At 53.5% G+C, this 230,686-nt stretch carries 213 protein-coding genes, 4 tRNA genes and 1 other RNA gene (1 of these 218 only partly in view); 71 read left to right on the top strand and 147 right to left on the bottom strand.

Features of this window, described 5'->3' with window-relative positions:
* Nucleotides 1-54 precede the first annotated feature (54 nt).
* Nucleotides 55-1,389 (top strand): YihY/virulence factor BrkB family protein, encoded by a 1,335-nt coding sequence (locus BGP77_RS12980; protein ID WP_146171254.1) that lies wholly within the window; start codon nucleotides 55-57, stop codon nucleotides 1,387-1,389.
* Between the two features lie 5 nt (nucleotides 1,390-1,394).
* On the opposite strand, the gene BGP77_RS12975 is transcribed toward BGP77_RS12980, so the two are convergent.
* The 4 genes from BGP77_RS12975 to BGP77_RS12960 are packed head-to-tail and all read right to left on the bottom strand — an operon-like array spanning nucleotide 1,395 to nucleotide 4,003.
* Nucleotides 1,395-2,537, bottom strand: coding sequence for a PLP-dependent aspartate aminotransferase family protein (locus tag BGP77_RS12975; RefSeq protein WP_108165150.1), 1,143 nt, complete (start codon nucleotides 2,535-2,537; stop codon nucleotides 1,395-1,397).
* Between the two features lie 45 nt (nucleotides 2,538-2,582).
* Nucleotides 2,583-3,038, bottom strand: coding sequence for a hypothetical protein (locus BGP77_RS12970; RefSeq protein WP_108165149.1), 456 nt, complete (start codon nucleotides 3,036-3,038; stop codon nucleotides 2,583-2,585).
* A complete protein-coding gene (locus BGP77_RS12965) occupies nucleotides 3,035-3,532 on the bottom strand; it encodes a GNAT family N-acetyltransferase (RefSeq protein ID WP_108165148.1) in 498 nt (165 codons plus the stop codon). Before BGP77_RS12965 ends, BGP77_RS12970 begins: the two co-directional genes overlap by 4 nt.
* 48 nt (nucleotides 3,533-3,580) lie before the next feature.
* Nucleotides 3,581-4,003, bottom strand: coding sequence for a GNAT family N-acetyltransferase (locus tag BGP77_RS12960; RefSeq protein WP_108165147.1), 423 nt, complete (start codon nucleotides 4,001-4,003; stop codon nucleotides 3,581-3,583).
* A gap of 324 nt (nucleotides 4,004-4,327) precedes the next feature.
* On the opposite strand from BGP77_RS12960, the gene phnD reads away from it, so the two are divergent.
* The 6 genes from phnD (at nucleotide 4,328) to BGP77_RS12930 (ending at nucleotide 9,517) form a co-directional block, all read left to right on the top strand.
* On the top strand, nucleotides 4,328-5,323 hold the full coding sequence (gene phnD, locus BGP77_RS12955; RefSeq protein ID WP_108165146.1) for a phosphate/phosphite/phosphonate ABC transporter substrate-binding protein: 996 nt from the start codon (nucleotides 4,328-4,330) through the stop codon (nucleotides 5,321-5,323).
* 68 nt (nucleotides 5,324-5,391) lie between these two features.
* Nucleotides 5,392-6,195 carry a phosphonate ABC transporter ATP-binding protein gene (phnC, locus tag BGP77_RS12950; RefSeq protein WP_108165145.1) on the top strand — a complete coding sequence of 268 codons (804 nt, stop codon included), beginning with the start codon at nucleotides 5,392-5,394 and terminating at the stop codon, nucleotides 6,193-6,195.
* Nucleotides 6,192-7,010 carry a phosphonate ABC transporter, permease protein PhnE gene (gene phnE / locus BGP77_RS12945; RefSeq protein ID WP_108165144.1) on the top strand — a complete coding sequence of 273 codons (819 nt, stop codon included), beginning with the start codon at nucleotides 6,192-6,194 and terminating at the stop codon, nucleotides 7,008-7,010. The genes phnC and phnE (BGP77_RS12945) overlap by 4 nt, the downstream gene beginning before the upstream one ends.
* Nucleotides 7,004-7,813, top strand: coding sequence for a phosphonate ABC transporter, permease protein PhnE (phnE, locus tag BGP77_RS12940; RefSeq protein WP_108165143.1), 810 nt, complete (start codon nucleotides 7,004-7,006; stop codon nucleotides 7,811-7,813). Before phnE (BGP77_RS12945) ends, phnE (BGP77_RS12940) begins: the two co-directional genes overlap by 7 nt.
* Before the next feature lie 64 nt (nucleotides 7,814-7,877).
* Nucleotides 7,878-8,675, top strand: coding sequence for an HAD-IIB family hydrolase (locus BGP77_RS12935; protein ID WP_108165142.1), 798 nt, complete (start codon nucleotides 7,878-7,880; stop codon nucleotides 8,673-8,675).
* A gap of 35 nt (nucleotides 8,676-8,710) precedes the next feature.
* On the top strand, nucleotides 8,711-9,517 hold the full coding sequence (locus BGP77_RS12930; RefSeq protein ID WP_108165141.1) for a DeoR/GlpR family DNA-binding transcription regulator: 807 nt from the start codon (nucleotides 8,711-8,713) through the stop codon (nucleotides 9,515-9,517).
* A gap of 97 nt (nucleotides 9,518-9,614) precedes the next feature.
* On the opposite strand, the gene BGP77_RS12925 is transcribed toward BGP77_RS12930, so the two are convergent.
* Nucleotides 9,615-9,986, bottom strand: coding sequence for a VOC family protein (locus BGP77_RS12925; RefSeq protein WP_108165140.1), 372 nt, complete (start codon nucleotides 9,984-9,986; stop codon nucleotides 9,615-9,617).
* Nucleotides 9,987-10,265: 279 nt separating this feature from the next.
* On the opposite strand from BGP77_RS12925, the gene BGP77_RS12920 reads away from it, so the two are divergent.
* The gene (locus tag BGP77_RS12920; protein ID WP_108165975.1) at nucleotides 10,266-10,940 is read left to right on the top strand and encodes a DUF4396 domain-containing protein; all 675 of its coding nucleotides are present in this window, start codon (nucleotides 10,266-10,268) and stop codon (nucleotides 10,938-10,940) included.
* A 71-nt stretch (nucleotides 10,941-11,011) separates the two neighbouring features.
* On the opposite strand, the gene BGP77_RS12915 is transcribed toward BGP77_RS12920, so the two are convergent.
* The 23 genes from BGP77_RS12915 to BGP77_RS12835 form a co-directional block, all read right to left on the bottom strand.
* Nucleotides 11,012-11,518 (bottom strand): SRPBCC domain-containing protein, encoded by a 507-nt coding sequence (locus BGP77_RS12915; protein ID WP_158269372.1) that lies wholly within the window; start codon nucleotides 11,516-11,518, stop codon nucleotides 11,012-11,014.
* Nucleotides 11,511-11,855 carry a helix-turn-helix transcriptional regulator gene (locus tag BGP77_RS12910; RefSeq protein WP_108165138.1) on the bottom strand — a complete coding sequence of 115 codons (345 nt, stop codon included), beginning with the start codon at nucleotides 11,853-11,855 and terminating at the stop codon, nucleotides 11,511-11,513. Before BGP77_RS12910 ends, BGP77_RS12915 begins: the two co-directional genes overlap by 8 nt.
* Nucleotides 11,856-11,940: 85 nt before the next feature.
* Entirely contained in the window at nucleotides 11,941-12,342 is a 402-nt protein-coding gene (locus tag BGP77_RS12905; RefSeq protein ID WP_108165137.1) for a GFA family protein, read from the bottom strand.
* Between the two features lie 38 nt (nucleotides 12,343-12,380).
* Nucleotides 12,381-12,755, bottom strand: coding sequence for a hypothetical protein (locus BGP77_RS12900; protein ID WP_108165136.1), 375 nt, complete (start codon nucleotides 12,753-12,755; stop codon nucleotides 12,381-12,383).
* A 114-nt stretch (nucleotides 12,756-12,869) separates the two neighbouring features.
* On the bottom strand, nucleotides 12,870-13,313 hold the full coding sequence (locus tag BGP77_RS12895; protein WP_108165135.1) for a hypothetical protein: 444 nt from the start codon (nucleotides 13,311-13,313) through the stop codon (nucleotides 12,870-12,872).
* A gap of 38 nt (nucleotides 13,314-13,351) precedes the next feature.
* Nucleotides 13,352-14,227: a hypothetical protein gene (locus BGP77_RS12890; RefSeq protein WP_146171252.1), complete on the bottom strand. Its 876-nt coding sequence runs from the start codon at nucleotides 14,225-14,227 to the stop codon at nucleotides 13,352-13,354.
* An 82-nt stretch (nucleotides 14,228-14,309) separates the two neighbouring features.
* Entirely contained in the window at nucleotides 14,310-14,993 is a 684-nt protein-coding gene (locus tag BGP77_RS12885; protein WP_108165133.1) for an ankyrin repeat domain-containing protein, read from the bottom strand.
* 112 nt (nucleotides 14,994-15,105) lie between these two features.
* Nucleotides 15,106-15,723 (bottom strand): hypothetical protein, encoded by a 618-nt coding sequence (locus BGP77_RS12880; RefSeq protein WP_108165132.1) that lies wholly within the window; start codon nucleotides 15,721-15,723, stop codon nucleotides 15,106-15,108.
* Nucleotides 15,724-15,897: 174 nt separating this feature from the next.
* Nucleotides 15,898-16,230, bottom strand: a complete 333-nt coding sequence (locus BGP77_RS17970; RefSeq protein ID WP_146171251.1) for a hypothetical protein — start codon at nucleotides 16,228-16,230, stop codon at nucleotides 15,898-15,900.
* Nucleotides 16,231-16,352: 122 nt separating this feature from the next.
* A complete protein-coding gene (locus tag BGP77_RS12875) occupies nucleotides 16,353-16,688 on the bottom strand; it encodes a hypothetical protein (protein WP_108165131.1) in 336 nt (111 codons plus the stop codon).
* Nucleotides 16,689-16,765: 77 nt separating this feature from the next.
* Entirely contained in the window at nucleotides 16,766-17,074 is a 309-nt protein-coding gene (locus BGP77_RS17965; RefSeq protein ID WP_146171250.1) for a hypothetical protein, read from the bottom strand.
* Between the two features lie 975 nt (nucleotides 17,075-18,049).
* Nucleotides 18,050-18,382: a hypothetical protein gene (locus BGP77_RS17955; RefSeq protein WP_146171248.1), complete on the bottom strand. Its 333-nt coding sequence runs from the start codon at nucleotides 18,380-18,382 to the stop codon at nucleotides 18,050-18,052.
* A gap of 115 nt (nucleotides 18,383-18,497) precedes the next feature.
* The gene (locus tag BGP77_RS12870; RefSeq protein WP_108165130.1) at nucleotides 18,498-18,755 is read right to left on the bottom strand and encodes a hypothetical protein; all 258 of its coding nucleotides are present in this window, start codon (nucleotides 18,753-18,755) and stop codon (nucleotides 18,498-18,500) included.
* 31 nt (nucleotides 18,756-18,786) lie between these two features.
* The gene (locus tag BGP77_RS17950; RefSeq protein WP_146171247.1) at nucleotides 18,787-19,125 is read right to left on the bottom strand and encodes a hypothetical protein; all 339 of its coding nucleotides are present in this window, start codon (nucleotides 19,123-19,125) and stop codon (nucleotides 18,787-18,789) included.
* A 1,219-nt stretch (nucleotides 19,126-20,344) separates the two neighbouring features.
* Nucleotides 20,345-20,881, bottom strand: coding sequence for a hypothetical protein (locus tag BGP77_RS17945; protein ID WP_146171246.1), 537 nt, complete (start codon nucleotides 20,879-20,881; stop codon nucleotides 20,345-20,347).
* 13 nt (nucleotides 20,882-20,894) lie between these two features.
* A complete protein-coding gene (locus BGP77_RS12865; RefSeq protein ID WP_158269371.1) occupies nucleotides 20,895-28,085 on the bottom strand; it encodes an FG-GAP-like repeat-containing protein in 7,191 nt (2,396 codons plus the stop codon).
* A gap of 68 nt (nucleotides 28,086-28,153) precedes the next feature.
* Nucleotides 28,154-29,959: a hypothetical protein gene (locus BGP77_RS12860; RefSeq protein WP_108165128.1), complete on the bottom strand. Its 1,806-nt coding sequence runs from the start codon at nucleotides 29,957-29,959 to the stop codon at nucleotides 28,154-28,156.
* A 581-nt stretch (nucleotides 29,960-30,540) separates the two neighbouring features.
* On the bottom strand, nucleotides 30,541-30,870 hold the full coding sequence (locus tag BGP77_RS12855; RefSeq protein ID WP_108165127.1) for a hypothetical protein: 330 nt from the start codon (nucleotides 30,868-30,870) through the stop codon (nucleotides 30,541-30,543).
* A 529-nt stretch (nucleotides 30,871-31,399) separates the two neighbouring features.
* Nucleotides 31,400-31,738 carry a hypothetical protein gene (locus tag BGP77_RS17940; protein ID WP_146171245.1) on the bottom strand — a complete coding sequence of 113 codons (339 nt, stop codon included), beginning with the start codon at nucleotides 31,736-31,738 and terminating at the stop codon, nucleotides 31,400-31,402.
* Nucleotides 31,739-32,013: 275 nt separating this feature from the next.
* Nucleotides 32,014-33,507, bottom strand: coding sequence for a glutamate--tRNA ligase (gene gltX / locus BGP77_RS12850; protein ID WP_108165126.1), 1,494 nt, complete (start codon nucleotides 33,505-33,507; stop codon nucleotides 32,014-32,016).
* Nucleotides 33,508-33,571: 64 nt separating this feature from the next.
* Nucleotides 33,572-34,321 carry an SDR family oxidoreductase gene (locus BGP77_RS12845; protein ID WP_108165125.1) on the bottom strand — a complete coding sequence of 250 codons (750 nt, stop codon included), beginning with the start codon at nucleotides 34,319-34,321 and terminating at the stop codon, nucleotides 33,572-33,574.
* Nucleotides 34,322-34,365: 44 nt separating this feature from the next.
* Nucleotides 34,366-35,400: a sensor domain-containing diguanylate cyclase gene (locus tag BGP77_RS12840; RefSeq protein WP_108165124.1), complete on the bottom strand. Its 1,035-nt coding sequence runs from the start codon at nucleotides 35,398-35,400 to the stop codon at nucleotides 34,366-34,368.
* 61 nt (nucleotides 35,401-35,461) lie between these two features.
* Nucleotides 35,462-36,013, bottom strand: coding sequence for a cysteine hydrolase family protein (locus BGP77_RS12835; protein WP_108165123.1), 552 nt, complete (start codon nucleotides 36,011-36,013; stop codon nucleotides 35,462-35,464).
* A gap of 248 nt (nucleotides 36,014-36,261) precedes the next feature.
* Between BGP77_RS12835 and BGP77_RS12830 the strand changes: the two genes are divergently transcribed.
* Nucleotides 36,262-36,756, top strand: coding sequence for a DoxX family protein (locus BGP77_RS12830; protein ID WP_108165122.1), 495 nt, complete (start codon nucleotides 36,262-36,264; stop codon nucleotides 36,754-36,756).
* 91 nt (nucleotides 36,757-36,847) lie between these two features.
* On the opposite strand, the gene BGP77_RS12825 is transcribed toward BGP77_RS12830, so the two are convergent.
* From BGP77_RS12825 to leuC, 17 genes are all read right to left on the bottom strand, one after another.
* On the bottom strand, nucleotides 36,848-38,299 hold the full coding sequence (locus BGP77_RS12825; RefSeq protein WP_233252356.1) for a glyceraldehyde-3-phosphate dehydrogenase: 1,452 nt from the start codon (nucleotides 38,297-38,299) through the stop codon (nucleotides 36,848-36,850).
* 421 nt (nucleotides 38,300-38,720) lie between these two features.
* Nucleotides 38,721-40,334: a diguanylate cyclase gene (locus tag BGP77_RS12820; protein ID WP_108165120.1), complete on the bottom strand. Its 1,614-nt coding sequence runs from the start codon at nucleotides 40,332-40,334 to the stop codon at nucleotides 38,721-38,723.
* A 72-nt stretch (nucleotides 40,335-40,406) separates the two neighbouring features.
* Complete coding sequence (locus BGP77_RS12815) at nucleotides 40,407-41,603, bottom strand: O-succinylhomoserine sulfhydrylase (RefSeq protein WP_108165119.1); 1,197 nt, start codon at nucleotides 41,601-41,603, stop codon at nucleotides 40,407-40,409.
* A 41-nt stretch (nucleotides 41,604-41,644) separates the two neighbouring features.
* Nucleotides 41,645-43,165, bottom strand: a complete 1,521-nt coding sequence (purF, locus tag BGP77_RS12810; RefSeq protein ID WP_108165118.1) for an amidophosphoribosyltransferase — start codon at nucleotides 43,163-43,165, stop codon at nucleotides 41,645-41,647.
* A gap of 3 nt (nucleotides 43,166-43,168) precedes the next feature.
* On the bottom strand, nucleotides 43,169-43,660 hold the full coding sequence (locus BGP77_RS12805; protein ID WP_108165117.1) for a CvpA family protein: 492 nt from the start codon (nucleotides 43,658-43,660) through the stop codon (nucleotides 43,169-43,171).
* A gap of 99 nt (nucleotides 43,661-43,759) precedes the next feature.
* Nucleotides 43,760-44,347 carry an SPOR domain-containing protein gene (locus BGP77_RS12800; protein WP_108165116.1) on the bottom strand — a complete coding sequence of 196 codons (588 nt, stop codon included), beginning with the start codon at nucleotides 44,345-44,347 and terminating at the stop codon, nucleotides 43,760-43,762.
* A gap of 11 nt (nucleotides 44,348-44,358) precedes the next feature.
* The gene (gene folC, locus BGP77_RS12795) at nucleotides 44,359-45,609 is read right to left on the bottom strand and encodes a bifunctional tetrahydrofolate synthase/dihydrofolate synthase (RefSeq protein WP_108165115.1); all 1,251 of its coding nucleotides are present in this window, start codon (nucleotides 45,607-45,609) and stop codon (nucleotides 44,359-44,361) included.
* On the bottom strand, nucleotides 45,593-46,462 hold the full coding sequence (gene accD / locus BGP77_RS12790) for an acetyl-CoA carboxylase, carboxyltransferase subunit beta (protein ID WP_108165114.1): 870 nt from the start codon (nucleotides 46,460-46,462) through the stop codon (nucleotides 45,593-45,595). The genes folC and accD overlap by 17 nt, the downstream gene beginning before the upstream one ends.
* 33 nt (nucleotides 46,463-46,495) lie before the next feature.
* Nucleotides 46,496-47,305: a tryptophan synthase subunit alpha gene (trpA, locus tag BGP77_RS12785; RefSeq protein WP_108165113.1), complete on the bottom strand. Its 810-nt coding sequence runs from the start codon at nucleotides 47,303-47,305 to the stop codon at nucleotides 46,496-46,498.
* A 10-nt stretch (nucleotides 47,306-47,315) separates the two neighbouring features.
* Nucleotides 47,316-48,539: a tryptophan synthase subunit beta gene (gene trpB / locus BGP77_RS12780; RefSeq protein ID WP_108165112.1), complete on the bottom strand. Its 1,224-nt coding sequence runs from the start codon at nucleotides 48,537-48,539 to the stop codon at nucleotides 47,316-47,318.
* Nucleotides 48,536-49,210 carry a phosphoribosylanthranilate isomerase gene (locus BGP77_RS12775; RefSeq protein WP_370446844.1) on the bottom strand — a complete coding sequence of 225 codons (675 nt, stop codon included), beginning with the start codon at nucleotides 49,208-49,210 and terminating at the stop codon, nucleotides 48,536-48,538. Before BGP77_RS12775 ends, trpB begins: the two co-directional genes overlap by 4 nt.
* 43 nt (nucleotides 49,211-49,253) lie before the next feature.
* Entirely contained in the window at nucleotides 49,254-50,099 is an 846-nt protein-coding gene (truA, locus tag BGP77_RS12770) for a tRNA pseudouridine(38-40) synthase TruA (protein ID WP_108165110.1), read from the bottom strand.
* Nucleotides 50,100-50,191: 92 nt separating this feature from the next.
* On the bottom strand, nucleotides 50,192-52,633 hold the full coding sequence (locus BGP77_RS12765; protein ID WP_108165109.1) for a FimV/HubP family polar landmark protein: 2,442 nt from the start codon (nucleotides 52,631-52,633) through the stop codon (nucleotides 50,192-50,194).
* A gap of 315 nt (nucleotides 52,634-52,948) precedes the next feature.
* On the bottom strand, nucleotides 52,949-54,061 hold the full coding sequence (asd, locus tag BGP77_RS12760; RefSeq protein ID WP_108165108.1) for an aspartate-semialdehyde dehydrogenase: 1,113 nt from the start codon (nucleotides 54,059-54,061) through the stop codon (nucleotides 52,949-52,951).
* 114 nt (nucleotides 54,062-54,175) lie between these two features.
* Nucleotides 54,176-55,252 carry a 3-isopropylmalate dehydrogenase gene (gene leuB / locus BGP77_RS12755; RefSeq protein WP_108165107.1) on the bottom strand — a complete coding sequence of 359 codons (1,077 nt, stop codon included), beginning with the start codon at nucleotides 55,250-55,252 and terminating at the stop codon, nucleotides 54,176-54,178.
* Between the two features lie 30 nt (nucleotides 55,253-55,282).
* Nucleotides 55,283-55,930 carry a 3-isopropylmalate dehydratase small subunit gene (gene leuD, locus BGP77_RS12750; protein WP_108165106.1) on the bottom strand — a complete coding sequence of 216 codons (648 nt, stop codon included), beginning with the start codon at nucleotides 55,928-55,930 and terminating at the stop codon, nucleotides 55,283-55,285.
* Complete coding sequence (leuC, locus tag BGP77_RS12745) at nucleotides 55,927-57,363, bottom strand: 3-isopropylmalate dehydratase large subunit (protein ID WP_108165105.1); 1,437 nt, start codon at nucleotides 57,361-57,363, stop codon at nucleotides 55,927-55,929. Before leuC ends, leuD begins: the two co-directional genes overlap by 4 nt.
* Before the next feature lie 186 nt (nucleotides 57,364-57,549).
* Between leuC and BGP77_RS12740 the strand changes: the two genes are divergently transcribed.
* Complete coding sequence (locus tag BGP77_RS12740) at nucleotides 57,550-58,437, top strand: LysR family transcriptional regulator (RefSeq protein ID WP_108165104.1); 888 nt, start codon at nucleotides 57,550-57,552, stop codon at nucleotides 58,435-58,437.
* Here BGP77_RS12740 and rrtA read toward each other — a convergent pair.
* A complete protein-coding gene (rrtA, locus tag BGP77_RS12735) occupies nucleotides 58,420-59,016 on the bottom strand; it encodes a rhombosortase (protein WP_108165103.1) in 597 nt (198 codons plus the stop codon). The genes BGP77_RS12740 and rrtA overlap by 18 nt on opposite strands.
* A gap of 104 nt (nucleotides 59,017-59,120) precedes the next feature.
* Between rrtA and BGP77_RS12730 the strand changes: the two genes are divergently transcribed.
* A complete protein-coding gene (locus BGP77_RS12730; protein ID WP_108165102.1) occupies nucleotides 59,121-60,008 on the top strand; it encodes a recombination-associated protein RdgC in 888 nt (295 codons plus the stop codon).
* Between the two features lie 9 nt (nucleotides 60,009-60,017).
* Here the strand turns inward: BGP77_RS12730 and BGP77_RS12725 are convergent, their stop codons facing one another.
* The 15 genes from BGP77_RS12725 to ccmA form a co-directional block, all read right to left on the bottom strand.
* Nucleotides 60,018-60,476 (bottom strand): DUF2489 domain-containing protein, encoded by a 459-nt coding sequence (locus BGP77_RS12725; protein WP_158269370.1) that lies wholly within the window; start codon nucleotides 60,474-60,476, stop codon nucleotides 60,018-60,020.
* A 10-nt stretch (nucleotides 60,477-60,486) separates the two neighbouring features.
* Nucleotides 60,487-60,729, bottom strand: a complete 243-nt coding sequence (locus BGP77_RS12720) for a YheU family protein (RefSeq protein ID WP_158269369.1) — start codon at nucleotides 60,727-60,729, stop codon at nucleotides 60,487-60,489.
* A complete protein-coding gene (locus BGP77_RS12715; protein WP_233252355.1) occupies nucleotides 60,726-61,232 on the bottom strand; it encodes a hypothetical protein in 507 nt (168 codons plus the stop codon). Before BGP77_RS12715 ends, BGP77_RS12720 begins: the two co-directional genes overlap by 4 nt.
* Nucleotides 61,214-63,247: an NAD-dependent DNA ligase LigA gene (gene ligA / locus BGP77_RS12710; protein ID WP_108165099.1), complete on the bottom strand. Its 2,034-nt coding sequence runs from the start codon at nucleotides 63,245-63,247 to the stop codon at nucleotides 61,214-61,216. Before ligA ends, BGP77_RS12715 begins: the two co-directional genes overlap by 19 nt.
* Complete coding sequence (gene zipA, locus BGP77_RS12705; RefSeq protein WP_108165098.1) at nucleotides 63,244-64,293, bottom strand: cell division protein ZipA; 1,050 nt, start codon at nucleotides 64,291-64,293, stop codon at nucleotides 63,244-63,246. The genes ligA and zipA overlap by 4 nt, the downstream gene beginning before the upstream one ends.
* Before the next feature lie 53 nt (nucleotides 64,294-64,346).
* Nucleotides 64,347-67,844, bottom strand: coding sequence for a chromosome segregation protein SMC (smc, locus tag BGP77_RS12700; RefSeq protein ID WP_108165097.1), 3,498 nt, complete (start codon nucleotides 67,842-67,844; stop codon nucleotides 64,347-64,349).
* Nucleotides 67,845-68,026: 182 nt separating this feature from the next.
* Nucleotides 68,027-69,235, bottom strand: coding sequence for a c-type cytochrome biogenesis protein CcmI (gene ccmI, locus BGP77_RS12695; RefSeq protein WP_108165096.1), 1,209 nt, complete (start codon nucleotides 69,233-69,235; stop codon nucleotides 68,027-68,029).
* Nucleotides 69,232-69,714 carry a cytochrome c-type biogenesis protein gene (locus BGP77_RS12690; protein WP_108165095.1) on the bottom strand — a complete coding sequence of 161 codons (483 nt, stop codon included), beginning with the start codon at nucleotides 69,712-69,714 and terminating at the stop codon, nucleotides 69,232-69,234. Before BGP77_RS12690 ends, ccmI begins: the two co-directional genes overlap by 4 nt.
* Nucleotides 69,698-70,231, bottom strand: a complete 534-nt coding sequence (locus BGP77_RS12685; RefSeq protein ID WP_108165094.1) for a DsbE family thiol:disulfide interchange protein — start codon at nucleotides 70,229-70,231, stop codon at nucleotides 69,698-69,700. Before BGP77_RS12685 ends, BGP77_RS12690 begins: the two co-directional genes overlap by 17 nt.
* Nucleotides 70,228-72,180, bottom strand: coding sequence for a heme lyase CcmF/NrfE family subunit (locus BGP77_RS12680; RefSeq protein ID WP_108165093.1), 1,953 nt, complete (start codon nucleotides 72,178-72,180; stop codon nucleotides 70,228-70,230). Before BGP77_RS12680 ends, BGP77_RS12685 begins: the two co-directional genes overlap by 4 nt.
* Nucleotides 72,181-72,229: 49 nt before the next feature.
* Nucleotides 72,230-72,670, bottom strand: a complete 441-nt coding sequence (ccmE, locus tag BGP77_RS12675) for a cytochrome c maturation protein CcmE (RefSeq protein WP_108165092.1) — start codon at nucleotides 72,668-72,670, stop codon at nucleotides 72,230-72,232.
* The gene (ccmD, locus tag BGP77_RS12670; RefSeq protein ID WP_108165091.1) at nucleotides 72,667-72,879 is read right to left on the bottom strand and encodes a heme exporter protein CcmD; all 213 of its coding nucleotides are present in this window, start codon (nucleotides 72,877-72,879) and stop codon (nucleotides 72,667-72,669) included. Before ccmD ends, ccmE begins: the two co-directional genes overlap by 4 nt.
* Nucleotides 72,879-73,625, bottom strand: coding sequence for a heme ABC transporter permease CcmC (gene ccmC / locus BGP77_RS12665; protein WP_370446843.1), 747 nt, complete (start codon nucleotides 73,623-73,625; stop codon nucleotides 72,879-72,881). The genes ccmD and ccmC overlap by 1 nt, the downstream gene beginning before the upstream one ends.
* A gap of 122 nt (nucleotides 73,626-73,747) precedes the next feature.
* Nucleotides 73,748-74,425 carry a heme exporter protein CcmB gene (gene ccmB / locus BGP77_RS12660; protein ID WP_108165089.1) on the bottom strand — a complete coding sequence of 226 codons (678 nt, stop codon included), beginning with the start codon at nucleotides 74,423-74,425 and terminating at the stop codon, nucleotides 73,748-73,750.
* Nucleotides 74,422-75,039, bottom strand: a complete 618-nt coding sequence (gene ccmA / locus BGP77_RS12655; protein ID WP_108165973.1) for a cytochrome c biogenesis heme-transporting ATPase CcmA — start codon at nucleotides 75,037-75,039, stop codon at nucleotides 74,422-74,424. The genes ccmB and ccmA overlap by 4 nt, the downstream gene beginning before the upstream one ends.
* 117 nt (nucleotides 75,040-75,156) lie before the next feature.
* Here ccmA and BGP77_RS12650 point away from each other — a divergent pair, with 117 nt between their 5' ends.
* On the top strand, nucleotides 75,157-77,226 hold the full coding sequence (locus BGP77_RS12650) for a hypothetical protein (protein ID WP_108165088.1): 2,070 nt from the start codon (nucleotides 75,157-75,159) through the stop codon (nucleotides 77,224-77,226).
* Nucleotides 77,223-77,561 carry an EscU/YscU/HrcU family type III secretion system export apparatus switch protein gene (locus BGP77_RS12645; protein WP_108165087.1) on the top strand — a complete coding sequence of 113 codons (339 nt, stop codon included), beginning with the start codon at nucleotides 77,223-77,225 and terminating at the stop codon, nucleotides 77,559-77,561. The genes BGP77_RS12650 and BGP77_RS12645 overlap by 4 nt, the downstream gene beginning before the upstream one ends.
* A gap of 27 nt (nucleotides 77,562-77,588) precedes the next feature.
* Here the strand turns inward: BGP77_RS12645 and BGP77_RS12640 are convergent, their stop codons facing one another.
* The 13 genes from BGP77_RS12640 to ffs all read right to left on the bottom strand — a co-directional run bounded on the left by BGP77_RS12640 (nucleotide 77,589) and on the right by ffs (nucleotide 93,295).
* Nucleotides 77,589-78,539, bottom strand: coding sequence for an alpha/beta hydrolase (locus BGP77_RS12640; protein WP_158269368.1), 951 nt, complete (start codon nucleotides 78,537-78,539; stop codon nucleotides 77,589-77,591).
* Nucleotides 78,536-82,438 (bottom strand): ATP-dependent RNA helicase HrpA, encoded by a 3,903-nt coding sequence (gene hrpA, locus BGP77_RS12635; RefSeq protein ID WP_108165085.1) that lies wholly within the window; start codon nucleotides 82,436-82,438, stop codon nucleotides 78,536-78,538. The genes BGP77_RS12640 and hrpA overlap by 4 nt, the downstream gene beginning before the upstream one ends.
* 124 nt (nucleotides 82,439-82,562) lie before the next feature.
* Nucleotides 82,563-84,224, bottom strand: coding sequence for an AMP-binding protein (locus tag BGP77_RS12630; protein ID WP_108165084.1), 1,662 nt, complete (start codon nucleotides 84,222-84,224; stop codon nucleotides 82,563-82,565).
* Nucleotides 84,225-84,416: 192 nt separating this feature from the next.
* Nucleotides 84,417-86,933 (bottom strand): vWA domain-containing protein, encoded by a 2,517-nt coding sequence (locus BGP77_RS12625; RefSeq protein WP_108165083.1) that lies wholly within the window; start codon nucleotides 86,931-86,933, stop codon nucleotides 84,417-84,419.
* A 117-nt stretch (nucleotides 86,934-87,050) separates the two neighbouring features.
* Nucleotides 87,051-87,716, bottom strand: a complete 666-nt coding sequence (locus BGP77_RS12620; RefSeq protein WP_108165082.1) for a YEATS-associated helix-containing protein — start codon at nucleotides 87,714-87,716, stop codon at nucleotides 87,051-87,053.
* Nucleotides 87,717-87,818: 102 nt separating this feature from the next.
* Complete coding sequence (locus tag BGP77_RS12615; protein ID WP_108165081.1) at nucleotides 87,819-88,196, bottom strand: hypothetical protein; 378 nt, start codon at nucleotides 88,194-88,196, stop codon at nucleotides 87,819-87,821.
* A gap of 23 nt (nucleotides 88,197-88,219) precedes the next feature.
* The gene (locus tag BGP77_RS12610; RefSeq protein ID WP_108165080.1) at nucleotides 88,220-88,663 is read right to left on the bottom strand and encodes a YcgN family cysteine cluster protein; all 444 of its coding nucleotides are present in this window, start codon (nucleotides 88,661-88,663) and stop codon (nucleotides 88,220-88,222) included.
* Entirely contained in the window at nucleotides 88,663-88,947 is a 285-nt protein-coding gene (locus BGP77_RS12605) for a YcgL domain-containing protein (protein ID WP_108165079.1), read from the bottom strand. Before BGP77_RS12605 ends, BGP77_RS12610 begins: the two co-directional genes overlap by 1 nt.
* Nucleotides 88,931-90,070, bottom strand: coding sequence for a ribonuclease D (gene rnd / locus BGP77_RS12600; protein ID WP_158269367.1), 1,140 nt, complete (start codon nucleotides 90,068-90,070; stop codon nucleotides 88,931-88,933). The genes BGP77_RS12605 and rnd overlap by 17 nt, the downstream gene beginning before the upstream one ends.
* Nucleotides 90,063-90,674, bottom strand: a complete 612-nt coding sequence (recR, locus tag BGP77_RS12595) for a recombination mediator RecR (protein ID WP_108165077.1) — start codon at nucleotides 90,672-90,674, stop codon at nucleotides 90,063-90,065. The genes rnd and recR overlap by 8 nt, the downstream gene beginning before the upstream one ends.
* An 11-nt stretch (nucleotides 90,675-90,685) precedes the next feature.
* Nucleotides 90,686-91,009 carry a YbaB/EbfC family nucleoid-associated protein gene (locus BGP77_RS12590; protein ID WP_108165076.1) on the bottom strand — a complete coding sequence of 108 codons (324 nt, stop codon included), beginning with the start codon at nucleotides 91,007-91,009 and terminating at the stop codon, nucleotides 90,686-90,688.
* Between the two features lie 4 nt (nucleotides 91,010-91,013).
* Nucleotides 91,014-93,083, bottom strand: a complete 2,070-nt coding sequence (dnaX, locus tag BGP77_RS12585; protein ID WP_108165075.1) for a DNA polymerase III subunit gamma/tau — start codon at nucleotides 93,081-93,083, stop codon at nucleotides 91,014-91,016.
* Nucleotides 93,084-93,198: 115 nt separating this feature from the next.
* An RNA gene (gene ffs, locus BGP77_RS12580) (signal recognition particle sRNA small type) lies at nucleotides 93,199-93,295 on the bottom strand.
* Nucleotides 93,296-93,427: 132 nt separating this feature from the next.
* On the opposite strand from ffs, the gene BGP77_RS12575 reads away from it, so the two are divergent.
* The 13 genes from BGP77_RS12575 to acnB all read left to right on the top strand — a co-directional run bounded on the left by BGP77_RS12575 (nucleotide 93,428) and on the right by acnB (nucleotide 108,839).
* Nucleotides 93,428-95,065 (top strand): methyl-accepting chemotaxis protein, encoded by a 1,638-nt coding sequence (locus BGP77_RS12575; RefSeq protein WP_108165074.1) that lies wholly within the window; start codon nucleotides 93,428-93,430, stop codon nucleotides 95,063-95,065.
* Nucleotides 95,066-95,122: 57 nt separating this feature from the next.
* Complete coding sequence (locus BGP77_RS12570; RefSeq protein ID WP_108165073.1) at nucleotides 95,123-96,073, top strand: DUF523 and DUF1722 domain-containing protein; 951 nt, start codon at nucleotides 95,123-95,125, stop codon at nucleotides 96,071-96,073.
* 81 nt (nucleotides 96,074-96,154) lie between these two features.
* Nucleotides 96,155-97,540: a deoxyribodipyrimidine photo-lyase gene (locus tag BGP77_RS12565; RefSeq protein ID WP_108165072.1), complete on the top strand. Its 1,386-nt coding sequence runs from the start codon at nucleotides 96,155-96,157 to the stop codon at nucleotides 97,538-97,540.
* 26 nt (nucleotides 97,541-97,566) lie between these two features.
* Nucleotides 97,567-97,992, top strand: coding sequence for a nuclear transport factor 2 family protein (locus BGP77_RS12560; protein WP_108165071.1), 426 nt, complete (start codon nucleotides 97,567-97,569; stop codon nucleotides 97,990-97,992).
* A 20-nt stretch (nucleotides 97,993-98,012) separates the two neighbouring features.
* Nucleotides 98,013-99,281: an NAD(P)/FAD-dependent oxidoreductase gene (locus BGP77_RS12555; protein WP_108165070.1), complete on the top strand. Its 1,269-nt coding sequence runs from the start codon at nucleotides 98,013-98,015 to the stop codon at nucleotides 99,279-99,281.
* Nucleotides 99,272-100,072, top strand: a complete 801-nt coding sequence (locus BGP77_RS12550; protein ID WP_199224275.1) for a DUF1365 domain-containing protein — start codon at nucleotides 99,272-99,274, stop codon at nucleotides 100,070-100,072. Before BGP77_RS12555 ends, BGP77_RS12550 begins: the two co-directional genes overlap by 10 nt.
* Nucleotides 100,069-101,310, top strand: coding sequence for a cyclopropane-fatty-acyl-phospholipid synthase family protein (locus tag BGP77_RS12545; protein WP_108165068.1), 1,242 nt, complete (start codon nucleotides 100,069-100,071; stop codon nucleotides 101,308-101,310). Before BGP77_RS12550 ends, BGP77_RS12545 begins: the two co-directional genes overlap by 4 nt.
* Nucleotides 101,307-101,819: a DUF2878 domain-containing protein gene (locus BGP77_RS12540; RefSeq protein ID WP_158269366.1), complete on the top strand. Its 513-nt coding sequence runs from the start codon at nucleotides 101,307-101,309 to the stop codon at nucleotides 101,817-101,819. The genes BGP77_RS12545 and BGP77_RS12540 overlap by 4 nt, the downstream gene beginning before the upstream one ends.
* Nucleotides 101,816-102,493, top strand: coding sequence for a hypothetical protein (locus tag BGP77_RS12535; RefSeq protein ID WP_108165066.1), 678 nt, complete (start codon nucleotides 101,816-101,818; stop codon nucleotides 102,491-102,493). The genes BGP77_RS12540 and BGP77_RS12535 overlap by 4 nt, the downstream gene beginning before the upstream one ends.
* On the top strand, nucleotides 102,490-102,828 hold the full coding sequence (locus tag BGP77_RS12530; RefSeq protein WP_108165065.1) for a hypothetical protein: 339 nt from the start codon (nucleotides 102,490-102,492) through the stop codon (nucleotides 102,826-102,828). The genes BGP77_RS12535 and BGP77_RS12530 overlap by 4 nt, the downstream gene beginning before the upstream one ends.
* Nucleotides 102,829-102,881: 53 nt before the next feature.
* Complete coding sequence (locus BGP77_RS12525; RefSeq protein ID WP_108165064.1) at nucleotides 102,882-105,350, top strand: bifunctional diguanylate cyclase/phosphodiesterase; 2,469 nt, start codon at nucleotides 102,882-102,884, stop codon at nucleotides 105,348-105,350.
* 51 nt (nucleotides 105,351-105,401) lie between these two features.
* Nucleotides 105,402-106,058, top strand: coding sequence for a 7-carboxy-7-deazaguanine synthase (gene queE / locus BGP77_RS12520; protein WP_255414359.1), 657 nt, complete (start codon nucleotides 105,402-105,404; stop codon nucleotides 106,056-106,058).
* 189 nt (nucleotides 106,059-106,247) lie between these two features.
* Nucleotides 106,248-108,839, top strand: coding sequence for a bifunctional aconitate hydratase 2/2-methylisocitrate dehydratase (gene acnB / locus BGP77_RS12515; protein WP_108165062.1), 2,592 nt, complete (start codon nucleotides 106,248-106,250; stop codon nucleotides 108,837-108,839).
* Nucleotides 108,840-108,899: 60 nt separating this feature from the next.
* Here acnB and BGP77_RS12510 read toward each other — a convergent pair whose 3' ends face one another.
* Nucleotides 108,900-109,664, bottom strand: coding sequence for a methyltransferase domain-containing protein (locus BGP77_RS12510; protein ID WP_108165061.1), 765 nt, complete (start codon nucleotides 109,662-109,664; stop codon nucleotides 108,900-108,902).
* A 142-nt stretch (nucleotides 109,665-109,806) separates the two neighbouring features.
* On the opposite strand from BGP77_RS12510, the gene BGP77_RS12505 reads away from it, so the two are divergent.
* Together BGP77_RS12505 and BGP77_RS12500 are read left to right on the top strand one after the other, a co-directional pair.
* Nucleotides 109,807-110,175 (top strand): hypothetical protein, encoded by a 369-nt coding sequence (locus BGP77_RS12505; RefSeq protein WP_146171244.1) that lies wholly within the window; start codon nucleotides 109,807-109,809, stop codon nucleotides 110,173-110,175.
* 57 nt (nucleotides 110,176-110,232) lie between these two features.
* Complete coding sequence (locus BGP77_RS12500; RefSeq protein ID WP_108165059.1) at nucleotides 110,233-110,706, top strand: copper chaperone PCu(A)C; 474 nt, start codon at nucleotides 110,233-110,235, stop codon at nucleotides 110,704-110,706.
* A gap of 73 nt (nucleotides 110,707-110,779) precedes the next feature.
* On the opposite strand, the gene BGP77_RS12495 is transcribed toward BGP77_RS12500, so the two are convergent.
* Entirely contained in the window at nucleotides 110,780-111,697 is a 918-nt protein-coding gene (locus BGP77_RS12495) for a DMT family transporter (RefSeq protein WP_108165058.1), read from the bottom strand.
* 193 nt (nucleotides 111,698-111,890) lie between these two features.
* On the opposite strand from BGP77_RS12495, the gene BGP77_RS12490 reads away from it, so the two are divergent.
* Complete coding sequence (locus BGP77_RS12490; protein WP_108165057.1) at nucleotides 111,891-112,766, top strand: helix-turn-helix domain-containing protein; 876 nt, start codon at nucleotides 111,891-111,893, stop codon at nucleotides 112,764-112,766.
* A gap of 257 nt (nucleotides 112,767-113,023) precedes the next feature.
* Here the strand turns inward: BGP77_RS12490 and BGP77_RS12485 are convergent.
* From BGP77_RS12485 to pyrB, 7 genes are all read right to left on the bottom strand, one after another.
* A tRNA-Pro gene (locus BGP77_RS12485) sits at nucleotides 113,024-113,100 on the bottom strand.
* Nucleotides 113,101-113,157: 57 nt separating this feature from the next.
* Complete coding sequence (locus tag BGP77_RS12480; RefSeq protein WP_108165056.1) at nucleotides 113,158-113,520, bottom strand: MerR family transcriptional regulator; 363 nt, start codon at nucleotides 113,518-113,520, stop codon at nucleotides 113,158-113,160.
* A complete protein-coding gene (ihfA, locus tag BGP77_RS12475) occupies nucleotides 113,498-113,800 on the bottom strand; it encodes an integration host factor subunit alpha (RefSeq protein WP_108165055.1) in 303 nt (100 codons plus the stop codon). Before ihfA ends, BGP77_RS12480 begins: the two co-directional genes overlap by 23 nt.
* A gap of 2 nt (nucleotides 113,801-113,802) precedes the next feature.
* Nucleotides 113,803-116,178, bottom strand: coding sequence for a phenylalanine--tRNA ligase subunit beta (gene pheT / locus BGP77_RS12470; RefSeq protein ID WP_108165054.1), 2,376 nt, complete (start codon nucleotides 116,176-116,178; stop codon nucleotides 113,803-113,805).
* A 35-nt stretch (nucleotides 116,179-116,213) separates the two neighbouring features.
* Nucleotides 116,214-117,230 (bottom strand): phenylalanine--tRNA ligase subunit alpha, encoded by a 1,017-nt coding sequence (gene pheS / locus BGP77_RS12465; RefSeq protein WP_108165053.1) that lies wholly within the window; start codon nucleotides 117,228-117,230, stop codon nucleotides 116,214-116,216.
* Nucleotides 117,231-117,398: 168 nt separating this feature from the next.
* Nucleotides 117,399-117,869 carry an aspartate carbamoyltransferase regulatory subunit gene (pyrI, locus tag BGP77_RS12460; protein ID WP_108165052.1) on the bottom strand — a complete coding sequence of 157 codons (471 nt, stop codon included), beginning with the start codon at nucleotides 117,867-117,869 and terminating at the stop codon, nucleotides 117,399-117,401.
* Nucleotides 117,866-118,810: an aspartate carbamoyltransferase gene (gene pyrB, locus BGP77_RS12455; RefSeq protein WP_108165051.1), complete on the bottom strand. Its 945-nt coding sequence runs from the start codon at nucleotides 118,808-118,810 to the stop codon at nucleotides 117,866-117,868. Before pyrB ends, pyrI begins: the two co-directional genes overlap by 4 nt.
* A gap of 234 nt (nucleotides 118,811-119,044) precedes the next feature.
* Here pyrB and BGP77_RS12450 point away from each other — a divergent pair, with 234 nt between their 5' ends.
* Nucleotides 119,045-119,356, top strand: coding sequence for a helix-hairpin-helix domain-containing protein (locus BGP77_RS12450; protein ID WP_199224274.1), 312 nt, complete (start codon nucleotides 119,045-119,047; stop codon nucleotides 119,354-119,356).
* A gap of 127 nt (nucleotides 119,357-119,483) precedes the next feature.
* Here BGP77_RS12450 and BGP77_RS12445 read toward each other — a convergent pair.
* The 11 genes from BGP77_RS12445 to gyrA all read right to left on the bottom strand — a co-directional run bounded on the left by BGP77_RS12445 (nucleotide 119,484) and on the right by gyrA (nucleotide 132,715).
* Nucleotides 119,484-119,558, bottom strand: a tRNA-Gly gene (locus tag BGP77_RS12445).
* A gap of 232 nt (nucleotides 119,559-119,790) precedes the next feature.
* Nucleotides 119,791-119,866 (bottom strand) — tRNA-Glu (locus BGP77_RS12435).
* Nucleotides 119,867-119,953: 87 nt separating this feature from the next.
* Nucleotides 119,954-121,090, bottom strand: coding sequence for a tetratricopeptide repeat protein (locus BGP77_RS12430; RefSeq protein ID WP_108165050.1), 1,137 nt, complete (start codon nucleotides 121,088-121,090; stop codon nucleotides 119,954-119,956).
* Nucleotides 121,091-121,353: 263 nt separating this feature from the next.
* Nucleotides 121,354-121,647 carry an integration host factor subunit beta gene (gene ihfB, locus BGP77_RS12420; RefSeq protein ID WP_108165048.1) on the bottom strand — a complete coding sequence of 98 codons (294 nt, stop codon included), beginning with the start codon at nucleotides 121,645-121,647 and terminating at the stop codon, nucleotides 121,354-121,356.
* A gap of 198 nt (nucleotides 121,648-121,845) precedes the next feature.
* Nucleotides 121,846-123,531: a 30S ribosomal protein S1 gene (rpsA, locus tag BGP77_RS12415; RefSeq protein ID WP_108165047.1), complete on the bottom strand. Its 1,686-nt coding sequence runs from the start codon at nucleotides 123,529-123,531 to the stop codon at nucleotides 121,846-121,848.
* Between the two features lie 247 nt (nucleotides 123,532-123,778).
* The gene (gene cmk / locus BGP77_RS12410; RefSeq protein WP_108165046.1) at nucleotides 123,779-124,462 is read right to left on the bottom strand and encodes a (d)CMP kinase; all 684 of its coding nucleotides are present in this window, start codon (nucleotides 124,460-124,462) and stop codon (nucleotides 123,779-123,781) included.
* Nucleotides 124,463-124,493: 31 nt separating this feature from the next.
* On the bottom strand, nucleotides 124,494-126,710 hold the full coding sequence (gene aroA, locus BGP77_RS12405) for a 3-phosphoshikimate 1-carboxyvinyltransferase (RefSeq protein ID WP_108165045.1): 2,217 nt from the start codon (nucleotides 126,708-126,710) through the stop codon (nucleotides 124,494-124,496).
* The gene (gene hisC, locus BGP77_RS12400) at nucleotides 126,707-127,810 is read right to left on the bottom strand and encodes a histidinol-phosphate transaminase (RefSeq protein WP_108165044.1); all 1,104 of its coding nucleotides are present in this window, start codon (nucleotides 127,808-127,810) and stop codon (nucleotides 126,707-126,709) included. The genes aroA and hisC overlap by 4 nt, the downstream gene beginning before the upstream one ends.
* Nucleotides 127,811-127,827: 17 nt before the next feature.
* A complete protein-coding gene (pheA, locus tag BGP77_RS12395) occupies nucleotides 127,828-128,931 on the bottom strand; it encodes a prephenate dehydratase (RefSeq protein WP_108165043.1) in 1,104 nt (367 codons plus the stop codon).
* A complete protein-coding gene (serC, locus tag BGP77_RS12390) occupies nucleotides 128,924-130,006 on the bottom strand; it encodes a 3-phosphoserine/phosphohydroxythreonine transaminase (RefSeq protein ID WP_108165042.1) in 1,083 nt (360 codons plus the stop codon). Before serC ends, pheA begins: the two co-directional genes overlap by 8 nt.
* A 36-nt stretch (nucleotides 130,007-130,042) precedes the next feature.
* Nucleotides 130,043-132,715 carry a DNA gyrase subunit A gene (gene gyrA, locus BGP77_RS12385; protein ID WP_108165041.1) on the bottom strand — a complete coding sequence of 891 codons (2,673 nt, stop codon included), beginning with the start codon at nucleotides 132,713-132,715 and terminating at the stop codon, nucleotides 130,043-130,045.
* Nucleotides 132,716-132,960: 245 nt separating this feature from the next.
* Between gyrA and BGP77_RS12380 the strand changes: the two genes are divergently transcribed.
* The 5 genes from BGP77_RS12380 to BGP77_RS12360 all read left to right on the top strand — a co-directional run bounded on the left by BGP77_RS12380 (nucleotide 132,961) and on the right by BGP77_RS12360 (nucleotide 137,638).
* Nucleotides 132,961-134,280 carry a TRZ/ATZ family hydrolase gene (locus tag BGP77_RS12380; RefSeq protein WP_108165040.1) on the top strand — a complete coding sequence of 440 codons (1,320 nt, stop codon included), beginning with the start codon at nucleotides 132,961-132,963 and terminating at the stop codon, nucleotides 134,278-134,280.
* A gap of 60 nt (nucleotides 134,281-134,340) precedes the next feature.
* Complete coding sequence (gene ubiG, locus BGP77_RS12375; RefSeq protein ID WP_108165039.1) at nucleotides 134,341-135,048, top strand: bifunctional 2-polyprenyl-6-hydroxyphenol methylase/3-demethylubiquinol 3-O-methyltransferase UbiG; 708 nt, start codon at nucleotides 134,341-134,343, stop codon at nucleotides 135,046-135,048.
* On the top strand, nucleotides 135,045-135,716 hold the full coding sequence (locus BGP77_RS12370; protein ID WP_108165038.1) for an HAD family hydrolase: 672 nt from the start codon (nucleotides 135,045-135,047) through the stop codon (nucleotides 135,714-135,716). The genes ubiG and BGP77_RS12370 overlap by 4 nt, the downstream gene beginning before the upstream one ends.
* On the top strand, nucleotides 135,692-136,480 hold the full coding sequence (locus BGP77_RS12365) for a YciK family oxidoreductase (RefSeq protein WP_108165037.1): 789 nt from the start codon (nucleotides 135,692-135,694) through the stop codon (nucleotides 136,478-136,480). Before BGP77_RS12370 ends, BGP77_RS12365 begins: the two co-directional genes overlap by 25 nt.
* A gap of 207 nt (nucleotides 136,481-136,687) precedes the next feature.
* Nucleotides 136,688-137,638: a GGDEF domain-containing protein gene (locus tag BGP77_RS12360; protein WP_108165036.1), complete on the top strand. Its 951-nt coding sequence runs from the start codon at nucleotides 136,688-136,690 to the stop codon at nucleotides 137,636-137,638.
* Here the strand turns inward: BGP77_RS12360 and rluB are convergent.
* The 5 genes from rluB to BGP77_RS12335 all read right to left on the bottom strand — a co-directional run bounded on the left by rluB (nucleotide 137,635) and on the right by BGP77_RS12335 (nucleotide 142,355).
* Entirely contained in the window at nucleotides 137,635-138,543 is a 909-nt protein-coding gene (gene rluB, locus BGP77_RS12355) for a 23S rRNA pseudouridine(2605) synthase RluB (RefSeq protein ID WP_108165035.1), read from the bottom strand. The two genes, BGP77_RS12360 and rluB, sit on opposite strands and share 4 nt — an antisense overlap.
* Nucleotides 138,533-139,798 (bottom strand): SMC-Scp complex subunit ScpB, encoded by a 1,266-nt coding sequence (scpB, locus tag BGP77_RS12350; protein ID WP_108165034.1) that lies wholly within the window; start codon nucleotides 139,796-139,798, stop codon nucleotides 138,533-138,535. The genes rluB and scpB overlap by 11 nt, the downstream gene beginning before the upstream one ends.
* Complete coding sequence (locus BGP77_RS12345) at nucleotides 139,795-140,610, bottom strand: ScpA family protein (protein ID WP_233252393.1); 816 nt, start codon at nucleotides 140,608-140,610, stop codon at nucleotides 139,795-139,797. Before BGP77_RS12345 ends, scpB begins: the two co-directional genes overlap by 4 nt.
* 180 nt (nucleotides 140,611-140,790) lie before the next feature.
* Complete coding sequence (locus BGP77_RS12340; RefSeq protein ID WP_108165033.1) at nucleotides 140,791-141,414, bottom strand: L-threonylcarbamoyladenylate synthase; 624 nt, start codon at nucleotides 141,412-141,414, stop codon at nucleotides 140,791-140,793.
* 89 nt (nucleotides 141,415-141,503) lie between these two features.
* Nucleotides 141,504-142,355 (bottom strand): PHP domain-containing protein, encoded by an 852-nt coding sequence (locus tag BGP77_RS12335; protein WP_146171243.1) that lies wholly within the window; start codon nucleotides 142,353-142,355, stop codon nucleotides 141,504-141,506.
* A gap of 82 nt (nucleotides 142,356-142,437) precedes the next feature.
* Between BGP77_RS12335 and BGP77_RS12330 the strand changes: the two genes are divergently transcribed.
* The 10 genes from BGP77_RS12330 to BGP77_RS12285 all read left to right on the top strand — a co-directional run bounded on the left by BGP77_RS12330 (nucleotide 142,438) and on the right by BGP77_RS12285 (nucleotide 150,637).
* Nucleotides 142,438-142,734, top strand: coding sequence for a YciI family protein (locus tag BGP77_RS12330; RefSeq protein WP_108165031.1), 297 nt, complete (start codon nucleotides 142,438-142,440; stop codon nucleotides 142,732-142,734).
* Between the two features lie 175 nt (nucleotides 142,735-142,909).
* A complete protein-coding gene (locus tag BGP77_RS12325; RefSeq protein ID WP_108165030.1) occupies nucleotides 142,910-143,587 on the top strand; it encodes a TIGR04211 family SH3 domain-containing protein in 678 nt (225 codons plus the stop codon).
* A 121-nt stretch (nucleotides 143,588-143,708) separates the two neighbouring features.
* Complete coding sequence (locus BGP77_RS12320) at nucleotides 143,709-144,887, top strand: M24 family metallopeptidase (RefSeq protein ID WP_108165029.1); 1,179 nt, start codon at nucleotides 143,709-143,711, stop codon at nucleotides 144,885-144,887.
* A gap of 69 nt (nucleotides 144,888-144,956) precedes the next feature.
* Nucleotides 144,957-145,307 carry a hypothetical protein gene (locus BGP77_RS12315; protein ID WP_108165028.1) on the top strand — a complete coding sequence of 117 codons (351 nt, stop codon included), beginning with the start codon at nucleotides 144,957-144,959 and terminating at the stop codon, nucleotides 145,305-145,307.
* On the top strand, nucleotides 145,307-147,262 hold the full coding sequence (gene mnmC, locus BGP77_RS12310) for a bifunctional tRNA (5-methylaminomethyl-2-thiouridine)(34)-methyltransferase MnmD/FAD-dependent 5-carboxymethylaminomethyl-2-thiouridine(34) oxidoreductase MnmC (RefSeq protein WP_108165027.1): 1,956 nt from the start codon (nucleotides 145,307-145,309) through the stop codon (nucleotides 147,260-147,262). The genes BGP77_RS12315 and mnmC overlap by 1 nt, the downstream gene beginning before the upstream one ends.
* Nucleotides 147,259-147,771, top strand: a complete 513-nt coding sequence (gene greB, locus BGP77_RS12305; RefSeq protein WP_108165026.1) for a transcription elongation factor GreB — start codon at nucleotides 147,259-147,261, stop codon at nucleotides 147,769-147,771. Before mnmC ends, greB begins: the two co-directional genes overlap by 4 nt.
* Before the next feature lie 66 nt (nucleotides 147,772-147,837).
* Complete coding sequence (locus BGP77_RS12300; RefSeq protein WP_108165025.1) at nucleotides 147,838-148,695, top strand: 6-carboxytetrahydropterin synthase; 858 nt, start codon at nucleotides 147,838-147,840, stop codon at nucleotides 148,693-148,695.
* Between the two features lie 73 nt (nucleotides 148,696-148,768).
* Nucleotides 148,769-150,172, top strand: coding sequence for a cysteine--tRNA ligase (gene cysS / locus BGP77_RS12295; RefSeq protein WP_108165024.1), 1,404 nt, complete (start codon nucleotides 148,769-148,771; stop codon nucleotides 150,170-150,172).
* 2 nt (nucleotides 150,173-150,174) lie between these two features.
* On the top strand, nucleotides 150,175-150,432 hold the full coding sequence (yidD, locus tag BGP77_RS12290; RefSeq protein WP_108165023.1) for a membrane protein insertion efficiency factor YidD: 258 nt from the start codon (nucleotides 150,175-150,177) through the stop codon (nucleotides 150,430-150,432).
* A complete protein-coding gene (locus BGP77_RS12285) occupies nucleotides 150,428-150,637 on the top strand; it encodes a Trm112 family protein (protein ID WP_108165970.1) in 210 nt (69 codons plus the stop codon). Before yidD ends, BGP77_RS12285 begins: the two co-directional genes overlap by 5 nt.
* Before the next feature lie 44 nt (nucleotides 150,638-150,681).
* Here BGP77_RS12285 and BGP77_RS12280 read toward each other — a convergent pair whose 3' ends face one another.
* On the bottom strand, nucleotides 150,682-151,851 hold the full coding sequence (locus tag BGP77_RS12280) for a mechanosensitive ion channel family protein (RefSeq protein ID WP_370446856.1): 1,170 nt from the start codon (nucleotides 151,849-151,851) through the stop codon (nucleotides 150,682-150,684).
* 108 nt (nucleotides 151,852-151,959) lie between these two features.
* A complete protein-coding gene (locus BGP77_RS12275) occupies nucleotides 151,960-152,262 on the bottom strand; it encodes a hypothetical protein (protein ID WP_108165022.1) in 303 nt (100 codons plus the stop codon).
* A 206-nt stretch (nucleotides 152,263-152,468) separates the two neighbouring features.
* On the opposite strand from BGP77_RS12275, the gene BGP77_RS12270 reads away from it, so the two are divergent.
* The 3 genes from BGP77_RS12270 (at nucleotide 152,469) to BGP77_RS12260 (ending at nucleotide 156,811) form a co-directional block, all read left to right on the top strand.
* Entirely contained in the window at nucleotides 152,469-153,794 is a 1,326-nt protein-coding gene (locus tag BGP77_RS12270; RefSeq protein WP_158269365.1) for an adenylate/guanylate cyclase domain-containing protein, read from the top strand.
* Nucleotides 153,795-153,804: 10 nt separating this feature from the next.
* Nucleotides 153,805-154,845: a tetratricopeptide repeat protein gene (locus tag BGP77_RS12265; RefSeq protein ID WP_108165020.1), complete on the top strand. Its 1,041-nt coding sequence runs from the start codon at nucleotides 153,805-153,807 to the stop codon at nucleotides 154,843-154,845.
* Between the two features lie 61 nt (nucleotides 154,846-154,906).
* Nucleotides 154,907-156,811: a VacB/RNase II family 3'-5' exoribonuclease gene (locus BGP77_RS12260; RefSeq protein ID WP_108165019.1), complete on the top strand. Its 1,905-nt coding sequence runs from the start codon at nucleotides 154,907-154,909 to the stop codon at nucleotides 156,809-156,811.
* Between the two features lie 30 nt (nucleotides 156,812-156,841).
* Here the strand turns inward: BGP77_RS12260 and galE are convergent, their stop codons facing one another.
* Nucleotides 156,842-157,855 carry a UDP-glucose 4-epimerase GalE gene (gene galE, locus BGP77_RS12255; protein ID WP_108165018.1) on the bottom strand — a complete coding sequence of 338 codons (1,014 nt, stop codon included), beginning with the start codon at nucleotides 157,853-157,855 and terminating at the stop codon, nucleotides 156,842-156,844.
* An 81-nt stretch (nucleotides 157,856-157,936) separates the two neighbouring features.
* Nucleotides 157,937-159,304 (bottom strand): phosphomannomutase CpsG, encoded by a 1,368-nt coding sequence (locus BGP77_RS12250; RefSeq protein ID WP_108165017.1) that lies wholly within the window; start codon nucleotides 159,302-159,304, stop codon nucleotides 157,937-157,939.
* A 151-nt stretch (nucleotides 159,305-159,455) separates the two neighbouring features.
* Here BGP77_RS12250 and BGP77_RS12245 point away from each other — a divergent pair, with 151 nt between their 5' ends.
* From BGP77_RS12245 to lptG, 3 genes are all read left to right on the top strand, one after another.
* A complete protein-coding gene (locus tag BGP77_RS12245) occupies nucleotides 159,456-160,652 on the top strand; it encodes an LPS O-antigen chain length determinant protein WzzB (protein ID WP_108165016.1) in 1,197 nt (398 codons plus the stop codon).
* 75 nt (nucleotides 160,653-160,727) lie between these two features.
* Nucleotides 160,728-161,774 (top strand): LPS export ABC transporter permease LptF, encoded by a 1,047-nt coding sequence (lptF, locus tag BGP77_RS12240; RefSeq protein ID WP_158269364.1) that lies wholly within the window; start codon nucleotides 160,728-160,730, stop codon nucleotides 161,772-161,774.
* Nucleotides 161,774-162,838, top strand: coding sequence for an LPS export ABC transporter permease LptG (gene lptG, locus BGP77_RS12235; RefSeq protein WP_108165014.1), 1,065 nt, complete (start codon nucleotides 161,774-161,776; stop codon nucleotides 162,836-162,838). The genes lptF and lptG overlap by 1 nt, the downstream gene beginning before the upstream one ends.
* A gap of 6 nt (nucleotides 162,839-162,844) precedes the next feature.
* Here lptG and BGP77_RS12230 read toward each other — a convergent pair whose 3' ends face one another.
* From BGP77_RS12230 to BGP77_RS12220, 3 genes are read right to left on the bottom strand one after another with little or no spacing between them, the layout of a single operon-like run.
* Complete coding sequence (locus tag BGP77_RS12230; RefSeq protein WP_199224273.1) at nucleotides 162,845-164,611, bottom strand: ABC transporter ATP-binding protein; 1,767 nt, start codon at nucleotides 164,609-164,611, stop codon at nucleotides 162,845-162,847.
* Nucleotides 164,604-165,302: a tyrosine-protein phosphatase gene (locus tag BGP77_RS12225; RefSeq protein WP_108165012.1), complete on the bottom strand. Its 699-nt coding sequence runs from the start codon at nucleotides 165,300-165,302 to the stop codon at nucleotides 164,604-164,606. The genes BGP77_RS12230 and BGP77_RS12225 overlap by 8 nt, the downstream gene beginning before the upstream one ends.
* Nucleotides 165,295-165,903, bottom strand: a complete 609-nt coding sequence (locus BGP77_RS12220) for a YrbL family protein (RefSeq protein ID WP_158269363.1) — start codon at nucleotides 165,901-165,903, stop codon at nucleotides 165,295-165,297. The genes BGP77_RS12225 and BGP77_RS12220 overlap by 8 nt, the downstream gene beginning before the upstream one ends.
* A 262-nt stretch (nucleotides 165,904-166,165) precedes the next feature.
* Here BGP77_RS12220 and BGP77_RS12215 point away from each other — a divergent pair, with 262 nt between their 5' ends.
* Complete coding sequence (locus BGP77_RS12215; protein WP_108165010.1) at nucleotides 166,166-167,335, top strand: glycosyltransferase; 1,170 nt, start codon at nucleotides 166,166-166,168, stop codon at nucleotides 167,333-167,335.
* A 2-nt stretch (nucleotides 167,336-167,337) separates the two neighbouring features.
* On the opposite strand, the gene BGP77_RS12210 is transcribed toward BGP77_RS12215, so the two are convergent.
* Complete coding sequence (locus BGP77_RS12210) at nucleotides 167,338-167,982, bottom strand: beta-lactamase hydrolase domain-containing protein (RefSeq protein WP_158269362.1); 645 nt, start codon at nucleotides 167,980-167,982, stop codon at nucleotides 167,338-167,340.
* Nucleotides 167,983-168,184: 202 nt separating this feature from the next.
* Here BGP77_RS12210 and BGP77_RS12205 point away from each other — a divergent pair, with 202 nt between their 5' ends.
* A complete protein-coding gene (locus BGP77_RS12205) occupies nucleotides 168,185-170,350 on the top strand; it encodes a lipopolysaccharide kinase InaA family protein (RefSeq protein ID WP_108165008.1) in 2,166 nt (721 codons plus the stop codon).
* Between the two features lie 56 nt (nucleotides 170,351-170,406).
* The gene (locus BGP77_RS12200) at nucleotides 170,407-171,528 is read left to right on the top strand and encodes a glycosyltransferase (protein WP_108165007.1); all 1,122 of its coding nucleotides are present in this window, start codon (nucleotides 170,407-170,409) and stop codon (nucleotides 171,526-171,528) included.
* A gap of 75 nt (nucleotides 171,529-171,603) precedes the next feature.
* Here the strand turns inward: BGP77_RS12200 and BGP77_RS12195 are convergent, their stop codons facing one another.
* From BGP77_RS12195 to BGP77_RS12175, 5 genes are all read right to left on the bottom strand, one after another.
* Nucleotides 171,604-172,863, bottom strand: a complete 1,260-nt coding sequence (locus BGP77_RS12195) for an O-antigen ligase (protein ID WP_146171242.1) — start codon at nucleotides 172,861-172,863, stop codon at nucleotides 171,604-171,606.
* A gap of 86 nt (nucleotides 172,864-172,949) precedes the next feature.
* Nucleotides 172,950-174,185, bottom strand: coding sequence for a CDP-glycerol glycerophosphotransferase family protein (locus tag BGP77_RS12190; protein ID WP_158269361.1), 1,236 nt, complete (start codon nucleotides 174,183-174,185; stop codon nucleotides 172,950-172,952).
* Nucleotides 174,186-174,198: 13 nt separating this feature from the next.
* Nucleotides 174,199-174,987 carry an NTP transferase domain-containing protein gene (locus tag BGP77_RS12185; protein WP_108165004.1) on the bottom strand — a complete coding sequence of 263 codons (789 nt, stop codon included), beginning with the start codon at nucleotides 174,985-174,987 and terminating at the stop codon, nucleotides 174,199-174,201.
* A complete protein-coding gene (locus tag BGP77_RS12180) occupies nucleotides 174,984-175,622 on the bottom strand; it encodes a gamma-glutamyl-gamma-aminobutyrate hydrolase family protein (protein ID WP_199224272.1) in 639 nt (212 codons plus the stop codon). Before BGP77_RS12180 ends, BGP77_RS12185 begins: the two co-directional genes overlap by 4 nt.
* Nucleotides 175,622-178,678 (bottom strand): PEP/pyruvate-binding domain-containing protein, encoded by a 3,057-nt coding sequence (locus BGP77_RS12175; protein ID WP_199224271.1) that lies wholly within the window; start codon nucleotides 178,676-178,678, stop codon nucleotides 175,622-175,624. The genes BGP77_RS12180 and BGP77_RS12175 overlap by 1 nt, the downstream gene beginning before the upstream one ends.
* Before the next feature lie 447 nt (nucleotides 178,679-179,125).
* On the opposite strand from BGP77_RS12175, the gene BGP77_RS12170 reads away from it, so the two are divergent.
* Nucleotides 179,126-180,400 (top strand): exopolysaccharide biosynthesis polyprenyl glycosylphosphotransferase, encoded by a 1,275-nt coding sequence (locus tag BGP77_RS12170; protein WP_108165967.1) that lies wholly within the window; start codon nucleotides 179,126-179,128, stop codon nucleotides 180,398-180,400.
* On the opposite strand, the gene BGP77_RS12165 is transcribed toward BGP77_RS12170, so the two are convergent.
* The 19 genes from BGP77_RS12165 to BGP77_RS12075 form a co-directional block, all read right to left on the bottom strand.
* The gene (locus BGP77_RS12165) at nucleotides 180,401-181,141 is read right to left on the bottom strand and encodes a glycosyltransferase family 2 protein (RefSeq protein WP_108165002.1); all 741 of its coding nucleotides are present in this window, start codon (nucleotides 181,139-181,141) and stop codon (nucleotides 180,401-180,403) included.
* 15 nt (nucleotides 181,142-181,156) lie between these two features.
* Nucleotides 181,157-182,125 (bottom strand): GDP-L-fucose synthase, encoded by a 969-nt coding sequence (locus BGP77_RS12160; protein WP_108165001.1) that lies wholly within the window; start codon nucleotides 182,123-182,125, stop codon nucleotides 181,157-181,159.
* A 7-nt stretch (nucleotides 182,126-182,132) separates the two neighbouring features.
* Nucleotides 182,133-183,251 carry a GDP-mannose 4,6-dehydratase gene (gene gmd, locus BGP77_RS12155; RefSeq protein ID WP_108165000.1) on the bottom strand — a complete coding sequence of 373 codons (1,119 nt, stop codon included), beginning with the start codon at nucleotides 183,249-183,251 and terminating at the stop codon, nucleotides 182,133-182,135.
* Entirely contained in the window at nucleotides 183,248-184,186 is a 939-nt protein-coding gene (locus BGP77_RS12150) for a hypothetical protein (protein ID WP_108164999.1), read from the bottom strand. The genes gmd and BGP77_RS12150 overlap by 4 nt, the downstream gene beginning before the upstream one ends.
* Nucleotides 184,179-185,132 carry a hypothetical protein gene (locus BGP77_RS12145; protein WP_108164998.1) on the bottom strand — a complete coding sequence of 318 codons (954 nt, stop codon included), beginning with the start codon at nucleotides 185,130-185,132 and terminating at the stop codon, nucleotides 184,179-184,181. The genes BGP77_RS12150 and BGP77_RS12145 overlap by 8 nt, the downstream gene beginning before the upstream one ends.
* Nucleotides 185,129-186,148: a hypothetical protein gene (locus BGP77_RS12140; RefSeq protein WP_146171241.1), complete on the bottom strand. Its 1,020-nt coding sequence runs from the start codon at nucleotides 186,146-186,148 to the stop codon at nucleotides 185,129-185,131. Before BGP77_RS12140 ends, BGP77_RS12145 begins: the two co-directional genes overlap by 4 nt.
* Nucleotides 186,149-186,257: 109 nt before the next feature.
* Complete coding sequence (locus tag BGP77_RS12135; RefSeq protein WP_108164996.1) at nucleotides 186,258-187,247, bottom strand: polysaccharide pyruvyl transferase family protein; 990 nt, start codon at nucleotides 187,245-187,247, stop codon at nucleotides 186,258-186,260.
* Nucleotides 187,244-188,239, bottom strand: a complete 996-nt coding sequence (locus BGP77_RS12130; protein ID WP_108164995.1) for a hypothetical protein — start codon at nucleotides 188,237-188,239, stop codon at nucleotides 187,244-187,246. The genes BGP77_RS12135 and BGP77_RS12130 overlap by 4 nt, the downstream gene beginning before the upstream one ends.
* A complete protein-coding gene (locus BGP77_RS12125) occupies nucleotides 188,230-189,210 on the bottom strand; it encodes an EpsG family protein (RefSeq protein WP_108164994.1) in 981 nt (326 codons plus the stop codon). Before BGP77_RS12125 ends, BGP77_RS12130 begins: the two co-directional genes overlap by 10 nt.
* Before the next feature lie 43 nt (nucleotides 189,211-189,253).
* Complete coding sequence (locus BGP77_RS12120) at nucleotides 189,254-189,622, bottom strand: MarR family EPS-associated transcriptional regulator (RefSeq protein WP_108164993.1); 369 nt, start codon at nucleotides 189,620-189,622, stop codon at nucleotides 189,254-189,256.
* Nucleotides 189,623-189,807: 185 nt separating this feature from the next.
* On the bottom strand, nucleotides 189,808-190,347 hold the full coding sequence (locus BGP77_RS12115) for a transcription termination/antitermination NusG family protein (protein WP_108164992.1): 540 nt from the start codon (nucleotides 190,345-190,347) through the stop codon (nucleotides 189,808-189,810).
* A 132-nt stretch (nucleotides 190,348-190,479) separates the two neighbouring features.
* Nucleotides 190,480-191,034 (bottom strand): hypothetical protein, encoded by a 555-nt coding sequence (locus tag BGP77_RS12110; RefSeq protein WP_108164991.1) that lies wholly within the window; start codon nucleotides 191,032-191,034, stop codon nucleotides 190,480-190,482.
* On the bottom strand, nucleotides 191,031-192,905 hold the full coding sequence (locus BGP77_RS12105) for a lamin tail domain-containing protein (RefSeq protein WP_108164990.1): 1,875 nt from the start codon (nucleotides 192,903-192,905) through the stop codon (nucleotides 191,031-191,033). The genes BGP77_RS12110 and BGP77_RS12105 overlap by 4 nt, the downstream gene beginning before the upstream one ends.
* Before the next feature lie 136 nt (nucleotides 192,906-193,041).
* Complete coding sequence (cysQ, locus tag BGP77_RS12100; protein WP_108164989.1) at nucleotides 193,042-193,833, bottom strand: 3'(2'),5'-bisphosphate nucleotidase CysQ; 792 nt, start codon at nucleotides 193,831-193,833, stop codon at nucleotides 193,042-193,044.
* 17 nt (nucleotides 193,834-193,850) lie between these two features.
* Nucleotides 193,851-195,491: an SLC13 family permease gene (locus BGP77_RS12095; protein WP_158269360.1), complete on the bottom strand. Its 1,641-nt coding sequence runs from the start codon at nucleotides 195,489-195,491 to the stop codon at nucleotides 193,851-193,853.
* Nucleotides 195,492-195,681: 190 nt separating this feature from the next.
* Nucleotides 195,682-196,305: an adenylyl-sulfate kinase gene (gene cysC, locus BGP77_RS12090; protein WP_108164987.1), complete on the bottom strand. Its 624-nt coding sequence runs from the start codon at nucleotides 196,303-196,305 to the stop codon at nucleotides 195,682-195,684.
* Nucleotides 196,306-196,340: 35 nt separating this feature from the next.
* Nucleotides 196,341-197,669 (bottom strand): UDP-glucose/GDP-mannose dehydrogenase family protein, encoded by a 1,329-nt coding sequence (locus BGP77_RS12085; protein ID WP_108165966.1) that lies wholly within the window; start codon nucleotides 197,667-197,669, stop codon nucleotides 196,341-196,343.
* Between the two features lie 130 nt (nucleotides 197,670-197,799).
* Nucleotides 197,800-198,867 (bottom strand): iron-sulfur cluster carrier protein ApbC, encoded by a 1,068-nt coding sequence (apbC, locus tag BGP77_RS12080; protein WP_108164986.1) that lies wholly within the window; start codon nucleotides 198,865-198,867, stop codon nucleotides 197,800-197,802.
* A gap of 92 nt (nucleotides 198,868-198,959) precedes the next feature.
* Nucleotides 198,960-200,363 (bottom strand): mannose-1-phosphate guanylyltransferase/mannose-6-phosphate isomerase, encoded by a 1,404-nt coding sequence (locus tag BGP77_RS12075; protein WP_304572222.1) that lies wholly within the window; start codon nucleotides 200,361-200,363, stop codon nucleotides 198,960-198,962.
* Between the two features lie 217 nt (nucleotides 200,364-200,580).
* Between BGP77_RS12075 and metG the strand changes: the two genes are divergently transcribed.
* From metG to BGP77_RS12025, 10 genes are all read left to right on the top strand, one after another.
* On the top strand, nucleotides 200,581-202,623 hold the full coding sequence (gene metG, locus BGP77_RS12070) for a methionine--tRNA ligase (RefSeq protein ID WP_108164984.1): 2,043 nt from the start codon (nucleotides 200,581-200,583) through the stop codon (nucleotides 202,621-202,623).
* Nucleotides 202,624-202,628: 5 nt separating this feature from the next.
* A complete protein-coding gene (locus tag BGP77_RS12065; protein WP_108164983.1) occupies nucleotides 202,629-203,489 on the top strand; it encodes a DMT family transporter in 861 nt (286 codons plus the stop codon).
* 87 nt (nucleotides 203,490-203,576) lie between these two features.
* Nucleotides 203,577-204,161, top strand: coding sequence for an electron transport complex subunit RsxA (gene rsxA / locus BGP77_RS12060; RefSeq protein WP_108164982.1), 585 nt, complete (start codon nucleotides 203,577-203,579; stop codon nucleotides 204,159-204,161).
* A 4-nt stretch (nucleotides 204,162-204,165) separates the two neighbouring features.
* Nucleotides 204,166-204,726: an electron transport complex subunit RsxB gene (gene rsxB, locus BGP77_RS12055; protein ID WP_108164981.1), complete on the top strand. Its 561-nt coding sequence runs from the start codon at nucleotides 204,166-204,168 to the stop codon at nucleotides 204,724-204,726.
* Nucleotides 204,723-206,504: an electron transport complex subunit RsxC gene (gene rsxC, locus BGP77_RS12050; protein ID WP_108164980.1), complete on the top strand. Its 1,782-nt coding sequence runs from the start codon at nucleotides 204,723-204,725 to the stop codon at nucleotides 206,502-206,504. The genes rsxB and rsxC overlap by 4 nt, the downstream gene beginning before the upstream one ends.
* Nucleotides 206,501-207,532, top strand: a complete 1,032-nt coding sequence (locus tag BGP77_RS12045) for an RnfABCDGE type electron transport complex subunit D (protein WP_108164979.1) — start codon at nucleotides 206,501-206,503, stop codon at nucleotides 207,530-207,532. The genes rsxC and BGP77_RS12045 overlap by 4 nt, the downstream gene beginning before the upstream one ends.
* Entirely contained in the window at nucleotides 207,525-208,202 is a 678-nt protein-coding gene (gene rsxG / locus BGP77_RS12040; RefSeq protein ID WP_108164978.1) for an electron transport complex subunit RsxG, read from the top strand. The genes BGP77_RS12045 and rsxG overlap by 8 nt, the downstream gene beginning before the upstream one ends.
* Complete coding sequence (locus BGP77_RS12035) at nucleotides 208,199-208,906, top strand: electron transport complex subunit E (protein ID WP_108164977.1); 708 nt, start codon at nucleotides 208,199-208,201, stop codon at nucleotides 208,904-208,906. The genes rsxG and BGP77_RS12035 overlap by 4 nt, the downstream gene beginning before the upstream one ends.
* 55 nt (nucleotides 208,907-208,961) lie before the next feature.
* Nucleotides 208,962-209,594, top strand: coding sequence for an endonuclease III (nth, locus tag BGP77_RS12030; protein WP_108164976.1), 633 nt, complete (start codon nucleotides 208,962-208,964; stop codon nucleotides 209,592-209,594).
* A gap of 33 nt (nucleotides 209,595-209,627) precedes the next feature.
* The gene (locus BGP77_RS12025; RefSeq protein WP_108164975.1) at nucleotides 209,628-210,398 is read left to right on the top strand and encodes a hypothetical protein; all 771 of its coding nucleotides are present in this window, start codon (nucleotides 209,628-209,630) and stop codon (nucleotides 210,396-210,398) included.
* On the opposite strand, the gene BGP77_RS12020 is transcribed toward BGP77_RS12025, so the two are convergent.
* Nucleotides 210,367-210,813: a helix-turn-helix transcriptional regulator gene (locus tag BGP77_RS12020; RefSeq protein WP_108164974.1), complete on the bottom strand. Its 447-nt coding sequence runs from the start codon at nucleotides 210,811-210,813 to the stop codon at nucleotides 210,367-210,369. The two genes, BGP77_RS12025 and BGP77_RS12020, sit on opposite strands and share 32 nt — an antisense overlap.
* Nucleotides 210,810-211,424, bottom strand: a complete 615-nt coding sequence (locus BGP77_RS12015) for a CoA pyrophosphatase (RefSeq protein ID WP_108164973.1) — start codon at nucleotides 211,422-211,424, stop codon at nucleotides 210,810-210,812. Before BGP77_RS12015 ends, BGP77_RS12020 begins: the two co-directional genes overlap by 4 nt.
* 267 nt (nucleotides 211,425-211,691) lie before the next feature.
* Here BGP77_RS12015 and BGP77_RS12010 point away from each other — a divergent pair, with 267 nt between their 5' ends.
* Together BGP77_RS12010 and BGP77_RS12005 are read left to right on the top strand one after the other, a co-directional pair.
* A complete protein-coding gene (locus BGP77_RS12010; RefSeq protein WP_108164972.1) occupies nucleotides 211,692-212,060 on the top strand; it encodes a DUF3135 domain-containing protein in 369 nt (122 codons plus the stop codon).
* Between the two features lie 36 nt (nucleotides 212,061-212,096).
* On the top strand, nucleotides 212,097-212,633 hold the full coding sequence (locus BGP77_RS12005) for an NUDIX hydrolase (RefSeq protein WP_108164971.1): 537 nt from the start codon (nucleotides 212,097-212,099) through the stop codon (nucleotides 212,631-212,633).
* 134 nt (nucleotides 212,634-212,767) lie between these two features.
* On the opposite strand, the gene BGP77_RS12000 is transcribed toward BGP77_RS12005, so the two are convergent.
* Complete coding sequence (locus BGP77_RS12000) at nucleotides 212,768-212,980, bottom strand: RSP_7527 family protein (RefSeq protein WP_146171240.1); 213 nt, start codon at nucleotides 212,978-212,980, stop codon at nucleotides 212,768-212,770.
* A gap of 104 nt (nucleotides 212,981-213,084) precedes the next feature.
* Nucleotides 213,085-214,440 (bottom strand): aldehyde dehydrogenase family protein, encoded by a 1,356-nt coding sequence (locus BGP77_RS11995; RefSeq protein ID WP_158269359.1) that lies wholly within the window; start codon nucleotides 214,438-214,440, stop codon nucleotides 213,085-213,087.
* A gap of 244 nt (nucleotides 214,441-214,684) precedes the next feature.
* Here BGP77_RS11995 and ppc point away from each other — a divergent pair, with 244 nt between their 5' ends.
* Entirely contained in the window at nucleotides 214,685-217,300 is a 2,616-nt protein-coding gene (gene ppc, locus BGP77_RS11990; RefSeq protein WP_108164968.1) for a phosphoenolpyruvate carboxylase, read from the top strand.
* A 296-nt stretch (nucleotides 217,301-217,596) separates the two neighbouring features.
* The gene (adk, locus tag BGP77_RS11985) at nucleotides 217,597-218,253 is read left to right on the top strand and encodes an adenylate kinase (protein ID WP_108164967.1); all 657 of its coding nucleotides are present in this window, start codon (nucleotides 217,597-217,599) and stop codon (nucleotides 218,251-218,253) included.
* 51 nt (nucleotides 218,254-218,304) lie between these two features.
* Here the strand turns inward: adk and BGP77_RS11980 are convergent, their stop codons facing one another.
* The gene (locus tag BGP77_RS11980) at nucleotides 218,305-218,631 is read right to left on the bottom strand and encodes an NGG1p interacting factor NIF3 (protein ID WP_108164966.1); all 327 of its coding nucleotides are present in this window, start codon (nucleotides 218,629-218,631) and stop codon (nucleotides 218,305-218,307) included.
* A 94-nt stretch (nucleotides 218,632-218,725) separates the two neighbouring features.
* Between BGP77_RS11980 and BGP77_RS11975 the strand changes: the two genes are divergently transcribed.
* Nucleotides 218,726-218,817: transfer RNA gene (locus tag BGP77_RS11975), tRNA-Ser, on the top strand.
* A gap of 536 nt (nucleotides 218,818-219,353) precedes the next feature.
* On the opposite strand, the gene BGP77_RS11970 is transcribed toward BGP77_RS11975, so the two are convergent.
* The 4 genes from BGP77_RS11970 to BGP77_RS11950 all read right to left on the bottom strand — a co-directional run bounded on the left by BGP77_RS11970 (nucleotide 219,354) and on the right by BGP77_RS11950 (nucleotide 222,620).
* On the bottom strand, nucleotides 219,354-219,755 hold the full coding sequence (locus tag BGP77_RS11970) for a hypothetical protein (protein WP_108164965.1): 402 nt from the start codon (nucleotides 219,753-219,755) through the stop codon (nucleotides 219,354-219,356).
* A gap of 137 nt (nucleotides 219,756-219,892) precedes the next feature.
* Nucleotides 219,893-220,357, bottom strand: a complete 465-nt coding sequence (locus BGP77_RS11965; RefSeq protein ID WP_199224270.1) for a hypothetical protein — start codon at nucleotides 220,355-220,357, stop codon at nucleotides 219,893-219,895.
* Between the two features lie 92 nt (nucleotides 220,358-220,449).
* The gene (locus BGP77_RS11960) at nucleotides 220,450-220,896 is read right to left on the bottom strand and encodes a hypothetical protein (RefSeq protein WP_108164964.1); all 447 of its coding nucleotides are present in this window, start codon (nucleotides 220,894-220,896) and stop codon (nucleotides 220,450-220,452) included.
* Nucleotides 220,897-221,720: 824 nt separating this feature from the next.
* On the bottom strand, nucleotides 221,721-222,620 hold the full coding sequence (locus tag BGP77_RS11950) for a LysR substrate-binding domain-containing protein (RefSeq protein ID WP_108164962.1): 900 nt from the start codon (nucleotides 222,618-222,620) through the stop codon (nucleotides 221,721-221,723).
* Between the two features lie 90 nt (nucleotides 222,621-222,710).
* Here BGP77_RS11950 and BGP77_RS11945 point away from each other — a divergent pair, with 90 nt between their 5' ends.
* Nucleotides 222,711-223,643 (top strand): DMT family transporter, encoded by a 933-nt coding sequence (locus tag BGP77_RS11945; RefSeq protein ID WP_108164961.1) that lies wholly within the window; start codon nucleotides 222,711-222,713, stop codon nucleotides 223,641-223,643.
* 167 nt (nucleotides 223,644-223,810) lie between these two features.
* On the opposite strand, the gene gspD is transcribed toward BGP77_RS11945, so the two are convergent.
* The 7 genes from gspD to BGP77_RS11910 form a co-directional block, all read right to left on the bottom strand.
* The gene (gene gspD / locus BGP77_RS11940; protein WP_108164960.1) at nucleotides 223,811-225,757 is read right to left on the bottom strand and encodes a type II secretion system secretin GspD; all 1,947 of its coding nucleotides are present in this window, start codon (nucleotides 225,755-225,757) and stop codon (nucleotides 223,811-223,813) included.
* An 11-nt stretch (nucleotides 225,758-225,768) separates the two neighbouring features.
* Entirely contained in the window at nucleotides 225,769-226,671 is a 903-nt protein-coding gene (locus BGP77_RS11935; RefSeq protein WP_108164959.1) for a type II secretion system protein N, read from the bottom strand.
* A complete protein-coding gene (gene gspN, locus BGP77_RS11930; RefSeq protein WP_108164958.1) occupies nucleotides 226,671-227,405 on the bottom strand; it encodes a type II secretion system protein N in 735 nt (244 codons plus the stop codon). Before gspN ends, BGP77_RS11935 begins: the two co-directional genes overlap by 1 nt.
* A gap of 182 nt (nucleotides 227,406-227,587) precedes the next feature.
* Nucleotides 227,588-229,240, bottom strand: a complete 1,653-nt coding sequence (groL, locus tag BGP77_RS11925; protein WP_108164957.1) for a chaperonin GroEL — start codon at nucleotides 229,238-229,240, stop codon at nucleotides 227,588-227,590.
* A 42-nt stretch (nucleotides 229,241-229,282) separates the two neighbouring features.
* Nucleotides 229,283-229,570, bottom strand: coding sequence for a co-chaperone GroES (gene groES / locus BGP77_RS11920; RefSeq protein ID WP_108164956.1), 288 nt, complete (start codon nucleotides 229,568-229,570; stop codon nucleotides 229,283-229,285).
* A gap of 200 nt (nucleotides 229,571-229,770) precedes the next feature.
* Complete coding sequence (locus BGP77_RS11915) at nucleotides 229,771-230,100, bottom strand: hypothetical protein (protein ID WP_108164955.1); 330 nt, start codon at nucleotides 230,098-230,100, stop codon at nucleotides 229,771-229,773.
* Between the two features lie 33 nt (nucleotides 230,101-230,133).
* Nucleotides 230,134-230,686: the 3' portion of a 3'-5' exonuclease gene (locus BGP77_RS11910; RefSeq protein WP_108164954.1), read on the bottom strand. 188 nt of this gene lie beyond the right edge of the window; 553 of the gene's 741 nt are visible here — the last part of the coding sequence; its start codon lies beyond the right edge, outside the window; the stop codon is at nucleotides 230,134-230,136.

Here is a 230,686-nt window from a genome sequence, read left to right as displayed (position 1 = left end):
CGAAACGGTCTTGGCGCCCTGCCCCGAATCCTGTGATACTCAGGTTTTGTTGCTGTGAACGAGCCCACCGTGCCGCTATCCATACTCAAACCCGGATACCAACGTCTGCACAAATGGCTGTGGCAAACGCCCAGTCAGGATCTGACAACGGCGATGCGCTATCTGCGTCGCTTCTGCCGCATTCTTTATGCGGTGATTCGCGATCTCACTCAGGGGCCGACCAACCTACATGCCATGGGTCTGGTGTATGGCACCTTACTGTCCATCGTACCTTTTCTGGCACTGACGTTTTCAGTCCTGAAAAGCTTCGGTGTTCACAACCAGCTTGAGCCCGTTCTGCAAAATTTGCTGCTGGCGCCGCTCGGGGGTCGCAGCCAGGAAATCATCGACAACGTCATCAACTTCGTCGACAACATTCAGGTGCGCGTGCTCGGTGCGGTTGGTTTAGGCTTGTTGGTGTTTACCGTCTTATCTCTGGTGCAGAAAGTCGACCACGCCTTTAACCAAACCTGGCGCGTCCACCAGCCACGCCCGCTGACTCAGAAACTCAGCAATTACCTCAGCGTCATGCTGATCGGCCCGCTGCTGGCGTTTTCCGCACTGGGCGCGACGGCCACCATTGTCAGCTCCGACACCGTCAATCACTTACTCGACGTGGCTCCTCTGAGTTGGTTGTTCACTCTGATGACCCATTTGGCGCCTTACGTCTTTATCATCGTGCTGTTCACCTTTATGTATGTGTTGATTCCCAACACCAAGGTGCGGCTGCGGCCGGCGCTGATCGGTGGCACGGTGGCGGGCATCACCTGGCAGTCGGTGGGTTATTTATTCACGGTATTTGTCGCGGGTTCCGGGCGCTTTGCCGCGATTTATTCCGGTTTCGCGGTCGGTGTGCTGCTGCTGGTGTGGATTTATCTGGCCTGGCTGATTTTGCTCACCGGCGCCACCGTGGCGTACTACAGCCAACACTCGCATCAGATAACGCCGCGTCGCCAAACCCTGCCCAGCGCCCAGGGCGATGAGCAGCTTGGCTTATCGCTGATGTACCGCATTGCGCATCGTTTTGATCAGGGACTGTCGGCACCAACGCTGATGCATCTGGTCACCAGCAGCAACGCTGACCCGGACGCGACAGACCGGCTGGTGCGCAAGCTGCTCTCGCACCACCTGCTGGTACGCACAGAAGACATGGGATTGGTGCCTGCAAAACCGCTGGATCAAACATCGCTGACGACGTTGTTGGCCGCGTTACGAGCCAACGATCACATGCCGCTGACCGGACCGGGCCAAAACGCTGTCGTGCGGGAAACGATCGAAAAACTGGAGACGGCGCTGGCCGAGCAATTCGACCAGCGCAGTCTGCAAGACTGGGTGCGTCAGACCAACTGACGCCTTTAGACGTCCGCCAAGGCTTGTTTGAGGTCGTCGATCAAATCCTCGACGGCTTCAATGCCCACCGATAACCGCAACAGATCATCCGGCACCGGTGTGCCCTCGCCTTCAATACTGGCGCGATGCTCCACCAGACTTTCCACACCGCCGAGCGAGGTGGCGCGCTTAAACACCTTCAGACGTGCCGCCACCGCAATCGCCGCTTGTTCACCGCCTTTCACCCGAATCGACAACATGCCGGTAAAGCCGCCGCTCAATTGCTGACGCGCCAGTTCATGGTAAGGACTGTCCGGCAAACCCGGGTACAACACCTCAACCAAAGCCGGATGATGTTGCAGCGTTTCGGCAATGGTCAAGGCGCTGCGGCTGGCCGCTTTTACACGCAAATCCAGGGTGCGCATGCCACGCAAGAGCAGCGCCGATTCGAAAGGCCCCAGAATACCGCCCTGCTGACCGCGCACCGCGGCCAATTGCTCCCACCACTCGTCTTTACGCGGTGTCACCAACGCACCGGCCATCACATCGGAATGGCCGTTAAGGTATTTGGTGGCTGAATGCATCACCAGATCGGCACCCAACGCCAACGGCCGGCACAATATCGGCGTGGCTACGGTGGCATCGACCGCCACCTTGGCACCGGCGGCATGCGCCAGCTTGCATACCGCCGCAATGTCGGTCACCGACCACAACGGATTGGCCGGACTTTCCAGCCACACCAGTTTGGTCTGACCGGGTTTTAACGCCTGTTCAACCTGCGCCAGATCTTCGGTTTCAACAAACTCCACCGTCACCTGCCAGCGCTGCGCAAACTGCTTTAACCAATTGCGCAGCGACCAGTACATCACCTTAGGCGCGATCACGTGATCGCCCGTCTGTAAGGTCTGAAACACCGCCGTCGCCGCGGCCATGCCGGACGCAAACAGCATTGAGTCGGCGCCGTTTTCCAGTGCCGTTAACAGATCTTCAGCGGGTTGGTAGGTCGGGTTATTGGGGCGCGAATAGACATTACCCGTGGGATAACTGTTGTCCGGCGCACGCTGGTAAGTGGTGGCGGTGTAGATGGGCGGTACCAGCGCTTGAGTGGGTTCGTCGATCAAGCCCATCGCCTGGGCGGCGAGCGTCGCGGGGAGTTTTTGCTGAGCCATAATTCATACATCAGGTGGTGATTAACGCCGCGATGATAGCACGGCTTAGTCGTCGGCCATTGGAACGGCGAGTTGCTCGTCCAGTTTATCGAGCAGACGACGCATTTCATCGAGCCGCTGATGCACCTGTTCAAGTTCTTCATCGGTGACGGCCTCATAGCCTCGCCACAGGCCCCAGCCATACCCCCAGCGGTAAGCGGTTGGCCAATAGGGTGAGCCGCCCACACGCACGCCGGTCAGCATGATTTCGCCAATCTCTTCCTCGCCGATATCGGCCACGCACTGGCGCAATTCTTCATCGGCCTGGCGTCGCTCATCACGCGTACCGCCCATCCAGTAGGCCAGGTCATGAGCAATGCAGCAGTCGAGCCAGAGCGATTGCTGGCGGGGGGTGCCGTTGGGAAAAACGCTGCAACCATCCGTCGTGAACGGTTTTAATTCATCGGCCATGGCACCGACGGTTGCCAACAACAAAGCGCCCAGCAGCCAGCGGCACCTCATGCGTTCAGCCTCAGTCGCAGCACATGCTGGGGCCCGGCAGCGCCACCAAGATACAACTCACCGTCATCTTCAAAACCGGCCAGACGATACAGATGATAGGCCGCCAGATTGCGCTGATTCACGGTCAGCACAATGGCCGGATGTTGGTGATAGTGACGTTTAAGATACGGCAGCAAGGCGGCACTGGTTGCTTTACCCAAACCCTGACCTTGAAACCGCTGGTCAATCAAGAAGGAGCGCAAACCCAATTCGCCAGGCTCGGCGAATTCGTAATACTGGCTGTAAGCGGTGTCGATATTACAAAAACCGACGGGTTCGTTATCGCGTTCAATAAAATGAAAATGATCGGTCGGCTGCGCAGCGTCGAGAATGTCATCGAGGGTCCCGACAAATTCGCGTTGCGCTTGCGCCACGCTCAGGGTGCGTGCATCGTCCCAGTCGGCGGGGGTTAATCGGCGTAAAGTGATCATCATGGCATACGGCAAAACATTCATGGGTGTTTTACCACAGAACGCTGCTCAGGCGCCAAACGCCTGAACGATTCAACACCTCAGCCCCATTCGGACATACGCAATGTCGCCCTTATAAAACCGCTCGCCTTCGGGCTTCATGCCAAAGCGCTGATAAAAACCAAGGGCCGATTCACGCGCATCACACCAGAAATAGTTCACTGAACGCGACGGCAACTCATCGAGAATCCGTTGCAGCACAGCGCTGCCAATCCCTTGTTTTTGATACGCCGCCAGGGTGGCGAATTTACGCAGTCGCGCGACGTTGACTTCAAAATAAACGGAGGCCACCGACACCAACTGATCGTCGATGAACGCGCCCAGATGCCAGGCCGTATCATCACCTTCGACCCGACAAAAGGCTTCCGGTTTATCGGGCCACAACACCTGATGACGAATCGCCAGGGTTTGTTGCCATGGCACCGTTTTAATGAAGAGAGCGGGCTTTCGGTTCACGTAGCAGCGTCCGGCTAGGCAAAGCGCGCCACACGATCGACGCGGATATCGGAGCGGCAAAGCCTAAACCAACGCGCCGCAAAGATCAGCCTCGTGGCGCGATGTCAGTGATGGAAACCGGTTTCATTGAACCGCGCGGATCATTTCAATTGAAAACAAAAACCATTAATTGCGCTAACGGTGTTGCCCAAGATCGGTTTACTGGTAGTATCGATGTTCAATTGAACATCCCATAATAACAACTGACCGGGCTAGGCCTACCAAGATGTTCAATGCCCCGCATGGCTTTGCCATGCCACGTGGGCCGCCCGACGGAGAACAATAATGACTCTGCGTAAAAAACTGCTCCCTGGCATGGCACCATCAGCTCCTGCACTGGCTGCGGCTCTCTTGCTTGGCCTGATCAGCAGCCAGGCACACGCCGATTGCGAACGTGGCGCGCTCGATACTCTGTATTGCGACGAAAACGGCGATATGGTCGCCGATGCCCCGACTGACGAATCTCAGTGGGTCGATCCCGACACCCTGATTTTTGCGTACACCCCGGTTGAAGACCCTGCCATTTATTCCGACATCTGGCAGCCGTTTATCGAACATCTGTCCGACGTAACCGGCAAAGACGTTCGCTTCTTCGCGGTACAGTCCAACGCCGCTCAGGTTGAAGCCATGCGCAGCGGTCGTCTGCACATCGCAGGTTTTTCCACCGGCCCGACGCCCTTTGCCGTTAACCTTGCCGGTGCGGTTCCGTTCGCGCTGATGGGGTCCGATTCCGGTCAGTTCGGTTACACCCTCCAGGTGTATACGCATGTCGATTCCGACATTCATGAAATCACCGACCTGAAAGGCAAACGCATCGCGCACACCTCACCGACGTCCAACTCTGGCAACCAGGCACCGCGTGCCCTGTTCCCGGAGATGGGTGTGGTACCGGGCGAAGACTATGAAATCCTGTTCTCTGGCAGCCACGATCAATCCATGCTCGGTGTTGTTGCCAAAGACTATGACGCCGCTCCGGTCGCCTCAGAAGTGGTCGAGCGCATGGCCGCTCGTGGTCTGTACGACGAGGAAGACGTGCGTCTGGTGTGGGAGTCTGATCGCTTCCCGACCACCTCCTACAACTACGCCTACAACTTGCATCCCGACCTGGTCGAGAAAATCCGCGAAGCCTTTTACAGCTTCCAGTTTGCCGGCACTGAATTGGGTGAAGAATTCGAAGGCGTAGAAACCTTTATCCCGATCAACTACCAGCAACACTGGCGTGTCATCCGCACGATTCAGGCGTCCAACGGTGTGCAATACACCCGCGACAACCTGCAATAACAGACCAGCGTTACTCAGAAAAACGGGCGCTTCCGGCCTTGTCGGAAGCGCCACCGGGAGTGAATCAGATGTTAGAAATTACAAACCTCGTCAAGCGCTACGGGCAAAACGACCCGGTACTGAAAGGCTTGGATTTAAAAGTCGATGGCAGCAGCGTGGTGTCCATCGTCGGCGCCTCCGGTGCGGGTAAAAGTACCTTGTTGCGCTGCATTAATCGGCTGGTGGAACCGACTTCTGGGTCCATCAAGCTGAACGGTAACGAGTTGGTCAATCTGCGTGGCAGCGAATTACGTCACTCTCGCCGCCGCATCGGCATGGTGTTCCAGGGGTTTAACCTGATTGATCGCTTAACGGTGATGGAAAATGTGTTGTCTGGCCGACTCGGTTATGTATCGTTTTTTCAGGCCCTGACGCGTCGTTTCCCGCAAGCCGATATCAACCGCGCCTTTCACCTGATGGAGCGCGTCGGCATTGCACATTACGCCGATAAACGCGCCGACCAGCTGTCCGGTGGTGAACGCCAGCGTGTTGCAGTCGTGCGCGCACTGATGCAAGAGCCGGAAATTCTGCTGGCCGACGAACCAACCGCTTCGCTCGACCCAAAAACCTCGCAACAGATCATGAGCCTGCTGCAACGCCTAGCCAGTGAAATGTCACTGCCGGTATTGATCAATATTCACAACGTCACGCAGGCGCGGATGTACACCGACCGCATTGTCGGCATGCGTCATGGTCAGATGATTTTTGACGGCGCCCCCAAAGATTTTAATCAGGATGCATTGGATGCCATCTACGGCGGCATCGAATCACCGGATGAAGATAACGGCGAGCCCGACACAGCAGACGATCACACCCAGGGAGCATTGGTATGACGGACCTGAAAACGGCAGCCAGTGGTGCGCCGACCAGGGTCTGGAAAAAGCCACCCTTTATCGCCAACCCCTGGATTCGCTACGGCTTAATTGTCGTCACACTCAGTTATCTGTATTGGGCTTTTGCCACTCTCCCCTTCGATTGGGAGCGCATTGCCGAAGGCTTGCCGCGCGCTGGCCGAATTTTCGGTGGGGCTTTTCCTCCGAGTTTTGAACGCGGCGGTTTATTGTGGACCGGCTTTAAAGAAAGTTTCCAGATCGCCTTTTTGGCAACGCTGCTGGGTGTGTCCCTGTCGCTCCCCATCGCGGTGATGGCGGCGCGTAATGTTGCACCACTGCCGGTCTATTTACTCGGCCGTACGTTAATCATTGTGTCGCGCAGCTTTCATCCGGTCATCGTCGCCATTTTGTTTGTGGCGGCTGTTGGCTTTGGACCTTTGGCCGGCATTCTGACATTAACGCTCTATTCGATAGGTTTTGTTGCCAAATTACTGGCCGAGGAAATCGAAGAGATCGATTGGGGTCAGGTCGAAGCCATGCGCTCGGTGGGTGCCGGTTATCTGAAGATGCTCATCTACGGAATTTTTCCGCAAATCATGCCGCGCCAAATCGGACTGGCCATGTATCAGCTCGACAGCAATCTGCGCGCATCCGCAGTGGTTGGCATTGTTGGCGCTGGCGGTATTGGCGGCACGTTGATGAACGCCTTTGGGCGCTACGACTACGATTTCGCCTTCGCCATCTTGCTGATGATCATCGGCATCATTTTGATCAGTGAAGCCATCAGCGGCTGGGTGAGGAAAAAAGTATGGTAGATCAAGCTGCAGTTCTGGCGGATCGCGTCTGGTCACGCTACAGCCGTAAAGAACAATTTATTCGCTACGGAGTCTATCTGGCAACGCTGATCGCCGTTGTCTGGGCATTGCAAGACATCGACATTTTCTGGCCCTGGGTGTGGGACGCACCGAATCAGATTCAGAACCTGGCGGTGCGCATGTGGCCACCGGCTTTCAACACCTGGAACGAGATTTTCAGCGCCATGCTGGAAACCGTTCATATCGCCACCCTGTCTACGGCGTTAACCATTTTTATCGCCTTACCGGTGTCTTACATCGCGGCGCAAAACACCACGCCGAACAAGGCGACGCTCTGGTTAGGTCGTTTTATTCTGGTGTCGAGCCGTTCGGTGAACACCATTATCTGGGCACTGTTGTTCGTGGCCATTTTTGGCCCGGGCGTGTTGGCCGGTATTCTGGCGGTGATGTTCCGTTCCATCGGTTTCATCGGCAAGTTGATGGGCGAAGCCATTGAGGAAATCGACCGTCGCCCCGTGGAAGCCATGCAGGCCACCGGCGCCAGCAAAATGAAGGTGGTGCTCTACGCCATTGTGCCTCAAGTGATGCCGGCATTTTTTGCCATCATCATTCTGCGCTGGGACATCAATATCCGGGAATCCACGGTGTTGGGTCTGGTCGGTGCGGGCGGCATCGGTGTCTTGCTGCAAGGCTCCATCGATCTGTTTGCCTGGCAGACCGTTGCCACCATCCTGCTCGCCATTGTGGTTCTGGTGGTATTGGGTGAATCGGTGACCAGCGCTTTGCGCAAGAAAGTCATTTGAGCCATCGACCACCCGACCGTTCGGGTGGTCGTGCCTTCAAAGTACGCATTGGAAAGCCACAACAATGTTGAATACTATCGATCTAGCGCACGCCGACATTCTGTTCACCGATGTCGACGATACCTTGACCACCCAGGGCCGCCTCTTGCCGGAAACCTATTGGGCGATTTGTCGGTTAGCATCCGCCGGAATTCGGGTCATTCCGGTGACCGGTGGGTGCGCTGGCTGGTGCGATCAAATTATTCGCACCTGGCCCGTTACGGCCGTCATCGGTGAAGGCGGTGCTTTTTATGCGGCGCGTTCTGCAGCGCAGACAGTTGAGTGGCATTTCTGGGAAGAAGCGTCATCACATCGACATCATCAGTCTGTCATTCTCGATGAAGTGGCCGCACTGGATTTAGGGTTTGAGGTGACACTCGCCAGCGATCAGGCGTTTCGCTTTGTCGATGTGGCGATTGATTACAACCAGCAGCAATCGCTCAATCCCGAACAGGTAGCTGCGGTTCAGAACGCCCTGCTCGCTCGAGGGTTTAACGTTCGGCAAAGTTCAATTCACCTGAATGTCTGGCAAGGTGATTTTGACAAGGCAACCATGGCGCTTCGAGTGGGTCGTGACTTGCTTGGACTGGAGGCGTCAGCATTGCAGCAACGCTCGGTTTTTATTGGTGATGCGCCCAATGACGAATGCATGTTCCGTGATTTTCCACTGAGCATTGGTGTTGCCAATATCCGCCAACACCTGCCGACGATGACGCACAAACCGGCAGCGATTGCGGGCCAGCCTTCCGGCCTGGGTTTTGCCGAAATGGCCGAGGCCTGGTTGCAGCAAAGAACCTCATCGCTTCAGGGCGAAGGTGCGTAAAACGGAATGGGCTATCTGATTGTGACTGGGATCCAATGAGCGCAAAAGAGCGACAGCACAGCATTCTGCAATGGGTGCATGAGCAAAAGCATGTCGAAGTCGAAGACATCGCGCAGCGTTTTGGCGTGACCACTCAGACCATTCGACGTGACATCAACAAGCTCTGTGAACAAGGCTTGTTGCGTCGCCGCTATGGCGGTGTCAGCTTACCGACCAGCGCGGCCAGCCCCGCAGCCGTCGACAATCGGGTTCGCAACGAGCACACCAAACGGTTGATGGCCGCCCGTCTGGCCGCGGACATTCCTGAGGGCTCTACGGTCAGCCTGGGCGTGGGCAGTACCATTGAACTGGTGGCGCAGGCGCTCACCCATCACACTTCGCTGCGCATTCTCACCAACAACCTCAGCGTCGCTTCAGCACTTTCCGGGAATTCCGGCATTGAGGTCATCGTCTCAGGTGGGCAGTATCGCCACAACGATCACGATGTGGTCGGCCCAGAAGTGACCAATTTTTTCAGCTCATTTATTACCGACTTTGGCATCATCAGCACCGGCAGTATGGATCTGGACAACGGCCTGATGGATTACGACATTCGCGAAGCCGAAGTCAGCCGCGCCATCATCGCCAATACCCGGTCTCGCATCCTGGTAGCCGACAACAGCAAATGGACGCTGAACTCCCACTGCAAAGTCGCTTCGTTTAAATACGTCGATCGGTTTTACACCGATGTCTTGCCCGATCAAAAACGCAACGCCTTGCCCGATTCCATTGAGTTTATTGAGTCAGGACAGGCCAACGATGATGTCGATCAGGACGATTCAGTTTCCGCTACCAGCCTCTAACGCCCTGTCTTATTTGCAAAGATCGCGAGATCATAATTGCGTGCACTTCAGCGTCCCTGCCGAAATGCCCGCTCGCTATTGGAGCGGGTGCTGCGTTTTAAAAACGGATGTGATGGACGTTGAATTTATTGCCATCCAAATCGCGGAAATAGCCACCGTAAAACTGCTCGCCCCGGTAACCCGGCGCGCCGTCATCACTAGCACCGAGCGATAACGCCAGCGCATGCATACGGTCGACCATCTCCGGACTGTCCGCCTTCAAAGCCACCATGCTGCCATTGCCGACCGTCGCCGCTTCCGTATCGAAAGGTTCGTTAACGATAAACAGCGGCGCTTTGTCCCCAAATTGCCAGGCGACTAAGCGATCGGTTTGATAGGCGCGTTTTGCAGAAAATTTTGCAAATAATTGATCAAAAAACTCCGTGGCTTGCGCCAGGTTGTTGGTGCCAATAGTCAGGTAAGTGATCATCGTGGATCTCTCTTTTAAAGGTGTGCGAATGGGTTATCCAAACGTGATTCGCCGACCCGCTGTTTGCTTCAGCCTGGATCGACGCTTGCTCAACACTCGGATTAACACTGCGCATAAACACCTCCTTCTATTCGCTGATTGGATAGCCAGGCTGTTACTGCTGGCGCCTTGATACTGCCGCCTGGCGGCGCGAATTGCCAGACCAGGGTTGAAAAACCACTATCTGATTCAACCTCTATCAGTCATGATTTCATCCATCCAGTGATGCGGGTATTTTTGATGAACCTTGATCAGATCCAATCGCTATTAAACACCTGGACCGGTCTCAGTGTGTGGCTAACGCTGGTCGTTGCTTGCCTGGCTTGGGTTATTTACGACCTACGCCATAGCAATCGCCACATTCCATCGATGATGCAATGGGTCTGGGCATTGACCGTGCTGTATTCCGGCCCGATCGGGTTGGTCTGTTATCGCTATTCGGGTCGCAAGCAAATTGCCACCGATAACCTGGTACGCAAAGGTCTGCGTTCCGTAGCGCACTGCTATTCCGGGTGTGGTATTGGCGAAATTCTGGGTGTGATTATTTCGGTCGGCTTCTTTGCATTAGGCAACCTTCCGGCTGCCATGATCACCTTTGTGCTAGCTTATGTTTTTGGCTTTGCGCTCAATATTGGGCCTATGATGCAAAGTGGTATGACCTTTCGGGACGCCTTTAAAGGCGCTTTCTTTGCCGAGAGCATCAGTATTGTCGTGATGGAGTCCGTCGCCATCACCACCGACATCTACCTCGGTGGCGACGCAGGCATGGGCGATGCGCTCTTCTGGAGTTCACTCTACGTCTCACTCAGCCTCGGCCTGTTTGCCGCTTGGCCGGCAAATATCTTACTGATCCACCTGGGGATTAAAGGTGGCATGGGCGACCCAAGGGACGTGCACAGTGAGCACAGTCATTAAATGATGTTTCTGGCGGCACTTTTCTTTGTTCTATTGAGCTGTCGCCCATTAAACAGCGCCCTTTCTACCAACTACCTTGCAGGTGTCAGGTAGTCCGACAACTGCACAAAGCCAGTATCCCATCCACCGATGGCCCCACCCTTTGAGGCTTCCCAAGCGGCCACTTGCTCAGCGGTTGGATTAACCGGCTGCCAGCGAAACTCCATCATCGTTCCTTCCGCCGTTTCACTGAGCAGGACCGTGGCCTGAATCTCCGGAGGCCAGTTCGGCATGGACGGTGATAATGGTTCACCTTGTGGGTTTGACTCGTATTGAATGAACACCAGCCGATTGGGTGCCGACACATCTAGATAGCGGGTTAACAACCACATCTCATGACCGTTTGGCATCACCATCTTGTGCAGTGCCGAACCGCCGGTGCGAATATCAGCAAACAGATAGTCACAGGTCACCTGGTCATTGGGGCGTTGCCATTGGCACAGGTGGCGGGCATCGGTCCAGGCATCGAACACGGCCTGTATCGGCGCTTTGTAGAGGCGGGTGATCACGGCAGGCGTAGCCTGTGGCGTGTCAGTCATTGTTTTTCTCCTTATCATCGAGAGTGCCCAGGTAGGCATCCAATTGATCGAACTGGTTCTGCCAGCGCGACTCCAGCTGATCGATCCAACTCACCAAGGGCTGCAACGGCGCCAAACGAGCACGATACAATCGATGCCGCCCAACCTGGCTGACCATCACCAGATCGGCTGCTTTTAGCGCAGCCAGCTGCTTGGACACCAGCGGTTGGTTCCAGCCCGTGCGCGCGACCAGATCCGTCACACTCATTTCACCTTGTGCTAACCACTCCAGCAGCTGTCTGCGACGCGGATCCGCCAGAGCCATAAACACCCTGTCCGGTTGTACGGTTTCATTCATACCCTCCAATATATTCCAATATTGGAATATTTCAAGCAAAAAACCAGAGACCCAACTCTCAGCGGCTATTCATAGGGGGTTGGTGTTATTCCGGGTAACCGTCAAACCGTGGCGCGGATGGTAACGCAGCCTCCCAATGGGCTTGGCTGAGCGTAAACAGATGCGCTGTCGGTTGCGTGTTCACAGGTTCATCTAGGCAACCGGCCGGTACCAATACCAGCCGCCCTTCTTTCATCACCGTCGGCACCGGCGAACCACAACGACTGCAAAAAGAACGTACATGACGGGTTTCCGGTAGATTAAAGGTCGACACCTGCGCCTGACCGGACAGCCAATTAACGGTTGCCGGGCTGGCAAACAGATTGGAGGCATGCGCCGAACCCGTGCCCTTCTGGCAATAGTGACAATGGCAAAAAAAGAAATTCGTAAACTCGCCTTCCAGCTCAAAGCGCACGTCTTGGCACAAACAGGAACCTTGGGTTTTCATAGGGGCCGCCTCTTATTGTTTGAATGTCCAGATGAATTTTACATGACTGAACGGCGAGTTCGCCTAATGAGCCACCATGATATAAACGCCACCGCCGGAATCATCAAACTGAAACCGCCATAGAGTGCGGCCACAACGGATAATGGCAAGAAATACCATACTTTGGGTAAGTCTGTTTTTAGCCAATAAATACCAAGCACCAGAGAGGCGCCGATAATCAGCAGGTTTAATCCAACAAACAGCAGATAAAGCCCAAACCCGTCATCTGGCAGCGCAACGTTATAGGCTTGGTATTTTATGTCATCAAGTGACAGTAACAGCTCAACCGCTAACCCGGCCGCCTGAAGAAACAACAGAGCCGCAATGCCCTGCTGCACAAAACTCGCGACTGCTTCTCTGTCAAATTGCCGCAACCCTTGTATCTCCTGCTAGCGCCTTGTTGGTACCGCTATTTTTAAACCGATGGCTTATACCAAGTATCATTCTCTGCGGTTCTATCCGATTACGCTTAATCGATAACAAACGTTTTAATCATCGGATATCTCAAACCCGTTGGTGTACAGCAAGCCATCGCGGACACTAAAATTGAAATCAAAGGTCAACAACGCCTGGCTGTATTGCGCTTTAGCCTGATAGTGAAATTGGTGCGAAATACCCTGCCCAGTGAACGACGTCCAGGTTGTACGCGTTTGTAACTCGATGGTCTCAATCTTCTCCAGACTGCCCAACGAATCCAACCATGGCATCATCGCTTGTAGATACTCTGGCGACGCGTTAGCCGAAACGTATTTTCTCATCTGCGATTCAGACAACTCATCCAGATCAAAAATGATGTTACGCACTTGCCTTTCTGCCGTTGCCTCCCAGCGATCAATGCTTCTGCTGACCACCATCGACAGTCCGGCATAGGCCACCAGGACGATGCCAACAACAACCGCTAAAATAATCAGCGTTTTCTTCATGGTGTTCATCCCAGCCCCTGAGACGCTAGACACAAGGAACAGCCCTTTCAGTTCACACTGAGGTTGATTGCCTGGGTTTTCAGGTAATCGATAAAGTCATCGTCGCCCTGCCCTTGAGTGGCCAGCGAAAACTGCAGCCAAAACCCGTCAATGGACGAGACTCGATAGAGACTGGTCGTCTGCTCATCACCGGCTCTCATCAACTCAATGTCCGAAACTTCATCAAAAGGAATGCCGTAAACGTCGTAGCCTTCCTTCACGTCATCGAGCAGGTACATCAGCAGCCGGTCGTTGGTCAGCAACACACCGCCTTCTGCCATTGGGTCGGTGCTGAAGGAGTAAAAATAATCGAACCGCTCGTCTTCCAGCAAAATGTCATTTGCCACCAAGGCATGTGTATCCCGACTGGCAACCTGCCGAGCGGTTTGAACCTGAGTTGAGGGTGTAATAGTGATGTAGTCAATTAACAGGATGGCGACGACAACCACGATAACCGCAGTCACCGGAAGGCCCGCAAAATAAAACCACTTCGACCGCTTCTTATAATTGGGGTTTTCCTGTTTCTCCAATGCCTTATAAGCAAAGCAACCTTGCAGCGCTTTAACATAAAAATAGAGAAACATAAGCGATAGCAGCAGTGCTCCAGTGCTGATACCTTTTCTTTCAACAATCAGAAGCAGCTTTGAAACCAAAAAATTGCCAACCAGCAAGAGAGCGGCATATCGTGATTTCTTATAAACACCGAAAGCTAAAATAAACAGCAATGCACTATCAACAAGAGCGTAGGGGTCGTTCAAAAACGCGAAGTCACCTTGAGCGTCCAATGCCATGGCAAGCAATACGTATACAAGAGAGAGTGTTCCAGAAACAACGGCCGCAATGGCGCCATGTCTTGTTACCCGTATCGCTTCTTCTCTGTTCATACGGCTTCCTTCTGCTTCTGCAACGACTCCACTACCCTGTTACACCAAGCACCAAAGCCCAGTTTGTCAGGCGATGAAGACCTCAATAGTGGTTGGTCAGGTAGGCTCTAATATCATCGTGCCCTTCGCGATCAGCCATTTCCAGCAAGGTCTCGTCATCTCTGGAAATCACATTGAGATCGGCCCCATGTTCGACCAGAAACTGAACACACGCCATATTGCCTTTAAGCACCGCCCATTGAATGGGGTTATAAGCCAGCTCCCCATAGGCGTTCGAAACCGTCATCACATGCGCCTGATCAATATTGCCACCATACTCCAGAGCCATACCGAGCATCTGTGTATTACACGCCAAGGAGTAACCTGCCACCGCAGAAATACCAAAGGCATTGGCCGCATTCACATCCGCGCCGGAGCGAATTAAAAACTCAGCCATGTCGTAATGACCCATCTCGGACGCCCGCAACAACGCCGTTCCGTAATAGGACACACGGCCATCAATATCCACACCTTGAGCGAGGATATACTGAACGATTTCCAGGTTGCCAAAGATGGTCGCATAAGCGAGCGCTTTATTAATCTGGTTTGGCTGGTAGGGCGGGTCTAAATCAACATCACCCGTTTCCACAATGGTTTGCACGGCGGCTAAATCGTGACTACGGATGGCATCGAACAATACTTGCCGACGCTCTTTCTCAGAGGCCGGCAAACCACCGCAGCCCGCGAGGAAAACCGACATAAAGACTACAATTACAAGCTTATACATTGTTGCACCCTAATTAATGTTCAGCACACCCAACAATGCTGAACGACTGCTTTGGAACTTGCCGCTAGTAATGGTACTAACGGCAGTGGTCATTGAGCACCGCACAAACGAGTTAAAAATTACTTTGAGTCAAAGGCGGATCAAATGGATAGTAAGGCGGCTTGAACCAGGGAAAGTCCACACGCTCACTCGAGGCGCCTTCTGCGGTCAGCCGGATGGCACTCACCGGAACAGAGTAATCGCTGCCATCGAGTGTAAACTCAGAGATCACGCCAACCTGTCTGCGATAGTTGGGAATGGTAATAGTGCCCGGCAGCACCTGAGTATAGGATCGAGGGATCAACTCTATGACCACCTCTTCGGCTTCAATGTTAACGCCGTTGAACCCATACACCACTTTCAAATCGGTGACCTCACGCGGCGTATCGGTAAAATTCACCAAATACACAGATACGCCCGCATTGGCTTCCAGGTCACTTGGGCCTAACCAACCCATCGACTGCTGCAGCCCGTAAAAAGGACCCACCTGCTTGTCGTGCTCAAGCCAGACCTCAACGACTATCTCGCCCTCAATCACCCAACTGCCGCCTACGTAGTCCTTTGTGTAGTGGATCGTCTCGCTCGTGCCATCTTTAAAGACGGTGGTGGTCATGGTATTTGCTGAGCGCGTCGCACAGCCGGCCGCGAACAGAATAACGAACAGGAAGAGCGTCAACTGAGAAAGTTTCATGGTTTCCTCATACATCAGAAGTCAGAAGCTATAGCAGGCCGGAAACGGCAGTGTGTAGGTAGGCTGAACCCAGAATGCGGTAGCCTAAGTCTAAAAGACATTAATATCGCAGGACGCGCACTCTGGCTAGCGCTAATCGGACAGATACAGCTTCAAAACTGCCATCAGCTATATTTATTCATTTAGACTCCAAAATACTTCTACTACCGCTCCATTATTAATACACTCATTATTCGAGTATCTCACTCTTATGGGCTTACCTTCATTCATGGCCGCCTGAGTAACAGAATAAAATAAATAGGCAGCTGGATTTGGGAGTGGCACACTTAAGTACTGCTTATCCGAGCAAGATGAATGAGTGAGCTCTTGATCCGTGAGTATAAAAACACGGTTTGTATTCATCGACAGACCGACTTCCAATACGTTTACCGTTTGTATTGTACTATTGTTACTAGCGAATACATTAGATGAAATCAAAACCGCCAGCAAAAAACATTTAATTTTCATTCTCACTCCTAATTTCTATGTATTGGTATAAATCGTTTAAAATCCCTTTAGTTATTTTAACCCCAATTCGGCCTTCAGTAATTTGGGCAAAGACCAATCCATTTAAAATTCTTAAGGATAAATCAATAAAAAACTTTTATGCGCGATATATAACAGTTGCCATCTGGACTGGGTTCAAAAACAATTTCGACCTGGTTTCCCTGCGCTGCTGCCGCTAACATCGCAGTGTAGATTCGATCGATTGACTCTTCTGTGACACCGACACGCCCGACTTCCAACCTGTAATAATCATATCCGTGCTGGCATGAGCCATGCTCATTATCAATTCCCACATAGACATAGCCATCCGTATAGGGATAGAGCATATTAATACGCGCTTTGTGAAATATCTCATCGGCCTGAGTGACCGAAATGAAGAACAGCAACCCCAGAAAAAACGAACATTGGCGAAAACTCATACACACTCCTATTCATTGAATTTAATAAGGTCTTAGACACGAGTATTATTGAACCAGGAGTCTAGAAACCTTAAGAATCAGTACTTATAAACACGAAATGCTTCTGGCACTTCATCATAGTCCGTTCTATAACAATCATATCCATCTGAATATCTAAGCATGACATTTTGCCCAGTCGCGAAAGCCTGCTGAGCCAGAGACTGATATGAACTCGCGAATGGGCTATCTTGTGGCGCTATTTTTTTCCAGACTGTGCCTGAGTTATTTTCCAATAGAACAAGCACTTTATCCGGATGCGACTGCATTGCTAATACCTCTGAGTAAAAGCAATCTTTTGCATGCACAGCTACTGATATAAATGCGAAAATCAAACCTAGATATCTCACAATGCCTCCTTAACAAATGTCATATAAAGCTTATGCCACGCCTACTATAGAACTCGCAGTATCACTCCAGATACATGAGATACATTCATGTGATATTTGAAGTAAAAATAACCGAATTATTAATCATCATATTCACAAATAGAGTGTGAAAAACTTAATTTCGAAAAACAAAAAAATCAATTAGTTATTCTTATCCATGAAATAACCGCCCTATTTTCAACACACGCACCTGTATCGCGTAATGACAACCTTTTCCCTGACGTAAATGCGGCGAGCACTAACGAGAATTTTCTATTTGCAACTGTTTCATTATTACTAACAACTCTATAGATTCCAGAGCCACAGTTATGCTGACGACTAGATGAAAATTCGAACTCTGTTGGTTCCAAATCTTGTTGATATACGTAATTAACTGATACCCCGTGCACATCTCGCCCAGCTGAAAATGCACTAAGTGGTAACATTAAAAAAATAAAAGCAATAAATATCGCTCTCACAATTATAACTCCGTAGTTAAATCAATAGTTATCATTATAAAAACATTCGAACATATGACACTTCACATATAGGAGAACCATTCTTTATTCGAACTTGTAGTCTTTTTTGGCTTACCAAAGCAGTTAGTATGGTGGAATAGGCTTCTTCAAATACGGGATGATCAGGACTCAGAACCATATAGTGCCCTTCAACCAAATTACAGTCGAGTGCACTACGGCCGCTCCCTGCCTGGAGGTATATGCCATTGCCATTAGGGTATACCGAAAGCAAAACATCCCGCCCGACCCCAGTACAGGCATCTGCTGAACAACTAGCGTATACACCTACACTTCCCAGGCAGCCTAAAGCAAAAATAATCGCCAACAAAGATTTTTTCATTTTCTTCCCTCTTAATTAAATTCTTCAATATTGAAACTAGAGTCATTCCCTTAAACTTAATTAATGATGTCTTTTGAGACGCCTTAAATGGCGGAATCGCTATGGCCTCAGGTCAAACCCTGTGATCTCACAATCACTCCATGTATCGTCATCTCGGAAATTTTCATAATTAACGCCACCCTTGATACCACCAGTGGCCATAATGGTCAGAACCATGCTGTAGGTTTCAGAAAAACGGGGATTTGATGGCAACAGGCGTCCACCCCGATTAGAGAAACACCCGGGCATAGAGCCGTTATTAAACTCAATATAGTAAGACTCACCACCATCGTTAAAAATTCTGGTTACCTCAAGATTTTGCAATTGTGGACCAGAATCTGCCAGCGCATAAGAAGAAAGTACGCATACTAAAACGATCAATAACCTAGTCATTTTCACCCCCCTTTATTAAACGTCGCTGCCTACATCAATGAAAGACTTTCATTCGGTTTACATAGCAATGCTCATTATCCAAATCGACTTCGAAATTTACGTTAAAAATCAATCACTAACTAGCCGCAGCAAGTGCTGCGGCGTACATTTTATTTGCACCTTCTTCTGTCACACCGTAGTAGCCAATATATACACGGAAATAATTATTTCTATTGGGACATATTGAGTTGTTGGCCAGGCGAATATTAAAATCGCCATTTTGCCCCGGATATACCAAGTCAATTCTCGACTCCAGCCACTCACCGTCGTAGAAGTCTTCGGCACTGGCATACCCAGACATAAATACCAGAATAATTAAAATTAAATATTTCATAGATCTTGCGCTCGTTTGTATTTTTTTTATACTAAAAGACTCTTACACGACGAATAACTGGATGATCATATACACAGCTTTCATTATAAATTTGAATACCAATCGTCCTGCCAGACGAATGAGCATATAATAAGACCGAAAGAACCTGATCAACATCACTTCTTTCAGGGTCTATACCCATTATTTTATTTTGTCCCGATACACAACCATTTGGATTGACTACCGTTGACTCCAATTCAAAAAATGCCCAGCCTTCTTCATAACCAGCAAAGACACTTTTTACTTTTAAATTATTAACTTCAGTATATGACTCTGCGTATGCTGAATGACTTACAACCAGTAATGTAATCAGAAAAAGTATTTTCTTCATTAAATCTATTCCATAGTCAGTATTCAATTACAATATTCTAACTTAAGATATTTTAGTGAGAGAGTGTCGAGCCATAAGATAGTAATTTAATTACTAACGATTATTTTTTGCGGGACGTTTAGTTGTCAGATCAAAAAAACCAAAGAGTCTTAGGGCTAATAAACACGGAATGCATCTGGTGATGAGCCGTAGTCTGAGAATGAGCAATTGTAATTATCCGAATCGGAGAAACGCAGCATAACCCTCAATCCAGATGCAAGAGCATGCTGAGCAGCGGACTGATAGGACGCGGCATAAAGGTCATCCTGACTGGCAACTCGCTTCCAATAGGTACCTGAACCATTCCTCACCCTGACCAATATGTCCGTTGATTGAGGCTGTATGGCTACTAGCTCAGCATAAAAGCAGTCTTTTGCATGCGCGCTTAACGAGGATAGAATAAAGAGTGAGAATAATATTTTCACAATAGCTCTTAAAAACATGTCAACCACCTCCAATTTGATTCTGCAGATCGCACCAAAGTATATTCAAATACACTTGGAATCATTAAAGCTACAAAGACTCATAAAAACCTTCCAACATTTTTCATAACTAAAGAACATCATCAATAACACTCCACTTAGCTATAAGATCTAATTCCTGGTAGTGAATTTTTTAGACTTTTAATAAAGGAGGACTTTAGTATCGGTGGATCTCACTACGCTGGGTGGTCAATACCCTACCTACCATCGTTGGTCACCAATGAAAGGACTTGCAGGTCTAACGTTTCGATTACTAAAATATTTAGGGCTTCAGGACCAAACTCGACAAAAAAGGTCGTATCGATGATTCACTTTCACCAATTTTAGAACGTCTCAATATTGGTTCCGATTAGTTGATTTACAATTTAACACACTTCGAAAGTTCATCTCGGATTTCAGTTGGCTCAACACATATGTTGTTTAGCGTATGTAAGAAGCTAAGCTATAGACGAACGCTAGGAATTTCTACTTCAGTATTTTTATCAAATAAAAGGCAACCTAAAAAATCCTTTAGACAGAACTTTTTCAGTAATTCATCATGCCTAAAATTCACAAAGCTAGCCATTAACACACTCAGATTTAAATTCGTTAGCAATAAATACTCAGGTCAAGAATAAAGCTTACACTAGGGTCATCTAACAATACGACTGTGCACGCTTTGATGGGTGTCCAGCTTACCATTCTAATCTAATTTACATCTAATCTATATAGCTAGCACGATAGACCAATAGTGACAACTGCCCACTCTCAAAAACAAACCCCATTACAGCACCCCCTTCTAACGTACTAACTTTCAGTGTAGATATATCCTTATTATTAAGTCGATCAGAAAAAACATCATATTCATTTGCGACCCGAGATACTTCAGCCAAAATATCAGGAGACCGTATGTACAAACACAATGGAAAAACGTTCCCGCTACTATAATAGTAAGAAAAATAATCCTCTTTATCTTCTGATTTAATTAGGTAGCTTTCCGATCCACCCGCATAATTACCGCTCACTTCTTCTCTATTAATATTAACCAATAAAGGTTCAACTTCGCTCCACTCTAACGGACCGTTTAGTATAGAGAAGAATATTTCATCATTTGTAACACTATCAAGTTCAGACACTAAATTATCATTAGAGCATGGATCGACAACTGAACTAAATTCTTGGGATAAACTACAACTAGCAATTAGCCAAAGACATACAGACAAAATAAATCCACTATATTTACTAAAAAGCAACATGAGTCCACCTCTTCTATAACAAATCTTTCAATTCTGCCGGAGCATAACGTTCATTCAAATTACCATAAAACTCTCTTTGGAATGGCGTCGATGTAGATTTAATTACCTCATAATGTAAATGCGGACCCGTTGAATTACCCGTGTTTCCTGACGTAAGAACTTTTTGCCCCATTTTAACTTGCTGATTTTCTTCAACCGAAATTTCGCTTCCATGGGCGTATAGTGTATATACATTTCCTTCGCCTGACCTAGATTCCCCATGATCAATAATGACCGTCTTTCCATAAGTAACTGACGTATAAGCTCTAGCGATCGAACCATCAGCAGTTGCAACTACATCCGTGCCAACAGGAACTAAATAATCAGTCCCAGGATGGACCTTCGAACACACTTCGCATGTACGGACAGCTCCAAAAAGCGAACTAATTAGTGAAGCGCCTACTGGACTATCTAAAGCTCCTGGTTCTAATTCATCTACTGTATCAACAGGCTCTATCTGACTCTCACTTTCGTCGCCAATGTTAGGATTCTCAGCTTCGGAAGTATCACCACTGCCAGGTTCGGGCATCGGATTAGTGGTCTCATTATCACTCTCTGACTTTTGGTGATCATTACTATTAGAACGTGACCCGCTACCTGTAATTCGACTAACAATCTTCTTAACCTTTTCCTTAACCTCCTTCCAAAGGTATCCACTCGGATCCGTATACCCCAACGGGTTATTCATTACATAGGCATACCGACTGAAATTAACCGGTGCCTTGGTATTCTGAATAACGATATCCGCCTGTAAGAACCGCCCTAAGCGAGGATGATACAGGCGACCACCCATATGGATTAGCTGGAAGCCAGGTATATGCTCATGGTTGGTGAAGCCTTTTTCCGTGATTCCCAGCATTTGCGGTAAGCCAGACGCCGTGAAGGTTTCAATCTCTTCACCAAACACCGTATATCGCTTCCGTTGCAAAACACTGCCTTCATCATCCACTACCGCGACGATGGACCCGATGTGATCGCGGATAAAGTGTTGTTGAGTCTTTGAGCCAAAATCGTTGGTGGTGAGCAGCGTATTGCTGCCAATGTAATGACGGTGCTCTACCCAGCCTCCGGATTCAACACGTTCATAGCCATCCATCATAAAGGTGTTGGTGACGATGTTTTCGATTTTGGCGGTGCGTTTATAGCGGGTGCCGTTTTCATCGTACCAGTATTCGGTAGTGTCGCTTCTGTTACTGCTCGCTACCTTCGACAGCAGATTGCGGCTATTGTACTCCAGCGCGTAAAAGCCCAGCGACGTTACGTTGCCATTATTATCGTAGTCGAAGTCTTCTTGCAGCCGGTTTGAGCCGAAGGTGCCCGTAATGTCTGTCAGGCGCTTACCTTCGTAGTTGTAGTCCATGTCGAAGGTGACGTTGTTGTGGTAATCATTGCGCCTGTGTTGGCGAATATTACCCAGTGCGTCGTAAACATAGGTTTCTTCAGCGCGGTAGCTGCTGTCCGATTCGTTAATGCCCTTTACCCAGACGTTGGTGATTTGCCGCGAATAGCCATCCAGGTAACCGAATTTTTCATCGCGGTTGGTGATGCTCTCGGAGCGACCGATAATTTCGCCCACGATGTTAAATTCGTATTCGTAGTCCACCAGCACGGAATCGTTAGCGGTTGCCTGAATACTGGCCACTCGACTTGTTGCGGGGTCGAACGACCGAACCAGAGTCGTGCTGCCTAGTGTTTTCTCAACGACATTGCCGAAGTGATCCATGTCGGTATTTGCTTCATAGACCACTCTTTGTGAACCCGATAGACCGTTGGTTAAGGCGGTGGGGTAACCGGTTGAGTCGCTGTACTCCATACCAACCCGGGTCGGTTCCAGACCAGAACCGTATTCACCGGGCACTAATGGCAGGGTTTTCGTTTCCAGACGACCGTAGGCATCGTATTCATAGTCCGTTACAAACACCATCTGGCCGGTGTAGACCGTTTCTTGTTCAAGAACGCCATGAGCGTTCAATCGGTAGTCTTTGGCGATGGCGATGTTCGCATCGGTTAATGCATTAACAACGTCTGTTTGCACTGGGCATGTTGTTCTGGCGCCACCTTGGTAGGTAACAACGGAATCGAGCGTCCCAATGGCGATGGCATTATCAATGCCCGAATATTTAGAGGGCTGTGCTCTATCGTAATACCAGCAACTGAGTACATCGCCCACTCGCTGGCTGGTTTTGCGGCCCATCACATCGTATTGATAACGGGTGGTTACGCCGTTGGCGTCGATGTGCTCTACCACATTGCCATAGGCATTGGTTCTGGTGACATCGGCCACGGCTTTGTCGGGAATTTCTTCTGTGAAGACACCGTTGGCATCATCATAGGTGTAGGTTTCGTGCAGTCTTGTGGCCGAGGAGATCATGCCGGTGCCATCCAGGCCCGGATACTCGATGTCGAGCTTTCGACCTTTCACATCATATAGGTGGTGAATGGTTGCATCCCGAGCCGTAGAATTGCCATCACCGTCGTTTGCCAGGTAGGTCTCTCGGGTGCTGATTAAGCGACCCTGGGCATCGTAATACTCATAACGTTGACGCCCTTTTCCATCGGTAACCCGCTTTTCATAGCCGCCCGTATCTCCGGTGACCGTGTATTCATTAGTCCGGCGGTTTACACCCAAGCCTTCGGCGTTATCCTGCTCGATAACAACGATGCGGTCGTTCAAATCATAATAGTAGCGTTTGTTATACACCCCTTGGGTTGGCACATCACTGTAATAGCTGAATGCACTGACCGGGGTGGTTTCCAGTACCAGCCTGTCGTACGTATCCCATTCTTTCTTGGAAACCGACCAGGCGCCAAACTGGAGCTGGGTTGCGCTGCCGATCTCACGGCCTCTGGCATCAAAAAACAGATAACTGGTGGGTTGTATTTGAACCTGGCCTGAATCACCAACGACTCGGCTTTGTTCAGTATAGACGGCATCGCTCGGGCAAAGATGTGAGCCGCCATAACTGGAACAGAAGTAATACTGATGGCTGGTTACTACGCCCCAGGAATCGGTGGTTGAGATGACATTTCCAAAACCATCTGTTTGTTGGAAGCTTTGGGTTCCATTGAAATTGGTAACCGTGCGTGGGTTACCAAACTGATCGAAATTGTCATATTGGACCGTTTGGTCACTCGCCGAACTGCCAGAGCCGGATAACCGCGTTTGTGCTGTGAGGTACTTATGGTCATATATGCTGCTGAACTCCGTTAGTGTCACCCTTGGCGGTGCATAACCCAATTCACCTGGCATGCGGTTTACTGAGCTGACAGTTTGAGAATAAAGCGTACTGATAGAATCGCTGGTGTATGCATATTCAGTTTGAATCGCATTCTTTGCCGATGAGCCATCCAGCGCCTGACTTTCCGAAACGGTATAGGTGGTTCGGGTTTCCAGGCGGTTACGAGTGTCGAAGGTATTTTCGACAGCGTCTATGAGTGTCTCTTTGCCATCTTCGGTATAGGCAGTGGTTTCTTGGCTGACCAGGAAATCTCTTGGTTCGCCATACAGTGCGCTAGCGTATTTATAATCATAGTCCGTAACGACTTCGGTTTGGTAGTTATCCGCCAGAGCATTTTCTTCGCCGCCGGTTCTTACAATCGTTTGCACCCTTCTTGCGAAGTAGGAATCGGATTGCGGCTTCTCAAATACTTCTTCAACTTCTGACTGTTGTAGCAGACGGTCCTGACTTTTGAAATCAAACTGCCGGGTTATATATTTTTCAAGATAGATAAACTCAATACCATTAGCATTGATCGAATCCCACTGATTCTCTCTCCAGTTAGAGACAGCCGTGTAATCACTACCGATATCGATTGTATTGTGCCGCGGTATCATATCGGATGTTGAAGAAGCCGCGAAAAAATTCACCGCATCATTCGCTTCTTCAGCACTTGAAACAACATTGAAGGTGACAACTTTTTCCGTTCGGCCAATATAGGGCGCGTCCTGATGCAAATAAGTTGCCGTTACCAAAGCCCTGGTTTGATAGTCAGAACCCTGCAAATTAGCTAATGAGGTCCTCTGCGTTGTACGCACAAAGTGCTGGAATCCGAGATAGCCATCTCGCCCAATACGTTGCCTGGCTCCGGAATAGCGATAATATTCCACGCCACTTGGCGATGTCATCTGAGCGACTAGACGACGATTGCTGATTACATCCTTTTCGCCGTTGGGACGCTTTCCAATACCTTTAGTATAGACATCAGTATCCGTCATCCGTGACCAAGTAAAAGTGGTTAGGTTCCCTAAACCATCATCGATGGTCGTGAGCATCGGCCTATGACTGGATTGTGAGACATAAGTCTGAGCCTGACCGGTATCATTCGAGAAAGACATCAGGTCTCGAACACCATCTCCATCCAAATCCAAGAAGCGCAAAGTCGTGTCATCTGTAGAGTTGTCTACACCCTCAAGTGTATTACTCGTGGTGAATCCAAAATAACTACCATATTTGACAAAAATAGCGCCATTATTTTCGACGGGGCGGTGCTCTATAATATCGATATAGCCATCGTTATTTATATCTTCGAAAATGAGCGTTCTGAGTTTTTCCTTTTCATTATCTACCTGTAAGGAACTTATGGGTGCATAAACGACGCCTTCAGAGCTTTGATAGCTATTGAGCTGTGATTCTATATCACCACCGAATTCAGCAATTACATAACTTCCATCGGAACTATCATCAAGCAGACTGCCATCTACATCTGCATATTGAGTTCCTGAACTAGCAGTATCAGCAGCACTACTTTCGTACGTACTGGCCCTAGCATAGCGAAGCGGAAGCGTGGTGGGATTAGTATCAAACTGACCATCACCATGACCCTCATAGTAATGAAGCTGATAGTCGTCCTCCACAATACGATCTGGAACACCATCATTCGTTATATCTTGATAATGATGAGGTAAACCTAGGGATGGAGCATCGAGTTCAACATGGCCGTCCAGTGCGAGCTCACGGTGCTTTATTCGATAGATAACTGCTCGATTACTAAAAAGGTCTTCTTGACCCGGCTTTGCTATTGCCAGTAACTCTCGCCATGTCTTGCTATCCGGCCCTGACGACGGTTCATCCAGATTTATATCAGCATTGTGGAACAGGAACTCTTTTTCACCGTTGCCATCATAATCCGTTAAAACAGGAGGCTTTTTATTGTAGTACTCCGGATATATTTGAATTGAATGGCTATTATCATAGGTACCATCACCATTACCTTCATATACACGGGTTCGATAACGAGAGAATTCTTGCCACTGGTTGGTGCGCTCATGGGTGATTAAATCCGGATATCCATCCATATCTACATCAGCAAACTGCACACTAACGCCAGAAGAATCAAAACTGTCAGTTCGAGGACTTGAAAAACGGTTCTGCCCTTGCCCTAATCGAGCGTTACCAAACCAAGTTTTGATGTGGTCTTGAGATGTTTGAACCACATCAAAATAGCCATCAAAGTTTACATCAACCAGATTATAGGTCGCTGGAAGAGACTCTCTATTAGAAGGTGTTATACCAAGTGAGCCTACATGACGATAGGTTCCATCACCATTGCTCAACCTAAATTTCAGAACCGTTGCGTCGTTATTATTACATACCCAAACTGTACAACTGCCTCCTTTTTTACCGATATATAATATATCAGTGAAACCGTCGTTATTTATGTCTCCGGTAAGAAGACTATTACTGACATAGTCGCTGTCAGGATTGTTATTATATGTGGCGATATTTTCGTAATCATTATTGCTATTAGTAGACTCGTAATCAAATGTTAGCGGCTTATAACAATCTCCGTTATCTGAACACTCTTGTATAGCAATAACCAAGGGTTTATTTGTACGGTTATCTTGACTGTAGTGAACATTATAAACCCGCTGTGTTTCACCATCAGCTAGCATCGTTACTGAGCTTAGACGTTTGCTACTTGATACTCGAGCTCCATTACTCCAACCAGTAAATACATTGGCTCGGTCATCCCATTCAAATTGGATTGACGCAGATTGCTCAACATAGACAATAGATTCCAGCAACTGCTCACCGGAGTTCGCGTCTGTCGAGTAATTAACTTCATATTCTGCACCCGAGATCTTCTGTGTAGAAGACAACGCCCAACTTAGTACGGCAGCACCGTCGGTGTGCTCCAGCCTAGAACTCTCTGAGTCTCCATAGTACGAAATATCACCATTGGGGGTATGAACACTCCAGTATTGCGGCTCACCCAGATAAGATCCATGAGCTTCAATAAGCACCCCGGAATCAACCTGTGTGCGATACAAACTACCCGCGGCACCATGCGTTCCCGATATAGCAACAAGACGCTCCCCTTGGAAACAATAAGCATCACTCGCTGTGTACGTTAATGGCCGATCAAGCGGGTACTCGTGCTGACATCGGGCAATCGAGCCGCCAATAGAAACGGACCAGCCCCGCCCCATATTACCGCTGCCAGATTGACTGTTGTAACTCATAGAAACAGGTGCGCTTAGACCAGTAGCTCCAACCGGAGTTTCTAGAAGGATACCAATATTGGCCGCACCGCCTTTAGATACTGTTGCTGAGAAGTCGGTTTGACCAACAACATTACCAGTCACCGGTGAAGAGTTATTCTCATTGATAATACTGTTATATTGAAAAAGAGGAACCTGCTCTCCCGTTGGTGATGTAAATATTAAATCGTCAGTTCCATCCCCGTTGTAATCATGGATTACAGGGGTTAAGTCAACGACTTCATGACCAGCAATCCATGAATAATTACTCATTTCAGTCGGCCTGAAACCTGAACCCCCGTTTATTAAGTAAGCTTTAATCTTACTGCCAGAGGCTAAAGGATGAAGGTACATGTCGGACCAACCATCACCATTAAAATCGCCCGTGTATACCTCGTAGCCCGATAGCGCAGTTAGACCACTCATACTTGGTGTTGAATTCAGTGAGTGGATCGTATTATCGGATACATTCAGATAGAACGACTTTCCATCTTTATATTGAATGGGTATGGAAATTTCACCCGCAATCAGTAGAAGCTTCTTCTTGGCCAGAAAATAAATATTACCGTTTTGATTCTCATATATATCATAGGAATCGTCCTGAAAACTAACGGCTTCACTTATTCCGGCGCACAAAGCAACTAATGATACACCGATCTTAAATAATGATCGTTTGATGCTCATTTCCATACCTTATTGTTAATGAACTGATATAAAAGCAAGCCATCCTTGGCCTTGCATTACATTACATTTTAGTCACTAAAACCGCCGCCAGAAGAGGTTGGGCACATCGTATTACGAGACGTTTCATTCCAAGATGGGATATATGCAAAGCCTTCAGATTGCAAGCGAGACATTAGGTTAGCATTTTCAGCACTTACAACCTGCTTATGTGTTTGATACATAATATTAGCCTGATTGAGATCACTCATATCCAAATATGCCGGTGGCAAGTTGTTTCCAAATGAATACTGGTCCATTAAGAACATGTACCGATCTGCCATTACTTTAGCTTTCGTTAAATGCTCCCAAGCTTCCAAATACTTACAGCCGAAAGCGTAATGAACATCCAAACCAATTGGATCAAGAGCGTATCTTGCTACATCGTTAATTGCTTCTATTGAAAATGCAGGAGAAACCTCCGCCCCTGCTAAACCTGACTCATCATGAAACCATATATTGAAATCATCGAGCCAAACGGGGTCTTCTTCGACAAAAGGCCCTTTATATACACCAACCATAAAATCAAAATCATCCGAGGTGATATCAAAAGTTGATTGATCAGACTCAGCCCATGATTGAACTTCAGAAGCATCAGAGAAAAACCACTGATCAACGTCACTAGTAGATAGCTCACTACTAAAATCAGCATATTGTTTCATCAAGTTTTCAAGGCTAGATGAAAATTCCTGAGCTGATGTTTTATAGGCAGTTGCATCACCATCCCCTGGAGATGCATCTTCTGTAGGATTATAAAGCTCGCTATAGAAGAAGAAGTTGTCAGCAGCATCGTTCAATTTCACTTCCAGTTTCTGTGCATATATCCCGATATAATCCGTGGGCAGAACCAAATATGATTGAGGAATAAATGTTACCGAAGTCGTATTGGCACCCGTGTTTTGCATATTTTCAAAATGATAAGTAACGTCTTTATCTGCACAGTAACTATCAAAAGTACTGCTAAGATCCATCGTTAAACCACTAAAGCCTACCGGGAAATAATCTTCATCTTCATAGAATTTGTGCGTACCACACTGAATATAGAATCTTCTACCAGAATTAAACGCCACTTCTTCTGAACCGACATTTCTACGTTTGTATAATTCCCAAGGCTCACTAACTCGAACATCAGCCTCAACAAAAAGAGTTATGCCGTTCATTACAATGGGCACCATACCTCTAGTATTCCAAGCTTCCCTACGATATTCTCGATATACACCGTTTGCGACCTGAGTGTACGCAGGCCCTAAAACATTTATCGTCCAATCTGTATAACGTTTCCTATCAATAAAACGAAAACCAAATAATTCCGTTGAATAGTTATATGTAATTGAAAGCGGACGATACTGATGGGATGTTGTTAAAATCGAACCTTCATTATTGCTCACACACGATACTCTATTAACCATCTCGCTGGTACTAGCATCAAGCTCTACTGCCGCTTTTTGACAATCCATTGCCCGTATTGGCTCATTTGATTCCACTCTAATGCCAACGGAGCCGATCGCTGCCATTTCAAGTAATGAGGTTTTCTCGGCCTCTGGTAAAGTAAAGCTACCATCAGCTAACTCCTCATTAGTAAAAATACGGACTGGCGGTGCTGGAACTAGCTCCCCCATGAAAATAATGTTTCTATCTAACAACGCCCTTTCAAATGAATATCGACCTGCAACAACTTCTGTATCAATTACTTCTGAGAGGCCGTACTCGTCAAAAATATAATCATTAGTCAACGACCCGTTAGGAATTGGAGTGACTTGAGTATTATCAGAAAACGCATTGATACTAAGCATAGAAAATAGAGGAAATAAAGAAAACAGGGGAAATATCTTTTTCACAAAAATCTCCTTTAAAAGATATTCTCAATTAAACCGGTCCAAATTTACGGAGCAGCATCAATATAGAGAAATAATTAATAGTTAATTACTCAAATCAATACACTCTAAATCTATTAACAATAGGGGCGCAGTCAGAGGGCTGAGCGTCATCTATGTACATTTTAATTTCTTTATTAGCCATAAAAGCTGAAATCAAAACAGCAGCTTGAATCTGATAGTCAGGTGCTAGCGGATCGAGCCGAAAACGACGACTGCTATTACAGGTACTAAGTGAGTTGGAATATTCTGTCACGAACACCAGATATTCCTGCGTAGGATACAATAGTAGTATTTCGCTCTTTGGAGTCTCAATTACTGCTGAATAGACAGGGCTGGAGGTCACCACTATCAACAAAACAAAAAGTATTTTTCTCATACAACAGTCACCTTTAATTTTTAATTGCCCTGGAAAACATCAATCTATGAAGCCTAAACAATAGAGAAACCATCACTTATGATACTTAGAATAGAACTCCATATTGGGCTTTCAAGAAATGAAGTTAAAGTTCAGGATTTAGTGAATTTACTTTTTATTAATGATGCTAAAATCTATGATCAAGCCAAAAGACAGTTATTACAGTTCCATTATCGATACAATGATTACCATCATATTCGACTGAGATCTTCTTACCCTGAGCTTGGGCTGCAATTGCTAATGAGAAAAGCCTATCAGCAGAACCATCGGTATGAGGGAGGCGCAGTAATTTTTTATTCTCACACGTAGTATTCTGTACTTCTTCTAACGTACGAATAAAAATGGTATCGGTATTGTTGCTTGAGCCAATCGTGGAAACAGTAAAACTTCCATCTGCTGCCCTGACGTTTCCAGACATAGATAAAATCACAATGATAAGATACAGCGCCTTCTTCATATTAGCCCTCGAGGTTATTTTTGTCTTTTAACAGGAGGTATTTAGATGGGTGACGGCGTTAGTATTAGGGTAACCGGCGAATTGACTATTAATTATTAGAAACTTCCAATGCATTTTTTGAAGTGGTACTGCAGCCTATTAAGACCATCTATTTCAATGGTTTCAACCTCTTGTTATCTGGTTAACAGGAAGCAAAAGACGCTGAATAATGCGCTTTCCACGCTACCGCCCAGCCGGTTACAGGGCACGCCAGAAGAATGGATTGTCAGTTCCGAAGTCACAAGCGAATAAGGCTACCCTGTTCGCAATGTACAGAAAACCTAAAGAGGCGCACATCTGTCCGCTTTTATAAAAAGAATGCCCAGGAACCATCGAATTGAGGTTAGTGATCATTATAGCTGCGTAGAAACAGTAACTTTTGACAGGAAAACCAGCTGTTGCTGCTGGCTTTCCTGGTCACTAATTTAGATTTAACTAAAACAAAATATAGAAGTTTTCTGACTGGTATTTAAACAGCAGGTTGGTGTTGTTAATTAACACGCTCAACAACATGCAAATAGCAGAGTCCATCTTCCGTTCTATAGGTATCATCCACTCTTACATTGAGCGGTTTGCCTGCAATCTGCGACGACAATACAACAGACCGTACAAATTCCCTATCTTCTTCAGGAAACGCAATCGCCACTAAATGGTCGTTGATCGGACATGTACCTGCAGAGCCAAACCCTTCTATTGTAAAAGTACCACCGTTAACTTGGCTCCAATACACTCCTTTCACTAACCCTGATGCATAGTGCATGTCAGAGAAAACATACGGAGAGCTACTCAACAACATCAGCAGAGAAAAAAATCTTATCGGTTTACTCACACTATCGCTCCTGTTCACTGAAAGTCTAAACGGGTATTGACCAACAATTTATTGTGTTAAAGCTATCGAGTAAACCAGTATCACTTAAAGAGTAAAAGTCTGATTATCACTTAATTGCTGGTCAAATTAGCTGTGCATTAGAAAATATTGATACTTTCAGTAAGTAATGAAGCTGCATTGCAACACAGGTGTTGCTGCTCAAAAGTGAAATCAGCCAGGCCATACATGTCCTGGCTGATTCCTAACTGAAGCTAGATCAATAGCTTGGCCTTGCACTAATCCAAAAACGCAGCGATCTGCTGAAATTCCTTTTCCAGGTTTTTCAGTTTTTTCTTACCCAAACCACCCAGTACTTCAATGGCATGGCGCAGTCGGCCACGAGTGAGGTCCGGGCCGAGGATGGTCATGGCATCGAGCACTGACACAGAAGCCGGGGAACCGGTGATGGCGATGAACAGTGGGGCCATGAGGTCGCGCATTTTCAGGCCCTGGTGTTCGGCGACGGCTTTGACGTCGGCCATGATGTTGTCTTTTTCCCAGTGGCGTTGGGTTTCCAGTTTCCACAGCACCAGTTGCAGGGTTTTCTTCAGGTCATCTTCGTCGAGCTTGACGCTTTCGAAACTCTCGGCAGTCAGGTTCGGTACGCCCTGGAAGAAAAACATGGCCAGCGGTGCGGCGTCGCTTAGGCGTTCGATGCGTTGCTGCACCAGCGGCAGGAAGCTTTCGACGTAATCGCGGTTGAATTTCCAGTCCAGCAGGCGCTGCATCAGTTGTTCGGCGCTGAGGTCTTCGCGGATGTAACGTCCGTTCAGCCAATCGAGTTTTTCCGGGTCGAAGACCGGGCCGCCGAGGCTGATGCGTTTGTGATCGAAATTGTCGATCATCTCGCTTTGGGTGAATTTTTCTTCGCCGTTGGGCATGGTCCAACCCATCATGCCGAGGAAGTTGATCAATGCTTCGGGCAGGATGCCGACCGAGTGGTAGTAGTCGATCGAGGTCGGGTTTTTGCGTTTGCTGAGTTTTGATTTATCGGCGTTGCGCAGCAGCGGCAAGTGACAGAACACCGGCGGTTGCCAGCCGAAATATTGGTACAGCAATAATTGTTTGGGTGTCGAGGAAATCCATTCTTCGCCGCGCAAGACGTGGCTGATTTCCATCAGGTGGTCATCGACCACGCAGGCCAGGTGGTAGGTCGGCATGCCGTCGCTTTTCAGCAGCACTTGCATGTCGATCTGTTTCCAGTCGATTTCGATCTGGCCGCGCAGTTCGTCTTCAACCACGCACACGCCCTCTTCCGGCACTTTCATGCGGATAACGGATTTTTCGCCCGCGTGCAGTCGGCTTTTAACATCGGTTGCGTCGAGGTGCATGCAGTGACCGTCGTATCCGGCCAGGCCTTCTGCCTGACGTTCGGCGCGCATGGCATCAAGGCGTTCGGCGGAACAGAAACAATGGAAGGCGTGGCCTTCGTCGACCAGTTGTTTGGCGTAATCGCCGTAGATGGCTTTGCGTTCGCTTTGGCGGTAAGGGCCGTATTCGCCGCCTTTGTCCGGGCCTTCGTCCCAGTCCAGACCGAGCCAGGCCAGCGATTTCAAAATGGCGGCTTCACTTTCCGGGGTGGAACGCGTCTGGTCGGTGTCTTCGATACGCAGAATAAACTCGCCGCCCTGGCTTTTGGCGAAGGCGCGGTTAAAGAGTGCGATGTAGGCGGTGCCGACGTGCGGGTCGCCGGTGGGGGATGGCGCGATGCGAGTGCGAATTTTGGTCATGCCGGGGCGGTCTCTTGGCTGGGCAAAGGCGGCGATTATAGCTGTTCAGCCATGGACTAAAAAGTCAGCGACCGCCTGCGGCATCAATAAAACTGCCGGTGATGTAGGAAGCTTCGTCACTGAGCAACCAGGCAATGGATTGCGCCACTTCCTCGGCAGTGCCGCCGCGCTGCATGGGAATGGCTGGTGCCATCCGTGCCACACGATCGGGTTCACCGCCACTGGCGTGAATCTCGGTTTCAATCAGGCCCGGCCGTACCGCGTTGACACGAATGCCCTGGGCGGCCACTTCCAGGCTGAGGCCTTTGGTGAGTGCATCCACGGCGGCTTTGCTGGCGGCGTAATCGACGTATTCATTCGGCGCGCCCAAACGCGAGGCGGCGGATGAGACGTTCACAATGGCACCGCCCTGCCCGCCTTTGTCGGTTGCCATGCGGGTGACGGCTTCACGGCAACACAGGAAGGCGCTGTTGACGTTGGTGCGATACATCAAATCGAGGCGGTCTTCGGTAATCCACTCCACCCGCGTTTGTGGCTGCACGATGCCGGCGTTATTGACCAGCGCGGTGATCGTGCCCAGTTCGTCGTCGATGCGCTTGAACAGATGCACAACGTCGCTTTCCTGGCTGACATCGGCCTGAATAGCAACGGCGCGCACACCATGGCTGTGTGCCGCAGCGACGACCTCGTTGGCCGCTGCGGCATTGTGCTGGTAGTTGATGGCCAGGTCGTAACCGCGTTGGGCGAGCAACTGTGCGGTGGCGGCACCGATGCCTCGACTGGCGCCGGTTATGAGTGCGATGGGTTGAGTCACGTCGGTTATCCTTTAGAGCGGCTCGGCCGTGCCCGAAAAACGCCTCAGTCGGCGTTCAGTTGGCGTGCTTTACGGCGGGCGGTTTTTTGTCGATACATCGCTGCATCGGCGCGGGCCACGAAGGCATCGATGTCGAGTTCGTCGTCCTGGGCGGTCACCACGCCGACGCTGGCACCGGGGTAATCGATGGTCAGGTCACCCAGGTCGAAATGGCCCTGAGTCAGCCGGGTCAGGCGTTCGCCGATCATGGTGCGGACTTGTTCGGCGTCCACATCGTGCGGAGCGGTACCGAAGACCACAAATTCGTCACCACCGTAGCGGGCGACAAAGTCACCATCGCGCAATCCTTCTTTGAGTTTGCTCGACAACGCGATCAGGAAGCGGTCGCCGGCGTCATGGCCGTGTTCATCGTTAATGGCTTTAAAGCCATCAAGATCGATAAAGCCCAGATGCACCTGATCATCACTGCGCTGTGCACCCGCCAGCGTGCGTTTCAATTCACGGTCGAAAGCGCGGCGATTGGGAATGCCGGTTAACGGGTCGGTCAACGCAAAGTGGCTGTATTCGCGGTTTTCGTGTTGCAGGCGGGCAATCAGCCGATCGTGTTCAAGTTGGCGGCCAATCAAGTGGCTGAACAACGTCAGCATTCGCTGCGCCTGTTCAGACACAGCCTGGCTGCTGGGGCCTGCCGCACAGAGCGTGCCGTAAAACTCACCGTCGCCGATGTGCACGGTTTGGCTGACGTAGGTTTCGATGCCCAACTCAGCCGCCGCTTTGGAATCGCTCCAGTGCTCACTGACGTTGGCGCTGATCGACCGGGATTCTTCCAGTGCCCGTTTGCACAATGAATCTTCCCAGGGCACCACCAACCCCTGAGGGATGGCAAACTGTTGCTCATCGGTATTGTTGGAAAACAGCACGGTTTGAGTGCTGTGAACTTCATCGACCCGGGTTAAATAGGTGGACTCCAGGCCGGTCATCGATTGCAGCAATTCCAACAGGGCTGGGACCAGGCTATCGAGATGATCGGCCTCCGGCACCACATCGGCCAGGCGATCCAACAAAGCAAATTCATTCATGACGTGATCTACAACAACGGCGTACCCTCAGACTAGCAAAGACACTCGCCGGCGGACAGCATCACGCCATGTCAGCCAATATCGCTTCGGTGGATAACACCCGGCAAAACTCACCGTTCAGGCTGGCCAGATTGGCGTTGTGCATTTGCTCGGCGGTGAAATGGGTGCCATCTGGCGCAGTGCGCTCAAAGGTGGCGGTGCCGTCGCTGACCAGCGTGACCTCAAAACCGAGGTTGGCCGCCATGCGCACAGACGTTGATACGCAGTGATCGGTGGTCAGGCCGACGATGACCAAACGTTCGATGCCGGACTCCCGCAAATGGGCGTCCAAAGCCGTACCAATAAAGGCGGAATTCACACTCTTGGTGAACAGCGGCTCGCCAGGCTGGGGGAATACCTCTGGCTTGATGGCATTACCCGGCTGGTCCGGTCGCAGCGGCGAGTTGGGTTCGACTGAGTCGTGGCGTACGTGCATCACCGGCAAACCGCGTTCGCGCCAGGCAGCCAGCAAACGAGCCATATTGGACTCTGCCTCGGGGTTATTGCGTTCACCAAAGGCGGGATTATCAAGCCCTTGCTGAACGTCGATGATGATCAATGCGGTTGCGGACATAACGCCACTCCTAAAACGGGAGTGCGAGTATAAAGCGAGGATCGCCCGACCGACCAGTTGACGCTTTACTTTGCCACCATCACGCCGTGACGATGGCGGCTTGAGTCGATCTATTTTCGCGCTAACGTGAGCTCGATTGACGCAGGTCAGGAACTGCTTGTGGACCTGTGGTTAATCTACAACTGACAGGGTTTCAGACGCGGTGGATAACACACCACCGATCGATGAATACAAAGGAGGACACCACTATGATTGGTCAATGGCTTCGCGAAGATCGTAACGCCTCTTACCTTTTGGCCGTGCTGCGCATCTGGCTCGGTTATGAATGGCTGATGGCAGGCTGGCACAAACTCTTTGGTTTCGATGCGGCGGGCTTTTTACGCGGCGCAGTCGCCAAAGCGGGCGGCGAACACCCCATGGTTCAGGACTGGTGGGCATCCTTTCTGGATGCGTTTGCCATTCCCAATGCGGGCTTGTTCAACTTCATGATTCCCTGGGGCGAAGTCGCTGTCGGCCTGGGTTTGATTTTCGGCTGCTTCACTGTGCTGGCCGTGTTCTTCGGACTGGTGATGAACTTCGCCTTCCTGTTCAGCGGCTCTATCAGCAGCAACCCGAACATGATCATCGTTGAGTTCATCGTGCTCTACGGCGCTGCCAATGCCGGCCGTATCGGACTGGACCGCTGGGTACAGCCTTATATTGCCGACTGGATTGCCCAACGACGCCATAAAGCGGCCGCCTGAATTCGCTCAACGAGCTAACCGTCTCACCTCTGTTTGCCGGCCTTTGAGGGCCGGCTTTTTTGTGTCTGAACGCTTTATGGCCAGACCGGATTCACACTTCGCTCGGATACACCTGGTAGTGAATACCGGCTAAGTCCTGAACGGTGCGAATCACCTGAGCGCTGTAACCCGCTTCGTTGTCGTACCAGACATACACTATGGCGCGGTTACCGGTCACAATGGTGGCGCCGCTGTCGACGATGCCGGTTTTACGATTGCCGATAAAATCGGACGATACCGCTTCCGGTGAATGCGTGAAGTCGACCTGTTTGTGCAAATCGGAATACAGCGAGGTTTCGCGCAGGAAATTGTTCAGTTCGTCTTTGCTGGTTTCGGTCTGCAGGTTCAAGTTCAAAATGGCCATCGACACATTCGGTGTCGGCACACGAATGGCATTGCCGGTGAGTTTTCCTTCCAGTTCCGGCAGCGCTTTGGCGACGGCTTTTGCCGCACCGGTTTCGGTGAGCACCATATTTAATGGCGCGCTGCGACCGCGACGTTCGCCTTTGTGGTAGTTATCAATCAGGTTCTGATCGTTGGTGTAGGAATGCACCGTTTCGACGTGGCCGTTTTCGATGCCAAAGCGATCGTGCAGCGCTTTCAACACCGGCGTAATGGCATTAGTGGTACAGGAAGCCGCAGAGACAATGGTGTCGTCTTCACGGATGCTCAGATGATTGATCCCGTGGACGATGTTTTTGATGTCGCCCTTACCGGGTGCGGTCAGCAATACGCGGCTGATGCCGTCGCATTTCAGGTGCTGACCTAAACCGTCGCGGTCGCGCCATTTGCCGGTGTTATCAACCAGAATGGCATCGCGAATGCCGTAGCGCTGATAATCAACCTCGGCTGGGTTGTTGGCATAAATCACTTGAATGGTAGTGCCGTTGGCAACCAGACAATTGTTTTCAGCGTCGACGCTGATGGTGCCCTCGAAACTGCCGTGAATGGAGTCACGACGTAACAGGCTGGCACGCTTGACCAGATCGTTATCCGCCCCGCCCGGTCGAACCACAATGGCGCGCAAACGCAGCGGTGAACCGCCGGCTTTTTCGATCAGTATGCGTGCCAGCAACCGACCGATACGACCAAAACCATAGAGCACCACATCACGCGACGAGTTTTCATCGTTGATGGCATTGCCTTGCAGGTCGGCCAGTTCGGTATTGAGGAAATCACGCAGTGGCACATCTTTACCATGGCGACGATGCTTGAGCGCTAATTTGCCAACATCGATATGCGCTGGGGCCAATGGCATTTCATTAAGCAATTCCAGCACGCCCAGGGTTTCATTCACCGACAGTTCGTGCCCTTCCACCTGGCGCACAAAGCGATGGGTTTTCAGCAACTGAATTACCGACTGGTTGATGATCTGGCGACCGTAGATGGAGGTGATTACCCGGTTCTGACGATACAGCCGACCGATGATGGGAATCATGGCTTCGGCGAGCGCTTCTTTTTCCTGCCAGCGCAGCAGGGTCTGGTCGATCACGGCTTGGTTCACGCGTGTATCCTCTAAGGTGTCCGGTTGATAGGCAGTCGTTTTATGTCCGGTTCTGTCCGTCGGGTTATCACCCGACCGCGCCGGTTTTGACACCATTCTAACGATGCGACCGAAACCCTATCGAGCACCTTTGTCAGACATTTTTTGCCATCTTATTGGCCGGACAACCGATGCGTGATGGTTTTGAAAACTTATTACACCAAAGCACCCATTCCACCCTGATTTGTTTTGAATCGCTCGCTGCCTAAACGCCAAAAACAGGCTTATAAGCCCCTGATAAAGCGATCATCATGGAGTTCGCCATAAGTCGTAGATGAAAGGAAGTTACGTAAATTTCAAACTGAAAAGCGCATCGATTTTTTTAGAAAATATTTAATATCGATGGTTAGATGCGACTAGGAAGGAAAGAAAAACAAAGTTGTCAGCCCTGTTTAGCCAAACGCACGGTATTCCGGCCGGCTTTTTTGGCTTCATATAGCGCGCTGTCAGCCGCCTTGCTGAGCTCATTGGCGGAATCGCCCTGGGCCAGTTGAGCCACACCGCAACTGAAAGTCACCTGGATGCGTTCGCCCTGAGCGTCGTGCTGAATTTGTGCAAATCCCTGACTGATGGCTTCGAGCAATTCGCCGGCTTTGTCCAACTCAATGTCGTGCAGCACAATGGCAAATTCTTCCCCGCCATACCGACCAATGCGATCGGTCAGCCGGAAGCGTTGACGTAAAAACAGCGCCAGGCTGCGGATCACGCTGTCACCCACGGCATGACCATAGCGGTCGTTAACGTCTTTGAAATGGTCGATGTCGATCATCGCAAAACAGAGGTTACGCTGTTCCGCTTGTGCTTGCGCAATACTGCGTTTAAGTACGTCGAGGGTGTTAATGTGATCGAGCAAGCCCGTGAGGCTGTCGCGAATCATCTGCTCTTTTAAGCCACGATTACGCTGGCAGCGATTGCGCACCGTGGCAACCAGCATGTCCGGCTCGACTGGCTTGGTGAGAAAATCATCGCCACCTTGCGCCATGGCCTCAAGCTGTTTGCCCGTGTCTTGCTCGGCCGATAAATAGAGGATCGGCACCACGTCATAACGCCATTGCTGGCGAATCACCTGAGCCAGTTCAATACCGCTGCAATGCGGCATATACATATCCATCAAGATGGCGTCGGGTTGAAAAGATTCCAGCGCATCAAGAATCGTCAGCGGCTCGGTAACAACCTGGGTCAACATACCGGCTTGGTTCAAGGACCGCTCGGCAAAGAACGCCTGCGCCGGTGAGTCTTCAACAATCAACACGCGATAAGGCGGTTCGGAACGGAAGGCGTAGAGGCTGCTCAGTTGCTTCACCAGGATGCCCGCATCGAGCGTGCCTTCCTGAAACCCGACGCCCTGAGCCCGAGCGGCGGCCAATCGCATGTCAATGTCGGGCGGATGTTGTGAATAGAAATAGACCGGCAAGGCCGGCGACGACAACTGCTGTGCGTCAGCGGTTACGCCCAACCCATCACCATCGAATTCGACGTCCATCAATAGCGCCGCCGGACGACGGTGAGCAATAGCCAGCATCAGCGCCTGACGATCAGCAATAATCTGTGACGGGATACCAAAGAATTCCAGGTGGTGGCTAAGATCGTGCGCTTGTTCAGGCTGATGACAACACAGATACACCGGTTTACGGCTGTCGATGTTCAGTGCGGCGGCGTTGTCGTCTCGACGCGAACACCGCTCAGCCAGGCGGTGGACAGGCTTGCTCAGTGCTTCCAGCACATCGCTGGACGGGGCTTGATTATCGGTGGTTTTGGCGAGCAGAGTCAGCAGCGTTTCGGCTTCAGCGAGGATGTCTTGCGATTCATAGCGAACCGCCAACTGCTGCAGTTTATCGCAGCGGCGAATAAAGTCCCCATGCCAGTCCGGGTTCCACAACACTTCGTCAAGGTTGCGCCAGGCGTTGACCACCAAGCGCGCCTGATCATGCACACGACGGCTGAAATGCTGGCGCAGTTCATCACGCTGCTGAGATTTGTCGATCATCTTGGCCATGCCGGATCGTTGCCTTATTGGGAGCACCGATCGGCCGGTTGGACCAATGGGCTGAACGTCAAACGCTGTGGATCAGAGTTGTTGCAGACCGCGCATCAGGTCGTCTTGAATATCGAGCACATCTTCCAGACCCACGGCGACACGAATCAGGCCCGGCTCAATACCCGCCGCCATTTTCTCTTCATCACCGACACGGCCATGCGTCGTCGTGTAGGGGTGAGTGATGGTGGTTTTGGCATCACCCAGATTGGCCGTGATGGACAAGATGCGCGTGGCATCAATGACCTTCCATGCCGCTTCCTGGCCACCTTTCACAACAAAACTGACGACGCCGCCAAAATCACTTTGCTGCTCACGTGCCAGCTGATGCTGAGGATGACTGGGCAACCCGAGGAAATGCACTTTCACAACCTGTGGTTGCGCTTCCAGCCACTCGGCCAGTGTCTGAGCGTTGGCGCAATGCTGCGCCATGCGCAGACTCAGTGTTTCCAGGCCTTTGAGGAATACCCAGGCGTTGAACGGGCTCATGCTCGGGCCCGCGCTGCGCAGGAAGCCAACGATTTCGTCAATTTCGGTTTTGCGACCGACGACAGCGCCGCCGAGCGCCCGGCCCTGGCCGTCAATAAACTTGGTGGCCGAATGCACGACCAAATCAGCGCCCAGCGCCAAGGGTTGTTGCAAAGCAGGGGTACAGAAACAGTTATCGACCACCAGCAACGCACCAACGCTGCGCGCCAGTTCGGCCAGCGCCCGGATGTCGGCAACTTCGGACAGCGGGTTCGAGGGTGTTTCAACAAAGAGCAGTTTGGTTTGGTCGGTGATGGCGTCGCGCCAGGCGCTCAGATCCTTGGGATCGACGTAGCGAGTGCTGATGCCGAATTTGCCCAGGTACTTGTTAAACACCACATTGGTGGAGCCAAAGATCGAGCGCGATGACACCACTTCGTCGCCGCTTTGCAAAAACGCCATGCAGATGGAAAAGATGGCCGCCATACCGGAACTGGTCCCCACGGCCGCTTCGCCGCCTTCGAGCAACGCCAGGCGTTCTTCGAAGGTGCGTACCGTTGGGTTGGTGTAGCGGCTGTAGACGTTGCCTTCGCGCTCACCGGCAAAGGTGTCAGCCATGCTGGCGGCGTCATCGAACACATACGACGAGGTCATGTACAGGGCTTCGGAATGCTCCATTTCATCGCTGCGCCGCTGACCACCGCGGACCGCACGGGTCGCGGGTCGTGCCTGTTGCAATGCCTGGGTGCGTTCGTCGCTCATGCCCTGCCCTCGATTTGTCTCGTCAATAAATACAGCGCGGCTCAGTCGTCATTATGCAGATCGACGAGCGCGGATTCATCGTCTTTCTCGCGCTTTTTAGCTTTGCTCTGATCATTACGCGCCGCTTCCAGGTCACTCAAGTAAGCCGCGTCGATATCGCCGGTGATGTATTCACCATTGAACACCGAGCAGTCAAAGCGACGCACGCTGGCTTTGTGCGTTTGCACCGCTTCGCGCAAGTCATCGAGATCCTGATAAATCAGTTTGTCGGCGCCGATCAGTTCGCGAATTTCTTCGTTGCTGCGGCCATGGGCAATCAACTCTTTGGCCGCCGGCATATCGATGCCGTAGACGTTCGGATAACGCACTTCCGGCGCCGCCGAAGCAAAGTACACCTTGTTGGCACCGGCATCGCGCGCCATCTCGATGATCTCGTTACAGGTGGTGCCACGCACGATGGAATCGTCCACCAGCAACACGTTCTTGTCTTTGAATTCGAGACCGATGGCGTTGAGTTTCTGACGCACCGACTTCCGGCGCTGTTGCTGGCCGGGCATGATGAAGGTGCGACCGATGTAACGGTTTTTCATAAAGCCTTCGCGGAAATCGACACCCAATCGATTCGCCAACTGCAACGCCGAGGTGCGGCTGGTATCGGGAATCGGGATCACCACGTCAATGTCGTTGTTAGGCCATTCGCGTTCAATCTTATCGGCCAGCGCATCGCCCATGCGCATGCGCGCTTTGTAGACTGAAATGCCATCGATGATCGAATCTGGCCGCGCGAAATACACATACTCAAACATGCACGGCACCAGTGACGGGTTTTCTGCGCACTGACGCAGATGCAATTGACCTGCGGCATCGATGTACACCGCTTCACCGGGCTCAACGTCGCGAATCAGGGTAAAGCCCAACACATCCAAGGCGACGCTTTCCGACGCCACCATGTATTCAGTATTGCCGGCTTCGCTGGTGCGCTCACCAATCACCAAGGGGCGAATGCCATAAGGGTCGCGGAAAGCAACCATGCCGTAACCGGAGATCATGGCAACCGCCGCATAGGCACCCCGGCAGCGGCGATGCACAGCCGCAACCGCACTGAAAATATCGTCTGCTTCCGGCTGTAATTTACCCTGTAATTGCAGTTCGTGCGCGAAGACGTTGAGCAGCACTTCGGAGTCGGAGGTGGTGTTCACGTGACGCAGGTCAGAACGGTACAGCGCAGAGTTCAGTTCGGCCGAGTTGGTCAGGTTGCCATTGTGCGCCAGCACAATGCCGTACGGGGAGTTCACGTAGAACGGCTGGCTTTCGGAGGTACTGGAAGAGCCGGCAGTTGGGTAACGCACGTGGCCGATACCCGCGGTACCACTGAGACGCTGCATATGGCTGGAGCGGAATACATCGCGGACCAGGCCATTGCTCTTGCGCAGGTAAAACCGGCCAGCGTCCTCAGTAACAATGCCAGCGGCATCCTGACCCCGGTGCTGCAGGACGGTCAGGGCATCATAAAGATGCTGATTAACCGCGGTGTCACTAACAATCCCAACGATGCCACACATGGATTAGGCTCCTCCGACGGAGAGAATGGCGTCCGATGCCTTGTTGATGTACTCACCGGTCCATTTGATGACCGGTTCGAAATAGGGAACCAGAGCCGAGTCGACCCAAAACTGATCCAGCGCAAACAGGCGGCCCAGGGCCAGCATGGCAACCACAATCACCAGACCGCGCAGCAATCCAAACACCACGCCCAAGGCGCGATCGGTCCCGGTCAAACCCGTCAGGCGAACGAATTCGCCCAGCAGATGATTAATCAGTGCGCCAACGACCAGAGTGGCAATAAACAGAATGACGAACGCAACGGTATAGCGCCAGGCAGGTGACTCAATAAGGCCGCCCAACAGAACCGCCAAGTTATCGCTGAACAATCGCGCAATGACCAAGGCGATGATCCAAGTAGCCAGCGACAAGGCTTCGCGGGTAAAACCACGCTTGATGCTGATCAGTGAAGAAACAAGCAGGATGAGGAGAATGATCCAATCGATGGCGATCATAGATGACGATACTGTGACCCGGTTGAAGAAGCGCGCATTCTATCAGAGGCCAGACGGCCTTGTCCCGGTCGCCGTCGCCCTATTCCATCGACCAAACGGTCAGGGTTCGTAGCGAACCACTAAGCCTTGCAGCTCAACTTTTTGCTTAATCTCGGCCTTGAGCGCCTGAACACTGTCCATGTCAGTTTCCGGCCCGACCAAGACCTGGGTAAAGAGGGTGCCGTCGGAAAGAATGACTTCGTTAACGTAAGTCTGAAAACCTTCATCGCGCAGTTGGTCACGCAACGCGGCCGCCTTGGCGCTGTCGCGGAAGCTGGCGACCTGGACGCTCCAAGCACGTTCACCCGGCGCAACCACTACACTGGGTTGCTCGGGTTCGACGGGGGATTCAGTGGATGCGGAACTTGGTGATTCAACCGCGGCTTCAGCAGCCACCGCCGATGGCGTCTCCGTCACAGAAACGGCAGGCTGAGGGGCTTCGTCCGGCAAGGGTGAAATATCGACAGCGCTATCCGTGACCGGCTCAATTTGCAGATGCGATAAATCCGGGCGCTTAGGCTTGGGCGGAATCTGGGTGATTTTTTCGGGCAAGCGACCTTCGCCATCGAGCACCACCGGCGCGATCAAAAAGATCAAAGCCAGAATGACCAAGCCGCCGACCAGGCGCTGCTGAATGCGAACGTCCAAGCTTAACTCCGCTACGGATCACTGGCAGCCAAAGCCTCAAGCGCTTCAGCCACGGTGTAAAAGGAACCACAGACTAGAACCGGCCGACCCGCCGGATCATCCAATGCCGCCTCTAGCGCGGCAGCGATCGAATGATAGCATTGCCCTACCCCGGCTGTCGCCCGCACCGCCAGGCTCTCAGCGGACAAACCTCGCGGTACCGCCAAACCGGCCAGATACCATTCACCGACAATGGGCGACAGTGCCTCGGCGACACTTTCGACGTCTTTGTCGGCCAACATGCCGAGCACCACTGACCAGGATTCATCGGCCAGGCGCTGAGCCAGATAACGCGCAGCGTGCGGGTTATGGCCGACATCCAACACCACGCGCCGTCCTTCAACCGTCAGATGCTGCAAACGTCCGGGCAAGACCACCTGATTGATGGCCGCTTCGATCTGGCTCAGTGACAAGTCAAAAGGCGACAAGGCAAACGCTTGCAGCGCCGATGCCTGATTGGCACGCGGAACACTGGCCAATAACGCGTTTTCAGGCAAACGCCCACCACGCCACCAAATGCCGTCGGCATCGGCACCGTGTTCCAAGCCAAATGGATAGTGTTTGGCGCCGACTGCCCGCGCACTGTCCTGCACCGACCTAGGTAACTCATAAGACCCTAGAACCGCGGGCTGATCGGCACGGAAGACGCCGGCTTTCTCGCGACCAATTTGCTCAATGTCGTCGCCTAAAAACGCCTGATGATCACGATCCACCGTGGTCAAAATACTGATGTCCGCATCGACCAGATTCACCGCATCCAGCCGCCCGCCCAAACCAATTTCCAGCACCCAGACATCCAGGTTTGCCGCATGAAACAGTACAAAGGCGGCCAGCGTCGTGAATTCAAAATAGGTGAGACTGACGTCACCACGAGCGGTTTCCACTTGCTCAAAGGCATCGATGAGATCGGCATCAGCCACTGGATCATGGTTAATGACCACCCGCTCATTGAAGTGGTGCAAATGCGGGGAGGTATAAAGACCAACGCTTAAATCGGCCGCCAGGGCCAGTTGATGCAAGGTCGCGCAGGTGGAACCTTTGCCATTGGTGCCGGCAACGGTAAAGACAAAAGGAGAGGAACGTTCACCGCTGATCAGCGGCAGATTCAGACGGTCGGCAACCTGGCGGACACGGTCCAGACCCATATCAATGGTCTGGCCGTGTATGTGCTCTAGGTAGTCGAGCCAGTGGCCGAGGCTGGAACCCTCAGGCGGCTTTGGCATGAGTCAGCATGCGCAACAAACGGGCGATGCGCTCGCGCATTTCGTGACGATGCAGAATCAGATCGATGGCGCCTTTTTCCATCAGGAATTCAGAGCGCTGAAAACCTTCCGGCAACTGTTCGCGAACGGTCTGCTCAATCACCCGCGGGCCTGCAAAACCGATCAGCGCATTGGGTTCGGCGATATTGATGTCACCGAGCAGTGCCAGCGAAGCCGACACACCACCAAAACAGGGGTCCAGCATCACAGAGACGTAAGGGACGCCCGCTTCATGCAGCTTTTCGATGGCGGCAGAGGTTTTCGCCATCTGCATTAGGGAAAACAAGGCTTCCTGCATCCGCGCGCCGCCCGAGGTGGCGAAACAGATAAATGGAATCTTCTCTTCCTGCGCCGCTTTGGCAGCCTGAGCGAATTTCTCGCCGACTACCGAACCCATTGAACCACCCATAAAGTTAAAGTCGAAAGCCGCGACAACAATCGGCAGACCTTCGACCGTTCCTTTCACGGTGACCAGCGCATCGTTCTCACCGGTGCTCTTCTGAGCGCCGGCCAAACGATCTTTATAACGCTTGCCATCTTTGAACTTCAGGCGGTCAACCGGCTTCACGTCGCCCGCCAGTTCCATCTGACCGTTTTCGTCCAGAAACAGATCAATGCGGCGACGCGCGCTGATGCGCATATGGTGTTCACACTTGGGACAGACGTCCTGATTACGTTCCAGTTCGGGCCGGTACAGCACCGCTGCACACTTCGGACACTTCTTCCACAGCCCTTCCGGGATATTAGATTTCGCGTTGGGACCGGATGATGAACGAATCAAAGACGGAACGATTTTGTCCAGCCAGCTACTCATGCTTGCCTCTTCCTCAAATGCCAGATGGCCTCATTATGGGCGATCCATCGCAGAACGCATATCGCCCAGTAACTGAGACACTTGTGAAGAAATTTCATCGGCGCTCTGCGATTGCTGCGCTTCGACGATGCGAACCAGCGCCGAACCGACAATCACCCCACTGGCCACCTTGGCAACACGCGCCGCGATTTCGCCATTGCTGATGCCGAAACCGACGCAGATGGGCAGGTCAGTATGCTGACGCATCCAGTCGAGCTTCTGCTCCACTTCGTCGACATTCAAGGTGTTAGCTCCGGTGATGCCTTTCAGTGAAACGTAGTAGATCCAGCCACTGGCGCGTTCGACGATGGCGTTAAAGCGCTCGTGCGTGGTGGTCGGCGTTACCAGATAGATCAAATCCAGACCCGCAGCCTTGGCATAGGGTACCAGGCCTTCACCTTCTTCCGGTGGCATATCAACCATCAGCAAACCATCGACACCCGCCTCAGCCGCGCGACCGACAAAGGTTTCATAACCCATCCATTCAACGGGGTTAAGGTAACCCATTAACACCACCGGGGTGTCGCGGTTGGTTTGACGAAACTCGGCGACCACATCCAGCGTTTTACGCAGCGTCATGCCGCTGGCCAGAGCGCGCTCGTTGGCCAGTTGAATGGCTGGGCCGTCGGCCATCGGATCGGAAAACGGCATGCCCAATTCGATAACGTCGGCACCGGCAGCGACCAGCGCATGCATCAGCGGCAGGGTGACATCGGGGCGCGGATCGCCGGCGGTAACAAAGGGAATCAGGGCCTTGCGGCCCTCACTGTTCAGACGATCAAAGGTAGCAGCAATACGACTCATAGCAGTGTCCTCAGATCGTCAGGCCGTCAATGCCGGCCACGGTATGAATGTCTTTGTCACCGCGACCGGACAGGTTAACGATGATGCGTTTGCCTTTGCCCAGTTCCGGCGCCAGCTTCTTGGCGTAAGCAACAGCATGAGACGATTCCAGCGCCGGCATGATGCCTTCGACCCGCGTCAGTTCGCGGAAGGCATCGAGCGCTTCCTCGTCGGTGGCAGCAACATACTGAGCACGACCGGAATCTTTCAACCAGGCGTGCTCTGGACCAACGCCCGGGTAATCCAGACCGGCTGATACCGAATGAGTGCCCATGATCTGACCATCGTCATCGGCCATGATGTAGGTGCGGTTGCCGTGCAACACACCCGGGCGACCTTTGCTCAGCGGCGCCGCGTGTTCATCGCCGGACAGACCATGACCACCGGCTTCGACACCATAGATGTCAACGCCCCTATCGTTGAGGAATTCCCAGAACAGACCGATGGCGTTGGATCCACCGCCCACGCAGGCGACCAGGGCATCGGGTAAAGCACCGGTCTGCTCCTGAATCTGGCGACGCGCTTCGCGGCCAATCACTGAGTTGAAATCGCGCACCAGTGTCGGGTACGGGTGCGGACCGGCAACGGTGCCGATGATGTAGTAGGTATTATCGACGTTGGTGACCCAGTCACGCATGGCTTCGTTCATAGCGTCTTTCAGCGTCTGAGTACCGGAAGTCACCGGTATCACCGTCGCGCCCAGCATGCGCATGCGATAAACGTTCAGCTTTTGCCGTTCAACATCTTCAGCGCCCATATACACAACGCATTCCAAACCCAGGCGCGCGGCGACGGTGGCCGTGGCAACGCCGTGCTGGCCCGCACCGGTCTCGGCAATCACGCGTGGCTTACCGCTGTATTTTGCCAGCAGCGCCTGTCCGATGGTGTTGTTCACCTTGTGCGCGCCGGTGTGGTTCAGGTCTTCGCGCTTCAGATAGATATCCGCCCCACCCCATTTCTGAGTCAGACGTTCGGCAAAATACAGCGGCGATGGACGGCCCACATAATGCGCCAGGTCTTTATCGAATTCGGCCTGAAAGTCCGGATCGTCTTTGAGTTTGGTGTACATGGCGGACAATTCATCCAGTGCGTCCATCAATGTCTCAGAGGCGAAACGGCCACCGAACGGCCCGAAGTGACCGGTGGCATCCGGAAAGGTGTGAAAGTCAGTTGCGTTATCGTTTTGATTGCTCATGCGATGTCTCTCTGCGAGTCGGCCAGGCGAACCTGGCGGACAAATTCAGTCATTTTTTCGGCGGACTTAATGCCTTTGCTGGCCTCGATGCCTCCACTGACATCAACGCCCAGCGGCTGCACCTGCTGTACCGCCTGCGCCACATTAGCCGGGGTTAAACCACCGGCCAGAATAATACGGCTTCGCCATCGCTCGGGGATCAAATTCCAGTTAAAGGTTTCGCCGGTGCCGCCAGGTTCGCCCGGTTTGTAAGCGTCGAGCAGCAGAGAATTGGCGCCGTTGTAGGTTTCCAGATCGGCAGCCAGTTGTTGCGCATTGCGCACCCGCAACGCTTTCATCCAGGCGCGGCCGAAGGATGCGCAGAAATCCGGTGTCTCATCGCCATGAAACTGCAGCACATCGAGCGGCACACGAGCCAGCACGGCTTCGACATCATCAACACTGGGATTCACAAAAAGGCCAACGCGGGTGCAAAAGGCACCGGCAATTGTGGCCAATGGCGCGGCATCGACGGCGGAAATGGCACGCGGGCTGGGCGGATAAAACACCAGACCAATGGCATCAGCGCCGAGCCGATCGGCCAGCACTACGTCATCCATCTGTTTCAGGCCACAAAGTTTGATACGCGTGCGCATAGGGAGTTCCGCCTTCAGGACGACTGAGTGTATCAAAGGGCCACAGACGGCCCAAGCCGGAATCGCGCTAAAGTCGCGCTTAGACGGGATCTAAACCAGGAAAAGCATCAAGAAAGGCCGGCCCCGCTTCGGGCCTGGGCAGATCATCGCGATCATAATTGGCACGCACAAAATACAAACCCGCGCCGGACGCAGTCACGCCGCCTTGGTTGCGGTCTCGTGTTTCCAACACCTGCTGAGCCCAGTCGACCGGCTTGTCACCACGACCAATTGCAAGCAAGACACCCATGATATTGCGAACCATATGATGCAAAAACCCATTAGCGCGCGCCTGCAGCACGATCAACCGGCCCTGCTGCACCAGCGTTAACTCTCGCACCTCTTTGACGGGCGATTTGGCCTGGCACTCGGATGCTCGAAAGGCAGAAAAATCGTGCTCGCCAATCAACAATTGTGCAGCCTGTTGCATGCGTAGCAGGTCGAGCGGCTGCCGCTCCCAGGTCATGCCATCGCGCAATATCCCACTGGGAATCGGTGCGTTATAAACTACAAATCGGTACGCGCGTTCGCGTGCGGCAAAGCGTGCATGAAACGTCGTGTCGACAATTTTTGCCCACTGTACGCTGATATCACGCGGCAACCGGGTGTTGGTTCCAACCGTCCAGCCGTACTCCTTACGCACGCTGGAGGTATCGAAATGAATCACCTGATTGCTGGCATGCACACCGGCATCGGTTCGACCCGCCACAATCAAATCAACCGGGTGATTGGCCACCGAGGAAATGGCTTCCGTCAACGCGCCCTGCACCGTCGGTACACCGGACTTCTGAATTTGCCAACCGTAATAATCGGTGCCGCGATATTCGACGCCCATGGCAACGCGGTAACGGTGGTCTTCGTTCAGAAAGGGAAAAATCTCAGTCATCGGTGCTCCGATACGGCTCGCATTTCAGCGGCTCACCAACAAAAACGCCGCTACAAAGAGCGGCGCATTCTATCGGAAACCGACCGTCAGGTTTAGAGCCGATCAATCAGTTCCTGGGCTTGGCGTTTCTGATCGTCATTGCCTTCGGTCAACACCTCTTCAAGGATATCGCGCGCGCCGTCAGCGTCTTCCATTTCCATATAGGCGCGTGCCAGGTCGAGCTTGGTGCTGGCTTCATCACTACCGGACAGGAAGTCGTATTCGTCTTCTTCCAGCTCGGCGCCGGCGGGTAACGCCACTTCATCGTCGTCATCGTTCCAGTCGGGCAATGACGAATCGGCCGGGCCAGTGAGGTTGACGGAATCCAGACCGAAATCGTCCTCATCGGAATCGAGCATCGGCGGTTCACCGCTGTCCAATTCGTCCTGAATCGAGTCAACATCTTCGTCGAGGTTGTAGTCGAGATCGTCGTCAACGGCGTCGGGTTCGGATTCAGATTCCGGTTCACTGTCTGGCTCCGCCTCGGACGATGGCGACATCAGCTCATCGTCTTCTTCAGGCTCCAGACCCAGATCACTCAGTTCAAAATCCAAACCAGTCTCACCGGAGGCTTCTTCTTCCAGTGAATCGAAGTTGTCTAGCTCGTCCAGGTCGAGTCCGAAATCCGTATCGACCTCGGCCTCAGTTTCCGGCTCCAGCTCTTCGGCTGGCTCGGTTGGGATGGCATCGAGATCGGCAGCATCCAGATCTTCAACGGGCAGGTCGGCTGACGGGACTTCTTCGTCCTCAGTGGCATCGTCTTCTACCAAATCCGGCTCACCATCCAGAACGTCGAAGTCATCGACTGATGAGGGCATTTCATCCAGCGAATCCGGGGAAATATCGAAGTCGTCTGCGAGATCATTGCCCGTCATGCGTTCGCGCATGGATTCGGCCAAGGCTCGCTCGTCAGCGGTTAACGGCAGGCGCTCGGACAAGTCATCGAAGGCGTCGAGATCGTCACTGCCAGCGTAGACTTCCAGCAGCTTCAGGCCCAGATCGCTGCGATCGGGCGCATCGTACAACCAGGGTTGCAACACTTGCTCGGCGCGTTCGTAGTTGTGATACGCCATGTACATTTCGGCTTCACGAATGGCCTCGCTGACAGCGTCTTCGTCATCGCCATCCAGAAGATCACCACCGTCATCAAGATCGTCATCCGGGAAGTCGACATTGTCGTCACCAGAACGACCCAATCGGCTGGCGATAAAGAACGGCAACGCCAAGATCAGTGCCGCCGCAACCCCGGCGATGATCATGTTGCGCTGACTGTCCATCACCCAATCAACAGCGCTGTCGATGAAGTCCAGGAATTCCTGCCATAAAATGCCGTACTGCTCTTTGATGGCATCCCAATCTAGCCCGCCGGACTCTTCCTCATCGGCTTGAGCTTCAACCTCGGCGTCGTCTAATTCGGCCAGCTCTGATTGCAAAGCGGCAGCGTCACCGTCTTGCAAGTTCAGCATGCGCTGCATGATGGCCAACTGCTCTTCCAATTCGGCCAAGCGCGCTTCCATCGCCTGATTTTCCCGTTCGAACTGATCGTTCAATTCACCGGCAATCGCCAGTTCATTTTCAAGCCGTTCGATTTCACGGTCATTGGAGACATCGCCGCCGGCACTGCTGCCCTCGGTTTCGTCTTCAGTCGTGACTTCCAGATAGCCATCCGGATCGCGCTCGCCGTCGCCTTGCGGCAAGGCTGAACTGGTCGACTCGGTGGCCGACAGCTGAACTTGCGCCGGTTGACGGCCGTTTTCGCTAAGACCAATACGGACGTTCTGCTGACCCACTTCATTGATGGCCAGCTGGGTCGAACGAGCCGCGATCTGCGCTTCGCTTGGCAGCGTCAGTACTTCACCCGCTTTAATGCGGTTGATGTTGTTATTAATGAAGGCGTTCGGGTTCAGATCCTGAATCGCCAACATCACTTGCTGTGGCATGTAACCACGGCCGGCTTCAACACGGAGGGCAATTTCCCACAGGGTGTCGTCGCGCTGAACCCGATATTCACGAGGCGCCGGTGGCGCAGATGGCGCACTTTGCTGATTGCTGCTTGCAGCTGGTGCCACACTGCGGGTCTGATCGTTAGCGTCCGTATCAAAGACCGGCGGGTCGAGCAGTAAGGTGTATTCTTTGAGCAGACGCCCCCCTGGCCAATTCACTTCCACCAGGAAATTCAGGAAGGGTTCGCGAACCGCCTGACTGGTGCTCAACTGAATCACCAAGCCGCCATTGGACGCCGGCTGTACATCAAAACGGATATTGGAGAGAAAGAAATCGCGCTCAACACCGGCCTGCTCAAAAGCAAGTCGGCTGGCCAAAGTCGGAAGGATTTCGTTAGCACTGAGATCGCTCGGTTCGAGCAACTCGATACGGGCATCCAGCGGTTCGTTCAGATTGGAGTTCAGTTCAATGTCACCCAACCCTAAAGCCTGGGCGCCACCCACCAAAGTCAGCGCTGCCAGAAACACGAGCGCCTGTTTCTTGAACATCATCCTTCCTCTATCCCTTAGCCCTGAAATGAATGCTCGACCGGTACCGATTGCTTGAACAAGTCTGGGCTCAAAGAATCATCAGGTACTGTAAATCGACAACGGGATTTCAGCGATTCAAACATCGCGATGAAACCGTCTTTAAAAAGTGTCTAAAAATCGGCCCAAGTATTATGGATAAACGACTATTTCGCAACAGACGCCCGGCTGGCGCGGGTTTCGGCCCGAATTCAACAAAGCCATAAGAAAGGGGGACCGATAAGGCCACCCTTTAGGGTTTATCTGATTATTTTACAAATAAAATCAATCAGTTAGCGATCAAAGCTTGCCATTTAAAATGGCCAGCACCCGACGCAATGGTTCAGCAGCACCCCAGAGCAACTGATCGCCCACGGTAAAGGCATTAAGGTATTCACCGCCCATCGCCATTTTGCGCAATCGACCCACCGGTACATTCATGGTGCCGGTGACTTTGGCTGGTGTCAGTTCCGCCATGCTCAACTCACGATCATTCGGGATGACCTTCACCCAATCATTCGAGCCTGCGATGATGGATTCGATATCCGCCAACGGCACATCACGATTGAGCTTAATGGTCATCGCCTGACTGTGCGAACGCATGGAACCCACACGCACACAGGTTCCATCGATGGGCACCGGGTTGTCGCCACGGCCGAGAATCTTGTTGGCTTCAACCTGCGCCTTCCATTCTTCTTTGCTTTGGCCCGACGGCAAGGCTTTGTCGATCCATGGAATCAGACTGCCTGCCAGCGGCGCACCGAACTGTTCAGACGGATACGCATCGCTGCGAATAAAGTCAGCAACGGTTCGGTCCAGCTCCAAAATGGCCGATGCCGGATCATCCAGATACTGACTGGCAACGCCATGCACGGCGCCCATCTGTGACAACAGCTCACGCATGTGACGCGCACCGGAACCGGAGGCGGCCTGGTAGGTATGCGGCGACGCCCACTCGACCAGATTCTCACGGAACAAACCGCCCAGTCCCATCAGCATTAGACTGACGGTGCAATTACCACCGACGTAGGTTTTTACGCCTTTATCAATGCCCGAATCAATGACATTGCGGTTAACCGGGTCGAGCACGATGATCGAATCATCCGCCATACGCAGCGTGGAAGCCGCGTCGATCCAGTAGCCATTCCAACCGGTATCACGCAACGGCTGGTAAACGGCCTCGGTGTAGTCGCCACCCTGGCAAGTGACAATGGCGTCACAGGCCGCGAGTGCTTCAAGGTTATTGGCGTCGAGCAATTCGGACGGGCCCTGGCCAACGTCCGGAGCCGGCTGACCGGCCTGACTGGTGCTGAAAAAAACCGGTTCGATGCCGCTAAAGTCACCTTCGTCCTGCATGCGCTGCATCAGCACGGAGCCAACCATTCCTCGCCATCCGACGATACCGACTTTCATATTCACCTCTTCTTCTGTTGTCAGTGACTGCACTAATGGCGCAGCACTGGCGTTCGTTGCGGGCCTGCTTTTTTGGCAGTGCCCGTGGCCCGGCTCATCCGGGCCCTGACCGTATTAGAGTGCGGCGACGACAGCGTCGCCCATTGCCGCGGTGGAAACCGGGTTATCCGACTCGCCAGCAATATCAGCGGTGCGCAAACCCTGATCCAGTACCCGACTGACCGCTGCTTCAATGCGTTCGGCGGCAGCCGGTGCATTGAGCGAATAACGCAGCATCATGGCCACCGACAGGATGGTTGCCAGCGGATTGGCCTTGCCCGAACCGGCAATATCCGGTGCGCTGCCGTGAATCGGCTCGTACATACCTTGACCGGCTTCGTTCAGTGACGCCGATGGCAGCATGCCGATGGAACCGGTCAGCATCGCTGCGCAGTCGGACAGAATATCGCCGAACATATTGCCGGTGACCATCACATCAAACTGCTTCGGCGCGCGGACCAACTGCATGGCGGCGTTGTCGACGTACATATGCGACAACTCGACGTCCGGGTACTCTTTGGCCAGATCGTTCATGATATTGCGCCACAAAACGGTCACTTCAAGGACGTTCGCCTTATCGACCGAACACAGCCGCTTATCACGCTTGCGTGCGGCTTCAAATGCCACCCGTCCAATGCGACGGATTTCCGATTCAGCGTAGCGGTAGGTATTGAAGCCTTCGCGCTCACCAGCGGCATTCACATGCTCACCGCGTGGCTCACCAAAATAGATGCCACCGGTCAGTTCACGCACGATCAAAAGATCCAGTCCGGCCACGACTTCCGGCTTCAGCGTCGAGGCGCTGGCCAGTTGCGGGTACAGAATTGCCGGGCGCAAATTGCCGAACAAACCCAGTTCAGAACGCAAACCGAGTAAGCCTTTTTCCGGGCGCTTAGCCATTTCCAGGCCGTCCCATTTCGGACCCCCGACGGCGCCAAGCAATACGGCGTCAGCGGCTTTCGCTTTGCTCAACGTTGCTTCTGGCAAAGGACCGCCTGTAGCGTCGATGGCACTGCCACCGATCAGCGCGTGGTCCAGTTCAAGATTCAGGCCTTCTTTATCGGCGACCGTGTTCAGCACGCGCTCGGCCTGTTCAATAATTTCCGGACCAATGCCGTCACCCGGCAGGATCAAAACCTTCTGTGCAGTCATCGTGCTCTCTCTGATTTTTATAAAACCGGCTTAGCGGATTTGCCCGAACACCCACGGCGCTTCGTTAGCGCGGCGTTGTTCGTAAGCGCGTATGGCGTCTGCGTCTTCCAGGGTCAAACCGATATCGTCCAGACCGTTCAGCAAACAATGTTTGCGGAAACCGTCAACCTCGAAGCTGAAGCTTTCTCCGTCCGGCGTGGTCACTGTCTGAGCGTCCAGATCGACCGTCAGTCGGTAGCCTTCGCTGGCGTCCTGCGCCTTGAACAGCTGATCGACAATGGCTTCATCGAGCACGATCGGTAACACGCCGTTCTTAAAGCAATTGTTGTAGAAGATGTCGGCGAAACTCGGCGCAATCACGGCGCGGAAACCATAATCTTCCAACGCCCAGGGGGCGTGTTCGCGACTCGAACCGCACCCGAAGTTACGCCGTGCCAGCAGCACTTCTGCGCCCTGATAGCGTGGCTGGTTTAATGGAAAATCCGGATTCAGCGGACGCTTGGAGTTATCCATCCCCGGCTGACCTTCATCCAGATAACGCAACTCATCAAATAAATTCGGACCGAAACCCGAGCGCTTGATCGATTTCAAAAACTGCTTGGGAATGATCATGTCGGTGTCGACATTGGCGCGATCCATCGGCGCGACTAACCCTTCTAAACGAGTGAAAGCTTTCATGCGGCTTGGCCCTCCTGCCAGGTGCGAATATCGACAAAGTGACCCGCGATGGCCGCCGCAGCCGCCATCGCCGGACTGACCAGATGAGTACGCCCGCCAAAGCCCTGGCGGCCTTCGAAATTACGATTCGAGGTCGACGCACAGTGTTCGCCCTGACCGAGCTTGTCAGCATTCATCGCCAGACACATGGAACACCCCGGCTCACGCCATTCAAATCCGGCCTCTTTAAAGATGGTGTGCAACCCTTCGGCTTCGGCCTGTCGCTTCACCAGTCCGGAACCCGGCACGACCATCGCTTGTTTCAAGCTGGCCGAGACTTTTTTTCCTTTCACCACGGCCGCAGCCGCGCGTAAATCCTCAATACGCGAATTGGTACAGGAACCGATGAAAACACGATCAAGCTGAATGCTTTCAATCGCCTGATCGGCTTGCAGGCCCATGTACTCCAGCGCCCGCTCAATGCCCTTACGACTGGCGTCATCGCTTTGCTGTGCCGGGTTGGGCACCTTATCTTTGATCCCAACCACCATTTCCGGTGACGTACCCCAGGAAACTTGCGGCTGGATATCAGAGGCTTTCAATTCAATATCAGCGTCGAAGACCGCATCGTCATCACTGACCAGGTCACGCCAGGCGGCGACCGCCTGATCCCAGATGGCCCCTTTGGGCGAAAACGGACGACCCTCGAAATAATCGATGGTGGTGTCATCAACCGCCACCATGCCGGCCCGAGCGCCCGCTTCGATGGCCATATTACAAACGGTCATGCGACCTTCCATCGACAACGAACGAATGGCGCTGCCGCCAAACTCAATGGCGTAACCGGTGCCGCCGGCGGTGCCAATCTGACCGATGATGTACAGCACCACGTCTTTGGCGGTCACACCCGCACCCAACTCGCCTTCAACGCGGATGCGCATGTTTTTCATCTTGCGCTGAATCAAACACTGGGTTGCCAGCACATGCTCGACCTCGGACGTACCAATGCCGAAAGCCAAAGACCCCATCGCGCCGTGGGTTGACGTATGTGAATCGCCACAGACGATGGTCATGCCCGGCAAGGTCGCCCCCTGCTCCGGACCAACCACGTGAACGATGCCTTGCTCGACATCGTTCATGCCAAATTCGCGCACGCCGAAGTCGGTACAGTTGGTGTCCAGTGTCTGCACCTGAATGCGCGATATTTCATCTTTGATGCCCGCCACACCTTCAGAACGCTCACCGGCTTCGGTGGAGACGTTGTGATCGGGTGTCGCCAGGTTGGTATCCAAACGCCAGGGTTTGCGGCCAGCCAGACGCAAGCCCTCGAAAGCTTGCGGTGAGGTTACTTCGTGCAGCAATTGACGGTCGATGTAGATCAATGCCGTGCCGTCTTCGCGCTGGGAGACGAGATGGGCATCCCAGAGTTTGTCGTAAAGCGTTTTACCGGCCATGGGGAATCCTCTTATCGCACGGTGGATGACTTGCAGGCCGCGGTAGGCGTGGCGGCAGCAAGCCTTGAAACCATGAACCGCATTTTATTTGGACACAGAGATAATACAAATTTATTATTTTTATATTTTCCATTCCATACTGGAATACATAGTCCGTCAAATAGACCGTCTGAACAGGTAAACGCCATGGACCATCAAAGCTTGGAAGCCTTTCTCGCCGTCGCTGAAAACGGCTCTTTCAGCCGGGCGGCTGAGCAGCTGTTTCTCACCCAGCCGGCGGTATCAAAGCGCATCGCCAATCTCGAAAGCAGCCTGGATACCAAGCTGTTTGATCGTATTGGACGTGAGGTCTACCTGACTGAAAGTGGACGACTGTTGGTGGACCGAGCGGGTCGAATTCTGGAAGACATCCGCGATGCTCGCCAGGCCATTCACCAATCCAGCGGTGGCCAGGTGGGCCAGGTTGCCCTCGCCTCGAGCCATCATATCGGCTTGCATTATCTCGGGCCGATTCTGCGGACGTTGGTGGAACGCCATCCACAAGCACAACTCGATCTGCGCTTTCTGGAATCGGAACAAACCATTCAGGCGATTTTGAAGCGCGACATAGAGCTGGCGTTTATTACCCTGCCCACCACCTTACCGCGTGACCTGATTCAGGAACGGCTGTGGACCGACGAACTGCGCTTCGTGGTGGCGCACGACCATCCACTGGCGGCTAAACGCGGCGCGATTCGGCTCAACGAACTGGTGCATTTCCGCGCCATCTTGCCGGAAGAAGCCACCACCACCTTCCGCCTGATCCAGACCGCGTTCGAACGCCATCATTTACCCTTGAAACGACGCCTGGCGGTCAACTACCTGGAAACCATCGGCGCGCTGGTCAGCAGCGGTTTGGGTTGGAGTCTGTTGCCGGATCGATTAATCAACGAATCGATGACAATTTTAAGCGTCGAACAGGTTAACCTGGTCCGGCACCTGGGGGTGATTCGACACAGTCGACGCACGCCCAGCCAAGGCGCATTAGAGTTGCTGACCATAGCCCGAGACGTCGCTTCAGCCGGACCAACCTGAGCGTTGAAGGCGATGCCACAGCCATACCACAGCCAAGGCGATCCAGCCGGCGATCAATCCCCAGGCATGCGACTCCACGGCAATATTGGCGGATATCCATTGACCAACCCAGGCACTGCCCTGCTCACCGAATAAATTCTCCTGCGCCACCTTGGCGGTCAGCGCCAGCGTCACCAACCAACGTAACCAGGGTGCATAGTAGGGTGATCGCATCACCGCCCACACCAACCAACCGTAGAGCAGACCTGACAGACCGGCATATTGCCAATAGGCACTGAACAGCAGCATGACACTGGCAAACAACCAAACCCAGACAAACACGCCAATATCGGTCCGTGTTGGACGCGGTGGCATCACCAACGCCAGCAGTATCAATCCCCATTGGTTCACCAGCCAATGAACCAGATTCAGCTGAGCCATCCAGGCAGTCAGCGGCCGCCACAGCTGGCCATTCAGCCACGAAGCCTGACGATATTCGAGCCAGTCATTCAAGGGCGCGAACGCACCGAGCAGTGTCAATAACGACAGCGACAACAACAATATCCACAGCGGGCGCGAACGAATGGCAGCAACAATCACAGTTTTCTCAACACCGAAGGTATGCGCCTATGTTAAAGGTTTTGCCCAAGGCCGCGAACCAGTACACTGCGCGCCCTTCCCTTTACTGAACAGGACGCGCGCCCATGTGGTTTAAGAATCTTCGATTGTACCGGCTGACCGACGACTGGACCGCCAACGAAGATCAACTCAACGAGGCGCTTGCTCAATTTCCCTTCAATGGCCTAAGTGCCTTGCAGGAAAGTACTTTCGGCTGGGTGCCACCCTTCGGTGACAGCCCCCTGCTGTGCGAAAACGTGGGTGGCCGCCTGTTTATGGCCGCGCAGATTCAGGAAAAAATCCTGCCGGCGAGCGTGCTGAAAGAACACCTGGAGGAAAAAATCCTGGCCGTTGAAGAAGCCGACGGTCGTCGCCCGGGCCGCAAGGAAAAGGAAGCACTGAAAGAAGCCATCCGCGCCGAACTGCTGCCGCGCGCCTTCCACAAAACGCGTCGCGTCAGCCTGTGGATTGACCCCTCGCGTCACTGGTTAGTGCTAAACGCTGCCAGTGAAAAAACCGCCGATGACGTGACCGCTGGATTGCGCGACGCCATTGGCAGCCTGCCCATCGTGCCGCTTGGCAAATTGATTGCCGGTGGGGATTTACTGACCGCCTGGTATCACGATCCTCAGCGTCGTCCGGAAGGCACGGAACTTTCTGCTGATCTGGAATTGGTGATGGCGCAGGACCCAACAGTGAAAGCGCGCTACCGCAACCTCGACCTGGATGCCCCGGAGATCCGCCATTCTTTGGACAGTGGCATGCGCATCCGTCAATTGGGGATTGTGATCAACGATCAATGCCAGGGGGTCATCGATGATGCGTTTGCGTTGAAGCGCCTTAAATACAGCGACACCCTGGTGGAAACCAACGGCGATTCCGACGACCCGCGCACCGACACCTTGCTAATGTCCGATACGCTGACCGCCTGGTTAACGGCACTGGAACCGCAGATTACCGAACCCGGCATCTAATAAAAAAGCTTATTGAGTGGCTAAGCCAATATGGCGCAGCCTCTCGAAGCAGGCTTTCAGTTCCGGCTCATATTCCCGTTCAATGGCCTCGCGCGCCGCATCCTGGCGCTTACGCTCTTCCCGCGACAGCGCTTTGCGCGCACCGTGCGTATCGAAATGCTGCACCTGCTCAAAGACGGTTTCCAAAACCTGATACGGTTGACGTTCGCTGTCAGTCAGATTCAGTGCATCGACCAACACTTTACAGCGAATGGTGGCTTCGGACAGATTGAGGTTTTCATCAATCACATTGGCCGACAGGATACGCAGGCTGTCGAGCACGTAAGCGGTGCGCTCGGCATCGCGCTGTTGCGCCGCCGCTTGTTGCGCTTCCTGATGGCGCTGCTGCTGCCAGACTTGGCGTTGCAACCGCCAGGCAATGACGGCCAGTACGGCAATAATGACCACCGCGGCTACGGCTAACATCATGAGCGTTACATTATTCATAGGATTCCTGTTCGTCGTCGCTTGGCACTGTTCTGGGATCAGCCAGCGTCAGGTTCTCTTCCGTCGCATCCCAGTAAAGCACCAGTCGACCGTCGCTGAGTGCCTGTCGGGCTCGCTCAATGGCGGATTCCAGAGAGCCTTCCTCCACTCCCCAGTCTTCCCCCTGGCGCATCAACCATTCTCGGATCACCTGCTCCAACGTCTCACGTTCCAGACGCTCGAAGGGAATGATCATGACGGCGTTTGTCCGACGGCCAAGGCGTGCTCCCATTCACAGTGCACACTGAATTCATCGCTGGGTGCGTGAAACGCACCCGGGCTGTCCCACTGGAAGGTATGGCTGCCCGACAAGCCGGTTTCAAGGTGAACCGTCGCCGACACCCAGTACATTCGTTCAAGCAAGGCCTCAAATTTGGCGAGCCACTGCTCCCAGTGATATTCAACCGCATGATAAGACCCGGCAAAATGAATCACCTGCGTGCGATAAGTGCCTTGCTCCAGTTCCTCAACGGGAATCGCAAACATGCTGGTGGTCAGGTGCGGAAAGCCGTCGACATCGCCCAGGCTAAGAATGGCTTCGCTGTTAACCCGACGACTGCGCAGCAGAAACTCACTGCCTTCGGTTGCCACATCGCGAATCACACCATACACGATGCTCTCCTGTTCCAGCATGCTGTCTCCTGCCTGGTACTTTGGGTTGGTGTATTGCTGATGCTGGCTCAGGCGTCGTCGCGCCATAAGCCGTGGTGACGCAATTGCTCAAGAAAGGCCGCTTCATCAATCACGTCAATATCGAGCTCCGTGGCCTTTTTCAACTTTGAACCGGCACCGGGGCCAGCAACAACACAAGCCGTTTTCGCCGACACTGAACCGGCCACCTTGGCGCCGAGGCGCTGCAGATAATCCTTCGCTTCATCGCGGCTCATGACTTCGAGCTTGCCGGTGACCACCCATGTTTGCCCTTCCAAAGGACGGGCGCCACCGACCGGTTTTGGATCCGGCCAATCCAGACCGTGACTGACCAGTCGCTTGATCTCTTCGACGTTATTTTCTTCGGCCATAAAGTGCGCCACATGAGCCGCCACCTTAGGGCCAACATCATCGACTTCAAGAAGAGCTTCTTCGCTGGCGACCATTAAGGCTTCCAAGGAACCAAAATGCTGGGCTAAATTTTCCGCCGTGGTAACACCCACTTCGCGAATACCCAAAGCATAAAGAAAACGCCCCAGGGTGGTTTGCTTAGCAGCGTCGATAGCCGCAATCACATTGGCGGATGACTTTTCACCCATCCGCTCCAGGTTCATCAGTGTTTCAGCGTTGAGATCGAAAATATCACTCGGTGCATGCAGTTGGCCGGCTTCAAGCAAGGCATCAATCAGCTTCTCACCCAGACCTTCAATATCCAGTGCACGCCGCGAAACGAAGTGCTTCAGCGCTTCGCGACGCTGAGCGCCACAGTTTAAGCCGCCGGTACAGCGTGCCACGGCTTCGCCTTCAACACGCTCAACATTAGAGCCGCACACCGGACACTCGGCTGGCATCACCACCGGCAATGCACCGGCCGGGCGTTTACTTTCAATCACCCGTGCTACCTGCGGAATCACATCACCCGCGCGTCGAATGATGACGGTATCGCCAACGCGAACATCAAGCCGCTCAATTTCATCCATGTTGTGCAGCGTTGCATTACTGACAGTGACGCCGCCAACAAAGACCGGTTGCAAACGCGCAACAGGCGTCAGTGCACCCGTGCGGCCGACTTGGAAATCGACACCTTCCAGAACCGTTGATTCTTCCTGCGCCGGGAATTTACGGGCGATGGCCCAGCGTGGTGCCCGCGACACAAACCCCAGACGCTGCTGCAAATTCAGCGAATCAATTTTGTAGACGATGCCATCAATTTCATAATCCAACTGATCGCGACGTTCGAGCATACGCTGGTAATAGGCCTGACAGCCGTCCAGCCCATCGACCACTTGACTTTCTTCATTGATCTTCAAACCCCAGTCAGCCAGGCGCGCCAGCGTATCGCTCTGCGTCGCGGCCAGATCGCCACCTTCTACCCGGCCAACCGAATAACAGCACATCCGCAACGGACGTTTGGCGGTCAGTGAGGGATCGAGCTGACGTAAGCTGCCAGAGGCGGCATTGCGCGGGTTGACGAACACTTTTTCACCGTTCTTTTCCGCGTCGGCATTCATTTTCTCAAAGCCAGCACGGGTCATATAAATTTCACCACGCACTTCCAAAACAGCAGGCCAATCACTGCCCCGCAGTTCAAGCGGAATGGAGCGAATGGTCCGAACATTGGCGGTAATGTCTTCACCGGTAGTGCCATCACCACGAGTCGCACCGCGCACCAAACGACCGTTTTCATACAGCAAGCTCACGGCAATGCCGTCGAGTTTGGGTTCGCAGGCAAAACGCAATTCTTCGGCACTGTTTAAACGGGTTTGCAGGCGCTTGTAGAAATCGGCGAGATCGTCATCACTGAAGGCATTATCGAGCGATAACATGGGTACTTCATGAGCCACCGTTGCGAAGCCTTCTGCCGGTGCGCCTGCAACCCGTTGAGACGGTGATTCAGCGGTTACCCAGTCCGGATGCTCGGCTTCGATGGCGCGCAAACGCAACATCAAGCGATCGTATTCAGCGTCCGGAATATCGGACTGATTAAGAACGTAATACTGATGGTCGTAATCACGAATCTGAGTTATTAACGATTCGTATTCGGCGCGCAAATCGGCTGTCATTCGTGGGCCTGGATCAATTGAGAACGGGCAAAGTTACGAAGGCGTTCGCGATAATGTTCAACACGCTGCGGTGTCACGGTACTGTGATTTTCGTCGAGCATTTCGGCTTTCAAATGCTGCGCTAAGAACTGCCCCATCTCGACCATATGATCGAATGAAGTCAGCAGGTCGGCTCGCTGCGGCAATTGCATAAAGAGCGTCACACCGGGCGTTGTCATCTCAGCCATGCCATCGGGATCAAGCGTACCTGGCTGCACGCAATTGGCCAGACTGAATTCCAGCTGACCCTTGCTGTTGCGGTAGTGAAAGATATCCATCGGTCCGAAACGCAAACCGGCACGCAACAGCAATTCTAACAATTCACTGCCGGCCAACTGACCACCATCGGGTGCCATAATATGAACAATAACCAGCTCTTCGACAGGGCGATCATCGACTTGTACATCACTGGCCGACGCCTGAAACTCGACAGGTTCGTCAGCTGCCCAGGCGGGCTCGTCTGAGTGTTCGTCAAGCACTTCGTCACTGGCTTGATCGTCCGCTACCGGCTCATCGGACTGACCCACACTCTCATCAAATTCCGGCACTAGATCATAAGCATCAGCATCGGTTTCATCTGCCTCACCAGCGTCGGTCGGTTCAACATCCGACGCTTCCGCATCAGCCAATGGTTTGGCCGAATAACGCAAGGCTTCGGATTCCGACAGATCACCGATCGGCGCATCAAAATCCAGACTGTGTTGATCGACATGCGCGACGGCTTCGTCTTCGGCTTCTACCGGCTCTTCATCCACCGGATCCATCAACATTGGTACCCGTTCGCGCAAATTCAGTCGGGTGTTTAAATCGGTCTTGTCCCGATCATCCATGGGGCGTGTCCGGGCGCCACCGTTGGGCAATTCGCGCGCGATTTCTGCTTTTTTACGCTGCTCTTCCGGGTCTTCGTAGTCGTCGCTGTAACGACCTTTTTTTTGCATGCGACGCATGCCATCCCAAAGAATCAGGGCGATCAGCACCACGCCGATAATGACCAATAGTTCGCGCATCGCCGTCTCCCCTCCTGTTAAACCCAAACGTTAAATCGTTGACGAAATAAGTCTTAGATGGCGGCCAGTTCGGCAGCCTCTTCGACGTTGACCGATACCAACCGGGATACGCCCGGCTCGTTCATGGTGACACCCATCAGTTGATGCGCCATCTCCATAGAAATTTTGTTGTGCGTAATGTAGATAAACTGCACGTGTTCCGACATGGCTTCCACCAGCCGCGCATAACGACCCACGTTGGCATCGTCGAGCGGTGCATCCACTTCATCCAACATACAGAAGGGTGACGGATTCAGGCGGAAAATGGAAAACACCAAGGCAATGGCCGTCAGTGCTTTTTCACCACCCGACAACAAATGAATGGTGGAATTTCGCTTGCCCGGTGGGCGCGCCATAATGGCCACGCCAGTGTCGAGCAGATCATCACCCGTCAGTTCCAAATAGGCATGACCACCACCAAACACCTTGGGGAAAAGATCCTGTAAACCCTGATTCACCCGGTCAAACGTATCTTTGAAACGGGTGCGGGTTTCGCGATCAATTTTACGAATCGCATTTTCCAGTGTTTCCAATGCGCGCTGCAGATCGTCGTCCTGTTCGTCCAGATAACGCTTGCGCTCACTCTGCGTCTGATATTCTTCAATCGCCGCCAGGTTGATCGGACCCAGCCGCTGAATGCGCGCCGCCAGCCGTTCCAGCGCTTCTTCCCAGGCGGTCTCCGTCGCGTCTTCCGGCAAGTTGGCAAGGACGGTATCCAGGTCGAACTGCTGTTCAGCCAGTTGTTCAGCCAAGGTGGCGCGACGTGTAATCTGCGTCTGCGCATTCATCTTCTGCTGTTCCATTTCCGAACGTACCGTCATTGCCTGCTGTTCGGTCGCCGCCCGTGCCTGCTCCAGTTCACGCATCTTGCTGTCGGCGGCTTCCATGACCGACCGCTTATCGTTCAGCGTGCCTTCCAGTTCCATCTGAGCTTCGAGTTTTTGCTCGAGCTCTTCTTTCAATTCGTCGGACGGATCTTCGCGTTCACTGAGCTGTTCTTTCAACCTCGACAAACGCTCTTGAGCCCGAGTCTTCTGTTGGCTGGCACGTTCCAACGATGCCTGCAAAGAACGTACTTCGGTCTGCAACGTTTGTTGTTTCAATTGCAGTTGATGTTCCGCATCGCGCAGCGCCCGAACTTCATCGCGCTTTTCATCAACACTGATGCGGAACTCTTCACGTTCACCGAGTAAGGCTTCGCGTTCGTCGACGTCTTCTTCCATGGCATCGAGCGATTGCTGTAATTCTTCCCGCGACATGGCCAGCGTTTCACGCTCTTCAGCCATTTGGCTTTCGACTTCCTGAATATCAACCGCCAACCGCTCGCGCCGTTCACGCAATTGCTCAACCTGAACCTGACGGCCGCTCAACTCGGATTTCGCCTCAGCCAGCTGACGACTTAATTGCTGATTGTCGCGCTGCAATTGTTCGCGTTCTTCTTCGATCGATTTCTGCTGCATCAAGGCAACATTGAGGCTGACTTCGAGGTCTTCCTCGACCACTTCCAGCTCATCAATGGCGTCGATTAAATCATCGCGTTCCTGTTGCTGACTGAGCAGACCATCGGCAGCACCTTCGCCACGGCGCACGCGCAACCAGGATGGACCGACCCAAATGCCATCGCGGGTAATCAGACTTTGATGAGATTGCAGGCTGCCGCGCCGCGCCAAAGCGTCATCGAGTGAATCGGCCAGCTGCACCGGCGCCAACCAGGTAGAGAGATCCCGGTCGCTGCGCACCTTCGACAACAAACTGTCACCGCTGGGTGCGGCACTCGACGGTCCGCTGACCAACGTCAGAGTGCCATCTTTAAAACGGCTGATGGCGTCGCCCATGCCTTCAACGGATTCAACGCATACCGCTTGTAAGCGATCGCCGAGCACGGCCTCGACGGCGGCTTCCCAACCCGGCTCTACGTCAACGTTCTGCGCCAGTCGTACCGCTTCACGCAATTGATGACTGGCCAGCCAATCCTGCACGCCCTGGCTTTCGTCACCCAAAGCGGCTTTGATCAACGCATCCAATGTCGCTTTGCGCGCCTGCTTCTGTTGCAGCTGCTGCTTGGTTTCATCGTAACGGGTGCGCTTTTGTTCAGCGTCTTCGCGGCCTTGCTGCAAACGCTCAGTCAGGTCATCCAACTGCGTCTGAAATGCCTCAGCGCGTTGCTCCAGTTCTTCGGTCTGTTCCAGCAGCGTTTCAAGATTTTCCGCTTCCGGGTCAGAACTCAGTTCGTCGCGCTCGCGGTAGAGGTTTTCCTGACGACGGTGTAATTGTTCAACCACACGTTCCAAATGCTGGATGCGCGACTGGGCCACTTCGGCCTGGCGTTTCGGCCCTTGTGCATTCTGATTAAACGCATCCCAACGGCTCTGCCATTCCTGCTGGCGCTGTTCGATGGCCGCCAGCTCTTCGCTGGCGCGGCTGACTTTTTCTGCCGCCGCTTCCTGTTCGGGTTCGAGCAGTTGCAACGCTTCCTGGCTTTCTTCGACTCGGTCGGCATCAGCCTGACTTTCCTGGCCGGCTTCATGCAACTGACGTTCGGCATCCTGAATATCGGTCAGCAGTTGCTGGCTCTGTTCCTGCCGGTGTTGCATGGTTTGTTCGAAGCGAGCGACTTCATTGCCCAACTGGTAATAGCGCGCCTGTACTTCGTTGAAGGCTTCGGTGGCGTCGTGGTGAGTTTCACGCAGTGCTTCAATTTCCGCATCGATACGGCGCTGTTCGGCCACAAACCCTTCGTAACGGGTTTCCAGTTCGGAAATTTTCAGTTCCTGCTCACCGACTTCTTCATCGAGTCGCTTCCAGCGCAAGGCCGATAATTGTGCGCGCGAGGTGCGCTCTTCGGCTTTGTATTCTTTGTACTTCTCTGCGGACTGCGCCTGGCGGTGCAAATGCTGCAACTGACGCTCCAGCTCTTCGCGGATGTCGGTCAGGCGTTCCAGGTTTTCACGCGTGCGGCGCATGCGGTTTTCGGTTTCGCGACGACGTTCTTTGTAGCGCGAGATACCGGCGGCTTCTTCAATGGTGGTGCGCAATTCTTCCGGTTTGGCTTCGATCAGCCGTGAGATCATGCCCTGTTCGATAATGGCGTAGGAACGCGCGCCCAGACCGGTACCGAGAAACAGGTCGGTGACGTCTTTGCGTCGGCATTTGGTGCCATTGAGAAAGTAGCTGGACTGACCATCACGGGTCACACGACGGCGGATAGAAATTTCGTTAAAGCCAGCGTATTGGCCTTGCAGGGTGTGATCGGAATTATCGAACACCAGTTCGACCGAACACTGACCGACGGGCTTACGCGCATTGGAGCCGTTAAAGATAACGTCGGTCATCGATTCGCCGCGCAGGTGCTTGGCGGACGATTCACCCATCACCCAGCGCACGGCGTCGATGGTGTTCGACTTACCGCAGCCATTGGGGCCAACGATGGCCGACAGATTGGTCGGAAAAGGAATGGTGGTCGGGTCGACGAAGGATTTAAACCCAGCCACCTTGATGCTTTTCAGTCGCATAGCGTCCTGCCAGTTCCGGCGTGGGCTAACCCGGTGGAACCCGGGCCAGCATTTGCCACGATTCTAGCGTTAATCGGCGGCCGTTGAAACCGCCGTGTCAGCCCATTTCCAGAACCAGATCAACAACTTAGGGACACCTAAATGAAACCCTCAAGAAATTCGCGCGGCGTCTGCACAATGTCTTATGGCTGGCGCACCTGCAGGCTCAATTGTTGTTGCGTATTCTCGCTCAAATCGACCGTCACCGGCTGTGCCGTCCAATCGCCTGGCGCACTTTGAGCCTGACCACTGAACGACACCCGCGCCGTCACTTCCACCCGGTCATGACCACCCAGTCCACCCATCGGGCCCATGGCATCAGCATCACTGAGCGACACATTCAGCTCACCCGCAGTGACCGGAATGCGTTTAACCACCAATGGCATCCGCTCACCCGGCTGACGCGCATAGACGAACAACGCAGCCGCGTCTGGCAACCCTTCCCAGGCGGATGGCAGCTCGATGGCCACATTAAGGCGCGGTTGCAACTGGGGCTGATAATCAATGCCCTGCTCGGCCAACGCAGCCTGAGCACGTCGAATGAATTCATCAATCAAGCCAGTATCGGCGCTCTCACTGGCCAAGCTTTTTAAGCGCAGCCAATAGTCGATGGAATCGCGATAGGCACCACTTTCAAAAGTCAATCGACCGGCAAACCCCAGCGCCAGGTTGTTCTGGGCGTTGAATTGCAACGCTTCTTCGAACCGCGCCAGAGCCGCTTGAGGCTGCTCTTGCGCCCAAAGCGTCTGTCCCAGATACGCCAGAATGGTTGCTTCATCTTCGGCATTACGATCGCCTTCGCGCAGCAAACGCAGGACACGCTCCAAGTTTGGCTGGGCATCAGCATATCGGCCGAGCTCCATCTGCATATTGGCCAGCCGGAACCAACCTTGCAGGTCATCCGGATGGCGCTCCAGCATGGCCTGATAACCGTCGAGGGTGGCGTCTAACTGTTGCTGCGTCGGTTGCTCGCTGGTCGCTAATTCTATAAAACCGCGCCGGACTTCCACGGCATCGGCAGCCCCCCAATGCATATACAGCAGCCAGGCGGCGACGGCGATGACTGCCAGTGCGATCAGCGCCAGTGGCCAAGGCAAGGTCCGAAGATCGGTACCGCTTGCCGCCTTGCGACTGTCTTCGAGCAGCGCCCGCTCGGTCTCGGTCTTAAATTGCTGATAGTCAGCAAGCTCCAAAGTGCCGTCACGAAAATCATCTTCGAGCTGAGTTAATCGGTCGCGATGGATAGCCACCGACTCAGTGACAGAATCGCGTGCCCGACTGGAGCGACCAGTACGTACCGCCAGCAGCACAAACAGCCAGGCGGTTAGGATCATCAGTAGAAATATCATCATGAGGCGTCACGGTCCTTTTCCAGCAGTTCAGTCAGGCGTTGCCGCTCGGCGTCGCTGATGGGTTCCGCCCCTTGCTGACCTGAGCGTCGTGCCAGCATAAACACCGCGACAGCACCAATTAACAGGCCCAAACCGGGAATCAGCCATAGCCAGACAGTGCCTGCAGTGACACGAGGTTTGTAGGTGACGAACTCGGAGTAGCGGTCAATCATATAGTTGATGATCTGCTCATCGCTGTAACCTTGATGCAGCAGCTCATAGGTCTTTTCGCGCATATCAGAGGCAATGGGGGCATTGGACCCAGCGATGTTCTGGTTCTGACATTTGGGGCAACGCAACTCCCAAATCAGTTGCTCATAGCGGTCGCGCAGACTGTCGTTGTCGAAATAACGCTGCTCACGCTCAGCCATAGCCGTTGCCGCCAGACCTAACAGCAGCAACGTTACGAAGATAAGGCTTGGACTAATCGAGGTTTTCATACACCGCCTTCAGTTCATCCTGCCACAATGCGCTGTCGATCGGCCCCTGATAGCGATACTGAATCACACCCTGGGAATCGATAAAAAACGTTTCCGGAGCGCCGGTGACTCCCAGCTCAAAACCCAGATCGCCATTAGGATCGTACAGATCCAATTCATAGGGATTGGCATAGTCTCTCAACCAGGCCTGCGCCAGATCACGCTCGTCTTTGTAGTTAACTCCAATGATGCGTACCCCTTCCTGAGACAGACTATTCAGATAGGGGTGTTCCCATTTACACGATGGACACCAGGTCGCCCAGATGTTCAGCAAAAAGGGCTGTCCTTTGAGGTCCTCAACCGTTTTAAAATCCAGACTGTCCTGAACCGTACTGAGCTGGAACGCAGGCATCTCTTCACCTTCCAGCGCCGATGGCATTTCACTGGGGTCAACACCTGACAGCAAGGCATAAGAAAACAGCGCAGCTAAGACAACAATCAGGCCCAACGGCAAAAACAAAATCCATCGGCGTGTCATGAACGACCTCCGGAAGCTTTACGATAGCGACGATCAAACAATGCCAGAACGCCCCCGGCCGCCATCAAGATGGAGCCAAGCCAGATCCAGCGAACAAAGGGTTTTACCTGCAGCCGCACGGCCCAGGTCTGATGTTCATCATCCAAAGGCTCCGCCAGCGAGGCATACAGGTCACGGAACAGCCCCGCATCAATACCCGCCTCCGTCATGGTGTTGCGCTGCACGGTGTAGAACCGTTTCTCTGGATGCAATTCGGCAATTGGTTGGTCGTTGCGCAGTACCGTAATCACGCCTTGATCGGACTGATAGTTAGGCCCGTCAACGATGTTCATGCCGTCAAAACGAAACTGGTAATCCCCCATGGAGACGGTATCGCCGGGCGCCATGCGGAAATCCCGAGCCAGGTCGTAGTTTGAAACCAGTACCACCCCGACAACGCTGACGGCCACCCCCAGATGGGCTAACCACATTCCCCAGAAGGACCCTCCGGCTCGACGCAGTGCTCGCCAGGGTTGAGAGGCATTGCGCGTCCGATCAAGCAACATTCGTACTAATCCGGCCAGCAGCCAGAACACCAAAGCCAGGCCCAACCAGACACGCCAGTTGAAACTGGCAGTGATTAAGGGGGGTAATACCAGGCCCATGACCAGTGCCACCGGAATGCCCACCTTGAAGAGTGGCCGTAAGTCGGACAGCGGATGACGTTTCCAGCGCAACACCTGACCCACACCGAGCAGCGACAACAAGAACACCATGAAGAAATTAAACATGGCGTTGAAATACGGTGCCCCGACTGACAACTTGCGCCAGTTAAACGCATCAAACACTAGCGGAAATAACGTGCCCAACAACACCATAAAGGCGATCACCACTAAGATGATGTTGTTAAACAGCAAGAAGGATTCACGTGACACCAGCCGATATTCACCGGCGAGCCGTATCTGGCCGGCGCGCAACGCGTACAGCAACAACGAACTGCCAATGGTGACCAACAGAATGACAAGGATAAAGAGGCCGCGTTCCGGGTCGGTGGCAAAAGCATGTACCGAGGTCAACACGCCGGAACGAACCAGGAAAGTACCGAGCAAACTGAATGAAAACGCCAGTATCGCCAGTAACAGGGTCCAGGATTTAAAGAGGTTGCGTTTTTCGCTGACCGCCTGGGAATGAATCAGAGCGGTGCCAATCAACCAAGGCATAAAGGACGCGTTTTCAACCGGATCCCAGAACCACCAGCCGCCCCAGCCCAGCTCGTAATAAGCCCACCAACTGCCCAACGCAATACCCAGCGTCAGAAAGGCCCAGGCCATATTGGTCCAGGGCCGCGCCCAACGAGACCAGCCAGCATCGAAACGACCGGTAATCAGGGCGGCAATGGCAAAAGCGAAGGCGACTGAAAAGCCGACATACCCCATATACAGCGTCGGGGGATGCACGATCAGACCAAAATCCTGCAACAGCGGGTTAAGGTCGCCACCATCGCCGGGTGGGATCGGCAACAAACGATCAAAAGGATTAGACGTCACCAGCAGGAACAACAGAAAGGCCAGTGAGATCATGCCCATGACGGCGAGAACGGCGCTCTTCAATTCTTGTGACAAGGAACCGGAAAACAGACTGACAGCCGTTGCCCATCCCCCGAGCATCAGCACCCACATCAACATGGAGCCTTCATGATTGCCCCAGGTCGCTGAGAATTTATAAAACCAGGGCAACTGGCTATTGGAGTTCTCGACAACAATGCGCACCGAGAAATCGTCTACCAGAAAACACACCACCAAAATGGTAAAGGCGGTCGCCAAAAAGAAGGTCATGCCCCAGGTCAGCGCTGTGGCTGAGCGCTGAAATCCACCGTGTCCACTGAGCACACCATAGAGTGGCAACGTCGACAGGCCCGTGGCCAACAGCAGCGCCAGGATCAGCGCAAAATGTCCGTACTCCGGTAACATAGCGACTCTTATTTATTCTGCGTATCGTACGTGAATGACCGCCTGGGTATTAATAAATACTGGCGCTTTCTGCCCGCTCTAGGGCGTCGGTAACTTCAGGTGGCATATAGGTTTCGTCGTGCTTAGCTAAGACTTCTGATGCCTCGACCTGACCGTTTTCCATTAAACGACCAATAGCGACCACACCATCGCCCTCCCGAAATAAGTCCGGCAGGATGCCTTCGTAATTGACCTGCACCTCAGAGACAAAATCGGTGACAACAAAACTCACGCGCAGCGAATCGCTGTCGCGTTGCACCGAGCCATCCTTAACCATTCCACCGGCGCGAATATCCCGATCCAATGGCGCATCACCCTGGGCAATATCCGACGGCGAATAGAAGAAATTCATGTTTTGACCGAGTGCAAATAACACCAACAACACAGCAACCGCCACACCGGATGTCCCCAACAAAATCAGGATCAGTCGTTGTTTGCGTTTTGGATTCATGAAGGGGTTACTCCACTGGAAGATGCCGGTTGTGTGCCTTGCTCGCGTCGTTGACGTCGACGGTGGTCCGCCACCATTCGGCGCTGCATCAGATACGGACTGAGTTGGTTATAGATCACCACCGCAGCGGCAAAACCATAAGCCGTCCAGACATAGAGGCCATGACGACCCATGGCGAAAAAATCAGCCAGGCTATCAAAAGCAAACATCAAACGTTGCCTCCTAATCGGTCCAACTCATCGCGCGCCCACTGAGTGCGACGTTCACGCTGTAAAATTTCCAAGCGCGTACGCTTTAACGCCCAGGCAACGGCCGCCAGATAAAACCCGAGAATGGCTAAGAGAAAGGGAATCAACATGCTGATGTGCATGGGAGGTGCTTCGGTAAATTTCAGCGTCGCTGGCTGATGCAGCGTGTTCCACCACTCGACCGAGAATTTGATAATGGGCAGGTTGACGACACCCACCAATGCCAGGATGGCCGCGGCTCGATCACCGCTTTCCGGACGTTCCATGGCGTTGTGCAAGGCCCATAAACCCAGATACAAAAACAGCAGCACCAACATGGAGGTTAAGCGGGCATCCCATACCCACCAAGCACCCCAGGTCGGCTTACCCCAGATGGCTCCGGTGACCAGCGCGAGAAACGCCATACTGGCGCCTATCGGCACACTTTGTTTGGCCAGGTAAAACGCCAGCTTGATGCGCCATACCAGGCCAATCAGGCCCAGCGCAGCAATAGCGGCGTAAATTGCCTGCGATAAAAAGGCAGCGGGAACATGAATAAAGATGATGCGATAGCTGTTGCCCTGAAGCCGTTCAATGGGAGCAAACGCCAGGCCCCAAACCAATGACACCACCAGAATCAATAAGGCGAGCCAGCCAATCCAGGCACCCAGTGGTCGACTCAGGTTGTAGAACCATTTTGGCGAGGTCCATTTATGAAACCAGCGCACCAGATTCTTCCAAAACGAGCTTTGCCAAAACGAGCTTTGCCACATCGTGCGAACTACTCCGACCAGGCAAGGCTACCCGGCTGTGTGTTGTTTTCCATCGATGATCTGAGCACCAATGGTCGTTATTCTTCTACGGCAATGCGCAGTGCTGCCACGGTTGCCAGCGGTGCCGACACCAGCGCCAACACGGCCATAGCGGCCAACAATGCCAACTGACCGCTCCACGGTAAGCCAGCACCTGCGGCTTGAACCACCGCAGTGCCAAATATCAGCACCGGCACAAACAGCGGCATAATTAACAAGGTCAGCAACAAACCACCTTGCCGCAGCCCCACGGTCAAGGCGGCGCCAATCCCGCCAACCAGGCTTAACGTCACCGTGCCCAGTGCCAGACTCAGCATCAACAACGGCATCGCCGCGGGTGACAGTGCCAACATCATGGCCAGCAACGGCGACATTAACGTCAGTGGCAACCCGGTCACCAACCAATGCGCCAGGGCTTTGCCGAGTACGATCAGTGTCGGCGGGCTGGAAGCCAGTAACAACTGCTCCAGCGACCCGTCTTCGTGGTCGCTGCGAAACAACAAATCCAGCGACAACAAATTGGCTAATAAAGCCGCCACCCAAAGCACACCCGCGGCCATCGTAGCCAGGCGTTCCAGATCCGGGGTGACGCCTAAAGGAAACAACGCCACTACGATCAAAAAGAACAATGGCGGGTTGGCCAAGTCAGCACGGCGGCGATACGCCAATTGCAGTTCGCGCTGCAACACCCGAGTGAAGAGTCGACTGAGCTTCACTCTGCGCCCCCTAATGCCAATGTCCGCACGGCATCGCCGGACATGCCATGATGGCTGGTCATCAATACGCTGCCACCGGCCGCTGCAAATGCTTGAATACGCGCTTTCAGCAGTTCCACTGCCTTGTCATCCAGCGCTGTCAGCGGTTCGTCCAGTACCCAAACCGATATTGATGGTGTATCGAGGAACAGGCGGGCCAAGGCGACTCGACGCTGTTGTCCCGCTGATAATTGCCGGCTGGGAACGTCTTCATAACCGCGTAAACCGACGTGTTCCAAGGCCTCAAAAAGGGACGACTCATTCCGCTCCAGGCCGCGTAACGCAAGGGCGTAGCGCAAATTTTCAAGCGGCGATTGTAGCAATGTGACCCCTGGCCTATGGCCGATATACCAAATCTTTTCATTGCTTTGAACCTGGCCATCGAACCATTGAATATGCCCTTCAACGGCCTGCCCCAATCCAACCAAAGCGCGCAACAGGGTCGTCTTACCACTGCCGTTGGGGCCGGTCAGATGCAGAATGTCTCCAGGCATCAACGACAGGTCCAACCGATCGAACAGCAACCGTTCATCACGCTCGCAGCGCAGGCTTTGCGCGCTTAACACTGGGGTCATGGTGATCCCACCCAAAAATGTGGCGCGATTATAGCGGTTTGACCGCCCCGCCTGCATCTTTAGCCGCCCCCCTTCTGGCCGCTACACTATGCAGGAAACTCCAAGAGGACAGACCCCATGTCGGGGATTGATCGCAGCGACAGCATTCGCCGGCCGGTCGACAGTACCTTGTCGACTCGTACTGCGCATCGAGGTGGCGAAGGCTTGCTGCAACCGCAGCAGAACGCCATGGCTCAATTACGCCAGTCCGCTCCAGCGATCGCTGTCGTGGTCGAGCAACACAACCTGGGAACGCCTCGCAAGCCGCTGTTTGAATTGCTGCTGTCGATGAACGACCAGTGGGTTCGGGTGCAATCAACGAAGCCGTTCCAGCCGGGTACCGTCTTATTGATCGAAGCAACGTCTGACGACCAAATCCGTGTACTGCCCAACCCTGAGCCCGCGCAGCTCAATCGCATGATGCAGGCGTCCTTACAGTTTTGGCAGGCCCACACACTGCCGCGCGTCCACGCCACCTCATTACCGCCATTACCCGCGACATCGAGCCAACAACAAGTAGCGGCACAACAACCCGAGCTGAAACCCCTGATTGACTGGTTAAACCAGAAGCCAGCGCTGAATGCGCGCACCCTTGCAAACTGGGTCAGGGAGTTCATGCCTTTAGCGATGCCGACAACACCCGCCGGCACCACCAGCACACCGCCTGCAAAGTCCGCACTTCCCCCGGTGCCATGGCCATCGGCTAGCCTTCAAGCGACCGGTAACGGCAATAGTGTTATGGCTGCGGGCGATAAAACGGCGCCACCGGCCAGCCCCGTTCAATCACCAACAACGGGGCAAGCCACCACTGCGACAGCGCCTTTGCGTATCTTGGTTGAAACGATTCGCGCCACCCTGCCAATATTGCAGCAAGCGCCCCTACGCTGGATGCCCGTGCAGCAACAAGCCAGCGGGCAGTGGCAGCCGGTTCAGCACCCAGGCACCGCCAAACCTATGATCATCACCGCCAGCACTGACGCGTTATTCAACAGGGTGGTACCAGAGGCTTTGGTGGCGGTGAAGAATCCTGCAACACCGGCTGTTCCTGTTGCGGTCCCCTACAATTCGCTCCTCGCGACACCGCCTGAGGCGCCGTCACAGCTCAGGCTGCAATTGGTCGATGCTCGTATACTTCAGCAACCACAACCACGACCCGTGTCATTTAACCAAAACCTGACACCCCCATTGCTGGCCGCTTTATCGACCTTACCGACCCGCCCGGCCCCGGCAATGACGTTGACGGTAACGCCAACCCTATTGCCTCCAACAACCAGCCTCCAGCAAGCAACGGTCAACTTTTCCGTCACAACCGCTGCTGCAGACGCCGCTCTACCGGTCTCAACGACGACTGCATTACCGACCTCAGCCAATGATCCAGGATCCGACTGGCGCCCCTTGCCTTCACGATCCACCGGATCGGACCCGCTGCCGCTGGAAATGCGCCTGGCGCAGTGGCTAATGATGATCGACAACCGCATCCGCCAACATCCAGCCAGCCTGCAACAAAGCCTGGCTCAGCGTGCACAACAGCTACTGCGCAGCAATGACCTCAATTATGGTCTCGACAAACCGCTGCCACCGCCGCCATTACCATCGATTCATAACAACACGGTTTCAAATCCAGCCAATCAACAGTCATTGGCCGATTTGCAACCCTTAATGCAGCTGCGTCAGTGGTTGGAAGCGGTACAGGGAAAGACACAGAACAATGCCATCCAACAAACCCTCTCCGCCTTAACGCAAGGGGGGGATGGCCCCAGTCAACCGGTTCAGCAATTGAGTATCCCCTTGATCTGGATGGGCCCTTCTTCCTGGGCCAATCTCGAATGGTGGCAGGAAAAACCATCCGATACTGAGGAAGAAGCCAGTTCAGGCGGCAAACGACTGTGGCGATTCCGGCTGTTTTTCGAACTGGAACCCCTGGCCCCCTTATGTGCCGACCTGGTGTGGGAACCTGAGCAAACCGATCTGACGTTTTGGTCTGAAGACCGTAATACCCTGGCATTCTTGAAGAGTCACCTCAGTACACTCGAGCAGTGGACTGAAGGACTCGGAGAGCGTCAACTGCACACGCGTCATGGCATGCCCCGCAAAAAGAGCACGCCGGAAGCGGATGATTTCAAACCTTTGGTGGATGTTCACACATGAGTGATAACCAGCGCCCCTCCGAATCCGCTGCCGCGGCCTTAACCTACAGCGGAAAGCGCACTCCGATCGTTTCTGCACTGGGCATTGATGAGCAGGCCGAAGAAATTCTGCGTCTGGCCCGCGAATTTGATGTGCCGGTCTACCAGGACGAAGACCTCGTCCACATCTTGCAACAAATGAACGTTGGCCAGGCTATTCCACCGGATCTATACGAATGGGTGGCACGCGTGCTGGCGTTTGCGTTTTTCCTGAAAGACAAAGTACCGGAAGGCTTTTCACCGACAGCAACCCGCTCCGCCTACCAGCGGGTGCGGGATGCCTACGGTGAAGACTAGGCCTGAACAGGCCATGGGAATCGAGATTTATACAGAGACCAGATGACGCGCTGGTTTGTCATCCGAATCGATCTGGCGCAGCCGCTCATTCAGCCAATCAAGAATCACCGGGAAGTGATCCACCCAGGCATCATCGTGCTGCAACATCGACAGCGGTCCATAATTACGCAAATTACCATCGCGCTTACCCAAGACCAACAGACGACCATTGTGAGTCCCCAGCTCGCGCATAAACTCACGAACATCCGCCAAATGGTCGCCATAACCGCCCTTGCGACGCGCCAGGTAGAGACTCGCAGGCCAGTCCAGTTGCTCTGCGGCCGCGGCGTAATCGAAACTGTCCGAACCTGGACCTTGCCATTCTCCGTCGTTCCAGGCTTTCGCATCGTGGAACAATTGCAGTGACTCAGCGTTCATCGATTTGCGAAACCAATGCAACGGCACTTCACCTGTAAGGCTGCCCAGCAAGGGCAACAGACGCTGCCAGACAAACGTATCCCAGCCACCGTGTGCGACACCGCCCAGGCGTGTGCTGCGGCGCGTTCCCAAGTGCACCATGCCAGCCACTTGAGGCCGCATCGCTGAGATGCGCGCATAAGCGGACGCCAGCAAGACACCGCCAAACCCTTCGCCAATCAGGAACACCGGTTTGCCGTTGGCAATGCGGCGTGCTTCAGCAGCCAGACGCGGGAGGTCTTCACGAATCATCACGCCCGCACCATGATTCAGTTGCCGACTGCGATGCGGCCAACTCTGGCCTTGACCAATCATATCCGGCACCAGGCAGGTGTATCCCATTTCCGAGAGGTAATTGGCTAAGCCATGGCCATCGTGTAAGAAGACATCGCCCTGATTACCCAAGCCATGCACCATGAGCACAACGGCGGTGGATTGCTCCGGCGCCAATTGACGAACAAACAGATGCCCGCCACCGACGGTCGGGATCTTTAATCTTTCTTCATGAACGCTCTGCTTCATGCCGCTAGCACCTGCTGCCATTGCTTGTTCAGTCGTTTAGCCGAGACAGGAAGTCTGGTCCCTAACGTCTGAGCAAAGAGTGAAACCCGGTATTCTTCCAACATCCAGCGGAACTCGGTAAGGGCTTCGCTCGGAATTTGCTGTTGCTGCAAGGCGTCTGCCTTAGCCTGATAAAGTTGCCAGAAGTTCGCCAACTCCTCTACCAACAGGTTCTCATTTCCTGGGATACCACCGGACCGATTGAGGCGTCGGTCCGCTGCGTCCAGGTAGCGGGACAATTCGCTTCGCCACTGGGCAGGGGTTTGACTGATAAACCCTGGATACACCAACCGATCTAACTGAGAGGCGATATCCGAATAGATAAAAGCGGTGGCAAACGACACCTTACCTTTCAACTGCTTACGAACCTGATGGTGTCGCTGCAAGACATCGTGAGCCAGCCTGGCCAGTTGCTCACCGGCCTCAACCAGATTTCCGCGCCCACCTTCCAGCCAATCGTCAAAAGCAGCCCGATTACGCGGCAACTCTTCGCTTAAGGCCTCGTCTAAAGCCGCCCACAGTATATCCGCTTTCAAGCGTTCTGCCTGACCATAAGGTGCAAACAGCAAGGCGCTTTGCTGGAACTGGGGCAGCCTTTTGCTCAAATAATCCAGTGTCGATGACAATCGGAAACTGGCTAAACGCAATAATCCACGCCGATGCTGATAGCGGGCCCAATCCGGGTGCGTAAACCGCTCCACGGCAACGGCATTCACTTTATCGACCAAGGCCGGATAAACCTCAACCCGTATGCCCGCTTGCATGGAATGCTCCACATCCGGCAATTCACCGAGGTCCCAGTCGGTCATATGGCTGGGCTGTTCCTGGCGGGACTGATGCGCTTTGGGCTTAGCGGCATCGCGTGCCGAACCTGCATTGGCGGGCTCAATCAATGCTTGAAAATCGCGTCCCTCGGCAACGGTCTTACCGGCTTCATCCACGACGCGATAACGCAACTGCAAATGCGGCTCCAACTGATCGAGTCGCCATTCGTTCTCCGGCACTCGAATGCCCGTCATCCGGAATAAGCGCTCACCTATGGCTTTGTGCAAAGGCGCATCACTGACGTCCAGACTCTCCAGCAAGGCATCAGCAAAGTCCGGAACCGGTACAAAATTCCGTCGATAGGCCTTGGGCAGGGCTTTTAACAAGGCGATGATTTTTTCCCGGCGCAACCCCGGAACCAACCAGTCGAGCCTTGCCGTGGGCAGCTGCGCCATGGCACCCGCTGGCACGGTCAGGGTAACGCCATCCGTCTCGTGACCCGGCTCAAACCGGTAAGACAACGGCAGCTTCATGCGCTCGACCATCAGATGGTCAGGATACTGAGCTTCGGTGATCTGATCAGCCTGATGCTGCATCAACTTGTCGGGCGTCAATTCAAGATCGACGTCCGGATGCTTTTTCAGCCACGCATGAAAACCGGCGCTGTTTACAATGTCATCCGGGATGCGTTCGTCGTAGAACGCGGCCAGTGTTTCATCATCCACCAGAATATCCCGACGGCGGGCTTTGTCTTCCAGCGCCACGACCTCACCCATACGAGCGCGATTGTTGTGGAAGAATGTGGCCTGGGTCTGAAATTCACCTTCCACCAGCGCTGAGCGGATAAAAATCGCCCTCGCCTGCGCCGGATCAATACGGCCAAAGTGCACACTGCGCTGACTGACAATCGGCAGTCCATACAGCGTCAGGGTTTCCTTGGCGATGACTTCGCCACGCTTTTTCTCCCAGTGCGGATCACTGTACTGGCGTTTCACCAGATGTTCCGACAACGGCTCCAGCCAGCATGGCTCAATGCGCGCGACTGTGCGGGCAAACAGCTGAGTGGTTTCCACCAGCTCCGCCGCGACCAGCCATTTAGGCCCCCGCCGCGACAACGCGCTGGATGGATGAATTCGACACTGACGGCCGCGCGCTGCAGTGTACTGCCGCTCTTCCTTAAAGGCCGCAATCTGGCTGAGCAAACCGGCTGCCAACGATTTATGAATGGCTTCGTAACCGGCAGGCTCAGCAGCGGCTTTATAGCCCAACTCGCGGCACAGCAAGGTCAGTTGGCGGTGAATATCGCGCCATTCACGCATGCGCAGATAATTCAGAAACTGCTGTTTGCAGTACTTGCGCAGCTGACCCTGACTGAGCGACTGGCGCTGTTCTTCATAGCGCTGCCACAAGTTCCAGAACGCCACAAAATCGGAATCCTTGTCTTTGTCCTGGGCGTGCTTTTCCGCCGCAGCCTGTTGTTTTTCCTGGGGGCGTTCGCGTGGGTCCGGCAATGACAGTGCACTGGCAATCACCAGAACTTCAGTCAGCGCTTTTTGTCGGTTCGCTTCGATGACCATCCGGCCCAGACGCGGGTCGACCGGAAGGCGCGCTAATTCTTTACCCAGCGGCGTCAGCCGGCCCTTGTCGTTCACCGCGGCCAGTTCACTGAGTAAGGTGTAGCCATCGCGAATCTGGCGCTGATCCGGCGCTTCGAGAAACGGGAAATCCTCAACCAATCCCAAGCGCATTTGCAGCATCTGCAAAATCACTGAGGCGAGATTAGTGCGCAGAATTTCCGGGTCGGTGAATTCCGGGCGTTGCTGAAAATCGTCTTCGTCGTAGAGCCGGATGCACAGGCCCGGCGCAATACGCCCACAGCGCCCGGCGCGCTGGTTCGCCGACGCTTGCGAAACAGGCTCGATCGGTAAGCGCTGCACTTTGGAGCGTGTCGAATAGCGGCTGATGCGCACCAGACCGGAATCGACGACATAATGAATGCCCGGCACCGTCAACGAGGTTTCTGCCACGTTGGTCGACAGCACAATGCGCCGGCCGGTATGGTCGCTGAAGATGCGTTGCTGCTCACTGGCGCTGAGCCTGGCGTAGAGCGGCATCAACTCAGTATCGCGCAGCTGCGCCCGCTTGAGCGTCTGAACGGTTTCACGAATCTCACGCTCACCGGGCATAAACACCAGCACATCGCCACCGCGACTGTGGGTCTCGCCGGCTTTTTCCAAACGCTCAATTTCTTCAATTGCGTTCAGCACGGCACCGGGTAAATCGGCGGCGTAGTCGTCTTCATCCGGGCTCATCGGCCGGTACAGTATGTCCACCGGAAACGTTCGACCGGAGACCTCAATCACCGGCGCGCCGCCAAAGTGCTCGGCAAAGCGCTCAACATCGATGGTGGCTGAGGTAATGATCAGTTTGAGATCGGGACGTTTAGGCAGCAGGCGTTTCAGATAGCCCAACAGAAAATCGATGTTCAGACTGCGCTCGTGCGCTTCATCGATGATCAGGGTGTCGTAACGGTTCAGATAGGGATCGTGCTGAATTTCATTGAGCAAAATGCCGTCAGTCATCAGCTTGACCAGAGTGTTCTCAGCAGTGGCATCGGTAAAACGCACCTGATACCCCACGGCCTGCCCCAGACTGACATTCAGCTCTTCCGCAATACGCCCGGCCACCGAGCGCGCTGCCAACCGTCGGGGCTGACTGTGCCCAATCTGCCCGGCTCGGCCGCGCCCGGCTTGCAAACACAGCTTGGGCAATTGCGTGGTTTTACCGGAACCCGTTTCACCGGCGACGATAACCACCTGATGCTGCTCAATCGCGTCGCGAATGTCCGTCGCCCGTTCACTGACGGGCAACGTCTCATTCAGCTGGATGTCGGGCACGCTGGCCACACGCTGATCAAACCCTGCACGCGAGCGCTCAAACACCTCGGCCACGGCGTTCGCCAGCTTGTCGGCAGGCTTATCGGCCTGCAGCAACTGCTGCCACTGGCGGCAGCGACCTTCCAGATAATGACGGTCGCGCACCAGACAGCGGTCCAGTTGGTCCAAAACAGTGGTTGGGGTAAGGGTGTGACTCATGCCATCCGGTTACAGCTTAAAGGCGTGGATTATAGGGGCGGTGTCGGTGGATCAAAACCCGCTTTGACGTGCTACAAACAAAAATCCCGGCACCAGGCCGGGATTATGACAACACGGGGGCGCATTATTCAGAATCGCGCAGCTCCCGACGCAGAACCTTGCCGACATTGGTTTTCGGCAGTTCATCGCGGAACTCAAACAAACGCGGCACCTTATAACCGGTCAGGCTTTCACGACAAAAATCGATCAGTTCCTGCTCTTCAACCGGCTCATTAACCACTAAGAAGACTTTAACGGCCTCGCCCGACTTCTCGTGAGGCACACCGACCGCAGCACACTCAACCACTTTCGGATGCGCCGATAAGACGTCTTCAACCTCGTTGGGATACACATTGAAGCCCGAGACCACAATCATATCTTTCTTGCGGTCGACGATCTTCATATAGCCGTCTTCCTGCAACACAGCGATATCGCCGGTCTTCAGCCAGCCATCAGCGTCGATGGTCTTAGCGGTGTCATCCGGACGATTCCAGTAACCCTTCATCACCTGAGGACCACGGGCCTGAAGCTCTCCTGGTTCGTTAAAGCCCATCAGGTTGCCATCATCGTCACAAATCCGAACTTCGGTGCTCGGCGTCGGAATCCCGATGGTGCCCAGTTGCTGGTAACCGGTTGGGTTGAACGACAGCACCGGCGACGATTCGGTCATACCGTAACCTTCAGAGACGGGGCAGCCGGTCATCGCTTCCCAACGCTCGGCAGTTGATCGGTTCAAAGCCATGCCACCGGAAATCACCAGTTTGAGGGCACTGCAATCAACGTTTTTAAATTCTTCATTGTTCATCAAGGCGACGAACAAGGTGTTCAGGCCAGCAAACCCTGTGAAACGATGCTTTTTCAGCTCACCAACAAAGCCAGGGATGTCACGAGGATTGGGGATTAAAATATTGTGGTTGCCGGTCAGCATGATGGTCATGCAATTCACGGTAAAGGCGTAAATGTGATACAGCGGCAAGGGCGCGATAAAGGTCTCTTCGCCGTCATCCAACGCCAATTTAAAGAACTGATAACACTGCAGCATATTGGCAATGATGTTGCGATTGGTCAGCTCTGCACCTTTGGCCACGCCAGTGGTGCCACCGGTGTATTGCAAAATGATGGTGTCTTCATGAGCCGCAGCCGTGCGTTTGAAAGATTGACCCGCGCCCTTTTTAAGCGCCTGGCGGAAGGAACTGACGCGACTGGCATCGTAGGCCGGAATCATTTTCTTAACCCGTTTTACAACGGTATTGATCAATACGCGTTTGAAGCCTGGGTGCAGATCAGCAATCTCGGTAACCAAAATGTGTTCGACCGGGGTTTTCGGCTGTACCCGTATTGCCTGGGCCGCCATACCGGCATAGACCACCAACGCTTTAGCGCCGGAGTCATTCATCTGATGTTCCAGCTCGCGATCGGTATACAGCGGATTGGTATTGACCACGGTCAGACCAGCGCGCAAGGCACCAAATACGGCGATCGGGTATTGCAGGATATTGGGCAGCTGCACAGCAATGCGATCGCCCGGCTGCAGGTCGGTTTCGTTCTGCAGGTAGGCGGCGAACGCCGCTGACTGCTGATCAAGATCGGCATAGGTCAGTGTCTTGCCCATGCAGGTGTAGGCCGGTTTGTCGGCATGCTCACGAGTTTTTTCGTCGAACAGATCCAAAACGCTGTCATACAGCTCGGGGTCGATGCTGGCCTGCATCCCGGCCGGATAAGCATGATGGGTATAAGCTTCAGTCATGAGCACTCCTGACATTCTTGTTGTATGCGCGTTGGTTGAATCGCGAAATCAGTGCCGATTCAAACGCCCGTTTAAACGTATCGGGCGGGGATTGTCCCCTGATTGGCAAGGCAAATTCAACTCTTTAATGACAAAACAGCACAGTAAAGGAGGCAATACAACTGGCCCGATCGGGCCAGCAGAGAGGGTCAATTAACGGTTGGCCTGGTTGTCATCCTCGTCGTCGCCGTCCTCTTCAGCGAACGGATCGTCGTCATCCAACGATAATCCTTCCAGCTCAGACATGTCCTCTTCGATATTGCTGATATCAAACAGGTCATCTTCGCCATCACCGCTTTGAACCGGTGGCACCACGGCATCTTCAGCCCGGCCTTCATCCAATTCACCGAGGTAATCCTGAGACGGTTGCTCCGGTTCGGGTTCTTCAAGATCCATTGGATCACCCAGGTCCAACTCACTGGGTTCCAGCTCCAACTCAGGGTCGACTTGATCACTGACCAGTGGCGCCTCACCGTCCCAGTCAGCCAGCTCAGGAACGTCGTCTTCTCCAAAGCCGGCGGCCAGGTCCAACTCATCGACGTCGTTACTGCGGATATCCGGTGCCGGATCTTCTTCAAGGTCATCCTTGTTGCCGCGCAGTTTGCCGCGGTATTCCAGGCGCCGGAAGAAGGCAAAGAAGGCCAGCAACACCAGCAACCCTGGCGCTGCATACAGCATGTACCGCAACCATGGAATATTGCGCTGTGGACCGGCGTCGGAGTTGCCTTCCCAGTCATCTTCCTCATCCGGCATCGCTTCGTCGGTGTCACTGGTTGACTCAGCGTCCGCCATCGCCGGCGACATTGAATCATTGGCAGGCGCTGTCGACGGCGCTGATAAATCCGAGGTGATCTCGGCAAAGCGTGGCATGGGTTCCTTCACATAAGGAATCGTTTGCTCCGGCGCTTCTGTGTCGGCGCTCGCCATATCGGCATCGTCGGCCATGGAGTCGTCCATCTCACCGGCCATGGTGTCTTCATCACGGGCCGATGCAGCGTCGTTGGCTGCTTCGGCTTCCGCCTCGGCGGCTTCTGCCATGGCTCTGGCTTCTGCCTCCGCTCGAGCCTCAGCAGCGGCTTCTGCTTCAGCTGCCGCTTGTGCTGCTGCACGGGCCTGCTGAGCCGCTTCGGCCGCCGCTTGCGGATCCCAAATGCGTGGCAGAGCCGGATCGATTGGCAAGGTCAGTGTCAGTGGATCAACGCCCAGATCATTCACCGCGCGACCCTCAAAGCGCATATCACCGAGCACCTTGAGTTGGTAGTCGCCGGGCTCAGCATCACCATCCAGGGTCATGCTGTAATAGCCACCGCTTTGCATTTCAAACGCCATTTCACGTTCCCAGCCTTGCGGACTGGTGACATGGGCGCGCAAATCTTCATCGCCGGGAAGCAATTCCGAATGGGCCGGATAGAGCCGCCACTGATAATCGCCATCGACGACCAGCACTTCCGACATAAAGGGCGGACGGTTCTGGAAGGTTCGACGCAACAGCCGCTGGAACGTACCGCCATCAACACGCACTGCTACGGTCAGCGGACCTTCGTCATAAACATTGGGCAAATTACCGGCCAGCACACCACTGCGCCAGCGCACACCGCTGCGAACGTCGCCGTTCACAGTAACCGTGGGCTCCATCACCTCGGTCAATTCATCCGGTACCGGTTGACCATTTTGATCGACCGCTTCCAGTTCCATATGGATCGGTTGACCCATCAGCGCGACCGAACCGCTCGGCTGACGCCAACGCAGATTCATGTCGGATACCACTGATACCCGTGAACCTTCGCTGACCTGACCGGTGATCGACCAGCGACCGGTTTGCGGCTGGCGCTGAGTCACCAGGGTATAGCCTGGCCCAACTCGCCATTGTTGACCCAGCGTCGGCGACAACGCCGTACTGGTTTCGCCACTGGGACTGACCAAGCCCATCTCGCCACGCTCATGCAGCACTAGGGCGGTTACTTCGGAAATCTGCGAGTCGACCTCAAAGCCGGCATTCTCAATCGGAATTTCGTTACCGGCATCAACGGCTTGCAAGACGTCGAGGATAAAAGACTGAATATCATCGGCTGATGAAACTTGAGAAAACACGCCACCGGATTGGCTGGCCATCTGCTCAAGCAAGCCGGTATCGGCTGCATCGGTCAACGCCAGACTGTGGATGCGGGCGCCTGCGTTGGCGTAACGCGGTAATACGGAATTAAGAATACGATCCCGCTCAACCTGATTGACCTGAGCGTTGGGGGCGATGTCTACCTGACCGTCGGTAATCAGCACCACGTCGGTAGGTGCCTGATAGGTGGAATAGCCAAAATCGTAACTGGCCTGATCCATAACCGCACCCAGGTTAGTACGCTGCGCAATGGGCTCCAGCGCTTCAACGGCCGAACGCGCCTGCTCACGCCATTCGTCGTCAACGGTATCGTGCTCAACCAACAAATTGACGTATTGCCCAAAGGTCCAGATGCCGGCTTCACTGCCGTCGGTCAGTGAATCAATGAGCAAGTTAATGGCTGGCGTTCGCTGATTCTGCGGATCGGTTTGCACCATGGACCCGGAGATATCAATCAGTACACGGACATCAGTCGGTGTCTGCGTCGTTTCTTCAGCGGCCAGGTTGGTCCAGGCAAAGACCAGCAAGGTCGATATCAGGCGGAAAAACAGTCGCACGGAATTCGCACACTCAGTCGTTTGGAATCGGTTTTCTATAGATCGGCCGAGACTGCGTGGCCTTGAGGCGGGAGCGAGGACCTCCTTGTCCTCAATCACAAATTCTTGGCTGGATGATCAGCTCATCCGGGCCAAAAGACGGCGTCCACCGTCGGTCAGGTGCCAACGCACACCCTGCTTACCGGTGATGCGACCCGCCAAATTGCGCGCCACCATGATCTCCAGTGTCTTGACCATAGTGGGTTCGTCTACATCCACTTCTTTGCACAGACCACCCAGTGAACGGAAAATATACCGACCGTTACCCAGTGTTTTGAGAACATTGGCGGTGGTGACATCGGGCTCTTCTTCCGGCGTCAGCGGTTCCGGTTCAATTTTAAGGTCTTCTTCGGTTTCCGTTTCAATTAACGGACGCAACTCGCTTTGCACCAAATACAGTTCGTGCATCACCCGATCGGATTGCTCGCGCGCACGACGGGCTTCGGACAGAATCCGATCCGACACACTGGTCACCAGGAAACGACTGGCTATCGCCGCAATCAGACAGAAGCCGGTGAAAATCAGAAAACGGGTGGAATCCTGGCTGCTTTCAGTGATCAGGTCGCTGTTTACCAACGCCAAAATCACCGGAACCAGAAACGATGCGCCAATGCCCACAACCAGACTGCGCGGCAGACTGGTGGTGTCCGGGTCGTATTGGGACTGCATGTAGTAATTTACCAGTCCGCCAAAAACGCCGGCCATGAGCATAACGGCAACTAGAACAAAAATATGGTTGGCCATGCCTACTCCTTGAGTGCCCCTAAGGGAAAACGGGCGGTTTTCCGCCTCTTTCGTAACAACTAAACGGTCTAAGGTATAGCAGAATGCGTGCCGGAATAAAATTCAGCCGGTCTCACCCTCTGCGCTTGCTTCCTTTTCGTACGCCTTCATGGCCCGCATGCGCAAACCAATAGAAACCAAAACGATCAGCAATGTGCCGACCAGTATGGCTTGAATCATTGGCATCAACACTTGCAGCGCCCCGCCGACACCGACATCGAGAAAGTCGAAGGCACCGACAATAATTGCCGGCGCATAATAGGGCTCCGGCTCGGTAGCTTGCCAGGGCGTCAGCACCACGCACAAATAGAGCCAGGTCAACCACCAACGCAGTGGTCGCCACGGCAGCAACTGGCCGAAACGCCAGACCACGACTAAAAACCCGACCACACCCAAGCCGTATACCGTGGCCGCTGACCAATACAGATCTTCGTAGATCATCCGTTCACCTTTACCGATACCTCTTAGAGGTTATCAATGATGTATTCTTCCCAGTCCTGCTCCGGCACGCTGTTATCGGCAACGAGTGCCCAGTGTGCAATGGATTCGCCTTGCTGATGAATGCGCTGATCGTCACCGGCGACTAACGGATGCCATTCCGGTAAATCACGACCTTCCGCGACCAACCGATAGGCACAGGTCGACGGCAACCAAAAGAAATCGTCGACGTCATCCGGCGTCAGCCAGACGCAGTTCGGCACCAATTTCTGGCGTGTTTCATACACACTGCAGCGGCAGTCTGAGGTCATATAATGACAGACCAAGCGAGTGGCGTAGACCTCACCACTGTCTTCATCCTGCAATTTCTGCAAGCAACATTTGCCGCAACCATCGCACAGCGACTCCCATTCGCGGCGACTCATCTGTGCCAGCGTTTTGGTGCGCCAGAAAGGCTGTTGCATGGCCATCAGCTGTCTCGCTGCCAATTGGCCAGGCTGTCGGTCGACGGCGGCATCTGCAAATAAAAGCCCTTCTCGACAATGGCGTCGAGCACACGTGTTACGTCTACTCGTGCTAAGCGGCGCTCAGGCGTCAACAATAAATCCATCACGTGTTCGGGCTCGCCAAACTGCGTTTGCAAGGCGTCAGGCAACTGATCAAAGGCGGCTGGGCGTGCCAGATAGAGATACATTTCCGCGCGACGCGGGGAGCGAAAGATACTCACCAGCGCGCGTTCATTCGTCGGCTGCATCACGCTGCTCCTCTAAATACTGCACCAGCGGCTCGGCCACTAATGATTGACGCCAACCCTGCAACGGAGCAGGCACCTGATACTCACCTTGTGGATAGCCGCTGCGAACCAAGGCTTCCAATTGTTTGCGCCGCGCCAAGACTTCAACCGGCACCGACAATTGCTCGGCTAATTCGCCCAAATGCGTTTTCAGATCACGCATCAAATCGGCCTGGGCGACGGGTAAGGGGCCTGGAACACGCGCCGGCCACTGCTCACGCGGTGAGGCCTTCGCTTGGTCCAGAATGTTGAGAATCGCATCCCCAAAGAGCCGAACCTTGCGCGGATGCAACCCTTTAAGGTTACCCAACGCCGCAAGACTGGTCGGCATTGTATCGGCGACCTGTATGATCTCAGCGTCAGAGAGGATGCGCGACCGGTTAACGTCTTGCTCGCGTGCTTGCAGCTCGCGCCACTGGGCCAGCTGCTGTAACGCCATCAAGCGCTCACCTTTAAGCTTCCAGGCACCCCGCAGGCGCAGGTAATAGACGGCCGGATCGGTCGGCAGGCTGTCAGCAGCAGCACGATTGCTGTCTTCGACAACCCAATCGAATCGTTTCTGATCACGCAGGGCTGGCGCCAGACGATTGAACAATTTTTCCAGCCAATAGACGTCCGCGGCGGCATATTCGCATTGCACCGCATCCAATGGACGTTTCAGCCAATCGCTGCGCGTGGCTTCTTTGGGCAGCTGTACATCAAACTCAGCCGCCACCAGTCGGGCAAAGCCCATCTGCAGATCGTGGTTGGCCAGTGCCGCGGCAATCTGTGTATCGAACACCGGGGCCACCCTGGCTCCGGTGCTGTTCAACAGCACTTCGGCGTCTTCGGATAACGAATGAAAGACTTTAATGATGGCCGGGTTTTCCAGAATCTCGACCAGCGCAGACCAATCAGAAATGGTCAGCGGGTCAATCAAACTGCAGCGACCGTCCAGCGCCACCTGAATCAGCCCCAGACGGGCAAAGTACGTTTCGGTGCGGACAAACTCGGTATCCAGTGCCAAGACGTCGGCACTCGACCAAAGCTGGCAGGCTTCAGCCAAAGCCGAATCACCCGCGATCCAGATGGGGCTTTCAGTCATGCTCGAAGCCAAGCTTCCTCCGATCGCTGAGCGCATGAGACAGTGTACTGCTATCGACCCGACCCAGCTCCCGGCCCGACGGAACACCCTGAGCGAGGCGAGAAATCTCGATGCCCAACGGCCGCAACTGCTCAATCAAATAATGGGCTGTCGCTTCGCCTTCCATATTGGCGTTGGTCGCCAAAACGACTTCGCGAACACCCCCCTCGCCCACCCGCGAGACCAACATCGGCACACCCAGTTCGTCCGGGCCAATGCCATCAATGGGCGACAGCTGACCCTGCAAAATAAAGTAGTGCCCGTTATAACTGCCAGACATCTCGATGGCTTCGCGGTCGGCGGGCGTTTCCACCACGCACACCAACGACGCATCACGGTCGGTATCGCTGCACACTTCGCACAAGGCCTGCTCACTGAGTGCACGACAACGCTCACAGTGGCGGACTCCATCGAGTGCCGTCGCTAATGCCTTAGACAGCGCTGCCGCCCCATCGCGATCACGTTCCAGCAATTGCAACGCCATGCGTTGTGCCGAACGCGACCCAACCCCAGGCAATACCTGGAGCGCATCCATCAATTGTTCGGTCAGTGGGGTGTAACTCATGTTCAGCCGTCTTAGAAAGGCATCTTAAAGCCCGGCGGTAATTGCATACCGGCGGTCACCGACGACATCTTATCTTGGCTGTAGGCTTCAACTTTGCGCACGGCATCGTTCACCGCAGCGGCAAGCAAATCTTCCAACAGCTCTTTGTCTTCCTGCATGACCGAGTCATCCAGAGACACTTGCTTAACGTCGTGGCGACCATTCATCACCACCTTGACCAGGCCCGCACCGGATTCGCCTGTCACCTCGGCGTTGGCGACTTCCTCCTGCATGCGCTGCATATCTTCCTGCATCTTCTGGGCCTGTTTCATCAGATTACCCATGCCACCTTTCATCGTTTCAGGCTCCTGTCGGTAAAGGGTTAAAACGGGGTTGAACGGTATCGGTGCGCAGCTCGGCTGCAAAATCAGTAACCAGAGACTGAATAAACCGATCCTCTTGCAAATCTGTCACCGCCTGCTCCCAGGCAGCGCGGTTCAATTGATCAAGCCACAGTTGAGGCGTCTGCTCGGGCGCGCCGAATTCGTAATCAAAGCCCTGAAAATCTGGCAAGACCGTGGCCAACGCTTCACGCAACCGCTGACTGTGGGTGTCGTTCATCAACTTGCGATAATTCGTGGCAATCAACAGTTGGGCGCGGCCCTGAGCGTAGCCCTGCCACTGCGAATGGGCAAAGAGCGTCCGGGTCATACCGCTCAGTCCCAACTTATACAAAGTCACCTGCCACCAGTGCTTCGGGTCAGTCTGAAAATCCACGTCCGGCCAGCGCGCCGGATTGACGGCATCATCCTCAGCCGTCGGCGCAGACTGAACCGGCGCTGGCTCGACGGTCGCCTGAGGTTCTTGAGGGGCTGGCACAGCAGCCGGCTCAGGCTCCACAGCGCCCTCCTCGGGTTCAGGCATGGGGGCGACCTCAGACTGATCACCGGCCTCTTCCCAGGGAGGTAATGCCTCGGATTGCGCGCCGCCGCTGACGGCCTCTGACTCAACAAGAGCTTCTGGCGCCGCGGCTTCAACCATGGGTTCCGCTGCAGGCGTTGCCGCTGGCTCGGTCACAGCGTCAGTCTCGGTATGAACAGGCTCTGAGGCCGACACCACCGCTACATCCGAACTAGGGGCTTGAGCTGGAACGGCTTCGGACTCAACCGTTCCAGTTTGTTTTTCGGTGACTTCCGCCGGCTCCGGTGCGGCAGTGATGCCGTTTTCCACCGGCGCGGTTTGTGACGGCGGTGTCGAGGCTGACGACGCAGGCTCAGGGTCCGCCGACTGAGGATCGGCGATCGTCTGTCCCGCCAAAGGCGGTAGGTCCGAAACCGAACGCGCCGGGCTTGGGCTGAATGCGAGCATCCGCAACAGCGCCATTTCAAAGCCAGCCCGCTCACTCGGCGCCAGCGCTAAGTCTTTCACCGATGCCGTACCCAGCTGATAGAACAGATGTACATCTTCCGGTTGGGCGACCTGCGCTAAAGCGGCCAGGGCATCACGGTCGCCTTTGGAATTATCCAAAGCGTCGGGGGCAGCCTGAGCAATCGCTACTCGGTGCAGCGTCGACAACAATTCGTTCATCAGCGCCCGAAAATCCGGGGTATGCTCCGCCAGTTCGGCAACTTGCGACATCAATCCAGCCGCGTCTTTCTCGACCAGACTGCGCACCAAATTCAGCACCCGCTTAAGGTCGACAGTCCCCAGCATGGCCGCGACTTCCGTTTCGCGCAGCTGACCTTCACCAAAGGCAATGGCCTGATCGGTCAAACTGAGCGCATCGCGCATACTGCCGGCGGCGGCTTCTGCCAACAGCCACAACGACGGATCATCATAGGGAACCTGCTCTTGCACCAGAATGTGCTGCAGATACCCGACAATACCCTCGCGCGTCATACTTTTGAGATTGAACTGCAAACAGCGCGACAACACCGTCACCGGCAATTTCTGCGGGTCGGTGGTGGCTAATAGGAACTTGACGTGCGGTGGTGGCTCTTCGAGCGTCTTCAGCAAGGCATTGAAGCTGTGCGTCGACAGCATATGCACTTCGTCGATCAGATAGATCTTGTAACGACCGCGCGTCGGTGCGTATTGGACGTTATCGAGCAGTTCACGAGTGTCTTCTACCCGGGTGCGCGATGCCGCATCAATTTCCAATAAATCGACAAAACGCCCTTCAGCAATCTCGCGACAGGCCGAACATACTCCACAAGGACGCGAACTGACGCCTTCTTCACAGTTAAGGCTTTTGGCCAACAGGCGCGCCAGCGTCGTTTTACCCACACCTCGGGTGCCGGTAAACAAATAGGCGTGGTGCAGCCGCTGCTGATCCAGGGCGTTGACCAGGGCTTTAAGGACGTGAGCCTGGCCCACCATGTCGGAGAAGGTGGCCGGGCGCCACTTGCGTGCCAGTACCTGATAGGACATGACGGCTCGGGGTTGCGAATTCGACGGACGCCTATCCTAACCGGGATGAGCTGGCGCTGCCAGATGGTTAAGAAAAAACGAAGTAAAACAGAGGCTTAGAAAGACTGGGTGGCGGCTCCACCAGCCACACCCCGGCACCCGATACAGCCGCTACCGTTGCTCCCTTCCGGGCCTGGCGGGATTCACGACTTCTCGTTGCGGGGGGACCGGCAGAGCCACCCTAACAGAGCGCGGCATTATGCCTGCCTAAATAAAAATCTCAAGCACTGTGCAGCTTCTATACTGGTGTTAGAAGTTCTGAACCCATTACCAACTGGCACTGCATTGCCAAGCGAGCATCGACTATGAAACGCCCTGAACCCACGTTGCAATTCCGGCTACTCTTGGCCATTTTCATCAGCATCTTGGCCATGGTTATTATCGCCTTCGCCGGCATTTTTTCCATGCAGCGCTCCGTCGACAAACTGGAAACTGTTCTGACGGACCTGAAGTCGCTGGAAAAGAACGCTGACCTGGCCAATCTGGACTTCAAACGCCAAGTGCAGGAATGGAAAAATGTGCTGCTGCGCGGCCAGGACCCAGAGCGGATGGAACGCTACTGGGGAAGCTTCCTTGCGCTGCAGGACGATGTCCAAAATCGCGTCCAGGCGCTCGTCGATGGCCTCTCCGATTACCCTGAACTGCAGGCCACGGCCGAACAATTCCTTATTGATCATCGCAACATGGGCACGGCCTATGGCGAGGGTCGCCAAGCCTTTATTCGCAGCGGTTTCGATCACACCGCAGGCGACGCGGCGGTATCGGGCATTGACCGCGCGCCGTCCGCTGCGATGGAAGACCTCGGCTTGCAACTGTCCGAGCGGGCCAACTCAGCGACCACTGAAGCCAGTCAGCATGCTGATACCACCTTGATCGTTTCATTGAGTTTAGCCGTGGCTTGCAGCCTGGTTATTCTGGGTGCCATCTTGATGTTTGTTCGCTTATCGATCATTAAACCCATCCATCAACTCAAAGCCGGTGTGCAGCATATTCAGCACGGCCAATATGATCAGCCGATTGAGTTAAACCGTCGCGATGAACTGGGTGATCTGGCGCGGACGATCGATTTTCTACGCAGCTTCCTTCATGAAATGATCAACGACCTGGAACGCAACGCTACCGCTCTACAGAACGCCGTCGGCAAGCTCGACACCATGTCCGGTGGTATTGCTCGTACCACGGCGGAGCAAAGCGATTTAAGCCACCAGGTCGCCACCGCAATCGAGGAGATGGAAGCGGCATCACGCGAAGTTGCGGGCAATGCATCGGAAACCGCTGAAGCGACCAGCCATACCGAAAAACTGGCGCGCAGTGGTGGCGACTCGATGCAACGTGCGCAACAAACCATGCAAAAGCTGGTCAATGATACAGAATCAACGGCCGAATCCATCACTCGCCTGGCTCAAGAGTCGGAAAACGTAGGATCGGTACTGACGGTGATTAAAGGCATTGCCGAGCAAACCAATCTGTTGGCTCTGAACGCTGCCATTGAAGCAGCCCGTGCGGGCGAACAAGGCCGGGGCTTTGCAGTTGTCGCCGACGAAGTGCGTTCACTGGCAGAAAAAACCCAGCAGTCGACGGTTGAAATTCAAAATATTCTGGAATCCATCCGTGGGGGTGCCGAAGAGTCGGTGCGCGCCATGGAAACCGGTCGCGTTCAAACCGAATCCACGGCGAGCCAGGTCGTCGAAGTCGGCACCCATTTGGACGAAATTCTGGTTGCCATTACCCAGATTAACGAAAAAAACCAGCAGATCGCCACTGCCGCAGAAGAGCAAACCAGTGTGGCTGGTTCGCTCAGCGAATTGATCATGAAAATTCGTAATCTGGCGGAAGATACCTCAGGTGAAAGCCGCGATGCCCACGCCTTAAGCGAAGAATTATCAACCCTGGCGTCGGATTTTAATCGCCACCTGACGCGGCTGCGCAGTGGTCAACAGTAATCCACCCGGCAGGCTATGGCGTATTCGCTGTTTTGAATATCAGGTTGAGAGCACACCATGTCGAAACTGACACTGGCAGTCAGCAGTTGTTTACTGGGTGAGGAAGTGCGCTTTAATGGCGGCCATAAGCTGCATCGTTGGCTCACGGAATCGCTCGGCCAGTTCGCCGATTTCCGTCCTTTCTGCCCAGAAGTTGGCATCGGGCTGGGCATCCCCCGAGAAACCATTCGACTGATCCAAACAGACAGCGGCACACGCGCGGTAAACAGCAGCGATGACAGCGTCGATCACACCGACGCTTTGCGCGAGTATGCGCACAGCGTTTTACCGCAACTGGACGACATCGACGGCTATGTCTTGATGCAAGGCTCGCCCTCGTGCGGCATGGAACGCGTCAAACTTTATACCGACAAACCGGTACCGGAAAAAACCGGCGTTGGCATTCATACTCAAGTCATTCTGGAGCATCGGCCCTGGCTGCCGGTCGAAGAAAGTGGTCGCCTGAGCGATCCTGGATTGGCCGAAAATTTTGTACAACGCCTGTACGTTTATCATCAGTGGCGAACCGAACAACCCTGGCAATCCGCTAAAGGGTTAATCGACTTTCATTCCAGACAAAAATATCTGCTGATGATGCACGACTACAATCGCTACAAGTCGCTCGGCCAATTACTGGCTGATCTAAGCGACCGAAATCAGTTAGCAGAGCTCGGTCATCGCTATTTAACAGAGCTGATGAGCGCCTTGAAAAAAGTGCCCAGTCGCGGCCAGCGCGTCAATGTATTGCAGCACTTAATGGGCTATTTCAAACAGCAACTGAGCGATAAAGAAAAGGCATCGCTGCGACACAGCATTGACCAATACCAGCAATCCATCGTGCCGTTTATCGTGCCGATTGCCATGCTCAAACATTACGTTTTTCTGCATGGAGAAGACTTCCCTTATCTGCGCCAACAAACGGTACTTGATCCTTACCCCGAATCACTTGGACTGCGTAACCCAATTTAACCACCAGTGAACCAAACCACCCTCGGCGTACGTACAAGGATGTCAGCGTCATTCATTGGATCAGCCACTTAAGGACTTGCTGTGACCGCTACACACCTGGTTTGGTTTCGCAACGATTTGCGGACTCACGACAACGCCGCTTTGACCCAGGCTTGCGCACTGGCTGGCAAAGAGGCCCGCGTCCAGGCGGTATTTTTGTGGACACCGCAACAATGGGACCGGCACGACTACGGTCAACCGCGACGCTTCGCCTGGCTTGACGCCTTACGCACCCTGGAGCAACGGCTGGCTCGTCTGGGTATTGGCCTTTCACTGATTGAGTCCATCGACTGGCAGGCGGGTGTTGCCGACTTAATGCACCTAGCCCAGCAACTGAACGCCCGCTCCATTAGTTTTCACCGCGAGTTTGGCTGGGACGAAGTCCAGCGCGATCAGCGAGCGTTGACACACGCACAACAGGCCGGACTGGACACCCACATCTATGAAGACCGGGTGACCCGCGAACCGAGCCAACTGCTGACCGGCCAGGGCGAGATGTATCGCGTTTTTACACCCTACAAAAAGAACTGGTTACGCCAGCAAAACAACGCGCCATTAACAGCGCCTTTGCCGGAACCGGAACCCGTTGGACCGGCCATAAAACCTTGCTGCCGTTTTCCGGACGTACCCTCGCCCGACATCGTCGAACTGCCGTTAAACGAAAACAGCGCCCTCAATCAACTGGACGAATTTTTAAGCTCAGCCGCACGCGACTATCAACAGCAACGGGATTTCCCTGGCACTGAAGGGACATCACGTTTATCGGCTGCGCTGGCGAACGGCGCCATCAGCTTGCGCCAGTGCCTGTATGCTTGCTTGCAGCATCCGCAGGACGACAGCGCTGGCTTACAAACCTGGCTATCGGAACTGATCTGGCGCGAGTTCTATCACTACTTATTGTACTGGCGCCCTGAGCTGGCGAAGCATCAACCCTTTTACAGCCGCTGGGATGCGTTTCCATGGCGCGATGAAGCGGCACTATTGCGCGGCTGGCAACAGGGTCAAACCGGCGTCCCGATTGTCGATGCTGGCATGCGGCAACTGGCTCACACCGGCTGGATGCATAACCGCGTGCGCATGATTGTTGCGATGTATCTGGTCAAAATCCTGCAGATCGATTGGCGCGAAGGTGAACGCTGGTTCGCGCGCTCGCTACTCGACATCGATTTCGCCAGTAACAATGGCGGCTGGCAGTGGTGTGCCGCGACCGGTGTGGACGCCGCGCCCTACTTCCGCATTTTTAATCCCACCACGCAATCACAACGCTTTGATCCTGACGGCGACTACATCCGTCGCTGGGTGCCGGAACTGGCATCACTGAACAACAAACACATACACGAGCCACCGACGATGCCGGATTACCCGGCACCGTTAGTGGATTATTCCCGCGCCCGCGCAGAGACGCTGGCGCTGTTCAAGCAACTTTAACCAGACCACAAACCAGGCACACAACCATGTCTATGATCGAACGCATTCAAACACTCTATGCTGATTTAGGGCCCGACAACGTTACTCGCGACCGGCTGGCACAGGTCTATGGTGAACAGGTGGTCTTTATCGATCCGATGCATCGCATCGACGGGCTGGATCAATTGGAAAATTATTTCGTCAATCTGTACCGCAATTTGGACACCATTAACTTTCGCTACTTGAGTCACTGGGAGAACGAAAGTGAAGCCATGCTGCGCTGGGAAATGACCTACGCCCATCCCAAAGTAGCCGGCGGTCGACCCATCACCATGCCCGGCGTAACGTATCTGCAGTTCGATGAGCGCATTCAACTGCACCAGGATTATTTCGACAGCAATCAGATGCTGTTCGACCACCTGCCGGTTATCGGCTCCATTCTTGGCTGGCTGAAAGGCCGACTGAACAACTGAGAACATTTGGGAATCGTTTTATGAGCAGTCAACGCATTGCCATCATTGGCAGCGGTATCGCCGGTCTAACAACCGCTCGCTTGTTGCACGAGCACTACAACATCGAAGTTTACGAACAAAACGAAGTGCTTGGCGGCCATACCCATACCCAAGACATTGAAATCGATGGCCAAGTTTATCCGGTCAACACCGGATTTATCGTTTACAACGACTGGGTTTATCACAACTTCAATCGCTTGATGGCGCCGTTGGATGTTGAACGTGAAGCCACTGAGATGAGTTTCAGTGTGCGCGATGACGCCAGCGGCCTGGAGTACAATGGCCACAATCTGGATTCGCTGTTTGCCCAGCGCCGCAATATTTTCCGGCCGTCATTCTGGCGGATGTTGTTCGACATCTTGCGGTTCAACAAACGCAGTCAGGCTGATCTGGAAGCCGGGCGGCTGACACCGGAACTGACGTTGGGCGAATACCTGCGCAATGGGGGTTATGGCCGGACCTTTGTCCATCACTACATCATACCGATGGGCGCAGCGATCTGGTCTTCGGGCGAAGCCGAAATGGAAGCATTCCCGGCGCTATTTTTTGTGCGTTTTTTTAAAAATCACGGTTTACTATCGGTCAAAAATCGCCCCCAGTGGTACGTCATTAAAGGCGGTTCTCGCGCTTACATTGATCCGTTAATTGCGCCCTTCCGGGACAAGGTCCACACCTTGCACCGCATTGAACGGGTTGAACGCGACGCCGATGCTGTAACCCTGCATTTTTATAACGGACATCAGGAACGCTTTGACCAGGTTGTATTCGCTTGTCACAGCGACCAGGCACTGTCGATGCTCGCCGACCCAACCGAGGAGGAACAACAGATTCTCGGTGCCATTCCCTACAGTCAAAACGAAGTGGTGCTGCATACCGATGACAGTTTATTACCCAATCGGCGTAAAGCCTGGGCGGCGTGGAACTATCATCTACCGGAACAGGCGGGTGAAGACGTCGGTCTGACGTACAACATGAATATCCTGCAAAATTTCAGCGATGCGCCTGTTACGTTTTGCGTGACGTTGAATCGCACCGATCAGATTTCACCGGACAAAATCATCAATCGCTTTAACTATGCCCACCCGGTGTTTTCTAAGGCAGGTATTGAAGCGCAACAACACTATCATCGCATCGGTAATCGCAACCGCAGCCATTTTTGTGGCGCCTATTGGTTCAATGGTTTCCACGAGGATGGCGTTAACAGCGCGTTGCGCGTGGTTAAAGACTTAGGAATTGAACCATGGCAATGAACAGTCGCCTGTATGAGGGCTGGGTCCGACATCGTCGCTATGCGCCTCGCGACCACCGTCTGAATTACCCGCTCTTTATGCTGTATCTGGACTTGGATGAAATGGATGAGGTGTTTGCGCAATCCTCATTCTGGTCGCGCGAGCGGTTTAACTGGGCCAGCTTTCGGCGCAGCGATTATTTTGCCGCCCACAAACACGACCTGAAAGCGGCCGTCATTGAGCGCATGGTTGAGTTAAGCGACATTGATCCCGCGCGATTCCATTCCGTGCGCATGCTGACGCACCTGCGTTATCTCGGCATTTCGTTTAACCCGGTCACGATTTACTACGCCTTTGATGATCAAAATAATCTACTGGCCATCATGCCGGAAGTGACCAACACGCCCTGGGGTGAGCGGCATCAATACGTGCTGACAGTAAAACCCGGTGATGGCGGGCACGAACCCAAGCGTCAACATCGTCATTATCAGGAATACCATCTGGCCAAGGCGTTTCACGTTTCGCCTTTTCTACCCATGGATATGGACTATCGTTGGGTATTCGGGGCACCGGAACAAACGCTGCGAGTGCATTTGGAAAATTATCAAGATGGCGAACGGCGCTTTGACGCGACGCTGGTTATGGAAGCCAATGAAGTTAATCGTCGCAATATGAATCGTGCGCTCATCCGTTTTCCGTGGATAACCGTAAAAGTCGTAACCGGCATTTACTGGCACGCCTTAAGGCTCTGGTTGAAAGGCATTCCCTTTTACCCTCATCCGAACAAGGACAAGAAGGAAACATCGGCATGACCATCGCTTCAACGCAATCGACCTCGCGCTCGGCAACGCTGAGCCGACGACTGCTGTTCAAAGCCCTCAGTCGATTCACTCAAGGCTCCCTGACTCTGGAAGACTCCGAAGGCCGACAGGTTTTCGGCCGACTCGACAGCGCGGGACCACACGCTCACGTCCGCATTCACAACACCCGTGTGTATCGCGAAATGTTAACCGGTGGCGATCTGGCCGCTGCCGAATGTTATGTCGCGGGCTTCTGGGATACGCCCGACCTCACCGCGGTGGTACGCGTGTTCGCGGCCAACCTCGATACCACGGGCGGTCTCAATAAAACACTCGGCCGCCTGACCAAACCGCTGCTGCGTTTTGCACACTGGCTGAACCGCAATGACAAAGCCGGTTCGCGACGCAATATTCAAGCGCACTACGACCTGGGTAACGATCTGTTCGAAACCTTTCTCGACCCATCGATGATGTATTCCAGTGCTTTTTATCCAGATGAAACCACTTCACTGGAAGACGCACAGCGGTTTCGACTCGATCGCATCTGTCAAAAACTGGCACTCACGGCCGACGACAACTTGCTGGAAATTGGCACTGGTTGGGGTGGGCTGGCAATTCATGCGGCTCAGCATTATGGGTGTCGCGTCACAACGACCACCATTTCTGATGAGCAGTTCGACTACGCCGCCAAACGCATCAAAGCGGCTGGGCTGGACGATCGCATTCAATTGCTCAAACAGGATTATCGCGACCTGGAAGGCCAGTATTCCAAGTTGGTATCGATCGAGATGATCGAAGCGGTTGGCCACGATTATCTGCCCAGCTATTTCCGCGTGCTGTCTGAACGACTCGACGACGAGGGGGTTGCCTTGCTGCAATGCATCACCCTGCCCGACCAACGTTACGATCGCTACCGCAAAAGCGTCGATTTTATTCGTAAATATATTTTCCCCGGTGGTCACCTGCCGTCTTTGTCAGTACTGCAAGATAACCTGAAGCGCCATACCGACTTGCAGACACTGCATCTGGAAGACATGACCGAACACTACGCCCTGACGTTGAACGAGTGGCATCGACGGTTTCTTCACGCCCGTGATGAATTGTTGGCATTGGGTTATGACGACAGTTTCCAGCGGCTGTGGCGCTACTACTTTTCCTATTGCGAAGGCGGCTTTGCCGAACGCGCCATTAATACGCATCAAGTGGTCTTTGCCAAAGCGGGCCACCGCCGTTTGTGGGTTACGCCGTGAACACAGCAACGACACGGGCGTTGTTCAATTACGCGGGATTCCAGGGTGGTTGGTTTCTGTTGGTGCTCACACGGTCGCCCTGGGCCTTAGTCTGGGTGGCTGTTTTTATGCTGTGCCATTACCGCTGGTTGGCGCAACCCGGCGAATGGCATCGCGTGATTCCCGTGATGATGATCGGTGCCATGATTGACCTACTGTGGCATCTCTCACCCTGGGTTGAGTTTATAGGGGCCGGTTGGCCAATGCCGCTGTGGCTCACGGGCTTGTGGCTCATGTTTCCGCTGACCTTAAACCACTCATTGGCATGGCTGGCCAATAGACCACTGCTGCAAATCCTGGGCGGGGTTTTTGGGGCCGGTGGCAGTTATCTGGGCGGCGCAGCTCTAGGTGCGGCCGAGGTATCCGGCCCTGCTTGGTGGTTGATTCCGCTCGGATGGGGACTGTGGTTGCCGCTGTTTTATCGGTGCAATCGCACTCTGGCACTTAAAGCGACGACGGCGTCATCATGATTCGAACTGCTTTATGGACCGCTTTCTTGTGCGCAACCGCCGGTGTACAGGCGCAGAGTTTTACAGGCACTGCTTATGCACTCGACAGCGACCGCGTGCTTTACCAGGAACGCCACGAGCTGACACTGGAAGACGGCCAACCAACCGTTGAGCAGGTCCGCTACGTTGCCCCAGATGGTCAGTTATTGGCTGAAAAAAACATGACCTATACCGAGCTGGCCCGCCCCGGTTATACATTGATATTGAATCAACCAGAACGAACTGAGCGTGTTGAGCCTGACCGCACGGGCGTCAATGTCATCAGCCGCAAAGAAGGCCGTCTCGACTGGCCCGATCAAACCGCCGTCATTGATGCGGGTTTCCACTACTTTATTCTGGATAACTTTGACGCACTCGAAAGCGGCACTGCGCTAGACTTCCAATTCCTGACTCCCAGCCGGCTCAGTTGGATTGCACTGTCCATCGAACCAGAAACGCCACAAGGCGATCAACTGGTGCTGCAACTGCGTCCGCAAAGCCGAGTGCTGCGTTGGCTGGTCGATCCGATCGAACTCACTTACAGCCGCAGCCAGCAACGCTTACTCCAATACCGGGGTCTAACCAACCTGCCAAATGGCGACGAGGGCAACTTCAAAGCCCGCATCGTCTATCAATATCCGGAGACAGCACCATGAACCGCTCAATGATTGCCAGCCGCCTGAGCTTGGTCACCGGCCTGGTGTTATCGGCGCTACTGGTCGGTTGGATGCTGTTCACCTCGCCCTGGGATCGCTTCAGCAGCGAAGGCAATTGGTTGCTCAGTCACCGCTGGGGGCAAATCGCCCTGCTCGATCTGTACGCCGGTTTCTTTCTCGCTCTGGCGCTGGTCTGGCGGTTTGAACCCCAGCGTTGGCTGTGTTGGGTCATGACCGTTGCACTGCCATTACTGGGCAATCCAGTATTGGCGCTGTGGCTCATCTGGCGCTGGCGCACACTGCTGGTAATGGCGCCAAATCGGGAAATTGGCTAAGCTGTCATTATTCGTAAAGATCTCGCCCTACCGGGCCCTGACGGCTGGTCAGCATGTCTTCAGCAGTATTTAAATCGACACTACTACAGCATTTGTCTTTTCGGTTGGCCCGTACTGGCGTCATCCTGGCGCTGGTCGTCAGTCTGGTCACGTCCGGCTTTCAGGTTTTTCTCGACTATCAAGACGAACAAAGTTCCCTGAATGATTCCATTGAACGGGTCATGAACGCCTCCCGCTTTGCTGCGTCTCGTGCTGTCCATACGCTCGATTACAACCTGGCCAGTGAAGTGGTCGACGGCATGTTTGTCTACGACTTCGTCAATTCCGTCACCATCCTCGATGAACTCGGCAACCCTCTGTCGCAGCGCAGCGCCGATGTCTCTGAGCGTCGCGCTCACTGGTACGAACCCTTTATTGGCAATCCGACGCAACAACTGGAAACCCGGCTGGAAACCGATGCCATGGGCAGCGATGTTTATGGTGTGCTGCGCATGGAACTCGATATGGTCCTAGCCTATGAGAGTTTCGTGGATCGTGCGCTGTCGACACTGCTGCTAGGCGTGGCCAAAAATTTCGTTTTGATTCTGTTGTTTCTGGTGCTGTTTTATCGACTGGTAACGCACCCGGTAAATCAGCTATCGACATCGCTTGACGCCATCGATCCAAAGAACCCGGCCGGACGTCGGTTACCGGTTCCTAAAGGTCATGAAGACGATGAAATTGGTCAGCTGACCACCAACATCAATCTGCACCTGAACAGCGTTGAACAATTGATTCGCGACAACAGCGTCGCCCGCCATGAAGTGGAAGAGTCGTACGACAATATGCGGCGGTTAATCGATAACCTGCCGCACATGATTTACGTCAAAGACGCCAGCGGTCATCTGGTTCTGGTGAACAAAGCCTATGCCCGTGCCTTTCAGCAAAGTGTCGAACAATTGACCGGACAACATCAGTCGGCGCTGCTCAATGTCTACGAAGAAAAGTCCCGCGAACTGCTGCAAGATGCCGATGCCAAAGTGCTGAGTGAACAACACAGTTTGTTTATTCCTGAATTCGAATGGGTCGACCCTGCCGGTAATTACACCGCTTTAGAATTGCGCATTCTGCCGCTGGAATTTCGCGGTGAGCCCGCCATCTTATCGGTCGGTGTGGACATCACCGAACGTAAGCGTAACCAGGCGCGCATGCAGCACATGGCGTATCACGATCCGCTGACGGATCTGCCCAATCGACACCTGTTTCTCGACCGGCTCGATCAATCATTGCGCCGCGCCAGCCGCTCGAATCAATTGGGCGCTTTGATCTTTATTGATTTGGACAATTTTAAAGACATCAATGATTCACTCGGTCACGCCGCTGGCGACAGCGTCTTGCGTCAGGCCGCCGTTCGGTTGTCCGACGTGGTTCGAGGCGAAGACACCGTCGCCCGATTGGGGGGCGATGAATTTGTCGTCTGCCTGGCGGACTTGGGCACCCATGCCGACGAAGTCAGCCAACTGGCCGGCCATCGCGCGGAAGCGTTGCGTTCCGTTATGGCAGCCCCCTTTGTTATCAATGGCAGTCGTTTAAATGTCACCGCCAGCCTCGGTATCGCGCTTTTCCCGGATGGTGAGGTGACCGCTTCTGACCTGCTACGCAACGCCGACACCGCCATGTACCAGGCTAAATCGCGCGGCAAAGACACGGCCATCTTATTTGAACAAGCCATGGCCGAAGCCACGGCTTTCCGCCTGACCATGGAAAACGATTTGCGCCGGGCTTTGCACGAAGAAGAGTTCTTTTTAACCTTTCAGCCGCAAGTGGATTCCAGCAACGACCGCATTATTGGCGCCGAAGTCCTTATGCGTTGGCAGCACCCCGAACGCGGCATTGTGTCTCCGGTGGAATTTATTCCCGTTCTGGAAAGCATGGGGTTGATTGTCCGGGTCGGTGAATGGACCTTACGTACCGCCTGTGGAATTTTGCGCGACTGGATGGATCGTGGTTTGTGGACACGTGATCAGGTGATGGGCATTAACATCAGTCCACAACAGTTCAGCCAACCGGAGTTTTTCGATCAGGTGCGCAAAGCCATCGACGACAGCGGCATTCCGCCTCAGTGCATCGACCTGGAAATCACCGAAGGCATGGTGATTCACGAAGTGGAAGAAACCATCGTGCGCATGCACCAGATTCGTGATTACGGCGTGACCTTCTCCATCGATGATTTTGGCACCGGCTATTCCAGTTTGTCGTATCTGAAGCGACTGCCACTGGACGTGCTGAAAGTGGATCAATCCTTCGTGCGCGACATCAACACCGATACCAACGACGCGGCCATCGTCGAAACCATTCTGGCCATGGCGCGCCACCTGAACCTGCAAACCATTGCCGAAGGCGTGGAGACCAGTGATCAGTTAAACTTCCTCGAATCCAAAGGCTGTTCGCGCTATCAGGGTTACTTGTTTGCGCCACCGCTGCGACAAGACGAGTTCGAACAGTTGCTGAACCGCCAGCACAGCCTCAGTGAAATTCTCTAATTTCGCGTCCGATTCAACCTCATCGGCGCATCTTCAAGACGAGTCAATATTGTGACCTTCAGTGTTAAGGAAATGTTCTACACCCTGCAGGGGGAAGGCGCCCAGGCCGGTCGCCCTGCGGTCTTCTGTCGTTTTACCGGCTGCAACCTCTGGAGCGGTCGAGACCAAGATCGAGCCACGGCCGTGTGCACCTTTTGCGACACCGATTTTCTCGGCACCGATGGCCCCGGTGGCGGACGTTTTGCCGATGCTCAGTCACTCAGCCGGGCAATTGCAGCTTTGTGGCCAGAAGAAACCGACGGCACACCCTATGTGGTTTTTACCGGTGGCGAACCCAGTTTGCAGTTAACCGAAGCGTTGATCGACCAACTGCATTCCGCGCACTTCGAATGCGCCATCGAAACCAATGGCACCCGACCGTTGCCGGCGAATCTCGACTGGATTTGTGTCAGCCCCAAAGGCAACAGCGAAGTCATCATTCAACGCTGCAATGAACTGAAACTGGTCTACCCTCAGCCGGAAGCGCCACCGGAGCGGTTTGCCAGTATCGAGGCGAGTTATCGGTTTCTCAGCCCGCTCAATCCCTTTGATGCCGCCCAGATTGCGCCGGCTCAGCAATCGTCAACCCGTGCGGCTATCGACTATTGTCTAGCTCACCCGCAATGGCGTTTAACCGTGCAGATGCACAAGGTCGTGAACATCGCTTAACGCGGGGTTTTAGGAGTTTTCGGGCCAACCATCATTCATGGCGTGAATACTGTTCATAAAAGCCCTTTACTTAACTTTTGTACTAGAATTCACTAAACTTCCGCGCCATTCAGCCAGTCCCGGTTGCGTTATGCCCACCCAACCGTCGACACCCTTGGCGTAGCCACCCACCGTTTGGAGAGAGTTATCGTGTTAGAAGCTTACCGACAAGACGCGCAAGCGCGCGAGGCCCAGGGAATCCCTGCCAAGCCGCTCAATGCCGAGCAAGTGACCGAACTGGTGGAGTTGCTGAAAAACCCACCGGCCGGTGAAGAAGCCTTCGTTAAAGACCTGCTGGTCAACCGCGTCCCGCCGGGTGTGGACGAAGCCGCTTATGTTAAAGCCGCCTTTCTGTCGGCCATCGCCAAAGGCGAAGCTCAGTCTCCGCTGATCGATAAAAAAGAAGCCACTCAACTGCTCGGTACCATGCAGGGCGGTTACAACATCGAAACGCTGGTTGGCCTACTGAAAGACAGCGAACTGGCTGATGTGGCTGCTGAAGAACTGAAACACACTCTGCTCGTGTTCGATGCGTTCCACGATGTCGACGAACTGGCCAAAGCCGGTAACAGCGCCGCTAAAGCGGTGATGCAATCCTGGGCCGACGCCGAGTGGTTCCTGAACAAAAAAGAAGTGCCGGAAAAAATCACCCTGACGGTTTTCAAAGTCACGGGTGAAACCAACACCGATGATCTGTCACCGGCACAGGATGCCTGGTCACGTCCGGACATCCCGCTGCACGCTCTGGCCATGTACAAGATGAAGCGTGATGGTCTGAACCCGGATAAAGACGGCGAAATCGGCCCGATCCAACAGATCGAAGCATTGAAAGAAAAAGGCCACCCGGTCGTACTGGTCGGCGATGTGGTCGGTACCGGTTCTTCACGTAAGTCCGCAACTAACTCTGTGCTGTGGCACACCGGTGACGACATTCCGTTCGTCCCGAACAAACGCACTGGCGGTTACGTTTTGGGCAGCAAAATCGCGCCCATCTTCTTCAACACCATGGAAGATGCCGGTGCACTGCCGATCGAAGTGGACGTCGATAAGCTGGAAATGGGCGATGTCATCGACCTCTATCCGTTCGAAGGCAAGGTTGAGCGCAACGGCGAAGTCATGGCCGAGTTCTCACTGAAAACTCAGGTGCTGCTCGACGAAGTACGCGCCGGCGGCCGTATTCCGCTGATCATCGGCCGTGGTCTGACTGATCGTGCCCGCGAAGCCATGGGTCTGGAGCCGAGCACTGTCTTCCGTCGTCCTGGTGATGTCGCCGACAGCAACAAAGGTTACACCCTGGCACAGAAGATGGTGGGTAAAGCCTGTGGCGTTACCGGTGTTCGCCCGAATCAATACTGCGAACCCAAGATGACCACTGTTGGCTCTCAGGACACCACCGGTCCGATGACCCGTGACGAACTGAAAGACCTGGCGTGCCTGGGGTTCTCATCCGATCTGGTAATGCAGTCGTTCTGTCACACCGCGGCCTATCCGAAGCCGGTCGATATTGAAACTCAGCACACCCTGCCCGACTTCATCAAAAACCGTGGCGGTGTGTCACTGCGTCCGGGTGACGGCATCATCCACTCCTGGCTGAACCGTATGTTGCTGCCCGATACCGTTGGTACCGGTGGTGACTCTCACACCCGTTTCCCGATGGGCATTTCCTTCCCTGCCGGTTCCGGTCTGGTGGCTTTTGCTGCCGCGACTGGCGTGATGCCGCTGGATATGCCGGAATCGGTTCTGGTGCGTTTCAAGGGCAAGCGTCAACCGGGCATCACCCTGCGTGATCTGGTCCACGCTATTCCTTACTACGCTATCCAGCAAGGTGAGCTGACCGTTGAGAAGAAAGGCAAGAAAAACGTCTTCTCCGGCCGCATCCTGGAAATCGAAGGTCTGGAAGATTTGACCGTCGAGCAAGCCTTCGAACTGTCGGACGCCTCCGCTGAACGTTCTGCGGCGGGTTGCACCATCACCCTGTCGGAAGATTCCGTCGGTGAATACCTGCGCTCCAACATCGTGATGCTGCGCTGGATGATTGCCAACGGTTACGGCGACGCCCGTACTCTGGAACGTCGCGCCAAGGCAATGGAAGAGTGGCTGGAAAGCCCGAACCTGATGCGCGCCGATGCCGATGCGGAATACCACACCATCATCGAAATCGACCTGGAAGACATCAAAGAGCCGATCCTCTGTGCGCCAAACGACCCGGACGACGCTCGCAAGCTGTCTGAAGTGGCTGGCGACAAGATCGACGAAGTCTTCATCGGTTCGTGCATGACCAACATCGGTCACTTCCGCGCTGCCGGTAAACTGCTGGACGCGCACAACGCGCCGATCTCCACACGTCTGTGGGTATCCCCACCGACCAAGATGGATCAGGCTCAGTTGATGGAAGAAGGCTACTACAACATTTTTGGCCGTGCCGGTGCACGTACCGAGATGCCAGGCTGTTCACTGTGCATGGGTAACCAGGCGCGTGTTGCGGCGAAGTCGACCGTCGTATCGACCTCTACGCGAAACTTCCCGAACCGCCTGGGCGACGGCGCTGACGTCTACCTGGCGTCTGCCGAACTGGCTGCGGTATCCGCTCTGTACGGCAAGCTGCCGACGCCAGAGGAGTACCTGAAGATCGCCGCTGAAATCGACAGCATGGCCAGCGATGTGTATCGCTACCTGAACTTCGACCGTATGGACGAGTTCGTTAAAGCCGCCGATTCAGTAATCGCGACTTCAGCGGCCTGAACCTTGGCAAGCTGACACAAAAAACCCCGCCAAGGCGGGGTTTTTTTATAACTTTAAAAACTACACATCGCGCCGCGCCAAGAACAACACGTAACGCCCCAAATCCCGATACGGCGCCTGCTCACACAACCGTCGCTCCATCTCCAGCACGTCCGCTTCGTCATACCAAGACAGCACTGTTGGCTCGGTTAAATCGGCAAAGGTACGAATTCCCGCCTGAGAGATAACGGTATAACCGCCGTCTTCTAACTGAGCACGAACGGCACTCGGATCCAGCGGTGATATGGGTGTCAAACCGCGACCATCCCCCCCAAGCTGATCGTCACGCACCTTGGCCAGGGTCCCGCGCATCAAGTTGCGCAGCGCCAGCATATGGCGGTTGTAGACCATCACACCCAATACACCGCCTGGGCGCACCCACGTCATCATGCGTTGCAAGGCCACCTCTGGTGATTCCAGCCATTCCAGCACCGCATGAACCACGACCCAGTCATAGCTTCGCTCAGGTTCAAACGACAACACCGATCCCTGCTGCACGGTCAAAACCCCTGCTTCAACACAATCCGACAGTATCGTCGCCGTGTGTTCAACCATCTCAGCAGACACATCAAAATAATCGACCCGATGCCCGCTCTCGAGCAACCAGGCACTCATCTGACCTAATCCGCCGCCCGCATCGAGAACCGTCAAAGGTTCCCTCATGTCAGAGGCTAGATGCGTGGCATACAAATCGGTCAACAACGCCTGTCGCAGTCGACCTTTAATGCCGCCATAAATCTGATCGGCAAAGCGATCGACCAGACCATCAAAACTGATATAAGACATCCATTCGACCTTTCAAAACAGGGTCCGCAAAGAACGGCATTCTAACGCGTCGTCCGGGCAGCACACAGCGGCCATTACTCGTTGACACTGCATTGGTTAAGCACCGACACTGTCGATTCGGTAAGTTTTACGGATTACTCATTTGCCTCGTCGCCTGACTCGCCTTGCTCTCACTCTCAGCCTGTTCGCCTGGCTTGGGATGATTGCCGTGCCTGCGGTCAATGCGCAAGGCGGCGACGGCATCTGGATTCGCCTGTGCCTGGGTACCGGCACGTCCTGGGTGCAACTGTCACTGGATGACAAGCGGTCGACGCAAAATAACCACTGCCCCTGCACCCACAGCACGCTCGATACCGCCTGGAATCCATCGATTGCCACCCGGCCACCGTTACCGGTCGCCCCCACCGAGCTGCCTCTGGCACTCGACCCTAAGCCCGCAAAAAAGTTGCCCTATTTAAGTCGGGCACCACCACACGTCTCCGACACTTCGACCATCAATTTCATTGGCTAAATAACGCTCATTATTGAGCAACCACTTGATGACGACTCATTTTTGTCAGGAGTTTTTATGACCCGGTTTTTATTGGTACTGACCACCCTAATCAGCCTCAGTTTTGTCAATGCGTCCGCCTGGGCACACGGTTATGAACTGGGCCCGTTGAGCATTGAACACCCCTGGTCACGTGCAACCCCTCCAGGAACACCAACCGGCGGTGGCTTTATGACCATCCACAACCACGGCGACGAGAGCGACTACTTACTCGGTGGCAGCTCCGATTTCACGCAAAGCATCAGCGTGCATCAAACCAAGATGGAAGACGGCACCATGAAGATGCTGCCGCTGCATGATGGCCTGGAAATTCCCGCCGGCAGTTCAGTTACTCTGGAACCGGGCAGCTATCATCTGATGTTGATGGGGCTTGAAGCGCCTTTGGTTGAAGGTGAACGCCGCCGCATCAGGTTGCAATTTGAACACGCCGGTTCCGTTGACGTCGAACTGGCGGTTGATGCTATTGGTGCCATGCCTGAACACAGTCACTGATCACGGTTTTATTTCAGCGCGAAAACAGCAATGCCGACCTCAGAGGTCGGCATTGTTTTGAAGGTGGAGCAACCTAAACGGTGCTGGCTAATTCTGTCGGAGTCTTAGCTGAAGCAGCTCTTGGTCTGGGTTTATAAAACATCACCACATTACCAAGCAGAATCAAGGCAATGCCTAAAACCGCTGACAGCGACCATTGATAGCTTTCCAGCCAGGTCGACAGCAACATCGCCACCAAAGGGGCCGTCACCGTCACATAAGCGGCTGAACCAGAACCGATACGGCCGATCAGCAAAAAGTAAGTCGCAAAGCCAATGACCGAACCAAACACCGCCAGGTAGGCTAATGCCAGGCCATATTCAGGCCGCACATCCCAGGCCAAACCAGCACCTGTCAGCGTCATTGCAACTAACAGCAACAGCGCACCATACCCCATGGCGTAGGCATTGGTGGAAAGCACATCCAACCCACGGCGCTGATGCCGCGCACTGATCATATTCCCCAATGAAAAACCGTAGGTACCCACTAAGGTCAAACCGGCGCCGAGCAAAACACCAGAGGAAAGCGATGCGGACATGAGGTCTTGCCAGAACAAGGCCAGCATGCCCACCAAACCACAGGTATTGGCCAGTGCCAGACGAGGCGTTATACGGTGCCCAAAAAACAGCACGCCATTGAGCGCATTGAACAGCGTGGCCATCGAGAACAGCACCGACTCCAAACCACTGCTGATCCAACGGCTGGCGGTATAAAAACACAGAAAATTCACGCAAAACACACAGGCGCCTTGCAGCAGACAGAACAGATGATCGGTCATTGCAATCTTCCGCAGGCGTCGGGTTACCAGCAGGAAGACCAGCAAGACCACCGCGGCCAAGGCAAAGCGATAAAACACCGAAACCACAACAGGCACCGGCCCTGTCTGCATGGCAATTGCCAGCCAGGTGGTCCCCCATATCAACACCGAGGCAATAAACAACAATGCATTCATAACGCTACTCCAGAAAATCATGGAGCTTCAGTATCGATAACGACGGCAGCAGGGGCTGTCATTTCGCTGCGCTGGACTTGTATATTCTTGCGCTTTTTGCACCTTCTACTAAGCGACCGCTTGGCGTGTGTCGCGTTCAGCGCCTATGATAGAGCTTCAAAATAACGGCCTGACACCGAGCGGAGGTAGGCAGATGTCAACAACCTACCAAATGCTGCAGCACCTGCAGCAGAGCAAGACACAACTGCTCGACCGTCTCGACCTCGACAGTGGCATCAGCCTGGCATCCTGGGCCAACGATGATGATCTGGTGGTGATCCAGCCAACGGGTCACCATACCCTCAGCCTCTACCTCAATCATGGCGAGCGGACCTATTTCAAAACCCCAAACGGCTGGCGTGATGGCGGTGGACCCGACCGCCTGTGTCTAATGCCTAAAGACTACAGCAGCACCTGGAATGTGCTGGATTCATTCGAATTTATGCACTGCTATTTCCACGACGAACACCTGCGCCGAACGGCGGAACAAACCTGGGATAAAAGCCCTACGGGTTTAAGCGTCGATGAACATATTTTCGCCGACGACGCCAAGATCAGCAGTCTCTACCGTCACTACTTAGCCAGCCTAGACTGGCACGACAACGCCAACCGGCTGTTGCTGAGCAGCGCCACCTGCCTGCTGCTCACGCACCTGGTTCGCCACTACACCCAGTTCCGCTGGCAACCAGTTGTTGTTAAAGGCGGATTGGCACCGCATCAACTGAGCCGCGTCAAAGCCTACATCGATACCCACCTGGAGCAGGCGCTGACCATCAACGAACTCGCCGAACAGGTACATTTGAGCGACTACCATTTTGCACGTATGTTCAAACACAGCACCGGTCAAAGCCCGCATCAGTATGTACTGCAACAACGCCTGCTACGCGCGCAACACATACTCAAGCACAGCCAAGTTCCGCTGACTCAGATTGCCCAACACTGCGGTTTCAGTTCGTCCAGCCATTTCACTCATCGCTTCCGACAAGCTTTGGGAGTCACACCATCCAAGTATCGAGAACGAATGCACTAAGTCACCGGCCAATGTCGATCATATTGCAAACAAGACGCAACACTCGTCTGACCGGGAAAAGAGACCATTTCCAGCCAAGCAACAGAAAAGCAAAAATAGAAATTACCCAGACATTTAAACAGGGAAAACCACCGGCGATTCGAGATTGATCCCCTCGTAATAACTAACGAAGTGCTATGGTTAACTTTCAAGATTAATCTATTTTAAGAAGCACCATAAACGCAAAAAGCCGACCCGAAGGTCGGCTTTTCTATATTTGGTCGGGCATGCAGGATTTGAACCTGCGACCCTCGCCACCCCATGACGATGCGCTACCAGACTGCGCTAATGCCCGAAAACGAAGCGAATCATACGCTAAGCGATTGAAATATCAAGCTTTTAAGAATCAGGATCAGCCGTCGGAAAGCAGCTTCAGTACGGCTTCCAGCTCGCGGATCATGTCTTCAATCAGTTCCTGGTGCTGTTTAACCAGAACGCTGTCTCCTTCCGGCTCGGTGAGCTTTTGGCGAGCGCCACCGATGGTGTAACCGTCTTCATACAGGAGGTTTCGAATCTGGCGGATTAGGACAACATCGTCACGCTGGTAGTAACGACGATTACCGCGTCGCTTTACCGGACTGAGTTGTGGGAATTCCTGTTCCCAGTAGCGCAGTACGTGGGGTTTCACTGCGCACAGTTCGCTCACTTCGCCAATGGTGAAGTAACGTTTTCCTGGGATGGTCGGCAGTTCATTATTCTGGCTCGGTTCCAGCATAAGCCTCGACTTTCACCTTCAACTTCTGGCCCGGGCGAAAAGTGACGACCCTGCGTGCCGAAATGGGGATTTCCTCCCCCGTTTTCGGGTTGCGGCCTGGACGCTGCCGCTTGTCCCTAAGATCAAAATTACCAAAACCAGACAGCTTGACCTGTTCGTTATTAACCAGGCTATCGCGGATTTCTTCAAAGAAGACTTCCACCATATCCTTGGCTTCACGTTTGTTTAAGCCCAGTTCTTCGTACAGCCGTTCAGCCATTTCCGCTTTGGTCAGGGCCATACTCAGCTCCTCAAAGTAGCATCGAACCTAGTCTGCAAGGTGGTAATGATGGAATCCATCAAACTGTTTATTTCTTCGTCAGTTAGAGTGCGCGAAGGATTTTGCCAGGTCAAGCCTAGAGCGACGCTTTTCCGTTGCGAATCAATGCCTTTGCCACGGTAGATGTCGAATAACGTCAGGCTTTCAAGATCATCACCCGCCTTTTCGCGAACGCTGTTCATCAGCTCAGCAACCGGGGTTTCCTCATCAACGACCACGGCCAAATCGCGGGTTGACGATGGGAAGCGAGACAAGGGTTCAAAAGCAGGCAGCTGAGCGGGCAAAACCCGGTCCAAACGCAATTCGAACATATAAGTCGGTTGCTTCAGTCCCAATTCACGCGCAAGATTGGGGTGCACCGCACCAATATAACCGATCAATTTCCCATCGCGTTCGATGCGCGCACATTGACCCGGGTGCAGCGCTGAATTCTGACCGGAAACAAATTCGAAATTAGCGCCTTTGATCAGCCCCAGAACCTGCTCGAGATCGCCTTTAATATCAAAGAAATCGAGCGCTTCATTGTCACTGTACCAACCTTTCGGTAAGCGACTGCCAGTGGCCACACCCGCCAGCATATTCAACTGTTCAGTGCCCTCATCGCTGGCACGGAAACGCAACCCGGTTTCGAACAACCGTACTCGTTCCTGCTGGCGGTTGAGGTTATGACTCAGTGCTTTTAACAAACCTGGCCAGAGCGAGACCCGCATGACAGCCATGTCGGCAGAAATGGGGTTCGCCAATTCGATGCCGCCCTCTTTGGGAAACATCTTGGTTTGCAGTTCAGGCTCGACAAAGCTGTAGGTAATGGCTTCCTGATAGCCCAGACTGGCCAGGCGATCGACCAACAGGTCGATGTCTGTTTGCTGTTCGGCACGGCCGCGCGGCGGTAAAGCGGCTTTTGGCACCGTGACCGGAAAACGGTTATAGCCATAGATGCGGGCAATTTCTTCAATAAGATCCGCATCGATAGCCATGTCAAAACGCCACGCTGGCGCTTTAACCGACCACTGACCGGTCGTTTGCTGACTCACATCAAACCCCAAGCCACGCAAAATACGTTCGATCTCAGCCGCATCGATGTTCATACCCAAAGCGGTCGCGACACGCTCGGCTGACAACTCAATCGTGGCGGGTGCCGGAATATTCTCTGACGCTTCTTGCACGACAAGAGGGCCGGGTTTGGCGCCACAGATATCGATCAACAACGCCGTTGCCCGCTCTACCGCTGCCTCTTGCAAGCTCGGGTCAACACCGCGTTCAAAGCGATGGCTGGCATCGGTATGCAGCCCATAGTTACGGGCCCGGCCAGCAATCTCGACCGGAGCGAAAAAGGCACTTTCCAGGAACACACGACGGGTATCCGTCGACACCCCACTTTGCTCGCCGCCCATAACGCCTGCCATGGCCAACGGACCGTTGCCGTCAGCAATGACCAATACGTCTTCGCCCAATTCAATGATCTGGCCATCCAGGAGTTCGAGCTTTTCACCCGCCTTGGCACGACGCACATCAATGCCATCTTTCAGACGATCCAGGTCAAAACCATGCATTGGCTGACCCAGCTCCAGCATGACGTAATTGGTCACATCGACCACCGGGTCGATCGATCGAACTCCACCGCGGCGCAGACGTTCAACCATCCACACCGGCGTTGCAGCGCCAACATTGACGTCGTTGAGTACGCGACCGACATACCGTGGGCAACCATGAGTATCGCTCAAGGTCACCGGGAAGGTGTCGTCGTGGACGGCTGCAATTGACTGAATGTCTGGTGCGGTTACAGGGGAGTCGTTCAGTACACCCACTTCGCGCGCCAAACCGGCGATACTCAGGCAGTCGGCGCGATTAGGCGTCAGATCGACCTCGATCGCCAAATCGTCCAGCCCCAGATAAACCCGCAAGTCCTGACCAACGTCCGCTGCTTCGGGCAATTCCAGAATGCCATCATGGCTTTCAGACAAGCCCAACTCTTTTTCGCTGCACAGCATGCCCTGACTTTCCACCTGGCGCAGCTTGGCTTTTTTGATTTTGAAATCGCCTGGCAATACGGCACCGACCTGAGCCAGCGCCACCTTGATACCCGCGCGCGCATTCGGCGCACCGCAGACAACCGTAACGGTTTCATTACCGGCATTCACTTGGCACACCTGCAGCTTGTCGGCATTCGGATGCGGTTCACAACTGACAATCTCGGCAACCACCACACCTTCAAAGGCTTCGGCGACCGGCTCGGCTCCATCGACTTCCAAACCGGCCATGGTGATCTGATCCATCAGGGTCTGGGCGTCGATCGCCGGGTTAACCCATTCGCGCAGCCACTGTTCGCTGAATTTCATATGCAGTTAAATCCTATCGATGTTGTTCGGCCGGGCTAGTTAAACTGGCGCAAGAATTTGAGATCGTTTTCGAAGAACAGACGCAGATCATTCACGCCATAACGCAACATTGCCAGACGCTCTACGCCCATGCCGAAGGCAAAACCGCTGTATTTTTTTGCATCCACGCCCGAGGCTTCAAGCACTTTGGGATGCACCATGCCGCAACCCATCACCTCGATCCAGCCGGTACGACTGCAGACGCGACAGCCGTCACCGCCACACATCACACACTCGATATCGACTTCGGCAGAAGGCTCAGTAAAGGGGAAATACGAGGGCCGGAAACGCACGGCAAGTTCTTTCTCAAAGAAAACGCGCAGAAACTCTTCGACGGTGCCTTTAAGGTCGGCAAAGCTGACATCGGTATCCACCATCAGACCTTCCATCTGATGGAACATCGGCGTATGCGTTAAATCGGAGTCACAACGATATACCCGACCCGGGCAAACAATCCGGAATGGCGGCTCACCATTTTCCATGGTGCGCACCTGAACCGGTGATGTATGGGTCCGAAGCAACGTGCCCGCATCAAAGTAAAAGGTATCGTGCATGGCACGAGCAGGATGGTGCGACGGGATATTCAGAGCTTCAAAATTGTGATAATCGTCTTCGATCTCCGGACCTACGGCGACATCGTAGCCAATATTTACGAAAAACAACTCCATACGACGCAGGGTTTGGGTGACCGGATGCAGTCCACCCATGGCTTGTCGACGGCCCGGCTGAGTAACGTCGATTTTCTCTTCTGCCAAACGCGCACTCAGCGCCTGCTCTTCTAAGTGCGCCTTACGCGCACTGATGGCATCAGCGACTGCTGTTTTGACTTCGTTAATCTTGGCACCGGCGGCCGGACGATCTTCAGGCGCCAACGCCCCTAAAGATTTAAGCTGAGCCGTCACCTCACCTTTCTTGCCCAAAAAGCGCACACGCAGCTCATCCAACTCTTGTGGATTGGTGGCCTGTTGAACCGCTTCAAGCGCACGGCCGTGCAGTTGGGTCAGGGTATCCATGAACAGCTAAACTCCCGTCGAGACGCGCTGGAAAAAGCCCTCACTATAAGGATGGGGCTAAAATAAGCAACTGATTGATAAGGCAAAATTCTTCATTTGCCGGAATATTGAAAAGCCTGAAATGGTACCAATAAAGCACCCCACGCTGATCGCCATTGAGCCGTCAATTCAGACTTTGGCTTCAATGAACAAGGTATCGGCAAACGCCCGTTCGCAATAATGACACCGCAACTGCAGTGACTCTCCGGTCACCACGGCAAAATGGCTCTCCACGGGCTCCACATGGGTAATGCAGTTGGCATTCGGACAGGCGAACACACCCACAAAGGCCTCAGGCAGACCGATCGGAAACTTCCGCACCACCCGGTAGTCTTCAATGATGTTTACGGTGGCTTTGGGCGCGAACAACGCCAGCTCAGCCGCGTCGTGCTCAGTGAAGCGCCAGTCATCAACCTTAATCAAATCCTTCATGCCGCCGCCATGGCTGGGCAGGTTCAACCCGACGGTTAAGCGGGCCTCCGCATTTTTTAACTGCAAGCGCCCCAGAATCGTCAGCCCCTTGCCGGCCGGAATATGATCGATCACGGTGCCATTATGAATGGCTTCAACCAGCATCTTCTCGCGAGTTTGCTCACTCATGCTGCGCCTCCCGCTGGTTCCAGTACGGTTTCGTTCATCACCAGCGATAACAAGGCCTGGCGCGCATAGACGCCATTTTCAGCCTGCTGGAAATAATAGGCATGGTCGGTTCGATCAACCGCCGGATGAATCTCATCCACCCGCGGTAAAGGATGCATGACTCTCATGCCCGGCTGCGCCGATTTCAGCATGTCAGGTCGCAATACAAACTGAGAAGCCAAATGCATGTATTCGGTGGGATCAAAACGTTCTTTTTGCACACGGGTCATATAGAGAATATCGACCAGTGGAATCACCTGATCGAGGCTATCAACGTACTCAAAACTAATGCCCGCTGCGCGCAAACTGTCTTCAATATAGGCTGGCATGGCCAACGCCTTGGGCGCGACAAAATAAAAATGCGGCTTAAAGTGCCCCAACGCCTGCGCCAGAGAATGAACCGTTCGCCCGTATTTTAAATCACCCACCAGCGCAACCGATAAACCACTAAGACGCCCCTGGCATTCTGCGATGGAAAACAGATCAAGCAATGTCTGTGTTGGGTGTTGATTGGCGCCGTCACCGCCATTTATGACCGGCACATCGGCCACTTCAGCCGCCAAGCGCGCCGACCCTTCACGAGGATGCCGCATAATAATGGCATCCGCATAACCGGCAATCATACGGATACTGTCCGAGAGGGTTTCACCCTTCTTAGTCGACGTATTACCGCTGTCGGAAAAACCAATCAGCGTGCCGCCCAAACGCTGGACAGCGGTTTCAAAGGACAGGCGGGTTCTGGTGGAAGCTTCAAAGAAACAACTGGCAATCAGTCGATCCTTCAGCAATGGCTGGGGGCCGGATCGCTTCAGAGCAGCGGCACGTTCGACGATGAATTCGATATCGGCTTTTGAAAGATCACCGATTGAGACCACATCACGACCGAACAGAGGGTTGTTCATAGCGTAGCTCGGGCAAGATTTGCGGCATTCTACCAGAATTGACGGATACGAATAGCAACACACCGCAATAGCATGGCTGACCACGCCTCGACCAAAACCACAAGCAAACAAAATTCTAACGCTGAGAGACAGTTCAAATCGTCAAACTTTTGACTTCCTCTCCAGCTTGATAGATTGGATCAGGATCGCCGATGCGATCAAGGACGCCCCAATGACTATCAAAAGGAAATAATCATGATGAAAACGATCCTGCTGTTACTCAGCCTGACCCTGGCCGCGCTCAACGTTAACGCCGTCGCTGAAGAAAGCGATTCAGGTTCAACGCCTGAAAGCGTCGTCATCTATGTCGATATCAACAACGACGACGCCACTAAGATGGCCGACTTACTGGAAGGCGTCGGTCAGTCGAAAGCTCAGGCGATCGTCGACTACCGAGAGGAAAACGGCGCTTTTATCGCACCTGAGGATTTGCTGAATGTCACCGGAATTGGCCCAGCCACTCTGGAAAAAAATCGAGACAAAATCCGAATCGGCACAACGGAATAAAAGCCCCGCAAACCCAGATACAAAAAAAGCAGCCATTGGCTGCTTTTTTCATTCGGAGCGGGAAACGAGATTCGATCGGACTGGCGTTCCAGCTCGCGCCCCTAACTGGCCACTTCCGTATGAATTTTGGAGCGGGAAACGAGATTCGAACTCGCGACCCCAACCTTGGCAAGGTTGTGCTCTACCACTGAGCTATTCCCGCAAAACTGGTTGTATTTGAATCAGGTCCGACTGCGTCGAACCGAACTCGCGAGACTGCCCGTCCGGCCCCAACCTCGATCAAGGTTGTGCTCTACCACTGAGCTATTCCCGCAAAACTGGTTGTATTTGAATCAGGTCCGACTGCGCCGAACCGAACTCGCGAGACTGCCCGTCCGGCCCCAACCTCGGTCAAGGTTGTGCTCTACCACTGAGCTATTCCCGCAAAAAATAAGTGGCGTCCCGTAGGGGACTCGAACCCCTGTTACCGCCGTGAAAGGGCGGTGTCCTAGGCCACTAGACGAACGGGACTAACCAAGCTTTGATGCAGAACGTCAAAGCGGAGCGCATCATACCAATTTTCAGCATCAGTTCAATAACTTTATGAAAATCAATGCACTAGCTTCGGCTCAGGCTCGCTTGACGGCGATCCTCATGGACATTCTGTTCATGCTGTGAAAACGCCGTCTCCCAACGTTCACATTGCGGGCAAAACCAGATCATCGTCCCGGTTTCATAGCCGCAGTGATTGCATTGATAGACATCGGGCAAACGTAACTTCAGGCGTTGAATTGACTCGAGCAACACAGCACGCGGCGTAGCACCAATATCCCGGCGCTGCTCCAGCCAGCGCTGCATCAGACCAAAGGAGGCGCCGCTGTTAACCACTCGCTCCAGCTCAGAGTGCCAATATTGACTGCGCGGGTCGCTATCGCCGACCAAATCTAAAATGGCACCCAAGACTCGATGACTGGGATGAAAGTCGTACAGCTTCTCCAAATAGCGCCGCAGCGATGCCTCACCCCCCACCAGGCGGGACAGCCGCTTCAGGCCCGGCAGAATCACATCAACCCGGCGAACATCACGCACCAGCGCTTCTTTCAGCAGACGCAACGCCTTGTGGTAATGACCCAGGGAGGTTTCCAATTCAGAAGAGGCGATGAAGGTTCGGGCACTGTCTGACAGTTTACGGGCCTCTTTTAGCGCGATACGCGCCTGTACCAGTTTGCCCTGCCCTTTCAGCTGACCCACATACTCACAGTACAGATTTGCCAGGCGCATATTCCCAGACCCTGGCTGCCCATAGTCGCGCACAAGCTTAATAGCGCGCTCCCATTCCTGCTCACGCTCAAGCACGACCAACCACAAACGAAACGCCTGCGCTGAAAAACGCTCGCCCTGATCCAGTATCAGCGACTCCAATTCGGTTTCTGCGCGGCCCAGGAATCCAGCGGAGAAGAAATCCTGCGCCAGTTCAACCCGAACTCGGTTAGCTTGCTCTCGATCCAATTCAGCATCGAGCAGCGTTTCATGAATACGAATGGCGCGCTCGATTTGCCCCCTTTTACGGAACAGCTCAGCGAGCGCTAAATGCGTTTCCAGAGTATCTGCGGTGATCGGTAAACGCTCGAGCAAGACGTCGAGTTCTCGATCGGGTTCGGACGTCAGCGCTTCAAAAGGTTCGATTCGATACCTTGACGGCACAGACCAGGGCGTCGTTATTCGGCGCCAAAGCGATTTAACCGTGGTGAGCATCCTATCGTCCTGCGCGCCTGCGGCCGACGAGGCGCCCCAGAATCAAGCCGATAAGCACACCGACAAACAACGTGCCCAATAGCCAGACAAACAGCGGCAACGCCGGTGTCCGCCAAGCCATAAACGTCAAAACGGTGCTTTGGTTATTTCCAAAAGCCAGTAACCAAGCCATGACCGCAAGCAGGATGGCGCAAAGGATTTTGGCTGATCGGATGAGCATGAGCGTGTTCAGCCTCCCGGCTGCGAGAACGAGGGTCGGGCGTTTATTCGTCGTCGATACTCAGATTCACCGACTCGCGCAGTTCCTTGCCCGGTTTAAAATGGGGAACGTATTTGCCTTCCAGGCTGACGGATTCACCCGTCTTGGGATTACGACCCACACGCGGCGATCGATAATGCAGCGAAAAGCTGCCGAAGCCACGTATCTCAATGCGTTCACCATCGGCCAAACTCTCTGCCATATGGTCCAGCATTGTCTTGATGGCCAACTCGACATCTTTAACGGAAAGCTGCCCTTGACGGTCGACAATCCGTTCGATTAACTCGGATTTGGTCATCCGAACCTCCCCGATCGGGTGTTCCTAAGCGATCAATATTTAGACTAAATCAGCCCCCAAGATAACACAAGTATTTATTTTTTAACGTTTTTTTGCAGTTTTACTGCACGAACAACTGGGTCGGTGCGCCCTGACTTCTATCGAGCGGGCACAAAAAAGCCGGCGCTCAGGCCGGCTTTTTTAAAACAGTACTGACGATTACTCTTCGTCACCCTGTTCCATTTTTTGCTTGATCAGATCACCAATGGTGGTCGGACCCGCGGCTTCCGCGCTCTTCTCTTTCAGCTCGCGAACCGCAACTTTCTCGTCTTCCACATCTTTGGACTTGATGGAGAGACTGATAACACGGTTCTTACGATCGATGCTGACGATCTTGGCTTCAACTTCGTCGCCTTCGTTCAGGGCGTTACGAGCGTCTTCAACCTTGTCACGAGAGATTTCGGAAGCTTTCAGGATGCCTTCGATATCATCGCTCAGCAAGATAGTCGCGGCTTTAGCGTCCACTTCCTTAACGGTACCGGTAACGATGGAGCCCTTGTCGTTCACAGAAACGAATTCTGAGAACGGATCGCTGTCGAGCTGCTTGATACCCAGAGAAATGCGCTCACGCTCCGGATCGATCGACAGGATAGTGGTTTCCAGCTCGTCGCCTTTCTTGTACTTGCGTACGGCTTCTTCGCCAGATTCGTTCCAGCTGATGTCAGACAGGTGAACCAGACCGTCGATGCCGCCTTCCAGGCCGATGAAGATACCGAAGTCGGTGATCGATTTGATCTTGCCGCTGACTTTGTCGCCCTTGTTGAAGTTGTTGGAGAAGTCTTCCCAAGGATTAACAACGGTCTGTTTGATACCCAGAGAAATACGACGACGCTCTTCGTCGATGTCCAGAATCATCACATCGATCTCATCGCCAACAGAGACGACTTTGGACGGATGAATGTTCTTGTTGGTCCAGTCCATTTCGGAAACGTGAACCAGACCTTCGACGCCCTCTTCCAGCTCGGCAAAGCAGCCGTAGTCTGTGAGGTTGGTAACACGGGCCTTGACCACTTGCTCTTCCGGGTAACGCGCCTTGATGTCGACCCAAGGATCTTCACCCAGTTGCTTCAGACCCAGAGAAACGCGGTTGCGCTCACGGTCGAACTTCAGAACCTTAACTTCAATTTCATCACCAACCTGAACGATTTCGCTCGGGTGCTTGATGCGCTTCCAAGCCATGTCGGTGATGTGCAGCAGGCCGTCAACACCGCCCAGATCTACGAAAGCACCGTAGTCGGTCAGGTTCTTAACGATGCCTTTGATGACCTGGCCTTCTTGCAGGCTGGCCAGCAATTCTTCGCGCTCGGCGCTGTTGGACGCTTCCAGAACGGCGCGGCGAGAAACCACGACGTTGTTGCGGCGGCGATCCAGCTTGATCACTTTAAAGTCCAGCTCTTTGCCTTCCAGGTGAGTGGTATCGCGTACCGGACGGATATCCACCAAAGAACCTGGCAGGAAGGCGCGTACAGAGCTGATGTCGACGGTAAAGCCACCTTTGACCTTGCCGTTGATAACACCCTTGACCACTTCTTCCGCTTCGTAGGCTTTTTCCAGCTCGGACCAGGCTTCGGCGCGCTTGGCTTTTTCGCGTGACAGACGGGTGTCACCGAAACCGTCTTCTACGGCTTCCAGAGCAACCTTCACTTCGTCACCGACGGCAATCTCCAGCTCACCATCTTCGCTCACGAACTGTGAACGCGGGATGATGCCTTCAGATTTCAGGCCGGCGTGGACGGTAACCCAGTCAGAATCGATGTCGACGACCAGGCCGGTCACGATGGAGCCCGGCTCCATCTCGATGGTTTTTAAGCTTTCTTCGAATAATTCAGCGAAAGATTCAGTCATTTAATTTGGTATCCCAATGATTAACAGCCCGTCACCTGCGATCTCTTTGGTTGGCGGTGACCAGCGGCTTTGCCATACGCCAGCTCGTATGGGTCAATCCAACAAACCCGGACGCCACCTTGCTGGACGGTGGTCAGACCGGAACCTGACGGCCTATTCGACTCGCGTACGAACCGAACACACAGCCATTTCGGAGCGCGTATTATACGGATTAAAAGTCAACAACCAAGGGCTTGGCGCGACTTTTTCACCATTCGATACCGCGATCGGTCACCAGTGCCAGCACGGTGTCCATAACTTGGTCGATGCTCTGCACTGTGGTGTCGATGACCACAGCGTCGTCCGCCGGTTTGAGTGGGGCGACAGAACGGTTGGAATCACGCTCATCGCGTTCAACGATGTCTGCCAGAACACGGTCATAATCGGCACTGGCACCGCTGTCACGCAATTGCTTGAAGCGCCGGTTGGCGCGCTCTTCGGCCGAAGCCGTCATGAAAATTTTCAGGTTGGCTTCAGGGAACACCACCGTGCCCATATCGCGACCATCCGCAATCAGGCCCGGTTCGGTGCGAAAGGCACGCTGGCGCTTGAGCAGGGCTTCACGCACACGACCAAAGGCGGCCACACGTGACGCATTGGAGCCGACTTCTTCGGTACGAATTTGACGGGTGACATCATCACCTTCAAGCAAAATCACCATGGCTTCACCTTCCTGCTGAAAGCGAATGTCCAGATGTTCTGCAATCACGGCCAGGGCCGACTCATTATCAAAGTCGACACCGTGATTCATAGCCGCCAGAGCCGCCAAGCGGTACAGCGCTCCGGAATCGAGATAGTGCCAACTGAAGCGACGGGCTAACAAGCCACTAACGGTACCTTTACCGACGCCGCCGGGTCCGTCGAGAGTAATGACGGGAGCCTTGGAATTCATGATATCTATCCTGGTTGTCGTGGGTTTGCCGTCAGTCTTCCAAAGTGACGGCATAACCAAGTTGTCCGACCGCCGTACTAAAACCGGGGTAAGCCCCGAGCACACGGCCGGCATTACGAATAATGACGGGGCGTCGCGCCACCTGAGCGGCGACCATAAAGGCCAACGCCACTCGCGGATCGCCAGCGCAATCAACGATACCACCATCGAGCGGCTGGCCAGCCCGACCGCGAACCCTAACGTCTTCATCGGTCAATTCGATGTCAGCGCCCAACAATCGCAAACCGTCGAGCATGCGCGTCAGCCGATCGGTCTCTTTAAAGCGCAACTCACCCAAGCCGGCAAAGCGACTGTCGCCATTTGCCAGGGCCGCCAGCACGAACAACAAGGGAAACTCATCAATGGTGCGGCCACTGAAGTGGGTACCATAACTCCCACCGGTGAGCGGCGCGCATCTTACCCGAAGATCGGCTACAGGTTCACCCCCCTGGTCACGAATATTACTCATCGTGACCGAGCCGCCCATGTCGTTGAGAATATCGAGAAATCCAAGACGACTGGGGTTGACCCCAACCGCACTCAGGGTGACATCAGAGCCAGGAACCAAGGTTGCCGCAGCGATATGGACCGCTGCCAACGAAAAATCACCGGGAATGTGCAAATTTAAAGGTGGTAATTGCGACGCTGGCGCAAACACCAGCGCACCGTTTCGGTTTTCCAGTCGACAGCCCAGCTCAGCCAGCAACCGCTCAGTATGATCACGACTGGGCGCCGGCTCAGTCAGCCGCACCGGCACACCGGCGCACAGTGCCGCCAATAATATGGACGACTTCACCTGAGCACTGGCAATCGGCAAGGCGTAATCCAGTGGCTGCCACTGCTGCGACGGCTGTATCAAAATGGGCGCTGTGCCATTAGCGGTCAGCTCCAGTTGCGCACCCAGTTCCGTCAAGGGTACTTGCAGGCGCGCCATGGGGCGTTGGCTTAACGAGGCATCGCCGATCAGTTCACTGGCAAACGGCTGCGCCGATAAAACGCCAGCCAGCAGCCGCATTGACGTCGCCGACTGACCCAGGTACAGCGGGCTGTCCGGTACTTGCAGACCGGTCAGGCCGCGCCCCTTCACCTTCACACAGCCATCGCTGTTTTCCTCAATCACCACGCCCAGCTTGCGCAAGGCTTCCACTGTGGTGCGATTATCATCGTTTTCGCCAAAACCGCGGATATCACTGTCACCCTCCGCCAGCGCGGCCAGAATAACCGCGCGATGCGAGATCGATCGATCGCCCGGCACATCCAAGGCACCGCTTAACCCCTCGGGCGCTGGCGCTACGATTAAGTTACGGCGGGTATCGTCGCTGTGGCGTTGGCGACTTTGCAGTATCTGAGTGAAATAATCGCGAGCCGACTTGGCACGGCCAAAGACATCCAGCAAGGTTCGACCTTCGCCCTGCTCAATCGCTTGAGCCAGATGCTCCAAGTCACCCTGAAAACGACGCAGGATACCCAGCGTCGCGTCTTTGTTGGCCAGAAAAACGTCGTGCCACATGGTCGGATCGGAAGCAGCAATGCGCGTAAAGTCGCGAAAGCCCCCCGCTGCGTAGCGGAAAATCTCGCGGTTCTCGGATTCTCGGGCCAGCGTATCCACCAATGAAAAAGCCAGCAGATGTGGAAGATGGCTGGTGGCGGCCAACACCTCATCGTGTCGAGATACCGACATGGTCACCACTTCAGCACCAACCGCCTGCCACAACTGAGTGAGCACGCTAACCGCTGACGGTGAAGAGGATGGCAAAGGCGTTAAGATCAGCAAGTGGCGATCAAAGAGGTCGGCCTTGGCCGCTTCAACACCTGAGCGCTCGGCGCCCGCAATGGGATGACCGGGCACAAAACCGGACGGCAGCTCATTGCCCAGCGCTTTGCGCGCAGAAGCGACAACCTGACCTTTCACACTGCCTACATCAGAAATGATGGTTTGGTCGGTCAGGTAAGGTTGCAGTGTGGTTAGAACCGACTCCATCGCCAATACCGGCACCGCCAACATCAGCACATCAAAAGCGGGGACATCCTCAGCAGAAGCGACGCTGTCATCGATAATGCCCAATTCCAACGCCCGGTCTGCAACGCCGGGCTGCGCATCCATCCCCAGGACATAGGCGGCTCTCGACAGGCGCAATGCCTTGGCAAAGGAGGCGCCAATCATGCCAAGCCCGACGATCAGAACCCTGGGTGATGCCGACTCGGTCATGATGCCACTTCGGCTTCCAGCGCCGTCAGAAAGCGTTGGTTTTCAGCCTCCAGCCCGATGGAGATGCGCAAATGCTCAGGCATGCCATAACTGGCCAGTGGACGCACAATGATACCGGAGCGCAGCAATGACTGATGAACAGCGCCCGCACGTGGGCCGAGGTGAACCGTCACAAAATTCGTCACCGATGGAATCGTCGTCAGCCCCAAACGGCCGAACGCGGCTGTCAGTTGCTCATAACCGGCAACATTGACGGCAATCGATTCTTTAATTCGAGCGACATCGGTCAGTGCGGCTTCGGCGGCCACCAGTGCCAGCGAATTCAAATTGAACGGCTGACGGACCCGATTGAGCAAATCGGTAATAGCCGCATTAGCAACGCCATAACCGACCCGCAAACCGGCCAGGCCGTAGGCTTTGGAAAAGGTCCGAGTCACAATGAGATTGGGGTAGCGACGCTGTAGCTTAAAGCCGTTCGGGTAATTCTCCTGATCAACGTACTCAGCGTAGGCTTCATCCAACACCACCAGCACGTTATCCGGCACCACCTTCATAAAGGCTTTGAGCTCGCCTTTGCTCAACCAGGTACCGGTCGGATTATTCGGATTGGCAATAAACACCAGACGGGTGCGCTCGGTGATGGCGTCCGCCATGGCATCCAGATCGTGCCCCCAGTCGCGCGACGGCACCACAACCGATTCAGCGCCCGCCGCCTGAACCACCAACGGATAGACGGCAAAAGCATGCTGACTCATCACCGCTTCATCGCCGGGACTTAAAAAGGTTTTTGCCAGCAACTCAAACAACTCATTGGAGCCGCAGCCCAAGGTGATCTGATTCTGTTCCAGGCCGTGACGCTCGGCTAGCGCCTGCTTGAGACGAAAGCCATTGCCGTCGGGATAGCGGGCAATATCGGGCAAGGCCCGTTGAATCACTTCCTGAACCCGTGCGGACAAACCCAGCGGACTTTCGTTGCTGGCCAGCTTAATCACATCACTGACGCCTAACTCACGCTTAAGCTCGTCAATCGGCTTACCCGGCTCGTAAGGTTTCAGGGTTTGAATACCGTCAGCCGCCAGGGCCATGAAATCGCAACTCATCTTGCCAACCTGGGCTCTTAGAGCACGGCTTTGGGATAGGAACCAAGCAGTTTCACTTCCACTGCTTTGGTGCGAATGTCCGCTAACGCCTGCTGAACGTTGTCATCGTGCAGATGACCGGCAAAGTCGATAAAGAAGACATAGGTCCAATTGCCGGATGGTGACGGCCGCGTTTCCAGACGCGTCATATCGACATTGTGATCGTTGAACGGCCGTAATAGATGGTAGAGCGCACCCGGTTCGTTGCGCATGGACACAACGATGGACGTTTTATCATCACCAGAGGTGCCGACCTCTTCATTGCCGATGATCAAAAAGCGCGTCGAGTTATCCGGCGAATCTTCGATCTTGGTTTCCAATATCTCCAGATCGTAGAGTTCGGCCGCCATTTCTCCGGCAATGGCCGCCGAATTCCATTCACCATGCACACGACGCGCCGCCTCGGCATTGGAATTCACTGCCACGCGTTCGGCCATGGGCAGATGCGCATCCAACCATTTGCGGCATTGCGCCAGCGATTGCTGATGGCTGTATATGCGGGATATTTTTCCGCTCTGGGTATTGGGACCGACCATCAAATGATGATGGATACGCAATTCCACTTCACCGCAAATGCGCAGACCGGAATTAATAAAAGTATCGAGGGTGTGATTCACCACGCCTTCGGTGGAATTCTCCACCGGCACGACACCGTATTTGCAGGCCCCCGCTTCGACTTCCCGGAAGACTTCGTCAATCGCCGGCATCGGCTTGGACTTAACCCATTGACCAAAATGCTTAACGGCCGCCTGCTGGGTAAAGGTGCCTTCCGGACCGAGATAAGCCACTTCGAGAGGCTTTTCCAGCGCCAGACAGGCGGACATGATCTCGCGGAACAATCGCGCCATGTCTTCGTTACCAAGCGGACCCGTGTTTCGCTCCATCACTCGAGTCAGCACTTGCGCTTCGCGCTCAGGGCGATAAAAAACCGCATCGGGGGATTCTTTGAGCTTCACTTCGGCGACTTTCAGTGCACATTGCGCACGCGCCGAAATCCGCTCGAGAATTTCCAAATCCAGTTGATCGATCTGCTCACGCAGCGCGTTCAGATCGAGCCCGTCAAGAGAGTCCTGATCAGCCATGGCGTTGTTCAAAGTCCTTCATAAAGTCCACCAGTGCCTGCACGCCTGCTAACGGCATGGCGTTGTAAATACTGGCACGCATACCACCGACACTGCGATGGCCCTGAAGATTGTAGAGACCCGCCGTCGCCGCTTCATTGAGGAAGCGATCATTCAACGACTCATCCGCCAGAATAAAAGGAATATTCATGCGCGAACGATGCGCCAGGTCAATCGGATTGCGATAAAACGCACTGTTATCGATGGTTTGATACAACAGCGATGATTTCTGCGCATTGAGTTCACCCATTGCCGCCGGACCACCCTGCTGTTCCAACCAATCAAATACCAGACCGGCCAGATAGACCGCAAAGGTCGGCGGCGTATTGACCATGGAACCGGCTTCGGCCTGGTTGGCGTAATTGAGTAACGTCGGCGTGCTATCCAGGGCACGACCGAGCAATGTTTTACGCACAATCACCAACGTCAAACCGGCCGGACCAATGTTCTTTTGAGCGCCGGCGTAGATCAAATCGAAATCAGTGACATCGATCGGCTTGGACAGAATGCAGGACGACATATCCGCTACCAGCGGTACATCACCGCTCTTGGGAACGTAGTCGAATTCAACACCGCCAATGGTCTCATTGGGGGTGTAATGCAGGTAGGCTGCGCTCGGGTCGAGCTCGAATTCATCGGCGCGCACAGCACGTCGATAATGGTCGGCTTCAGTAGAGGCCAGCACCTTTACGTCGCCATAACGCGCGGCTTCTTTGACCGCCTTGGACGACCAGGTGCCCGTATCGAGAAAGGTTGCAGCCCCACCGGCACCGAGCAAGTTCATCGGAATGGCAGAAAACTGCAACGTTGCGCCGCCTTGCAAAAACAAAACAGCGTAGTCGTCGGGCACGCCCAATAAGCGACGCAGTTGCGATTCAGCGCGTTCTGCCACGCCAACAAATTCATCGGAGCGATGCGACAACTCCATGACCGACATACCCAGTCCATGCCAATCAGGCAGTTCTGCCTGAGCCTGTTCGATCACGGCGGTCGGCAACATGGCCGGGCCGGAGCAGAAATTGTATCCGCGCGTCATCAGCGCTGCTCTCCTCAAGCGTTACGGGTCAAACCCTCAATCTTCGTCTTCATCCTGCGCTTCGTCATCGTCAGCCGGCTCGTCGTCGACGCTGGCATCCGCATCCGGCTGGCCGGGCGCGGCCGGTGCCGGACGTTCAGCATCCGGGGTTTCAGCCACATCGAGTACCGACTCATCTTCATCCGGCTCTTCAATTCGTTCGATGCTGACCAGACGTTCGTCGTCTGCCAAACGAATGAGTTTCACGCCCTGGGTGTTGCGCGACAGCACCGAAATGCCTTCCACAGCGGTACGCACCAGCGTGCCCTGATCACTGATCAGCATGACTTCATCGCCATCGAATACCTGCTTGGCGCCCACCAACGGACCGTTACGGTCATTGGTCACCATGGCAATAACACCCTGAGTACCACGACCTTTGGTCGGGAATTCGTCAACGGCCGTGCGCTTGCCGAAGCCGCGCTCAGAAGCGGTCAGGATGGTGCCGTTTTCCTGCGGGATGATCAGCGAGATCACCACCTGATCGTCCTGCATCTTGATACCGCGAACACCACGCGCCGTCCGACCCATCGGGCGCACGTGGTTTTCATCAAAACGCACCACCTTACCCGCATTGGACAACAGCATGACTTCGCGTTGGCTGTCGGTCAGCGCCACGCCAACCAGCCAGTCATCGTCGTCCAGCGACAAGGCGATCAAACCGGCCGAACGTGGCCGTGAGAAGGCTTCCAGTGAAGTTTTCTTCACCGTGCCATTCGCCGTTGCCATAAAGATAAACAGCTCAGGATCGTATTCACGAATCGGCAGAATGGCCGTAACCCGCTCTTCCGGCTCCAACGGCAATAAGTTCACCATGGGTCGGCCACGCGCATTGCGGCTGGCCTGCGGAATTTCGAAAACGCGCAGCCAGTAGACCTTACCTCTGTTACTGAAACACAGGACGGTGTCGTGACTACTGGCGACCAACAAGTGCTCAATAAAGTCGTCGTCTTTCAACGCCGAAGCCGAGCGGCCTTTACCGCCACGACGCTGGGCTTCGTAATCGGTCAACGGCTGGGTCTTGGCGTAACCGCCGTGGGAAATAGTGACCACCATGTCTTCTTCGGTGATCAAATCTTCCATCGACAAGTCCAGACGGCTGGCAATGATTTCGCTCTTACGCGCATCGCCATACTGATCTTTGATGGCCAGCAACTCTTCACGAATGACTTCCATCAACCGTTCGTAGCTTTCCAAAATACGCAGGTATTCGCCGATGTCATCGATGATTTGTTTGTATTCACCGATCAGTTTTTCATGTTCCAGTCCGGTCAGCTTCTGCAGACGCATGTCGAGAATCTGCTGCGCTTGTTCCGGCGATAAGAAGTAACGTTCATCGCGCACGCCGTAGGCTTCGTCGAGATCTTCCGGACGGGAAATATCGGCGCCCGCGCGCTCCAGCATGGCCGCCACATCACCGAGCTCCCAGCTTTGCGACAGCATGCGTTCTTTGGCTTCCGCACCGGTGGCCGAGCTGCGGATCAGCTCAATCATCTTGTCGATGTTGGCCAGTGCAATCGCCAGACCTTCCAGAATATGGCCGCGCTGACGTGCCTTGCGCAGATCATAAACGGTCCGACGTGTCACCACTTCGCGACGATGACGCACAAAGGCATCAAGCAGTTCTTTCAGGTTCAGCACCCGAGGCTGGCCATCGACCAGTGCCACCGTATTGATGCCGAACACCTGCTCCAACTGAGTCTGGGAGTAGAGGTTGTTCAACACCACATCACCCGACTCGCCACGCTTCATTTCGATGGCGATGCGCAGACCGTCCTTATCGGATTCGTCGCGCAGCTCGGAGATGCCTTCAATCTTCTTTTCTTTGACCAGCTCGGCGATCTTTTCAATCAGGCGCGCCTTGTTCACCTGGTAAGGAATTTCGTGAACGATGATGGATTCGCGACCGGTCTTATCATCAACCAGCACTTCGGCTTTGGCGCGAATATAAATACGGCCACGACCGGTGCGATAGGCTTCAACAATGCCTTTACGACCGTTGATGATGCCGCCGGTCGGGAAATCCGGGCCGGGAATGTATTCCATCAAATCATCGACCGACAGATCCGGGTCGTCGATCAACGCCAGACAGCCGTCGATGACTTCGCTCATATTGTGCGGCGGAATGTTGGTCGCCATACCCACAGCAATACCGGAAGCCCCATTAACCAGAAGGTTAGGAACTTTGGTTGGCAGCACGTCGGGAATCAGTTCGTTACCGTCGTAGTTTTCAACGTAGTCGACGGTTTCTTTTTCAAGGTCAGCCAGCAGTTCGTGCGCCAGCTTCTGCATGCGGATTTCGGTGTAACGCATAGCAGCGGCAGAATCGCCGTCGATGGAACCGAAGTTACCCTGACCATCGACCAGGGTGTAACGCATGTTAAAAGGCTGCGCCAAACGCACGATGGTGTCGTAGACCGCAGAATCGCCGTGCGGGTGATACTTACCGATCACATCACCGACCACACGGGCGGATTTTTTATAGGGTTTGTTCCAGTCGTTGCCGAGCACATTCATGGCAAACAAAACACGGCGATGCACCGGTTTCAGACCATCGCGCACATCCGGCAGCGCACGTCCGACAATGACGCTCATGGCGTAGTCCAGATAGGACTGTTTGAGCTCCTCTTCGATGTTGATCTGGAGGATTTCTTTGGCTAGCTCACCCATGCGGTACGGTATCCTTAGCGATTCAATGAGACGCTGCTGACGGGCGGAATTTGGCACCAAAATTGGCTGCGGGGTCCACCTTCGGACGCAACGTACAATGGCGCGAAATCATACCACAAATCAATGAGATAGATATAACCGATCACCCCGCCAATGGGTCGATGCGCTGGTGATCCCGGCGCACAATCACTAGAATGTGCGCACCTGGCCGACCGGCCGCTCACCCATTGATCAAAAGGGACACCATGGAACACATCGACAGCCTGATCCAGGCGCACTGGATCATCCCCGTCAACCCACAACGCGACGTCCTGGTGGACCACAGCCTGGCCATCAAAGACGGCGTCATTGTTGCCATTTTACCGACCGACCAGGCCAAAACGCAGTACCAGGCCGATGAAACCGTCGAGCTGGGTGAAAGCGCGCTGATCCCCGGTTTCGTCAACACGCACGGCCACGCCGCCATGGCATTGTTTCGCGGCATGGGCGACGATCTGGAATTGATGACCTGGCTCAACGATCACATCTGGCCCGCTGAAGGCGCCTGGGTCGGAGACGAGTTTGTTGCTGACGGAACGGAACTCGCTATCGCTGAAATGCTGCGCTCCGGCACCACCACCTTTGCCGACAACTACTTCTTCCCGGCTGCCGCCGCAGAGGTTACCGAGAAAGCCGGCGTCCGCGCGCAGTTCTCGTTCTCAGTTATCGACTTCCCGACCAACTGGGCAAAGACCGCCGACGAGCACATCGATCTGGGCATGGAACTGGTCGAGCGTTACAAAGGCCACAGCCACATCAAGATGATGTTCGGCCCTCACGCGCCCTACACCGTCTCCGATGAGCCGATGATCCGCATTCGCGATCTGGCCAAAGAAAACGATCTGATGATTCAGATGCACGTTCACGAAACTCAGACCGAAGTCGACGGCGAAATCGAAAAACGCGGCAATCGCCCGGTACGCCGACTGAAAGAACTTGGCTTGCTCGGCCCGCAATTCCAGGCCGTCCATATGACCGCACTGAACGATGACGACATCGCCGATATCGCGCAAACCCAGTCTCACGTCGTGCACTGCCCCGAATCCAACCTGAAGCTGGCCAGCGGCTTCTGCCCGGTCGACAAGCTGCAAAAACTCGGTGTCAACGTGGCACTGGGTACCGACGGCGCCGCCAGCAACAACGACCTGGATATGATGGGCGAAATGCGCACGGCCGCCATTCTGGCCAAAGCGGTCAGCCAAAGCGCTACCGCCTTGCCCGCGATGGAAGCGCTGGCCATGGCGACGCTGAATGGCGCCAAGGCCATGGGTTGGGACAGCGACATCGGCAGCCTGGAAGTTGGCAAACGCGCCGACATTACCGCGGTGCGTCTGGACGATATCGAAAGCCAGCCGTTGTACGACCCGGTCTCGCATCTGGTCTATGCCTCGACGCGTGACCAGGTCAGTGATGTCTGGGTTGATGGTAAGCGCCTGCTGAAACAGCGCGAACTGACCACGCTGGATCGCGATGCCATCATGACCAAAGCACGCAACTGGCAAGCTCGCATCAGCAAAACGCAATAAGACCGACGCGGTGGCGCCCGGCGTCACCGCAGTTCCATCCATTACGCTCGAGGCATCACCGTGACCGCTAACATCGACCCAGCCGAACTGGAAAAATTTGGCGCCCTGGCCAGCCGCTGGTGGGACCCGGATTCCGAATTCAAACCACTACACGACATCAATCCGGCCCGCGCCGGTTACATCGATGAACATCTCAATATCGCGGGATTAACCGTCGTCGATATCGGTTGTGGCGGTGGCATTCTGACCGAAGCACTGGCGCAGCGCGGTGCCGTCACCACCGGCATCGATATGAGCGAAGCCCCGCTGAAAGTGGCCAAGCTGCACGCGCTCGAGGGTGAGTTGTCGATCGACTACCGGCAAATGACGGCCGAAGCACTGGCCGACGAAGCGGCTGGCACCTTCGATGTGGTGACCTGTCTGGAAATGCTGGAACACGTGCCCGATCCGTTCTCGGTCGTTCAAGCCGTGCAAACACTGCTCAAGCCCGGTGGCCGTGCGTTTTTCTCAACCATCAACCGCAATCCCAAGGCCTGGGCGATGGCCATTGTTGGCGCCGAGTACGTGATGCGCCTGCTGCCGCGCGGCACCCATGAATACCGCAAACTGATCCGCCCTGCCGAGCTGAACCGTTGGGCCAGCGAAGCCGGTCTGAAAGTGACCGGCATGCGGGGTATGCATTACAACCCCTTCACTCGCCGTACGCGCCTGAACCACGATGTCTCGGTGAATTACCTGCTGACTGCCATTAAGCCCGAAAGCGCATGAGTGTGCGCGCTCTGCTGTTTGACCTGGACGGCACTCTGCTCGATTCCGCTCCGGCCTTTATGACCGCCATGGACGCTTACGCCGACCAGGTCGGCTTGCCTCGACTCACCGAACATCGCGAGCACTACGCCTCGGCAGGCGCGCGCGCTGCGGTCGCAGCGATCCATGATATCGATCGCAGTCACCCCCAATTCCAGGAATATCGCGAGGCTTTTCTGGCTATTTTTCTCGATACACCGGTCGAACTGAACCATTGGTATCCCGGCGTTGAATCGCTGCTTGAAACGCTCACCGATCAGGGCACCCCCTGGGGCATCGTGACCAACAAACCGCGCCCGCATACGCTGGCGGTGCTCGAAGCGCTGCTGCCGCAAACGCCTCCGGCACTGGTCTGTCAGGGTGACCTGCCCACCATCAAGCCCGATCCGGCCATGCTCTGGGCTGCCAGTGACGCCTTGAGCGTACAACCGGCCAACTGCCTCTACGCCGGTGATCATGAACGCGATATTCAGGCCGCTCACGCCGCTGGCATGCGTTCACTGGCGTGCAGTTATGGCTACCTGCACGCCGACGACGACCCCAACCTATGGCAGGCCGATGATCTGGCCGAATCCACGCACCAACTGACTGAAAAGGCGCTGCAATGGCTGACACCGTCCCTCTATTAACTCAAGCCGATCTGGCGCTGGCCTCAGACCAGAATGCTCTCAAAGACAAGGTGATCGTCGTAACCGGCGCCGGTGCAGGTATCGGACAAGCCATGGCGCTCGACTTTGCGCGTGCCGGCGCTCACCTGGTGCTGATTGGCCGCACTCAGGAAAAGCTCGAAGCCGTCTACGATCAAATCGAAGCGGAAACCGACACCCAGCCCATTATTCTGCCGGTCGATCTGGCCGACATTACCCCGGACAACGCCCGCGAGCTGGCGCACGGCATTGAACAAACCTATGGGCGACTCGACGGTGTGTTACTCAATGCATCGCTGCTGGGCGACAAAATGAGCATTGCCCAGTATTCGCCGACCGTCTGGCGCAAAGTCATGCAGGTCAATCTGGACAGCAGTTTCTACCTCAGCCAGGCGCTGATGCCTTTACTTCAGGCGAGTTCACACGGACGACTGATCTTCACCACCTCCAGCGTTGGCCGCAAAGGTCGTGGCTACTGGGGCGCTTACGCGGTGTCCAAATTCGCCACCGAAGGTCTCATGCAAACACTGGCCGATGAAGTCGGCACGGTTTCGCCGCTGCGCGTGCATTGCATCAATCCGGGCGGCACTCGTACCGCAATGCGAGCCACGGCTTATCCGGCCGAAGATCCCTCAGAAGTACCCGCACCGGAGGCTCATACCGCTTTTTATCGCTACCTGATGAGCGATCACAGCCAGGCATTCAACGGCATCTCCTGGGATGCGCGTGACTTCCTGACCGACTGATACTCCGTTCAAGGCCAATCCATCCGCCCCAATGGCTGCCGGTGGCGACAATTTTCCGGCAGTCACCTTGCCGCCGGCAACGGCAAACCCTGGCCGATTCGTCATTTTTTTGCCACCACCATCCGTAACCCATTGTTTTATAAGACTTTATAAGATTGGCACGCAAATCGCTTAGTGGTGCTGCAAACAGCAACGGCGGTTATCAGGATGGTTACCAGTTTTACTCAGCGACGCCCAACACAGCAGACCGGAGCAACCCGCTCTCGGTCGGCGCATGCCGTTCCAGACAGCAGCCCGACGCTGGATCAGCTGAAAGAGTTCCGACTGAATTTGATGAAGCAATTGCAGGCCACGCTCGACCTGGAGCAAATCCTGCGGACCTTCTTCAACGAACTGCAGCATCTGGTCGCGCTGGATGGCTGCCACTATCAAGCCGACAGCGTTGGTCTGGTATTGGATTTCGGCGAGACCGGCCGTCATCGCTGCAATTACGAATTGAGCCTGAACGACGAGCAGTTTGGTCGGCTGGGTTTCTCGCGCAACAAGCGCCTGCTGGAAAAAGAAATGCAGTTGCTGGAATCGGTGATGGACGTGTTGGTCTATCCGATGCGCAACGCCCTGCTTTATCGCAAAGCGTTGGCGACGGCCATGATCGACCCGCTCACCGGTCTGAACAATCGTGGCGCTATGGCCGTGACGCTGAATCGGGAAATGGATCGCATGCGCCGACACGATCAGGACATGAGCATCCTGATGGTCGACATCGATCATTTCAAAGACATCAACGATCGCTACGGTCACTTAGCGGGCGACGATGTGCTGCGTCAGGTCGCACAGCTGATCGATACCACCATTCGCGGCTGCGATGCGTGTTTCCGTTTCGGTGGCGAAGAGTTCCTGATCATGCTGACCGACTCAAATCTGCCGTTGGCACGCATGGTGGCCGAGCGATTGCGCCACACCATCAGCGAACAAACGCGTTCACCGGCCCCTAATTCGCTGGTCACGATCAGTGTGGGCGTCGCCCATTTTGATGATGAATCCGACTGGCCGGAATTGGTCGACCGCGCTGACCGTGCGCTCTACCAGGCCAAGCAAGCCGGGCGTAACCGGGTGGTTACGGATCACCCGCAAACCACCACCGCCCAGGCGCTTTAATCGCGATCGCGTCGTGCCCTGCCTTTCGGTTTGGGCGCGTCGGCCTTCGGTTTGGAACGGCTTGGTTTGGCCGCCGTTGCCTTGGGCTTAACCGAACGACGCGTCTTTTGATTTTCCATACGACGCCGGTTTGGATCGTGTTTATTCGAAACCACCGACTTCCACGGTGCCGACGGCAGATCCACCCGCTTGGCAAGCTTATCGACCTCGGCCTTGGGCATTTCTTTCCAGGTGCCGGCGCGTACATCGGCATCAAGAAACACCGAGCCATACCGCACCCGCTTCAAGCGCGACACCTTCAAACCCTGGCTTTCCCATAACCGACGCACTTCGCGGTTTCGGCCTTCCATGATCACCACGTGATACCAGACATTGGCACCGCGGCCACCAAATTCCTGAATGTCCGTGAACCGCGCAGGGCCGTCTTCCAGCTCAACACCGGCATGCATGGTTTCCACCTGCTCCGGGGTCACTTCACCCAGCACACGCACGGCGTATTCACGATCGATCAAACCTGACGGATGCATCAAGCGGTTGGCCAGTTCGCCATCGTTGGTGAACAGCAACAAGCCGGAGGTATTCAAATCGAGACGGCCGACAACAATCCAGCGCTCGCCCGGCAGATGCGGCAAACGATCGAAGACCGTCGGACGACCTTCCGGATCGCGACGAGTACAAACCTCACCTTCGGGCTTGTTGTATATCAGAACGCGGCGAACGCGCTGCTCTTCAATCTTGACGACCTTGCCGTCGAGTTCGAGCTTATCCTCGCCACCGACTTTATCGCCCAGCTTGACCAACTCGCCGTTGACCTTAACCCGCCCTTCTTCAATGGCGCGTTCCATATCACGACGCGAGCCTTTACCGGCTTTGGCTAAGACTTTCTGTATTCGTTCACTGCTCATTGTCTTCCTCTCCGCCCTGCTGGTCGTTCTCCCGAGCGTCCAACAGCGCTTGTTGTTGCGCCAATTTTTCTTCAATGATGCGCAAATGGTCGGCTTCGCTTAAGGGGTAGGAGCCGTCGTTGGTGGTTTCGTTATCGTCCGTTTCCGGCGTGTCGCGGTCTGCTTCAGCCGACGACGTGGACTCATCCTCATCGTCATCATCGGTCAAATTGAGATCCGGATGTTCATGGCCGGCGCGTTGTGCTTCAAACGCCTGCTCAATGGCGTCGTTAACGGCATCCATTTCCGACAGTTCGTCATCGAGCGTTTCATCAATATAGTCGTTACCGGTCTTACCGCTGCGTTCGTCTTCCCGCAGCCGGTCCACCATCGAGCTGAAGCTGATTTCGGCCTGGCTGTCGACCGTCCCGGCACTGTCAGCGTCATCATTCAATGCCAGTTCGGGCGCCAGATCATCCAGATCACGGATTTCACCCAGGCTGGGCAGTTGATCAAGGCTGGTCAGGCCGAAATGATCGAGGAACTGACGTGTGGTGGCGTACATTGCCGGCCGCCCCGGCACATCACGATGGCCGACCACGCGCACCCATTCACGTTCCTGTAAAGTTTTAATGATGCTGGAACTGACCGAGACGCCACGGACGTCTTCGATTTCGCCGCGTGTAATCGGCTGGCGATAGGCAATCAATGCCAGTGTTTCCAACAATGCACGCGAATAACGCTGCGGTTTTTCTTCCCACAACCGGCTGACCCAGACACCCAGGTCAGACCGCGTCTGGAAGCGCCAGCCGCTGGCGACTTCAACCAATTCCAGGCCGCCGCCGCTGTATTTGGCGATCAGTTCGGCCACCAGGCTGCGAATGATACGGCGGTGCGGTCGTTCGTGATCGACAAAGAGCGCGCCCAGCTGGGCAACCGACAAAGCCGTGCCCGCCGCAAACAAACCGGCTTCGAGAATGTGTTTGACGTCTTCTGGAGCATGACCACCGTAGGGGTCACCGACTTCTTCAGCCGGCGGGTCTGCGTCTTCGGCGTCAGTTTCATGGCCCTCACTCAGATCCGGATCGTCGTGTGCGGCCGGGTCCGCTTCGGGGACGGCATCGTCGTCCGTTGCGTCTGCAGATACTTCGCCGGCATCAGCCTGTGCGTCAACGTCATCGGCGGGTGCTGGCTGATCGTCGGTCGGTGTTTCAGACGCCGCCGGCAATTGATCGTCGTCGACTTTTTTGTCGTCAGGGTTGTTTTGTTCCGTCATTCACCACGAGCCTTTACATGAATGGGCGCGAACGCCTCGTTCTGAATCAGATCGATTAAGGATTCCTTGCACAATTCCATCACCGCCAGGAAAGTCACCACCACGCCGAGGCGACCTTCGTGGGCGTCAAAGAGCGTAATAAAGGGCACAAAAGCGCCATCCGACAGCCGGTCCAACACTTCACCCATGCGCTGGCGAGTGGACAGAGTCTCTCGCTGAATTTCGTGATGTTCAAACATGTCGGCACGGGCCATGACGTCTTTCAACGCCAGCAGAATTTCGCGCATATCAACGTCCGGATGCAGCTTGGGTCGCTGGTAATCCGGCTGATGTTCGGCGGTGGTATAGATGTCGCGACCCACGCGCGGCAGTTCGTCCATATTTTCAGCAGCGCCTTTAAACTGCTCGTACTCCTGCAGCCGACGAATCAGCTCCGCACGCGGATCTTCTTCCTCGTCGTCCTCATCGGTGGACACCCGAGGCAGCAGCATCCGGCTCTTAATTTCCGCCAGCATCGACGCCATCACCAGATATTCGGCGGCCAATTCCAGTTGCAGCGCGTGCATCAATTCGACGTACTGCATGTACTGCTCGGTGATCTGGAATACGTTGATATTGAGAATATCGAGGTTCTGCTTTTTGATCAGATAGAGCAGTAAATCGAGCGGGCCTTCAAACGCATCGAGAAAGACTTCCAGCGCATCCGGCGGGATGTACAGATCCATCGGGATCTGCGTCATCGCCTCGCCTTCGATCACCGCAAACGGCATTTCCGTCTGCTCCTGACGAGCGCGCTCACGCAACCGTTCCAACGCGCGTTCCTTGGCGCTGACGGCATCAGTCAGCACCGGCGTTTCGCTCGGTTCAAACAATGGTTGGGCGGTGTTTTCGGTGACTGCTGCCTCAGCGTCATTGTGCTCCGGGCTGTCGCCGGAGGGCTGATCGATTGGCTGGTCGTCGGGCGTTTCGCTCACCGTAGTCTCCGTACTCTGTTACTGCGAAAACGGCGTGACATCGCCGGCGCCTTCACGCAACACTTCCGGCACATCATCCAGCAGACTGACGATCGACGACTCGTCCAACCCACAAAATCCACCGTCAATGACCAGGTCCAGGTCGTGTTGCAGACGATCACGAATGTCTGCCGGATCGCTCTGTGGTGCTTCTTCGCCCGGCAAAATGAGCGACGTGCTGATCATCGCTTCACCCAGCTCAGCCAACAGCGCTTGCGCAATCGGATTGGCCAGCACGCGCAAACCGATGGTGCGTCGTTTGGGGTGCATCAAACGCCGGGGGACTTCACGGGTTGCCGAGAGAATAAAGGTCAGTGGTCCGGGCGTATTATTCTTGATCAGCCGATAGGCGACATTGTCGACCTTGGCAAAATTGGAGAGTTCCGACAGGTCACGACACACCAGTGTGAAACGATGGTTGTCATCCACCTGACGAATGCGGCGGATGCGATCAATCGCCTGTTTATTCTCCAGACAGCAGCCCAAGGCGTACGCACTGTCGGTCGGATAGGCGATCACACCACCGTCGCGCAAAATCTCGACGGCTTGCTTAATCAAACGGGGTTGGGGTGTTTCTGGATGAATCGAAAAAAACTGGCTCATACTGTATTGGCTCCCGCCAAGGACCTGACTGAGTGCGGCCACTTTAGCATTGCGGCCACTGCTTGGAAAAGCACTGAAAATCGGTCGGACTAAGCCACCAGTGCATCCACCAGCCGCTTCCCTTGAGACGGCCACTGCGGATACCAGCCGAGTCGTGCCCAGGGCGTGTCGGGCTGATGAAAATCGCTGCCGCCGCCAATGAGCAAGTCGCGCTCACAACAACTGTTTACTAGACGTTCACGCATCTGCGATGGCATCGCCGGACAGCAGACTTCAATGGCTTCGCCGCCGGCATCCTGAAAATCGTCAATCAATTGATCGAGCTTGCGCCAGGTGAGTTTGTAGCGATGCGGGTGTGCCAATACGGCCTTACCGCCACAGTCGCGAATGTCCGCCACCGCTTGCTCCAGTGCTGGCCACCCCTGTTTAACATCGCCCACCTTGCCCGTTCCCAACCAACGCTTAAACGCTTGGGCGCTGTCTTTGGCCTGACCCGTGCTGACCAGAAACCGGGCGATATGTGGCCGACCGGGTAAGGCATCGCCCGCCTCAGCACGAATCGCACTCTCATCCATGTCCAGACCCGCTCGTCGCAACACAAACAGCAAGCGCTCAAACCGCTGTTCGCGCGCCTTAATATAGCGTTGCTCGACGCCCAGCCAGGCTTCGCTGTCGACATCCATGCCGATACCAACGATGTGAATATTGCGGCCCAGCCACAGTGACGACAGCTCGGCGCCCGGCCACAAGCGCAGGTCATCCGTTAGCTCGCCCTGGTCACGCAGTGCGCGATAGCCCGCAGCGGTATCGTGATCGGTCAGCACCAGATTCGATACACCGGCGTCTTTCGCCCGGTCGTACACCGCCTGTGGCGACAGAACACCGTCTGACGCGTGACTGTGACAATGCATTTCCCAAGGATGACGGATATTCGTATTCAAACGAGTGCCTGTTGCTGTCGCTTTAAAGAGTCCCGTATTATGCCTGCCTTGTTGTTCCGCATCACCCAGGGAGTTGATCGTTATGTGGTATGCCATTGTCAGCGAAGACGTCAGCGACAGTCTGCGCTTACGTCAAAGTGTTCGTCCGGCCCATCTGGCCCGACTGGAAGCCCTGCAGGCCGAGGGCCGTTTGCTGGTTGCTGGTCCAACACCTGCCATCGACAGCGACAACCCGGGCGAGGCCGGCTTTACTGGCTCGGTCGTCATTGCCGATTTTGAATCGCTCGACGCCGCCAAAGCCTGGGCCGATACCGATCCTTATGTTGACGCTGGGGTTTATGCTCAGGTCAGCGTTAAACCGTTCAAGCAGGTTTTCTAAGCCGAGCAATGGCATGCACCTGGGCTTGATCTATGCCTTGCGTGCCGTGTTGGATTGCTTACACTCTGAAACCTCTGCAAACCCTAATACTTGGGACTCTGACCTCGATCACTTCATCATCAACGTTCAGAGCACCCACCTGACTTAAATAACGACAGCTAACGGAAGCCGTAACATGACCCGATTCTCCACTGCCAAAGTTCTTCTTGGACTGATCACCACAGCTGCGATCAGCGCTGGAACCCTGGCCGAAACCCGCTGGCTTAGCGACGAACTGTGGGTAAACCTGCGCGCCTCTGCCAGTGATGGCGCTCAAGTGTTACAAACCATCGGTTCGGGCACCCGCATGGAAACGCTCAGCGATACCGCTGAAAACGGTTATCTGAACGTACGCACCGAGCAAGGCACTGAAGGCTGGATTCCGCGTCGCTATACCCAGACCAATCCGACAGCCGCTTTGCGCCTCGCCAATGTCGAAGCCGAGCGCGATCAGTTGCAACAACAACTGACCGAGCTGGAAGAACGTCATCGTCAACTGCTCGCCAACCGTGGCGACGTCAGTGGCGAACTGGAAATTCTGCGCGAAGAAAATGAGCGTCTGGCCACCGAGCTCAATGAAATTACCGCCATCAGCGGTGATGCCATTGCTCTGGATGATCGCAACAAAGAACTGACCGAAAACAACGCTCGCCTGAAAAACGATCTGGACCTGGCGCAATCGCAGCTGTCTGAGATTCGTGAAAGCAACGACAGCAGTATGCTGCTGGCCGGCGGCGCACTGATCTTCGTGGGACTGGTGCTCGGTGTTGTCCTGCCGCGCATCCGTGCTAAACGTCGCGACAGCTGGGCTTAATCGACGGAGATTAAGCCGCCACTCCGGTTACTGTCAGACTTAAGACAGTAACCGGCCCCTCTTCCGGTCATTCTCCGAAGACCGCTTAGTCAAGACCACTGCGTCCGCCACCGGAGGTCATGTGAAACTCGCCTTTACCAAGAAAGAGTATCTGCAACGGGTCAAGAAAGTGCGTCGTGAAATGCGCACGCGCAAAGTCGATATTCTCATCGTCACCGATCCTGGCAACATGAACTGGCTCACCGGCTATGACGGCTGGTCTTTCTATGTCCACCAAGGCGTGGTGGTCCACGTCGATCAGGAAGAACCCATCTGGTTTGGTCGCCGCATGGATGAAAGTGCCGCTCTGTTGCGTTGCTTTATGAAGCGCGACAACCTCACCAGTTACCCGGAAGAATACGTCCAGAATCTCGACAAACACCCGATGAGTTGGCTGGCCGAGCATTTGTTCATTGCCAACGACTGGCAAGGCGCCACCATCGCTACCGAGATGGACAACTACTATTACACCGCCGATGCGCACCGCAATTTGCGCCTGGCAATGCCCGAGGCGCGCTTTGTCGACAGCCACAACCTGGTCAACTGGTGCCGGGCCATCAAGTCGGCGAAAGAAATCGAATACATGCGCATCGCCGGGCGTATTACCGCCAAAATTCACCAGCGCATTCTGGATGTAGCCCGGGTCGGCATTCCCAAGAGTCATGTGGTTTCGCAAATCTACGAAACCGCCATTGCCGGCGTCGACGGTTACAGTGGCGACTACCCGTCCATTGTACCGCTGCTGCCATCGGGCGAAGAGGCATCAGCCTCGCACATCACCTGGGATGAAAAGCCTTTCCGCGCCAACGAAGGCACGTTTTTTGAGATCTCCGGCTGCTACAAACGCTACCACGCGCCGATGTCACGTACGCTCTATATGGGCCGTCCAAGCGCGCGTTTTTTGAACGCCGAAAAAGCCTTATTAGAAGCCATTGATGCCGGTCTGGAGCAAGCCAAGCCAGGCAATCGCACCTGCGATATTGCCAACGCCTTGGATGCAACCATGGCGCACTACGGCATTGATCGTCAGGGCGCGCGCTGCGGTTATCCCGTCGGCGTCAGTTACCCGCCCGACTGGGGCGAGCGCACCTCCAGTCTGCGCGCCACCGACACCACGGTGTTGCAGCCAGGCATGACTTTCCACTTTATGCCGGGTATTTGGCAAGACGACTGGGGCATCGAGATCACTGAAAGCATTCTGATCACCGAAACCGGTGTGGAAATGCTGGTCGATTTCCCGCGTCAGTTGTTCGTTAAATAACGGCTGACGCTGCCGTGGCGCCGCAGGCCTGTGTTAGACTCGGCGCCAAATCTCTGCCAAGAAATCACCATGGCCTGGTCCGACACTCCGATCGACAAAACCTTCACTCTGGGCAACCTGGCTGACTTACTGAGTCAGGGTTTACTGGGGTCGATGTCGCGCTTCAGTCACTTCCAGATCGTTGAATGGTGTGCGCGCTTTGTCGATGAATTCGATCGCGAGCCCGATACTCAACTACCCACCTCACCAGACACCGCACTCGACATTGCCGATGATGTGGTCGTGCAGTGGGAACTCCACATCGCCACTCAATACACTCTGGAAGATCTGAATCGTTTTTCGCTGAGCGATATTGTTTTGCCCAAAGCCTATTTTGAAAGCTGGCTTAACCAATTGCTGGACCTGCCCCAAGCGCACTGATGGACACGCCTCTACTGGAAACCGCGGCGGATGGCACACCGCGCTCAGCGCGATTTGATGACGTCTACTTCTCAGCCGCCGGCGGACTCGACGAAAGCCGCTACGTTTTTATCAACCACAATCGGTTGGCTGAACGCTTTGCCGCCCTCCCCGAATACGGGCAGTTCACCGTTGCGGAAACCGGCTTTGGCACCGGCCTGAATTGCTTAGCCGCCTGGCAGTTATTTCAACAGCTAGCTCCGGCGACGGCGCGATTGACTTTCATCAGTACCGAACGCTACCCACTGAGCGCCAAGCAAATTGACACCGCATTAGCGCAATGGCCGGAGCTTGCGCCTTTGCGTCATACTCTGGTTCGTCAATATCCAGCGCGTTTCGAAGGGTTTCACAGCGTAGAGCTGGCCGACAACGTCGATTTATTGCTGCTGTTCGGTGACGCTAACGTCACTCTGAGCGAGCTCAACGCCGGTGTCGATGCCTGGTTTCTCGACGGTTTTGCGCCCGCCAAAAATCCCGACCTCTGGCAACCGACCTTATTCGATGCCATGGCCCGTTTATCCAGACCGAACGCCAGCGCAGCCACTTTCACCGCCGCTCGTCGGGTCCGAGACGGTTTAAGCGGCGCAGGGTTTCAGGTCGAGCGCGTCAAAGGTTTTGGTCGCAAACGCGATATGGTTCGCGCTGAATATATCGGCCGGTGCGGGCCGCCTCGCCCGGGGCTATGGCCCGCGAACGAATGGGTCTGGCCGAAAACCGCCAACCAAGATCGACGTGCCATTGTCGTGGGCGCGGGCCTGGCCGGTGCACACAGCGCCTGGGAATTGGCACAACGTGGCTGGCAGGTCACGGTTTTAGAGCAAGCGACAACAGTCGCGGCGGGTGCGTCCGGCAACGCCCAAGGCGCGGTATACGCGCGTCTGTCCGCCCAGGATGCCGTCGCCAATCGCTTTTACAGTCAGGCATTGGAACTGTCGCAACAGCGCCTTGGCCAACTGCCCGACTCGATCCCTCACGCCAACTGTGGCTTGCTGCAGCTGAATCAGGGTCCTAAAGAAGCCAAACGCTTTCAGCAGTACCATCAGGCCAACCCCTACCCGGCCGATTTTGTCGATCTGATTGCGGCCGACAAAGCCTCCGAATACGCCGGTGTCCCGTTAGCGAGCGATGCGTTGTACTTTCCAAACGGCGGCTGGGTGAGTCCGGCGGCACTGGTGGCGCATCGGCTCGATCACCCCAATATCCGGGTGTTGACCCACCACACCGTCAGCACACTGACCCCCAATGACTCTGGCTGGCAAGTGGATTGCGACAACGGCGAACGCTTTAACGTCCCCCACGTTATTTTGGCCACCGCCTGGCAAAGCGCGGCATTCCCGCAAACTGCCGACCTGCCATTGCAACCAATCGCCGGTCAGGTCAGTCGCATTGCCACTACCGATACGCTGGCAACACTGCGCGCTGTCTTGTGCAGCGACCGTTACCTGGTTCCGGCTGACCGCGGTCTGCACAGCCTGGGCGCTACGTTCCACCTCAAACAAAGCCAAACAGACGTTCGCAGCGAAGACGACACCGATAACCTTCAATCGCTGCATCAACGCCTGCCGCAATTAATCCAGGGTAACGAAACCCCGGTTGAAGCGCGTGCCGGCGTTCGCTGTGCCTCACCGGACTACCTGCCGTTGGTCGGACCTGTCGTGAACACCCAGGCCTTCACCACCGATTATGGTGAGGCATTGCGTAAACGACGTACGGACCGATTGCCGGCGCCAGCGCATTATCCCGGGCTTTGGGTGAACATTGCCCATGGCTCAAAGGGACTAACCACCGTGCCGTTAACCGCCAAAACCCTGGCAAATGGGTTGAACGACGAGCCCATGCCCATACCCCAAAACGTACTCAATCAGCTGAATCCGAACCGCTTTATCATTCGCCAACTGATCCGTGGAAACGCATGAGCCGCTATCGCCCACCCAGACCCCGCTCCACAGCTGTCATCACACCTGAAGGCGAAGCCCGGCTGCGCGCTGAGCTGCATCAGCTGTGGAAAGTGGAAAGGCCGCAGGTCACCCGTGAAGTCTCGGAGGCCGCCAAACTTGGCGATCGTTCGGAAAACGCGGAATACATTTACGGCAAGAAACGGTTGCGTGAAATCGATCGGCGGGTGCGCTTTCTCAGCAAACGACTGGAAAGCCTGAAGGTAGTCACCGCTCGACCAGACAACCCGGAGCGCATCTTTTTTGGTGCCTGGATTCGTTTGATCGATGTTGATGATCAGCCACGGGTGATGCGCATTGTCGGCCCCGACGAATTTGATGCCGACCCACGCTACATCAGCATTGATTCGCCCTTGGCGCGCGCTTTACTGAACAAAACTGCCGATGACGACGTGATTGTGCAAACCCCCGCAGGTGAGGCGGAATACTGGGTCGAAGCACTCAGTTACGACGGCCCCATCGAAGATTGAGCGATCGCGTTGCGAAAGTGCTAGAATTCGCGCCCCGCTAACCACTGCCACTGATCCGGAAGCCCCATGAGCCGCCTGTTTGTCGACAATCTGACCGTCCTCGATTTCAGTTACCTGCACCCCAGCCGAGGTGTGGTCGGAGAAAGCTGGATCGTCGATGTCGAATTGGAAGGCGAGCTGAACGAAGAAGGCATGGTGTTCGACTTCGGTCATGTCAAAAAACTGCTCAAGCAAGCACTCGACAGCGGCATGGACCATACTCTGGTGGTGCCCTTGGCGTTACCCGGTCTGACTCTGGTCGAAGAGCAGGACGGCGAGCGGCTGAACCTGGAATACCGCGATACCAACGGCCAGTTGAAGTTTCGCTATCAGGCACCGCGCGAAGCGGTGTTTCAGCTCGACAGCGCCAGCGTCAACATTGACGCTGCTTTGCCCGCCTTAGAAGCTCACCTCAACACCCTGGTACCGGCGAACGTGCGTAAGGTGCATTTGCATCTGCACACCGAACAGATTGATGGCGCTTTTTACCACTACGCCCATGGCTTGAAAAAACATCAGGGGGATTGTCAGCGCTTGTGTCACGGTCACCGATCCCGCGTGGAAATCTGGCGCGACGGTCAACGCGATGCGGAAACGGAACGCGACTGGGCTCAACGTTTTGCGGATATTTATCTGGTCACGGCTGAGGACACACTCGACAGCCGTGAAGACCATCTCACCCACGTCGGATACGACGCCGAGCAAGGCCGTTTTGATGTCTGGCTGGAGCGCCAACAATGCTATGCCATGAATACGGATACCACGGTGGAATTGATCGCTTCGCATCTGGCCAATGAGCTCGGCCGGGAACACCCCGATTCACACTGGCGCGTCAAAGCGTTCGAGGGTGTGCGCAAGGGCGCCATCGCCGAGTATCGGCCATGACGCTCCGCAAGCGCGATGGTAAACTGCCGTTTTAAATTCCAGTCCGACATTTAAAGAAGGTTCCAACGCACGCATGACGCTCTCTCTGTACAACACCCTGTCCGGTCAAAAAGAAGTCTTCGAACCGCTCGATCCGAACCGGGTAACCTTCTATGCGTGCGGACCGACCGTCTATAACTACGTGCACGTTGGTAACGGCCGATCGGCGACCGTCTTCGATCTGCTGTATCGCCTGCTCAGCCGGCTGTATCCCAACGTCATTTTCGCGCGCAATCTGACCGACGTTGACGACAAAATTAACGCCGCCGCTCAGGCCGAAGGTGTCGATATTGGGCAGTACGCGCAACGCTTTATCGATGCCTACCAGGAAGACATGACAGCCCTGGGCAATTTATCGCCAACGATTCAGCCGCGTGCCACCGAAACCATCGATGAAATCATCGATATTATCGAACGTTTAATTGCCAGCAATAACGCCTACGTCAGCGATGGCCATGTGCTGTTCGCGGTCGACAGCGCCGATGACTACGGCCGACTGTCACACCGCAAACTGGATGACATGCAAGCCGGTGCCCGAGTCGAAGTGGCTGATTACAAACGTCACCCGCTCGACTTCGTATTATGGAAACCCTCCACGAATGACCTGCCCGGCTGGGACAGCCCCTGGGGCCGCGGTCGCCCTGGTTGGCACACCGAATGTACTGCCATGATTTTCAAACATCTGGGTGAAACCATCGACATTCACGGCGGTGGCAGTGACTTGGTGTTTCCGCACCATGAAAACGAACGCGCTCAGGGTCTGTGCTGCGTGGCCGATCATCCGGCCGACGGCAGCGGTTATGCGCGTTATTGGGTGCACAACGCCATGCTCGACGTTCAGGGTGAAAAGATGTCCAAGTCGCTGGGCAACTTCACCGTCTTACGTGATTTGCTGGTCGATCAGCCGGGCGAATTGGTGCGGCTGGCGTTGCTGTCGGCACATTATCGCTCCAACCTGAATTGGTCCGAACAACTGCTTCACCAAACGCGCCAAACGCTCGACCGCCTGTATACGGTATTGCGCGACAGCGAAGGCCTTGACGCCATCGCACCGGAAGATCCGCTCAAGCTGGATGCATTCCAGGCGTTGCTGGACGATTTGAACACACCGCGCGCGTTGGCGGCTTTGCATGAAGCCAGCAATCGCTTTTTCAAAACCAGCGACCGCGAAGAACGGGCCCGTTTGAAAGGTGAGATTCTCGCTGTCGCTGAAACACTGGGTATTTTGCAGCAGCAGCCGGAACAGTGGTTCCAAGGTGGCGACGCGGGCGATGATGGCCTGAGCAACGACGCCATTGATGCCTTGGTCGCCGAACGTCAAAGCGCGAAAAAGAACCGCGACTTTGCCCGCGCCGACGCCATTCGCGATGAACTCGCCGCCGCCGGCATCGTGATTCAGGATACGCGTGAAGGCGCACGCTGGTCGCGCGAAGGCTGAGCATGTTGAAGTGGCCGCTGATCGCCCTGGTTTATTTGTATCGCTGGCTGATCAGTCCACTGCTCGGCCCACGCTGCCGCTTCTACCCAACCTGCTCAGAATACGCACTGGTCGCCCTGCGTCATCACGGCGCCATTAAAGGCAGTTGGTTAGCGGCCAAACGCATTGCACGTTGCCATCCGGGCCATCCGGGCGGCATTGATCCGGTACCGGGCGTACCTCTGCACGATCGTAACAAGGATTCAAACCATGATGATTGATAAACAACTGCTGAATATTCTGGTGTGTCCGGTTACCAAAGCACCTTTGCAGGTCGACCGGGAAAAAAGTGAGCTGATTTCCACGGCGGCTAAACTGGCCTACCCCATCCGCGATGGCATTCCGGTAATGCTCGAAGACGAAGCGCGCGCTTTGGGCCAGGAAGAATACGAATACTGGTTGTCTAAAAAAAGCAGCCACCGCTGAGGGTGGCTGACTCTTTAGTTCACGGCAGTGCGGCTTGACCGCGATCAGGAATCTTCGCCTACATCCGGCCCAGCCGTGGTCTTACCAGAATCGGGCGTTTCCACTCTTGCCGCCGCAGCCCGACCACCCTCGTCTTCCGGCGACGCGAAATGCAGCGTCTGCGTTGGGAAAGCGATCTCTGCTTCGTGCTCATCAATGATGTCGATAATGCGCAACATCACGTTCTGCTTCACCGCGTGATAGGTCACCCAGTCGGTGGTCTTCGTGAAGGTGTAAACAAAGAAATCGATGGATGAAGCCGCAAATTTATTCACGTTCACAATCAGCGTTGACTGGGTATCGATGTCCTCATGCGATTCCAACATCTCGCGAACGGCTTTCACAATATCGCCGACCTTGTTGGCATCCGAATAACGCACGCCAATGGTTTCAAAGATACGCCGATTCAGCATCCGTGACGGGTTCTCCACGGAGATGCTGACGAAGGTGGCATTGGGGACATACAGCGGACGCTTATCAAAGGTGCGAATACGCGTCAGACGCCAGCCGATGTGTTCCACCGTGCCTTCAATTTCCTGGTCGGGTGAGCGAATCCAGTCACCCACTCGAAACGGCTGGTCCAGATACACCATCAACCCGCCGAAGAAATTTGCCAGCAGATCTTTGGCGGCAAAACCGACCGCAATACCGCCGATACCCCCAAAAGCCAGCACACCGGAAACGCTGAAACCCAGTGCCTGTAAAACCACCAGCGCGGTAGTAATCAACACCGACAACCGCAGCAGCTTACCCAGCGCTGAGGCGGTGGTGGCGTCGAGCGGCTTGCGCACCAGATTGGGGTCTTGAGCGGTGGCTTCGCCACGCTGAATAAAGGACGTCATAAACCAGGCGAAAATGACGATAAAGGACACTTCGCGCACCGGGTCGACGATGTCGAAGATCGGCTCATCGGATATACGGCGGACAATCGACGTGGCCAACAACAGACCATTGACCCAGATGAACAGTCGAACCGGTTTCCGTGCCGAATGAACCAGCAGGTCGTCCCAAAAAGTGCGGGTTTTAGCAGCCCCCTTCTCAAGGCGATCGAAGACTTTTTTGGCAATATAACTGGCGATCAAGGTAGCCAGAACAATGGCAAAAACCTGGACAATCCAAGCGTTATCCCGCCCCAGATTAAGCAGATCGACAACCGTATTGACACTCTCTTTCAGGGTTTCTTCCACGCCAGACTCCTTCATGCTCGAATTTATAACGCGCTGAATCGATGAACCGCCCATGATAACCATAGACACGGGGGCGCTGCAGGAAAAAATCTGAGGTTACTGAGTGGGGTCGCTTTGTCGAGCGGCGACTGAATAGCGTTTTAACCAGCCAGCGAACAATCGAATCCAGGCGTAGGCCGCGACCGAACCGATCAGAATGATGGCCTGCTGGGAAAAACCGCTGCCAATCAGGCAGGCGATTAAGCCGTACTGAACCAAGTATCCACTGAGCAACACACTCCAGCGGCATATCACGGAGGAACGGGCGGCTTCCAAAAAGCACACCAGCGGTACGAATAGCAATGCCGCAAACCACTGAGCGTGGAGCAGAAGAGATTGAAAAAGAGAAGCGTCTGTCATGGCGGCGCATTCTAACGATACAGCGGCAAAGGCCTAGCCCACGGTCGAACTATTTGCGATAACCAGCGCACATTTTCGTCGTCCTGACACCCAATAGCACCAAGTGAGCGATTCGGCGATGTCGATGTTATGCTCAAGCGATACGTCCACCACCGTCACACGGCACAACAATGAGATGGCATTTCGGCCACAAACTGGCTCTGATCATGACCCTGTTGGTTCTGCTCGCCTCCAGCATCCTCGGTTACACCCTGGTCTACCGTCAGTTTTCAATGATGGAAACGCAGTTTAATGACACCGGCGATGCCCTGGCTGCTCAGCTGGGCGCGGCCTCCGTCGAAATGGTCTTCACAGAAGACGCGCTGAGCTTGAACAGCCTGGTGCATTCGCTGAACGAACAGGCCGTGGTGGCATCGGTGGCGGTGTTTAATCGACAGGGCAATATGCTGGCAGATGCCGGGCGCTATCGGCCTTTCTTAAATGGCGGCGACGGCGTTGCCGACAGCGGCAGCCGCCTCGGTGAAAATGACATCACCTGGTTTTATTCGCCCATCGTTTTCCGCGATGTTAATGGCGGTAGCGCTTGGGTCGGGCTCGATAAATCGGCCTTGGTTGCCAGCCAGGCAGCGGTCGTGCGCTCGGGTATTCTCGTGGTGTTATTACTGGTACTGAGTATTACCTTGGTGGCGGTTCGTCTGGGACGTTCGCTGGGCAAACCGGTGAACGATCTAATTGCAGGGACGCACGCCATTGAATCGGGTCAGTACGGTTTCCGAATTCGCCAACAACACAGTGGTGAATTCAAAGCGTTGACCGAATCGTTTAATACCATGGCACAGGGTCTGCAACAGAAAGACCGCGTCGAACGACTGTTTTCGCGCTTTGTCAGCAACCCGGTTGCCGCACGCTACATGGCCCAGGATGATGTAGAACCGAATCAGGAAGGTCGCCGGGTTGAAGCTTCCGTCATCTTTGTCGATTTGGTGGGCTATACCGCCTTCAGCGAAGGGCGCAATCCGGAAGAAGTCGCCGAGATTCTTAATTTGTATTTCACCGAATTCGCGAATATCTGCCATCGCTATCAAGGTAACGTCGACAAATACATTGGCGACTGCGCGATGTTACTGTTCGGCTGTCCGCAACCCGACCCTGAACATCGCTACCACGCCATGCAATGCGCCATCGCCATTCGCGAGCGCATTATTGAGATGAATCGAGACCGTGAAGCGCGCAACCTGCCTTGCCTGAACATTCGCATTGGTCTCAGTGGTGGCGTCTTGCTGGCCGGTTTGCTGGGTTCCCATGAACGCCTGCAATACACCGTCATTGGAGAACCGGCCAACCTCGCCTCGCGCCTGTGCGACCGGGCCGAGCACGGACAAATCATGACGGATAAAACCTTTTATGACGCCATCCAGCACAGCCACCCACTGGGTACCGAAAACACCGTCAGCATTCAGGTGAAAGGCTTCCAGGCTAAGGTGGATGCGTTAACCATCACAGACTGGCTCACCAAGCCGGTCGCCCACTGAGTGTTCACCGATGCGCCTGATATGTTCACTGTTGTTGCCCTCTTTGTTGATGATCGGTGGCTGCAGCACCTTATTAAGCCAGGGCGGCGACCTAACCACTCAGGTCGACGGCTGGGTTGCGGAGCATCGCTACAACCGGGCGCTCGACGCCTTACGCGCGGTGCCGCCTGACCATCCGGGTTTCAATTCGCTGGCGCCGCGCATTGCAGAAATCGAATCACAGCGCGGCGACTACATCGAACAACAACTGGAGCGTGCCGCCGAATTCGAGGCTGACGGTGATTGGCCCGGTGCGATTGAGGTAATGGACGAGGCGCTCGATCACCTCCCCGACGCACCCGAACTGATTAGCCAACGCCAAGCATATGAACAACGTCGCCTGCACAGCATTCAATTAAGCCAGCGGGCCATCGCCATGGAGTACGGCCGCTATTTGCTTGCGACCCGCCCCAGTGAAGAACAGTTGCTGCAGGCCAGCCCTGATGGCTTTTTTGCCCAGCAACGCTATCGCGCTTATCAACAGGAGCTGAATCAGGTGTCACGCGGCCTTTATGCTGTAGGCCGACAATCGCTGTACGAAAATGACAGTGAAACCGCCATCGAAGCACTGACATTGTCGAATCAACTGGCGCCGAACGACCTCAGTGAAGACCTGTTGTTCAATATTCGTCAGGCCCAGCGCGACGAACGCCAGCAACAACGCCAACAGCAAGCCGCGGCCGCTAAGCAACAACTGCCACAGCTGCAGGCCCAGTTCGAACAGTCGCTGCGTTTTAATGACCTGATCGGCGCCAGGCGTCTGCTGGGTGAAATCCAGGAAATCGACGCCGACGTCAGTTCGACTTTGCAACCTCAACTGCAACGGCGCATTGATGCGCAAGCGGCGGCCTTGCTTGAGCGGGGCCGGCTGCTCTATGGCCAGGGGTTGCTGCAAGAGGCTCTCGCTGTGTGGCGTGAAGCTTTGCAGTTAAAACCGGATGACCCGGAGATACTGGCCGCCATCGAGCGCACCGAAACATTTCTGGAAAACCTGAAGAACTGGGGGGAGTAAAAAGCGCGGCGATTCCGTTATACTGCCGCGCCGGTTAATTCGAACAGGCACGCTCTCCACTATGCTCGACGCCAACGCTCTTGCGCAGCTGCAATCGCTGAAATCCGATATCCAGTCCACCCAGCCGCGCCTGACTGGCCGCATCAAAGGCACAGGCCGCAGTTTCGGTTTTGTGGTCGGTGACGACGGTCTGGAATATTTCCTGCCGCCGGAAGAAATGGCTCGCGTTTTCCCCGGTGACCAAGTGACCTTTGTGGTCGAAGAACAAAGCGATGGCAAACTGCGCGCCAGCCTGGAAGCACTGGAAAGCAGCGAACTGAATACCTTTGTTGGCCGTTATGTGGAACGCGGCAAAGCCCAGGGCGTTGAACCGGAAGCGGCGGGTCATGGCAAATGGCTGTTTGTGCCGCCCAAGAAAACCGCCGACGCTCAGTCCGGCCAGTGGGTTAAAGCCAGCGTCACCCGCCATCCCTGGGAAACCGGTAAAGCTCAGGCAGAAATCGAAGCCATTCTCGGCGCCGAAGACGAAGCCGGTACCTGGCATCGCCTGGCCATCGAGAAATACGGCCTAACGACCGATTTCAGCGCTGAAGAACTGGCCGCCGCCGACGCCCTTGACGAACAGCTGATCGAACAACTGGACGACCGCGAAGATCTGACCGACCTGCCCTTTGTCACCATCGATGCCGCCAGCACACGCGACATGGATGATGCGCTCTTTGCCGAAGAAACCGACGATGGCTGGCTGTTGCGCGTCGCCATTGCCGACCCTTCCGCTTGGTTCAGCTCAAATTCCCCGCTCGGTATAGCGGCGCTGGAGCGACTGACCACCACCTACTTGCCCGGCATGCCACTGGACATGTTGCCCAAGCGACTGGCTGAAGATCTGTGCTCCCTGGTTCCGGACACCACTCGACTGGCGCTGGTGTTTCATCTGCACGTCGAGCGCGATGGCAACCTGGCGAAGCTCGCCATCACCCCCGCGCGCATCCGTTCCACCGCGAAGCTCAGCTATACCGATGTCAGTCGCTGGCTGGATGGTGAAGAGCCGATTCCCGCGCAACATTGGCACCTGGAAACCCTCCGAGCCTGCTGTCAGGCACTGCGCGGCTGGCGCGAAAACAATGCGCTGGTAATGGCGGACCGCCCGGATTATCGCATTCGCGTCGATGATGAATTGAACGTCACCGACGTCGTCCGCGAAGAACGCACTACTGCGCACAGCTTGGTAGAAGAAAGTATGCTGGCCACCAATCGCATCACCGCCGCCTGGCTGGTTGAAGATGAGGCGTTGTTTATGACGCACCCCGGCTTTCGCAGTGAGCGTGAAGAAGAGCTGAAAGGCCTGCTGCGCGATTACGCACCAACCGTGGCCGATTGTGACGGCAATACCTTGGATGGTTATCGCACCATCATGCGTGCTGCACGCGACTGCACTGACTTCCCACTCCAGAAAGTTTTGCAAAAGCGCCTCGAACGCGGCCTTTGGACTGGCCAGGCAGCCGCGCATTTTGGACTGGGTTTCGAGCAATACACCACCGTCACCAGTCCGATTCGAAAATTCAGCGACCTGCACCTGCATCGTGTGATCAAGGCCAAACTCAATAATCAGCCGTTAAAAGCCAGCCCTGCGTTGGTTGACGTACTGAATGAGAAACTGAGTGGCAGTCGCAAAGCCGCCAATGAGGTAGAAAACCACCTGCGTCTGCAGTGGTTAGCGGGTCAAAAAGACCAGGACTGGGCTGCAACGGTGGTCCATATCAACGCTGGTGGCTTGATTGTGCAGCTGGACGACAATGGCGCCAGTGGCTTTGTTGACTTACGCAGCGGCGACGAAAAGTTCAGTTACGATGCCCTGCGTATGCAGATGAAAAGCGAAACGACGAGCTATAGCCTGGAGCAAAAACTCACCGTTCGCATTAAAGAAAACACCGGTTCAAAACTGGAATTCACTCTGGCCCCGTAGCACTCAGCGGGCCATAAAAAAGGGGCTGATTCAGCCCCCGTACCCTTGCGGATTTTGTCGCTGCCAGCGCCAGGTATCCGCCATCATTTCGTCCAAACCTTTCTCGGCAACCCAGCCTAACTCACGTTCAGCAAATGCCGGATCGGCGTAACAACAGGCGATATCACCTGGGCGACGTGGCGAAATTTTGAATGGGACCGATTTGCCGGACGCGGCCTCAAACGCTTTCACCATATCCAAGACACTGCAACCCTGGCCAGTGCCCAAGTTGTAGGCCACGCATCCGCTTTGAGTATTGAGCTTATCCAGCGCCCGCAGATGTCCACGCGCCAAATCGACCACATGGATATAGTCGCGCACGCCAGTACCATCGGGTGTGTCGTAATCATCGCCGAACACCGCTAACTGCTCACGCCGACCAACCGCAACCTGGGCAATGTAGGGTAAGAGGTTATTGGGAATGCCATTGGGATCTTCCCCAATGGTGCCGGATTCATGCGCGCCCACCGGATTAAAGTATCGCAGCACAGCGATGCGCCAACGCTCGTCCGACCGCGCCAGATCCTGAAGCATGTGCTCGATCATCAGCTTGGACTGGCCGTAAGGGTTGGTGGCGCTGAGCGGAAAATCTTCACGAATGGGAACCGACGCCGGGTCACCATAGACGGTGGCTGACGAGCTGAACACCAAACGGGTAACCTCATGGCGGCGCATGACCTGCAACAAGGTAATGGTGCCAGCAACGTTGTTTTCGTAGTAATCGATGGGAATCTCAGTGCTTTCACCGACCGCTTTCAAACCGGCAAAATGCACCACGGCGCTGATCGACTGCTCACTGAATACGCGCTCGAGCAAAGCCGCATCGCGAATATCGCCTTCAACAAACGGGACCTGACGCCCGACAATCGCTTCGACCCGGCGCAATGCTTCCCGCGAGCTGTTCGACAGGTTATCGAGCACCAGCACGTCTTGGCCGGCTTCGATCAGTTCAATACAGGTATGGCTGCCGATATAGCCCGCCCCACCGGTTACCAGAATCGTCATGAACTTACCCTCGTCCGCTCAGTCTTCAACAGCCGTCACTTTATATTTGAAAACGTTTTCAAGCAAGGCATCCTAAGCGGATCACTGCCGGATCAATGCCAACAGTTCCTGTGTCTTTTCGTCCATCAGCTCTTTATCGCTGCGGGTTTCCACATTGAGGCGAATCACCGGTTCGGTGTTGGATTTGCGCAGGTTAAAGCGCCAGTCGTCGAACTCCAGTGACAAACCGTCAATGCGATCCTCAGCGATGGCCTGAGCCTTATAGGCTTCATAGACGCGAGTCATGGCTTCGTCGGCATCGGCTACCTGGCTGTTAATTTCACCCGGCGACGGGAAGTTGGCCATCTGCTGACCCACCAGCGACTTCAGTGACGTCTGTTTTTTACTCAGCAGATCAATCACCAGCAGCCAGGGCAACATGCCAGAATCGCAGTAAGAGAAATCCCGGAAATAATGGTGTGCGCTCATTTCACCGCCGTAGATGGCGTCTTCCTTGCGCATTTTCTCTTTAATGAACGCATGGCCGGACTTACACATCACCGCGGTGCCACCTTTGCCTTCGACAATCTCGACGGTATTCCAGGTTAGACGTGGGTCGTAAACAATCTTCGAACCGGGCTGTTTCACCAAAAAGGCTTCGGCCAGCAGACCGACAATATAATAGCCTTCGATAAAGTTGCCGTCTTCGTCCCACAAAAAGCAGCGGTCAAAGTCACCGTCCCAGGCAATGCCCATATCCGCTTTATTCTCGCGAACGGCTTTGGAGGTCACCGGCTGCTGTTCGTGCAACAAAGGGTTGGGAATACCGTTGGGAAAGGACCCGTCCGGCTCGTTGTGCACCTTGATAAATTCCAGGGGGGCTCCCGCGGCCAGCAGCGCCTTTTCCAGGCGATCAAGCGATGGGCCTGCGGCGCCGTTGCCCGCGTTGGTTACCAACGTCATGGGTTTGAGATTGGGAATGTCGACAAAACTGATCAGATGATCGACATAGGCTTGGCTGTTATCGATTTCTGTCATCGTGCCGGGCTTAGCCGCGGCCGGACCAAAATCTTCGGCTTCAGCCATCTTCTTAATGTCATCCAGTCCGGTATCACGCGAGATAGGTTTGGACTGCTCGCGCACCATCTTCATGCCGTTGTAATTGATCGGGTTGTGGCTGGCAGTCACCATGCAGCCACCATCGGCGTTCAGATAATCGGTGGCGAAATAGACCTCTTCGGTACCGCACAGGCCGATGTCAATAACATCCGCGCCGAAATCCATGACCCCCTGAGCAAATGCTGCCTTCAACTCCGGCGAGGTTTCACGCACATCACCGCCAACGACGACGGTTTTAGGCTGTAAGAAGGCCGCAAAGGCACGGCCAATGCGATAGGCAATATCCCTGTTCAGCTCGGTACCCAACTGTCCGCGGATGTCGTAGGCGCCAAAGCAGGTCAACTCGGTCATTCGTCACTCCATTTAGGAAACTGGCAGCATTATCAGACGCCAACTGTACCCTGTTTCAAAGTCACAACGCCACCGGTTGGCCTGGCTGTAGTGCTCTCGTATACTGCGCTGCACAATGCAGACACCAGAATGATAGGGAGTATCTTTGCCAATGGCATCCACCGACAATCCTCAACCAGCCAAGCAACCATCGGTTTCCTATCCAGATGACGACACCATTGACCTGGGGGCTTTGCTGAGAGGACTCTTTGCACAGTGGGTGTTGATCGGCAGTATTATGCTAGCGGTGGTTGCACTCGCAGGCATCACCGTTGTCTCACTGCCCAATAAATATCGAGTCGAAGCGACCTTTACCCAGCCAACTCTACAGGCCGTACAGCCGTTGATGGAGCAGTCCATCAAATCCATCGAACTGGATGATATTAGCCGTGAGTTTGTGGACAACCTGAATTCTTATTCACTGATGGTAGCCGCCTATAACTCGGTCATTGACCGTGACGAACAGCTCAATGACGCAGCCCAAGTCAGCACGGTCCAGAGTCTGCAGCACAGCTTGACGATCACCCCGACGAACCCTGAATCTCTGGAAGATGACACCATTCCTCTGGAGTCGGTCACCGTTAGTTTTTTATCCGCTGATCCCCAGACAGCCCAAGCTGTCCTCAATGAGCTGATTGCCTTGGCGGCGCAGCGAACTGCAGAACACTTTAAAGCAGACATTGAAGCCACCCGCGACATTCGCCTTGCACGATTACAAGCGCATATCACTCAAGTGGAACTGGCAGCGGAAACCTCACTGCAGCAGCGCGTGAATGAACTGGAGCAAGCCTTAAGTCTTGCCGATACACTGAATATCGTTGAACCAACCGACTGGGCCGCATTGGTCCACGGTGCGGGCAATGTCCAGCTGATGACTCAGCGTAATAATTACGGGGACAGCGACCTATTTTTGCAAGGTACACGCATTCTTCGCGCGCAACTGGAAGCGCTGCGGAAAGACGGCGCTGCGCTTCAGTTTGCAGCCAGTTTTAATGAAACCGAGGTCATCGATCTTTCCAGCCTGAATAAGATCACCACTATGCCAGAAGGCAATATTTTCGTAACCACCCCGCCAGTGACCAAGCGCAGCGTCAATCGCTCAGAGCTGGTCGGCGAAATGGCCAGCTTGCAAAACATTCAAATTTCACTCGATGACGTTTCATTGATTGACACAGACACTCTGGCTCGCGTTCCGGCCAATCCGTCCTCACCCAAACGCAAACTCATTGTTGTCGCTGCTTTTATACTCGGCGGATTTTTAGGCGTATTCGTTGCTCTGATTCGCATGGCACTTCGCGAAAACGAATAATACTGGTGCCGCAGTCGGCTTGGGTCGTCTGCGGCTGACCGCTATACTGCGCTTTTTCTTAAACAGGATTCTATCTTGCTCACCTGGTATCTGTGCCGTGAAATTCTCAAGCCCTTTATTCTGATTACGGCAATCCTGTCGGCCCTGCTCGTGGCCGGAGAAATGAGTGAGATCCTGGGACGGGTTGTATCCGGGCAATATTCCGACTGGGCCATCCTGGCCATCATCGGATACCAGCTGCCGATCCTGATTCCTGAGTTACTACCCGCTGCATTTTTCCTCGCGGCCTTGACCAGTTTGAACCGGATGAGTGAAGAGTCCGAGCGCATTATTCTGCATGCCATTGGTCAATCTGACAGCGACATCCTGAAACAGGTATTGCTCTATACCGCTTTACCGGCCATGGTCGTCATGCTGGCTTTTACGCACTGGCTAACGCCAGTGTCACAAGGTAACCTGACGCGGTATTTAATTGAGCAACAAAATCGTCCACTGACCGACATTGTCACCCCAGGGGATTTTTATTCGCTCAATCAGCGCAACACCACCTTATACGCACAGCGGTCCAATCCATCCGAAGGCACCTTGTTGTCGGTCTTTATGGTCCGTGCCGAGGATGACCGAATCGCCGTTAACACCGCCCCGTCCGCACGCATTGAAACGCAACAACAGCGACAATACCTAACCTTGTTTAATGGTGCCCAACGCATTTTTTCGCTGACGCCCGATGAGACCGAAAAAATCGATTACCGGCAATTCGCGCTCTATATTCCCAGCGCTGAAAGTGGTGGTTCCAGTTCATCCAGAGATGCCAGCAGCACCGCGGCTTTGTGGCAAAGTAATCGGCAGTCAAATCGCAGTGACGCCATTGAACGCAGCATGCTGGCAGGCCTGATACCCGTTCTTGCCATCTGGGCAGTTGCACTCACCCGGGTAAAACCACGCAAAGGCAAAGTCGGTGCCGTTGCCATGGGCATTGTGCTCTACATTATCTTCACCTTTGGCCAACAGACGTTGCAAACGGCCGTGGAAAAAGGTCAGCTGCCGCTGATTGCCAGTCCCTGGTGGTACCTCGGGTTTCTGGCATTAGTGGGAGTTGCTTTGGTTCGGAGGCATCGCTGATGATTGCGATCCTTAACGCCTATATCATTCGTCGTACAGCGGTGTTCATCGCCATTGTTGTACTCGCCATTGGCGGCTTGCTGCTGGTGATGGGCGTTGCCGATGAACTCAGCCGGCGCGCCAGTGAAACCTATGGCCCACTGGAAGCCACCCTGTATCAACTGCTGTGCATGCCGCTGGAAATTTATCAGTACATCGGCCCCATGGTGCTGCTTGGCACCCTGATTTCCGTTGCGGGCATGGCTAAAAATAACGAACTGGTCATCATCCAGCTTGCGTCCAGCAGTGCCCATGGGCTGGTGCTGCGATTGCTACTACCGGGCCTGTTGTTATTACCGGTAATTTATCTCATTGGAGAGTGGGTCGCCCCGCAGATGCGTCAACAGGCCGAGGTATCCCGGGCGATGGATCTGAACCGCTCTTTGCCCACGTTGCGTGGCGAATGGTTCCAGGATAACCAGTGGATCATCAACGTCGATTTTGTATCACCCGAGCGAAATATCCGTGGCTTAACGGTCTTTGAGTTAACACCGGATAACGACCTCGCCAGCATGCTGTATGCACCGGAAGCCACCCCCATTAATCGCGGCTGGCAGTTAAAGAATGGTCGCAGTATTGAGTTTAATAACGATCAAGTCACTCACGGTGAGTTCGAGACTCTGAATTGGCAGCCCGACAATTTCAATGCCGACTTATTGTCGTTGCTGGCACAGCGCACGCGCGAACTGACACTGCCTCAGGTTTGGCAACAGGTGAAATTCTCACAACAGCAACGTCGGTCCGATCCAGAGCTGGTGTTAACCTTCTGGAACCGGCTTTGGTTCCCGATTACTTATTTGGGTATGTTGTTTTTAGCCTTGGTGTTTTCGTTCGGTTCATTTCGTCAGAAAACACTGGGAGACGCTGCATTTAAAGGGGTAGCTGCCGCTATCGCCGTCCAGTTGGCGACCGAAACCAGTGCGAGTTTATTGATGGTCGCCGGAATGTCTGCGCCTTACGCGGCGCTCCTCCCACCACTCGCGTTTCTGATGATCGCCGTCGCTTTAGTCAGTCGACGGCTGTAGATAGGATCAGTGTTCGAAGGTGGAATGCAGACGGTAGTACGCGCCACCTTTGGCCAGCAATTCCTGATGAGTACCACTCTCAACCACCTGCCCCTGTTCAAGCACATGAATCAAATCGGCATTCATAACGGTTGATAAGCGATGCGCAATCACCAAGGTGGTTTTGCGTTTTGCCAGATCTTCGAGCGTTTGCTGGATCAGTTTTTCGGTACGGGTATCGAGCGCTGAGGTCGCTTCATCCAGCAACAAAATGGGTGCATCACGTAACAGCGCACGAGCAATTGCTACCCGCTGCCGTTGACCACCGGAAAGGTTAGACCCCCGCGGGCCAGCCAGTGTATCCAAGCCTGCTTCCAGATGTTGCGTATATTCTTCTACCAATGCTTCGCGCGCGGCTTGTGTGAGTCGGTCATCATCCGCCTGTAAATTGCCCAACAAAATATTCTGTCGAATGGTTTCGTCGAATAAGGCAGAATCCTGACTGACGACCGAATATAAAGCACGTAGCTCCGTCAAATCTAACTGATTGATCGCCTGATCACCCAGACAAATACGACCCTCTTGAGGATCGACCAAGCGCGTCAATAAATTAAAGATGGTTGATTTACCCGCGCCTGAAGCACCAACCAACGCCGTCATTTTACCGGCCGGTGCCGTCAGACTGAGACCACGCAATACCGGTTGCTCTCCGTAAGCAAAACGCACGTCATCCAATACAACATCGCAGTTCGCGACATCAACCGGCGCAGCCATTGAACGGGCGGGATTGCTAATACGCGGACGCAGATCGAGCACAGAAAAAATCCGCTCCAAACTGGCGCTGGCTGACTGAAAAGCACCACTGATGTTGGATAAGCGACGCAAGGGGTCGAAGATCAACGCCATCGCCGTAAAGAAACTCATAAACTCACCGATGGTTTTTTCGCCATCAATGATTTGATAACCGCCGTAAATGACCACAAAGACAAAGCCAAAACCAGCAACCAAGTCGATCATCGCAGGCATTGCTGCCTTACCGATTTCAGATCGACGCTGGTATTTGTAAAACCGATCCGTTTCTTTAGCGAACCGGTCATCTTCATGCGGTTCAAGATTATTTTGTTTAATGGCATTGATGCCGTGAAAAATTTCATCCAGACGCATGGACATCACAGACGAAATTTCCCGGGAATTACGCGTCGTTTTTAAAATCAATCGACGCAGCCCCGCAATCGGAACCGACAACAACGGCAAACCAACCAGCGCAAACAGTGTCCAGCGCCAATCAGCCATCATGGCGACCGTCAGTAAAGCAACCAAAGAGATGGAATCACGCCCAAGATTGATCAGCGCGGTGCTGGCAAAGTTTTTTAATGCTTGGGTATCACCACGGACACGCTCAATCAAAGCACCCGGCGAATGCTGACCAAAAAAAGCCGAATCCAAACGAATCAGATGCGACAGCATGTCTTTTTGCATGTCGGTAATGACGCGCAAACCGACCGTCAACGTAATGGTCCGCTGGCCAAACCCACCCAAAGCCCGGGCGGTAAATACAATAAAAATGGCTAAGGCAATCCAGATAACATCATCCGCATTACCCTGAACAAAGATGTTATCGAACATGGGCTGCACCAGATAACTGAGCAACCCCAGCGCACTGCCCTCAATCACCACCAGCACTGCGGCGACCAAGAGCCAGGGCCAGTGGCCTTTTAAATAATGACGCCATAGGCGATGAATCAAGGTTCGCCTGGGGGTGTCCTGGTGGATATCGAGTTTGTATTCACTCACGTCGTAATACCTTGTCTACCAGCCACGCGCTGAATCTGCGAGGCTTAAATGATTGCTCAAGCTGATCCGGATCGTAGACCTGGGCCACCCAATCCAGAAAAGACATTGCTGAATCCGTGTCGAGTTGATAGCGCTCATAGGCGCAGAAAAACTCATGCAACAAACCGGTTTTGGCGCCTTTGAAATGCAGATTACGCCACGTTAACTGGGCCTTGGCATCGGCTACATCACCCTGCCCCGTCAGCAGCAAATACAGACCTGCTGCAAAGCCCGAGCGATCCGCACCCGACTTGCAATGAAACAGCACCGGGGTGTCCAACTGCTGAACCAGATCAGCAAACGCCAGGATGCGCTTTTTGGAGGGCGCGCCACGCGATGACATACGAACATGAATCAGCTCAACACCGTAACGATCACAGGCTTGTTCTTCCAGCAGGATCGCGCCGCCACTGCCTGAACCGCGCAGATTCACGATGGTGTGTATCCCTTTTTTGGCCAGACGGCGAATACCGATGGGTCCAGGCTGATTAGCGCGCCAGGCGTCTTTCGCAAAGCGCTGAGGGCGATTCCACAGCGGACGCAATAATCCATGGTCAACAATCAGTGCATCCAGCCAGACGGCCAGGCGGACGTGCGGTTGGTGCCAACGCGCACGCCATTGACGCCGCCATACACGGCGGGATTTAGTCATAACCCAAGCTACTCAAGCGACGCTCAACACGCTGCAGAAAATGATGTTTTTTACGCTGACGAATGCGTTTGAACCACCGTTGCGTGGGAATCCAGGTTCGGTCGCCCAGACCATCAATCACGACAAAGCGTTCATTGTCGGCACCTGCGTGTTCCAAAACGAGGTTCTCATAATTCATATCAGCAAAGGTCAGAGTTGAGCCCACCATGCTGCTCAACAAAGCCCGCAAGTCGGCGACTCTAGGGGCGTTCAGTTCTCGATTGTCCATCAACACCTGAAGCGTTGGCGCCAAAGAGCCATCCGCCGCTTTGGCAGCAGACACCAACAAACCTAAGCCCAAATCTGTCTCAACAACCCCGTGTATCGGGCATATCCGGCTACTGGCCAGCCCTTGATCTCGGTATCGGCTTTCAACGAAGTGACGCAACTCCCGAACGATGCCGGAGGAATACAGAAAATAGTCTTTGGCGGCGGAAAACCAGGCTTGCAAGCCCGAGCTGTGCTCAGCAGGCAGACGGGGAATATGGACTTTCACGAGCAAGCTGGGATCGTAGGGATGAGCATAAACCCAGCGGGTTTTGCTACTAAGCAGTGGGGGCACCGATTGCAGGCTCAAAGGCCCCAATATCGCTGCCTTACAAGACTGCTGCTCTGGTTCGGACACACCCTACCCTCTCAATGGACCCAGCCTCGATAGGAGACCTAAACTGAAAAGCGCGTTATGGTACTGAATGCGACCCATCATATAAAGACAATAAGCGCGGTCATAACCCTGACAAAGGTCACTTTATTCAACTCGATGGATGATCTGGCCTGGATGAAACAGCTCAGTTAGACTGCCTGCATTTACTAGGATGCCCTCTATGCCGACCTTTAAAGTACTGGGCCGACATCTGGACAAAACTTGGCGCCGATACCGCCCCTTTCTTTCACCCAAGTTCCGGGACGCCTACGCATCACTGATTAACCATCAGCAGCCAATCCCTGAGCACGGCAAGAAAGTGCTGTTCAATCTGGGCAGTACAAGGGTCGACGGGCCTCAAGGCCGACGCTTTTACAACCTCCATACCTATTTCACCCGAGCCGGCTACCACCCGGTTTTTGTCAATCACTATGGGTTTTTAGCCAATCCCAAAAACAACTTTAAAGCGGCCTGCTTTGAACAGCCATTCAGCCTGATAGAGGCCGAAGAGCGTTTACCCGGTGATCCGCACGACTGGGTCATCATCAATGAACAATCGCTGCCTTCTGTGGCTGTCGCCATGGCCAACGCGCCCAGTTTCACGCTCAGTCTGAACGTGAACGAATGGTTGGCACCCAATGAGTTCCCCTGGCCATTCCCTTTGTTTCCCGGTGTTTATCAGCGTGGCCAGGATCTGCAGCTGGAGGAACTCAGACGCCAGCCACGGTTATGGGATTGTTTTTTTGGTGGCCAGTCGGCGGCCAACAAATACGACACCGATTGGGTACGAACGGTCTATGGTCGGGTGACTCGCAAACGGTATTTAGAGATCGCCAAAGAAACGGTGCAGTCACACCCAGCGGCGATCGTGGAACCGAACTCCGGCGAACAACTCTCTCACTGGGAGCATCAAGCGGTAAAAGGGGCCGTGTTCATTCGCAATGAGTGCTGCAAAATCCAAGTGGAACAGTGGTTAGCGACCCTGGCTCGGGCTCGCTTCTTTTTTGCCTGCCCGGGCGTGCGTTACCCCATGTCACACAATGCGGTTGAAGCCTTGGCGGTCGGAACAGTGCCCATCATCGAATATGGCGACGACTTTTACCCGGCGCTTGAAGACGGTGTGAACTGCCTGGGTTTCAATGGTGAAGAGGGTTTACGGCAGGCCATCGAACGCGCCCTTGCGATGCCCATCGACGAATGGGAAACACTCTCGAAAAATGCCATCCGCTATTACGAAGACTACGCCAAACCAGAAGCCGTTATTCACAATCTGTTAGAAGCGCAACGTCAGGACGGCGTGGATACCATCAAGCTGGTGCCTTTCCTTAAGCGCGGCGGGGGACATATCTAGTCTTATTCACGACGCAATAGGCGATCCGTCAGCCAACTCCAGCGACCGCTGCGGCGAAACGTCAGCCGGGTTTGCTCCCGGTCATAAGAGTTCGCAGCCCACTCGCGATAGCCAATACCCTCCGCAAAGCCCTGCTGAGCATAACAGTGGATAAAGTGGTCCATCATGCCGGTGGATGCATTGCGAATGTGCAAATACTTCCAAGACAATTGACGAGCGGCCAAATCAGGGGGCTCACCTTGCAATAACACGCTTATTGCTGCGGCCAATCCAGCGCGATCGGCACCGGACTTACAATGCAACAACATCGGTTTGGGTGCGTGTTCGAGCAGGTCGTGCAAACGCACTAACTGCTCTTGAGTCGGCGCCCGACGAGAACTCATCTTCAAGCTGTGTAACTGCAGTCCTAATCGCTGAGCGTGATATTGCTCCAAGTAAAACGCACCACTGCGTCCTTCCCCACGAAGATTGATCACCGATCGAAAACCCCGCTTGGCCAACGCCCGCAAGCGCCAGGGCGTCGGTTGATTAGAACGCCAGATTCCCGGCACCACCTCTTGGGGTCGGTTAACCGGTAAACGTAAAAGCCCTAAGTCAACCACCAGCAAATCAAGCCAGGCAAAAAATCGGGCCCATGTTTTGTCCATGCGACCCGGCCACAGGCCACGCCAGCCTTTCGATGGCTTTTTACTCGAAGAATCGGTCATGGTGTGAGTGCAATAATCCACTGCTGTCTTTCAAGGCCGCCAAGGATACGTGAAGGCCAGCCAAGGCGCTATCTGAGCTGCTGTCTGGTCGCAATTGGTAGGCTCCGGTATGATGGCCGCCCACTAAAAAAGTCTGCTTCTGATGTCGTTGATCACCACCTATACAACCCTGGAATCTCTGTTACCCGGATATGAGGGTGAAATTCAGCATCGCTATACCGACAGCGCCGGCCTGACTTGGCTCGCCAGCCTGAACGATGAACAGAATCAAGGTGAGCTGCTGTTCCGCCAGCGCAATCAGGTTTATCGCATACCGGACCCGATTCCCGGCGGCAGCGACCTATGCATCAAGGTATTCAAACAGCCCGGTAATTTGCGAAGCGCCTGGTACCGGCGCACCGGAAGCAAGGCGCAACGCGCCCATGCCTATGCTCGCCACCTCTATGAGCAAGGCGCCGCCGTCGCTGAACCATTAGGCTACCTGGAACGCTGGGACGGCAATCACTTGGTGGAAAGCCTGCTGATCAGTCGCTATCTGACCGACTCAACCGATCTCTATTCCGAAATGACTTATTTATTACGCGAGCGGCCTTACGCGGGCGATTACATTCGGCTGTTGCGTGTCTGCGCAGAAGCCATTCGCACTATGCACGACAGCGGTTTTCTGCACGGCGATCTGGGGCCGCAAAACATTCTTCTGCAGCGTAAGGCTCCAGCTGACTGGGCAAACCCGACTTTTATCGACCTCAATCGTGGCCGGCTCATCGACAATCCCAGTGAAAAACAACGCGCCCGCGACCTGGATCGGATGAAGCTGCCTTCGCATTTCCTGCAAATCTTCCGTCATATTTACTGGAACGACGGCCCCATCCCAAAAGAGTTCGAACGTTGGGCCGATCGTTACCGCGCCCGTTTTCGCCGCCATCAGCGCACGCGCAAATGGCGTCACCCGATCCGCACCCTCAAACAATGGCTGCGCCCGCCGACCGAAGAAAAGAAACAGGTCTCTACCGGCCAACCCAGCGAACGCGACGCCTGGCTCTGGGATGAATACTCCGGCCAACCGTCCGTCATGCTGCGCAGCCCGGAACGCCGACGCGAGCGTCGCGGTGCTGATATCTGGCCGACGTTATTCAGCGGCCTGCGAAAAGCACCTGCCATCTGGCGCAACTACCGGCAACTGAAACAAAACAGCTATAAAACCGAAATAGCGATGGCCGGTCGCTTTGGTGTCTGCGTCGAAATTGATGATCAATTCGAACAGCAACTCGAACAATTGCAGCAAACACCCGGCTTAAGCGTCTTTGTCAGGCTGTACTTTCACTTGGGAGCAGCGCATCTCGATGCTGCCGCCAGTGCCATTCAACGCCTTTCTGAAGCGGGACACCCTGTGGGTGTTGGTTTAGTTCAGTCTCGCCAAGCCGTTATCGATCCCGATGCGTGGCACGCCTTCATGACCAACGCCCTGGCACGCGTGCACCCTTACGTACACTGTGTGGAAATAGGCCATGCGGTCAACCGCGTTAAATGGGGACTCTGGAACCTCCAGGAAATGGAAGCGTTGTGGGATGGTGTTGCGAAACTCAAAGATCAGTATCCCAGCCTGACATTTATTGGCCCTGCGGTGAATGATTTTGAGTTCCAATACTACCCCGCCTTACTGGATGCTCATGGAAGTTCGGTGGATGCTCTGTCCTGCCATCTCTATGTCGATCGTCGTGGTGCGCCAGAAAACGCTCAGAATGGTTTTACGACGCTGGAAAAATCCTTAGCCGGTAAAGCCATCGCTGATGCCTATGGAAAAACCGGCTTCTACATCACCGAAGTTAACTGGCCATTAGAAAACACCGGCCTGTACAGCCCGCTAGCAGGCGCTTATCAACACAAACAAAAACAGCCCAGCAAACTTCACGTCAACGAACACGACAGCGCCGCTTACATGATCCGCTACGCACTGATCACGCTGTGCAGTGGCGCCACTGAACGGTTGTGGTGGTGGCGTCTGGCACATCCTGGGTTTGGTTTAATCGACAATAAAGAAGGCTGGCGCGAAAGGCCTGGCTGGAAAGCATTACTGCAATTTCATCGAACCGTGGGTCAAACCCGATTCGAAAAGCTTGAAAACAAAGACGGTGTTTATTGGTGGCACTTTAGTGACTGCATTGTGGCTTACAGCCTAAATAAAGAAACGGCGGTTTTGCCACCGGTTGGTCATATTCCCTATACTTTATTAGGCGACCCAATTAGGCATGCAGGGGATCAATCCATTTTATTAAATGGTTCACCTACTTACTTTATTCGACGCTGAGACCTAACAACACCTCAGCGACAGACTCAAACACCGACAAGCATGAGAGTTCATCTATGTCACGCGCCATTATATTTCGAAAAGATTTACTGCCCTACTCAGAAACTTTTATCGCAGAGCAAGCACACCACCTTCCTTCATGGGAACCTATTTTTTGTGGATTTAAAAGAAATACCGCTGGCTTTAACTTAATTGAACAGAAATCAGTTGCAGGAAAAGACTACCATGTTTGTATTGAAAGTGATTTCAGTCGCGCTCCCAAACTTACATCGGGCCTCCACAAGAAACTTAACATTCTTAATAAAAACTGGTTACTCGAACTAAAAAAACTGTCGCCACAGATCATACACGCACACTTTGGCTCTAATGCTTTGAATTGCATTGCTCTTAGCAAGGCACTCAATATTCCTTTGCTAACTACGTTTCACGGTCGCGATATCACAATCAACAAGCATAAAAAAAAGCAAGACGAGAACCTTAAAAAAGTATTTAACAGTTCAGAAAAAATTATCGCAGTTTCAGAATTCATCAAACGAAAACTGTTAGAGCGCGGCTGTCCAGAAGAAAAAATAATTCAACACTATATTGGCGTGAACACACACAAATTCAAACCATCTGAAGATGATGCTGTCGAAGGAAAAGTGGTTTTTGTCGGAAGACTTGTAGAGAAAAAGGGGTGTGAATATTTAATAAAGGCGCTGCAAAAAATAGGCCCTGAGAAAAACATACATTTAAACATTATCGGCGACGGCCCTTTGATGAGCGCACTCAAAGAACTATCTAACGAAGCCCCATGTAATATCACCTTTTTAGGGCGGCTTTCACCTGACCAAATTGTAGATGAAGTTCAGTCGGCACAATTGTTATGCGCGCCTTCGATCACAGCCTCCACAGGGGATCAGGAAGGTCTGCCGATCAGTATTCTTGAAGCATTATCATGCGGCACACCCGTGGTGGGAACCTATAGTGCAGGCATTGCAGAAGCCATCGACGACGGCAACAACGGATTTCTAGTTAAAGAAAGAGATACTGACGCAATTGCAGACCGAATCAGTTCGATAACTGAAGACAAAGACCTTAGGAAAAAACTGTCTGTTAACGCCAGACAAACAGCAGTAACGAAGTTCGATCTTGATAAGCAATCGTCATTATTAGAAGAAATATACAAAGGGCTGTAGAGCCCTTCTTTAAGGAATAGCTAGCCCTTAAAAAGGGCTTGCTATTCGGCTAACCCTAATAGCTAAACTGACAACCTAGTTTTTCGATTTAGCGCCAGCGGCTGGCAAATAAACAAAGCTGAGCATCAAAAACACCAGACTCAGACTAGCGTGACGCACATCATAAAAACTGTAATGCATGTTGATCGGCATCATGGCCACAGCAACACCAGCAGCCATCGCAAAGGACATAGCATTAGGATGACGAGCCGCTTGCCAAACTCGAACAAGCAACCATAGAAAGGCTAATAGATAAGCGATCAAGCCAACAATACCGGTCTGCAGCGGTACATCCAGTAAATTGAAATGTGCATGACGCAATCTCCGGTCGTCGCCTCTCACCTCTTTTGGATCAATACCCAAAGGGACTACAGCTTCATCGAAGCCACTTTCTCCAACACCCAACCAAGGGTATTCTGCAATTACTGTCTTAGCAGCGTCAAAAACAGCCATGCGGTGAGATGATGCTCTATTAAGAGCATTTGAGTCGCCAGAGAATACGAGCATAGTTCTGTTGACCCGCTCTTCTATACCCGGCGAAACCTTTATGCTGACATAAACAGATACAATGGCAGCCATCAAACCTATCAGAAATACCTTTACAGGAAACTCACGTCGATAGAGCAAAAAAACGGTATACAGAACACTAATCACAAAAAACGTCAACCAGCCTGACCGGTTTCCACCTAAAAAAATCACCAAGGCCAATGGTACAATCAGCAACCAAGCAAACTGCCTTATGCCTTCGGATCTGGCGTATCTACGCAATGCCTCAAATACAAAAGGTGATAGATGCGCCAAATCTACACTCAACTTCAAGTGTGGGTAGAAAACGCCACTAACTCGACCAGCTATCAACGGATTACCAAAAAAATTAACACCAAATAAAAACTGAACTAACCCATCCAAAGTAGCAAAGAGAACCAAAGCAGCGACGCAATAGATCAATAAATCCTCATTTATACGTCTACGCAAAATAGCTATTAAGGCCGCGCCTAGTGCGATGTAGCATGCCCACTGTAATATAATCTCAATGTGTCGTTTTAATACCAATGCTGTAATCGACGACAACAATAGAGGTATCAAAAATAGGGAGGCTATTGAAAAGTATGGCTTCATCCATACATCACGCTCAACGCCATGTCGCAATAAAAAATACAGAAAAGGCAATAAAGCCACGTGCATAATCTCACCAAAGGGGTATAGCACCACGAAAAAAATAATACAGAGTTCCGGCCAATTCTCACGAACCGAAAAACTCCCAAAAATATGATTATTGTTATTCTCTGTAGTCACATCCACACCCTAAATTCAGCCCATATAAAGATAGCTTTATTTAATAATGTTACAATAAAAACCTAAGAATACTATTACTGTAACCGTTAAATTTTCGTTATCGGTGCAGTGGCACCAATTGCTTCTCGAGCGGTAGAACGACGATATGTTCCTGCAACCAAATGCTCCACCAATCGACTTGTTCGTTCACAAGCTGCAGCATCAAGGTGTGCAAAAAACATTCGCGTGACCATATCGCGCCGATCATGCCATTGCGGCGCACCAGTCGCTGCTTCCGACAAGGCACCTGTAAATTCTTGCTGGGTGTAAACTTTCGGCCCTGGTGTAATCAAGTCATAATAGTAAGCAAGACCACGATAAGCCGCATACTCTTCAATATCGAAAGGTAAGAAAATACACGGAATATCGAATGGTAATAGGTCCAAATAAATTGAAGAATAGTCAGTGACCAATAATTTAATCTGAGGAAGCAACTCAGCAACATCCATTACTTCCTTTGGTGTAGCAGGCACGAACACATCGGGGTATTTCGCCGCAAGCTCATAGACGTGCGCTCTTGACGCCTTGTCGTTGGGGTGAGGCCGCATTAACAACTCAATGTTATTTGCCTGGCAAAATACTGCTAACTCAGATTCATCTTTATCAGCAAATGGGAAGAACAATGATTGCTGGCGTTTACTGGCTGTATCGCGATGCGTCGGCGCATAGAGCACTTTCACTTTGCCATCATTAGCTATCGCTGTTCGCGATTGCATCGACCTAAAAACCGCATCCTGACGTGGCAATCCTGTCACGTAAACACGATCCGCCGGTACGCCCATGTAGGCAACTGTGTGGTAGCGATCAATATCGGAACTGGCAATAACGGCATCCAGGTGTCGAGCTTCTCGACGCCGATAACGGCGTTTACGAGAGGCGGATAGCGAACCGTCTGTCAAAAAAGCACTCTTTACCATAATGGCGTGCCAAAGCATCAAACTGCGCGCTCGTTGGATAGCGTGGCGCCATAAACCAAAATCATTGTGCCCGTGTGAAAGCACCACCACTCGCGCTCGAAGCGCCAACCAACCCGCGTACAGCGATTCCCGCTTAACCATTCTGACTTTGGAGGCTATCGCCTCTGGCACAGCAGGCGGTAATTGAGAGCTGTAAAGCCAAATGACCTGAAGATCGGAATGTTGTGTCATCCACTCAAACAACGCCCGTGAATTGTCTGCGTAGCGACCACCCCACTGACCGAACAACACCAGGTCACGGCGCTTGGGAATCAACCAACCCAACAGCCACAGAATGGGCTTCACTAAATTGCGTAACAACTTCACCAAATATTCCCCGTTATACGCTCTTGCTCAGCCGGCAGTATTGATCCAAAGAGCCATCAGTGGCCATCGATTCATAGGCCTCAAGTTCGCTGGCGGTGTCGACTTCGAGCCAGCCATTTTCAACCAGGCATGCCTTCACTGGCCAACCCAGATCAATTAAATGCTGCACAAAGCTGGTCATATACATGTTGTCGAGGTCTTTGCCGTCATAGATGGCATTTGGATCGAGCGCATCAAAAGCGGCCATCATGCGCTCGACATAGTCAGCGCGAATTCGGAACAACCCCATATATTGAGCTTGCACCTGATCATACGACTTCGGTTTCTTGCCCAACGATAATACATGCTGCTGATCGTCCATGATGAAGGTTTCCGCATCATCCAAAGGCTCGTCCATGCGCAATTTCCAGAGTCGCTGCCATTCTAAATCGGCCGCTAACGCTACAGGCGCATCACAGTCGAGTACCGCTTGCAGCACTTTCGGTTCGTAGACGATGTCGCCATAGCTGATCAATAAATCCTGACCGGGTTCCATTGCCTGACGAGCGCAAAACAACGTCTGCACCATGTTGGTTTCGGCATAACGTGGGTTGATGACGATCTGCGCACCTCGAGCATCCAACTCCTCGCTGAGATAACCGCCTACCAGGGTAATACCCTCACGTACGCCACAGGCCGCCATGGCATCCAATTGATGATGAAGCAGTGGCTGCCCGGACAGGCTAACCATGCACTTGGGTTTGTCATTGGTATAAGGGCGCAGACGTGTGCCCTGCCCGGCGGCGAGGATGATGGTTTTCATAGCGAGTTTCCAAACAGATGGCGCAGAACCGCTAGGTCCTGCGAAATATAAGGTGCCGATTCACGCTCTGGATGCCAGAGCAGGCCAACCCAGGGTAGTTCGGTGTGAACAAAAGCTTCAACCGTGCCATCTCCAGCCGTGGCGGCTGTTCGGCATTCTGTGTTCAGCTCAGCAGACGTCAGCCCCCAGGCGTGGAAACTGTTGACCTCAGTCAAGCCGGCTAGCGCTGGTAAGGCGTCAGTCACATGCAGTGGATGGCGTCGAGCCACATGACCGTCTACCGCGGATAGCTGCCCTCCCAGAAAGACATTCATCATCTGCGCGCCGCGACAGACCGCCAAAACCGGCAAACGATTAATTTGAGCATGGGCCAGTAAAGCTTGCTCGGTCGCATCGCGTTCTGGTGCTGGGTTTGAGGCGTCAGGTAACTGAGCTAAATCATTGCCACCGGTCAACACCACCCCTTCCGGTTGCACTTGCGCCAACCAAGACGAGACCAACGACGGTTTATTCGGTACCGGCAGAGCGATCGCCCCGACCTGGTCTAGCAACGAGTGCCAAGCCTGATCCAGAGCGTCTCGCCGTTCACCATAAGAGGCAACGACATCCACTCGCTGACTGATCGCCAAGCGCATCAGCGAATCACCTGAACACGGTGATTGCCAGCATCCAGCTCCAGCACCTGGGCCCGGGACCAACTGGCGTATCGAGACTCACCCACGCCAATCGCGGCCGGCAAACCAAACTCGGCAGCACGAATAGCCATATGGGAGTTAGCGCCCCCATAGAGGGTGATTAAGCCGGCAATACCTCGACCAAATAACCAATCGTAACCGGGATCTGCTTGTGGAATCAGCGCAATTTTCCCTTCCAGTTCCAGGCTTTCATCGCCTTTAAACTGTTCCAGATCGACACAGTCGGCAACGACCTTGCCTGAGCCCACAAAGTTTGGCTGATTAGAGCTGTATTCGAATTGAGTAAAATCCAACGACTGGCACAAGAGTGAAGGCAACTCGACACGCTGCGCGACCGCTACAGACGCACGGCCTTCCTCTGCGGCGGCCTGCAACCAACGCTGGGCATCGTAGGCTTCGGGTTGATTCGCAAGAATGCGAAATACCGACAACGGAATCAGCGCCAACTGATCACGGTCGATGTCGTGTTCCGCGCCATAAGCCACCAATGCATCCAAGGCCGCCGATAAATGGCGAGTAAAGACGAACTTGGCGTACTCGCGACCCTCGATGGCCTGGCGCAAAAAGGCGTCCAAGGCGGAGGCGGTTGTGTTAATGCCATGCTCCGCTAAAGCAGCAACCATCTTAGATTGCTCGGCCAACCAAGCCGTTGGTGATGCGGCTTCCGACGTCGCCGGGTGTAAGCGGGCCTGCTCTACCGTCGGTGCCAGATAGTGCTCAGGATCTTCCGCATAGCTTTTCGACGTAATGTCATAGGTACCAGGCCGCAAATGCCCGTAGTCGGCTACAAAGCTTTCCCAGCTTTTTGAACCACCAGCCACCGATGCTGCGTCACTGGCAAAACGATGCGAAACCGTTTCAATAGACTCCATAAAAGCATTGTAAGCCTCTTCAGACAGCACGCCTTCTGACTTAGCCGAACGCAGCAGAGTCATGGCGACGAAAGCACTGCGGGCGAGGTGTGCAAAGACCAAGGTGCCATGACGATGGGCTTCTTCTAACAACAGCCAGGCACGCTGCAAAGGCGGCGTAGTCGTGGAAGAGATTTGCTCAAAGCGTTGTTCGAGTTGACGCACGGCAATCCAGTCGCCATCGGTGCGCGCTAACGCATGCTGTGTAACCTGACGCAGGCCTTGCTCCAACTGAGCAATATCATCATCACTAAAACCGCCCTCGGTTAATAAGCGCTGACGCCAATGATCAAAATTCAGGCTGTAACAGGTTGGGACGACATCGAACTCAACTTTGTCATGCAGCTGAGGGTGTTGCTCCAGCCAGGCCTGATAAAAATCGACCAAGCGGCCAGCCAATTCATCGTCCAATTGCGCCGGCACCAAGGAGTTAAAGCTGGCACGAATATCGACATAAGGATGGCCGGCAAACTCGTGCAGCAGAGGCTGTGGACGCACATCGCGATAACCGTATTCGGCACGCTGCGTCGCCCAGACATCGTCCATAATGAGATAACGGTATAAGGATGTCGCCAAGGCCCCCGGGCGCGTACCAATGATCTCTGCCGGGTTCCAGTCTGGCATCACACCGAACATGGCCCTGCTTCCAACAACAAAGGGGCCCGGCTCTTGGTTTTGCTGGAACTGTTCGCGCGCGGCGGCTATTGCTGCAGACACCGCTGACGCGTCATAAACATCGTGCTGAACGGCAATTGGCCGCACCTGAAGAATGTGAACCTGGCTAGACTCACTGATGGCGAACTCAATATCCAGAGAGTCAAAATCCAGCAGCTGTTCAATTTCCAGCAAGGCTGGCATCAAGCCGCGCAAAGGGACCGCCAGAGCGTCTAACTTTGGCGCCTCGCCGCGATACACCAAAGCCGTCTTATGCTCCGCACTGGAGCCGCTGGTAATTGATTCGGTACTGCGCGTGACATCATCGTAATTAATGACGTAATAGGGCGCGCCTTGAGCCAGGGTTCGGGTAAAGGCAACGCCGCTGGCCACAACACCCTGCACCATTGGCTGAACCAGCACCTGGTTCGCGGGGTTTGCATCGGGGTAAGAGTTTACAACCTGCACAATCGCAGCGGTGACCGCCGCTGGATCGGCGCCATCGACATTCAGCACGCTGTCGTAAGCACCTGCATTAGCCGACGCAAAGCCATCTTCAGAAAGCGCACTGCTGCGCACCACCAATTTTTGACCGCCGAACGAATGGGCCACATCCGCCAGGATTGCCTCGGCACTGTCTTGCCATTGCGCCACGGTAAAGCTGATCTGATCTTCGATGCGGCTTTTTTTGACCAAACGCTGCAAGCGATGCAGCGTCTGAGCTTTAGTGCCAAGAATAAAGTGCGTTAAATCTTCCGGTTCATTGAGTTCAGCCCAGTCACCTTCTACATCGACCGCAGAGAGGGTGAAGCCACGAATACGCATGTATTCCAGCAACTGAGGCAGGTTGCCCGAACGAATGGCTTCTGGAATGAAATGGTTGTGTTCTGCCAGGAATTGAGCGGCTTTTGGTGTTAAACGGACCAGGCCGGCAAACTCAGCATCGGCTAACTCAGCGTCAATATCGCGCCCTAGCCGGGTCACCTTCCCCTGATGCAGGTTAACCTTCTCACACCGTTCCAAGTCCGTCTGAGAGCGGTTCTCAAATCGCCGCCGCCAGTGTGAATCCACCAAAATGGCAACATCGCCACTGGCCGACATCAGCGACTTCACCGCCGACTCACGAAACAAAACATCAGCATAGGAAACCAGGTAGTCCTGAGGCTTGGTCAGATCGGCACACAACAACGAAGCAGCCGCCCCACTGTTTTCCCAATCCGGGCTGCCGATATAGCTTAACTGGGGAAACTGAGCCGCAATCTGATCTTTTTGATAGCCAGCGATAAAGGTGACTTCAGGGTTAACCGAGGCCGTTGCCCGCAGCAACCAATCCAAAACTCGATTATGACCTGTCGCACTGCGCAAAACGCTGTGGGTCTCACCCTGAAACGGCTTACCTGCACCCAATATGTAGAGGGAACACTGACTCAAACTGTCGACTCCTGTAAATAACTGAGGCAAGCCATACTGCCATTGTGCAGATTGACCGCAAGGCGAGGAATTCTATGGAACGCCACCCACCGGCGCAACCTGGGCTTAGGCCTAACTCAGCGGGTCTCACTGGGCAAAAAACCTGTGCCTAGCCACACTTCAACTATCACTGCGGATCCACATGCCAATAGCCAACAACAGCTCACACCAAACGGAAGGCAATGCCTAAGTCATTTCTGTCTTGATTATACAAGTGCTACTTTACCTTAAGTTACACAAGCCGCAGAATCTAACCTGCTTCATTGGCTTTGAAAGCCCTCTCACCAGACGGTAGCTGACAGAACGCGACCGAATTATCAGCACTGAGAATCTGACAAGACTACAATTAAGCATTAGAGCACCTAATAAACAGTTCCAAAGCGAATGGAATCAGGCAAGGCAGACAAGATGGTAACCGAGCAAAACAAGCGTCACTCTCGTTGGTATGAGCAAACCGTACTCAGTGTATTTTTTCAGTTAATCGCAGGATGGATTGCCGTTGTATACCTACCGACACTTTGGCTCTGGGACACTTTTAACTGGGGCTCCCTCAGCCTGACCGAACGAAACTCCATCATCGGCGTCACCATTGTTTTTGTGTCAAGCATCGTTACGTTGAGAAAAATCTTTCGATACCCAGGCACCCTTTCAGCTGCCTACATCCTACCGACTCTGTTCAGCTTCTACGCATTGCTGTTTGCCATTCTCGTTATCGCCAGAATCGAGTATGCCCGATCTCTGCTTTTAACCAGCGGCACACTGCTTCTACTCCTGTGCTTGATTGGTCAACGCTTCGCGATACGTTTCGCAAAACCGAAACTTGCCGTCGTGCCTTTCGGGCAGACAAAAGAACTGACCGCACTGCCTAGCGCTAGTATCCACCAACTTGAAGCCCCTTCACTGGGAGATACGCGTTACAACGGCATTGTTGCCGATCTGCAAGCAGACTTATCCGATGAATGGCAGCAATTCTTAGCACAGTGCACCCTGGCTAGAATTCCTGTTTACCATCATAAGCAAGTACTGGAGTCATTAACCGGCAAAGTAAAGCTCGATCATCTTTCGGAAAACCAATACGGCATGCTGACGCCGTCACCCTATTATGAAAACTTAAAACGGTTAATCGATATTGCCGCAGTAATCATTGCAGCGCCTATTGTTATTCCCATCGTAACAATTACGGCGGCGGCGATCCGGCTTGAATCTCCAGGATCTGCGCTGTTTTCACAAGAACGCGTTGGCCAAGGTGGCAAACCGTTTCGAATCTATAAACTGCGCAGTATGGTTAAAGACTCAGAAAAAAACGGAGCACAGTTTGCTCAGGAAAGTGACATGAGAGTCACACGCATCGGAGCTGTAATACGCAAACTAAGAATCGATGAACTGCCTCAATTCTGGAACATTCTTAAGGGTGAAATGAGCCTTATAGGCCCAAGACCCGAGCAACAAACTTTTGTAAATGAATTCGAGAAGAGTATTCCATTTTATACGTATCGACATGTAGTCAAACCGGGCATCACAGGCTGGGCTCAGGTAAGGCATGGATATGCAGCTAGCACTGACGATACTCAAGAGAAGATCGAACACGATTTTTATTACATTAAAAACTACTCACTATGGCTTGATATACAAATCGTAATTGACACTTTCAGAACCGTCATTACTGGTTTTGGCGCCAGGTAATTAAAAATATTGATGAATTTTAGAGAGCTTTTTCATCAGTATTGCATAAACTGGATGTGAGATTTTGTTTTTCCTTAGAGCACGATAATCTTCAGGAAGCTTTTTAAGCGAATTACGAATACTGTTGTTACTAGCACCACCCACTCTCATATTAACTAATACTTCGGGTATGTACTTACATGAAAAGCCGGGTATCGAAAAATAACGTAAAATACTTTCATAATCAGCAGATATCTTATAATTCAAGTCAAAAACACCATACTTCTGGTAAATGTTTTTCCGTAAATAAAAGGTTGGATGAGCTGGCATCCACCCCCTTCCAAGGAGCTCCGTTCGAAAATCAGTTGACCTCCACTTCCTAACAATTCTATCCCCCCCCGCCGCTGCAGAAACAAAATTTAAATCACCATATACAGCGTCAAAACTCTCTATACCTGCAGCCACAATACTTAATGAATCATGCCGAGAAAATGTATCGTCTGAATGCAAAAAGCCAATCACATCCCCATTCGCCGCAGAAATACCTTTATTTAATGCATCATATATACCTTTATCAGGCTCTGATATTAACAAAGAGATCGTATCACGATACTCTTCCACTATATCTAAAGTTGCGTCTGATGATCCGCCATCAATAACTATGTACTCAAGGCTGGAGTAGGATTGTTGTTTAACAGACTCGAGTGTCTGCCTAATTGTTTCTTCACTATTATAACAGGCAGTAATTAATGATATTTTCACGCCGCACTCCGAAATTTAAATAGAGCGATACTCTTTATTATTTTCTAAGAACCACTGATATGTTTTCTCAATACCTTGCTTAAGCGAAATAGAGTAATTCCAACCCAAATTACTTAGACGAGATACAGACATTAATTTTCTTGGAGCCCCATCGGGCTTAGAAGCATCGAACTCAATCTTGCCTGAAAACCCAACAACTGAAGCCACAATATCAGCCAACTCGCGAATCGAACAGTCTACTCCAGTTCCAACATTAATATGTGACAGCATAGGCTCGGTACTGCTTTTATATGTCAGCTCATCAAGCTGCATGATATGTATGCTTGCACTCGCCATATCATCTACATGGAGAAATTCTCTTTTGGGATTACCACTTCCCCAAACAACAACTTTAGCTTCACCATTTTGGGTTGCCTCATGAAATCGTCTTATGAGGGCTGGAAGAACATGTGAATGTTCTGGATGAAAATTATCATTTGGGCCATACAAATTGGTGGGCATTACACTACGGTAATCACGACCATATTGCCTGTTGTAACTTTCACAAAGCTTTATTCCTGCTATCTTTGCAATTGCATAGGGTTCGTTAGTTGGTTCTAAAAGACCTGTAAGCAAAGCATCCTCCGACATTGGTTGTTCGGCCAGCTTAGGATATATGCAGGATGAGCCAAGAAATAGAAGCTTTTGAATACCTGAGATATGCGCCGAATGAATAATATTCGCTTCTATCATTAGGTTTTCATATATGAACTCCGCTGGATACTTATTATTGGCGTGAATACCACCCACTTTAGCAGCAGCCAAGTAAACTTGATCAATCCGTTCTTCTTCAAAGAAAAGACTTACTGACGCTTGGTCCAGTAAGTTAAGTTCACTTCTATTCCGAACCACTAATTCAAAATTATCGCAGTCTTTCAAACGACGACTCAAAGCAGAACCCACCATACCACTGTGGCCAGCAACGAAAACTCTTTGTTTACTCATAACCGTCTCAATTCTCTACTGAAAAAGAAACATCAAATCCATGATCTTTTAGAAGCGCATGACGTTTTGCTTCCTTTAAATCCACTGCGACCATCTCCACACACATTTCCTGCGCAGTAATTTCTGGTGTCCACCCAAGCTTATCCTTTGCCTTTGAAGGGTCGCCTAAAAGAGTTTCCACTTCTGCTGGTCTAAAGTACCTAGGATCTACTTTTACAATAGTATCACCCACCTTCAATGCTGGAGCGTTATCACCTTCAATAGCATCAACTACTGCTACCTCTTCATCCCCCTTCCCTTCAAAACGAAGGCTTATACCAAGCTCAGCAGCTGACCATTCAATAAATTGTCGAACTGAATATTGTAAGCCGGTAGCAATAACGAAATCTTCCGGTTGGTCTTGCTGTAGCATCATCCATTGCATGCGAACATAATCTTTTGCATGTCCCCAATCGCGCAAGGCATCCATATTACCCATATACAAACAAGTCTCTAAGCCTTGAGCTATATTAGCTAAACCTCTAGTAATTTTACGGGTTACAAAAGTTTCACCACGACGGGGGGACTCATGATTGAATAAAATACCATTACAAGCATAAATACCATATGCCTCCCTATAATTAACTGTAATCCAATACGCATAAAGCTTTGCAACTGCATATGGTGACCGAGGGTGAAATGGAGTAGTTTCACATTGCGGTATTTCTTGAACTAAACCGTATAATTCAGATGTTGATGCTTGATAAAATCGTGTTTTTTTCTCTAACCCCAAAAACCTAATTGCCTCTAATAATCTAAGAGTTCCCATAGCATCAACATCAGCAGTGTACTCCGGTGACTCAAAACTAACTGCAACATGGGATTGAGCTCCTAAATTATACACCTCATCTGGCTGTATTTCCTGAAGTATTCTAGTTATGTTAGATGAATCTGTTAAGTCCCCATAATGCAAAACAAAATTTTGATGTTCAACATGTGGGTCTTGATATATCTGATCAATTCTTTGGGTATTAAATAATGAAGCCCTGCGCTTTATACCATGAACTTCATACCCTTTATCTAGCAAAAACTCTGCAAGATAAGAACCGTCTTGCCCAGTAACACCTGTAATTAATGCTTTTTTCATTTACTCTCCAACCAATTTAGGCTATTCGGATTCCAAAAATTTTCAGAAGTCAGACCAACATCAAAAATAGCTGATAGTTGTCTTACAACAGTCACATACTCATCAGGCAACAGGTATTCAAAATCAGCAAAAACGCTAAAAACAGTGGTTTTAGAAAAAGCAGCCTGAAGCATTAAAGTAGAAAAAACCCCAAAAATAATATCCTTACTAGACAGCTTTGCTTCAAAACATCTAATACCCATACTCTCAAGAACGTGTAGATACTTTACGCTATCCCTAGGATGTATTTTTACAAAATGAATACCCAAGCTATGTACTACAGACCTTACTTGCTCACACCAAGCATAAAGATCTATTCCATAATCAATATAGTAAGGCTGAGATATAAATACCCTACGAGACTTACTCTCAACATCAACAGGCAGCTCTAATTTTTCACCATCAAGAACCATATTATGAAGTATTGGCCTACTCTTATTCAGCGGGAAAACAAATCTATTTAGAACATAACTCACTTCACCCCGATAGTATTCAACAAAAAGACCATATAAAAAAAGCTTCAATAAAAATCGAAAATCAGATTTCCGCTCAACATCTAACTTCACACCAAGGTTAGGCCTGAGATAGAATTCGATATTATCAGCCACATAAAAAACCTTATTTTCTTTTATTTTTTTATATAGCTTATAGGAAACCCAATCTTGGCAACCCAAAAATATAACCCTATCATATTTAACAATAAGGAAATGAAGTTTAATCATAACAAATCTTATTAATATTTTTTGCAAAATACTTGAAGATTCGAAATGAGGCACCCTAAAAATTCTCTTCTCGACATCAACCGACCCAACCACACCAACTGCATCATGGGAACCAATTTTATTTTTAACATATTCATAATGGTACCCATGATTTATTATATATAAATCAGCCATATACTTCTTTCACCAAAGAAAAAGCAATAGAGTTCCAGGAAAATTTATCCTCTATATATGATTTAAGCTTAGAGTACTCATTATGGGTATAACAAATATGCCTCCGCCCGAATGCATCATCTTTAATAAAGTCAATGAGACTCGAAAAACCTGGAATATAGACATAGGGCACGATAGGCAAACCTAGCGCTTTAATCTCTTCATCTAAATCAGCCATCGATAAAACAAAATCCCCATTATACAAACCATCCAATAGCTTTAGCTTGAATCCAGACAAAAACCTATCTTCGATCAACATAAACGAACGAAAATCCTCTTTGCCTTTCGAAATAACTATCCCATAAGAGCGTAATTTTTTTATCTCTCCAGAACTTAGAGATGATATTTTTTTGGGCAACCATTCAGTTGTCCCATATCTTTCTATAACATTATACTCAAAACTTCTTTCAGCCCTTTTTGTCTTTTCAGAAACCCCTGGAGGTAAGTATATAGCCTTAAAAGAATTAACTTCATTTTTAACATTATTAAATTCCCTAAAACTAAGAAACAACACGTTCTCACAATTATTAAATGCTCGTGCAAAGGCACCTTCAGCACCAAATCGATATAATTCTTCGATAAACTTATTACCTTTAAACTCAAAAACCGGAAAATAATTATGAACAATGAAAAGTGTAGGCTTTAGTTCAATAACAACTTCCAGCAATGCCTCATGCGAAACACAGATATTTTCGTAATTTCCTGCCAAGCTTCTAATTTCTTTTAATACTTCCAAAGGTATTTTTTTCACCCAAACCGGAAACAGCGCTCTTTTTAACTTTTGCCGGCTTATCTTATATGTTACGACTTCATTACCCGTGTCTCGTAAAGCACGAACAAGCTTTTTATCATATATTGCCCCTCCATCAGAACCCTCCCACTCAAAACATACATATAATATCTTCATACTTTAGCCTTAACTCTTTTCTTTGCATAAAAAAAATAGAATAACAAAAGATAAAATACACCAATCCATATAGCCCCAGATTTAATTAACAACAAATCGTAAACCCCTATTCTCTCAAACCCACTAAAAATAAAGATATACAGAGCCAAAGTAATAGCGGTCATGATGTTCGACAAAAACAAGAAAGCTGAACTTTTACTTCTAAAAAAATCAAAATTCAAAATTGATAGGAAGACCTGCAATATACATCCAAACAAAAAAATAAAAGCCACTATATATATATTCACTTCAATTCCGAAGACAACAGAACCAAAAAATGAAAAAAATGACATGAAGATTGAAAGTATAAAAACTACAAATAAAAACCCCAAATTAATACTTGGCGTATTACTTACCAAATACTGCTGTTTAATCATATTTAGTAACGTAACGAGCAAAAACGAAGTGATAATAATGTAGCGATAATAAACCACCCCAGAAGAGTCCATATTAGCAATAAAAAAAACCTCAAAATAAGATATAAAAACAACAACTTGGCTTGTCATCGCCGCATAGGCTAAATCTTTATCAAAAAATAAACTATTATTCCGAAAAAAAACAAGCCCAAATATAACTGCAACCAATAGAAAAGCAGCCATCCAAAACCAAATTGAAAACCCAACATAAAGCCCCAAAAATATTGAAAACAATAAACATATATTAAATAAACTATCTATCAGATAGCTAACATATAACCGACCCAAACGCCAATGATCTGCATAGCTAACAGACAATAAAATGTAGCCAAAACTAAAAACCAAGATTAAAATAAAAAAATGGACTCGGTTTATATAAAAACCCTCCCCAGAGAGAGGGGTAAAGAATATAACAGCGAAGGTTACAATCAAGCCCCACAAAATCAAGATTAAAAGCATTGAACGAACGGAAAAAATATTTTTTTCTCCACTGAACTCCTTAAGATAAGAGAAATACTTTTGCCTGAAACCTTGCGAAAAAAGCCCGACAGATATAAGCATGCAATATTGAATTTCAATGATATTTTTCGCAAAACTTTCTGAATAATAAACTGACGACAAGTACAATATTAAATAGCCCGATATGGGGCCGAAGCTTTTAAAAAATAAACTATTTAAAAATTTCATTTACTGTAGATTTCAAATTATCATATTGAACTTTCATTTTTCTATTTACCCGCTCCCCTACGCCCAAACTCCAAGAGTTAGAATCACTTATAGCCATGTTAAGCATGGCATTGGAATCGACTGATTTATCATATGGAACACCATACTCCCAGTCATTACACAAATCTTTGATTTTTGATGTATTTGAATAATGATATACCAGTGGAACATTAAATAATATTGCCATACATGCCGCATGGTAACGCCCAGTCACCAAGCATTTTGCACCTGAAATTAATGATAAAAGTTCATCAAAGTAGTGCTTATTTTTTTTATTCAAAAAGCTAGTTTGTGAATAAAAATTAAATGCAACAGCAACATTAAGTAAGGCCTGCATATAAGGTTCGTATTTTGAAGCAGATCCAACTCTGTAGTGAAAATCCACCCATTTTGAAAAATATTCTTTACGGCAAAAAAAGCCAGTAAGATCTGCTGACGACTGCTCAGAATGAGAGTCCGTTATAACTATTTTATTATGTGACTTTTGATTTAATGATGACACCCCAGAGAAAAATAGCATATCAGGACAATATAAAGCATTTATCCCTTTATCTTGCGCATATCCGAGGTCAAATTTAGTTCGGACTTGGACTATAGGAAATTCAGATACCAAACTGTTAAAATTTTCTGACATATTTCTATATTGCGCATTTAACAGCACGACCCTATCACTAAATGGAGAACAACTATTAATTAAGTATTTCGCATATTCTTGATCATCATGCAAAGTACCTTCACCATTTATGACAATATAGACATCTTTATTTTTATCAATGAAATCTTTCAACCCAGCAGGAAAGGGTCTATTAACCGGTAACTCATACCTCACATTACCACCCACCGAGCTCAAGAATCTCTTCAGCCCAGCCATAGTGAGATAGCAACCCATATGATTATATGTCGCTGTAGAATTTAGTAATATAACATCTTTCATAAACAATCCAGGAAGTGTTCAACACTGTGCTTCGTCAAAAACTCACTTTTTTTAATTGTAGAATACTGCGCTTTCATTCCACTATTAATCAGCTTTGAAACATATCGGTATATTTCACCCTTATTAGCATCCCTTGGCAAACCTTGCAATCCGAGATCAGCTGCATAACCGAAAAGCACCCCCTCAGCAACGAAAACAATAGCCTTATTATACAAAACAGAATTAATGACAACCCCTGAGGAACCATAATGTTTTTTATAAATAGCCATTATAATATTTGCATTATTAAAGTACTCACTTAGTTCTTGATCGCTTATACGATAGTTCAAAACTTGGACATTAAAATTCTCACTACAGCTCTTATTACATTCACTTATAACATCACCAATATATTGACTATCACTTTCACCAACCACTCTAATATGGAAATTGAGATGGCAATACACACAAGACAACTCTTTTAATGCCTGAATAATCTCAATTACAGATTTCCTCTTTTCTATATAGCCAGGCACAAGAACATTCACACTAGATGGTTTTGCTGGACTATCATCAGCATTATTAATATTATTTAGCAAAACCGGATCTGATATATTCTTACAGAAATAAAATCCAGGCGAATATTTTTTAAAAGAATCCACCTCAAGATATCTTACATTTATACCCAGACCCCTCATGAAAACAAACAAAAAATTTATCAAAAATTTCTCTACTCCACTTCTGTTTGACAAACAGTTGTAGAATATTACATGTATAGAAGATACTGGCGATACTATTCTAGCGAGTATGCTCATTAGCACCTGCAGCTCACCATGCAAAAAGAAAAATCTATTTTTTTTGCATGGGAAAAATCTAGATTTTTTAAAAAAACCCGCGAACAAGTTAAAGGCATTTGACTCCACCACCCATGCTGCATCAGGGTATTTTCTTTTTATCAATTCGAAGTAACTTAAGAAATGCCCATGCTTTCTAGGTGATACTATTACATCCATAAAATTTCACCATGATAAGGGAAGAAGCCAGATTTTATTTGTTGGCTTTTAACATAAAGAGCCAGTAAAAACCCTACAATAAAATAGGTTTCACTGACACCAAATTTAATATTTTCGTTAACTTTTAATTTAACACAAACAAAACAGGCAGGAATAAAAAAGAAATAAGACAATCTAACAAATACTGGATCAAGCTTTGTGGCAGCGATATAAAGAAACACACCAGAAAGCAGCACCCAACGACCTTCCCGTCCTAAGAATGGAAATAGACCAACACAGTACACGGCCATAAAAATGAGCATTTTATAGCCATAATCACCGTCTCCAGTATAGAACTTTATTTTCTCGAAATATATCGACACTTGATCATAAAGAGCACCTATAAACATGCAAGACACAATAAACAGGATCACTATTATAGTTTTCCATTCTATATTTCCAAATAACCTCAAAAAAATAAAGAATACAAAAAAAACAAAGCCACTATAATGAAATAGAAGACTTACGCCCCCCCAAAAAAAACCTAAAATACTTCTCCTTTCTTTCATATAGTAAAAGGATAATATCATTACAGAAATAGCAGAGGCTTGCCTCATCAAGCTAAAAGATTCGATAAAAAAAACTGGTATTGCAAGATAGATAAAAAGTATCCGAGGAGCTTTTTCATTAATCGCAACAAATGCTGGTGGCACTATAGCAATTAGTGCAAAAATCACATAGAGCGACCTTACATCACCTATAAAATATGAAACTTTAAAAACCACCCCGGATAGAGGTTCACTATATACAACACCAGATACATATGAATTGTAATAACTATAGTAGTCCCATCCCACTCCCACACGATAAGCTAAAAGTAAAAATGCATATAAGGCTGATGCAAGAATGAAAAACCTAATTAAAAAAGAGGCCTTAAAAAAGTAAGCGGGCAGTAGGAGAAAAAAAGGGAAAAGATACACTAATAGATACACTCATTAATTCCTTCTATATCGGATTTCAAAGCGACCTACTCAGCTAAAATCGATAATCGACATCATCATTAACTATTGGCCAATCATCAACCCTTATGCCAACCTCGCCTTTTAGGCAATTAATTTCTTTTTTTAGTTCCTCGTACTCATTTATTTTTTTTCTCAAGAATTCAACTGTGACATTTGATTTTTCTTCCAAACCAGCAGGAGTCAATAAGTATACATAACTAAGCTTCTTAGGGTTCTTAGTAAAATTTCCAACCTTGACCCAACCCTTTTCTATCAATGCTTTCAAGCAATAATTCAACTTTCCCAAACTAATACCTAGCTCTTGGGCTAATTCTCGTTGGCTGGCACCTGGATTAGCATCGAGAGCTTTCAGCAGTTTGTAACGAGATTCTTCAGACAGCATGACGTTACTCAATGGTGGTTGATGTTCTGACTAGGATGAGTCTTTGATCTGGATCTTGAGATGCTGTACCGGCTGTTAGTAGATTCTTTATACGCTACCGCCCGGCCGGTTACAGGGCACACCAAAGGATTAGGTTGGACGTATACTAGCGGTACAGGGTCTTCAACCCACTGCCGCTTTTTCGACTATGCGAACTGCACCGCTTTAATCGGCAGTTCAAGCTGTTGTTCTTTACTGAGCAGTTGCAACAACAGCACTACCCTGTCCTCACCGCGTGTCATTTGGACGATGGCCTGGAGGTGTTTGAAGCAGCCTTCGGTAATGGTCACTAAGGAGCCAGCTTTGAGCTCCGGTTCCGGTGTTTCGCTATTCAGTGCCTGGCACTGTTTTATCACGCTGGCGACGATGGCATCGGAAACGACCAAGGGGCGGCCATGGCAGTTGACTAACCGTGCAACGCCTCGGGTGCTGTTAATCTTAGCAAAGCTTTGATCGGAACTTAGTCTTACGAACAGGTAATGCGGAAACAGGCTTTCGGTTTGCCAGTACTGGCGGCCCGCGCGGCGGCGGCTGACGGAGTGCGTCGGATGGAAGGTTTCGATGTGTTGGTTAGCCAGGTGTTCAGCGGCCCGAAAACCGTCTCGGGGCTTACATTGGACGAGGTACCAAGCTGGTTGTTTGTGAGTAATTACCGCTTCCATCGGCTTATTCGGCACTGCGTTCATTCATTGAACGCTCAGACTAATGCACCTAGGGCACGAGTACAATCACTGTGATGTTATCTGTGAGTGGTTATTCATTTCAAAACCAATTCTTACACAGCCGCGCACCTTCACCAAGATGCATTTCCCGAACCATTAAGAGCAGTTAGTGATCAACTGCCATCGGGTTGCAGATGCTTCCGGCACGACGTTTTTAGACGATTCAGCGGCGTGCTTCGCCAACCAGGCAAGGTGCTGCTGGCACCCCTGCCAGGTGAGGGTTTGGCTTTCGTTCAGGTCTATAGACTCTTCGCCCCGGCTCCATTGCACATAGCTTCCTTGGTGCTCAATTAAACTGTTGTCTGGCAACCGAAGTTTCGGCTGCCGACTGTCGATTAATCGCCAGCGCAGTTGCCCGCTCTGGTAGAGGCTTAAAATAATATCCGGGCCGACCGGGCTATGACGGCGTTCGATGCGTAACTGGCATGCCGAGCAATCCGGTGCCGATTCCAGCCAGGGTTCGATTCGGGTCTGTCCCAGCCACAAGACATCGCCTTCTAACACCGGTGTTACAACCGCTTCACCATTTTGAACGCTGATCAATAACTCGGCCGCTTCGCTCACTCGGTTGGGCGACGAACAGGCGGCCAGAATCAGCGCCGCTCCGAACAGTGCTGCTTTTATTGAGACGAGGGCGGATGCTTGTTTCATGGCTGACTCGCACGCTGCTGTTGGCGCAAAAAGTAAGCACTCGGCAAGCTTTCAGCAAGGCGAGCGGTTTCTTCGGCAACGGGACTGCGATCATTGCCCACCGGGTCTGGCAATCGTAACAAGTTTTCGCTTTGGCGCTGCTGAATGCTGCGCAGGCTGATGCCCTGGTTACTCAACAGGTCGTAACCGCCAAAGTCCAGCTGCAAGTTGCTCCAGTCGTCATGATCCGACCAGGTTCCACTGCCAACGTTAACGCCAGTCTGGGTGCCATCACCGTTGCAATTAAAATCGACGTTATCTGAGCCGGTTTCCCCCAGCCCCAAGTTTTCATTCAGGCTGGCCACGTTCAGATCAATCGCAGAGCCATTCGAGTAGTCCAACCGAAACGCCGTATAACTCTCGTCTGGCCCCTGGTTCAGACCGCTGTAACAGGTGGCATTACGAGCATGATAGGAGTTGGAATAATAGAAACGATCGCCTTCATCGTTGCCAATCTCAGGCAGACCGTTGAGCTGGTACAGATAGTTCATCACGCTCAGGTAGTTGGGTTTGTCGTTGGTGTTTTCATCACCACCGTGTCGAAGCCCCAGGTTGTGCCCAAGCTCATGCATCACCGTGCCCGCCTGATAATTAATCAGCACATTCAGATCGGCGGTGGTGGCGCTGTTCAGACCCCAGTTACCCAAGGTAATCAGGATATCGTTACCCACCAATTCAGCCAGGCCGGACGAACCCGCAGCCCCCGTACTGAGCTGGCTGTTTGCAAAGAGCATATAGTGAAAGATGGGTAGACGACTGTAGGCCATGTAGTCGCGCTTGTAGTCATAGAGGTCCGCGACGCCCGCGCCGCTACCAATCGTAATACCCGTCGCAAACGGCACCTGCCCGCCACCGCCAAGGTCCATCTGAGCCGGATCTGTTCCGGAGGCGTTGTCGAATAAATCGCCGACATCGAAGTGGACGCCGATACCGCGTGCGGCAAAGGCATCGACCACGCTTTGCAAAGCTTCTTGCCGAGGAATGATGCCTTCATCGCTGCTGTTCATGTAATCCACTTCGATGAAGATATCCGGCTGGCCGCTGCGCGCGCCCCACTCGTATAACGGCATGCCGGCGAAGGTAGTGCCGCTTTGCTCGTTGCAATCCGGAATGAGGTCGCCATCGGCGTCGGTATTGCACAGAACGTCGTTCGGACCACCGATGGTCGCCCAGGTTGAGTGGCTCCAATCGCTGCCACTGTTGGTATCGCCGCTGGTGCCATTGCGGCCAATACTTTGACCAAAGCTGCTGGTCGACGATACCAATGTTAAAGCCGCGCCGCCGCTCCAGGCGGCAGCATCCGTTGGGCTGTACAGCGTATCAAAAGTGACGAAATCGACGGTGCTGCCCGAAGACGTGTCCAGCAACTCCAAATACCCTTTGCTGTCCCAATAAGGGTACCAACCGCCCTGCTCCAGATGCACGACCCGGCTGGTATCAACCGCTGGCGATGACAGTGATTGAGCACGCACGATCAGATACTGACCCGCGTTCACGGTGGTCGACGGCAAACTAAAGGTAAGGCTGGTCGTAACAGTCGACGCCCCATCGTAGGCCAGGCTGCGCAGCTGATAGTCACTCAAGTCAACCGCCGTGCCACCGGGGTTATAGAGTTCAAACCAACGCATGGTGTTGCTGTAATACGACGACCCCACTTCGTTAATGACTAACGACCCCGCGGCCATCACATTCTGAGCACTGGGAGAAGGGGTTACTGGATTGTTATCGATCAGTGTTTCGGGCTGAACCGGATCACAGCCAACCAACACCGCGGAGGCCAACACGATAACCAGCGACGGCTTTAAAGGAAGGTAACGGCAGAACAACATCATAAGCCGATCAATTTCTACTGCGGATTAGTTACCTTAATTAAAGCAGCACAACACCAAAGCCGCCGTTTTGTTTAGTAAGATTTTGCAGTCGGACAGACGGTTTTTTGACGGCGATTTATTCAGATGAGAATGCCAATCACCCCAGAGAATACTCTGCGGGTGCCGCAATGAAATAAGGATTTAACAGACTCTCGCCTTGGTTATAACGCAGCGGATAACCGGTTACTGCATCGACCATTTCGCCATGGGCGCCACGCAAAACCGCATGGGCGGCAGCGGTGTCCCACTCACTGGTCGGGCCAAGGCGCGGGTAAAGATGTGCCGCTCCTTCCGCGACCAAACATATTTTCAGCGAACTCCCCAGGCTCTGAATTTCCGGTTCATCAAACGCCGCGACAAAGGATTGAAAGGCATCGCTTTGATGCGAACGGCTGCCCACCAGTCGCCAACCCGAGCGACCTTTCGGCAGTTGCGCAACGGAAATGCCTTGAGCTTCACCCTGCAACCATTTGCGACTTCCGTGCACAGCCGGGCCACCTTCATAGGTACAATGTAACGCCGGCGCATGCACTACACCCCAAACGGGTTCGCCGTTTTCAATCAAAGCAATATTGACGGTGAACTCGCCGTTTTTCTTAATAAATTCCTTGGTGCCGTCCAACGGATCAACCAGCCAATAACTCGACCACTGCTGACGCTCACGCCAATCGATCGCTGCACTTTCTTCTGACAGAATTGGGCGTTGTGGTGTTAATTCCGATAAGCCATCCACAATGCACTGGTGTGCGGCCAAATCGGCGGCGGTTAGCGGACTGTCATCGGCTTTGGTTTGAGTGCTGGCCGAAAAGTCTTGCTGATAAATGTTCATGATGGCTTCACCGGCGTTACGAGCCAGCTCAACCACTGCATTAAAATTGGAAGAGTTCATAAAGCATCCTTATTGAATCAAAGCGCCATGGCGGTGCTCACAAGAGCGGTCGTGAGAACCGCCACAATCACCACCAGCGGGCCACCAAAACGTAAATAATCTAAAGGCCGATAATTGCCCGCAGACAACACCATCAAGTTGGTCTGATAACCAAAGGGCGTCACAAAACTGGATGAGGCGGCCATCATAACGGTGACCGCAACCTGTTCGACACTCAGGCCTGAAAGCTCACCAAAGGGCAACGCAAAAGGCAGCATCAAAGCGGCAGCCGAGTTGTTCGTCAGTAGTTCAGTGATTAACCAGGTAGCCAGAAAGATGAATAAAACCGCCAGCCATGCGGGTAATTGCCAATCGACAAATTGCCCGACTAATCCATGGGCCAAACCGGTTTTCTCGACCGCCGTTGCCAGGGCCAATGCCCCGATCAACAATCCAAAGAGTTGGGCATCAAGCCCTTTAGACAAGTTACCCGGCCGTGCCAACCCCAATAACAAACACAACCCAAGATACATCAGTGCAATGTGCAACAATGCAAAGCCCAGCAAGCTGCCGCCCATCACCATCATCGGGAAAGCGAACAACAAGGCATAGGCTCTTTTTTGGTCCCTTGGTGGGCGTGCCGACTGGTACCGGTTCAGAACCATCAATTCTGCGGATGGCGGCAAGCTGTTATTGGACAGACTTTCCAACAGCAACAAATCGCCCGCCTGAAAGCGATACTCCCCTAACTTGCCGAATAGCTGTTCAGTCTGGTGAGCAACACTGACAATAACGCTGCCGTAGCGCTTGCGAAAACCCAGCTCCTTGGGTGTACGACCAATCAGTTCCGAACCCATGGGTACGACCGCTTCCAAAACATGCGTCGACGCCGAAGAAGGCCGATGCGCTTCCTGAGAAAAATCGATACCCGCCACTAACGACAACTCTTGAATCAGCGCAGGCGTTCCCAGAAATACCAATCGATCGCCACGTTTTAATCGAGTATCTGCACCGGCTTCCTGCCACTCATCATCACGCAGCAGACGATATAAATAACCGTGTTTAAGATGGCGCAAGCCCGCTTCACTGATACTGAGGTTATGCAGCGTCTCACCCGCACGAGCCGGTATCTGAAATTCGGTGACACTCTTTGGTCGCGTATCATTCGCAGTGCGATTGGGCAAAAAGCGACCGGCAAACGTCACGTACATAAAAAACACCAGTAATAACGGCAAGCCAACCAACGCAGGGCTGAACAACGTGAGCGTGTGACTCGCCGCCAGCTCATTGAGCAGACCATACACCACCAAATTGGTGCTGGTCCCGACCAGCGTCAGGGTGCCACCAATAATGGCGGCATAACTCAGCGGCAATAAAAAACGACTGGGCGGAACTCCCTGTCGCAATGCCCATTCGCGCACCGGGTGAACCAGCATGACAACAATCGGGGTGTTATTGAGAAAACCACTGAGTAAGGCGACCGGTATCAGTAAATTTAAAGTGCCACCTTGGCTTTTATTGATACGGTTCAGCAACGCCTGGATTGGACGGTCCAATAAACCGCTGTCCTGGATACGATCGGCAATGACCATTAGGACGGCAAGCGTTACAACTCCTTCGTTGACCAGTCCGCTTAAGGCTTCTGGCAGCGTTAATACACCGCTGAGATACAAACCCATTGCCGCAGCCATAAACCAATAAGCTGGCCGGCCACGGCCGCTATACAAGCCAATAATGGCGGTAACTAGAAAGACGACAGTTATAAGCTGAGGCATGAATTAAGATTAGAGCGCTGCCAAGACTTCAGCAAGAACCATACAGGGAGAAAGCGCTTACACGATTGGGCAAAGCACCAGCACATTGCAGCCATTAACTCATGGCTTTCAAAATGGTTTTGACGCCCTTTTCGACATTGCTTTGGCTGGTATCAATTTCTACTTCGGCGCTGCGCGGCTCCTCATAGGGATCATCAATACCAGTGAAGTGTTTAATCACCCCTTCGCGCGCTTTTTTATACAGACCTTTCGGATCTCGTTCTTCACACACTGCCAAGGGCGTATTCAGGTAGACCTCTATAAATTGCCCCGGTGCAAATATCGAACGTACGATCTGACGGTCACGTTGATAAGGTGAAATAAACGCACAGACCACTATCAATCCGGCATCCACCATCAGTTTTGCCACTTCACCCACACGACGAATATTTTCGGCACGATCATTTTCAGTCATGCCTAAATCTTTATTCAGACCATGGCGAACGTTGTCACCATCGAGCAGGAACGTTTTAGCGCCACCGGCGTGCAAGGTGGCATCCAAGGCATTGGCCAGTGTTGACTTGCCGGAGCCGGACAACCCAGTGAGCCACACACACTTTGGCTGTTGCTCCATAAGCTGAGCACGATCAGCGGGGGAAACGGCCTGATTGTGCCAGACTGCCTCTGAGGCTAAATCCAATCCTTTAAATACATAGGGGGTTTGGGTGTTATCACTCATCGGCGGCTCACTGCATTGTTAGCGGTTATTGAACACTACACCGGCTGACGGCCAACGGCGTAGTAACGAATGCCTTTCTTCTTCATGCGCGATGGCTCGTATAAATTCCGACCATCGAACACCAGCGGCTCACTGAGCTGCTGCTTAATGACATCAAAATCCGGCGCGCGGAAGGTTTGCCATTCAGTAACAATCACCAAGGCATCGGCACCTTTGAGTGCACTTTCTTTTGTGCCGCTTAAGACCAGATCATCACGATCGCCATAGATTCGCTGGGTTTCTTCCATCGCTTCCGGATCGAACGCCTGCACCTTGGCACCGGCATCCCACAATGCTTCCATCAGCACACGGCTGGGGGCTTCGCGCATATCGTCGGTGTTGGGTTTAAAACTCAAGCCCCACACAGCGAAGGTTTTACCGGCCAGGTCACCCTGATAGTAATCTGAGATTTTTTTGAACAGCGTGGTTTTCTGCTCATAGTTACGCGCTTCGACCGCTTTCAAAATACCGGCGTCGAAATCGATGCCATCGGCCGTGCGAATCAGCGCCTGAACGTCTTTCGGGAAACAGGAACCGCCATAACCCACACCGGGGTAAATAAAGTGATAGCCAATGCGTGGGTCGCTGCCGATGCCCTGACGCACGGCTTCCACATCGGCCCCCAAACGCTCAGCCAGATTGGCGATTTCGTTCATAAAACTGATCTTGGTCGCCAGCATGCAATTAGCGGCGTACTTGGTCAGTTCGGCGCTGCGCACATCCATCACAATCATCTTGTCGTGATTGCGGTTAAAGGGTGAATAGAGTTCGCGCAGCATTTCTTCGGCACGTTCGCTGTCGGTGCCAATGACAATTCGATCCGGGCGCAGGCAATCGTTAACCGCGGCGCCTTCTTTCAGAAATTCGGGATTGGAAACCACATCGTAACTGACGTCACTGCCACGCTTTTGCAATACGTCAGCAATGGCTGCGGTGACTTTGTCGGCAGTGCCAACCGGTACTGTCGATTTGTTGATGACGACTTTGTAGTCGTCCATCGACTCCGCAATGGTACGCGCTACGGTCAACACGTATTTCAGATCGGCACTGCCGTCTTCGTCCGGTGGTGTACCCACGGCGATGAACAGAATATCACCATGACGCACCGCTTCAGCGGCGTCGGTGGTGAAGTTCAGTCGACCTTCCTGATAGTTCTCTTTAACCAACGGTTCCAGGCCCGGCTCATAGATCGGAATACGACCTTGCTTGAGGTTTTCAACACGGGTGGCATCGACGTCGACACAGACAACGTCGTGGCCGGCCTCTGCCAGGCAGGTACCTTGAACCAGGCCAACATAGCCGATACCAAAAACGGTTACTTTCATGAAAATCCCTGTGGTTAAAAAGTCATTAACCGCAGCCAACAACAGCCGCGTCTTTAAACATAAGGTGCTGTCTGCCCGGTTCAGGACGGGCCCAGACTATGACACCCGAGTGACAATTCGATGACAGTCATCATTGCATCGAAATACTAGGTCCACTATCGGCGCCGCGCAATGCCAACGCCGCCGCGGTACGACGGGCCAGCAATTGATAGTGAGCGGTTATTTCACCGTCCGGTTCGGCAATAACAGTCGGTTCACCGCCATCGGCCTGGGTACGAATGGACAAATCCAGCGGCAAGCTTTCGAGTAAATTGACGTCGTAATCTGTCGCCAATTGCGCACCACCGCCTTCACCAAAGATATGTTCGACATGACCGCAATTAGAGCAGACATGCATGGCCATATTTTCGACCACACCCAATACCGGGATATCGACTTTGTGGAACATCTCAATGCCCTTGCGCGCGTCCAGCAAGGCAATGTCCTGGGGAGTGGTCACAATGACCGCACCGGAAACCGGTACTTTCTGCGCCAGAGTCAGCTGAATGTCACCGGTGCCCGGTGGCATATCGATGATCAGGTAATCCAGATTGTCCCACAGCGTTTGCGTCAGTAGCTGCTGCAAGGCCCCTGAGACCATTGGGCCACGCCAGACCATGGGCGTTTTCTCGGTCACTAGGTAGGCCATCGACATACTTTGTAAACCGTGCGCGGGAACCGGCACAAAGAATTTTTCATCGCGCGTTTGCGGACGTGTGCCGTCAGCGACACCGAGCATGGCGGCGACACTGGGCCCATAGATATCGGCATCCAGAATACCGACACGGGCGCCTTCAGCCTGCAGCGCCAGCGCCAGATTTACCGCAGTCGTGCTCTTGCCGACACCGCCTTTGCCGGACGCCACGGCAATGATGTTTTTAACACCGTTCAGGCCCGGAAAATTGTCGCGCACGTTTACCGCCGCCGCCGACCAATCCACGCTGACGCGCGCGCTGACGTCGTCGAGCTGGGCTTCAATATGGCTTTGCACCAACGTACTCAGGCCTCGAGCATACTGGCCGGCCGCGTAGTGCAGCACGATGCGAACCTGAATGGGATCATCGCCGTCAATTTGAATGTCGGCGCTTTCAGACAGTGGGCGATCGGTGTGCGGGTCCGTCAGGGTACCCAGCAGTGTTTGGATGCGTTCGTGGGACATAAACACTCAATCTGTAACATGGAGGCAATGGCAAGATGGGGATGCGAGCGGGTCTTCTAAAGCCGACCCGCTTGATGCTGATTCAATTCGAATCAGCTGCGCCCGTAGCGATCGGTGAAGCGCACAATGTCGTCTTCACCCAGATAACTGCCAGTCTGAACTTCAATCAATTCCAGCGGAATCTTGCCTGGGTTTTCCAGCGCATGAACGGTACCGATGGGAATGTAGACCGACTCGTTCTCGCTCAGCATACGAGTGTCTTCGCCAATGGTGACATTGGCGGTGCCGCTGACCACCACCCAGTGTTCGGCGCGGTGATGATGCATCTGCACCGACAATTTCTCACCGGGCTTAACGGTAATCCGTTTTACCTGATGGCGCTCACCCATATTGATCGTTTTGTAAGCCCCCCAAGGCCGATGCACGCGCGCGTGCAGTTGGTGTTCACTGCGACCGCCGGCTTTGATCAGGGTGACGATCTCTTTGACGTCTTGAGCCCGCTCGCGCGGAATCACCAGTACGGCATCGTCGGTTTCAATAATGGCCAGGTCATTCACACCAACAGCCGCCACCAAACGGCTTTCGGCACGGATCAGGTTGCCATGAGCGTCGTGCGTTAGCACGTCGCCCTGCAGCGCGTTAGCGTCGGCATCTTTTTCGTTCAGATCGTAGAGTGCCGACCAGGCACCAATGTCATTCCAATCGCCGTTGTAAGGCACCACCACGGCCCGGTCGGTGTGTTCCATAATGGCGTAATCGATGGAGTCGGACGGGCTCTTGGCAAAGGCTTCTGCATCCACGCGAATAAAATCAAGGTCACTGTATTCACCCGCCATGGCCGCTTCAGTGGCGGCATAAATCGCAGGCTGATGACGCTTCAGTTCATCCAGATAAACGCGGGCTTTAAAGACGAACATGCCCGAATTCCAGTAATGACGACCGCTTTGCAAGTAGCCTTCGGCGGTTTCGGCATCGGGTTTTTCACGGAAAGCGGCGACCGCACTGATCTGACCCGGCTTCGCCGCTTCGATATAGCCATAACCGGTTTCGGCGTAGCTGGGGGAGACACCGAAGGTCACCAGTTTATCGTCAGCCGCCTGCTCCACCGCCTGCTGCAAGGCAGCGCTGAATGCGGATCGGTCCTGAATCACATGATCGGCGGGCAACACCACCAGGGTGGCTTGCGGATCACGCTGTACCGCCTGAAGTGCCGCCAACGCAATCGCTGGTGCGGTATTGCGGCCTTCGGGTTCGAGGATCAGTTCACTCTTGGTCCCCAAATCAGCCATCTGCTGGGCGATCAAAAAGCGATGTTCGTCATTGCACACAACGATGGGCGCTTCAGTCATGCCCGCTGCCTGGGCACGCTCAACGGTTTGCTGGATCAGGCTGTGCTCAGTGCCAATCAGGCTGATGCATTGCTTGGGAAACAACTCACGCGATACCGGCCACAGTCGTGACCCTACGCCGCCGGCGAGCAAAACAGGAATAATCAACCCGCAATCTCCATATTCAACAGTGTCAGAATGCGCGGATGATAGCATTGGCTGGCCGCCAAAGCCCACGACCCAATCCCGAAACGAGCCCGCTGCGCAGGATGACGCTCTAATCGCCTTCGGGTACACTGTGCGGCCTTTTTCGGCCGCTGCGTCGCGGCCGATATCGTCGAAACTTTTAATTAGTAGCAGTCCAATCACGAGGAAGCGCCAAGCAATGAGCGAACCCCGCAAGATTCTGGTTACCAGTGCCCTGCCTTACGCCAACGGCCCGATTCATCTGGGCCACATGCTGGAACACATCCAAACCGATATCTGGGTGCGCTTCCAAAACAGCATGGGCAACCACTGCACCTACGTTTGCGCTGACGACACTCACGGCACGGCGGTTATGCTGCGCGCTGAAAAAGAAGGCAAGACGCCGGAAGACCATATCGACACCATGCGCGCCGAACACATGCGCGATTTTGCCGGCTTCCTGATCGATCATCACAACTATTACAGTACCCACTCCGAGGAAAACCGGCATTTCGCCGAGCAGATCTACGGTCGTCTGAAAGCCAATGGTCATATCACCACCAAGACCATTCGCCAGCTGTTCGATCCGGAGAAAGAAATCTTCCTGGCCGACCGTTTCGTCAAGGGCACCTGCCCGAAATGCGGCAGTGAAGATCAGTACGGCGACGCCTGCGAAGTGTGCAGCGCCACCTACGAACCGAACGAATTGATCAATCCGCGCTCGGTCTACAGCGGCGCCACGCCGGTCGAAAAAGAATCCGAGCACTACTTCTTCGACCTGCCGCAATTCCAGACCATGCTGCGCGGCTGGACACGCTCGGGCACGCTGCAAGACAGCGTCGCCAATAAGCTGGCCGAATGGGTGGATGCCGAACTGCAACCGTGGGACGTCAGCCGCGATGCCCCTTATTTCGGTTTCGAAATTCCCGATGCACCGGGCAAATATTTCTATGTTTGGCTCGATGCGCCGATCGGCTATATGGCCAGTTTTAAAAACCTGTGCGACCGTCGCGATGACCTGGATTTCGACGACTACTGGCGCAAGGAATCCAACGCCGAGCTGTATCACTTTATCGGCAAAGACATCATCAATTTCCACGCCCTGTTCTGGCCCGCCATGCTCGACAGCGCTAACTACCGCAAGCCGAACGGCGTTTACGCCCACGGTTATGTGACGGTCAATGGCGAGAAGATGTCCAAGTCGCGTGGCACCTTCATCATGGCCAAAACCTATTTGGAACATCTGAGCCCGGAGTACTTGCGCTATTACTACGCCGCCAAACTCGGCGCCGGCGTTGAAGACATCGACCTGTCACTGACCGATTTCGCCCAGCGGGTGAATTCCGATCTGGTCGGCAAGGTGGTGAACATCGCCAGCCGCTGTGCCGGCTTTATCAAAAAAGGCGGCGGCAAGCTGTCGGACAACATCGCCGAACCGGCCATGCTGGCCGATTTCCAAGCCGCCGGTGAACGCATTGCCGCTCATTTTGAAGCGCGTGAATACAGCCGGGCAATCCGCGAAATCATGACGCTGGCCGACCGCGCCAACGAGTACATTCAGTCCAAGGCACCTTGGAGTCTGGCGAAAGAAGACGGTCGTGATCAGGACGTTCAAGACATCTGTTCCATGGGCATTCATCTGTTCCGTCTGTTAGCGATTTACCTGGGTCCGGTACTGCCGGCGATGAGTGAAAAAATTGCGGCGTTCCTGAATGTCGACAGCCTGAACTTTACCGATCGCCATGCGGTACTGACCGGTCACGCCATCAACAAATTCAAGCCATTGCTGACGCGCATTGAGATGGATCAGATTGATGCGCTGATCGAAGCCAGCAAAGAAGACGTTGCCGCCGAGACCCAACCCGCCGCGAAAGCAGCACCGAAAAACGAGAGCAAACCCGCGGAAGAGGGTCCGGCTGAAATCGAATTTGGTGACTTTGCCAAAGTCGACCTGCGCGTTGCCAAGGTATTGAACGCCGATTACGTCGACGGTGCCGACAAGCTACTGCAGCTGCAACTCGATGCCGGTAACGGCGAAACCCGCCAGGTGTTCTCCGGCATTCGCAGCCATTACGAACCGGCCGATCTGGTCGGTAAATCGGTGGTGCTGGTGTACAACCTGAAACCGCGCAAGATGCGTTTTGGTCTGTCTGAAGGCATGGTGCTGGCAGCCAGTGGCGGTGACGATCTCTGGGTACTGGAAGGCCCTGCGGCGGCGGCACCCGGCACCAAAATCAGCTAACCAGAATGGGCGAACTCTATGCGCTGTTGGCGGCGTTGTCGTGGACAACCGCCGCCTACGGTTTTCGGCATCTGGGCGGCACGCTGACACCGCTGCAACTCAACCTGTGGAAAGGCATTCTCGCTTGCGTTGGCCTGGCCGCTTTTATTGGGGTGTCGGGTCAGTGGATCAGCCTGCCATCGGCGGTTTGGTTGCCGCTGTTACTGAGCGGACTGATTGGCATCACGCTCGGCGATACGTTGCTGTTCTCGGCGCTCAATCGCATCGGTGAACGCACCACCCTGACCATTGCTGAATCCGCTGCGCCACTGTTCACCATCAGCCTGGGCATGTTGTGGCTCGGTGAGTTTCTGACGCTCTGGCAATGGCTCGGCGCCGCGCTCATCTTGCCCGCCTTGTTCTGGGTGCTGGAACCGGCCAATCCGTCCCATCGCAGTCATCCATTGCTGGGCTTGAGCTTTGCGCTTGGTGCAGCGCTGTGTCAGGCACTGGGTATGGTGCTGATGCGTCAGGTGTTTCTGGCAGTCGATATGCCCGCGAGCCAAGGGGCATTGCTACGGTTGCTGGCGGGCATTGTCGCCTTGCCCGTCTTACTCAGCCTTTACCAACAATCCTGGCTACCGCGTTTGACGCTGCGCCAGTGGATGATGTTGGCGGTGAGCACCTTCGTCGGTACGCTGCTGGCCATCTGGTTTCAACAACTGGCGGTAAAACGCGCCGAAGCCGGAGTCGTGCAAACCTTAATTGCGACCTGTGCCATCATGGCCTTTGCCATCGACCGTTTGCGTGGCAATAAAGCCTCGAGCAAAGCCTGGTTGGGATTGTTGGTGGCGTTCGCTGGCGTCGCGTTGATTGCCTTGAGCTAAATCAAGCGCCGGTCTTTGCTACCTTGAGTGGGACTGCCGGTTTCCCGATAATGACGCCCGCTGCGATCACCGCACCAAGGACCGTCCATGACTGACTACATTCTGCTGTTGGTAGCCACCATCTTGGTGAACAACTTCGTGCTGGTTCAGTTTCTGGGCCTGTGCCCCTTTATGGGTGTTTCCAACAAGCTGGAAACCGCGATCGGTATGTCACTGGCGACCACCTTTGTACTGACGCTGTCATCGGTCGCCAGCTACATCGTTTATTCCTGGTTGCTCGAACCGCTGGGTTTGACCTACCTGAAAACCATCAGCTTTATTCTGGTGATTGCCTTTATGGTGCAGTTCACCGAGATGCTGGTGCGCAAGACCAGCCCACTGCTGTATCGGGTGCTGGGCATTTTCCTACCGCTGATCACCACCAACTGCGCCGTTCTCGGTGTCGCTTTGCTGAACATCAGCCGGCAGAATTCGCTGGTCGAAAGCTTCCTGTATGGCTTTGGTGCGGCTGTTGGTTTCTCGTTGGTGCTGGTGTTGTTTGCTGCCTTGCGAGAACGGCTGGCCGTTGCCGACGTGCCACAGCCGTTTCAGGGACCCGCCATCGGTATGATCACCGCCGGCATTATGGCGCTGGCGTTTATGGGCTTCTCTGGCCTGGTTGCGGTGGGTTAAGACGATGTGGACGGCGGTTATTACACTGTTGATCGTTGCTGCCATTCTTGGCGCTGCGCTCGGCTATGCCTCGGTGCGTTTTAAGCCCGAGGGCAATCCCATCGTCGATGAGATCGATAACGTTCTGCCGCAAACTCAGTGCGGCCAATGCGGTTACCCCGGCTGCCGCCCTTACGCTGAAGCCATTGCCGGTGGCGACAAGATCAACAAATGCCCGCCGGGCGGCGAAGCCACCATTCAGTCGCTGGCCGATCTGCTCGATGTTGAACCGGAACCCTTAGATGCCGAACACGGCGTCGAAAAAGCCAAGATGGTGGCGGTCATACGCGAAGACGAATGCATCGGCTGCACCAAGTGCATTCAGGCCTGCCCTGTCGACGCCATTCTCGGCGCGGCCAAACAGATGCACACTGTTATCGAAAGCGAATGCACCGGTTGCGATCTGTGCGTAGAACCCTGCCCCGTCGATTGCATCGATATGGTGGAAGTCGGTACCGACCTCGACCACTGGCATCTGGATAAACCCGCCAGCCTGATTGCCACTGACCGGGGGCGCGCGGCATGAACGCACCGCTGATCATCACCGACCGCCCGCACCGTTTTCACGGCGGCGTTCACCCGGCCGAGAACAAAACGCAATCGAACGGCACCGCCATCGAAGCTCTGCCCCTGCCATCCGTATTGGTGTTACCGCTGCGCATGCATTTGGGCGCGCCCGCCGAACCGCGCGTCAGCGTCGGCATGACGGTGCGCAAGGGCGATGTTCTGGCCGATGCAGACGGTGCCATCAGCGCGGCGGTTCATGCGCCAACTTCAGGTCGCATCACGGCCATTGAAGAGCGCATCATTGCGCACGAATCGGGGCTGAGCGCGCCGTGCATTGTGCTTGAAGCGGACGGCGAAGACGTCTGGCGCGAGCGTCACGGTTACCCGGACTGGCGTCAGCGTGACACAGCGGAACTGATTCAACGGCTGCGTGATTGCGGCCTGGCGGGTTTGGGCGGCGCCGGCTTTCCGACCGACGTCAAATACCGCAACACCCACCATGCCATCGATACGCTGATCATCAACGCCGCCGAATGCGAGCCTTACATCACCGCCGACGACCGGCTGATGCGCGAACGCGCGACTGAGATTCTCGAAGGCGCCGGCATTGCCGCCCGTCTGGTCGGTGCCAAGACCATTCGCCTGGGTATCGAAGACAATAAGCCGGAAGCCCTGGCCGCCATGACTGCTGCAGCCGAAGCGCTGGCCTTGTCGCTCAGAGTCACCGTCGTCCCGACCAAATACCCCAGTGGTGGTGAAAAACAACTGATTCAGTTGATTACGGGCCGGGAAGTGCCTGCCGGTGGCTTGCCCTCCGACCTCGGCATCATCTGCCAGAACGTCGGTACGCTCGCCGCCATTCGCGCTGCGGTGATCGAAGACGAACCGCTGATCCGACGCGTAACCACGGTCACTGGCGCTGCCGCCGACCGGCCCGGCAACTACGAGGTGCTGATCGGTACGCCCATCGAAACGCTGCTTAACCACGCCGGCGTGCACCTGAAAAAAGCCGACCGCGTCATTATGGGTGGCCCGATGATGGGCTTTGCGCTGCCAGACATCACCGCGCCACTGAGCAAAACCACCAATTGCCTGCTGGTGCCCGCCAAGAACGAACTGCCACCGAGCCAGATCGACAACCCCTGCATTCGTTGCGGCCAGTGCGAACAGGTGTGCCCGGCCGGTTTACTGCCGCAGCAATTGTTCTGGGCCGCCAAGAGCCGCGATCTCGACAGCGCCGAACTGCACTCCCTTGGCGACTGCATCGAATGCGGCGCCTGCGCCTGGGTGTGCCCAAGCCACATTCCGCTGGTGCATTACTACCGTTACGCCAAGGGTGAGATTCGCCACGAGCGTGAAGAACAGATCAAATCCGAACGCGCCCGGGCTCGATTTGAAGCACGCCAGGCGCGACTGGAAAAAGAACAGCAGGAAAAAGAAGCGCGCCGTGCCGCTCGTGCCAAGGCCGCCGCCGAAGCCCAGGCGCGCAAGCAAGCCGAAGCCGGTGAAGCCAGTTCCGACCCTGTACAGGCCGCGCTGGAGCGAGCCCGGGCCAAACGCGCCGAGCGCCAGAACGACGTCTCGGACGCCGGCCAGCCAAGCATCGCTGACTTGGAAAAAGCACTGGAACTGGCTGCGGCCAAGGTCAAAAAAGCCAATGAACGGCTGGTCGCTGCCGAGCAGGAAGCACCGGATACCGTGCCTGCACTGCAAAAAGCCATCAGCAAATTGGAAGAGAAACACCGCCAGGCCCAGCAAGCGCTGGACGCGGCGCGTGATCAGGGTAATGCCTCATGATAAACACCACGCCCACAGCGCCTCACACTCAGCGCCCAACTTCCGTTACGCGCGTAATGGCGCTGGTGCTGGCCGCCCTGATTCCGGGCTGGGTGGTCTTGGTTATCTCGTTCAGCTGGGGGTATTTGATCAATCCGCTGTTGGCTTGCGCCACCGCCCTTGTTACCGAAGCTGCGCTGCTTAAAGCGCGAGGTCGCCCGGTGCTGTTCTTTTTGAAAGATCTCAGTGCGCTGGTCACCGCTGTACTTCTGGCGCTGGCTCTGCCACCGCTGTCACCCTGGTGGATGACGGTTCTGGGCACCGCCCTGGCGCTGATCTTTGCCAAGCATCTGTTCGGCGGTCTGGGTAACAATCCCTTTAACCCGGCCATGGTGGCCTATGCCTTGCTGCTGGTGTCTTTGCCGCTGTATATGACCACGCGCTGGGCCAACCCGGATCAGTGGCTATCACTGACCGATACGCTGTCGATCATTTTCGCCGGCGGTGTGCCGATTGATGCGGCCACGGCGGCAACGCCTTTGGATGTCTACAAACTCAACATCGCCAACCAAACCGCCAACGAAGTCTTACGCGCGCCCATCTTTGGCAGCTTTGTGGCTGAGGGATGGGACATCGCTAACCTCGCTTTTTTGATCGGTGGTGGGGTGCTGATCTGGCAACGCATCATCAGCTGGCATATTCCGGTCGCGCTGCTCGGTGCGTTGATGCTGATGAGCCTGCTGTTCGGTTCCGACGCTGATCTGCGCGTGCCTTTGTCGCTGCATCTGCTTGGTGGTGCCACCATGCTCGGCGCTTTCTTTATCGCCACCGACCCGGTCAGTGCCGCGACGTCCAACCGGGGCAAACTGATGTATGGTGCCGGTATTGGCGTGTTGATCTACCTGATTCGCACCTGGGGCAATTACCCAGATGCGGTCGCTTTTGCGGTGCTGCTGATGAATTTCGCCGCCCCATTGATCGACCACTACAGCCGGCCGCGTGTCTATGGCCACCGCAAAGCCGTCAAAGGGTATAAACGCGATGACTGAGCCGACAGAAACCATCACGCTCAGCGGCGCGATCCGTCGGGGTGCCATTGGCCTGGGACTGTTCGCTGTTTTCACCGCAGGCTTGATTGCCGTCACGCAACAACTGACGGCAGACCGCATTGCCGACAACGAACGCGCCTTTGAAGCCCAGACGCTGTTAGCGCTGGTACCCGCCGACCAGCACGATAACGACTTGCTCGATAGCGCCTATCGCACCGACCTGCCAACGCTGACCCAAAGCGAGCTACTGCGCCTGCCCGAGTCAGCCCTGTGGTATCAGGCCCAACAGGATGGCGAGGTGGTGGCCGTCATTTTGCCACTGGTTGCACCGGAAGGTTACACCGAAGCCATTCGGCTGATTATGGCGGTTGCGCGTGACGGCACCTTGATGGGCGTGCGCGTGGTGCAACACCGGGAAACACCGGGGTTGGGCGATCAGGTTGAGGTCACCAAGTCCGACTGGATTCACAGCTTTGACGGCCGCTCACTGGGCCAGCCGCCGCTTGACGACTGGCAGGTGAAAAAGGACGGTGGTGCTTTTGATCAGTTGACCGGTGCGACCATTACGCCCCGCGCCGTGGTCCGCGCCGTCGCTCGGGGGTTGCAGTTCTTTGAACACAATCGATCGGTGTTGCTGGCCATTGATCCGACTCAGGAGGTCACCGAATGAGCGATGCCCGTGAACTCACCCGCAATGGTCTGTGGAACAACAACGCAGCGCTGGTGCAATTGCTTGGGTTGTGCCCGCTGCTGGCAGTCACCGGTACAGTGGTCAACGCCCTGGGATTGGGGTTGGCGACACTGGTGGTATTGGTTGGTTCTAACACCGCGGTATCGCTGATCCGACACTACGTACCCGATACGGTTCGCCTGCCCGCCTTCGTGATGATCATCGCCTCCTTTGTCACCTGTGCTGAACTGCTGATGCAGGCCTTCACCTACGAGTTGTATCAGGTGCTGGGCATCTTTATTCCGCTGATCGTCACCAATTGCGCCATTCTCGGTCGGGCCGATGCCTTTGCCCGCAAAAATCCGGTGTTGCCGTCGATGCTTGATGGTTTGATGATGGGGCTGGGTTTTCTTGCGGTTTTGCTGGTGCTCGGTGCGCTGCGTGAAATCATCGGCCAGGGAACGCTGTTCACCAACATGGAATTGATTTTCGGGCCCGTCGCCGCCTCCTGGGAACTGACGATTTTCCCGGACTATCCGGATTTTCTGTTTGCCGTTTTACCACCCGGCGCTTTTGTTGGGCTGGGTTTGCTGATTGCGCTGAAAAATCGCATCGACAGCGGCATCGAAGCGCGTCGCGCTGCCAAAGCCGAGCACGTGGTCGCCGGTTCGAAACGGGTCCGGGTTACCGGTCATATCAGTTAACAGCGTCGCGCACTTCACGTAACCTTGTTTGTCGACCACCGTTGGAGACGACCGCTTGAACAAAGCCAAACGCACCGAGATCTTCACCCGCCTGCGTGAGGCCAACCCCTCGCCCAAAACCGAGCTGGAATACAGCTCAGCCTTCGAGTTATTGGTGGCCGTCGTGCTATCGGCACAAGCGACGGACAAGGGCGTTAATAAAGCGACCGCTAAATTGTTTCCGGTCGCCAATACACCTCAGGCCATTTATGACTTAGGCGTTGACGGGCTGAAGGCATACATCAAGACCATCGGCCTGTTTAACTCCAAGGCAGAGAATGTCCACAAGCTGTGCCGGCAACTGCTCGATCAACATAACGGCGAGGTGCCGCAAACCCGTGAAGCGCTTGAAGCATTGCCGGGCGTGGGCCGTAAAACCGCCAACGTGGTGCTGAATACCGCTTTCGGCCAGCCAACGATGGCCGTCGATACGCACATTTTCCGCGTTGCCAACCGGACTCGCATTGCACCGGGGAAAAATGTGGTGGAAGTGGAGCAGCGCCTGGTCCGACTCATTCCCAAAGAATTTATGATGGACGCACATCACTGGCTGATCCTGCACGGTCGCTACACCTGTACGGCACGCAAACCACGCTGTGGAGCCTGCCTGATCGAAGACTTATGCGAGTATCGCGACAAAACGGATTAAGCCCATCCTCACTTAACGCCAAGGTCGCTTCCCATGCATGGATTGCTGATTACCGACCCGACTTGTCACCTGCCTGCAGGCGCATTAAAGCGCTTTCCGATCGACCGCCTGACACCGTCTGACACCTTTGATGAACGTCTGTCTGAGCAGTGGTTGTATCACTGCGATGCCCTGCTTGGCATCGGTTCGACGTTATCCATCGAAAGCTGGCAAACCGTCATTGCACAACGACACGATGAATTGTCACCGCGTCGCCTCAGCGCCCATCTGCGAACACCTTTTTACGTGCGGCTGTTTCATAGCCAGCACCAATGGGCGGCGCTGGGATTGCTCGTCAAAATGGCGGCAGACCGGCTCGAAAAGGGTAACAGCCTTGATGCAATAAGGTCGGCTCTGGCATCGACCGAAGCCCGGATCCACCACCTTCTGGCGATGCCTGCGGGTTCGACCTGGTTGAACGAGACGATGCCTTTGTTCCAGCGCTGGCGACGCCGTAACGCCGCCATGGTGCACCTTCAACCCGACCGACGCCCGGTTATACAATTCACCAGGAATCCGATACTCGCTGTACTGGAACACGGTCGCAGACTGGCGCCGCCCAAGTCCTTATTTAACCTGAGTTACGCTGGCGACCTGGCATCCTTACAGACCCAAACCGCCTTTCGCCAATGGCATCAAAACATACGTCGACAAGGCAGCCAGTGCTGGTTGAGCGCTATGGATGATGCCAGCTCTGAAGAAAGTGGGCGCGGCGCACTCAGCCTTGCCTGGCTCAGCGAACCCGCTCATCACGAAACGCCTTAAGGTTTTCTTCATTGCGCAGAAAGCGGGCAAAGGCGCGACCTAATTGAATATCCGGTTCGCCATTACGGCGCCGGTTGGCGCGCAGGTACTGATAGACGGCCACAGTTCGTATCAAACCGTCATCTTCGGGCGCTTCTTCCTCTTCAAGGCCAGCTTCCTGACGCATGATGCGAATGGCCGCTTTCATGGATACAAGATCAATGGCATCCACTGGGTTATCCGGCGACCCTCGACCCGTGGCCAGCCACTCCAATGAACAGCCAGTGACATCGGCGATTTGATTGGCACGCGATAACGTCGGTTCAGATCCTTTGAGGTATTTACGAATCAGACTTTCACCGAGTTCAACCCGGCGGGCAAAGGCGCTGACTGAGCTGGCACCAATCAACTCACGCAAACGATCCGCGAAACTCATACCGAAAAATCATCATCCCGAGGCGTAAAGGCGGGCAACGGCCAGTCGGTGCCTTCAACCAAATTAATCAATTCCAACAAAATCATAGCGGTTAATCCCCAGATGTGGCGTCCCTGGTAATGATAGTGCGGAATCTGGAAATCGGTGCCGTGACGATGTACGGGTATTAGCTCCGGCTCGGTCTGCGCGAAGAAAGCCCAGGGCACCACAAACCAATCGGCAATCTCATCCGGGCTGGCTCGGCAATCGTCCAGATGCTCAACCCAGCCAACATACGGAAACACCTGCACGCCCGCTTTCGACAAACCAGTCGACAAGCTGCCAAGCACCTGAATACGCGATGGCGGTAAGTTGAGTTCTTCGTGAGTTTCGCGCAAAGCGGTTTCAGCCAAGTTCTGGTCTTCGCGTTCCCACATCCCACCCGGGAACGCCACCTCACCGGGATGGCTGTTTAGGTGCGCGGCTCGAACCGTGAGCAACACACCCACCTCTTCGGTTTCGACCAATGGCACCAGCACACCCGCTTTGGGCGTGGACAGTGTCAACTGACGTGGGCGGTGCGAGCGCAACGGCTCCATAAAGCGATTTTGATTAGGACCAGCAGGCTTCATCAGTACAGCATCTCATATTTCAACAGCCCTGGCTTGGCTTCGGACCCGGGCTTAACCTTTCTTTATCGGCAACAGATCACCGTTCTGAATCACAATTTCGCTGTTTAACGACGATAGAGATCACTCCACGGGTACCCAAATGCACGTTTCGATGCTAGCTTTATCAGCGGCTGGGAAAGGGAACACAAGGATTCCAGCCGAATTAAATGATCGCGATGCCCCGGCGTCGCCCGAACGACCCCAAGGAAGTGGGTGAGGAAGACGCTCATGGCGGAACTCCAAAAAGAACTACCCAACTTTGATACCTTGATGGACTTGGCCAATCGGGACCCCGACGGCCTGGAACACTTAAGAACCTCGTTGATCCGAGATTTCATTGATCGCGCGCCCGACAATCAACGCCAGCGACTTCAGGGCCTGCAGTTCACCATCGATATGGAACGCCGCAAAGCCAAGAACCCCGTGCAAAGCTGCATGCGGATGTCTCAGATGATGCATGAACGCGTCACCGACCTGTGCGACAGCCTGAATGATTTCTCCACACTTTCCGTGGTTACCGAACCGACCGCATTGCGCCCGACTAATGTAATCCCGCTGCGACCGCGTTCTTGGGAAGACGAAACCGACGAGTCCTGATAGGCTGGTCCTTCCAGCCATTACCGCTTTAATTCAATGAATTTTTGCAGTCACTGCGGCCAACCCTTGCGGTTCGCCATCCCCGATATGGACAACCGCCCTCGCTACCTGTGCGACCATTGCGGCAGCATCCATTACCAGAATCCACGCCTGATCACTGGCACACTGCCGGTCGCACCCGATGGCCGTATTTTGCTGTGTCGGCGCGCCATTGAACCGCGTCTGGGCTACTGGACATTGCCCGCTGGCTTTATGGAAAACGGTGAAACTGTCGTCGAAGGCGCCTTGCGAGAGACGCTGGAAGAATCGATGGTTAAAGCGCACAACCCTGTTCTGCTCTCAATGATCAGCCTGCCGGAATTCGATCAGGTCCACGTCTTCTATCGCGTCGACATGCCCGATTTTGAATTTGCGGTTACCCAGGAAAGCAGCGAAGTCGCGCTGTTCGAACTCAATGACCTGCCTTGGCAAGAAATTTCGTTTCGAACGGTCACCGCCACGCTCGAACACTATCTCAAGGTCCGCGATCAGGAAGTGCCCGCGGTACTAACCGGGGCAATTGAACCGCGCTGAGCGCAATAAATAGCCGGCATAAAAAAACCGGGTAAGTATCCTTACCCGGTCAAAGATCGCTCCCTAGCGGAGCACTGACTGTACTCAAGCTTGCTGCTGCAGACTGGCCTTCGCCAATCTGTAAAAGAAATCTCTTAAACGTTACGCGTTACCGGCGCGCTGAAGAGACCGCGGATGCCGTTCGCTACGCTGCTGCGCCAGGACGCAAACATCTGCGTCAGATATTCACTGCGCATTTCTACGGCTTTGGCCTCGTAATGAGCAACGTCGATGTTGCCCCACTCGTCCAATACAACACCGGCGTCTTCCAAAGTGCGTGTGCTGTCATTCATTGTCTTGCTATCCATGGTACTGACCCCCTTTGGGTTTTGGTCATTCGGACAGCGCAGAGAATAGGCAGGCAGCGCCCGCCAAACAAACGATGCTTTTTCACGCTATGAGTGAATATTTCTCAACCATCAACATACTGAACCTGACCGCGCATTAAGGCCGCTATGCCTTCCTGACCTAATTCAACGCCCCACCCCGACGCCGCTCGTCCGCCAAAACTCACGTCAATCCGGCTGCGCATCGGTCGGTTTATGGCGACGTTGGCGGTGTGCAATCGCATCGCCAGTGCCGAGGCTCGCTGAGGATCTGCATCCCAAACCGAGCCACCTAAGCCATATTCGCTGTGGTTAGCCCAGGCAATGGCCTGATCCAGAAACTCGTAGGCCGCCAACTGAATCACAGGCCCAAAGACTTCTTCCGGCCAAACCTGACTGGTCAAGGGGTCATCGACCACAGCCCAGGCCGGCGACACAAACTGACCATCCACCACCGGGTCAGAGCTGCGCCGCAAAGCGTCAGCGCTTAACCGGCGCCATTGCGACAACAACTGATCCCGCAAATCGGCTCGGGCCAGCGGGCCAAGTCGCGACTCAGGCAACTCGGGCGACATCGGCTGATAATCCGGCAGTGCAGCCTCAACCAATGCCAGCACCCGCTCCAAACGTGACTTAGGCACCAACCACCGTTTTGCGCACAAACAACTCTGCCCACTGTTGTTCAAACGCGAGGTCAGTGCGGCCTTAACAAAGGCCGAGACATCACCGCTGTCGGTCAACAGCCAAGCGTCATTGCCCCCTAGCTCCAGCGTCGTGGGTTTTAAACGCTCACCACAGGCGGCAGCAATGCGTCGGCCAACATCTCGGCTGCCGGTAAAATGCACCTGTCGCAGATGTGGATGATCGTAGAGCAATGGCAGTTGTTGAATGTCTGCACGCACCACCCGCAAGGCTGCGCGCGGAAAACCCGCCTCGCCCACCCACTGCTCCAGCAAGGCAGCCGACTGCCAGACATTGGGTGCCGGTTTGATGGTCACGGTGTTACCGATGGCCAGCGCCGGCAGCGCGAACCGCGCCAACTGCCATAACGGGTAATTCCACGGCATGATGCCCAAAACACCACCTAAGGCGGCCATCTTGCGTTCGACGCCAGGCAGCAGTGATGTCGGCTCAAACCGTTGAGGTGCTTGCACGCACACATACTCAATCAGCGCGCGGGTTTTATCGATTTCGGCTTCAGCCTGAGCCAGAGGCTTGCCCATTTCGTGGGTCATGCACAGTGCCAAGGTGTGACGTTGCTGCGCCAAGAGCTCACCCAGGTCTGCTAACCACGCCAAGCGTTGTGCCAAGGGCGTATTGGCCAGGTCCGGCCAGAGACTGGCTTGCTCATCCACCACCGCTTGCAACTGGGCATCCGTCCACATCGGCCATTGCCCCAGCAGTTCACCTGTGGCTGGATTAACCGAACGGAAGACAGTCATGTAATAACCTTTCATTTTGAGGCAAAAACCGCCCATAAATGAGCGGATTTCACAGATAGGTGGCAGAAATTTTGTAATTTAACCACAATATAAGCTTGGCCCGAGGTACTGACGGGGCACTTATAATCATTATAACGCGCCACTTCCGGCTTGGCAGGCCGCTGGCGCATCGGCACAACACCCGCACACCAACTATGCTGAGCTGTGCGGCGCCGACGACGCATCCAGAGGGAGCATCCATACCATGACCGTTATCCCCGAAACGCTACGCGACAACGTTCGAATGCTGGGCGAATTGCTGGGCGATACTCTGCTCGAAAACCAAGGCCCGGAATTGTTCCGTAAGGTAGAAGACATCCGCCGCCTGGGTAAAGCCGTAAACGCTTCTGAAGACGGCGACCCGCAACCTTTAATCGACGAACTGGCCCACCTGGAAGACGATGACATTCTGCCCATCGTGCGCGCCTTCAGTCAGTTCCTGAATCTTGCCAACATCGCCGACGAACAATATTTTTCCAGTGCCGAAGCGCAACAACAAATCAGTCTGGAGTCGACACTGGATGAGCTGGTCGACACCCTGGGCAAAGACGATGTTGCCGGTGCACTGAAACACCTCAACATCGAACTGGTACTGACCGCCCACCCAACGGAAGTCACCCGCCGGACCCTGATTCGAAAATACGAGCGCATTGCCGAAGCCTTGGCAGACCTCAAGCGCACCGATCTTTTGCCGCACGAACGCCATGAGCTTCAGTCGGGTCTCAAACGCACCATCGATGAAATCTGGCACACCAACGAAATCCGTGATGAGCGACCAACCGCGGTCGACGAGGCCAAATGGGGGTTCGCGGTCATCGAAAACTCTCTGTGGCAGGCCGTGCCTCAGTTTATGCGCGAGCTGGACCGCGCTGCGCGTCATCGTCTGGGCCAGGGTTTACCCGTCGATGCCTCCCCCTTCCACTTTTATTCCTGGATGGGCGGCGACCGCGACGGCAACCCGAACGTCACGCACACCGTTACCCGTGAGGTCATTCTGCTGGGTCGCTGGATGGCGGCCGATCTGTATCTGAAAGACATCCACGACTTGGCTGGCGATCTGAGCATGAGCGAAGCCTCCGACGAACTGCTGGCCCGCTCTGGTGAAGTGCGCACGCCCTATCGCGCCATTCTGCACAACCTGCGTGATCGTCTGGAACGCACGCTGGAATGGGCCGATGCCTGCGTCAACGGAGAAAACGCCACACCGCCGGAAGACGTCATCACCCGGCGCGATGATCTGCTCGAACCGCTGATGCTGTGTTATCGCTCTCTGAACGACTGCGGCATGAAGCGCATCGCCCAAGGCAGCCTGCTCGACACCATCCGCCGGGTGCATTGCTTTGGCATTAACCTGGTGCCCCTCGACATCCGCCAGGACAGCGATCGCCACGTCCAGGCGCTCGATGAAATCACTCGTTATCTGGAACTGGGTGAATACGGCGAATGGTACGAAGCCCAGCGTCAGGCTTTTCTGCTGGAACAGCTCGCCAGCAAACGTCCGCTGTTGCCGCGCAACTGGCAGCCGAGTGCCGACACACAAGAGGTGCTCGATACCGCTCGCATTCTGGCCGAAGAGCCGCCAGAAACGCTGTCGAGCTACATCATTTCCATGGCACGCCAGCCGTCCGACGTTTTGGCTGTTGCGCTGATTCTTAAAGAGAGCGGTCTGAGCTGGAACGTGCCCATTGTGCCGCTGTTCGAAACCCTGGATGACCTCGACCGCAGCTACGACGTCATGGAGCAACTCTGGTCCATGCCAGCCTATCGCCAGTACTGCGATGCGCGCCAAACGGTCATGATTGGCTATTCCGACTCCGCCAAAGACGCTGGCAAACTGACCGCTACCTGGGCGCAATACAAAGCCCAGGAAAAACTGGTTGCCTTAGCGCAGCAAAACAACATTCACCTGATGCTGTTCCACGGCCGCGGTGGCACCGTCGGCCGCGGTGGCGGTCCGGTGGAAAAAGCCATGGCCTCGCAACCACCGGGTTCCGTCCAGGGCGCCATTCGGGTGACCGAACAGGGCGAGATGATTCGTTATAAATTTGGTCTGCCGCGCGTGGCGGTGCGCAGTCTCGGTATCTACGTCGCCGCGACCTTGCGCGCCACACTCGAACCGAATGCCGCACCCAAAGACGAATGGCGTGAGCTGCTGGAGCAGATGTCACAAGCCAGTCTGACCGCCTATCGCGATACTGTGCGTCATGACGAACGTTTCGTGCCCTATTTCCGCAGCCTGACGCCGGAACAGGAATTGGGCCTGCTGGCGCTGGGCAGCCGTCCGGCTAAGCGCAAGGCCACCGGTGGTGTGGAAAGCCTGCGCGCCATTCCCTGGGTATTCGCCTGGATGCAGGTCCGACTGAACCTGCCTTCCTGGCTCGGCGCTCGCCAGGCGTTGGAATTTGGCCTGGAGCAATCGCCGGACACACTGCAGGACATGGTCGATCACTGGCCTTTCTTCAGCGCCTTCCTCGATCTGCTGGAAATGGTGCTCGGCAAAGCCGACCGCTCCATCGCGGCTTACTATGAAAAACAGTTGGTTCCGGACGAGCTGCACAGCTTGGGTGAGCAACTGCGTGATGACCTTCGGGTCAGCGAAGAACTGATGAATCGCATCAAGCGCCAGAAAGAACTGCTGGCCAGCGATCCACTGCTCGCGCAGTCCATTCAGGTACGCAACCCTTACACCGACCCGTTGAATTACCTACAGGCAGAGCTGCTCAAACGTGAGCGTAAAGCCGGTAACTTCGACGCTCAATTAGAAAGAGCGCTGAAAGTCACCATGGCTGGCATCTCAGCGGGTATGCGTAATACCGGCTAAAAGCGGCGCTTTCGACACCTATTCGACGGAAGTCGGATAGGCGAGGCGCCCTGTTCGGGTTGAGCTTATTCAAACGGGCAGGTATCTTAGCGGCTGGCAAAAAACAGGCCTCGGGCCTGGCGGTACAAAAGGACAACAGCAACCCGCGCGCCAAAGATTCCGGGCCAGCCCAGCATTGTGAGGCTGGCCAACCCCCACTTAGTTAGCCAAGGCCAGAGCCTTAACGCAGTTCCGGCCGGCCCCCCATTTGAACTTAAATCGATTTGAACATCACAGAACTGAGGAGCTTTTCGTCAATGCGCATTATTCTGCTGGGCGCACCCGGTGCCGGTAAGGGTACTCAAGCCCAATACATTACCGAGAAGTACGACATTCCACAGATTTCCACAGGCGACATGCTGCGCGCTGCTGTTAAAGCCGGCAGCCCGTTAGGCTTGAAGGTCAAAGAAGTCATGGCCTCCGGTGGTTTGGTGTCTGATGAAACCATCATCGCGCTGATCAAAGAACGCATCGCCGAACCGGATTGCGTCAATGGTTGCCTGTTTGATGGCTTCCCGCGCACCATTCCACAAGCCGAAGCGCTGAAAAACGAAGGCGTGCAGATCGATTTCGTAGTCGACATCGACGTAGACGACAGCGAAATCATCAAGCGCATCAGTGGCCGCCGTGTGCACGAAGCCTCTGGCCGCGTTTACCATGTCGACAACAACCCACCCAAAGTGGCTGGCAAAGACGACGAAACCGGCGAGCCGCTGATTCAGCGCAGCGACGACCAAGAAGAAACCGTCGCCAAACGTCTGGAGGTATACCACGCCCAGACCAAGCCGCTGGTGGGTTACTACAAAGACCTGGCCGAGAAAGAACCGGAGAATGCGCCGACCTATGTCTATATTCCGGGCGTCGGCGGTGTGGAAGACATCCGCGACAGCATTTTTAACGCCATCGACGGCTAAGTCGATCTGATGGTAAGAAGGAGGCTTCGGCCTCCTTTTTTATTGGCGCTCTTACTGTTGGAAGTCACGCCGACTGAGAATCGGCAACAGATGATGGGCGGGTTCTTCATAAGGGTGAGCCAATACCAGCGTCGCTAAGACCGCCGGAATAACGGAATCCTCACATACCATCTCAATCTTGTATTCGGCCACCTCTTCCAACTCACCAACCTGCCCCAAATGCGGCCGAGCCCCATCCAACGGCCGGAACTGCCCCTGCCCCAAAGTTGACCAGGCACACGCCTCATAATCGCCAATGCGTCCGGCACCCGCTTGTGCAAGCGCTTCAATCAAACTGTCCTTGTGCGACTCCGGCACATAAACCGCCAACAAATGCATACCGCCTCCAAGCGACTTTTCTCGTTGAATTTCAGCAGCTTAGCAAGATTTCAGTTGACACCCAAAGTCAGTCCGGTAAACTGCGCCGCGTTATGGAGAGTTGGCAGAGCTCGGTTGAATGCAGCTGACTTGAAATCAGCCGTAGGTTTGCGCCTACCGGGGGTTCGAATCCCTCACTCTCCGCCAAATTGAACAAAAAAGGGGACCCAGTCGGGTCCCCTTTTTTGTTCAACCTCGCAAAGCGAGGGACTTCGTTCGCGTTCTCCGTCGGTTCGACTGAACGCAAAGCGTTCAGGGCCGCGAAGCGCCTGGCAACGCCAGGTTGCGTGCAAGGCACGCAAGCCCATCCCGAACGAATGACCCTATTCCAATGAAGCGCCCCTACCAAGTCCCGTTTTTTATTCAACCTTGCAAAGCGAGGAACTTCGTTCGCGTCCTCCGCCAGGTGATGGCCGCCATCCATGGCAGCCACCCTTCGGGTTCGCTTTGCTCATGCAAAATTGCTCCCGGCAATTTTGTCGACTGAACGCTCCGCGTTCAGGGCCGCGAAGCGCCTGGCAACGCCAGGTTGTGCGCAAAGCACACAAGCCCATCCCGAACGGGTTTGTTCCTACCGCCACACTATCATTTGGCACCTAAAGCCTTGGTTTCCATTCGAGACATGGCAATCATAATCTCGTCACGACTGGGCAAACTGATATTGCTCATAGATTCCGACCAGCTTATTCAGCTAGCGATTCCGGATTAAATGCCTGGTTAACAATATCAGAGAGGCAGTCAGCTTTTTTCCACTCCAATGCACCATCTATTATTTCCCGCACGGTCCAGCAACCCGGTGCTGACCATGAAATTTCGATATATGGACCCTGCAATTTCCCTGATTCGATAAGAAAGCCAACTTCATCAACGGGTCCGGGTACATTCCCACCCACAGAGAGCGGAACCGAATCGGTTAATATTGTCTGTAACTTGGAGAGCAGGTCTGACGTCGATTCGAAGGCCACTTCAAACTCATGGCCTTCCTTTTTAAATTGAAGCCGACCAGCATCATCACTTCTATCATGAAAGATATGCGAGAGATGAGCCGGGGCCTCACCAATACCCTGAAAATAGCGAGGTTTCATATAACGAGCTTCTGTACCCTTTCTGAAACAACCAACACACCCAGATTGACGTTCAATCCTTGCCAATGGCCAGCCAAAAGAAGACCAAGAATTTGAGCAGGGCCAAGCCATGTTTTTGCGGGTGGCTTTTCATATCTTTACTGTTCATATTCTGACTTGTCACCTATAAATGATTCAGAATCAGACCAAGCCAAATATTCTTGATTGAGGTTGGCAAACTTCCGAAAAAGCTCACCGAGCCTATTTATAGCCGAGGGTTCCGCTTGGATACAGAATTCTACTACTTCTCGGTTTGGTAAATCCTCGTTGTTGTTAAATCGAACTTGCAGTGCTGTCTTACCTAATAAATTAGTAGTAAAAGCTCTCAACCTAAAATAATAAGCGAATTTGTCTTCGGGTTTTTCAGAACCAAGTTCATACAAGTAGACATCGCGGCTATTCTGAGGAAAACTCTCTAGCCGCTCCGCAATTTCTTTTAGTGAACCCGCATTTGCATAATATTCAAAGCGAGTTGAAACACTTCCATTGGATGCTCTCCATATAAGGTTTATGTGATAAGGCTCCTCATACGGAATTCTTTCAACTCTAATGTAATTACTCATAACGCTTCCCATGATCACAGCCACTTTATATGTCTATCATTTGTCGTACCGAATAGGTGACCAATGCAAGATAGGTCCGGGGATGAACATTACTAAGATCGCTGTGGATTAGAAAGTTTGGGGCAGGCAAAAACCGCGAAATCGATGGGTGTTTTAGATGCTTCTTCTAGCTCAACCCTGCATTCGTCTAAGGCACTAGTCACAATTTCCCTAAGACTCAGTGGTTCTCCCATTACACCGCGCTGGTATTTCTCAAAGTTGTCGTACCTTGAAAAGGAACCTACACGAAAAATTGATGACCGGCGGGTAACACTCATCTTATTCTCAGGTTCTGCTGCCATTCCATGCTGCCAGTATATTCTCACTATAGCGCTTGCTCGATCCGGTGGCAGAGGGCATTCAAACATGAATGCGAATTGCCAGACGTCACCTTCAGGGCTACCTCCGCTATAGCCATCTATTCTGGCACCGAGGTTCTCGAGGTATTCTCGATTCTCACTCAACTCTTTATCTAGCAGTGCTTGATGTTCAGTTGTCATTTTCTGTGCTTCCTAGCTACCATAAAGTGAGTCAATTTAGTGAACCTTAGCTCCCACTTTTTTCCTTCGATGTCGCGGAATCGATAGATGCGTTAGCCGCGTCTTCATTCTCAATCCTGTAATCTCGCAAAGCATTGGTAACTATTTCACCAAGACTCAGTAACTCTCCAACTACACCGCAGCCGTCATTAGAAATGATCAAAACTCCTTTGGAACATACCTTGGTAGCAAGGAAATTACCCTTTATAGTGAATCAAATACAAAAAGCCCACTCTAATAATCGTTTTTGTGGACGAGTTGAAATATGAAAATTGTCACTACCTGCATTATTTCTATGACACTTTTAAGTGCTTGTATAACTAACCGCCTCACTTATATGCACATAGCAAATTACTCTGGCTCTAGTATTGATATGAAAATCAATTATCTAAACAACGAAATATATGAATACACAGTACGGGCCACGTACTCAACATATATCGTAGACAGGCTACGTGAGGTTGAAAGAATTGAAATGTCGTCAGGTGAGAAAATTATAGAACTGAACTCCTCTGACATATCCAAAATCATATCGGAAGATCGAACCAGTGAGTACGAAGTAACTTCTGACTTTACTCTAATAAAGTCAACAAGCTGGGATTAAAGCACAATCAAAATAATAGAAGCCTACCGGGGGTTCGACTGAACGCTCCGCGTTTAGGGCCGCAAAGCCCCTAGCAAAGCCAGGTTTGTGTGCAAAGCACACAAGCCCACCCCGAACGTAATTCTCTTCGCCATCAGCTCACTCCACTTTCTATTTCTATTTCAAAAACACATCACCAAACTCACAACCACCGCCAAGGCCCACGATCTAACAGCCGCTCTTCCAACATCGCCGCTAACGCTTCAACGGCCGGCCGGGAAGGTTCATCTATCTGCTGCGCCAAATGCAGGTTTGCCTGGCAATGCGGTAATACTGGCAATCCATCGTCTGGACCCAATTCAATCATCGAGGGTGTCATCCGTTCACGATCGATCACGCTCACCGCCATGCCCGCTTCCACGGCTTGCTCCATCGCATGGATGCTGGTTGAGGTGAAGACGGCATGCCAGGGTCGCTTAGCGTGCTCCAACGCCTCGACTGCCAGTTGCCGGTAAGGACAGTCTGCGTCGTGCACGGCGAGCGGTAAACTGGATGCAGGATCAAAGCGGCTGTGGCGAGCACCCACCCAGACCGGGTTGGTTTGCCACAATGGTCGGCCACCGGTCAGGGCAACCGGTCGGTCCAGTACTACGGCAATGGAGAGTTTCGATGCCTGTATCTGCCGAGCCAGTTCGCCACTGGTAGCGGTCACCGCTTCCAATAATACATCGGGATGTCGGCTGATAAATTCGGGTAACAGTCCTTTCAATAATTCGCGGGCGTAATCTTCTGGCAAACCCAGGCGCACGCGGCCGGCCAATCCACGACCGGTAAAGCGCGCCAGGATGCCATCGTGCTGACGCAGCAATTCACGGCTTTCATGCAACAACGCCTCGCCTGTCGCGGTCAGGGTGACACCCCGCGGCCCCCGCTCCAGCAGTTGGCTGTCGAGCACACTTTCCAGCCGTTTGATCTGCATGCTGATCGCGCCCAGTGTTCGATGTCTCTGTTCCGCAGCCGCCGCCAGTGACCCCAGCTGCGCCGCGGCTTGAAAGCTGCGTAACAGTTCCAGATCCAGCGCTGCCGCTGAGACTTCAGACATATTTAACCCTAGCTATATTTTATTTCGATTTATTTAATACTCTTATAAGCACAACCTCAAGCCTCTCATTTTTTGGCTCAGAGGTTCGTCATGCCTACACCCTTTTCCAGCGCCCTGATCGCGGCTGGTTTCGTCATCTGTTGGAGTTCGGGTTTTATCGGGGGCGGGCTTGCCACTCAGTCGCCCGTTCCGGTACTGGCGCTGTTTGCCTGGCGGTTTTTGTTCGCGTCCGCCCTCGCCGCGCTGGGATGTCTGTTGTTGCGCAGTCAGCGTTCGCCCTTGAGTGCTCTGTTAAAGGAAGTCGTCGTTGGCAGTCTGACCGTGGGCGGCTATTTGCTCGGTGTCATTCTGGCGATCGATATGGGAGTCAGTGCTGGCCTCACTGCGCTGATTGCAGCGCTGCAACCGTTGCTTGCCGCTGCATTGGCAGGGCGCTGGCTGGGAGAACAGCTGTCGAAACTGGGCTGGGTTGGTATGAGCATCGCCAGTATCGGTGTTTTGCTCTGTGTCGCCAGCGATGTGCAATTGAATCCGGGCACACCGGTTTGGGCCTACAGTTTACCGCTTTTGGCCATGCTCAGTGTCACCCTGGGCAGCGTGCTGGCAAACCACTGGTCAACCGGCACCGCCTTGCTTCCCACTTTAACCGTTCAATTACTCGGTGCTGCCTTGCTGTTTACAGCAGCGGCACTCATCGCAGCGCAACCCGGCTCCACCACTGTACCGCTTGACGGCAGCAGTCTGGCTGCACTCGGTTGGTTAATCGCGTTGTCGACCTTTGGTGGCTATGGTTTTTTTGTCGCCAGCTTACGTCGTCTGGGGGTGACCCGGACATCGACGCTGGTTTATCTGACGCCGGCGGTCACCCTGCTCTGGGCTGCCTGGATGTTTGGTGAATATCCGGGAGTCTGGGGCTTGGCGGGTATTATGGTAGTCAGTGTGGGCGTTGGTATTACGCTGCTTAAGAGTATCGCTTTGCCCAGACTGGCGGCCGCCAACCATCAGGCGGGGAATTGCGTCTGAGCGGCGGAAAAAAAAAGCCCGAACCAAATGATTCGGGCAGCAATGCAACTTAATGCAAGAGAGTCAAAACGGTGCGTATCTTACGATTCCGTATCGCGCTGTAAAGACATCGATCCTTATGTCTTTGTTTTGACAAACGGCACTATTCGTAAACTTTGAAATACACCTCACTCCTGAATCCGGCCGCCATCGAGGCGACCGTCAAACAAGTCGTCGACTGTTGGTGGCAGGTAAGAGTCGTCGTAGTTGTCCATGGTTTGGATGCGAATGTCCCAGATGCCACTCATACGACGATCACGCACCGCATCACCATTGCCTTCTACAACAGTCGGACGCAGTACTACCAAGAGGTTGGTCTTCTGACGTTCGGTCGAAGTGGAGCGGAACAAGACGCCCAGAATGGGAATTCGACCCAGGATCGGCACCCGGCTTTCACGTTCAATCAAGGTATCGTCGATCAAGCCACCCAAGACGATGGTGCGACCGTTGTCGACCAACACTTCGGTCTGAACCTGGCGTTTGTCGGTCACGATATCCACCGCACCGAAGGCATTGTTACCAGAAATCGATTCCACCACCTGATCGACTTCCATGCGCACCAACCCGTCCTGCTGAACATGCGGGATGACCGTCAAGGTGGTACCCACATCCTGACGTTCAATCACAAACGGATTGTCGTCGGTACCGTTACCACCGGTTTTGAAGGGCACTGAACTGCCCACGGTAATAAAGGCTTCGCTGTTATCGAGCGTCATCACACTTGGGGTGGACAGCACATTGGTGTTTGACTGCGATTCAATCGCCTGAATGATGGCGCCGAAATTGGGCGTGTCACCGCTGGGGTCAACCAGGCCAATAAAGGCACCGTTCGGCAGCGCAGAAGCATTACTGGCAGCGGCGGCCGTCACAATATCCGACAACGGAGCTCCGGCTTCGTTGAAGTTGGTCGCGCCAAAAGGCACACCTTCACCGACCTGATCCGGATTGGTCGCCCACTGCACCCCCAAGGCATCGCTGACATCGCCACTGACTTCAACAATGGCCGCTTCAATCAATACCTGCTTCCGGCGCACATCCAGCTGGCGAATGATGCTTTCTATTTCGTTCATCACTGACGGTTCAGCGCGCACCACCAGCGCATTCAGTTGTTCGTCCGGCAGAATGCTGATCGGACTGGACGGCGGTGCTTGCCCGCCTTGGTTCTGCCCTTGTTGTACGGAACCGGCCAGGCCCGTCAACAGCTCAGCCATACGCGCAGCATCGGCGTTATTAAGGAAAATCACCTTGGAAGAGGAGTTTTCAGGTGCCTCGATATCCAGCTCGCGAATCAAGTCGATGATTTGACCACGCGCCTCAGCTTCGCCGCGCACGATGATGCGATTAGATCGTTCATCACCCACCAAGTGCACACCTCGATTCCCACTACGGCCGCCGCTCTGATCACCAGCGGTGACCGGGGTGGGTGAGATGCGTTCAAGCAGCTGGATAATGTTGCCAACCCAGGCGTATTCCAGTGCCACCACTTCGATTTCCTCACTGCCGGCCTGGTCCAGTAACTCGACGATTTCAGCGACGCGCTCAATGTTGGTCGCGCGGTCACTGATGATCAGCGCATTGGCCGTATTCACCCCGGCCAGATGACCATAGCTGGCCACCAGAGGGCGCAGAATCGGTACCAGTTCCATGGCAGACGTGTTTTGGATGGGAAAGACGCGGGTGATGAGACGCTCGCCCCGAATGTTGCTGTCGCTGTCGACCGGCAAACCAGAGGATTTCACATCGGCCTGTGCAATGATCTTAATGGCGTTGTCCGTTTCGACGGCAGAAAAACCATAGACCTCAATTGTCGCCAGAAAAATTTCGTAGATGGCATCGGCACTCAGTTCCTGATCGGAAATCACTGTCACCTGACCACGAACCCGAGGGTCTACGATAAAACTTTCGCCAGTCACACGGGCAACCATATCGATCACATCGCGAATATCGGCGTCTTGCATGTTCAGTTGATAGGTCGGCTCTTCGGCGTAGAGCGGCCGGCCCATGCCAACCAGCATCATCACTATGGCCAGCCAGCGTATCGGTAAATGGTGAACGGAAGATCCCTTTGTCATCATGCCAACTCTGATCAGAAAGTGGGGATAGATTGATAAATGGTGAAGGTACGCGAACCACGTTGAATGGCTATTTTTAACTCACCACCGCTTTGCAGAATCTGGTTTAACAATGCCTGATCCTGCGCCATATTGCCTACCGGATTATCGTTGACCGCCGTCACGATATCACCGGGCCGCAATCCAGCCATTTGCAATTGCCGTGCACGACGCGTGACCAGATAGCCATTTTCCGACGCTTCAAGACCGACTTCATTGAGCAGCCCCTGAGGGTCGGATGCAGCGCGATCGCGCACATAGCTGACCATCTGTTCGACCTGTTGCTGGATAGCCGCACTTTGGCCACTCACCTGGGCGGCGTTAGCGCTCTGTGAGGATGTGTTGCGGTCCAGCGGCTGCAAGGTGGCGCTGGAATCGCTGCGTTCATAGCGCAACGTCTCCAGTTCACCGTTGCGATTGAGCAGAACCCGATCGCCATATACCCCCGCCAGTTCCGCCTGGGCAAACACCTGATCGCCAACCGTAAAGACATCCGACTGACCATTACGTTGCGTGATAACGGCAAACCCCTGACCTTCACCATCGCGTGCCACGACAGCCTGAAGCACCAGCCGCAGCTGGGTTTCCGGTGCATCAACCGGTTCTACAGTTGTCTGCTCCGATTCAGCAACGTAGTCGCCAAAAAGCGGCTTCTGGGCTAACTGACGACCCAGCGCTTCTAAATCAGTGCCCTGCGCTCTGTCAGAGGCTGAGGCCGGTTCAATGTTCGGTATTGTCACAGGCGCGGGGGCATCGACGATCACCCAGGTCAGACGCGCCGCCAAGACCGCACTGATGCCCACGAAAACCGGTACCAGCCACCGTTGAGCGCTAATGCCCAAGGAAGGCATCTGTTTCAAAAGTTGTTTTACATCCATCACAACACCTGCTGTGAGATTTCAAACAATGTCTCACGACCTGCCGGAATGGGCAGATTCAGTCGTTCTGCTAAAGCGCGCTTAACGCTCAGGCTCCCCAAGCCTTCTTGGCTCAGCCTGGCGTTGATCAGTGAGGTGTTATCCATCGCACGAATGTCGGCTTGCCAGCCATTGTCATCACTGGCCAGCAGCCCCTGCATCTGTGGCACTTCAAATTGTTCTCGCCGACTGCCAAAAGGCACGCTGACCGCGCCGCCCGACCAGCTGAACTCACCATCAAGATCGCCCGGCTGCGCACGCCAGCTGGCGGACACATCAACATCGGACAAGCGTAGCCGCCCTTGGATGTCGGCGCCGTAGGTCGAGGCGATGTCGGCAAAGGCCACATCATCAATATAACCACTGACATCATCCAAGCGGACACCGCTGGGTTTGACGGTCACACGACCGGTGAGTTCGAGGGCGGTATTAGACAGCTGCCATTGGTATGGCAATCGCAGAGTCAGCAGATAAAGTGGCTGAGCTTGCCAGTCCAGCTGCAATGAGGGGATGTGCGGGGCTTGCAAGCGTGCTTCGCCCGACCAGAGACTGCCATCCAGTTGTTCCACGCGAATGCCTGCAGCCTGCAAAGCCGGATCGAAAAAATGGCGCAACCAACTGAGCGGTATCATGGCGATCAACGCCAAAAAATAAACCGCGAAAAAAAACGCCACCAGGCGCAGATTAATTGTCATGGACAACCTAATGCTGTTTCCCTGCAAAAAGTCGGTCGTCAAGTGTATAGGAAGCCATCTGGGGCTAACAATCGCTTTACACCTTATTCAAACGATAGAAAAAGCATTGTTATTTTTTGCGCAAAAAAAACCCCGGTCAGACCGGGGTTTTTTTTGGGACTGTGCCCGAGCGTTGCAGCGACTTACATCATGCCGCCCATACCGCCCATGCCACCCATGTCCGGCATGCCACCGCCAGCAGCAGCACCGCCATTTTCTTCAGGCTTGTCGGTGATCATGGCTTCGGTCGTTACCATCAGACCCGCAACAGAAGCAGCCGCCTGCAGTGCAGAACGAGTCACTTTGGCCGGATCGATGATGCCCAGTTCCATCAGGTCACCGTATTCGCCAGTCGCAGCGTTGTAACCGAAGTTGCCTTTACCTTTCTTAACTTCGTTAACCACCACAGAGGCTTCACCACCGGCGTTGAAAACGATCTGACGCAGCGGAGCTTCCATGGCGCGCAGAGCCAGAGCGATACCAGCGTCTTGCTCTTCGTTGTCGCCTTTCAGACTGCTGATGTTTGCCAGGGCGCGAACCAGAGCAACACCGCCACCGGCAACAACGCCTTCTTCGACCGCAGCGCGAGTAGCGTGTAGGGCGTCGTCAACGCGGGCTTTCTTCTCTTTCATTTCGACTTCGGTGGCAGCGCCAACCTTCAGTACCGCAACACCGCCAGCCAGTTTGGCAACGCGCTCTTGCAGTTTTTCTTTGTCGTAATCAGAAGAAGATTGCTCGATTTCAGCACGGATCTGTTCAACGCGGGCTTTGATGTCACCATCGGCGCCAGCACCACCAACAACGGTGGTGTTTTCTTTGGTCAGCGTTACTTTCTTAGCGCTGCCCAGGTGTTCCAGAGTGGCGCTTTCCAGGTCCAGACCGACTTCTTCAGAAATGACGGTACCGCCCGTCAGAATCGCCAGATCCTGCAGCATGGCTTTGCGGCGATCGCCGAAGCCCGGTGCTTTAGCCGCAGAGACCTTCACAGTGCCGCGCATGTTGTTAACAACCAGAGTTGCCAGCGCTTCACCTTCAATGTCTTCAGCGATGATCATCAGCGGACGACCGGCTTTGGAAACGGATTCCAGTACCGGGATCAGGTCGCGGATGTTGGAGATTTTCTTATCAACCAACAGGATGTACGGGCTGTCCAGCTCGGCAGACATGGTTTCCTGGTTGGTGATGAAGTAAGGCGACAGGTAGCCACGATCGAACTGCATACCTTCAACCACTTCCAGCTCATCGGTGAAACCGCTGCCTTCTTCGACAGTGATCACGCCTTCTTTGCCGACTTTTTCCATGGCATCAGCAATCAGCTGGCCGATGGTGCCGTCAGAGTTGGCAGACAAGGTGCCGACCTGAGCAATGGCTTTGTAGTCTTCACAAGGAATGGACAGCTTGGCGATTTCTTCAACAACCGCAGCGGTCGCTTTGTCGATACCACGCTTGAGGTCCATCGGGTTCATGCCCGCAGCAACCGATTTCAGACCTTCGTTAACGAACGCCTGAGCCAGTACAGTGGCGGTCGTGGTACCGTCACCGGCTTCGTCGTTGGCCTTGGAAGCAACTTCCTTGACCATCTGCGCGCCCATGTTTTCGAACTTGTCTTCCAGTTCGATTTCTTTCGCGACAGACACACCGTCTTTAGTCACAGTCGGCGCACCGAAGGACTTGTCCAGAACCACGTTGCGGCCTTTAGGGCCCAGGGTTACCTTGACGGCATCTGCCAGCAGGTTCACGCCCTTTTGCATTTTCTGGCGGGCGGAATCACCGAATTTAACGTCTTTTGCAGCCATTTAAAGTTACCTTCCTATCAATTCGTTGAACGACTTACGGTCTTATTCGATAACGCCGAAAATGTCGCTTTCGGTCATGATCAGCAGCTCTTCACCTTCCATCTTGACGGTGCTACCCGCGTACTGACCAAAGACAACGGTGTCACCCACCTTCACATCCAGTGGCTTCACTTCGCCGTTGTCGAGGATACGACCATTACCGACTGCCAGGACTTCGCCTTGAGACGGCTTTTCCTTGGCAGAACCCGGCAGCACGATACCGCCGGCAGTCTTTTCCTCTTGCTCCTTGCGGCGTACCACTACGCGATCATGCAAAGGACGAATTTTCATGGATCCAATCTCCTAAAATCACATGTTGGGAGGTTTTGTTGTTGGGCAGGTTGCTCGTTTCCGGGCAACCCTAAATGCCAATGCTCCGGGTAAATGGGGACAGGGCTGTTCATTTCAACACCCGGAAGGACAGGAATTTTACATTCAACGGTGAGATCGACGGTTATGAGCAAAAATCCGGCGGAAAACGCAGCGATCAATTACCGTGATGGGCTGACCATCCACCGGCCAACTGGTGTTTCTTGTCCACTGAAGTGCAACTCAAGTCGCTGATTCAGTTCCGGCTCGGAATCAAAGTCGGCTTCGGCTCCCTGAAACTGCAGCGTGGCGGGAACGTCAAAACGGGCCCCCTCTAACTCATAGTTTTGAACATCGAGGGTGCCGTATATCAGGTAGCGGGGGTTCTTGCCCGACTGGTCCACATCGACCCGACTGAGCGCTGTCAGTTGCCCCTGAACTGTCAGGCTCCAGGCGACGGTTACCGCTGCCGTCGCACCTCGATTAAAACCTTTTCGCCAACGACTCAACATCGTTTTTTTACTCCTTCTCACTTGCCGGCCGAGTCAGAACCAGAGATGGCCAATTGGCATATCCGGGTCGTATCGATGGGCTATTTGTGCCTGCAGCAACTCAGCAGACGCCAGGGCATCCATCAAGGCATGATGCGGGGGATAGTACGGCAGATGATAACGCTCCCGACTGTCGGCCAGACGAATCGACACGGGTCGCCGTCCCAGCAAACGGCGCCACACACTCAGCGAACTGGTCCGGTGCCGGTCCGCCTCGATGGCCATGGTATCGACAACCGGGAACTCGATGCCCTTCCCTAACCGAACCTTCAAGGCCGCATCGAGAAAGCCCCGTTCAATCGCACGATGGTGTACTACCACAACGCGACCCGCCAAGGCTTGCAACAGCTCGCTGAGAATGTCGCTCACATCCGGCGCCTGAGTCAGGTCCGAGTCGGTGATGCGATGGAACGTGACGGACTGACGCGACAACGGCAGCTGCGGTTGCACCAGCCAATGGCGACTGCGTGGCAACGCAATGCGCTGTAAGGTAAAGGGCACGATGCCGATGCTAACGATGGCATGGCGCTGGGGATTCAGACCGGTC

The sequence above is a fragment of the Saccharospirillum sp. MSK14-1 genome (assembly GCF_003054965.1).
GTDB lineage: Bacteria > Pseudomonadota > Gammaproteobacteria > Pseudomonadales > Natronospirillaceae > Saccharospirillum.
Note: the sequence above shows the minus strand (reverse complement) of the source record. Positions and strands in the feature narration are given on the sequence as shown.

What these genes read in the sequence shown, in the direction of transcription:
- BGP77_RS12065 (WP_108164983.1), top strand. Translation starts at nt 202,629, where the DNA reads ATGGGCGAACTCTATGCGCTGTTGGCGGCGTTGTCGTGGACAACCGCC.
- scpB (WP_108165034.1), bottom strand. Translation starts at nt 139,798, where the DNA reads ATGACGGAACAAAACAACCCTGACGACAAAAAAGTCGACGACGATCAA.
- BGP77_RS12835 (WP_108165123.1), bottom strand. Translation starts at nt 36,013, where the DNA reads ATGTCCGCAACCGCATTGATCATCATCGACGTTCAGCAAGGGCTTGAT.
- BGP77_RS17945 (WP_146171246.1), bottom strand. Translation starts at nt 20,881, where the DNA reads ATGTTGCTTTTTAGTAAATATAGTGGATTTATTTTGTCTGTATGTCTT.
- BGP77_RS12315 (WP_108165028.1), top strand. Translation starts at nt 144,957, where the DNA reads ATGGCCTGGTCCGACACTCCGATCGACAAAACCTTCACTCTGGGCAAC.
- BGP77_RS12140 (WP_146171241.1), bottom strand. Translation starts at nt 186,148, where the DNA reads ATGCTTATATCTGTCGGGCTTTTTTCGCAAGGTTTCAGGCAAAAGTAT.
- BGP77_RS12905 (WP_108165137.1), bottom strand. Translation starts at nt 12,342, where the DNA reads ATGAAAACCCAAGGTTCCTGTTTGTGCCAAGACGTGCGCTTTGAGCTG.
- BGP77_RS12185 (WP_108165004.1), bottom strand. Translation starts at nt 174,987, where the DNA reads ATGAAAACCATCATCCTCGCCGCCGGGCAGGGCACACGTCTGCGCCCT.
- BGP77_RS12200 (WP_108165007.1), top strand. Translation starts at nt 170,407, where the DNA reads ATGTCACGCGCCATTATATTTCGAAAAGATTTACTGCCCTACTCAGAA.
- rpsA (WP_108165047.1), bottom strand. Translation starts at nt 123,531, where the DNA reads ATGACTGAATCTTTCGCTGAATTATTCGAAGAAAGCTTAAAAACCATC.
- rsxA (WP_108164982.1), top strand. Translation starts at nt 203,577, where the DNA reads ATGACTGACTACATTCTGCTGTTGGTAGCCACCATCTTGGTGAACAAC.
- BGP77_RS12920 (WP_108165975.1), top strand. Translation starts at nt 10,266, where the DNA reads ATGAACCTTGATCAGATCCAATCGCTATTAAACACCTGGACCGGTCTC.
- BGP77_RS12570 (WP_108165073.1), top strand. Translation starts at nt 95,123, where the DNA reads ATGTCGAAACTGACACTGGCAGTCAGCAGTTGTTTACTGGGTGAGGAA.
- accD (WP_108165114.1), bottom strand. Translation starts at nt 46,462, where the DNA reads ATGAGTAGCTGGCTGGACAAAATCGTTCCGTCTTTGATTCGTTCATCA.
- leuB (WP_108165107.1), bottom strand. Translation starts at nt 55,252, where the DNA reads ATGACTGCACAGAAGGTTTTGATCCTGCCGGGTGACGGCATTGGTCCG.
- BGP77_RS12575 (WP_108165074.1), top strand. Translation starts at nt 93,428, where the DNA reads ATGAAACGCCCTGAACCCACGTTGCAATTCCGGCTACTCTTGGCCATT.
- BGP77_RS12865 (WP_158269371.1), bottom strand. Translation starts at nt 28,085, where the DNA reads ATGAGCATCAAACGATCATTATTTAAGATCGGTGTATCATTAGTTGCT.
- BGP77_RS12525 (WP_108165064.1), top strand. Translation starts at nt 102,882, where the DNA reads ATGTCTTCAGCAGTATTTAAATCGACACTACTACAGCATTTGTCTTTT.
- BGP77_RS12365 (WP_108165037.1), top strand. Translation starts at nt 135,692, where the DNA reads ATGGCTGACACCGTCCCTCTATTAACTCAAGCCGATCTGGCGCTGGCC.
- galE (WP_108165018.1), bottom strand. Translation starts at nt 157,855, where the DNA reads ATGACGATTCTGGTAACCGGTGGGGCGGGCTATATCGGCAGCCATACC.
- cysQ (WP_108164989.1), bottom strand. Translation starts at nt 193,833, where the DNA reads ATGAACTCTTCCAATTTTAATGCAGTGGTTGAGCTGGCTCGTAACGCC.
- BGP77_RS12890 (WP_146171252.1), bottom strand. Translation starts at nt 14,227, where the DNA reads ATGAACAGAGAAGAAGCGATACGGGTAACAAGACATGGCGCCATTGCG.
- BGP77_RS11915 (WP_108164955.1), bottom strand. Translation starts at nt 230,100, where the DNA reads ATGTTGAGTCGTTGGCGAAAAGGTTTTAATCGAGGTGCGACGGCAGCG.
- BGP77_RS12555 (WP_108165070.1), top strand. Translation starts at nt 98,013, where the DNA reads ATGAGCAGTCAACGCATTGCCATCATTGGCAGCGGTATCGCCGGTCTA.
- BGP77_RS12020 (WP_108164974.1), bottom strand. Translation starts at nt 210,813, where the DNA reads ATGAGTTTCGCGGATCGTTTGCGTGAGTTGATTGGTGCCAGCTCAGTC.
- BGP77_RS17950 (WP_146171247.1), bottom strand. Translation starts at nt 19,125, where the DNA reads ATGAAGAAAATACTTTTTCTGATTACATTACTGGTTGTAAGTCATTCA.
- BGP77_RS12130 (WP_108164995.1), bottom strand. Translation starts at nt 188,239, where the DNA reads ATGGATGTAATAGTATCACCTAGAAAGCATGGGCATTTCTTAAGTTAC.
- groES (WP_108164956.1), bottom strand. Translation starts at nt 229,570, where the DNA reads ATGAAAATTCGTCCTTTGCATGATCGCGTAGTGGTACGCCGCAAGGAG.
- BGP77_RS12430 (WP_108165050.1), bottom strand. Translation starts at nt 121,090, where the DNA reads ATGCTCACCACGGTTAAATCGCTTTGGCGCCGAATAACGACGCCCTGG.
- pyrI (WP_108165052.1), bottom strand. Translation starts at nt 117,869, where the DNA reads ATGAGTGAGCAAACTCGCGAGAAGATGCTGGTTGAAGCCATTCATAAT.
- BGP77_RS12615 (WP_108165081.1), bottom strand. Translation starts at nt 88,196, where the DNA reads ATGATCTACGAAGATCTGTATTGGTCAGCGGCCACGGTATACGGCTTG.
- BGP77_RS12650 (WP_108165088.1), top strand. Translation starts at nt 75,157, where the DNA reads ATGTCGGGGATTGATCGCAGCGACAGCATTCGCCGGCCGGTCGACAGT.
- BGP77_RS12115 (WP_108164992.1), bottom strand. Translation starts at nt 190,347, where the DNA reads ATGAACGCAGTGCCGAATAAGCCGATGGAAGCGGTAATTACTCACAAA.
- BGP77_RS12215 (WP_108165010.1), top strand. Translation starts at nt 166,166, where the DNA reads ATGCCGACCTTTAAAGTACTGGGCCGACATCTGGACAAAACTTGGCGC.
- BGP77_RS12970 (WP_108165149.1), bottom strand. Translation starts at nt 3,038, where the DNA reads ATGAGGTGCCGCTGGCTGCTGGGCGCTTTGTTGTTGGCAACCGTCGGT.
- phnC (WP_108165145.1), top strand. Translation starts at nt 5,392, where the DNA reads ATGTTAGAAATTACAAACCTCGTCAAGCGCTACGGGCAAAACGACCCG.
- BGP77_RS12480 (WP_108165056.1), bottom strand. Translation starts at nt 113,520, where the DNA reads ATGCTGGAACCGAGCCAGAATAATGAACTGCCGACCATCCCAGGAAAA.
- pheS (WP_108165053.1), bottom strand. Translation starts at nt 117,230, where the DNA reads ATGGATACCCTGACCCAACTGCACGGCCGTGCGCTTGAAGCGGTTCAA.
- BGP77_RS12510 (WP_108165061.1), bottom strand. Translation starts at nt 109,664, where the DNA reads ATGTCTTATATCAGTTTTGATGGTCTGGTCGATCGCTTTGCCGATCAG.
- ccmA (WP_108165973.1), bottom strand. Translation starts at nt 75,039, where the DNA reads ATGACCCCAGTGTTAAGCGCGCAAAGCCTGCGCTGCGAGCGTGATGAA.
- BGP77_RS12245 (WP_108165016.1), top strand. Translation starts at nt 159,456, where the DNA reads ATGGCATCCACCGACAATCCTCAACCAGCCAAGCAACCATCGGTTTCC.
- BGP77_RS12120 (WP_108164993.1), bottom strand. Translation starts at nt 189,622, where the DNA reads ATGCTGTCTGAAGAATCTCGTTACAAACTGCTGAAAGCTCTCGATGCT.
- gyrA (WP_108165041.1), bottom strand. Translation starts at nt 132,715, where the DNA reads ATGGGTGAGCTAGCCAAAGAAATCCTCCAGATCAACATCGAAGAGGAG.
- BGP77_RS12380 (WP_108165040.1), top strand. Translation starts at nt 132,961, where the DNA reads ATGGAACACATCGACAGCCTGATCCAGGCGCACTGGATCATCCCCGTC.
- BGP77_RS12875 (WP_108165131.1), bottom strand. Translation starts at nt 16,688, where the DNA reads ATGAGTTTTCGCCAATGTTCGTTTTTTCTGGGGTTGCTGTTCTTCATT.
- BGP77_RS12000 (WP_146171240.1), bottom strand. Translation starts at nt 212,980, where the DNA reads ATGGATAGCAAGACAATGAATGACAGCACACGCACTTTGGAAGACGCC.
- BGP77_RS12870 (WP_108165130.1), bottom strand. Translation starts at nt 18,755, where the DNA reads ATGAAATATTTAATTTTAATTATTCTGGTATTTATGTCTGGGTATGCC.
- BGP77_RS12250 (WP_108165017.1), bottom strand. Translation starts at nt 159,304, where the DNA reads ATGACCGAGTTGACCTGCTTTGGCGCCTACGACATCCGCGGACAGTTG.
- BGP77_RS12265 (WP_108165020.1), top strand. Translation starts at nt 153,805, where the DNA reads ATGCGCCTGATATGTTCACTGTTGTTGCCCTCTTTGTTGATGATCGGT.
- BGP77_RS12300 (WP_108165025.1), top strand. Translation starts at nt 147,838, where the DNA reads ATGAGCCGCCTGTTTGTCGACAATCTGACCGTCCTCGATTTCAGTTAC.
- BGP77_RS12370 (WP_108165038.1), top strand. Translation starts at nt 135,045, where the DNA reads ATGAGTGTGCGCGCTCTGCTGTTTGACCTGGACGGCACTCTGCTCGAT.
- BGP77_RS12645 (WP_108165087.1), top strand. Translation starts at nt 77,223, where the DNA reads ATGAGTGATAACCAGCGCCCCTCCGAATCCGCTGCCGCGGCCTTAACC.
- BGP77_RS12820 (WP_108165120.1), bottom strand. Translation starts at nt 40,334, where the DNA reads ATGGCCAAGATGATCGACAAATCTCAGCAGCGTGATGAACTGCGCCAG.
- BGP77_RS12160 (WP_108165001.1), bottom strand. Translation starts at nt 182,125, where the DNA reads ATGAGTAAACAAAGAGTTTTCGTTGCTGGCCACAGTGGTATGGTGGGT.
- ccmI (WP_108165096.1), bottom strand. Translation starts at nt 69,235, where the DNA reads ATGATGATATTTCTACTGATGATCCTAACCGCCTGGCTGTTTGTGCTG.
- BGP77_RS12330 (WP_108165031.1), top strand. Translation starts at nt 142,438, where the DNA reads ATGTGGTATGCCATTGTCAGCGAAGACGTCAGCGACAGTCTGCGCTTA.
- rsxC (WP_108164980.1), top strand. Translation starts at nt 204,723, where the DNA reads ATGAACGCACCGCTGATCATCACCGACCGCCCGCACCGTTTTCACGGC.
- BGP77_RS12855 (WP_108165127.1), bottom strand. Translation starts at nt 30,870, where the DNA reads ATGAAGAAGGCGCTGTATCTTATCATTGTGATTTTATCTATGTCTGGA.
- BGP77_RS12150 (WP_108164999.1), bottom strand. Translation starts at nt 184,186, where the DNA reads ATGGCTGATTTATATATAATAAATCATGGGTACCATTATGAATATGTT.
- rnd (WP_158269367.1), bottom strand. Translation starts at nt 90,070, where the DNA reads ATGACTGAAAGCCCCATCTGGATCGCGGGTGATTCGGCTTTGGCTGAA.
- BGP77_RS12690 (WP_108165095.1), bottom strand. Translation starts at nt 69,714, where the DNA reads ATGAAAACCTCGATTAGTCCAAGCCTTATCTTCGTAACGTTGCTGCTG.
- hisC (WP_108165044.1), bottom strand. Translation starts at nt 127,810, where the DNA reads ATGAGTTGCGATTTCATGGCCCTGGCGGCTGACGGTATTCAAACCCTG.
- ppc (WP_108164968.1), top strand. Translation starts at nt 214,685, where the DNA reads ATGACCGTTATCCCCGAAACGCTACGCGACAACGTTCGAATGCTGGGC.
- BGP77_RS17955 (WP_146171248.1), bottom strand. Translation starts at nt 18,382, where the DNA reads ATGACTAGGTTATTGATCGTTTTAGTATGCGTACTTTCTTCTTATGCG.
- BGP77_RS12340 (WP_108165033.1), bottom strand. Translation starts at nt 141,414, where the DNA reads ATGAGCCAGTTTTTTTCGATTCATCCAGAAACACCCCAACCCCGTTTG.
- BGP77_RS12450 (WP_199224274.1), top strand. Translation starts at nt 119,045, where the DNA reads ATGATGAAAACGATCCTGCTGTTACTCAGCCTGACCCTGGCCGCGCTC.
- rluB (WP_108165035.1), bottom strand. Translation starts at nt 138,543, where the DNA reads ATGAGCAGTGAACGAATACAGAAAGTCTTAGCCAAAGCCGGTAAAGGC.
- BGP77_RS12885 (WP_108165133.1), bottom strand. Translation starts at nt 14,993, where the DNA reads ATGTATAAGCTTGTAATTGTAGTCTTTATGTCGGTTTTCCTCGCGGGC.
- groL (WP_108164957.1), bottom strand. Translation starts at nt 229,240, where the DNA reads ATGGCTGCAAAAGACGTTAAATTCGGTGATTCCGCCCGCCAGAAAATG.
- BGP77_RS12325 (WP_108165030.1), top strand. Translation starts at nt 142,910, where the DNA reads ATGACCCGATTCTCCACTGCCAAAGTTCTTCTTGGACTGATCACCACA.
- rsxB (WP_108164981.1), top strand. Translation starts at nt 204,166, where the DNA reads ATGTGGACGGCGGTTATTACACTGTTGATCGTTGCTGCCATTCTTGGC.
- pheA (WP_108165043.1), bottom strand. Translation starts at nt 128,931, where the DNA reads ATGGCTGATCAGGACTCTCTTGACGGGCTCGATCTGAACGCGCTGCGT.
- BGP77_RS12880 (WP_108165132.1), bottom strand. Translation starts at nt 15,723, where the DNA reads ATGAAACTTTCTCAGTTGACGCTCTTCCTGTTCGTTATTCTGTTCGCG.
- BGP77_RS12720 (WP_158269369.1), bottom strand. Translation starts at nt 60,729, where the DNA reads ATGATCATTCCCTTCGAGCGTCTGGAACGTGAGACGTTGGAGCAGGTG.
- BGP77_RS12170 (WP_108165967.1), top strand. Translation starts at nt 179,126, where the DNA reads ATGGTAACCGAGCAAAACAAGCGTCACTCTCGTTGGTATGAGCAAACC.
- truA (WP_108165110.1), bottom strand. Translation starts at nt 50,099, where the DNA reads ATGACTGAGATTTTTCCCTTTCTGAACGAAGACCACCGTTACCGCGTT.
- BGP77_RS12895 (WP_108165135.1), bottom strand. Translation starts at nt 13,313, where the DNA reads ATGAACACCATGAAGAAAACGCTGATTATTTTAGCGGTTGTTGTTGGC.
- BGP77_RS12500 (WP_108165059.1), top strand. Translation starts at nt 110,233, where the DNA reads ATGACCCGGTTTTTATTGGTACTGACCACCCTAATCAGCCTCAGTTTT.
- BGP77_RS12045 (WP_108164979.1), top strand. Translation starts at nt 206,501, where the DNA reads ATGATAAACACCACGCCCACAGCGCCTCACACTCAGCGCCCAACTTCC.
- cysC (WP_108164987.1), bottom strand. Translation starts at nt 196,305, where the DNA reads ATGAGTGATAACACCCAAACCCCCTATGTATTTAAAGGATTGGATTTA.
- BGP77_RS12975 (WP_108165150.1), bottom strand. Translation starts at nt 2,537, where the DNA reads ATGGCTCAGCAAAAACTCCCCGCGACGCTCGCCGCCCAGGCGATGGGC.
- ihfA (WP_108165055.1), bottom strand. Translation starts at nt 113,800, where the DNA reads ATGGCCCTGACCAAAGCGGAAATGGCTGAACGGCTGTACGAAGAACTG.
- BGP77_RS12605 (WP_108165079.1), bottom strand. Translation starts at nt 88,947, where the DNA reads ATGCAGCCGACGAATGAACGCGCGCTGGTGAGTATCTTTCGCTCCCCG.
- BGP77_RS12730 (WP_108165102.1), top strand. Translation starts at nt 59,121, where the DNA reads ATGTGGTTTAAGAATCTTCGATTGTACCGGCTGACCGACGACTGGACC.
- BGP77_RS12915 (WP_158269372.1), bottom strand. Translation starts at nt 11,518, where the DNA reads ATGACTGACACGCCACAGGCTACGCCTGCCGTGATCACCCGCCTCTAC.
- yidD (WP_108165023.1), top strand. Translation starts at nt 150,175, where the DNA reads ATGTTGAAGTGGCCGCTGATCGCCCTGGTTTATTTGTATCGCTGGCTG.
- BGP77_RS12805 (WP_108165117.1), bottom strand. Translation starts at nt 43,660, where the DNA reads ATGATCGCCATCGATTGGATCATTCTCCTCATCCTGCTTGTTTCTTCA.
- pheT (WP_108165054.1), bottom strand. Translation starts at nt 116,178, where the DNA reads ATGAAATTCAGCGAACAGTGGCTGCGCGAATGGGTTAACCCGGCGATC.
- BGP77_RS12180 (WP_199224272.1), bottom strand. Translation starts at nt 175,622, where the DNA reads ATGCGCTTGGCGATCAGTCAGCGAGTGGATGTCGTTGCCTCTTATGGT.
- BGP77_RS12270 (WP_158269365.1), top strand. Translation starts at nt 152,469, where the DNA reads ATGACCCTGTTGGTTCTGCTCGCCTCCAGCATCCTCGGTTACACCCTG.
- trpA (WP_108165113.1), bottom strand. Translation starts at nt 47,305, where the DNA reads ATGAGTCGTATTGCTGCTACCTTTGATCGTCTGAACAGTGAGGGCCGC.
- gspN (WP_108164958.1), bottom strand. Translation starts at nt 227,405, where the DNA reads ATGACAATTAATCTGCGCCTGGTGGCGTTTTTTTTCGCGGTTTATTTT.
- BGP77_RS12630 (WP_108165084.1), bottom strand. Translation starts at nt 84,224, where the DNA reads ATGACTGAAGCTTATACCCATCATGCTTATCCGGCCGGGATGCAGGCC.
- phnE (WP_108165144.1), top strand. Translation starts at nt 6,192, where the DNA reads ATGACGGACCTGAAAACGGCAGCCAGTGGTGCGCCGACCAGGGTCTGG.
- BGP77_RS12725 (WP_158269370.1), bottom strand. Translation starts at nt 60,476, where the DNA reads ATGATGTTAGCCGTAGCCGCGGTGGTCATTATTGCCGTACTGGCCGTC.
- BGP77_RS11935 (WP_108164959.1), bottom strand. Translation starts at nt 226,671, where the DNA reads ATGGATGTAAAACAACTTTTGAAACAGATGCCTTCCTTGGGCATTAGC.
- BGP77_RS12210 (WP_158269362.1), bottom strand. Translation starts at nt 167,982, where the DNA reads ATGGACAAAACATGGGCCCGATTTTTTGCCTGGCTTGATTTGCTGGTG.
- BGP77_RS12840 (WP_108165124.1), bottom strand. Translation starts at nt 35,400, where the DNA reads ATGAATGAATTTGCTTTGTTGGATCGCCTGGCCGATGTGGTGCCGGAG.
- ccmD (WP_108165091.1), bottom strand. Translation starts at nt 72,879, where the DNA reads ATGTTTGCTTTTGATAGCCTGGCTGATTTTTTCGCCATGGGTCGTCAT.
- BGP77_RS12640 (WP_158269368.1), bottom strand. Translation starts at nt 78,539, where the DNA reads ATGAAGCAGAGCGTTCATGAAGAAAGATTAAAGATCCCGACCGTCGGT.
- BGP77_RS12025 (WP_108164975.1), top strand. Translation starts at nt 209,628, where the DNA reads ATGCATGGATTGCTGATTACCGACCCGACTTGTCACCTGCCTGCAGGC.
- BGP77_RS12935 (WP_108165142.1), top strand. Translation starts at nt 7,878, where the DNA reads ATGTTGAATACTATCGATCTAGCGCACGCCGACATTCTGTTCACCGAT.
- BGP77_RS12275 (WP_108165022.1), bottom strand. Translation starts at nt 152,262, where the DNA reads ATGACAGACGCTTCTCTTTTTCAATCTCTTCTGCTCCACGCTCAGTGG.
- BGP77_RS12535 (WP_108165066.1), top strand. Translation starts at nt 101,816, where the DNA reads ATGATTCGAACTGCTTTATGGACCGCTTTCTTGTGCGCAACCGCCGGT.
- BGP77_RS12035 (WP_108164977.1), top strand. Translation starts at nt 208,199, where the DNA reads ATGAGCGATGCCCGTGAACTCACCCGCAATGGTCTGTGGAACAACAAC.
- mnmC (WP_108165027.1), top strand. Translation starts at nt 145,307, where the DNA reads ATGGACACGCCTCTACTGGAAACCGCGGCGGATGGCACACCGCGCTCA.
- BGP77_RS12560 (WP_108165071.1), top strand. Translation starts at nt 97,567, where the DNA reads ATGTCTATGATCGAACGCATTCAAACACTCTATGCTGATTTAGGGCCC.
- pyrB (WP_108165051.1), bottom strand. Translation starts at nt 118,810, where the DNA reads ATGAACAACCCTCTGTTCGGTCGTGATGTGGTCTCAATCGGTGATCTT.
- BGP77_RS12225 (WP_108165012.1), bottom strand. Translation starts at nt 165,302, where the DNA reads ATGACTAAATCCCGCCGTGTATGGCGGCGTCAATGGCGTGCGCGTTGG.
- BGP77_RS12815 (WP_108165119.1), bottom strand. Translation starts at nt 41,603, where the DNA reads ATGAGCGACGAACGCACCCAGGCATTGCAACAGGCACGACCCGCGACC.
- BGP77_RS12610 (WP_108165080.1), bottom strand. Translation starts at nt 88,663, where the DNA reads ATGGCCATGCAACAGCCTTTCTGGCGCACCAAAACGCTGGCACAGATG.
- BGP77_RS11950 (WP_108164962.1), bottom strand. Translation starts at nt 222,620, where the DNA reads ATGTCTGAAGTCTCAGCGGCAGCGCTGGATCTGGAACTGTTACGCAGC.
- trpB (WP_108165112.1), bottom strand. Translation starts at nt 48,539, where the DNA reads ATGAGCAATCAAAACGATAACGCAACTGACTTTCACACCTTTCCGGAT.
- BGP77_RS12830 (WP_108165122.1), top strand. Translation starts at nt 36,262, where the DNA reads ATGATTGGTCAATGGCTTCGCGAAGATCGTAACGCCTCTTACCTTTTG.
- BGP77_RS12015 (WP_108164973.1), bottom strand. Translation starts at nt 211,424, where the DNA reads ATGAAGCCTGCTGGTCCTAATCAAAATCGCTTTATGGAGCCGTTGCGC.
- zipA (WP_108165098.1), bottom strand. Translation starts at nt 64,293, where the DNA reads ATGCGCGAACTATTGGTCATTATCGGCGTGGTGCTGATCGCCCTGATT.
- BGP77_RS12360 (WP_108165036.1), top strand. Translation starts at nt 136,688, where the DNA reads ATGGTTACCAGTTTTACTCAGCGACGCCCAACACAGCAGACCGGAGCA.
- rsxG (WP_108164978.1), top strand. Translation starts at nt 207,525, where the DNA reads ATGACTGAGCCGACAGAAACCATCACGCTCAGCGGCGCGATCCGTCGG.
- folC (WP_108165115.1), bottom strand. Translation starts at nt 45,609, where the DNA reads ATGCCAAAGCCGCCTGAGGGTTCCAGCCTCGGCCACTGGCTCGACTAC.
- BGP77_RS12105 (WP_108164990.1), bottom strand. Translation starts at nt 192,905, where the DNA reads ATGATGTTGTTCTGCCGTTACCTTCCTTTAAAGCCGTCGCTGGTTATC.
- BGP77_RS12530 (WP_108165065.1), top strand. Translation starts at nt 102,490, where the DNA reads ATGAACCGCTCAATGATTGCCAGCCGCCTGAGCTTGGTCACCGGCCTG.
- lptG (WP_108165014.1), top strand. Translation starts at nt 161,774, where the DNA reads ATGATTGCGATCCTTAACGCCTATATCATTCGTCGTACAGCGGTGTTC.
- BGP77_RS12590 (WP_108165076.1), bottom strand. Translation starts at nt 91,009, where the DNA reads ATGAAAGGTGGCATGGGTAATCTGATGAAACAGGCCCAGAAGATGCAG.
- BGP77_RS12010 (WP_108164972.1), top strand. Translation starts at nt 211,692, where the DNA reads ATGGCGGAACTCCAAAAAGAACTACCCAACTTTGATACCTTGATGGAC.
- phnD (WP_108165146.1), top strand. Translation starts at nt 4,328, where the DNA reads ATGACTCTGCGTAAAAAACTGCTCCCTGGCATGGCACCATCAGCTCCT.
- greB (WP_108165026.1), top strand. Translation starts at nt 147,259, where the DNA reads ATGAGCCGCTATCGCCCACCCAGACCCCGCTCCACAGCTGTCATCACA.
- BGP77_RS12620 (WP_108165082.1), bottom strand. Translation starts at nt 87,716, where the DNA reads ATGGCCAACCATATTTTTGTTCTAGTTGCCGTTATGCTCATGGCCGGC.
- BGP77_RS12095 (WP_158269360.1), bottom strand. Translation starts at nt 195,491, where the DNA reads ATGGGTTTGTATCTCAGCGGTGTATTAACGCTGCCAGAAGCCTTAAGC.
- BGP77_RS12495 (WP_108165058.1), bottom strand. Translation starts at nt 111,697, where the DNA reads ATGAATGCATTGTTGTTTATTGCCTCGGTGTTGATATGGGGGACCACC.
- BGP77_RS12205 (WP_108165008.1), top strand. Translation starts at nt 168,185, where the DNA reads ATGTCGTTGATCACCACCTATACAACCCTGGAATCTCTGTTACCCGGA.
- ligA (WP_108165099.1), bottom strand. Translation starts at nt 63,247, where the DNA reads ATGACAGCCGATTTGCGCGCCGAATACGAATCGTTAATAACTCAGATT.
- serC (WP_108165042.1), bottom strand. Translation starts at nt 130,006, where the DNA reads ATGACGCGCGGATACAATTTCTGCTCCGGCCCGGCCATGTTGCCGACC.
- gmd (WP_108165000.1), bottom strand. Translation starts at nt 183,251, where the DNA reads ATGAAAAAAGCATTAATTACAGGTGTTACTGGGCAAGACGGTTCTTAT.
- ihfB (WP_108165048.1), bottom strand. Translation starts at nt 121,647, where the DNA reads ATGACCAAATCCGAGTTAATCGAACGGATTGTCGACCGTCAAGGGCAG.
- aroA (WP_108165045.1), bottom strand. Translation starts at nt 126,710, where the DNA reads ATGACCGAGTCGGCATCACCCAGGGTTCTGATCGTCGGGCTTGGCATG.
- ccmE (WP_108165092.1), bottom strand. Translation starts at nt 72,670, where the DNA reads ATGAATCCAAAACGCAAACAACGACTGATCCTGATTTTGTTGGGGACA.
- BGP77_RS12740 (WP_108165104.1), top strand. Translation starts at nt 57,550, where the DNA reads ATGGACCATCAAAGCTTGGAAGCCTTTCTCGCCGTCGCTGAAAACGGC.
- smc (WP_108165097.1), bottom strand. Translation starts at nt 67,844, where the DNA reads ATGCGACTGAAAAGCATCAAGGTGGCTGGGTTTAAATCCTTCGTCGAC.
- BGP77_RS12135 (WP_108164996.1), bottom strand. Translation starts at nt 187,247, where the DNA reads ATGAAAGATGTTATATTACTAAATTCTACAGCGACATATAATCATATG.
- BGP77_RS12085 (WP_108165966.1), bottom strand. Translation starts at nt 197,669, where the DNA reads ATGAAAGTAACCGTTTTTGGTATCGGCTATGTTGGCCTGGTTCAAGGT.
- purF (WP_108165118.1), bottom strand. Translation starts at nt 43,165, where the DNA reads ATGTGTGGCATCGTTGGGATTGTTAGTGACACCGCGGTTAATCAGCAT.
- BGP77_RS11965 (WP_199224270.1), bottom strand. Translation starts at nt 220,357, where the DNA reads ATGAGTAATTACATTAGAGTTGAAAGAATTCCGTATGAGGAGCCTTAT.
- hrpA (WP_108165085.1), bottom strand. Translation starts at nt 82,438, where the DNA reads ATGAGTCACACCCTTACCCCAACCACTGTTTTGGACCAACTGGACCGC.
- BGP77_RS12765 (WP_108165109.1), bottom strand. Translation starts at nt 52,633, where the DNA reads ATGATGTTCAAGAAACAGGCGCTCGTGTTTCTGGCAGCGCTGACTTTG.
- leuC (WP_108165105.1), bottom strand. Translation starts at nt 57,363, where the DNA reads ATGGCCGGTAAAACGCTTTACGACAAACTCTGGGATGCCCATCTCGTC.
- BGP77_RS12260 (WP_108165019.1), top strand. Translation starts at nt 154,907, where the DNA reads ATGCTCGACGCCAACGCTCTTGCGCAGCTGCAATCGCTGAAATCCGAT.
- BGP77_RS12550 (WP_199224275.1), top strand. Translation starts at nt 99,272, where the DNA reads ATGGCAATGAACAGTCGCCTGTATGAGGGCTGGGTCCGACATCGTCGC.
- cysS (WP_108165024.1), top strand. Translation starts at nt 148,769, where the DNA reads ATGACGCTCTCTCTGTACAACACCCTGTCCGGTCAAAAAGAAGTCTTC.
- BGP77_RS12910 (WP_108165138.1), bottom strand. Translation starts at nt 11,855, where the DNA reads ATGAATGAAACCGTACAACCGGACAGGGTGTTTATGGCTCTGGCGGAT.
- metG (WP_108164984.1), top strand. Translation starts at nt 200,581, where the DNA reads ATGAGCGAACCCCGCAAGATTCTGGTTACCAGTGCCCTGCCTTACGCC.
- BGP77_RS12145 (WP_108164998.1), bottom strand. Translation starts at nt 185,132, where the DNA reads ATGAAGATATTATATGTATGTTTTGAGTGGGAGGGTTCTGATGGAGGG.
- gspD (WP_108164960.1), bottom strand. Translation starts at nt 225,757, where the DNA reads ATGATGACAAAGGGATCTTCCGTTCACCATTTACCGATACGCTGGCTG.
- BGP77_RS17970 (WP_146171251.1), bottom strand. Translation starts at nt 16,230, where the DNA reads ATGAAAATTAAATGTTTTTTGCTGGCGGTTTTGATTTCATCTAATGTA.
- BGP77_RS11945 (WP_108164961.1), top strand. Translation starts at nt 222,711, where the DNA reads ATGCCTACACCCTTTTCCAGCGCCCTGATCGCGGCTGGTTTCGTCATC.
- BGP77_RS12925 (WP_108165140.1), bottom strand. Translation starts at nt 9,986, where the DNA reads ATGATCACTTACCTGACTATTGGCACCAACAACCTGGCGCAAGCCACG.
- apbC (WP_108164986.1), bottom strand. Translation starts at nt 198,867, where the DNA reads ATGTCCCACGAACGCATCCAAACACTGCTGGGTACCCTGACGGACCCG.
- BGP77_RS11960 (WP_108164964.1), bottom strand. Translation starts at nt 220,896, where the DNA reads ATGACAACTGAACATCAAGCACTGCTAGATAAAGAGTTGAGTGAGAAT.
- BGP77_RS12110 (WP_108164991.1), bottom strand. Translation starts at nt 191,034, where the DNA reads ATGAAACAAGCATCCGCCCTCGTCTCAATAAAAGCAGCACTGTTCGGA.
- dnaX (WP_108165075.1), bottom strand. Translation starts at nt 93,083, where the DNA reads ATGTCCTATCAGGTACTGGCACGCAAGTGGCGCCCGGCCACCTTCTCC.
- adk (WP_108164967.1), top strand. Translation starts at nt 217,597, where the DNA reads ATGCGCATTATTCTGCTGGGCGCACCCGGTGCCGGTAAGGGTACTCAA.
- asd (WP_108165108.1), bottom strand. Translation starts at nt 54,061, where the DNA reads ATGAAAGTCGGTATCGTCGGATGGCGAGGAATGGTTGGCTCCGTGCTG.
- BGP77_RS12685 (WP_108165094.1), bottom strand. Translation starts at nt 70,231, where the DNA reads ATGACACGCCGATGGATTTTGTTTTTGCCGTTGGGCCTGATTGTTGTC.
- BGP77_RS11980 (WP_108164966.1), bottom strand. Translation starts at nt 218,631, where the DNA reads ATGCATTTGTTGGCGGTTTATGTGCCGGAGTCGCACAAGGACAGTTTG.
- BGP77_RS12715 (WP_233252355.1), bottom strand. Translation starts at nt 61,232, where the DNA reads ATGGCGCGACGACGCCTGAGCCAGCATCAGCAATACACCAACCCAAAG.
- BGP77_RS12680 (WP_108165093.1), bottom strand. Translation starts at nt 72,180, where the DNA reads ATGTTACCGGAGTACGGACATTTTGCGCTGATCCTGGCGCTGCTGTTG.
- BGP77_RS12490 (WP_108165057.1), top strand. Translation starts at nt 111,891, where the DNA reads ATGTCAACAACCTACCAAATGCTGCAGCACCTGCAGCAGAGCAAGACA.
- BGP77_RS12930 (WP_108165141.1), top strand. Translation starts at nt 8,711, where the DNA reads ATGAGCGCAAAAGAGCGACAGCACAGCATTCTGCAATGGGTGCATGAG.
- leuD (WP_108165106.1), bottom strand. Translation starts at nt 55,930, where the DNA reads ATGAAAGCTTTCACTCGTTTAGAAGGGTTAGTCGCGCCGATGGATCGC.
- BGP77_RS12545 (WP_108165068.1), top strand. Translation starts at nt 100,069, where the DNA reads ATGACCATCGCTTCAACGCAATCGACCTCGCGCTCGGCAACGCTGAGC.
- gltX (WP_108165126.1), bottom strand. Translation starts at nt 33,507, where the DNA reads ATGACCAAAATTCGCACTCGCATCGCGCCATCCCCCACCGGCGACCCG.
- recR (WP_108165077.1), bottom strand. Translation starts at nt 90,674, where the DNA reads ATGAGTTACACCCCACTGACCGAACAATTGATGGATGCGCTCCAGGTA.
- BGP77_RS11970 (WP_108164965.1), bottom strand. Translation starts at nt 219,755, where the DNA reads ATGAAACCTCGCTATTTTCAGGGTATTGGTGAGGCCCCGGCTCATCTC.
- BGP77_RS12005 (WP_108164971.1), top strand. Translation starts at nt 212,097, where the DNA reads ATGAATTTTTGCAGTCACTGCGGCCAACCCTTGCGGTTCGCCATCCCC.
- BGP77_RS11995 (WP_158269359.1), bottom strand. Translation starts at nt 214,440, where the DNA reads ATGACTGTCTTCCGTTCGGTTAATCCAGCCACAGGTGAACTGCTGGGG.
- BGP77_RS12965 (WP_108165148.1), bottom strand. Translation starts at nt 3,532, where the DNA reads ATGAATGTTTTGCCGTATGCCATGATGATCACTTTACGCCGATTAACC.
- phnE (WP_108165143.1), top strand. Translation starts at nt 7,004, where the DNA reads ATGGTAGATCAAGCTGCAGTTCTGGCGGATCGCGTCTGGTCACGCTAC.
- cmk (WP_108165046.1), bottom strand. Translation starts at nt 124,462, where the DNA reads ATGAATTCCAAGGCTCCCGTCATTACTCTCGACGGACCCGGCGGCGTC.